The sequence below is a fragment of the Chitinophaga chungangae genome (assembly GCF_017742215.1).
Classification (GTDB): Bacteria; Bacteroidota; Bacteroidia; order Chitinophagales; family Chitinophagaceae; genus Chitinophaga; species Chitinophaga chungangae.
The window spans coordinates 530,737-761,422 of record NZ_JAGHKP010000002.1; the positions used below are offsets into that span (position 1 = coordinate 530,737).

At 52.9% G+C, this 230,686-nt stretch carries 192 protein-coding genes and 2 pseudogenes (1 of these 194 cut by a window edge); 90 read left to right on the forward strand and 104 right to left on the reverse strand.

From position 1 onward, the window contains the following. Positions 1-471 precede the first annotated feature (471 nt). Positions 472-1,050, reverse strand: a complete 579-nt coding sequence (locus J7I43_RS10255; protein ID WP_236023353.1) for a TraR/DksA family transcriptional regulator — start codon at positions 1,048-1,050, stop codon at positions 472-474. On the opposite strand from J7I43_RS10255, the gene J7I43_RS10260 reads away from it, so the two are divergent. Next, positions 1,016-1,564, forward strand: coding sequence for a hypothetical protein (locus J7I43_RS10260; RefSeq protein ID WP_209145580.1), 549 nt, complete (start codon positions 1,016-1,018; stop codon positions 1,562-1,564). The two genes, J7I43_RS10255 and J7I43_RS10260, sit on opposite strands and share 35 nt — an antisense overlap. Here J7I43_RS10260 and ileS read toward each other — a convergent pair. Continuing rightward, positions 1,544-4,870, reverse strand: a complete 3,327-nt coding sequence (ileS, locus tag J7I43_RS10265; protein WP_209145581.1) for an isoleucine--tRNA ligase — start codon at positions 4,868-4,870, stop codon at positions 1,544-1,546. The genes J7I43_RS10260 and ileS overlap by 21 nt on opposite strands. Before the next feature lie 228 nt (positions 4,871-5,098). Here ileS and J7I43_RS10270 point away from each other — a divergent pair, with 228 nt between their 5' ends. Then, positions 5,099-5,566 carry a PepSY-like domain-containing protein gene (locus J7I43_RS10270; RefSeq protein WP_209145582.1) on the forward strand — a complete coding sequence of 156 codons (468 nt, stop codon included), beginning with the start codon at positions 5,099-5,101 and terminating at the stop codon, positions 5,564-5,566. Between the two features lie 398 nt (positions 5,567-5,964). On the opposite strand, the gene J7I43_RS10275 is transcribed toward J7I43_RS10270, so the two are convergent. Further along, entirely contained in the window at positions 5,965-6,891 is a 927-nt protein-coding gene (locus J7I43_RS10275; protein WP_209145583.1) for a helix-turn-helix domain-containing protein, read from the reverse strand. Positions 6,892-7,013: 122 nt separating this feature from the next. Here J7I43_RS10275 and J7I43_RS10280 point away from each other — a divergent pair, with 122 nt between their 5' ends. From J7I43_RS10280 to J7I43_RS10290, 3 genes are all read left to right on the forward strand, one after another. Continuing rightward, complete coding sequence (locus J7I43_RS10280; RefSeq protein ID WP_209145584.1) at positions 7,014-8,684, forward strand: AsmA family protein; 1,671 nt, start codon at positions 7,014-7,016, stop codon at positions 8,682-8,684. Between the two features lie 199 nt (positions 8,685-8,883). Next, the gene (gene gyrB / locus J7I43_RS10285) at positions 8,884-10,863 is read left to right on the forward strand and encodes a DNA topoisomerase (ATP-hydrolyzing) subunit B (RefSeq protein ID WP_209145585.1); all 1,980 of its coding nucleotides are present in this window, start codon (positions 8,884-8,886) and stop codon (positions 10,861-10,863) included. A gap of 212 nt (positions 10,864-11,075) precedes the next feature. After that, positions 11,076-11,588: a hypothetical protein gene (locus J7I43_RS10290; RefSeq protein ID WP_209145586.1), complete on the forward strand. Its 513-nt coding sequence runs from the start codon at positions 11,076-11,078 to the stop codon at positions 11,586-11,588. A gap of 208 nt (positions 11,589-11,796) precedes the next feature. Here the strand turns inward: J7I43_RS10290 and J7I43_RS10295 are convergent, their stop codons facing one another. Both J7I43_RS10295 and mfd read right to left on the reverse strand, forming a co-directional pair. Continuing rightward, entirely contained in the window at positions 11,797-12,519 is a 723-nt protein-coding gene (locus J7I43_RS10295) for an SIMPL domain-containing protein (RefSeq protein WP_209145587.1), read from the reverse strand. Positions 12,520-12,663: 144 nt separating this feature from the next. Next, entirely contained in the window at positions 12,664-16,035 is a 3,372-nt protein-coding gene (gene mfd, locus J7I43_RS10300; protein WP_209145588.1) for a transcription-repair coupling factor, read from the reverse strand. Between the two features lie 135 nt (positions 16,036-16,170). On the opposite strand from mfd, the gene J7I43_RS10305 reads away from it, so the two are divergent. Next, entirely contained in the window at positions 16,171-16,896 is a 726-nt protein-coding gene (locus tag J7I43_RS10305; RefSeq protein ID WP_209145589.1) for a ferredoxin--NADP reductase, read from the forward strand. Between the two features lie 67 nt (positions 16,897-16,963). On the opposite strand, the gene J7I43_RS10310 is transcribed toward J7I43_RS10305, so the two are convergent. From J7I43_RS10310 to dtd, 3 genes are all read right to left on the reverse strand, one after another. Beyond that, entirely contained in the window at positions 16,964-18,394 is a 1,431-nt protein-coding gene (locus J7I43_RS10310; protein WP_209145590.1) for a glycine--tRNA ligase, read from the reverse strand. Positions 18,395-18,463: 69 nt separating this feature from the next. Beyond that, positions 18,464-18,790, reverse strand: coding sequence for a nucleotide pyrophosphohydrolase (locus tag J7I43_RS10315; protein WP_209145591.1), 327 nt, complete (start codon positions 18,788-18,790; stop codon positions 18,464-18,466). Between the two features lie 26 nt (positions 18,791-18,816). Continuing rightward, on the reverse strand, positions 18,817-19,269 hold the full coding sequence (gene dtd / locus J7I43_RS10320; RefSeq protein WP_209145592.1) for a D-aminoacyl-tRNA deacylase: 453 nt from the start codon (positions 19,267-19,269) through the stop codon (positions 18,817-18,819). A 58-nt stretch (positions 19,270-19,327) separates the two neighbouring features. Between dtd and arfB the strand changes: the two are divergent. After that, positions 19,328-19,714: pseudogene (arfB, locus tag J7I43_RS10325) on the forward strand (alternative ribosome rescue aminoacyl-tRNA hydrolase ArfB); the annotation flags it as partial. Positions 19,715-19,747: 33 nt separating this feature from the next. Then, complete coding sequence (locus J7I43_RS10330; protein WP_209145594.1) at positions 19,748-21,244, forward strand: lipopolysaccharide biosynthesis protein; 1,497 nt, start codon at positions 19,748-19,750, stop codon at positions 21,242-21,244. 30 nt (positions 21,245-21,274) lie between these two features. Here the strand turns inward: J7I43_RS10330 and J7I43_RS10335 are convergent, their stop codons facing one another. Next, positions 21,275-21,937 (reverse strand): MBL fold metallo-hydrolase, encoded by a 663-nt coding sequence (locus tag J7I43_RS10335; protein ID WP_209145595.1) that lies wholly within the window; start codon positions 21,935-21,937, stop codon positions 21,275-21,277. 57 nt (positions 21,938-21,994) lie between these two features. Between J7I43_RS10335 and J7I43_RS10340 the strand changes: the two genes are divergently transcribed. Together J7I43_RS10340 and J7I43_RS10345 are read left to right on the forward strand one after the other, a co-directional pair. Next, positions 21,995-25,369: a TolB-like translocation protein gene (locus tag J7I43_RS10340; RefSeq protein ID WP_209145596.1), complete on the forward strand. Its 3,375-nt coding sequence runs from the start codon at positions 21,995-21,997 to the stop codon at positions 25,367-25,369. Positions 25,370-25,530: 161 nt separating this feature from the next. Next, entirely contained in the window at positions 25,531-25,980 is a 450-nt protein-coding gene (locus J7I43_RS10345; protein ID WP_209145597.1) for a hypothetical protein, read from the forward strand. Here the strand turns inward: J7I43_RS10345 and J7I43_RS10350 are convergent, their stop codons facing one another. The 3 genes from J7I43_RS10350 to J7I43_RS10360 are packed head-to-tail and all read right to left on the reverse strand — an operon-like array spanning position 25,981 to position 27,340. Further along, entirely contained in the window at positions 25,981-26,340 is a 360-nt protein-coding gene (locus tag J7I43_RS10350; RefSeq protein WP_209145598.1) for a diacylglycerol kinase family protein, read from the reverse strand. It abuts the gene before it with no gap. A gap of 33 nt (positions 26,341-26,373) precedes the next feature. Continuing rightward, positions 26,374-26,676, reverse strand: coding sequence for a winged helix-turn-helix domain-containing protein (locus J7I43_RS10355; RefSeq protein ID WP_209145599.1), 303 nt, complete (start codon positions 26,674-26,676; stop codon positions 26,374-26,376). 10 nt (positions 26,677-26,686) lie between these two features. Beyond that, positions 26,687-27,340 carry a hypothetical protein gene (locus J7I43_RS10360; RefSeq protein ID WP_209145600.1) on the reverse strand — a complete coding sequence of 218 codons (654 nt, stop codon included), beginning with the start codon at positions 27,338-27,340 and terminating at the stop codon, positions 26,687-26,689. A gap of 300 nt (positions 27,341-27,640) precedes the next feature. Here J7I43_RS10360 and J7I43_RS10365 point away from each other — a divergent pair, with 300 nt between their 5' ends. Continuing rightward, positions 27,641-30,151, forward strand: coding sequence for a DUF5686 family protein (locus J7I43_RS10365; protein WP_209145601.1), 2,511 nt, complete (start codon positions 27,641-27,643; stop codon positions 30,149-30,151). Positions 30,152-30,171: 20 nt separating this feature from the next. Here the strand turns inward: J7I43_RS10365 and J7I43_RS10370 are convergent, their stop codons facing one another. From J7I43_RS10370 to J7I43_RS10390, 5 genes are all read right to left on the reverse strand, one after another. Then, positions 30,172-30,600, reverse strand: a complete 429-nt coding sequence (locus J7I43_RS10370) for a helix-turn-helix domain-containing protein (protein WP_209145602.1) — start codon at positions 30,598-30,600, stop codon at positions 30,172-30,174. A gap of 230 nt (positions 30,601-30,830) precedes the next feature. Continuing rightward, positions 30,831-31,181, reverse strand: a complete 351-nt coding sequence (locus tag J7I43_RS10375; RefSeq protein ID WP_209145603.1) for a VanZ family protein — start codon at positions 31,179-31,181, stop codon at positions 30,831-30,833. 66 nt (positions 31,182-31,247) lie between these two features. Beyond that, positions 31,248-31,628 (reverse strand): glycine cleavage system protein GcvH, encoded by a 381-nt coding sequence (gcvH, locus tag J7I43_RS10380; protein WP_209145604.1) that lies wholly within the window; start codon positions 31,626-31,628, stop codon positions 31,248-31,250. Positions 31,629-31,715: 87 nt separating this feature from the next. Further along, a complete protein-coding gene (locus J7I43_RS10385) occupies positions 31,716-32,378 on the reverse strand; it encodes a peptidylprolyl isomerase (protein WP_209145605.1) in 663 nt (220 codons plus the stop codon). 87 nt (positions 32,379-32,465) lie between these two features. Continuing rightward, the gene (locus J7I43_RS10390) at positions 32,466-32,798 is read right to left on the reverse strand and encodes a hypothetical protein (protein WP_209145606.1); all 333 of its coding nucleotides are present in this window, start codon (positions 32,796-32,798) and stop codon (positions 32,466-32,468) included. Between the two features lie 257 nt (positions 32,799-33,055). On the opposite strand from J7I43_RS10390, the gene J7I43_RS10395 reads away from it, so the two are divergent. Genes J7I43_RS10395 through rsgA form a run of 5 tightly spaced genes read left to right on the forward strand, consistent with a single transcriptional unit; the run spans position 33,056 to position 37,951 of the window. Beyond that, positions 33,056-34,057, forward strand: coding sequence for an AAA family ATPase (locus tag J7I43_RS10395; RefSeq protein WP_209145607.1), 1,002 nt, complete (start codon positions 33,056-33,058; stop codon positions 34,055-34,057). Between the two features lie 25 nt (positions 34,058-34,082). Further along, positions 34,083-34,949, forward strand: a complete 867-nt coding sequence (locus J7I43_RS10400; protein ID WP_209145608.1) for a DUF58 domain-containing protein — start codon at positions 34,083-34,085, stop codon at positions 34,947-34,949. Between the two features lie 6 nt (positions 34,950-34,955). Then, a complete protein-coding gene (locus J7I43_RS10405) occupies positions 34,956-35,966 on the forward strand; it encodes a hypothetical protein (protein ID WP_209145609.1) in 1,011 nt (336 codons plus the stop codon). A 7-nt stretch (positions 35,967-35,973) separates the two neighbouring features. Further along, positions 35,974-36,984, forward strand: coding sequence for a vWA domain-containing protein (locus J7I43_RS10410; RefSeq protein WP_209145610.1), 1,011 nt, complete (start codon positions 35,974-35,976; stop codon positions 36,982-36,984). Positions 36,985-37,015: 31 nt separating this feature from the next. Further along, positions 37,016-37,951: a ribosome small subunit-dependent GTPase A gene (gene rsgA, locus J7I43_RS10415; RefSeq protein WP_209145611.1), complete on the forward strand. Its 936-nt coding sequence runs from the start codon at positions 37,016-37,018 to the stop codon at positions 37,949-37,951. A 6-nt stretch (positions 37,952-37,957) separates the two neighbouring features. On the opposite strand, the gene J7I43_RS10420 is transcribed toward rsgA, so the two are convergent. The 3 genes from J7I43_RS10420 to J7I43_RS10430 are packed head-to-tail and all read right to left on the reverse strand — an operon-like array spanning position 37,958 to position 38,858. After that, complete coding sequence (locus J7I43_RS10420) at positions 37,958-38,125, reverse strand: hypothetical protein (RefSeq protein WP_209145612.1); 168 nt, start codon at positions 38,123-38,125, stop codon at positions 37,958-37,960. An 11-nt stretch (positions 38,126-38,136) separates the two neighbouring features. Then, positions 38,137-38,286, reverse strand: coding sequence for a hypothetical protein (locus tag J7I43_RS10425; protein WP_209145613.1), 150 nt, complete (start codon positions 38,284-38,286; stop codon positions 38,137-38,139). Between the two features lie 50 nt (positions 38,287-38,336). Beyond that, complete coding sequence (locus J7I43_RS10430; protein WP_209145614.1) at positions 38,337-38,858, reverse strand: gamma carbonic anhydrase family protein; 522 nt, start codon at positions 38,856-38,858, stop codon at positions 38,337-38,339. A gap of 34 nt (positions 38,859-38,892) precedes the next feature. Between J7I43_RS10430 and J7I43_RS10435 the strand changes: the two genes are divergently transcribed. Continuing rightward, positions 38,893-40,074 (forward strand): aspartate aminotransferase family protein, encoded by a 1,182-nt coding sequence (locus tag J7I43_RS10435; protein WP_209145615.1) that lies wholly within the window; start codon positions 38,893-38,895, stop codon positions 40,072-40,074. 87 nt (positions 40,075-40,161) lie between these two features. Here the strand turns inward: J7I43_RS10435 and J7I43_RS10440 are convergent, their stop codons facing one another. The 3 genes from J7I43_RS10440 to prfA all read right to left on the reverse strand — a co-directional run bounded on the left by J7I43_RS10440 (position 40,162) and on the right by prfA (position 42,798). Next, the gene (locus tag J7I43_RS10440) at positions 40,162-40,848 is read right to left on the reverse strand and encodes an OmpA family protein (RefSeq protein WP_209145616.1); all 687 of its coding nucleotides are present in this window, start codon (positions 40,846-40,848) and stop codon (positions 40,162-40,164) included. A gap of 145 nt (positions 40,849-40,993) precedes the next feature. Continuing rightward, on the reverse strand, positions 40,994-41,569 hold the full coding sequence (locus tag J7I43_RS10445; RefSeq protein WP_209145617.1) for a hypothetical protein: 576 nt from the start codon (positions 41,567-41,569) through the stop codon (positions 40,994-40,996). Between the two features lie 158 nt (positions 41,570-41,727). Beyond that, a complete protein-coding gene (gene prfA / locus J7I43_RS10450; RefSeq protein WP_209145618.1) occupies positions 41,728-42,798 on the reverse strand; it encodes a peptide chain release factor 1 in 1,071 nt (356 codons plus the stop codon). 165 nt (positions 42,799-42,963) lie between these two features. On the opposite strand from prfA, the gene J7I43_RS10455 reads away from it, so the two are divergent. Then, positions 42,964-44,109, forward strand: coding sequence for an amidohydrolase family protein (locus tag J7I43_RS10455; protein WP_209145619.1), 1,146 nt, complete (start codon positions 42,964-42,966; stop codon positions 44,107-44,109). Positions 44,110-44,127: 18 nt separating this feature from the next. Then, the gene (locus tag J7I43_RS10460) at positions 44,128-45,225 is read left to right on the forward strand and encodes a mechanosensitive ion channel family protein (protein WP_209145620.1); all 1,098 of its coding nucleotides are present in this window, start codon (positions 44,128-44,130) and stop codon (positions 45,223-45,225) included. 78 nt (positions 45,226-45,303) lie between these two features. Here the strand turns inward: J7I43_RS10460 and J7I43_RS10465 are convergent, their stop codons facing one another. The 3 genes from J7I43_RS10465 to J7I43_RS10475 all read right to left on the reverse strand — a co-directional run bounded on the left by J7I43_RS10465 (position 45,304) and on the right by J7I43_RS10475 (position 47,441). Beyond that, a complete protein-coding gene (locus tag J7I43_RS10465) occupies positions 45,304-45,819 on the reverse strand; it encodes a thioredoxin domain-containing protein (protein WP_209145621.1) in 516 nt (171 codons plus the stop codon). Between the two features lie 10 nt (positions 45,820-45,829). Continuing rightward, the gene (locus tag J7I43_RS10470; RefSeq protein WP_236023354.1) at positions 45,830-46,375 is read right to left on the reverse strand and encodes a MerR family transcriptional regulator; all 546 of its coding nucleotides are present in this window, start codon (positions 46,373-46,375) and stop codon (positions 45,830-45,832) included. Positions 46,376-46,469: 94 nt separating this feature from the next. Continuing rightward, positions 46,470-47,441, reverse strand: a complete 972-nt coding sequence (locus tag J7I43_RS10475; protein WP_209145622.1) for a M23 family metallopeptidase — start codon at positions 47,439-47,441, stop codon at positions 46,470-46,472. Positions 47,442-47,762: 321 nt separating this feature from the next. Here J7I43_RS10475 and alaS point away from each other — a divergent pair, with 321 nt between their 5' ends. Next, complete coding sequence (gene alaS / locus J7I43_RS10480) at positions 47,763-50,378, forward strand: alanine--tRNA ligase (RefSeq protein WP_209145623.1); 2,616 nt, start codon at positions 47,763-47,765, stop codon at positions 50,376-50,378. 164 nt (positions 50,379-50,542) lie between these two features. Then, entirely contained in the window at positions 50,543-51,529 is a 987-nt protein-coding gene (locus J7I43_RS10485; protein WP_209145624.1) for a PDZ domain-containing protein, read from the forward strand. Positions 51,530-51,595: 66 nt separating this feature from the next. Here the strand turns inward: J7I43_RS10485 and J7I43_RS10490 are convergent, their stop codons facing one another. Beyond that, complete coding sequence (locus J7I43_RS10490) at positions 51,596-52,966, reverse strand: aldehyde dehydrogenase (protein ID WP_209145625.1); 1,371 nt, start codon at positions 52,964-52,966, stop codon at positions 51,596-51,598. A 92-nt stretch (positions 52,967-53,058) separates the two neighbouring features. On the opposite strand from J7I43_RS10490, the gene gatB reads away from it, so the two are divergent. Continuing rightward, positions 53,059-54,516 carry an Asp-tRNA(Asn)/Glu-tRNA(Gln) amidotransferase subunit GatB gene (gatB, locus tag J7I43_RS10495; RefSeq protein ID WP_209145626.1) on the forward strand — a complete coding sequence of 486 codons (1,458 nt, stop codon included), beginning with the start codon at positions 53,059-53,061 and terminating at the stop codon, positions 54,514-54,516. Between the two features lie 201 nt (positions 54,517-54,717). Then, positions 54,718-55,863: a TlpA disulfide reductase family protein gene (locus J7I43_RS10500; protein WP_209145627.1), complete on the forward strand. Its 1,146-nt coding sequence runs from the start codon at positions 54,718-54,720 to the stop codon at positions 55,861-55,863. Between the two features lie 86 nt (positions 55,864-55,949). On the opposite strand, the gene J7I43_RS10505 is transcribed toward J7I43_RS10500, so the two are convergent. The 6 genes from J7I43_RS10505 to J7I43_RS10530 form a co-directional block, all read right to left on the reverse strand. Then, positions 55,950-57,341, reverse strand: coding sequence for a RagB/SusD family nutrient uptake outer membrane protein (locus tag J7I43_RS10505; RefSeq protein WP_209145628.1), 1,392 nt, complete (start codon positions 57,339-57,341; stop codon positions 55,950-55,952). Between the two features lie 3 nt (positions 57,342-57,344). After that, positions 57,345-60,191, reverse strand: coding sequence for a SusC/RagA family TonB-linked outer membrane protein (locus J7I43_RS10510; RefSeq protein ID WP_209145629.1), 2,847 nt, complete (start codon positions 60,189-60,191; stop codon positions 57,345-57,347). A gap of 283 nt (positions 60,192-60,474) precedes the next feature. After that, entirely contained in the window at positions 60,475-61,893 is a 1,419-nt protein-coding gene (locus J7I43_RS10515) for a SusD/RagB family nutrient-binding outer membrane lipoprotein (protein ID WP_209145630.1), read from the reverse strand. A 29-nt stretch (positions 61,894-61,922) separates the two neighbouring features. Then, complete coding sequence (locus J7I43_RS10520) at positions 61,923-65,129, reverse strand: SusC/RagA family TonB-linked outer membrane protein (RefSeq protein ID WP_209145631.1); 3,207 nt, start codon at positions 65,127-65,129, stop codon at positions 61,923-61,925. Between the two features lie 502 nt (positions 65,130-65,631). Then, positions 65,632-66,333, reverse strand: coding sequence for an IS1595 family transposase (locus J7I43_RS10525; protein WP_209145632.1), 702 nt, complete (start codon positions 66,331-66,333; stop codon positions 65,632-65,634). A gap of 243 nt (positions 66,334-66,576) precedes the next feature. Further along, entirely contained in the window at positions 66,577-68,982 is a 2,406-nt protein-coding gene (locus J7I43_RS10530; RefSeq protein ID WP_209145633.1) for an efflux RND transporter permease subunit, read from the reverse strand. Between the two features lie 95 nt (positions 68,983-69,077). Between J7I43_RS10530 and porZ the strand changes: the two genes are divergently transcribed. Together porZ and recO are read left to right on the forward strand one after the other, a co-directional pair. After that, positions 69,078-71,294: a type IX secretion system anionic LPS delivery protein PorZ gene (porZ, locus tag J7I43_RS10535; RefSeq protein WP_209145634.1), complete on the forward strand. Its 2,217-nt coding sequence runs from the start codon at positions 69,078-69,080 to the stop codon at positions 71,292-71,294. Between the two features lie 18 nt (positions 71,295-71,312). After that, positions 71,313-72,047 carry a DNA repair protein RecO gene (gene recO / locus J7I43_RS10540; protein ID WP_209145635.1) on the forward strand — a complete coding sequence of 245 codons (735 nt, stop codon included), beginning with the start codon at positions 71,313-71,315 and terminating at the stop codon, positions 72,045-72,047. Here the strand turns inward: recO and J7I43_RS10545 are convergent. The 4 genes from J7I43_RS10545 to rsfS all read right to left on the reverse strand — a co-directional run bounded on the left by J7I43_RS10545 (position 72,044) and on the right by rsfS (position 76,054). Beyond that, the gene (locus J7I43_RS10545; protein WP_209145636.1) at positions 72,044-72,811 is read right to left on the reverse strand and encodes a UDP-2,3-diacylglucosamine diphosphatase; all 768 of its coding nucleotides are present in this window, start codon (positions 72,809-72,811) and stop codon (positions 72,044-72,046) included. The genes recO and J7I43_RS10545 overlap by 4 nt on opposite strands. Positions 72,812-72,890: 79 nt before the next feature. Continuing rightward, entirely contained in the window at positions 72,891-73,526 is a 636-nt protein-coding gene (locus J7I43_RS10550) for a LutC/YkgG family protein (RefSeq protein ID WP_209145637.1), read from the reverse strand. A 9-nt stretch (positions 73,527-73,535) separates the two neighbouring features. Then, positions 73,536-75,578: an ATP-dependent zinc metalloprotease FtsH gene (gene ftsH, locus J7I43_RS10555; RefSeq protein ID WP_209145638.1), complete on the reverse strand. Its 2,043-nt coding sequence runs from the start codon at positions 75,576-75,578 to the stop codon at positions 73,536-73,538. A gap of 71 nt (positions 75,579-75,649) precedes the next feature. Next, positions 75,650-76,054 (reverse strand): ribosome silencing factor, encoded by a 405-nt coding sequence (gene rsfS / locus J7I43_RS10560; RefSeq protein ID WP_209145639.1) that lies wholly within the window; start codon positions 76,052-76,054, stop codon positions 75,650-75,652. Positions 76,055-76,206: 152 nt separating this feature from the next. On the opposite strand from rsfS, the gene J7I43_RS10565 reads away from it, so the two are divergent. Both J7I43_RS10565 and J7I43_RS10570 read left to right on the forward strand, forming a co-directional pair. After that, on the forward strand, positions 76,207-76,947 hold the full coding sequence (locus tag J7I43_RS10565) for a biotin--[acetyl-CoA-carboxylase] ligase (RefSeq protein WP_209145640.1): 741 nt from the start codon (positions 76,207-76,209) through the stop codon (positions 76,945-76,947). 343 nt (positions 76,948-77,290) lie between these two features. Continuing rightward, positions 77,291-78,274, forward strand: coding sequence for an aldo/keto reductase (locus J7I43_RS10570; RefSeq protein WP_209145641.1), 984 nt, complete (start codon positions 77,291-77,293; stop codon positions 78,272-78,274). Between the two features lie 64 nt (positions 78,275-78,338). Here J7I43_RS10570 and J7I43_RS10575 read toward each other — a convergent pair whose 3' ends face one another. The 4 genes from J7I43_RS10575 to J7I43_RS10590 all read right to left on the reverse strand — a co-directional run bounded on the left by J7I43_RS10575 (position 78,339) and on the right by J7I43_RS10590 (position 80,925). Next, positions 78,339-78,671: a translation initiation factor gene (locus J7I43_RS10575; RefSeq protein ID WP_209145642.1), complete on the reverse strand. Its 333-nt coding sequence runs from the start codon at positions 78,669-78,671 to the stop codon at positions 78,339-78,341. Positions 78,672-78,681: 10 nt separating this feature from the next. Then, positions 78,682-79,566: a diacylglycerol/lipid kinase family protein gene (locus J7I43_RS10580; RefSeq protein ID WP_209145643.1), complete on the reverse strand. Its 885-nt coding sequence runs from the start codon at positions 79,564-79,566 to the stop codon at positions 78,682-78,684. 7 nt (positions 79,567-79,573) lie between these two features. Continuing rightward, complete coding sequence (gene nadC / locus J7I43_RS10585) at positions 79,574-80,434, reverse strand: carboxylating nicotinate-nucleotide diphosphorylase (protein ID WP_209145644.1); 861 nt, start codon at positions 80,432-80,434, stop codon at positions 79,574-79,576. A gap of 95 nt (positions 80,435-80,529) precedes the next feature. Beyond that, positions 80,530-80,925, reverse strand: coding sequence for a DUF4783 domain-containing protein (locus tag J7I43_RS10590; RefSeq protein WP_209145645.1), 396 nt, complete (start codon positions 80,923-80,925; stop codon positions 80,530-80,532). Between the two features lie 238 nt (positions 80,926-81,163). Between J7I43_RS10590 and gpmI the strand changes: the two genes are divergently transcribed. The 4 genes from gpmI to uvrC all read left to right on the forward strand — a co-directional run bounded on the left by gpmI (position 81,164) and on the right by uvrC (position 86,608). Then, positions 81,164-82,687 (forward strand): 2,3-bisphosphoglycerate-independent phosphoglycerate mutase, encoded by a 1,524-nt coding sequence (gpmI, locus tag J7I43_RS10595; protein WP_209145646.1) that lies wholly within the window; start codon positions 81,164-81,166, stop codon positions 82,685-82,687. Between the two features lie 126 nt (positions 82,688-82,813). Further along, positions 82,814-84,100 (forward strand): LVIVD repeat-containing protein, encoded by a 1,287-nt coding sequence (locus J7I43_RS10600; RefSeq protein ID WP_209145647.1) that lies wholly within the window; start codon positions 82,814-82,816, stop codon positions 84,098-84,100. Positions 84,101-84,218: 118 nt separating this feature from the next. Beyond that, positions 84,219-84,800 (forward strand): hypothetical protein, encoded by a 582-nt coding sequence (locus tag J7I43_RS10605; RefSeq protein WP_209145648.1) that lies wholly within the window; start codon positions 84,219-84,221, stop codon positions 84,798-84,800. Continuing rightward, positions 84,797-86,608 (forward strand): excinuclease ABC subunit UvrC, encoded by a 1,812-nt coding sequence (gene uvrC, locus J7I43_RS10610; protein ID WP_209145649.1) that lies wholly within the window; start codon positions 84,797-84,799, stop codon positions 86,606-86,608. Before J7I43_RS10605 ends, uvrC begins: the two co-directional genes overlap by 4 nt. 250 nt (positions 86,609-86,858) lie before the next feature. Here the strand turns inward: uvrC and J7I43_RS10615 are convergent, their stop codons facing one another. The 9 genes from J7I43_RS10615 to J7I43_RS10655 all read right to left on the reverse strand — a co-directional run bounded on the left by J7I43_RS10615 (position 86,859) and on the right by J7I43_RS10655 (position 97,402). Next, entirely contained in the window at positions 86,859-87,485 is a 627-nt protein-coding gene (locus J7I43_RS10615; protein WP_209145650.1) for a DinB family protein, read from the reverse strand. Positions 87,486-87,588: 103 nt separating this feature from the next. Then, positions 87,589-88,212 (reverse strand): Crp/Fnr family transcriptional regulator, encoded by a 624-nt coding sequence (locus J7I43_RS10620; RefSeq protein ID WP_209145651.1) that lies wholly within the window; start codon positions 88,210-88,212, stop codon positions 87,589-87,591. A 26-nt stretch (positions 88,213-88,238) separates the two neighbouring features. After that, positions 88,239-89,300 (reverse strand): type IX secretion system ring subunit PorN/GldN, encoded by a 1,062-nt coding sequence (gene porN / locus J7I43_RS10625; RefSeq protein WP_209145652.1) that lies wholly within the window; start codon positions 89,298-89,300, stop codon positions 88,239-88,241. A gap of 24 nt (positions 89,301-89,324) precedes the next feature. Then, positions 89,325-90,866 carry a type IX secretion system motor protein PorM/GldM gene (gene porM, locus J7I43_RS10630; protein WP_209145653.1) on the reverse strand — a complete coding sequence of 514 codons (1,542 nt, stop codon included), beginning with the start codon at positions 90,864-90,866 and terminating at the stop codon, positions 89,325-89,327. A gap of 51 nt (positions 90,867-90,917) precedes the next feature. After that, a complete protein-coding gene (gene porL / locus J7I43_RS10635; RefSeq protein ID WP_209145654.1) occupies positions 90,918-91,652 on the reverse strand; it encodes a type IX secretion system motor protein PorL/GldL in 735 nt (244 codons plus the stop codon). A gap of 114 nt (positions 91,653-91,766) precedes the next feature. Beyond that, positions 91,767-93,062: a T9SS ring complex lipoprotein PorK/GldK gene (gene porK / locus J7I43_RS10640; protein ID WP_317197069.1), complete on the reverse strand. Its 1,296-nt coding sequence runs from the start codon at positions 93,060-93,062 to the stop codon at positions 91,767-91,769. 393 nt (positions 93,063-93,455) lie between these two features. Then, positions 93,456-95,501, reverse strand: coding sequence for a thioredoxin domain-containing protein (locus J7I43_RS10645; protein WP_209145656.1), 2,046 nt, complete (start codon positions 95,499-95,501; stop codon positions 93,456-93,458). A gap of 101 nt (positions 95,502-95,602) precedes the next feature. Next, positions 95,603-96,268 carry a uroporphyrinogen-III synthase gene (locus J7I43_RS10650; RefSeq protein ID WP_209145657.1) on the reverse strand — a complete coding sequence of 222 codons (666 nt, stop codon included), beginning with the start codon at positions 96,266-96,268 and terminating at the stop codon, positions 95,603-95,605. Positions 96,269-96,427: 159 nt separating this feature from the next. Then, positions 96,428-97,402 carry a DUF4271 domain-containing protein gene (locus J7I43_RS10655; protein WP_209145658.1) on the reverse strand — a complete coding sequence of 325 codons (975 nt, stop codon included), beginning with the start codon at positions 97,400-97,402 and terminating at the stop codon, positions 96,428-96,430. A 118-nt stretch (positions 97,403-97,520) separates the two neighbouring features. Between J7I43_RS10655 and hemW the strand changes: the two genes are divergently transcribed. Then, entirely contained in the window at positions 97,521-98,645 is a 1,125-nt protein-coding gene (hemW, locus tag J7I43_RS10660) for a radical SAM family heme chaperone HemW (RefSeq protein ID WP_209145659.1), read from the forward strand. 4 nt (positions 98,646-98,649) lie between these two features. On the opposite strand, the gene J7I43_RS10665 is transcribed toward hemW, so the two are convergent. From J7I43_RS10665 to J7I43_RS10725, 13 genes are all read right to left on the reverse strand, one after another. Continuing rightward, a complete protein-coding gene (locus J7I43_RS10665; RefSeq protein ID WP_209145660.1) occupies positions 98,650-99,669 on the reverse strand; it encodes an NAD(P)H-dependent glycerol-3-phosphate dehydrogenase in 1,020 nt (339 codons plus the stop codon). Positions 99,670-99,781: 112 nt separating this feature from the next. Beyond that, entirely contained in the window at positions 99,782-101,161 is a 1,380-nt protein-coding gene (locus J7I43_RS10670; protein WP_209145661.1) for an efflux RND transporter periplasmic adaptor subunit, read from the reverse strand. 30 nt (positions 101,162-101,191) lie between these two features. Continuing rightward, positions 101,192-102,631, reverse strand: a complete 1,440-nt coding sequence (locus tag J7I43_RS10675) for a TolC family protein (RefSeq protein WP_209145662.1) — start codon at positions 102,629-102,631, stop codon at positions 101,192-101,194. Between the two features lie 149 nt (positions 102,632-102,780). Then, positions 102,781-103,443: an ABC transporter ATP-binding protein gene (locus tag J7I43_RS10680; protein WP_209145663.1), complete on the reverse strand. Its 663-nt coding sequence runs from the start codon at positions 103,441-103,443 to the stop codon at positions 102,781-102,783. 26 nt (positions 103,444-103,469) lie between these two features. After that, positions 103,470-105,893 carry an ABC transporter permease gene (locus tag J7I43_RS10685; RefSeq protein WP_209145664.1) on the reverse strand — a complete coding sequence of 808 codons (2,424 nt, stop codon included), beginning with the start codon at positions 105,891-105,893 and terminating at the stop codon, positions 103,470-103,472. A 12-nt stretch (positions 105,894-105,905) separates the two neighbouring features. Beyond that, positions 105,906-108,296, reverse strand: coding sequence for an ABC transporter permease (locus J7I43_RS10690; RefSeq protein WP_209145665.1), 2,391 nt, complete (start codon positions 108,294-108,296; stop codon positions 105,906-105,908). Between the two features lies 1 nt (position 108,297). After that, complete coding sequence (locus J7I43_RS10695) at positions 108,298-110,658, reverse strand: ABC transporter permease (RefSeq protein WP_209145666.1); 2,361 nt, start codon at positions 110,656-110,658, stop codon at positions 108,298-108,300. 1 nt (position 110,659) lies between these two features. Further along, positions 110,660-113,083 carry an ABC transporter permease gene (locus J7I43_RS10700; RefSeq protein WP_209145667.1) on the reverse strand — a complete coding sequence of 808 codons (2,424 nt, stop codon included), beginning with the start codon at positions 113,081-113,083 and terminating at the stop codon, positions 110,660-110,662. A gap of 12 nt (positions 113,084-113,095) precedes the next feature. Continuing rightward, entirely contained in the window at positions 113,096-115,504 is a 2,409-nt protein-coding gene (locus J7I43_RS10705; protein WP_209145668.1) for an ABC transporter permease, read from the reverse strand. Positions 115,505-115,516: 12 nt separating this feature from the next. Continuing rightward, positions 115,517-115,717 (reverse strand): hypothetical protein, encoded by a 201-nt coding sequence (locus J7I43_RS10710; protein ID WP_209145669.1) that lies wholly within the window; start codon positions 115,715-115,717, stop codon positions 115,517-115,519. Between the two features lie 2 nt (positions 115,718-115,719). Continuing rightward, positions 115,720-118,077, reverse strand: coding sequence for an ABC transporter permease (locus tag J7I43_RS10715; protein WP_209145670.1), 2,358 nt, complete (start codon positions 118,075-118,077; stop codon positions 115,720-115,722). A gap of 11 nt (positions 118,078-118,088) precedes the next feature. Further along, entirely contained in the window at positions 118,089-118,778 is a 690-nt protein-coding gene (locus J7I43_RS10720) for an ABC transporter ATP-binding protein (RefSeq protein WP_120517577.1), read from the reverse strand. Positions 118,779-118,813: 35 nt separating this feature from the next. Further along, a complete protein-coding gene (locus tag J7I43_RS10725; RefSeq protein ID WP_209145671.1) occupies positions 118,814-120,061 on the reverse strand; it encodes an efflux RND transporter periplasmic adaptor subunit in 1,248 nt (415 codons plus the stop codon). A gap of 346 nt (positions 120,062-120,407) precedes the next feature. On the opposite strand from J7I43_RS10725, the gene J7I43_RS10730 reads away from it, so the two are divergent. From J7I43_RS10730 to J7I43_RS10750, 5 genes are read left to right on the forward strand one after another with little or no spacing between them, the layout of a single operon-like run. Then, a complete protein-coding gene (locus J7I43_RS10730; protein WP_209145672.1) occupies positions 120,408-121,754 on the forward strand; it encodes a sigma-54-dependent transcriptional regulator in 1,347 nt (448 codons plus the stop codon). Next, positions 121,754-123,088: a sensor histidine kinase gene (locus tag J7I43_RS10735; protein WP_209145673.1), complete on the forward strand. Its 1,335-nt coding sequence runs from the start codon at positions 121,754-121,756 to the stop codon at positions 123,086-123,088. Before J7I43_RS10730 ends, J7I43_RS10735 begins: the two co-directional genes overlap by 1 nt. A 36-nt stretch (positions 123,089-123,124) precedes the next feature. Beyond that, positions 123,125-123,808 (forward strand): lysoplasmalogenase, encoded by a 684-nt coding sequence (locus J7I43_RS10740; RefSeq protein WP_209145674.1) that lies wholly within the window; start codon positions 123,125-123,127, stop codon positions 123,806-123,808. A gap of 32 nt (positions 123,809-123,840) precedes the next feature. Next, positions 123,841-125,439, forward strand: a complete 1,599-nt coding sequence (gene nadB, locus J7I43_RS10745; protein WP_209145675.1) for an L-aspartate oxidase — start codon at positions 123,841-123,843, stop codon at positions 125,437-125,439. Positions 125,440-125,462: 23 nt separating this feature from the next. Continuing rightward, the gene (locus tag J7I43_RS10750) at positions 125,463-126,347 is read left to right on the forward strand and encodes a lysophospholipid acyltransferase family protein (protein WP_209145676.1); all 885 of its coding nucleotides are present in this window, start codon (positions 125,463-125,465) and stop codon (positions 126,345-126,347) included. A gap of 59 nt (positions 126,348-126,406) precedes the next feature. Here J7I43_RS10750 and J7I43_RS10755 read toward each other — a convergent pair whose 3' ends face one another. The 7 genes from J7I43_RS10755 to J7I43_RS10785 all read right to left on the reverse strand — a co-directional run bounded on the left by J7I43_RS10755 (position 126,407) and on the right by J7I43_RS10785 (position 131,646). Then, the gene (locus J7I43_RS10755) at positions 126,407-126,781 is read right to left on the reverse strand and encodes a LysM peptidoglycan-binding domain-containing protein (RefSeq protein ID WP_209145677.1); all 375 of its coding nucleotides are present in this window, start codon (positions 126,779-126,781) and stop codon (positions 126,407-126,409) included. A gap of 46 nt (positions 126,782-126,827) precedes the next feature. Beyond that, positions 126,828-127,322: a BON domain-containing protein gene (locus tag J7I43_RS10760; RefSeq protein WP_209145678.1), complete on the reverse strand. Its 495-nt coding sequence runs from the start codon at positions 127,320-127,322 to the stop codon at positions 126,828-126,830. 333 nt (positions 127,323-127,655) lie between these two features. After that, positions 127,656-129,056, reverse strand: coding sequence for an MBL fold metallo-hydrolase (locus J7I43_RS10765; protein WP_209145679.1), 1,401 nt, complete (start codon positions 129,054-129,056; stop codon positions 127,656-127,658). A 204-nt stretch (positions 129,057-129,260) separates the two neighbouring features. Further along, positions 129,261-129,542 (reverse strand): ArsR/SmtB family transcription factor, encoded by a 282-nt coding sequence (locus J7I43_RS10770; protein ID WP_209145680.1) that lies wholly within the window; start codon positions 129,540-129,542, stop codon positions 129,261-129,263. A 382-nt stretch (positions 129,543-129,924) separates the two neighbouring features. Next, positions 129,925-130,599 (reverse strand): tRNA (adenosine(37)-N6)-threonylcarbamoyltransferase complex dimerization subunit type 1 TsaB, encoded by a 675-nt coding sequence (tsaB, locus tag J7I43_RS10775; protein WP_209145681.1) that lies wholly within the window; start codon positions 130,597-130,599, stop codon positions 129,925-129,927. An 11-nt stretch (positions 130,600-130,610) separates the two neighbouring features. Continuing rightward, entirely contained in the window at positions 130,611-131,258 is a 648-nt protein-coding gene (locus J7I43_RS10780; protein WP_209145682.1) for a 3-hydroxyacyl-CoA dehydrogenase family protein, read from the reverse strand. A 7-nt stretch (positions 131,259-131,265) separates the two neighbouring features. After that, positions 131,266-131,646 (reverse strand): RidA family protein, encoded by a 381-nt coding sequence (locus J7I43_RS10785; RefSeq protein WP_209145683.1) that lies wholly within the window; start codon positions 131,644-131,646, stop codon positions 131,266-131,268. 102 nt (positions 131,647-131,748) lie between these two features. Between J7I43_RS10785 and J7I43_RS10790 the strand changes: the two genes are divergently transcribed. Next, positions 131,749-132,567, forward strand: a complete 819-nt coding sequence (locus J7I43_RS10790; RefSeq protein ID WP_209145684.1) for a CPBP family intramembrane glutamic endopeptidase — start codon at positions 131,749-131,751, stop codon at positions 132,565-132,567. Here J7I43_RS10790 and J7I43_RS10795 read toward each other — a convergent pair. From J7I43_RS10795 to J7I43_RS10810, 4 genes are all read right to left on the reverse strand, one after another. Then, complete coding sequence (locus J7I43_RS10795) at positions 132,553-134,175, reverse strand: L,D-transpeptidase family protein (protein ID WP_209145685.1); 1,623 nt, start codon at positions 134,173-134,175, stop codon at positions 132,553-132,555. The two genes, J7I43_RS10790 and J7I43_RS10795, sit on opposite strands and share 15 nt — an antisense overlap. Positions 134,176-134,290: 115 nt before the next feature. After that, complete coding sequence (locus J7I43_RS10800; RefSeq protein ID WP_209145686.1) at positions 134,291-135,841, reverse strand: Rne/Rng family ribonuclease; 1,551 nt, start codon at positions 135,839-135,841, stop codon at positions 134,291-134,293. A 445-nt stretch (positions 135,842-136,286) separates the two neighbouring features. Then, the gene (locus J7I43_RS24925) at positions 136,287-137,144 is read right to left on the reverse strand and encodes a tetratricopeptide repeat protein (RefSeq protein WP_209145687.1); all 858 of its coding nucleotides are present in this window, start codon (positions 137,142-137,144) and stop codon (positions 136,287-136,289) included. 23 nt (positions 137,145-137,167) lie between these two features. Continuing rightward, complete coding sequence (locus J7I43_RS10810) at positions 137,168-137,455, reverse strand: HU family DNA-binding protein (RefSeq protein WP_073084475.1); 288 nt, start codon at positions 137,453-137,455, stop codon at positions 137,168-137,170. A gap of 225 nt (positions 137,456-137,680) precedes the next feature. On the opposite strand from J7I43_RS10810, the gene mutY reads away from it, so the two are divergent. The 6 genes from mutY to J7I43_RS10840 all read left to right on the forward strand — a co-directional run bounded on the left by mutY (position 137,681) and on the right by J7I43_RS10840 (position 143,569). Then, positions 137,681-138,730, forward strand: coding sequence for an A/G-specific adenine glycosylase (mutY, locus tag J7I43_RS10815; RefSeq protein ID WP_209145688.1), 1,050 nt, complete (start codon positions 137,681-137,683; stop codon positions 138,728-138,730). 174 nt (positions 138,731-138,904) lie between these two features. Then, on the forward strand, positions 138,905-139,381 hold the full coding sequence (locus tag J7I43_RS10820; protein ID WP_209145689.1) for a single-stranded DNA-binding protein: 477 nt from the start codon (positions 138,905-138,907) through the stop codon (positions 139,379-139,381). A gap of 176 nt (positions 139,382-139,557) precedes the next feature. Beyond that, on the forward strand, positions 139,558-140,868 hold the full coding sequence (gene gldE, locus J7I43_RS10825) for a gliding motility-associated protein GldE (RefSeq protein WP_209145690.1): 1,311 nt from the start codon (positions 139,558-139,560) through the stop codon (positions 140,866-140,868). A gap of 7 nt (positions 140,869-140,875) precedes the next feature. Beyond that, the gene (gene gldD / locus J7I43_RS10830) at positions 140,876-141,478 is read left to right on the forward strand and encodes a gliding motility lipoprotein GldD (RefSeq protein ID WP_209145691.1); all 603 of its coding nucleotides are present in this window, start codon (positions 140,876-140,878) and stop codon (positions 141,476-141,478) included. 7 nt (positions 141,479-141,485) lie between these two features. Continuing rightward, complete coding sequence (locus J7I43_RS10835; protein ID WP_209145692.1) at positions 141,486-142,067, forward strand: DUF3109 family protein; 582 nt, start codon at positions 141,486-141,488, stop codon at positions 142,065-142,067. Positions 142,068-142,189: 122 nt separating this feature from the next. Next, a complete protein-coding gene (locus J7I43_RS10840) occupies positions 142,190-143,569 on the forward strand; it encodes a LutB/LldF family L-lactate oxidation iron-sulfur protein (RefSeq protein WP_209145693.1) in 1,380 nt (459 codons plus the stop codon). A gap of 46 nt (positions 143,570-143,615) precedes the next feature. On the opposite strand, the gene J7I43_RS10845 is transcribed toward J7I43_RS10840, so the two are convergent. The 7 genes from J7I43_RS10845 to J7I43_RS24930 all read right to left on the reverse strand — a co-directional run bounded on the left by J7I43_RS10845 (position 143,616) and on the right by J7I43_RS24930 (position 153,656). Continuing rightward, positions 143,616-145,097, reverse strand: a complete 1,482-nt coding sequence (locus J7I43_RS10845; protein ID WP_209145694.1) for a carboxypeptidase-like regulatory domain-containing protein — start codon at positions 145,095-145,097, stop codon at positions 143,616-143,618. Further along, complete coding sequence (locus J7I43_RS10850) at positions 145,097-145,639, reverse strand: RNA polymerase sigma factor (RefSeq protein ID WP_209145695.1); 543 nt, start codon at positions 145,637-145,639, stop codon at positions 145,097-145,099. The genes J7I43_RS10845 and J7I43_RS10850 overlap by 1 nt, the downstream gene beginning before the upstream one ends. Positions 145,640-145,739: 100 nt before the next feature. Continuing rightward, positions 145,740-147,257 carry a bifunctional phosphoribosylaminoimidazolecarboxamide formyltransferase/IMP cyclohydrolase gene (gene purH, locus J7I43_RS10855; RefSeq protein ID WP_209145696.1) on the reverse strand — a complete coding sequence of 506 codons (1,518 nt, stop codon included), beginning with the start codon at positions 147,255-147,257 and terminating at the stop codon, positions 145,740-145,742. A 12-nt stretch (positions 147,258-147,269) separates the two neighbouring features. Beyond that, positions 147,270-149,318: a ComEC/Rec2 family competence protein gene (locus J7I43_RS10860; protein ID WP_209145697.1), complete on the reverse strand. Its 2,049-nt coding sequence runs from the start codon at positions 149,316-149,318 to the stop codon at positions 147,270-147,272. A gap of 93 nt (positions 149,319-149,411) precedes the next feature. Beyond that, the gene (carB, locus tag J7I43_RS10865; RefSeq protein ID WP_209145698.1) at positions 149,412-152,228 is read right to left on the reverse strand and encodes a carbamoyl-phosphate synthase large subunit; all 2,817 of its coding nucleotides are present in this window, start codon (positions 152,226-152,228) and stop codon (positions 149,412-149,414) included. Between the two features lie 173 nt (positions 152,229-152,401). Next, complete coding sequence (locus J7I43_RS10870; RefSeq protein ID WP_209145699.1) at positions 152,402-152,833, reverse strand: hypothetical protein; 432 nt, start codon at positions 152,831-152,833, stop codon at positions 152,402-152,404. 253 nt (positions 152,834-153,086) lie between these two features. Beyond that, positions 153,087-153,656 (reverse strand): helix-turn-helix domain-containing protein, encoded by a 570-nt coding sequence (locus J7I43_RS24930; RefSeq protein WP_209145700.1) that lies wholly within the window; start codon positions 153,654-153,656, stop codon positions 153,087-153,089. A gap of 124 nt (positions 153,657-153,780) precedes the next feature. Between J7I43_RS24930 and J7I43_RS10880 the strand changes: the two genes are divergently transcribed. The 4 genes from J7I43_RS10880 (at position 153,781) to acs (ending at position 157,847) form a co-directional block, all read left to right on the forward strand. Continuing rightward, positions 153,781-154,023, forward strand: a complete 243-nt coding sequence (locus tag J7I43_RS10880; protein WP_209145701.1) for a hypothetical protein — start codon at positions 153,781-153,783, stop codon at positions 154,021-154,023. A gap of 84 nt (positions 154,024-154,107) precedes the next feature. After that, positions 154,108-154,383: a hypothetical protein gene (locus tag J7I43_RS10885; RefSeq protein ID WP_209145702.1), complete on the forward strand. Its 276-nt coding sequence runs from the start codon at positions 154,108-154,110 to the stop codon at positions 154,381-154,383. A gap of 234 nt (positions 154,384-154,617) precedes the next feature. Further along, positions 154,618-155,763 (forward strand): tetratricopeptide repeat protein, encoded by a 1,146-nt coding sequence (locus J7I43_RS10890; RefSeq protein ID WP_209145703.1) that lies wholly within the window; start codon positions 154,618-154,620, stop codon positions 155,761-155,763. Positions 155,764-155,933: 170 nt separating this feature from the next. Next, complete coding sequence (gene acs, locus J7I43_RS10895) at positions 155,934-157,847, forward strand: acetate--CoA ligase (RefSeq protein WP_209145704.1); 1,914 nt, start codon at positions 155,934-155,936, stop codon at positions 157,845-157,847. Between the two features lie 236 nt (positions 157,848-158,083). Here the strand turns inward: acs and J7I43_RS10900 are convergent, their stop codons facing one another. The 6 genes from J7I43_RS10900 to J7I43_RS10925 form a co-directional block, all read right to left on the reverse strand. After that, entirely contained in the window at positions 158,084-158,638 is a 555-nt protein-coding gene (locus tag J7I43_RS10900) for a L,D-transpeptidase family protein (RefSeq protein ID WP_209145705.1), read from the reverse strand. 115 nt (positions 158,639-158,753) lie between these two features. After that, positions 158,754-161,690 (reverse strand): M16 family metallopeptidase, encoded by a 2,937-nt coding sequence (locus J7I43_RS10905; protein ID WP_209145706.1) that lies wholly within the window; start codon positions 161,688-161,690, stop codon positions 158,754-158,756. Between the two features lie 120 nt (positions 161,691-161,810). Beyond that, positions 161,811-162,143 (reverse strand): hypothetical protein, encoded by a 333-nt coding sequence (locus J7I43_RS10910; protein WP_209145707.1) that lies wholly within the window; start codon positions 162,141-162,143, stop codon positions 161,811-161,813. Between the two features lie 131 nt (positions 162,144-162,274). Further along, positions 162,275-163,207: an outer membrane beta-barrel protein gene (locus J7I43_RS10915; RefSeq protein WP_209145708.1), complete on the reverse strand. Its 933-nt coding sequence runs from the start codon at positions 163,205-163,207 to the stop codon at positions 162,275-162,277. Between the two features lie 26 nt (positions 163,208-163,233). Continuing rightward, a complete protein-coding gene (locus tag J7I43_RS10920; protein WP_209145709.1) occupies positions 163,234-164,295 on the reverse strand; it encodes an anti-sigma factor family protein in 1,062 nt (353 codons plus the stop codon). 26 nt (positions 164,296-164,321) lie between these two features. Beyond that, positions 164,322-164,807 carry an RNA polymerase sigma factor gene (locus J7I43_RS10925; protein WP_209145710.1) on the reverse strand — a complete coding sequence of 162 codons (486 nt, stop codon included), beginning with the start codon at positions 164,805-164,807 and terminating at the stop codon, positions 164,322-164,324. Positions 164,808-165,255: 448 nt separating this feature from the next. Here J7I43_RS10925 and kbl point away from each other — a divergent pair, with 448 nt between their 5' ends. The 4 genes from kbl (at position 165,256) to J7I43_RS10945 (ending at position 169,412) form a co-directional block, all read left to right on the forward strand. Beyond that, a complete protein-coding gene (gene kbl / locus J7I43_RS10930) occupies positions 165,256-166,458 on the forward strand; it encodes a glycine C-acetyltransferase (protein ID WP_209145711.1) in 1,203 nt (400 codons plus the stop codon). A gap of 260 nt (positions 166,459-166,718) precedes the next feature. Further along, positions 166,719-167,525, forward strand: coding sequence for a class D beta-lactamase (gene blaOXA, locus J7I43_RS10935; protein ID WP_209145712.1), 807 nt, complete (start codon positions 166,719-166,721; stop codon positions 167,523-167,525). A 109-nt stretch (positions 167,526-167,634) separates the two neighbouring features. Then, complete coding sequence (locus J7I43_RS10940) at positions 167,635-168,672, forward strand: VWA domain-containing protein (RefSeq protein ID WP_209145713.1); 1,038 nt, start codon at positions 167,635-167,637, stop codon at positions 168,670-168,672. Beyond that, complete coding sequence (locus tag J7I43_RS10945) at positions 168,669-169,412, forward strand: tetratricopeptide repeat protein (RefSeq protein WP_209145714.1); 744 nt, start codon at positions 168,669-168,671, stop codon at positions 169,410-169,412. Before J7I43_RS10940 ends, J7I43_RS10945 begins: the two co-directional genes overlap by 4 nt. A 195-nt stretch (positions 169,413-169,607) precedes the next feature. Here J7I43_RS10945 and J7I43_RS24935 read toward each other — a convergent pair whose 3' ends face one another. Next, the gene (locus tag J7I43_RS24935; RefSeq protein WP_209145715.1) at positions 169,608-170,462 is read right to left on the reverse strand and encodes a helix-turn-helix domain-containing protein; all 855 of its coding nucleotides are present in this window, start codon (positions 170,460-170,462) and stop codon (positions 169,608-169,610) included. Between the two features lie 176 nt (positions 170,463-170,638). Between J7I43_RS24935 and ispG the strand changes: the two genes are divergently transcribed. Beyond that, positions 170,639-172,627, forward strand: a complete 1,989-nt coding sequence (ispG, locus tag J7I43_RS10955) for a (E)-4-hydroxy-3-methylbut-2-enyl-diphosphate synthase (RefSeq protein ID WP_209145716.1) — start codon at positions 170,639-170,641, stop codon at positions 172,625-172,627. Positions 172,628-172,908: 281 nt separating this feature from the next. Then, complete coding sequence (locus tag J7I43_RS10960) at positions 172,909-173,496, forward strand: hypothetical protein (RefSeq protein WP_209145717.1); 588 nt, start codon at positions 172,909-172,911, stop codon at positions 173,494-173,496. A gap of 51 nt (positions 173,497-173,547) precedes the next feature. Here J7I43_RS10960 and metH read toward each other — a convergent pair whose 3' ends face one another. Both metH and J7I43_RS10970 read right to left on the reverse strand, forming a co-directional pair. Continuing rightward, positions 173,548-176,256: a methionine synthase gene (gene metH, locus J7I43_RS10965; RefSeq protein WP_209145718.1), complete on the reverse strand. Its 2,709-nt coding sequence runs from the start codon at positions 176,254-176,256 to the stop codon at positions 173,548-173,550. 19 nt (positions 176,257-176,275) lie between these two features. Continuing rightward, a complete protein-coding gene (locus J7I43_RS10970; RefSeq protein WP_209145719.1) occupies positions 176,276-177,292 on the reverse strand; it encodes a homocysteine S-methyltransferase family protein in 1,017 nt (338 codons plus the stop codon). A gap of 413 nt (positions 177,293-177,705) precedes the next feature. On the opposite strand from J7I43_RS10970, the gene J7I43_RS10975 reads away from it, so the two are divergent. Then, positions 177,706-177,894 (forward strand): hypothetical protein, encoded by a 189-nt coding sequence (locus tag J7I43_RS10975; RefSeq protein WP_209145720.1) that lies wholly within the window; start codon positions 177,706-177,708, stop codon positions 177,892-177,894. 84 nt (positions 177,895-177,978) lie between these two features. Here the strand turns inward: J7I43_RS10975 and J7I43_RS10980 are convergent, their stop codons facing one another. Next, positions 177,979-178,665: a ComF family protein gene (locus J7I43_RS10980; protein ID WP_209145721.1), complete on the reverse strand. Its 687-nt coding sequence runs from the start codon at positions 178,663-178,665 to the stop codon at positions 177,979-177,981. A 34-nt stretch (positions 178,666-178,699) separates the two neighbouring features. Then, a complete protein-coding gene (radA, locus tag J7I43_RS10985; RefSeq protein ID WP_209145722.1) occupies positions 178,700-180,076 on the reverse strand; it encodes a DNA repair protein RadA in 1,377 nt (458 codons plus the stop codon). Positions 180,077-180,673: 597 nt separating this feature from the next. On the opposite strand from radA, the gene J7I43_RS10990 reads away from it, so the two are divergent. From J7I43_RS10990 to pyrH, 6 genes are all read left to right on the forward strand, one after another. Further along, positions 180,674-181,363 carry a zinc metallopeptidase gene (locus J7I43_RS10990; RefSeq protein WP_236023355.1) on the forward strand — a complete coding sequence of 230 codons (690 nt, stop codon included), beginning with the start codon at positions 180,674-180,676 and terminating at the stop codon, positions 181,361-181,363. A 243-nt stretch (positions 181,364-181,606) separates the two neighbouring features. Then, complete coding sequence (rplM, locus tag J7I43_RS10995) at positions 181,607-182,050, forward strand: 50S ribosomal protein L13 (RefSeq protein WP_209145723.1); 444 nt, start codon at positions 181,607-181,609, stop codon at positions 182,048-182,050. Positions 182,051-182,063: 13 nt separating this feature from the next. Continuing rightward, a complete protein-coding gene (gene rpsI, locus J7I43_RS11000) occupies positions 182,064-182,453 on the forward strand; it encodes a 30S ribosomal protein S9 (RefSeq protein ID WP_074241452.1) in 390 nt (129 codons plus the stop codon). 45 nt (positions 182,454-182,498) lie between these two features. Then, complete coding sequence (rpsB, locus tag J7I43_RS11005; protein ID WP_209145724.1) at positions 182,499-183,509, forward strand: 30S ribosomal protein S2; 1,011 nt, start codon at positions 182,499-182,501, stop codon at positions 183,507-183,509. Positions 183,510-183,626: 117 nt separating this feature from the next. After that, a complete protein-coding gene (gene tsf, locus J7I43_RS11010; RefSeq protein ID WP_209145725.1) occupies positions 183,627-184,451 on the forward strand; it encodes a translation elongation factor Ts in 825 nt (274 codons plus the stop codon). A gap of 171 nt (positions 184,452-184,622) precedes the next feature. Beyond that, positions 184,623-185,312: a UMP kinase gene (pyrH, locus tag J7I43_RS11015; RefSeq protein WP_449508511.1), complete on the forward strand. Its 690-nt coding sequence runs from the start codon at positions 184,623-184,625 to the stop codon at positions 185,310-185,312. A gap of 1,262 nt (positions 185,313-186,574) precedes the next feature. Here pyrH and J7I43_RS11020 read toward each other — a convergent pair. Then, the gene (locus J7I43_RS11020; protein ID WP_209145727.1) at positions 186,575-188,545 is read right to left on the reverse strand and encodes a sensor histidine kinase; all 1,971 of its coding nucleotides are present in this window, start codon (positions 188,543-188,545) and stop codon (positions 186,575-186,577) included. 434 nt (positions 188,546-188,979) lie between these two features. Between J7I43_RS11020 and J7I43_RS11025 the strand changes: the two genes are divergently transcribed. From J7I43_RS11025 to J7I43_RS11050, 6 genes are all read left to right on the forward strand, one after another. Then, positions 188,980-189,261 (forward strand): hypothetical protein, encoded by a 282-nt coding sequence (locus tag J7I43_RS11025; RefSeq protein WP_209145728.1) that lies wholly within the window; start codon positions 188,980-188,982, stop codon positions 189,259-189,261. Positions 189,262-189,358: 97 nt separating this feature from the next. Then, the gene (locus tag J7I43_RS11030; RefSeq protein WP_209145729.1) at positions 189,359-189,631 is read left to right on the forward strand and encodes a hypothetical protein; all 273 of its coding nucleotides are present in this window, start codon (positions 189,359-189,361) and stop codon (positions 189,629-189,631) included. Between the two features lie 173 nt (positions 189,632-189,804). Next, entirely contained in the window at positions 189,805-190,572 is a 768-nt protein-coding gene (locus J7I43_RS11035) for an exodeoxyribonuclease III (RefSeq protein WP_209145730.1), read from the forward strand. Then, complete coding sequence (locus J7I43_RS11040; RefSeq protein WP_209145731.1) at positions 190,569-190,871, forward strand: DUF4286 family protein; 303 nt, start codon at positions 190,569-190,571, stop codon at positions 190,869-190,871. The genes J7I43_RS11035 and J7I43_RS11040 overlap by 4 nt, the downstream gene beginning before the upstream one ends. A gap of 296 nt (positions 190,872-191,167) precedes the next feature. After that, positions 191,168-191,437, forward strand: coding sequence for an HU family DNA-binding protein (locus J7I43_RS11045; protein WP_074241463.1), 270 nt, complete (start codon positions 191,168-191,170; stop codon positions 191,435-191,437). Between the two features lie 97 nt (positions 191,438-191,534). Then, positions 191,535-191,651 carry a 30S ribosomal protein THX gene (locus tag J7I43_RS11050; RefSeq protein ID WP_120517705.1) on the forward strand — a complete coding sequence of 39 codons (117 nt, stop codon included), beginning with the start codon at positions 191,535-191,537 and terminating at the stop codon, positions 191,649-191,651. Positions 191,652-191,749: 98 nt separating this feature from the next. On the opposite strand, the gene pdxH is transcribed toward J7I43_RS11050, so the two are convergent. Continuing rightward, positions 191,750-192,388: a pyridoxamine 5'-phosphate oxidase gene (pdxH, locus tag J7I43_RS11055; protein ID WP_209145732.1), complete on the reverse strand. Its 639-nt coding sequence runs from the start codon at positions 192,386-192,388 to the stop codon at positions 191,750-191,752. Positions 192,389-192,472: 84 nt separating this feature from the next. Between pdxH and J7I43_RS11060 the strand changes: the two genes are divergently transcribed. The 10 genes and pseudogenes from J7I43_RS11060 (at position 192,473) to J7I43_RS11100 (ending at position 204,510) form a co-directional block, all read left to right on the forward strand. After that, complete coding sequence (locus tag J7I43_RS11060) at positions 192,473-193,612, forward strand: DUF3298 and DUF4163 domain-containing protein (protein WP_209145733.1); 1,140 nt, start codon at positions 192,473-192,475, stop codon at positions 193,610-193,612. Positions 193,613-193,615: 3 nt separating this feature from the next. Continuing rightward, a pseudogene (locus J7I43_RS25010) lies at positions 193,616-194,965 on the forward strand (ATP-dependent helicase); the annotation flags it as partial. A 108-nt stretch (positions 194,966-195,073) separates the two neighbouring features. Then, positions 195,074-196,774 (forward strand): PD-(D/E)XK nuclease family protein, encoded by a 1,701-nt coding sequence (locus J7I43_RS25015; RefSeq protein ID WP_378108747.1) that lies wholly within the window; start codon positions 195,074-195,076, stop codon positions 196,772-196,774. 53 nt (positions 196,775-196,827) lie between these two features. Further along, the gene (locus J7I43_RS11070) at positions 196,828-198,288 is read left to right on the forward strand and encodes an Ig-like domain-containing protein (RefSeq protein WP_209145735.1); all 1,461 of its coding nucleotides are present in this window, start codon (positions 196,828-196,830) and stop codon (positions 198,286-198,288) included. A gap of 22 nt (positions 198,289-198,310) precedes the next feature. Further along, positions 198,311-198,934, forward strand: a complete 624-nt coding sequence (gene recR / locus J7I43_RS11075) for a recombination mediator RecR (RefSeq protein ID WP_209145736.1) — start codon at positions 198,311-198,313, stop codon at positions 198,932-198,934. Between the two features lie 88 nt (positions 198,935-199,022). Beyond that, positions 199,023-199,544: a glutathione peroxidase gene (locus J7I43_RS11080; protein ID WP_209145737.1), complete on the forward strand. Its 522-nt coding sequence runs from the start codon at positions 199,023-199,025 to the stop codon at positions 199,542-199,544. An 8-nt stretch (positions 199,545-199,552) separates the two neighbouring features. Beyond that, positions 199,553-200,077, forward strand: a complete 525-nt coding sequence (locus J7I43_RS11085) for a hypothetical protein (RefSeq protein ID WP_209145738.1) — start codon at positions 199,553-199,555, stop codon at positions 200,075-200,077. A 20-nt stretch (positions 200,078-200,097) separates the two neighbouring features. Next, positions 200,098-201,234 carry a DNA polymerase III subunit gene (locus J7I43_RS11090; RefSeq protein WP_209145739.1) on the forward strand — a complete coding sequence of 379 codons (1,137 nt, stop codon included), beginning with the start codon at positions 200,098-200,100 and terminating at the stop codon, positions 201,232-201,234. 254 nt (positions 201,235-201,488) lie between these two features. Further along, a complete protein-coding gene (gene ricT, locus J7I43_RS11095) occupies positions 201,489-202,985 on the forward strand; it encodes a regulatory iron-sulfur-containing complex subunit RicT (RefSeq protein WP_209145740.1) in 1,497 nt (498 codons plus the stop codon). 64 nt (positions 202,986-203,049) lie between these two features. Continuing rightward, positions 203,050-204,510, forward strand: a complete 1,461-nt coding sequence (locus J7I43_RS11100; RefSeq protein ID WP_209145741.1) for a rhomboid family intramembrane serine protease — start codon at positions 203,050-203,052, stop codon at positions 204,508-204,510. Between the two features lie 3 nt (positions 204,511-204,513). On the opposite strand, the gene J7I43_RS11105 is transcribed toward J7I43_RS11100, so the two are convergent. After that, positions 204,514-205,563 carry a nucleoid-associated protein gene (locus J7I43_RS11105; protein WP_209145742.1) on the reverse strand — a complete coding sequence of 350 codons (1,050 nt, stop codon included), beginning with the start codon at positions 205,561-205,563 and terminating at the stop codon, positions 204,514-204,516. A gap of 57 nt (positions 205,564-205,620) precedes the next feature. Here J7I43_RS11105 and J7I43_RS11110 point away from each other — a divergent pair, with 57 nt between their 5' ends. Further along, positions 205,621-206,499 (forward strand): SMP-30/gluconolactonase/LRE family protein, encoded by an 879-nt coding sequence (locus J7I43_RS11110; protein WP_209145743.1) that lies wholly within the window; start codon positions 205,621-205,623, stop codon positions 206,497-206,499. A gap of 118 nt (positions 206,500-206,617) precedes the next feature. Here J7I43_RS11110 and fabG read toward each other — a convergent pair whose 3' ends face one another. From fabG to lptB, 3 genes are read right to left on the reverse strand one after another with little or no spacing between them, the layout of a single operon-like run. Beyond that, the gene (gene fabG / locus J7I43_RS11115) at positions 206,618-207,367 is read right to left on the reverse strand and encodes a 3-oxoacyl-[acyl-carrier-protein] reductase (protein WP_209145744.1); all 750 of its coding nucleotides are present in this window, start codon (positions 207,365-207,367) and stop codon (positions 206,618-206,620) included. A 51-nt stretch (positions 207,368-207,418) separates the two neighbouring features. Next, entirely contained in the window at positions 207,419-208,954 is a 1,536-nt protein-coding gene (locus J7I43_RS11120) for a GH3 auxin-responsive promoter family protein (protein ID WP_209145745.1), read from the reverse strand. Positions 208,955-208,983: 29 nt separating this feature from the next. Then, positions 208,984-209,745 carry an LPS export ABC transporter ATP-binding protein gene (gene lptB / locus J7I43_RS11125; RefSeq protein WP_209145746.1) on the reverse strand — a complete coding sequence of 254 codons (762 nt, stop codon included), beginning with the start codon at positions 209,743-209,745 and terminating at the stop codon, positions 208,984-208,986. A gap of 149 nt (positions 209,746-209,894) precedes the next feature. Here lptB and metF point away from each other — a divergent pair, with 149 nt between their 5' ends. Beyond that, positions 209,895-210,848 (forward strand): methylenetetrahydrofolate reductase [NAD(P)H], encoded by a 954-nt coding sequence (metF, locus tag J7I43_RS11130; protein WP_209145747.1) that lies wholly within the window; start codon positions 209,895-209,897, stop codon positions 210,846-210,848. A 203-nt stretch (positions 210,849-211,051) separates the two neighbouring features. On the opposite strand, the gene J7I43_RS11135 is transcribed toward metF, so the two are convergent. The 4 genes from J7I43_RS11135 to J7I43_RS11150 form a co-directional block, all read right to left on the reverse strand. Then, positions 211,052-211,762 carry an outer membrane beta-barrel protein gene (locus tag J7I43_RS11135; RefSeq protein WP_209145748.1) on the reverse strand — a complete coding sequence of 237 codons (711 nt, stop codon included), beginning with the start codon at positions 211,760-211,762 and terminating at the stop codon, positions 211,052-211,054. 340 nt (positions 211,763-212,102) lie between these two features. Further along, entirely contained in the window at positions 212,103-212,726 is a 624-nt protein-coding gene (locus tag J7I43_RS11140; protein WP_209145749.1) for a porin family protein, read from the reverse strand. Positions 212,727-212,809: 83 nt separating this feature from the next. After that, positions 212,810-213,508 carry a porin family protein gene (locus J7I43_RS11145; RefSeq protein WP_209145750.1) on the reverse strand — a complete coding sequence of 233 codons (699 nt, stop codon included), beginning with the start codon at positions 213,506-213,508 and terminating at the stop codon, positions 212,810-212,812. Positions 213,509-213,605: 97 nt separating this feature from the next. Then, positions 213,606-215,009 (reverse strand): TlpA disulfide reductase family protein, encoded by a 1,404-nt coding sequence (locus J7I43_RS11150; RefSeq protein ID WP_209145751.1) that lies wholly within the window; start codon positions 215,007-215,009, stop codon positions 213,606-213,608. A gap of 42 nt (positions 215,010-215,051) precedes the next feature. On the opposite strand from J7I43_RS11150, the gene rlmD reads away from it, so the two are divergent. The 8 genes from rlmD (at position 215,052) to J7I43_RS11190 (ending at position 223,915) form a co-directional block, all read left to right on the forward strand. Continuing rightward, entirely contained in the window at positions 215,052-216,461 is a 1,410-nt protein-coding gene (gene rlmD / locus J7I43_RS11155) for a 23S rRNA (uracil(1939)-C(5))-methyltransferase RlmD (RefSeq protein WP_209145752.1), read from the forward strand. A gap of 112 nt (positions 216,462-216,573) precedes the next feature. Then, positions 216,574-217,356 carry a rhomboid family intramembrane serine protease gene (locus J7I43_RS11160; protein ID WP_209145753.1) on the forward strand — a complete coding sequence of 261 codons (783 nt, stop codon included), beginning with the start codon at positions 216,574-216,576 and terminating at the stop codon, positions 217,354-217,356. 36 nt (positions 217,357-217,392) lie between these two features. Then, positions 217,393-218,349: a rhomboid family intramembrane serine protease gene (locus J7I43_RS11165; RefSeq protein ID WP_209145754.1), complete on the forward strand. Its 957-nt coding sequence runs from the start codon at positions 217,393-217,395 to the stop codon at positions 218,347-218,349. A 75-nt stretch (positions 218,350-218,424) separates the two neighbouring features. Next, complete coding sequence (locus J7I43_RS11170; protein WP_209145755.1) at positions 218,425-219,522, forward strand: endonuclease/exonuclease/phosphatase family protein; 1,098 nt, start codon at positions 218,425-218,427, stop codon at positions 219,520-219,522. 112 nt (positions 219,523-219,634) lie between these two features. Then, positions 219,635-220,753 (forward strand): endonuclease/exonuclease/phosphatase family protein, encoded by a 1,119-nt coding sequence (locus tag J7I43_RS11175; protein WP_209145756.1) that lies wholly within the window; start codon positions 219,635-219,637, stop codon positions 220,751-220,753. Positions 220,754-220,845: 92 nt separating this feature from the next. Continuing rightward, complete coding sequence (gene cysS, locus J7I43_RS11180) at positions 220,846-222,342, forward strand: cysteine--tRNA ligase (protein ID WP_209145757.1); 1,497 nt, start codon at positions 220,846-220,848, stop codon at positions 222,340-222,342. Beyond that, the gene (locus J7I43_RS11185) at positions 222,342-223,304 is read left to right on the forward strand and encodes a M28 family peptidase (RefSeq protein WP_209145758.1); all 963 of its coding nucleotides are present in this window, start codon (positions 222,342-222,344) and stop codon (positions 223,302-223,304) included. Before cysS ends, J7I43_RS11185 begins: the two co-directional genes overlap by 1 nt. A 2-nt stretch (positions 223,305-223,306) precedes the next feature. Then, positions 223,307-223,915: a DNA-3-methyladenine glycosylase family protein gene (locus J7I43_RS11190; protein ID WP_209145759.1), complete on the forward strand. Its 609-nt coding sequence runs from the start codon at positions 223,307-223,309 to the stop codon at positions 223,913-223,915. Between the two features lie 6 nt (positions 223,916-223,921). Here the strand turns inward: J7I43_RS11190 and J7I43_RS11195 are convergent, their stop codons facing one another. Further along, positions 223,922-224,566: a hypothetical protein gene (locus J7I43_RS11195; protein WP_209145760.1), complete on the reverse strand. Its 645-nt coding sequence runs from the start codon at positions 224,564-224,566 to the stop codon at positions 223,922-223,924. 164 nt (positions 224,567-224,730) lie between these two features. Between J7I43_RS11195 and J7I43_RS11200 the strand changes: the two genes are divergently transcribed. The 3 genes from J7I43_RS11200 to J7I43_RS11210 all read left to right on the forward strand — a co-directional run bounded on the left by J7I43_RS11200 (position 224,731) and on the right by J7I43_RS11210 (position 230,413). After that, positions 224,731-227,817 (forward strand): SusC/RagA family TonB-linked outer membrane protein, encoded by a 3,087-nt coding sequence (locus J7I43_RS11200; protein WP_209145761.1) that lies wholly within the window; start codon positions 224,731-224,733, stop codon positions 227,815-227,817. A gap of 10 nt (positions 227,818-227,827) precedes the next feature. Beyond that, positions 227,828-229,591 carry a RagB/SusD family nutrient uptake outer membrane protein gene (locus J7I43_RS11205; protein WP_209145762.1) on the forward strand — a complete coding sequence of 588 codons (1,764 nt, stop codon included), beginning with the start codon at positions 227,828-227,830 and terminating at the stop codon, positions 229,589-229,591. 354 nt (positions 229,592-229,945) lie between these two features. Beyond that, on the forward strand, positions 229,946-230,413 hold the full coding sequence (locus J7I43_RS11210; protein ID WP_209145763.1) for a hypothetical protein: 468 nt from the start codon (positions 229,946-229,948) through the stop codon (positions 230,411-230,413). 77 nt (positions 230,414-230,490) lie between these two features. Here J7I43_RS11210 and J7I43_RS11215 read toward each other — a convergent pair whose 3' ends face one another. Continuing rightward, on the reverse strand, positions 230,491-230,686 hold the 3' portion of the coding sequence (locus J7I43_RS11215; RefSeq protein WP_209145764.1) for a glycoside hydrolase family 3 N-terminal domain-containing protein. It continues 2,780 nt past the right edge of the window; 196 of the gene's 2,976 nt are visible here — the last part of the coding sequence; the start codon falls outside the window, past its right edge; it ends in the stop codon at positions 230,491-230,493.

Sequence of the window (230,686 nt, forward strand, 5' to 3'; positions counted from 1 at the left end):
GGATAGTTTCTCGTGTATTTCGAAGTGCGCCTGTGTTTCGGAGTATGCAGGGCCATTCCCGGATAGTTTTTCGTGTATCTCGAAATATGCCTGTGTTTCAGGTATGAAGGAAGGGCCGTTCCGGATAGTTTCTCGTGTATTTCGAAGTGCGCCTGTGTTTCGGAGTATGCAGGGCCATTCCCGGATAGTTTTTCGTGTATCTCGAAATATGCCTGTGTTTCAGGTATGAAGGAAGGGCCGTTCCGGATAGTCTCTCGTGTATTTCGAAGTGCGTCTGTGTTTCGGAGTATGCAGGGCCATTCCCGGATAGTTTTTCGTGTATCTCGAAATATGCCTGTGTTTCAGGTATGAAGGAAGCCGTTCCGGATGGTCTCTCGTGTATTTCGAAGTGCGCCTGTGTTTCGGGACATAAAAGAAGGGCCGCCCTTCGGACAGCCCTTCAATATATTGTGCGGCCGGTGGCCGGGTTCGTTATTTGCTTTTCGCAAGTTTTGCCTCGATGCTGAGGGTAGCATGGGGCACCGCTTTCAGGCGGGCTTTTTCGATCAGCTTGCCGGTTACGCGGCAGATACCGTATGTTTTGTTCTCGATGCGCACGAGGGCTTTTTCGAGGTGGTCGATGAACTGGATCTGGCGGCTTGCCATCTGGTTCAGCTGTTCACGTTCCTGTGAGCCGCTGCCGTCTTCCATGCTCATATATTTGTTTTCAGTATCGTCGGTGCCTGCTTCGTCCTTACGGGTGATGAGGCCCTGGAGGTATACCAGTTCTTTTTTGGCCGCTTCCAGTTTTTTCAGGATGATCTCCCGGAATTCCTGGAGCTCAGGGTCGCTATAACGATATATCGGGCCGGCAGGTGCTTCCGGCTGATCCAGTACTGATTTGGTGAATTCCGGAGAATAAGTCACGGTTTTCATTACCGGTCGGCTGCCGGCGGCCTTTGAAGGAGTTCTGGAAGACGGTTTCTCAGTAGTCCTCCTGGCAGGTTCTTCCACCCTGGTCTTTTTTACCGGTTCCTTGTCTGGTTTATCCTGTTTACTCTTTGATGCCATTATATCTACTTTTTCTACGGGTTTAGAAATAAACGGTTCGCGCGGTGATTGTTTTTCTGCCGGTTTGCTGGCCGTTACGGGAGCGGGCTTCGCCTTGGGCGCCGGAGCGGGCTTCTTAACAGGAGCCTTGGCAACAACGGCCGTTTTTTTAGCAGCGGGAGCTTTAGCTGCCGGTGCTTTTTTGGCCGGTGCGGATTTTACTGCTTTGACGGGCTTTTTGGCTACTTCCGCTTTCTTTTTGGCGGGAACTGCCTTCGAAGGGGCTGCTTTTGCCGCTACTTTTTTCACCGCTGCTTTTTTAGGAGCGGGCTTCGCTGCTTTAGGCGCCGCCTTTTTCGCAACAGCTTTCTTCGGCGAAGCCGCAGCCTTTTTGGCAGGCGCCGGTTTGGACGCAGCTTTCTTAGGCGCAGCAGCCTTTTTGGCTACAGCTTTCTTGGCAGGAACCGCCTTCTTGGTAGTTTTACTAGCAACCTTCTTCTTTGTTGCCATGGGATTAGCTTTTTTTGTTAACTAATACGTTGAATTTAAGATCGTTAACTTCTACTTCTATGCCCTCCAGTAATTGCGGCACTATCTCCAAACTATCTGCCAAAATTTCCGTGCAAATATAGTCATTAAAGTTAATTATCGCCGATTTCAGGGCCTCCACGTCAGCCACTTTAACAGCAATACGGTCAGTCAGTTCAAAATCACTGTCCTTCCGTATCTTCTGAATCCGGTTAACCAGCTCACGGGCATTGCCCTCATCCAATAAATCAGGGGTGATGGTAATATCAAGCGCCACGGTTAACGAGCCTTTATTCGCCACCGTCCATCCCGGAATGTCTTCCGAAATGATCTCAACATCGGTTAACTGGATCGGAACCTGCTCATTCTCAATTATTAAGCCAAAACTGCCGTTTTTCTCCAATTCGGCAATCTCATGCTGCGTAAACGCACCGATCGCAGCAGCCACCGATTTCATCTTCGCACCCATACGGCTGCCAAGCGTTTTGAAGTTGGGCTTAATCTTTTTCTTGATAAAACCTTCGGTTTCCGTAAGATAGTCAATACTTTTTACATTCACTTCGCTTTTTATCAAATGTTCCACCAAAACCAGCTGGTCTTTCATATGAGGGTCCAGCACCGGGATCAGTATCTTCTGCAACGGCTGCCTTACCTTGATATTCGTCTTTTTCCGCAGGCTCAGCACCAGCGACGACACATCCTGCGCCAGCTGCATCCTTTCCTCCAGGTCCGGGTCTATCGCCGCGGCATCCGCCACGGGGAAACGGGTGAGGTGAACGCTTTCTTCCTGCTGACGGTCGCTCACGCTGTTCAGGTTGCGGTACAGCCAGTCCGTAAAGAACGGGCTCACCGGCGCCATCAGCTGCGCGATCTTCTCCAGGCATTCGTACAGGGTCTGGTAAGCGCTGATCTTGTCATGCTCATACTCTCCTTTCCAGAACCGGCGGCGGCAAAGGCGCACGTACCAGTTGCTCAGGTGCTCGTCCACAAACTCCTGCACCGCGCGGCCCGCCTGTGTGGGCTCGTAATCTTCCATGCTGGCAGTTACCTGTTTTACCAGGCTGTTCAGCAGCGAAATGATCCAGCGGTCGATCTCCGGCCGTTGCTCCAGCGGGATGTAAGCTTCTTTGAACCCGAAATTGTCCAGGTTCGCGTACATCGCGAAGAAGTTGTAAGTATTATATAAGGTACCGAACAGTTTACGCTGCACTTCCCGGATGCCCTCCACGTCGAACTTCATATTGTCCCAGGGAGAAGCATTGGTGATCATGTACCAGCGGGTGGCGTCCGCGCCGAACTGCTGGATGGTGGTGAACGGGTCTACCACGTTCCCCACGCGTTTGCTCATTTTGTTGCCGTTTTTGTCCAGCACCAAACCGTTGGAAACAACCGTTTTATACGCCACGCTGTCGAAAAGCATCACGGCAAGGGCATGGAGTGTGTAAAACCATCCACGGGTCTGGTCTACGCCTTCGGCGATAAAGTCCGCCGGGAAAGCCTGGCCTTTTTCGAGCATTTCCCTGTTTTCGAAAGGATAATGCCATTGCGCAACCGGCATGGCGCCTGAATCGAACCAAACGTCGATCAGGTCCGGCTCGCGGCGCATGGGTTTGCCGGTGGAGCTTACGAGGATGATATCGTCTACATACGGTTTATGCAGGTCTAGGATGCCTTCGTGCAGGTAATGTTTGTTCACATCGCCGCCGAGCACTTCATTGGCCAGCCTGATACCCTCGTTCAGCTCGGCGATGCTGCCGATGCAGATCTCCTCGCTGCCGTCTTCCGTGCGCCAGATGGGCAGCGGGGTGCCCCAGTAACGGCTGCGGGAAAGGTTCCAGTCCACCATGTTCTCCAGCCACTGGCCGAAGCGGCCGCTGCCGGTGGAAGCGGGTTTCCAGTTGATGGTCTTGTTCAGCTCCACCATGCGGTCTTTCATGGCGGTGGTTTTGATGAACCATGCGTCCAGCGGGTAATACAGCACGGGTTTGTCCGTACGCCAGCAATGCGGGTAGGTGTGCTCGTACTTTTCCACTTTAAAGGCGCGGTTTTCCTTTTTTAGCTTTACGGCTATGTCTACGTCCACGTCCTTATAGTCCGGGTCGTTTTTATAATCTTTTACGTAACGGCCGGAAAACTCGCCGACATTATCGGTGAATTTCCCCTGGCGGTCTACCAGCGTAAGGATGCCGATACCGTATTTTTTCCCGACGCGGTTATCGTCCGCACCAAAAGCCGGCGCAGTATGCACGATGCCGGTACCGTCTTCGGTGGTCACGAAATCGCCGAGCAGCACGCGGAAGGGATCGCCTTCTTCGGGCTGTGCGAAAGGCAGCAGCTGTTCGTAACGGATGTTCTCCAGCTGGTTCCCTTTGAAACCGGCGATCACTTTCCAGGGCAGTATTTTCGTTTCGGCGGTATATCCTTCAAAATCACCGTTTTCGCCTTCCGGTTTGAAATATTTCCCGGCAAGGTCTTTCGCCAGCACTACATTGATCGGCAAATGAGTGTAGGGATTGAAGGTTTTCACCAGCACATAATCGATATTGCCGCCTACGGTAAGACCGAGGTTGCTGGGAAGCGTCCAGGGCGTGGTGGTCCAGGCGAGGAAAAACACCTGGTCTGAACCGGCGGCGTTGAACAGGAACTGCGATTTGTCTGACTGCAGCGCCCTGAACATGGCCACGATCGTGGTGTCTTTCACGTCTTTATAGGTACCGGGCTGGTTCAGCTCGTGCGAGCTGAGACCGGTGCCGGCCGCGGGCGAATACGGCTGGATGCTGACGCTTTTATATAAAAGTCCTTTTTTATACAGCTGTTGCAGGCACCACCACAGGCTTTCGATATAGGAATTGTCGAATGTGATGTAAGGGTGCTCGAGGTCTACCCAATAGCCCATTTTGCGGGTCAGGTCTTCCCAGCGGTCTTTATATTTTAATACTTCCTTGCGGCAGGTGTCATTGTATTCGGCGATGGAGATCTTTTTACCGATATCTTCCTTGGTGATGCCGAGCGCTTTTTCAACGCCGAGCTCTACGGGAAGGCCATGGGTATCCCAGCCGCTTTTGCGTTTTACCTGGAAACCCTGCATGGTTTTGTACCGGCATACGAGGTCTTTGAGGGCGCGGGATATCACGTGGTGAATGCCGGGCAGGCCGTTGGCGCTCGGGGGGCCTTCGTAGAACACGTAAGGGTCCGCGCCATCGCGGTTTGCGATGCTTTTCTCAAAAATCTGGTGCTTTTCCCACGCTTGCAGTATATCCTGTTCTATTTGCGGTAAATTCAGTTGATTGTATTCCTGGTATTTGCTGGACATAATCAATTTCCCACCCGGGTGCTTAAGTTTGGTATTTAAAATTCTGCGAAGTTACGAAAATACGTGCAGGTTTCAGAGTGCGGGTATACGGGAGAAAAAATAACAGATTTATGAAGAAAATGCCGGCAAAATTGAGTAATTTGCAATAAACTATGCTTGCTTTGCGTTTTTGGCATTGTTTTGGTTAGGATTCTGAAGAGTCTAACGCGATTATAAACCATATCTTTTATGAAAAAAGTAACGTTATTAATATGCGCTGCCATCTTCACATCCGGCATAGCGTTTTCACAGCAAAAGAAATCATCTAAAAAAGCCAAAACAGCCAAAAAAATAGAAGCGCCGGCGTCTGTCAAAGATGCATTTACACAAAATGCTGATTTTGCAGCAGCTACCGATGCGCAGTGGGCGAAAACCTCCGGCGGCAACTGGATCGCATCCTTCAACAGGGAAAATGTAAAAACCGCTGTTGAATACAACGCCGAAGGCACATGGGTGGCTACCCGCAGCACTTTCGAAACAGGTAACCTGCCTGAAACAGTTTTGGGAACATTGAAGAACAAATATCCCTCCGCTGTTGTTAAAGAAGGGTGGAAAATCGAAAGAGCGGACGTGGCGCCTTATTATAAAGTAAATATTGACGATAACGGGACTGCCAAAACCGTACTGCTGAACGATGCTGGCACCATTGTTGATTAAGAATATTTACCAACAAAGACATTCATTAAGTATTTCATAGGTATAGGGATAAATAGGACAGACCCTGCTCTTTTGGGCGGGGTTTTTCTTTTGCCGCAACTCCCGCCAAAATTCCGGGCACAAAAAAAAGCCGTCACAGAAAAGTAACGGCTTTATGCAAATTACGGTGGAAAAACTTACGGACTTGGCAGTGCAGATTAGGTCTTTGTGGTGTTTGATATGCACCGCCTTAATGGCTTTACTATCGCCAGCAAGCTTTTCCCTTAGGTCAAATCTGATAAGGAAGCTTATGAGGAACCCCGGATAGACATCCAAAGATCGTAACACAAAGAAAGTACAATCCTCGGTGTGCGCTTTATCGAATCGGGAAAAGTAATGATCGTAAAAGGAAAAACCGCCTAACGCAGCAGCAACTCACACGGTTTCAGGCCCGTATGTTTTTTAAACGCGGTGGAGAAATGGGAAATGCAGGAATATCCCATCATGATGGCTACTTCCGAAACGGACAAGCCTCTTTCGTATAACAGGCCCTTGGCCTTTTCCATCCTTTCTTTCTGGAAATAATCGTAGATGGTGGTGCCGTACACCGCTTTGAATCCTTTTTTGAGGTAACATTCGTTCATCGCCACCCTTCTCGCCAGGTCGCGGATGGTGATCGGCGCGTCCAGCTGCTCCAGCAAAATGTTGCGCGCTTTTTCGATCTTCTCGCGGTCTTCCAGGTGCGTCAGGAAACGGCAGCCATAACGCTCGTCCGTATCGTTCTGGATAAACTGGTCTGAACTGAACAGCAGAAGCTCCAAAGCTTTGCTTTGCAGGAAAATATTTTTCAGCACGCCTTCGTAATTGTGATGCACCATCTGCTCCAGGACCGATTTGCTTTTGGTGCAGGGCTGGATGGTTTTTACGAAAGGTTTTTTGGATTGAAGCTCGAAAAGGGAGAAAGATGTGTTCCCTTTTTGCAGGGACTGGATGAATGCAGGCTGGAAACGAACGGTGATCATGTCCACGGAAGGCAATTTGGTATTGCAGTCCTCGTGTTTGTGACCGTCTGCGCATACCTTGTCGGTACAATTGGGCTTCTGGCAATATTTGTTGCCTGCCACGCAATACCGCAGCTCGATAGCAGCGCTTTTTCCCCGTTTTGCGGGCTGGTATACCACCATCGCCACATCCTCCACCGGTAACGGGCGTTCGTAAACGAAGCGCTGGAGAGAATAATCAAGGCAGTCAGGAACCGATACATTATCGGCCTCGGCAAGCTGCAACTGGTCGCCCATGGCGGGTTGCGGGATAGCGAGCGTTAAAAGTTCCTGTACTTCCTTCATATATTTTCACCCATTGAGCCACAAAATTAACGAATCGTTGTTATAATTCTTACAGTTTGACACAGTCGTTACAAATCCGCCTATTTCCCTAATTGGTATAAATTTAGCAACAGTAAAGGCGCATGAAGAAGTTCTGGAAGATCATACTAACGGTGGCGGCTATTCTGGCCGCGATAGTGCTGGGAACGGCCTGGTACCTCAATAACCACTGGAAAGGCATCATGGACAAACAGCTCCGGCGTTACGTCAGCGAAGGGTCGGACAGCCTGTATACCCTCGCCTATGGCGACATCAGCCTCAACCTGCTTACCGGCAGCGTAAGCATCAAAAACGTGGCGCTGCTGCCGGACAGCGCCGTGTATAACCGGCTGGTGGCGGAAAGCCGGGCGCCGCAGATGATCTACAACGCCAAAATGAGCTATGTGCGGGTGTCAGGCCTTAAGATCTGGAAATATTTCATCGGTAAAGAAGTGGACGCTTCGGGATTCACCATGGAAGACCCCGAGATCACCGTCGTGCAAGACCTCCGCAGCCGCGACACCACGCCCCAGAAGAGCTTCTACGCCGCCATGAACCAGCTCATCCACAACTTCCGCATCGGGCGCATAGACCTCGCCAACACCCGCCTTTCTTACGTGCAGATCCGGGAAGACAGCAGCCGGAAGATCACCAAACTGGACAATCTCGACGTGCGGCTGCGCGACCTGCAGATCGATTCCATGACCGAAAAAGACCTTTCCCGCGTGCTCTACGCGCAGAATTTCGACGTATCGCTCGAAAAGTGGGACTACCGTACGCCGGACAGCCTGTATTGGCTGCACGTGAACAATATCAGTTACAATGCCATCGAAAAGGCGCTGAGCGTGGAAAACGTGCAGCTGGAGCCGCGGTATAAAAAAGCCGATTTCGATAAAAAGATCGTGACGCAGAACGACCGGTTCGAGCTCGCTTTCAATCATATCAAAGCGGAAGGCGTAACGCTGCAAAACCTGCTGCGGCAGACCATTTTCATCAGAACGGCCAGCATAGACGGCGGCGAGCTGCACGCTTACCGCAACCGCGCCCTGCCTTACCCGCCGGGCGACAAATACGGCGGTTTTCCGAACCAGCTGCTGGACAAACTCCAGCTGCCGCTCACCATCGACACGTTGAAGGCGCAGGGCGTTCATATTTCTTACACGGAGCTGCACCCGCAGACCGGGGAAGCGGGCAGGATCGAATTTCACCAGGCCGGCGGCACGTTCACCAACATCACCAACCAGGATTCACTGATAGAACGGAACCATCACTGTATTGCAGACCTGCACGCCGTGCTGATGCGCACCGGCAAGCTGAGGGCGCGTTTCGATTTCGAGCTGGGCAGCAAGACCGGCGTGTTCGGCGTATCCGGCCAGCTGAGGGGGATGGACGGGCGGGAAATGAACCCCGCTACGCGGCCGCTGGGCGAAGTGGCGATCCGCTCGGCCAACATCCGCGAGATGGATTTTAACCTGAAAGGCAACGAGAGAAGCTGCTCCGGCACGCTCAGGCTGCTGTACAGCGACCTCAAGATCGATTTCCTGAAAGACATGGAAAATGCGAAAGGGAAAAAACGGAAGAAAGGGCTGGTGAGCTTTATCGCCAACCTGATGGCGCTGCATAACGAAAACCCACCGCCGGACGGGCCGGTGCGTATCGCAAAACCGCGGTTCACGCGCGACCCGAAGAAGTCATTTTTTAACCTGGTATGGAAGACGATCTTTACCGGCATCAAAGAGACGGTGCTGACGGATGCGGCGGCGGGACTGATGTAAAAAAGGCCGTCCTTTTCGCGTTAAAGGGCGCGTTACAAAGTGTAATTATTCTCAATATATAACACTGCGGCATATCTGCAATTCACAAGCTGTCCACACCCCTTAAATAAGCCCTTTTTTTCATGGAAATTAGGCTGATTTTGCGTACATTTGCTGGATTGTCTACCATTTTGTTAAAAATAGATTTTCAGCTAAAAATATGAGTGAAGAACTAGTGCAAGCAACTACCCCCAACAACGGATATGATGCGGGTAGCATTCAGGTATTGGAAGGGTTGGAAGCGGTGCGTAAACGTCCTGCCATGTATATCGGCGACATCGGGGTGAAAGGTTTACATCATCTCGTATACGAAGTAGTCGACAACTCCATCGACGAAGCGCTAGCCGGGTATTGCAAAAACATCGAGGTAACGATCTGTGAAGACAATTCGATCCGCGTGAAGGACGACGGCCGCGGTATTCCCACCGGCATGCACCCCAAGGAAAAACGTTCCGCGCTGGAAGTGGTAATGACCGTACTGCACGCCGGCGGCAAGTTCGACAAGAACACCTACAAGGTATCCGGCGGTTTGCACGGTGTGGGCGTAAGTTGCGTGAACGCGCTCAGCGATCCCCTGCACGTGATCGTTCACCGCGACGGCAAGATCTTCGAGCAGGCGTACAAAATGGGCCACCCCCAGTATTCCGTGCGCGAGATCGGCGACAGCGACATAACCGGCACCATTACACATTTCAAGCCGGACACCACGATCTTCACCGAAACCACCTATAACCGCGAAACCCTTGCGGGCCGCCTGCGCGAGCTGGCGTTCCTGAACAGGAAGATCCGCATCACCCTCACCGACGAACGTGAAAAAGACGAGAACGGCAACGCTTTCAGCGAAGTGTTCTACAGCGAGGGCGGCATCATCGAATTCGTGGAACTGATGGACAAAAACGGCCGCCGCAACCCGCTGGTGCCGCAGCCTATCTACATCGAAGCGCACGACGCGGCATCTAACGTTGCCGTGGAAGTGGCTTTGCTGTACAACGATTCTTTCAACGAGCACATTTTTTCCTACGTAAATAATATCAACACCATCGAAGGCGGCACCCACGTGGCCGGCTTCCGCAGGGCCATCACCCGCGTGTTCAAAGCCTACGGCGATAAGAACAAGATGTTCGAGAAATCGAAAGTGGAGGTTACGGGAGACGACTTCCGTGAAGGCCTCAGCTGTATCGTGAGCGTAAAAGTTCCCGAACCGCAGTTTGAAGGGCAGACCAAAACCAAGCTCGGCAACTCAGACGTGATGGGCATTGTGGACAGCGCCGTAGCCAACGTGCTGAACGACTACCTCGAAGAAAATCCCCGTGAAGCCAAAACCATCATCAACAAGGTGGTGCTGGCCGCGCAGGCCCGAGAGGCAGCCCGCAAGGCGCGCCAGATGGTGCAGCGCAAAAGCGTGATGACCGGCAGCGGCCTTCCCGGCAAACTGGCGGACTGCTCAGACAATGATCCCACCAAATGCGAGCTTTACCTCGTCGAAGGTGATTCGGCGGGCGGTACCGCCAAACAGGGCCGCAACCGTAACTTCCAGGCCATCCTGCCGCTGCGCGGTAAGATCCTGAACGTGGAAAAGGCGCTGGAGCACAAGATCTACGAAAACGAAGAGATCAAAAACATTTTCACTGCCCTTGGCGTAACCATCGGCACACCGGATGATGAAAAAGCCCTGAACCTCAGCAAGCTGCGTTATCACAAACTCATCATCATGACGGATGCCGACGTGGACGGAAGCCACATCGCCACGCTCATTCTCACTTTCGTATTCCGTTACATGAAAGAAATGGTGGAACAGGGTTATGTGTACCTCGCACAACCGCCGCTGTACCAGGTGAAAAAAGGCAAAGACCACATTTACGCCTGGAACGACGAGCAGCGCAAGGCAGCCGTTTCCAAACTGGCCGGCGCCGGCAGGGAAGACAGCGTGACCATCCAGCGATACAAAGGTTTGGGTGAAATGAACGCCGAACAACTATGGGACACCACCATGAACCCCGACGCGCGCACGCTGAAACAAGTAACGATCGACAGCGCGTTCGAAGCCGACCGCATCTTTACCATGCTGATGGGCGATGAAGTTCCCCCGCGCAGGGAGTTCATCGAATCTCATGCGAAATATGCGAGAATCGACGCGTAATGCGTTTTAATAGATAATAAGAAAGCCGTCCCGGAGCAATTCCGGGACGGCTTTCTTGCTTCATAATCATTCTAAAACGCGTCTGTTTCAATCTTTTCTATCCCGCACTCCAACATTTTTTCAATATTAGTCACGAACTTTATTTATAAAATATTTTTATAATCTATAAAGATATTCTATATTGCACGAACATAACCTATACCGACGTACCTATGAAAACCAGATATTTTCTCCCGGCCATCGGCCTCATCGCCGCATTGTGCTTCACCGCCTGCGAAAAAAAAGATCCCTTCAAGGATAACAAAAGCGAAGGTTATCTTACCCTGAAGCTGGACGGGCAGGAACTCACGGTTACCAAACAACTTACCGGAAGCCTGCACGACACCGCGGCCAACGCCATGCTGGTAGTCAGCGGCATGACCAGCGACAATCAACTCGTTACCGTCAATATCCTGTTCCCGGACAAACAGCTGAAACCCGGCACCTACAACCTCGATCTGAACGGCTTCAACTCCCTCGGATGGATGAAAACGCTTGGCTCCAGCGAAAGTTATGCGGCAGACGATCTCACGATCGGCGCTTCTTCGTCCATCAAAATTGAATCGGTGAGCGAAACAGCCGCCAAAGGCACTTTTTCCGGCGTGCTTATTCACGATGTGGACGAGACTAAAAAGAAAACCATTACCGAAGGCAAATTCGATGTAACGGTGCTTAAAATGTACTAACCGATTTTATCATACCATGTCCTATTTATCCCAACTTACCTGATTTGATGCCGGCGGCATCAAGTAGCAAAATAGAAATGAAAACAGTTAAACGACAGTAGAACAAAGTCCATTCGTCTTCCGGCGCACGCGACTTATCAGACAGACAAAAAGGGCTACCAGTGACGACTGGAAGCCCTTTTCTCTTTTAGTTCAATTCAGTATACCCTTATTTGATCCCGAACACGGCCCTTACTTCGGCGCGTACTTTGATCGTTTTGAAATCGATATTGGAATCAGGAGCGCCGCCCATATCGGCTGCCGCGGCTTTGAACGTTCTCACGTTCGCCATTTCGGGGCGCACGTCGCTGTAATGATCGGTGTTGAATTCCTGTATCTCGATCACGCCGCCGATCTTTTCATCGATAGCGGCCAGCAGGTATTCGGCTTTGGCTTTCGCGGCTTTCAGCGCGTTCGTTTTTACCTGTTTGCGGTACTCTTCCATTTTGCTGCTGGAGAAGGAAGCGATGTTCACGCTTTCAATGCCTTCTTCGTCTACCGCCGCGAGAATGCCGTTGATCTTGTCGAGCCTGTTCAGCTTCAGACGGTATTGTTTACGCGCCATAAAATCTTCGGGCGTTTTTTTCTTTTTCCACCACTGGTCGTAGTTGTAACCGAACACATTTTCGATGGTGAAGTTTTCTTTGGCGATGCCGGCGGCTTCCACCGCTTTCTGCAGCTGCGATTCCAGCGTGGTGATGGCTACTTTCTGCGTTTTGTTCTTCATGTACTCACGCAGCGTGATATTCAGCCAGATCTCGTCCGGGGTGATCTCGAGCTCCGCGGAACCAGTTACTTCGATCTTCTTAACCGGGGGTTTGGTTTCAGTAGTCTGTGCAAAGGATGTAGCTGTCATAATGAGTGCCATTAATAATACGGTTAATCTTTTCATTGCTTTCAGTTTTAAATTCACAGTCAGGATGCAGGGGATTACCTGGTTTCCATATGCCCTTTTGGGCTTTAACTTTTTTTTGTGTTTTTGAGTCAGGTTAATAATGAGGGTGTAACGTTCGGGGCAAAGATATGTTACAATTGATTAACTGCGTGCGTCTGTCATTTTGCGGAGGAAGCCGTGGAGGTCGTTCATGTTTTTGATCCGGTCCACGATCAGCATGAAGTTTTTGCCGATCTGTTTGAGGCGCGCGTTGTTGGTGCGCGTTTGAATGTAATGCAGGATGTGCTGGAATGTGGGCGATTCGAAATACGGGCTGTCAGGATTATTGATAAAATAACAGCGCAGCGTTTCCTCTTTGAGGATCATTTTTTCGAAACCCAATTCTATCGCCATCCAGCGGCTGCGTATCATCGTGAACAGATCGGCCACCGGCCCGGGGATAGGCCCGAAGCGGTCTTCCATGCCTTTGATGAACTCCTCCAGCTTGTCTTCTTTGGTGATATTGTCCAGCTCCTGGTAAAGGTTCAGCCTTTCCTGGATGCTCTCCACGTACGAATCGGGGATAAGTATTTCCAGGTCGGTGTCTATCGTACAATCGTTGATAAAATCTTTCTTTTCTTCCAGCTGTTCTTTGAACAGGTCTTTGAAGTCGGTCTGTTTCAGTTCGCGGATGGCTTCGTCCAATATCTTTTGATACATATCGAAACCGATCTCCGCAATAAACCCGCTTTGTTCGCCGCCTAATAAATTTCCCGCGCCGCGGATATCGAGGTCGCGCATCGCGATCTGGAAACCGCTGCCCAGCTCACTGTGCTGTTCCAGGGTGGATAAACGTTTGCGGCTGTCTGCCGGAAGCGTGCTCATCGGCGGCGCCAGCAGGTAACAGAACGCTTTTTTATTGCTTCGCCCTACCCTTCCGCGCAGCTGGTGAAGGTCGCTGAGGCCGAAGTGATGCGCGTTGTTGATGATGATGGTGTTTGCATTGGAAATATCCACGCCGCTTTCGACGATATTGGTGCATACCAGCACGTCGTATTTACGGTCGATGAAGTCCAGGATCACTTCTTCCAGCTTATGCCCTTCCAGCTGGCCATGCGCGGTGGCGATGCTCAGGTCGGGGCACAGTTCCTGGATCAGGCCGGCCATTTCACGCAAACCGTTGATCCGGTTGTGAATAAAATACACCTGCCCGCCGCGTTCCGTTTCATAATAGATCGCATCGCGGATCTGCTCCTTGTCCCATACCGCCACTTCCGTTTCGATCGGCTGGCGGTTGGGGGGCGGCGTATTGATCACGGAAAGGTCGCGCGCGCCCATAAGGGAAAATTGCAGCGTTCTCGGGATAGGCGTTGCCGTTAGTGTGAGCGTGTCTACGTTCACCTTCATCGTTTTCAGCTTTTCCTTGGCGGTTACGCCGAATTTCTGTTCTTCGTCTATCACCATCACGCCGAGGTCTTTAAACTTCACTTCCTTTCCCAGCAAGGCATGCGTGCCAATGATGATATCTATTTTGCCTTCTTCGAGGCGTTTGAGCGTTTCTTTCTTTTCTTTCGCCGATTTGAAACGGTTGATGTAGTCCACCGTGCAGGGGAAATCTTTCAACCTGTCGGAGAATGTTTTGTAATGCTGAAAAGCGAGGATGGTGGTGGGAACCAGCACCGCGGCCTGTTTGCCGTCTACCACGGTTTTAAACGCGGCGCGCACGGCCACTTCTGTTTTACCAAAACCTACGTCGCCGCACACGAGCCTGTCCATCGGCGAAGCGGATTCCATATCGCGCTTTACATCGGCGGTGGCCTTGCTTTGGTCCGGCGTGTCTTCATAAATGAACGACGCTTCCAGCTCAGTTTGCAGGTAAGTATCGGGCGTATGCGCAAACCCTTGCTGGGCTTTACGCGCGGCGTAGAGTTTGATGAGGTCTTTGGCGATGTCCTTTACTTCGGTCTTCGCCTTCTCCTTCAGTTTTTCCCATGCGTCGCTGCCGAGTTTGTTCACTTTCGGCGCCACGCCTTCCTTGCCGGTGTATTTGCTGATCTTGTGCAGTGAGTTGATGTTCACGTACAGCAAGTCGTTGTTTTTGTAAATGATGCGGATGGCTTCCTGCATCTTGCCGCCGGATTCGATCTTCTGCAACCCGCTGTACACGCCCACGCCATGATCGATGTGGGTCACGTAATCGCCGGGCTGCAGCTCTTTCAGCGTTTTCAGGGTGATCGCCTTGTTTTTGTTGTAGGCTTGTTTCACCTTGTATTTATGATAACGCTGGAAGATCTGGTGGTCGGTATAACACACCACTTTCAGGTCGTTATCGATAAAACCCGTGCTGATGGCGACCGGTATCGGGTAAAAGGGAATGTCCGCCTTCAGGTCTTCGAAAATACTGCGCAAACGTTCCAGCTGGCGCGGATTTTCGGCGAAAATGAAGATGGAGGATTTATTGCTGTTGTGTTTACCGAGGTCTTTGATCAGCAGGTCGAACTGGCGGTTGAACACCGGCTGTTCCGCCGTTTGATAAACGATCTCCTGTACGCCCGCGGGCACATTGCTGAAATTAAAATGCGGGCCGAACACGACGCAGGCGCGTTTCAGCAATTGCTGCATCAGGTTTTCGGCGGTTTCGAAATCTTCGGCGCCCAGCAGCATTTCTTCATCGTCGCTTACCCGCACTTTGTTGCCGGTCTGCAGCCAGTCCGCCAGCTTTTCTTCCATCTGGCCGATCACGCCCTGTACGTAAGACGGGTCTTTGATCCACACAACGGTGTTCTCCGGGAGAAAGTCCGGCAGGCTCATTTTCTGGTGGGTAACGGCCCGCGTGTCCATATTGGCGATGAGCGTTACCTGCATGAGCTTGCGCTCGCTGAGCTGTGTTTCGGGATCGAACAGGCGGATGGAATCCACTTCGTCTCCGAACAGCTCCATGCGGTAGGGCTTTTCGTTGCCGAAAGAATAAATGTCGAGAATGCCGCCGCGCACTGCGTACTGGCCGGGGCCGTACACGAAGTCGGAATGTTCGAAGCCCCAGCTGACGAGCTTTTCCAGCAATGCGTCCACCTTCAGGGTTTCGCCGACCTTTACATGCACCATATTGGCATTGTAAGCGGTGTTGCCGGCTACTTTTTCGTACAGCGCCTCCGGGTAGGTGATCAGGACCTTTTTATGCGTATTCCCCCCGGTGAGCTTCATGAGCGCTTCGGTGCGCAGCATGCTATGACTGCTGTTATATTCCTGGAACTGGCCTGTTTTTTTAAAGGAATCCGGGAAATAAAAAATGTCCAGCGCCTGGGTCAGCTGTTCGATATCGTTGTGAAAGTAGGCGGCTTCCTCTTTGTCGTTGAGAATAAAGAGGTGGTTGCAATCCGTGGCATTCCAGGCGGCGGAGGCCACGAAAGGAGCCGCGCTGCCCGTAAGGCCGGTGAGGTGAAAATAGCGGGGTTCGGGCAATATGATCCCGTCCGCCAGTGATTTCAGGCGGGGGTCGCGCTCATATAACTGTAAAACACCCTGCAAATTCATGAAGATTGCAAAGATAAGGCATTTTGAACAGATGCGATTTAAGGCGGATTTCGGTTATTGTTAATTTTTTGCGTAATTTAATTGAGGTCAGCATCTGAGATAAAGCCCAATTCATTTTACGTAAATCCTTCATACATGTCCGAACAATGGTACACAGGCGTGGTGACGAAGATTGTGAATGAGACGCATAATACAAGGAGGTATTGGATCCGCGTTCCGGAAAAAGCCGCTTTTGAGTTCAAGCCGGGTCAGTTTGTTACCCTCGACCTCCCGATCCACGAAAAGAAAAACAAACGGTGGCGAAGTTATTCCATCGCGAGCCATCCCAACGGTTCGCCGGAGATAGAGCTGGTGATCGTGCTGCTGGAAGGCGGCGCGGGCACAACGTACCTTTTTAACGAAGTACGCGAGGGCAGCGAACTGCTGTTGCAGGGCCCTTTAGGCAAATTCACGCTTCCCGAGCCGATGGAAAAAGATCTTTTTCTTATCTGCACTGGTACGGGCATTGCGCCATTCCGCTCCATGGTGCATCATTTGCATCTTCACCAGCTGCCGCATCCCAACATCTACCTGATCTTCGGCGTGCGCTACGAAAAAGATATTTTATACAAGGAAGAAATGCGGCAACTGGAAGCCGAAATGCCGGGTTTTCACTACCTGCCCACGCTTTCCCGGGAAGACAGCGGGTTATGGACGGGCCGGAAAGGTTACGTGCATTCGGTGTACGAAGAACTGCTGGCGGACCGCAGGCCGGCGAATTTTTTCCTTTGCGGTTGGAAAGCCATGATAGACGAGGCTAAACAGAAGATCACGGCCATGGGGTACGACCGGCATGACATTCATTTGGAATTGTACGGATAAGATCATCAACCGGAAATAAAAAGGGCTGACCAATGGTCAGCCCTTTATTGTATTGGCTTTTGTCGCTTTAGTCCATCATCGATTTCATCACCATTTCCTTCACGCTTGCCAGCGGGATGCGCTCTTGCTCCATGCTGTCGCGGTGGCGCACGGTAACGGTGCCGTCTTCTTTCGTCTGGTGGTCGATGGTTACGCAGAACGGCGTACCGATCGCGTCCTGCCGGCGGTAACGTTTGCCGATACTGTCTTTTTCCTCGTAATAGCAGTAGAAGTTTTTCTTGCAATCGGCCATCAGTTCTTTCGCGATCTCAGGCAGGCCGTCTTTTTTCGTTAACGGAAGAATCGCCAGTTTGATCGGCGCCAGTTTCGGCGGGAACTTCAGTACCACGCGGCTGTCCTGCTTATCGCCCGTGCTCAGGTCCTGCTCTTCATATGCTTCGCTGAGCACCATCAGGCAGCAGCGGTCGAGACCGATAGAAGTTTCCACTACGTACGGGATGTAGTTCTGGTTGATCTCCGGGTCGAAGTACTGCATTTTTTTGCCGGAATATTGTTGATGCTGGCTCAGGTCGAAATCGGTGCGGGAGTGAATGCCTTCCACTTCTTTAAAGCCGATCGGGAAATTGTATTCGATATCCACGGCCGCGTCCGCGTAGTGCGCGAGTTTCGCGTGATCGTGGTATTGCAGGTGCTCGGGTTTCAGGCCGAGGCTTTTATGCCATTTCATCCGCTCTTCTTTCCAGTAAGCGTACCATTCCTGCTGCGTGCCGGGGCGAACGAAGAACTGCATCTCCATCTGTTCGAACTCGCGCATGCGGAATACGAACTGGCGTGCAACGATCTCGTTCCTGAAAGCTTTGCCCACCTGCGCAATGCCGAACGGGATCTTCATACGGCCGGTCTTCTGCACGTTCAGGAAGTTCACGAAAATACCCTGCGCGGTTTCGGGGCGGAGGTAAATTTCACTGGCTTCTTCGGCCACGCTTCCCAGCTGGGTGGAGAACATGAGGTTGAACTGCCTGATGTCCGTCCAGTTGCCGGTGCCGCTTACGCCGCAAACGATCTTTTTATCTTCGATGAACTTTTTCAGTCCCGCGTAATCATTTTCTTTCAGCAGTTCTTCCATATTGGCGATCACCGCGTCTTTCTCCGCGTCGGGCAGCGTGTCTGCATAAGCTTCGATCAGGTGGTCTACACGGTATCTTTTTTTGCTGTCTTTATTATCGATCATCGGGTCGCTGAAATTGTCCACATGGCCGGAAGCCTTCCAGATCGTGGGATGCATGAAGATCGCGGAATCGATGCCCACGATGTTTTCGTGCATCTGCGTCATGCTTTTCCACCAGTAATCGCGGATGTTCTTTTTCAGCTCGGCGCCATACTGACCGTAATCATATACCGCGCTCAACCCGTCGTAGATCTCGCTGGATTGAAAAATAAAACCGTATTCTTTACAGTGCGAAATGATCGCCTGGAACTTGTTCTGATCTGTTGCCATAGTCGCGCAAATATAAAATCGAAATTCGAAACAACGTATTACATTAAAAATACGTTTTTAATCAATTGGTTATCTTAATTTTTCATTATCCTTATGGCGGTTTGCGTCGCGGATGTTCTTTTTGTCGAAGTTCTTTTCCAGCGCCACGCCCAGGTCGATGCCGGTTTGATTGGCCAGGCAAAGCAGCACCCAGAGCACGTCCGCCAGTTCATCCGCCAGTTCTTTCTTTTTGTCTGATTCCTTGAACGACTGGTCGCCGTACCGGCGAGCCATGATCCTCGCCACTTCCCCCACTTCTTCGGTGAGGATGGCCATGTTGGTGAGCTCCGAAAAATACCGGACGCCGGTGGTATTGATCCATTGGTCTACCCGTTCCTGGGCTTCTTGGATGGTCATGTTCGTGATGTTTTTATAAAGGTAACTTACTCGCGGTTTTTTGAATCGATGAGGATGGTGACAGGCCCGTCGTTGATCAGCGCCACCTGCATGTCTGCCCCGAATTCGCCGCAGCCGGGCGTTTTGCCGAGGTCTTTTTCCAGCTGCGTTTTCATTTGTTCGTACAGCGGGATGGCGGTTTCGGGGCGGCTGGCGCGGAGATAGGAAGGGCGGTTGCCTTTTTTCGTAGAGGCGTGCAGGGTGAACTGGCTTACCAGCAGGATGTTCCCGCCGGTTTCGAGCACGCTTTTGTTCATCACGCCGGCTTCGTCGTTAAAAATGCGCAGGTTCACGATCTTGGCGCTGAGCCAGGCGATGTCTTCCGGGCCGTCTCCATCTTCGATGCCAAGCAGTACGAGCAGGCCGCTGTCTATGGCTGATCTCACGGAGCCGCCGATGGAAACGGAGGCCCGGGAAACGCGTTGTATCACTACCCTCATGATTATTCGTCTTACATTTGTGCTTAAAGATAAGCATAAGGTTATGCTGGACGTATCATCGGAAATAAAATTCAGGACCGCCCGCAGCGGCGGCAAAGGCGGGCAGAATGTAAACAAGGTGGAAACCATGGTGGAAGGGTATTTCGACATAGCGGCCTCCGTGCTGCTCGACGAAAGCCAGAAAACACGGCTGCTGGCCAAACTGGCAGACAAACTGAACGCCGAAGGGCTGCTGCAGGTGAAAAGCCAGACGGAGCGCAGCCAGCTGGGCAACAAAGGCGAAGTGATCCGCAAGATGAACGAATTGCTGACCAAAGCGCTCGTAGTGCCGAAAAAACGCATCAAGGTGAAACCCACCAAAGCCATGATCGAAAAACGCATCCAGTTCAAAAAACGCCTGAGCGAGAAAAAAAGCAACCGGCGGAATAACTTTGGAAACGACTAAACCAACCACTATTTTTGGATCAAATTCATCGCATTGGGAAATATCAAGAAACTGGCGGGGCAAACGATCTGGTACGGCGTACCCACTATTGTCCAGCGAATGCTGGGATTTATCCTCCAACTGTTCCTCACGAGCGTTTTTTATGCGGAAAATTTCGGCGTCATCACCCAGGTGTACGCTTTTATTCCTTTCATGAACATCATTTTTACGTACGGGATCGAGACCAGTTATTTCCGTTTTGCACAAAATACCGATAAAGAACAGCTTTATAATACCCTCAGCATTTCGCTAATCGCGTCCAGCACTGTTTTTACCGCGCTGCTGCTGTTGGCGGCGGGGCCTATGGCCGCCTTCCTGGACCTGCCGGGCCGCAGCGACCTCGTGATGCTGGCGGCGGGCATTCTTTTTTTCGATACGCTGGTGACCATGCCTTTTTCCAAACTGCGGCAGGAAGGACGGCCGCGGAAATACGCGCTGGTAAAGATATTGACCGTTACCACCCAGATCGCGCTCACCGTTTTTCTGCTTACGGTATGCCCGCGGCTGTATGCGAAAGGTTATAGCTGGATGGGCTGGTACAACCCGGAAGCCGGCGTGGAATATTACATGATCGCCAACCTCCTGGCCAGTTTCCTGGGACTGGTGTACATTTTCAGGGAGTTTTTCTCTTTCCGCTGGCTGTTCAACAAAGCCCTCTGGAACGAAGTGATCCGTTACAGCATGCCGCTGGTGGTGGTAGGGCTGGGCGGCATGGTAAACGAGATGCTCAGCCGGCTCGTGTTCACGAAAGTATCACCTTTCCCGCCCGAGGTCACCCAGGCCCAGCTTGGTATTTTCGGGGCGAACTACAAACTGGCGGTGCTGATCACGGTATGCATCCAGGCGTTCAGGATGGGGGCCGAGCCATTTTTCTTCAACCAGAGCCGCAGCGAAGACGCGCAGCATACCTACGCCCGGGTGATGAAATTTTTTGTAATGCTGTTGGGAGCGGTGTTCCTGGTAGTGGCGCTGTTCCTGGATTTCTGGGTATTGCTGATCACCCGCGGGCCGGACAAAAGTTACGCCCAGGGCATGCACATCGTGCCAATACTGGCCATGGCAACGGTTTTCCTCGGGATCTATTACAATCTTACCATCTGGTACAAACTGACCAACCGCAATATGATGGGCGCCTGGATCACGCTGAGCGGGGCGGTGATCACCGTTGTGCTGAACATCTGGTGGATCCCGCAGTTCAGCTACACGGGCTCCGCCTGGGCGACCTTTTGCGTTTATTCGTTTATGATGATCGTATCCTACGCCCTGGGCCAGAAATATTATCCCGTGCCGTACGACGTAAAACGCATCCTGTTTTACCTCGGGCTGGCCGCGCTGATTTACGCGGGCCACGCCTGGCTGCGCTCGATGCATCCCGGCTTCTGGACGATGCAGGTCACCGGGCTGCTGGGCATAGGTATATACATGGCCGTTATACTGTATATGGAACGCGTGGAAGTAGTCCGGCTACTGGGCCGCAGGGCGGCGGGCTGAGCAGGGAAACTACGAAAGCCGCCGTACGTGTCAGGCCATCCTGGAGGCCGGGTCTTCAGGAACGAAGGGATTGTGCTGTTTTTCGAAGCCGATGGTGGTGGAAGGGCCGTGGCCGGGGTAAACCACCGTATCGTCCGGCAGTTTGTACAGTTTCTGGCGGATGCTGGCCGCCAATGTTTCAAAATTACCCCCCGGGAAGTCTGACCGGCCAACACTCTGTTTAAAAAGCACATCTCCTGCGATCAGGAATTTCTGTTTGGTGCAATAAAACGAAATGCTGCCCGGGGAATGGCCCGGCGTGAGGATCACTTCCAGCTCATCTTCCCCCAGCGTCACTTTATCCCCCTCTTCCAGGTAACTTTTGGGCATCGGCGAAGGCTCCATGGGCAGGTTGTACATGGAGGCGCTTTGCGGCGAACGGTCCAGCACCACCTGGTCTTTCTGGTGCATTTCCAGCCCTACGCCGAACGTTTTCACGACCAGTGCGTTACTGAATATGTGGTCCAGGTGGCAATGGGTATTGAGCAGCCGGGCAACGGCGAGCCCGTTTTCCCGTATAAACTGAAGAAATTCCTCCCGTTCATTTTGATAATAAAAGCCCGGGTCTATAATGATACACTGCTTTTGTTCGTTAATAAGTACGTAAGTGTTTTCCTCGAAGGGATTCACCGTGAAATATCTGATTTCGAACATTGTTAGACCTTTTTTACTAATTTTAATTCGCAACACAATATTATCAATACTTTCCGTATGAACCGATTTATTACCAGGTCATTCTTGTTTTTCCTTTTCCTATCGATTGGTACGTTTCACGTTCAGGCACAGACGAATACAGTAGAGTTTGGCCAAAACCGGGTTCAGTTCAAAAATTTCAAATGGCGCTACTACACCACCCGCCACTTCAATACCTATTTCGCCCAAAGCGGCCTCGAGCTCGGAAAGTATGTGGCCCAGACGGCGGAAACGGAACTGCCCCAGCTGGAGGAATTCATGGAATACACCTTCCGGCAGAAAGTAAATATTGTGGTGTACAACAACTTCGGCGAATTTAAACAATCCAATATCGGCATCGGCATAGACTGGCAAAACACAGGCGGCGTTACCAAACTGGTAGGTAACAAACTGCTCGTGTATTTCGACGGCGACCATGCCAACCTGCGTCGCCAGATCCGCCAGGGCATCGCCCGCGTGATGCTGGAAACGCTCCTTTTCGGGGAAGACATCGGGGAATTTGCGGGCAACGCCGTGCTGATCGATTTCCCTAACTGGTTCACCGACGGCTTTATTTCCTACGCCGCCGAAAACTGGAGCGCCAAACTGGACGAAGAGCTCAAAGCCGTGATGGCTTCCGGGAAATACAACACCTTCAACCAGCTGTCTTTCGACAAACCGCTGCTGGCCGGTCAGGCGTTCTGGTATTACGTGGAAAGCAAATACGGGAAAGACGCCGTTCCCTACCTCATGTACATCACCCGCATCAACCGCGGCCTTAAAAAAGGCTTCGAACAGGTGCTGCACATGAAACCGAAAGACGCCATGAAGGATTTCATGATCTATACCAGGAAACGTTACCAGGAAGACAACCGCCGCCGCCGGCAGGTAACGCGCGGTACCGGCGTTATTTCCAACGAAGTGACCGAGAAAAAAGACTACTACCGCTACCAGGCCAATCCGAAAAACAGCATGTACGCCGTGGTGGAATATTCCAAAGGTCTTTACAAAGTAAAGATCAACCTCGGCTGGAGCACCACCAAAGTGCTGCTGAAAAGCGGCGTACGGCAGCTCACTTCCAAGCTGGACCCCAACTATCCACTGCTGGCCTGGAACCAGAAAGGCAACCGCCTGGCCATCGTGTACGAGCATGAAGGAAAAACCAGGCTGATGGTGTACGACCTGGTGACCAAGATCACCATCAAACAGGACCTTCCGCAGTTCGACCGCGTGATAGACATGAAGTATTTCTTCGAGTTCGACAACTCCCTGCTGCTGTCTGCCGTAAAAAACGGCCATACCGACATTTTCACGTACAGCATCAGCAACAGCAAAACCGAACAGATCACCAACGATGTGTTCGACGATCTCGATCCTTCGTTCGTGGCCTTCCCTGGCAAAAGCGGCATCATCTACTCGTCTAACCGCCCCGGCCCGAAAGCCCGCAGCGCAGACACCGTGCTGCCGCACGACAATTACAACATTTTCCTGATCGATAACTGGAACAAATCCTCCGAAAAACAGATCTCCCAGCTGACGGACCTGAAATACGGCAACGCCCGCCTGCCCGTTCAGTACAATACCACCCACTTCACTTTCGTGAGCGACGCCAACGGCATCAACAACCGTTACGCAGGTTTCTTCAAAAGTGAAAAGGCGGGTGTGGATTCCCTGTTTTTCGTAGGGGCCGAGATCCTGCATAACCCGGACAAGGAAGAACTGGATTCAGCCCTGGCGGAATACGGCTCCACCGCGCCCGATTCCGTGCAGGCCGTGGCTATCACCAACGATTCCACCTACGTGTTCCCGGTAACGAACTACCAATACGGCATCAAGGAATCCCGGATCGCGGGAGACCAGGGCATGGTATCGGAAGTAGTGCAGGTAGGCGATTACAAACGCCTGTACAAACTGAAGGTAGACACCAATACGCTGCGCCGGCGCAATGTGACGGCCCGCCCCACCCGCTACCGGCTCAACCAGATGAAGGAAGACAGCCTGAAGCTGGGCCTGCCGAGCGTATACCAGAAAGATACCGCTACCAAACAAAACAATTTCTTCCAGAACGAGTTCGGCAACGAGCCCGCGGATACCGCCCAACCACAGGAACTGATCGCCTCCGCGCCAAAAGAGCCGCCGGTGCTGAAGTCTGCCAGGCTGAGCAATTACAAGCTCAAATTCTCGTCTGACTACCTCGTGGCCCAGCTGGACAACTCCGTGCTGATGAACCGTTACCAGCCCTACATGGGCCCCCCCAGCTCGCCGATCCGCCTTACAGACCCGGTGAACGGCCTCGTGCGCATCGGCATCAGCGACCTGATGGAGGACTATAAATTCAGCGGCGCGTTCCGCATCCCGCTTGCGCTGGACGGAACCGAGTACCTGTTCTCGTTCGCGTACCTCAAAAAACGCTTCGATTACAAATTCAGCTACTACCGCAAGGTGGATAAAGGCGAAGTAGGTTACCGCGATACTTCCGGCGCGGAATACGTTTACCCGATCAAAAACAAAACGAACATCTACCAGCTGGAAGTACGTTATCCGCTCGACGTGGTGCGCAGCTTCCGCATTTTCGCCGGCCTGCGTACCGACGAAATGGTGGTGCTCGCCAACGATGAAATTTCGCTCAAGGAACAGAATTATAAAGAAACCAATGTGCTGGCAAGACTGGAATACGTGCACGACAACGTGCTGAACCCGGCGATCAATATTTATAAAGGCACACGGTACAAGATCTATGCAGACCTGATGTCGCAGATCAAAAGCAACCGCAATACGCTGTTCAACGAAGTAACGCCCAAAGGCAAGTTCACTTACAACATGGGCATCGATGCAAGGCATTACGTGGAGATACACCGTAATTTCGTTTGGGCCACCCGTTTTGCGGCAGACCTTTCCTGGGGCACCCGCAAGCTGATCTATTTCCTTGGCGGTGTAGACAACTGGCTGATCAAACCGGACATCTACCGCAACAATACGCCGAACCCGAACGAAAACTATGCATACCAAACCCTCGCGGTGAACATGCGCGGTTACAAACAAAACATCAAGAACGGTAACAATGTGATGCTGATGAACACGGAGCTTCGTTTGCCCGTGCTCACCACCTTCATCGACAAACCCATCAACTCCGCGTTCCTGCGCAACTTCCAGCTGATGGCCTTTATGGACATCGGTACCGCCTGGAACCAGAAACTGTCTTTTAAAGACGCGAACTACACCACTTACACCAATCCCGAAGGCATCGTGGTACGGATCAAGGAAGGTTTCCTCGGGCCGTTTGTGGGCGGTTATGGTTTTGGCGCCAGGACCACGCTGCTGGGCTATTTCGTAAGGCTCGACGCGGGCTGGCCAATGACGGGTTTCTTCAGGGGAAAACCGTTGCTGACCTTCGCGATGGGTGTTGATTTTTAATTTTGATAACGAAATGTATTGATAACGGAAGAGGTTGTTTCATAAGAAGCAGCCTCTTTTTTTTAAAAGCAACTTATGAAAGAATTTATCCCTAAAAACAAAGGTGACGACAAAGCCATTGAAATTAATCCCTCTATATTTTTGACTTCATTTTTAGCCCGATGAAATTATCCCGGAAAAAATACCTTGAACTGACCGGCTTTATCGTAGCCCTGCTCGTTTTTATTTGGGCCGGCGTAAGAGAATTTAATACGGAAACTGAAGTTTCGCGCCATGGCGTATATGTGATCGGCAAAGTGACGATGGCGGAAAGCGGGAAAGGCGGACGGAAGATCGAGGCATGGTACCGCTATAAGAAACGGCTGCATGTGCTCGGAAAAACGGAAAGATTCAACTTTTATGTAAGGCCCGGCACCCGGATCATTATTCAATTATTGCCGGACGACCCTGAAAAATTCGTTGTCGTTACCGCCATGGGCGTGCCGCATTGCCTGGATAACGATAAAAGCATGGATACGGTGTGGCAGGAATTTCCGGCTTGTTATGCGGCACCGCCGGAAGAGGCCCGCGACGGGTTGTTTTTCGACAGTTCGCTGATCAAAGCCCTGTGATCACAGCGCCATCAGTTTGGGCAACAACACGAGCGCGCCCGTGATAATTGCCGCGATAGCGGCTACCAGTACGGCTCCGGCAGATACGTCCTTGATCCATTTTACTTTGGGGTGAATGTCTGGCTGCACGTAGTCCATAATTTTTTCGATAGCGGTGTTGAGCATTTCGGTGATCCATACCATGGCGATCACGAGCGCGAGCATGGCCCATTCGATGGCTGAGCACCCGAGCCAGGCGGCGAGTGCGATCACGGCGAGCGTGGCGAGGGTATGGATGCGGCCGTTGGATTCGCTGCGCAGGAAAAGGCCGAGGCCGTTAAAAGCATGCCGGATGCCGAAGAAACGCTTTTGAACAGACATATGCCGGTTTTATATGAATGAAATGCGGGAGCGTTACTGGTTAAATTTGATCATGGCTTCCAGCGCGGCGAGGTGGCCTTTGAAGGCTTTTTCGCCGGCTTTGGTGATGGAGTATGTAGTGTTGGTTTTCCGCCCGATGAAACCTTTATGCACTTTGATATAGGCATTTTCTTCCAGGGTAGACAGATGGGAGGCGAGGTTGCCATCCGTTACCTCCAGCAGTTCCTTCAGGTCGTTGAAGCTCACTTCCTCGTTCACGTTCACCATAAGCACGCTCATCACACCCAGCCGGATGCGGCTTTCAAATATTTTATTCAGGTTACCGATCGGATTCATGCCATCAAATTTAAGCTGCGGGTTTTCTTTCGTACTTCCACCACATAAGGGCTCCGTAGAAAATATGCATCACCCCGAAGCCTAATGCCCAGAAGAACAGGCCGTTGTAGAGGTTAAACAATGCAATAACGCCGATCAGCACCTCAATATAACCAAGATACCGGATATCCGTCACGGTATATTTGCTGGCGTTCACCAGTCCGAGCCCGTAAAACACGAGACAGGCGGGCGCGGCGAGACCTGCATAGCCGTTGTATAACAAACCGAGTATAAAGAAGCCGCCTGCAAACAGCGGGATGGCGAGATTAAAGATCACTTTACGGGCGGATGCGTCCCATACGGAGAGGCCCTGTGCCTGGGCTTTACGCCAGGTGAAATAAAAACCGGTCCCTAAAGCGGCCACCAGCACGGCGAGCGCGATGAGCAGCAGCTGAAGGGTGAGCAGGCTGTCGTCTGGCGCGGGATCATACGGTGCGGAGCGGTCCCAGCGCATGGAATTGGCGAAGTTTTGCTGGAATATGAGCTTCCAGGCAAAAAACGCGCCTATCAGCGCGCTTACGCCCGCGCCAACGCCGCCGAGGCCGCTGAGGGACATAAACCGGGTGGAGCGCTCCATGATCCGTTTGATATCATGAAGGGAATCGAGGTGTTGTTGCTCGTTCATAAAAGCACTTTGTGCATCAAAGTTATATTTTTTGGCGGGAAACTGGCATGTTATTGTATATATAATGTTAGGCGAAAGCAATGTTGATATGAGAAAGGCTTGGTAACCTCCAGGTAACCTTTCGCCCGGCCGGCCGTTATAGGGGTACTGAAACCGGCGTACGTCTTACATTTGAACGATGCCAACATTTCCTTTACCCGGCCCAAAACACCGGGTAAACCGTAAAAATTTGTTATAAAACTGTCCCATTTAACCAGCGTTTCGCCTTATTAGGGCGAAAATCTCTAATTTGCTTCGTGTATGACCGGCCGGAAACGAACCATAGCTTTAATTTTTTGCATCATCAGCTTCTTACCTCTCAGTGCTCAGTATAAGATCAGCGGTAAAGTAAAAGACGCACATACCCAGGAACTGATCCCCTTTGCCACACTTCAGTTTGTAGGCACCAACACCGGTATGGTCACCGACGCCGAAGGCTCGTTTCTTTTCGAACTACCCGCCATCCCTTCTGATTCGCTGCTGGTAAGAGTGATGGGATACCAGCGCACCGTGCTGTTCGTAGACCGTAACGTAAAAGAACAAACCCTGAATTTCGAAATCTCCCGCGGCGACGTTTCCCTCAAACAATACGAAATAAAAGCCAACGTCAACTTCGCTCTCATCCTCCTGCGGCAGATCATCCGCCGCAAACCCGAAAATAACTACGACCGCCTCAGCAACTACCGCTACGAGATCTATAACAAACTCGAGCTTGACATCAAAAACCTCAATACCACCAAACTTTCCAGGAACCGCTTTACCAAACCTTTTTCGTTTATCCTCCAGAATATCGACAGCACCTCGGAAACCAAACCATTCCTCCCCGTGTTCCTGACGGAAAGCATTTCCGATTATTACTTCCAGCGCAGCCCGAAAAAGACCAAAGAGATCATCAAAGCATCCCGCACTTCCGGGCTGGACAACGAAAGCGTTTCCAGGTTCCTCGGCGGCATGTACCAGAACATCAACGTATACGACAACCACATCCCTGTATTCGACAAAAGCTTCGTAAGCCCCATCAGCAACAGCGGCGCATTGTATTACAACTACCAGATCACGGACACGCAATACATCAATACCCATCGCTTCATCAAAATGAACTTCCAGCCCCGCAGGAAAGGCGAAAACGCTTTCATCGGTGAAATGTGGGTGCAGGATTCCACCTACGCCATCCAGAAAATGAGCATGTCCGTACCGGGCGAAGCGAATATCAACTTCGTCCGCAAAATCAGCATGGTACAGGAATACAAGCCCTTTGCCGACAGCAGCGGGTGGTTCCTCGCGAAAGACAAGTTCATTGTCGATTTCTGGACGCCGGGCATCAAGCCCACCAAAAAGATGGACTTCATCGGCCGCAAAACTACCACTTACGAAAACGTAATGGTGAACGATACTTCCGTGACCAACCTTTTCGCGGAAAAACGATACCCCGAGAACATCGTGTTGACAGACAGCGCGCGCAGCCGCCCAGAATCGTTCTGGGAAAATAACCGCCACGAAAGCCTCAGCAAAAACGAGCAGTCTATCTACAGAATGGTAGACACCCTGCAGAAAATGCCGCTTTTCCAAAAGTACTCCAACACCATCCGCTTCCTCGCCACCGGGTACAAACCCTTCGGCCCGATCGAATGGGGGCCGTACTGGTACCTGTTTTCACAGAACCGCCTGGAAGGTTTCAGAACGCGTATCGACCTGGGCACTACGCCCAAATTCAATAAAGACCTTTACCTCAACGGTTACCTGGCATACGGTTTCAGCGATCAGCGTTTCAAAGGCAAGCTCTCCGCGCTCTGGCTGCTCAAACGGCATCCCCGCATGTACGTATACGGCTCCTTCGTGCGCGACCTCGACAACGGCGCCAATTATTACGACGAAGTGGGAACGGACAATATCTTTTCCCTCGCCATCCGCAAGCCGGGCATTCCGCAGAAGTTCATGCTGATCGACGAAAAACGCGCGGAGTTCTATAAGGAATATTTCTCCGGTTTTTCCCATCACCTGGCGGTAATACATAAACAGTTCCTCCCCTTCGCGCCGCTGCCCACCGGCACCTTCTTCCCCCACAACGGCAACGGGCTGGACCCGCTTACCAACACGGAAGTGGCCGTGAAACTGCGCTATGCCTTCCGCGAAGAATTCCTCGAAGGCAACTATTACCGCTTCAGCCTGGGCAGCAAATACCCTATCGTGGAAGTAAAGTATTCACTCGGGCTGAAAGGCCTGCTCAAAAGCAATTACAACTACCACAAAGCCGCGTTCACCGTATCTGATTACATTAAAACACCGCCGTTCGGGCAGATCTACTACAATTTCTTCGGCGGCAAAATATTCAGCAACGGCGCACTGCCTTACACCATGCTGGAAATCCACCCCGGCAACGAAATTTACTATTACAACAAATACGCCTTCAATATGATGAACCGCTACGAGTTCATCAGCGACCAATACGCCGGCTTCAACATCGAGCACACCATCGGCAGCGGCATCTTCAACTACATCCCCGGCGTCAGGAAGCTGAAATTCCGCCAGTTCTGGACCGCCAAAGGCGTGATCGGCAAACTCAGCGAGGCGAACAAAACCCTCAACCTCAACGCAGGGTATCCTTTCAAAACACTGGAAGGCAATCCCTACATCGAGATCGGTACCGGCGTGGAAAACATCCTCAAATTCCTCCGCGTGGATTTTGTGTGGAGGGTAGCGCCGAAACCCCTCCCCTTCGAACCATACGAAAAAAGGTTCGGGATCTTCGGCAGCTTCAGGTTACAATTCTAAACAATGGATAAAAGGCCTGCTCAACGGCGCAATTCAAGCAATTGCTGCTGAAAGTCCAGCTGCATCTGCATCATCTGCTGTATCGCTTTGTTGCTCGATTGCAACATCTCGTCCAGCTTCCAGAAGATCTCTTTGTAATTCTTTAGTATTTCGTACAATAACAGTTTGTCTTTCCTGAAATACTCCGCCAGCGCCGTCAGGTCCTGCAAGGGCGGCAGCTGCCCGCGCGAACCGGGTACGTCCCACTCGCCGAATATCTCCGAATAATGCACCCCCAGGATCTCCGCGATCTCCATCCAACGCGCCAGCGTGATCCGCTTTACATCCCCCCGCTCAATATTCCCGTACGCCGTCGCCCCGATGTTCAGCCGCTGCGCCACATACTCCTGTGTGTAATTCCTGGATTCCCTTAACCTGCGTATCCTGGGGCCAACATTCCGTTCCTTCATGAATTGTGGATGTGGCTAACAACCCTTCCATGAAAATAAAATTAGCAGATTGAGAAACTGCCTCCAAAAGTTTACGTCCCGTTCTAAGATATTCTCTATCAGCACTACAGGTAATCTCTGAAATCGTGAGGGACGAACACAAAAAATGCACTCATTACGAGTGCATCCGTTTCAAATTTGCAAAAAAAATGCGGCCATCAGCCGCGTCCATATCGTTTTACGAACAATCCCTATTTCAGGATACGCCGCCCTATCCACCAGTACACCAGCGCTCCCGACGCCGCACCCAAACTGTCCGCCAGAAAATCATACAGGTCAAAGCTCCGGTGTATCACCAGGTATTTCTGTATAAATTCTATCGCCAGCCCGTACAGCGACGCCGCCGCCACCATCCAGAACAGCGCCCATTTGCTCACGTTTCCTTTCTGCTTGTGAATGCCGTACGCCAGCAACAACACCGTGCCGCCAAACAACACGAAATGCACCACCTTGTCGATGTGCAGCATGTCGAAAGCAGACACCTGCGGGATCGCTTCGCCAGGAAGCGTGCATAAAAAAAGAATGAGAATGACCCATCCCATTGCTGGCAAATAATAACGGATCATCCTCATGCTTAACTTATCGTTCGTATTTAATTCATTCATCTTTTATTCTCCTACTAACGCCTTGTATGCGTCTGCGCTCAGCAGTCCGTCTACATCGGCGGGGTTTTTCACCTCGATCTTTACCATCCAGCCCGCGCCGTATGGATCGGTATTTACCAGCTCGGGGCTGCCTTCCAGTGCTGCGTTCACTTCCTTCACCGTAGCCGCAACCGGCAGAAACAGGTCAGACACGGTTTTTACCGCTTCCACCGTACCGAAGATCTCTTCGGCGTTCAGGGATTTGCCCACCGTGGTAATGTCCACAAACACAATGTCGCCCAGCTCGCGCTGCGCAAATTCAGTAATACCCACCGTTGCGGTGTTTCCTTCTAACAATACCCATTCGTGGTCTTTTGTGTAACGCAGTTGCGACGGAAAATTCATGTCAAGTTTGATTTTGAGCGGTAAAAATAAAGATTGCCCCCGGAATTATAAAAACTTCTTGGGCCTGAATATGTTAAAGTTCAATGACTAAAACAGCAGGAACTTCTTTTTCAGCCTGATTTTCATCCTCACATCCCGCACCGGGCGGTTATTCCTGTCGGTTTTTACGGCGGCGATGCTGTCTATCACGTTCAGCCCTTTCACCACTTCCCCGAATACCGTGTAATGCTGGTCCAGGTGGGGCGCCCCGCCGGTCGTTTTATATACTTCCCGCTGGTCTACCGGCAGTTTGCGCCCGCCCAGCCGGGTTTGTTCCAGCGTATCCAGCTGCCCCTCCGTGAACTTCTTCCCCTGCACGATGTAGAACTGGCAGCCGTCGCTGGCTTTGGCGGGATTATCATCTCTCGCGGCCGCCAACACCCCTTTTTTATGGTACAGATCCAGCCGGAACTCCGCCGGGATCGTATAGCCGGTACCGCCATTGCCCAGCTGGGCGCCGGCCGCGGCCCTTTTCGAGTCCGGGTCGCCGCCCTGGATCATAAAATGTTGTATCACCCGGTGAAAAAGCAGGCTGTCGTAAAAATGTTTTTTCACCAGTTTGATGAAATTGTCGCGGTGAAGCGGCGTTTGATCGTACAGTTTGATGGTCATGGTGCCGTATTCCGTGATCACCTTTACTTTGCGGTTGCGCTGCGCGCTGGCCGAAAGGCATGCGAAGGCAAGCAGTACCGCCAGGATCGTTTTTTGCATGTTGGTATTTGGGTTGGGTGTAGGCTTCGCGTCCGGCCCCGGGCTTGGGTTGCGTCGCACTCTTCAGCGGCGGGGGCGCTTTTCGGCTTATTCTTCAAAATAGGCGATCACATGTTCTTTCAGGAACCGCTCCTGTTCTTCCAGCCCCATTTTCGGCACGGGCTGCACTTCTTTGAAATGCGGCCATCCGTCCTTATCGCGGCCTTCCGGCTCAAAATAGCCGCTCTGGCTCAGCAGCGAGCATACCGCGATATGCATCAGGTCCTGTTTCTGTTCTTTCGTGAACTTCTTTTTAGGGCTGTTCAGCTCCTGTATGCCGATAAGCAGCAGCAATGCTTCCATATTCGGCGTTTTGCCGAAACGTTCGGTGAGCATGTCTTCCACTTTTTTCCATCTTTTATCGAAATCTTCGTTGTCCATCAGTCGGTTTTTATATTTTTCCCGTACATGGCATACCTCTTGCAGCCTCAAACGGACAACAAATGTACGGTTTACACAAAAAATTGATGTAAATATCAAACCGCTTTCTTAAATTGGAATTTTTTGTAAACCATATCTGCTTACCCGGGAAGCCGTTCAACTGCCTCTTTTAACAGCAATTTAACGGCGCAGGTTCCGCCATGGGAGTAGGTTTAAACGAGTAAAACGCTATTTTAGCAGCCTTGAAATGTAATTACATGGAAAATACATCGTACGACATTCGTCAACTCAACGACAAGATTCACCAGGCCAGCTCTTTTGTAGATCTCCTGAACATGGAGATCAATAAAGTGATCGTTGGCCAGAAGTACATGGTGGAGCGCCTGATGATCGGCCTGCTCGCCCAGGGCCACGTGCTGCTCGAAGGGGTGCCCGGTTTGGCTAAAACCCTGTCTATCAAATCACTGTCTTCCGCCATTAACGCGCGTTTTTCCCGTATCCAGTTCACGCCAGACCTGTTGCCGGCCGACGTTGTAGGTACCATGATCTACAACCAGCAACGCAACGAGTTCATGGTGCGCAAAGGCCCGATCTTCGCCAACTTTATTTTGGCGGACGAGATCAACCGCGCCCCCGCCAAAGTGCAGAGCGCCCTGCTGGAAGCCATGCAGGAAAAACAGGTCACCATCGGCGACACCACTTTTAAACTGGAAGAACCTTTCCTGGTGCTGGCCACCCAGAACCCGATCGAACAGGAAGGCACTTATACGCTGCCTGAAGCCCAGGTGGACCGTTTTATGCTGAAAGTCGTGATCGGTTACCCCACCAAGGAAGAAGAGCGCCACATCATCCGCCAGAACCTGCAGCCCGACGGGCAAACGAAGATCAATCCCGTGGTGAACCCGCAGGACATTCTCGACGCCCGCAAGCTCGTTCGCCAGGTGTACATGGACGAAAAGATCGAACAATACATCATCGACGTGGTGTTTGCCACCCGCAACCCCGAAGATTACAAGCTCGCCAAACTGAAGCCGCTCATCGCATACGGCGGTTCGCCCCGCGCTTCCATCAACCTCGCGCTTGCATCCAAAGCTTACGCTTTTATGAAACGCAGGGGTTATGTGATCCCGGAAGACGTGCGCAGCGTTTGTTTCGACGTGATGCGCCACCGCGTGGGCCTTACCTACGAAGCCGAAGCCGAGAACGTGACCAGCGAAAACATCCTGAGCGAGATACTGAACGCCGTGGAAGTGCCATGAGCCGTGAATTAAAACCTGCAACAACATGGAGACTTCAGAAATACTCAAGAAGGTCCGCCAGCTGGAAATAAAAACCAAAGGGCTTACCAATCACATCTTCGCAGGCGAATACCACAGCGCCTTCAAAGGCAGGGGCATGTCGTTCAGCGAAGTGCGCGATTACCACTTCGGAGACGACGTGCGGTCTATCGACTGGAACGTGACCGCGCGTTTTAATCACCCTTTCGTGAAAGTATTCGAAGAAGAACGTGAGCTGACCGTGATGCTGCTGGTAGACGTGAGCGAAAGCGAGACCTTCGGCACCGCCACCCATACCAAACGCAGCCTCGTTACCGAGCTCTGCGCCGTGCTGGCCTTCTCCGCCATCAAAAACAACGACAAGGTGGGCGTTATCTTTTTCAGCGACGGCATGGAAAAATACATCCCGCCGAAAAAAGGGAAATCGCACATCCTTTTTATCATACGCGAACTGCTTTCCTTTACGCCTAAACGTAAAGGAACCAATATTTCCGAAACGCTGCGCTTCTTCAACAATGCCGCGAAAAAACGCAGCATCGTGTTTATGCTCAGCGACTTTTTCTCCGGCAATTACCAGGATGCGCTCAACATCGCCGCTAAAAAACACGACGTGGTGGGCGTGCAGGTATACGACCCGCGCGACAAAGACCTGCCCGCGGTAGGCCTCATGCGCATGACGGACGGGGAAACCGGCGCATCGCAATGGGTAGATACCAGCGACAAAAAAGTACGACAATACTACGCCCAGCAGTTTCAGCAGCATGCGCAATATTGCAAAACGGCGTTCGTCAAAAGCGGGGCGGACCTCATCAGCATCAGAACAGACGAAGATTACGTGAAAGCATTGCAAACATTTTTCCTGAACAGGGTTTAAGACTACATGAAAGGAATCAGAAATATATTCGTTTATACCTTGCTGGCGGGCCTTTTCATAGCCGGCCGCGCGCAGGCGCAGGACCAGCAGGGAACTGAACAGTATAACGACTATTTTAAAGTGACGGCCCGGCCGGACACCACATCTATCCGCATCGGCGAGCCCGTGAAGATCAGCATCACCACAAGGGTCGTGATCCGTTCGCTGAAAGGCGCCAACATCAAAGTGGTGTTTCCCAATCTCCCGGATTCCATCAACCACATCGAAGTGGTGGAGCGCACGCCGCTGGACACCACCGGTTCCACCGAAGACGAAAAATACTGGAAGCAGGTGCTTACCGTTACCAGCTTCGATTCCGGCCGCTGGGAACTGCCGCCCATGAAGTTCGAGGTGTTCTCCGTGTCCGACGGGTCGTACGATTCGGTGTTCACCGACCCGATCTTCATTGATGTGAACACCGTGCCGGTAGATACCACCAAGGCTTTTAAGCCGATCAAGCCGTTGCGAACGGTGGCATGGAATATCCTCGATTACTGGCCTTACCTGCTCGCGCTGCTGCTGGTGATCACGGCGGTGACGTTGTATTTCGCTTACTGGCGCAAAAAACCGAAAGCGAAACCCGCGCCCCTCAAACCCCTGAAAACGCCGTTCGAAGTCGCCATGGAACAGCTGCATCAGCTGGAAAACGAAAAGCCATGGAACACGGACGTCAAATTATATTACACACAGCTCACCGACGTGCTGCGCCATTATTTCGAGCAGCAGTTCCACATCGCGGCGCTGGAGCAAACCACCGCCGAACTGTTGCAGAACATCAAACCCGTGACGGTGCTGAACCAGCAGCGGGAAAAGATCCAGCACATCCTCACGCTGGCGGACCTGGCCAAGTTCGCCAAACTGCAGCCCGCACCGCATGAGCATGAGGACTGCCTGCAAAAAGCCATTGCAGTGGTAGAATGGACGAAACGCGCCGTTACCGCTCAAACCGAACAACTGCCCGAGGGCACAAATCAGTAGATGAAGCATGAACGCTGAACTTTGGAAAGATATTCAATTCGCATACCCGGCCTTTTTCTGGCTGCTGCTGCTCATTCCCGTAATGATCTGGTGGTTTTTCAGCACCGGCCGCAAACTCCAGGGATCGGTACAGGTCAGTTCGCTGCAGGGGCTGAAAGGTTTGCCCGTGTCGTGGAAGATCCGTTTCAGGCCGCTGCTGCTGGTATTGCGCGTGATCGCGTTCGCCGCGCTGGTGATCGCTCTCGCCCGCCCGCAAACTTCCAACACCTCTGAAAATATCGACAGCGAAGGCATCGACATCGTGCTGAGCATCGACATTTCGGGCAGTATGCTCGCCGAAGACCTGCGGCCCAACCGCATGGAAGCCGCGAAAAAAACCGCGATGGATTTTGTGGACAGCCGCATCAGCGACCGCATCGGCCTCGTGATATTTTCCGGCGAGAGTTTTACGCAATGCCCCATCACCATGGACCATGGTGTGCTGAAACAACAGCTCATGCAGATCCGCAGCGGCATGCTGCAAGACGGTACCGCCATCGGCATGGGCCTCGCAACGGCCGTAGACCGCCTGCGCGCCAGCAAAGCGAAAAGCAAGGTGATCGTATTGCTGACGGACGGCGTGAACAACACCGGCCTGGTAGACCCGCTCACCGCGCTCGAAATAGCTAAAGCATACAAGGTAAAAGTATACACCGTGGGCGTGGGCACCATCGGCAAAGCCCCCTCTCCCGCCACCATGCCTGACGGCAGCATCCAGATGCAAATGGTGGACGTGCAGATCGACGAACCGCTGATGAAAAAGATCGCCACCGAAACCGGCGGGCGTTATTTCCGCGCAACAGACAACGCTTCCCTGCAAAACATCTACCACGAGATCGACAAGCTCGAGCGCACCAAAGTAGAGATCACCTCTTACAAACGTTACCAGGAGCACTTCTTCCCGCTGGCGATCATCGCGCTGGCCTGCATGCTGCTCGAAACCGTGCTGCGTTACACGCTCTTCAGGCGCCTGCCGTAGCCGCCTGCACGATTTCGCTTATATTTGCACCGTGCAAGCAACGATCTACAAATCCACCGGCAGCTGGTATTCCGCCAAAACTTCCGAAGGCGATTTTTTACAGGCCCGCATCAAAGGGCTGTTCAAAATCGATGAGGACATCACGTCCACCAATCCCATCGCGGTGGGAGACAAGGTGACCATCGCCCTCGAAGAAGGCGGGAACGGGCCTGCTATCATCACGGGCATCGGAAACCGCAGGAATTACATTGTGCGCAGCTCGCCGCAGGGAAAACACAAAAAACACATCGTTGCCTCCAACCTCGACCAGGCCATGCTGGTTTGCACCGTAAAAGAACCACGCACCTCGCAGGGCTTCATAGACCGGTTTCTCGTAACAGCCGCTGCGTACCACATTCCCGTCATCCTCGTTTTCAACAAAAAAGACGTGTACAAGGCCAAAGAGATGGAAAAGTTCGAGCATTGGAAGGCGGTGTATGAAGATATCGGTTATACCGTGCTGCTTACCGCCGCGGGCGCAGGAGAAGGGGAAGGCATCGGGGAGCTGAAAGATTTATTAAAAGATAAAACGACGCTGATCTCCGGGCATTCCGGCGTGGGGAAGTCCACCATCATCAACCGGCTGCTGCCGCATTTGCAACTGAAAACCAAGAACGTGAGCGGGTGGAGCGGCAAAGGCCTGCACACCACCACTTTCGCCGAAATGTTCGACCTGCCTGACGGCGGGCAGCTGATCGATACGCCCGGCGTGCGGGAATTCGGCATCGTGGATATCCCGAAAACGGAGCTTTCGCATTATTTCCTGGAAATGCAGCCTTATCTTCCCAATTGCCAGTTCAACAACTGCATCCATATGGATGAGCCGGGCTGTGCCGTAAAAGAAGCCGTGGAAGCGGGGGAAATAGACCTGGAGCGGTATGTGAGCTATGCGTCCATACTCGCCACGATCGAAGAAACGACTTATTAAATGCAATCAATGCCGGCGGCGGAACAACCCCTTCTTTTGGGGTTTGTTCATCTCATCCATCACCCTTTCGGCGCCAAGATTTTTTACCGGCGTTGGGCATCCGGTTTTCTGCGCGCGACAGCCGACGGCCGCCACCATCCCGCACAGCACCAGCAACAGGCATAACTTCCGCATAATCATTCCGTTTAGAAAAGTTTCATCTGTTTACCCGCCTTTGCGTTCTGCTTCTGGTTGCTGGAATTGTAATAGGTGCTGCCGGGGCAACCGTATTTCTGCGAGGCGCAGCCGGCCAGCAAAAAGGCCAGCCAGAGCCACAACATCCATTTTCTTTTCATAGGTCAGGGAATTATGATATGCAATATAACGTTTTTTCTTAACGTGTCTATTAAACCTGGTCGCGGAACCAGTCTGCATACATGATATAATTGTTGGCGATGCGGTCGATCTCCCCGTGGATCAGCTCCTGGCTGATGGTTTTCACCTTTTTGGCGGGCACGCCGGCGTAGATGCAGCCCGCTTCCACATGCGTGCCTTCGAGCACCACGGCGCCGGCGGCAATAATGGTATTGCTGCCGATATGGGCATTGTCCATCACGATGGCGCCCATGCCGATCAGCACATTGTCTTCCACCGTACAGCCGTGCACGATGGCGTTGTGCCCCACGGAAACGTTATTCCCGATCAGGGTTTTCGTTTTCTGGTACGTGGCGTGGATCACCGCCCCGTCCTGGATATTCACCTTATCGCCCATGCGGATGCTGTTCACATCGCCGCGCACGACGGCATTGAACCATACGCTGCAATCCTTTCCCATCACCACATCGCCAACGATCGTGGCGTTCGGCGCGATAAAACAATTCGGGCCCATTTCCGGGCTTACTCCTTTAACTGGTAATATTACTGGCATGATACAAATATAGAACTTCACTAACTTCGCCACAATGAATAACAGGCAGCTTTTTTTACAACACGTCGCGCAAACCTCCGATGCCCCCATGGCGCTGGAGATCGTGAAAGCGAAAGGCATGTATATGTGGGATGCGGACGGCAAACAATACCTCGACCTGATCGCCGGCATCAGCGTTTGCAATATCGGCCACTGCCACCCTGCCGTGATAAGCGCCATCCGCGAACAGTCGGAATCGTACATGCACCTGCTCGTATACGGCGAATTCGTGCAAAGCCCGCAGGTGGCGTACGCCAAATATCTAACCGATCATCTTCCCGCGTCGCTCAACAGCGTATATTTTACCAATTCGGGCAGCGAAGCCACGGAAGGCGCCATGAAACTGGCCAAACGCCATACCGGCCGCACGGAGGTCATCGCGTTCAAAAATAGCTACCATGGCTCAACACAGGGCTCGCTGAGCATCATCGGCGACGAATACTGGCGCAACGCTTACCGCCCGCTGCTGCCAGACGTGCAGCACCTGCAGCATAATTCAATGGACATGCTGGCGCAGATCACCCACCGCACCGCCTGCGTGATCGCGGAAACGATCCAGGCGGAAGCTGGCGTGCTGGCGCCTGAAAAGGCCTGGCTGCAGGCGCTCCGCAAACGCTGCACCGAAACGGGCACCCTGCTGGTGCTGGACGAGATCCAGTGCGGCCTGGGGCGCAACGGCACACTTTGGGCGTTTGAACAATACGACGTAGTTCCCGATATAGTACTGGCCGGCAAAGCGCTGGGCGGAGGCATGCCGCTGGGCGCCTTCATCGCCAGCCGCGACGTGATGTGGAGCCTTACGGACAAACCCGTGCTGGGGCACATCACCACTTTCGGCGGCCATCCCGTGGCCTGCGCGGCGGGGATGGCGGGCATGAAAGCCCTGATCGAAGAAAACATGATGGTTGGGATTCCTGACAAGGAGCGGCTGTTCCTCGAACTGCTCAAACATCCCAACATAAAAGCCGTGCGCTCGCGCGGGCTCATGCTGGCCGTGGAACTGGAAGATTTCCCCGCTGTAAAAAAAGTGATCGCGCATTGCATTGCCAACGGCGTGATCACCGACTGGTTCCTGTTTGCCGCCAACGCGATACGCATCGTGCCGCCGCTGATCATTACAGAAGATGAGATCCGGAAAGCATGCGCGGTAATACTCGCGGGACTGGATGCTTTGTAGTCGATCCTCACCTATAGAACAAAAAAATCCTCCCGGGAAACCGGGAGGATCGTTCAAACTGCTTATGAGAAAATTCAACTAAACAATTTATTGCTGGCCTGCTTCTTTCTTCGCTTCAGACTTCATTTTGTCGTTGGCGAAGATGGAAAATTCCACACGACGGTTCTGCGCGCGGTTGGCTTCGCTGTCGTTTGCAACTTTAGGCTGTGTTTCGCCGTACCAGAATGTTTGCACGCGGTTAGCGGCAACGCCCCGGCCGATAAGGTAATTGGCTACCGATTTGGCGCGGCGCTCTGAGAGGCTGTAGTTGTAAGAATCAGCGCCGGTATCGTCTGTATGGCCTTCCACGCGAACGTGCGTGTCCGGATACTTGTTCAATACCTGGGCGAGCTCCTGGATATTGCTTTGTGCGGTGGCGGTGAGGTCTGACTTATCGAAGCCGAACAGCACACCGGAATTGAACGTTACGTTGATGCCTTCGCCTACGCGCTCAACCGTGGCGTTGGGCACTTCATTCTTGATCTCTTCCGCCTGTTTGTCCATTTTTTTACCGATCAGGACACCGGCGGTACCGCCCACTGCCGCGCCGATGATGGCGCCAAGGGCCGTATTACCGGCTGCCTTTCCAATTACTGCGCCGGCCGCGGCCCCGCCGCCGGTACCGATCACCGCTCCTTTCTTCGTATTGTTCATTCCCTGCCAGGTGCTGCAGCTGCTAATTACAAGCACACCTGCTAAAGCCATCGCCACTAGTGCATTCATTCGTTTCATCATAGTAAGTTTTTATTTGAGTGTTAAAGCCTGAACAAATAGTTTGCCAAATCGGAACGCTGTTTTATAATTTACTGGGAACCATCCCCTTACAAACAAAATAAAACAGGCACACGGATGTTTGCGCCGCTGCCTGTCTGAGTGTTTTTTACTTGCCGAAAAGGCCGCCGAGAAGGCCGCCCAGTCCGCCGCTGCCTTGTTGTTGTTTGGCGCCGTTGCTGATCATGCCCACGAGGTCCTGCATGTCTACATCGCCGTCTCCGTCTTTGTCGAGCCCGCCGGCGAATTTGCCGAGCAGCCCGCCGAGGTCCATACCGTTGGTAGAGCCGCCGGTGAGGGAGCCGAAAATGCTGTCCAGCGAAAAACCGTTGTTAGACGGGTCGTTGGTTTTTTTCACCAGCGATCCGAGCACGGTGGGGATCAGCGATGCGGCAAGGGATGCGGCTGTGCCGCTGTTGAGGTTGAACTTCTGGGTGAGGCTGCTGATGAGGTTACCGGAAATGTTGTTCACCACGGGGTTCTGTGAATCGATCTGGCCGTTGCTGTTGAACAGGCCCATTACTTCTTTTACATTTCCATTGGCAAGGGCATCCTGCAAACCGGAAGCAATTGTGTGCGTGGCTTCACCTATCACGGCCTCGTTCTGCTCATTGGGAACGGCGGGATTGGCCACCACGGATTCCTGGGCGTTTTCGCGCACCAGCTGGATTAATTGATCAAGCATTTTGATATGGTTTAGGATGGAATAAAACTGAGGTCACCGATTATTATGTTATTATGCATACGTACGATCTGGTAAACGGTTCCGGGCATTTTACAGCATAATAACACATTCGCCGAACAAATTGTTGCGGAAGTTGTTTAAGCCTGGGTTAACATTTTCTACAACGTGTCTCCCGTCTTCATTTTTTCCGCGTTCTCCGCAAACTGGAGCGCCTGCACCATGTCTTCTATCTCCCCGTTCATAAATGCGTCCATATTGTACACCGTCATACCGATACGGTGATCGGTAACGCGGCCCTGCGGATAATTGTACGTGCGGATCTTCGCGGAGCGGTCGCCCGTGCTCACGAGGCTTTTCCTTTGCGAGGCGATCGCATCTTCGTGTTTGCGCACGGCGGCTTCGTATATACGGGTGCGTAACATACGCATGGCAATGTCCCTGTTCGAGTGCTGGCTGCGGCCTTCCTGGCATTCCACCACCACGCCGGTGGGAATGTGGGTGAGCCTTACGGCGGATTCGGTTTTGTTTACGTGCTGACCGCCCGCGCCGGACGAACGGAACGTATCCATTTTGATGTCCGCTTCGCGAACGTCCACATCCACGTCTTCCGCTTCAGGCAGCACCGCTACCGTGGCCGCGGAGGTATGCACCCTGCCGGATGCTTCGGTGGCCGGCACGCGCTGCACGCGGTGTACGCCGGATTCGAATTTGAGCGTGCCGTATACGTCGTCTCCCGTTACTTCCACCACTACTTCCTTGTAACCGCCTACCCCGCCGGCGTTTTCATTCATGATCGAGGTTTTCCAGCCTTTGTTCTCGCAATACCGCAGGTACATGCGCAGCAGGTCGCCGGCAAACAATGCCGCTTCGTCGCCCCCGGTGCCGCCCCTGATCTCGAGAATGGCATTTTTCTCGTCCTGCGGGTCTTTCGGGATCAGCAGGTTCCGGATGTCCGCCTCCATTTGCTCTTTCCGTTCCTGCAGGCTTTCCGTTTCCTCTTTCGCGAGCTCGCGCATTTCTTCGTCGCCGCTTTCCAGCACTTCTTTGTTGAAAGCAATGGTATCCAGCAGGTTGCGGTAAGCGTCGTAAGCTTTCACGATCCTTTCAAGCTGGCGGTATTCTTTGCTGAGCTTGCTGAACTGTTTATTGTCTTTTACCACTTCGGGGTTGGTAAGCGCCAGGGCTACCTGTTCGTACCGGCCTTTAATGGCATCCAATTTATCGATCATAATAAAATTTCTGTTTCTTGAAAGCGTTTACAGGCTGCGGCGGATTATTATCATTCGGATAAATTCCCGTATTTCGTAATCGCTTCGGGTTGCAAAATTACGTTTTTGCCCATTAATAAAAAGGGGGAAGCGGCCCGTTCATTTTTAAATGTTAATTCGGAAAGCATGATCAAGCTAACAGCAGGGGATATATTCGACGGGCAGAAGTTCCTGGGGGCAGACCGCTGCCTCATCCTGGACGAAACCGGCGCCGTGTCGGCCATTGTGCCGCGCAGCTGGGCAGGCGAAGGAATTATTGAAGTGGAAGGCTGGCTGTGCCCCGGTTTTGTGAATACGCATTGCCATCTCGAATTAAGTCATATGCAGGGCCTGATCCCAGAAGGCGCCGGCCTGCCGGCCTTCCTGCAATCGGTGATGGAGCAGCGCGAGCCGCCCGTGCCGGAAACCGTGCAGGAAGCCATAGAAAAGGCCGCCGCCGCCATGCAGGCGGAAGGCGTGGTAGCCGTGGGAGACATCTGCAACACCGCGGCCAGCCTGCCGCTCAAAACACGGCCTGGCATTTACTGGCACACTTTCGTGGAATGTATGGGATTTGTGGACGCCGCCGCGCCGCGCAGGCTGGAACATTCCCTCGCCGTGCTGGCCCGTTTCAGGGAAAACGGCCTGCCTTCCACCCTCGTTCCGCACGCGCCCTATTCCGTGTCCGCCACCCTGTTCAGGCTGATTGCCGCGCTGGAAAACAATTCCCCCCTTTCCATCCACAACCAGGAATCCGCTTCGGAAGATCTGCTATACCGCTCCAAAACCGGCGATTTCCTCGATTTCTACCGGCATTTCAACATCGATATTTCCGCTTTTGGCTTCACCGGCCAGTCCAGCCTGCGCAGCTGGCTGCCATATTTTCCCGCAACCCCGCGCCTGCTGCTGGTGCACAATACCTACACGCACGCGGAAGATGTCCGCTTCGCACTTTCCGGCCAGCAGGAAATTTCCTGGTGCCTTTGCCCGAACGCCAATCTTTACATCGAAAACCGCCTGCCCGATATTCCCGCTTTCATTAGCGAAGGCGCGCATATCACACTGGGTACAGACAGTCTCGCCTCTAACCGGCAGCTCTCAATGTGGGAAGAGATCGGCACCGTTCACCGTCATTTCCCGGACATTCCGATGGCCGCCATCCTGCAATGGGCCACGCTGAACGGCGCACAGGCGCTGGGTATCGACGGGCAGTACGGCAGCTTTGAGAAAGGGAAAAAACCCGGGCTGGTGCAAATTCACAATGGTAACGCAAACGCATACGCGGTTCAATAATTTATACCTTTGCACGCTATGAACGAATTTTTAAACCAGCAATTCCTGGATAATTCCGTGAGGAACTATTTGATAGTGGCGGGTATTATCCTTTTCGTGTACTTCATCCGCCGCTACCTTTCCAAAGGCCTGGCAGCGGGCATGTTTAAACTGATCAAACACTGGAGCCCCAGTATCGCGCAACAGGAATTTGTGCAGCTGCTGTTCAAGCCGCTGGAATATTTCCTGCTCATGACCGCCTTCATCATGGCGAGCAATCACCTCGTGTTCCCAGAAGACCTGAACATCATCGTATACAACCGCACCGGCAACCCCTACACCCTGCAAATGCTGCTTACCACGCTTCTCAAGATCGTGTTCAGCATGACCATCATCCTCATCCTCCTGCGGCTGATCGATTTCGTTGCGCTGATACTGGAGAAAAAAGCGGACCTCACGGAAGACAAAACAGACAACCAGTTCATCATATTTTTCCGTGATTTTTTCAAAGCCATCATGTTTATCATCGGCGCCATGATACTGATCAACATCCTGTTTGGGAAAGACGTGGTAGACAAGCTGGTGGCTGGTTTGGGCATAGGCGCGGCCGCGCTCGCCCTCGCCGCGAAAGAAAGCATCGAGAACCTGATCGGCTCGTTCATCATATTTTCGGATAAGCCTTTCCGCGTGGGGGATTTTGTGAAAGTGGATTCCTTCCAGGGAACGGTGGAGAAGATCGGTCTTCGCAGCACACGGCTGCGCACGCTGGAAAAAACTTTCGTGACGGTGCCGAATAAAAAGATGGTAGACAGCGTGCTGGACAACCTGTCTCTCCGCACGCAGCAACGCGTGGCGCTGAAACTGGAGCTGGCGGGCGATACGCCGTCCGCAAAAGTGTTCGCCGTGGTGAAAGAGCTGCAGGAGTACCTGGAAAAACATGCGGACGTGGAGCCGGGTTATGCCGTGAACCTGTTCGACTTCACCAAAGATTCCTTCACCATCCAGGTGATCTACATGACCAACATCCTGGAAGGCACGCCGTACCTGGCATTGCGCGAGAACGTGAACCTCGCGTCCATCGCCATCCTGGAAAAAAACGGCGTAAAAATGGCCATGCGGCCCGACCCCGTGGTGTAAACCATTCTCAACTTTTCCCGCAAATAAAAAGAGGCTGTACGAAACAAGCCTCTTTTATTTTTTATGACAAGTTAACTGCTATTCTTTTTTGTTCATCTTCATGATGATCTGCGCAAGGTCCTGCTCAACGGATTCTTTCGAATTGCCGGAGATGCGGCCTTCTTCTTTACCGTCGCGCATAACGAGGATAACGGGCAGGCGTTTCACTTTGTAACCGTCCGCCACGGTGTTGCCGGTGTTGCCGGAATTGTCCGCGCCGTACATGTGAATGCTTTCTTCGGGCACGCTGGCGAGGATCATCACTTTATAAAAGCGGCCGAGCAGGCTCTGGCTGGCTTCGTCGGTGGTGTTTACCAGCGCCACCAGCTGTATTTTGTCTTTATTGGATTTGATATAATTGACCATCGTCGCATTGGCGTCGTACCGGTTCACGCCGCTGTGGAACCACGCAAACGCGGAATCGGCCAGCAGCTCCTTCATTTTAAATTCTCCTTTCAGCTGTTTGCCCTGTGCCGCATGGCTGTGGCTGCTTTGTGCCATGGTCACCGAGCTGAGCAACAGTCCGCACCCCAATAATACTTTGTGTAATCGCATAGTTTGTGATTTATAATTGATCTTTTAACTCTGTCAGGAATTGCCGCACTTTTTGCAGGCTTTTGATCATTTCGAAGTTCCGGGAAGCGGACCGTTTGTCTTCCCGCAGCTTCTGTTTCGCCCCTTCTATCGTGTATTTCCGCTCGCGCAGGAGGTGATAGATGAGTTTCAGGTTGTGAATGTCTTCCTGCCGGAAAAGGCGGTCGCCCTTGCGGTTCTTTTTGGGTTGAAGAATATCGAATTCATTTTCCCAATAACGGATGAGAGACGTATTCACGCGGAACATGCCGGCTACTTCGCTGATGGAATAGTACTGCTTGTCGAGCGTGAGTTTTTCCAGCTCCTGGATCACATGCGGGTCGCCCGCCAGTTCTTTCAGACTTTTGCGGCCTCTTTTTTTGCCTTTCGGCGGAGTTCCGTCTGCTGGAAGGGCGGCTTCCGCACCGTCTGCCCCGGTTTCCCCGTTCTCACCCTCCTGGGTGTTGCGGGCCGGCGTTTTTGCTGGTGCGGGCTTTTGCGGCTCGGCGGCTCCGAATAGGTCCAGTTGCTGCATCATAACCGAAATGAATTGTATGGATAAAAAGAATACAGGTACAATATTACGGAATCCCTTTTATCACAACCCGCCTTTTCCTCCAATAATCATTCCATTAATCGAAAGACTGGTTGCCAGACCGTGCGATCTTCAGCATGCGGTCGAATTGTTCGGGCGTGAGATCGTTATAGAAGAAATAAACGGGATCTACTTTCGAGCCGTTTTTCATGACTTCGTAATGGCAATGCGGGCCGGTGGATTTGCCGGTGCTGCCTACCCAGCCGAGCACGTCGCCGCGTTTCACCTGCTGGCCGCGTTTTACTTTCATGCGCACCATGTGGCCATACAGGGATTTGTAGCCGTAGCCATGGTTCACCACCACATGGTTGCCGTACCCCACGTCGCTCAGGCTCGCTTCTTCGATGGTACCGTCTCCGGTGGCGTAAATGGGCGTGCCGGAAGGCGCGGTGAAATCGAGGCCGCTGTGGAATTTCATCGTTTTGTAAATGGGATCGATGCGGTAACCGAAGCCCGAGGCGATACGGTCGAGGTCTTTATTGGATACCGGCTGGATGGCGGGAATGGAAGCCAGCATTTTTTGTTTGTTCTTGATCAGGTCTTCGATCTGCAGGTAGGATTTCTGCTGCGCTTTCATGCGGTTGCCCAGTTCGGCCAGCATTTTGGACGAAGCGGCGATGATCTCGTTGTTGGGCTTGCCGGCCAGTTCGGTATTTTCTTCTTCTTTGGCGGATTTGCCCGCGCGCACGCTATCCGCTATGGGCGCGGCTTCGAAGATGACGCGGTAAATTTCGTTGTCGCGGTGCTGCAGCTCATCAAGCGAGGTCTTCATTTCGGCCATGCGGTTTTTCAGCCCGTCGTATTCCTCTTTCATACTCTCAATATCCTGCCGCAGGAACTTCTCCTTGGGCGATTCCAGGAAACGGTACGCCACGGACAGGAACAGGATGCCGGTAACGATGGCGGCGGACAGGAAGCCGAGTATACGGAGAATCTTCACCCGCACCGACACTACGAGCTTTTCGTATTTAAGCGTTTGAGTATTGTAGAAATATTTGACCTTCTTCATGAACCATAAGGGTTGATACGGTGCGCGAATGATAAGACGCGCTGCCTGATTTTATGTATTCAGTGCATTCCCCGGCTATTTTTCACAGGAAAACGGCGGTTATGCCTTGTTTTTGATTATTTCAATATTTTTGCACCGCATTCAACCTACGCTTAAAATTGTTACGGTTAAACCGGAAGTGCGCAAACCTAATGGAAATAGGTTAAAACATCAACCTTTTGAGTCTCAATTTCCCGGCGGGCCACTTTGCGATAACTACAAATTAAAGGGAAATTTGGGATGGATGCAATTAAATTAGATATTAATACTCAGTAATATTTTATGACCGCAGCCGAGATCAGACAACAATTCCTTGATTTTTTCGCTTCAAAAGGGCACCAGATAGTGCCCAGCGCGCCTATCGTGCTTAAAAACGACCCCACCCTCAAGTTTACCAACGCGGGGATGAACCAGTTCAAAGACATTTTTCTCGGCAACAAACCCGCTGTATATAAACGCGTGGCAGACACTCAAAAGTGCCTTCGCGTAAGCGGCAAACACAACGACCTGGAAGAAGTGGGCATAGACACCTATCACCATACCATGTTCGAAATGCTGGGCAATTGGAGCTTTGGGGACTATTTTAAAAAAGAGGCCATCCAATGGAGCTGGGAGCTGCTCACCGAAGTGTACAAACTGCCGAAAGACCGGTTGTATGTGACTGTGTTTGAAGGAGATAAGAACGAAGACCTGGAGCCCGACGCCGAGGCCCGCGATTACTGGAGACAGTACGTGGCCGAAGACCGCATCCTGCTGGGCAATAAAAAAGACAACTTCTGGGAAATGGGCGATACCGGCCCCTGCGGCCCCTGCACGGAGATCCATGTGGATTGCCGTACCGATGAGGAAAGGGCCAAAATTCCCGGCAAAGACCTGGTGAACAACGATCATCCCCAGGTTATCGAGATATGGAACAACGTGTTCATGCAGTTCAACCGCCTGAAAGATAAAAGCCTGGAGCCGCTGCCCGCCAAACATGTGGACACCGGCATGGGTTTCGAGCGCCTCGTGCGTGTGCTGCAGGGCAAACAGAGCAATTACGATACGGACGTGTTCATGCCGCTGATCGCCGCTACTGAAAAACTTTGCGGCAAACAATACGGGCAGTCCGAAAAAACGGACATCGCTTTCCGCGTGATCGCAGACCACATCAGGGCGATCTGTTTCGCGATCGCAGACGGGCAGCTGCCTTCTAACACCGAAGCCGGTTACGTGATCCGCCGCATTTTGCGCCGGGCCGTGCGTTATTATTTTTCTTTCCTCGACGTGAAAAAACCCTTGCTGCATGAGCTGGTGCCCGTGCTGGGCGCGCAGTTCGCCCATGTATTCCCCGAGCTGGCGCAGCAGGCCGATTTCGTGAAGAAGGTCGTATTTGAAGAAGAGAATAGTTTCCTCCGCACGCTGGACAGCGGCCTCGGCCGGCTGGACACTATATTCGCCGCTGCCGCCAACAAAAACATCGAAGGCCCTGTGGCCTTTGAATTGTACGATACATACGGTTTCCCGTTCGACCTCACCCAACTGATCGCTTCCGAAAAAGGCTACTCGGTAGACGAGCCCGGTTTTAAAGCGGAACTGGAAAAACAAAAAGCCCGCTCCCGCGCCGCCACCGAGCTGGACATGGGCGACTGGACGCTCCTGCAGGAACAGCCTTCCGGCGTTTTTATCGGCTACACGCAGTTGAGCGCGGAAGCGAAAGTGCTGAAATACCGCAAGATCAAATCCAAAGGAAAAGAACAGTATCAAATTGTGCTCGACCAGACGCCTTTCTACGCCGAAAGCGGCGGCCAGGTGGGCGATACCGGCGTATTGCGTTTCAACGGCGAAACCATTGCCGTAACCGATACCAAAAAAGAGAACGACCTGATCGTGCATTTCGTAGACAGCCTGCCTTCGAAGATCGAAGGCACGGTACTGGCCGAAGTGGACGCCCCCAAACGGCAGGACACTGCGCGCCATCACTCCGCCACGCACCTGCTGCACGCCGCACTGCGCCAGGTTTTAGGCACGCATGTGGCGCAGAAAGGCTCACTCGTGAATGCCGATTACCTGCGGTTCGACTTCAGTCATTTCGCCAAGGTAACCGACGAAGAACTGGCTGCCATTGAAACCGTCGTAAACCAAAAGATCCGGGAAAACATTCCCGTAGTGATAAAAGAACTGCCGCGCGAAGAAGCCCTGAAACTGGGCGCCATGGCCCTCTTCGGCGAGAAGTACGGAGAAACTGTGCGCGTGGTGACCATCGACCCGGCTTATTCCATTGAGCTGTGCGGCGGTACGCATGTGGGTGATACCGGTGAGCTGGGACTGTTCAAATTTACGGCTGAAAGCGCCGTAGCGGCGGGCGTTCGCAGGGTGGAAGCCCTCACCGGCGCCAAAGCGGAAACATATGTGAACGAACAGCTGGCGCAGCTGAAAGAGATCAAAGCGCTGATCAAAAACCCGAAAGAGCCCGCCAAAACAATAGAAACGCTGATCGCCGACAAAACGGCGCTGGAAAAACAAATGGCTTCGCTGGAACAGAAACAGGCGGCGCAGCTGGCGGCAACCTTGCCACAGCAGGCGGTGCAGGTAAACGGCGTGCATTTCCTCGGCGCAACGGTGGAAGCGGCCAGTGCAGACATGCTCCGCAATGTGGCGGCTTCGCTGAAAGACCTTTTGGCGGCGCCGTTCCTGGTAACGCTGGTGGCGAATGTCGGCGGCAAGGCGCAGGTTTCCATATTGCTGTCAGACGATCTCGTGAAATCCAAAGGCCTGAACGCGCAGAAGATCATCAAAGAGCACGTGGCTGGCCTGATCAAAGGCGGCGGCGGCGGTCAGCCCACGCAGGCGAATGCCGGCGGCCAGGACGTAAGCCAGCTCCAGCAGGTGATCGAGAAGGTGAAAGGGATTTTGTGAAAATTTTGATCGATATATTTGAACGGGCTTCCATTGGGAGCCCGTTTTTTATTTAATCCCCTGCAACGACTTCCCTTTTTAACAATCCCTTAAACCCATACGCCCGTTTTTAACATTTTTTTACCTCTATATCCTGCTAAATTTGCCCAAAAACAATTACTGCTATGCGCAAAATATTGTACGCTTTCAGCTTTGGCCTCATCGCCATCGCAACAACGGTTCTCCCGGCACAGGCCCAGGAAAAACGTTCCGGTAAACTGGGAGAGTATGATGAGATCGTCATCAAACGCAAAGGCGGCGCCAAAGACGCCAAGGTAACCGTGGAAATAAAAGACGGCGAAGTATTGATCGACGGTAAAAAAATGGACGAATACAAAAACGGCGACATCATCGTTCAACGCCGGAGGATCGTTCCGAGAAACGGCAATAACTTCGGCAACGGCGGCGTTCAGTTCTTCAACGATGACGAAGACAGCGACCTCCGCATCACACCCGGCTCCGCCGTGCTCGGTGTGATCACCGAAAAGAAAGAAGCGGCCGGCGCCACCGTGCAATCCGTGGCTGAAGGCAGCGCGGCAGACAAAGCCGGCCTTAAGGAAGGCGATGTGATCACCAAAGTGAACGATAAAAAAATATCCGAACCGCAGGACCTTTTTGAAACCATCGGCGCATTAAAGCCGGGCGACAAAATAACCGTTACTTACCTGCGCGATAAAAAAGAACAGAAAACAGACGCCACGCTGGGCAAACGGGCTTCCGTAACGCCGCGCAGCTTCGGCCTCAGCCCTGAAGGCGGCGATATGAGCCCTTTCCGTTTCCGGATGCCGCAGGCGCCCAACAACCGCCCCTTCGACCGTTATTTCCCTGAAAGGGCCCCGTCGCTGGGCCTTTCCGTTCAGGACACCGAAGAAGGCAACGGCGCAACCGTAACCGATGTGAAAGAAGGTTCGGCCGCCGAAAAAGCAGGTTTCAAAAAAGGCGACCTTATTACCGAACTGGCGGGCGAGCCCGTGAAAAACGCGCGTGATATGGCGGAAGCATACCGCGGCAACAACGGCAAAACCACCATCACCGCGAAAGGTTCCCGCAACGGCGCGGCGCAGAATTACACTATCAAGGTGCCAAAAAACCTGCACACGGAGAACTTATAAAAATTGTAAGGCAGATTATAGTTTAAGTGTAAGCAAAGAGAAGCGGCCCGGTTATCCGGGCCGTTTTTATTTCTGTATCATCTTCAGCAGTTTCAGTTTGTTGTTGAACGGCGGGTATTTCATCGGAACATCCAGCCAGGTGGCGGTTTTGAGCACGCCTTTTTCGTGGGTAAACTCGTTGAAGCTGTTACGGCCGTGGTAGCGGCCCATACCGCTGTAGCCGACGCCGCCGAAGGGCAGCTCTATGTTCGCAAAATGCACCAGTGTGTTGTTGATGCAGCCGCCGCCGAAAGCTACTTTTTCGATAAACGCCTGTTCGGTCCTTCTGCTGCTGGAAAACACATAAAGCGCCAACGGGTACGGGTTTTGGGCGATCATGCCGATCGCTTCGGCGGTAGTTTTATAAGGGATCACGGGTAACACCGGCCCGAAAATTTCTTCTTTCATCACCGGCGATTCAAAAGACACGTCCGTCAGGATCGTGGGAGCGATATATTTGTCGCTGCGCTCGGTTTGCCCGCCGGTGAACACTTTCCCCTGCTGCAGGTACGAGGCTACCTGGTCGAACCGTTTTTCGTTGATCATTCGAGGGTAGTCGGGACTGTTCGCGGGGTTTTCGCCAAAAAACTGATGAATGGCAGATTTCATGTGCTCCATCAACCGGTCCGCCACCTTTTCGTGCGCCAGCACATAATCCGGCGCGATGCAGGTTTGCCCGGCATTCCAGCATTTGCCCCAGATGATGCGTTTCGCGGCGGTTTTCAGATCGGCGCGCTCGTCTACGATGCAGGGGCTTTTGCCGCCCAGCTCCAGCGTTACGGGGCTGAGATGCGGCGCGGCCATTTCCAGTATCTTTTTGCCGACGGGAATGCTGCCGGTGAAAAAAATATGATCGAAGCGATGTTGCATCAGCCCGGGGATCACCACATGCCCTTCTCCCGTTACCACGGCCACCAGCTCCGGTTTAAACGCGTCGGCGATCACTTTGCGGATAACGGCTTCCGTGGCGGGCGCCAGTTCTGACGGTTTCAGGATAGCGCAGTTGCCCGCCGCGATGGCGCCTATCAAAGGGTTAATCAGCAATTGAAAAGGATAGTTCCAGGGGCCGATCAGCAGGGTAAGCCCTTTCGGTTCGCGGTAAATAACGCTGCCGGAAGGGTAATGCATCAGCGGGGAGCTCACCGGCACGGGTTTCATCCATTGGCGGAGATGGGCGAGGGTATGGTCGATTTCCTCGTATAACAGCCCGATTTCGCTGCCGTACGCTTCCACGGGCGCTTTCCTCATATCGGCGTGCAAAGCGGCCAATATCTCGTTCTCGTGCCGTTTAATGGCCTTTCTTAACTCTTTCAGCTGCGTTTTACGGAAGGATAGCGGCCGGGTGGCGCCCGAAGCGAAGTAGCTGCGCTGGGCCTGGTAAATGTCGTGGATCGTCATGCGGATATTGCTTACTTATACAATTTCGTGAAAATTCCCTGCTTTTTTGCAGTTTGAATATCTTTGTGCGAATCAGCAGGAAGAAAATCAATATGAGCGCGAGCATCGATTATAACAAGTATGAAGCGGTAATTGGCCTTGAAGTGCATGCCCAGCTGCAAACCGAAAGCAAGCTGTTCAGCAGCGACAGCGCGGCTTTTGGCGGTTTGCCCAACACCCATATCAGCCCGGTGACCCTGGGCCATCCCGGCACCCTGCCCTTTCTCAACGGAAAGGCCGTAGAGCTCGCCATCAGGCTGGGTTTCGCCTGCCATTGCGAGATCGAAAAAGAGAACTTTTTCGCCCGTAAGAACTACTTCTACCCCGATCTCCCGAAAGGGTACCAGATCAGCCAGCATACGGCGCCCATCTGCATTGGCGGATACGTGCCCATTTTTATCGACGGAAAGGCCCGCAACGTGCAGCTCAACCGCATCCACCTCGAAGAAGACGCCGGTAAAAGCATGCACGACCAGGACCCGGAAAACACCATGGTGGACTACAACCGCGCCGGCGTTCCCCTCGTGGAGATCGTTACAGAGCCGGATATCCATAATGCGGACGAAGCGTACGCCTATCTCACCGAGTTGCGCCGCCTCGTACGCTGGCTGGAAGTGTGCGACGGGAATATGGAAGAAGGCTCCATGCGCTGCGACGCCAACATTTCCATCCGCCCCAAAGGCGCTACCACATTGGGCACCAAGGTGGAAGTGAAAAACATGAACTCCATCCGCAACGTGAAACGCGCGATCGAGAACGAGATCAAACGCCAGGTAGAACTGACCGAACAGGGCGGGCACATCGTGCAGGAAACACGCAGCTTCGACGCGTCGAACGGCAGCTCTTTCCCGCTGCGGTCGAAGGAAGAAGCCAACGATTACCGTTATTTCCCCGAGCCGGACCTCGCGCCTTTCCATCTTACCGACGACTTTCTCGCGGGCATCAAAGCCGCGCTGCCGGAGCTTCCTGAAGAAAAAGTGACCCGTTATACCGGCCAGCTCGGCCTTCGTGAATACGACGCCCGCGTGATCGCCGACGATAAACCCACCGCCGAATATTTCGAAGCCCTTTCAGCCGCCACCCCGCACCTGCAGGCAGCCGCCAACTGGATGCTGGGCCCGGTAAAATCATGGCTGAATGAAAACGGCGCCGACATTTCCGCTTTCCCCGTAAAACCCGCTGCCCTGGCTGATCTGATCGCCATTATCGCAGACGGAAAAGTGAACTTCTCCATCGCTTCCAGCCGCATATTGCCCGCAATGATCGCGGAACCGGGCAAAACGCCGCTTGCCATCGCTACCGCGCTCAACCTGATACAGGACACGGACGAGGGCAGCATTCTGCCGGTGATCGACGAAGTGCTGGCAAAATACCCGGCGAAAGTGGCCGAGTTCAGGTCCGGCAAAAAAGGCCTGATCGGGCTGTTTGTGGGAGAAGTGATGAAACTCAGCGGCGGAAAGGCGGACCCGAAACTTACCAACGAATTGTTAATGAAGCGCTTAAACGCTTAACAAGCCGTTCATCCCAAATAACGTGAATCGCAACCCGCTACTGCCGGGCAGTTGCCGCGGCTTGTTATATGTTACATCCCGTTCCCGCGGAAATCAGCGCTAACATGCAGTTGCCGGCTACATAATTTTAACAAAACCGGAGCGTGCTTCCGGGTAATTAACCCTATTTTTGAAATGAATATCAGATTTAAAGAAAAGCCCATGAAAAAATTAGCCATCGGGTTGTCTGCAGCGGCCTTCCTGGCAGCGTGCAACACTCACCCGGAAAAAGGCGGATTCAAGATCGACCTGCAGTTGGCCAACGCTCCGCTCGAAAATGTGTATCTCGAAGAAATTGCAGGACAAACCACCAAAATAGTGGACACGGCCGCTGTGAAAGACGCTTCCGGCAAACTGGAGCTGGACGGCATGGTGACGGACCAGGGCCTCTACCGCATCCGGTTCGAAAACGGCAAATACATCCTGCTCGCCCTCGATGCGGGAGATATGAGCATCAAAGGCGACTACAACGAACTGGAAAAAATACAGGTAAAAGGCTCCGACGCTACCGAAGAAATTCAACAGCTGCTCAAATATTACAGCGACAAATCACAGGTGCTCAGCAAGGAAATGCAGGCGATGGACAGCCTTCGCATTGCCAAAACGCCAGACAGCCTGCTGGAAGCGCGCCGCCAGAGTTTCGAACGCGAAGCGGACAATTTCAAAAAACATTTCCTCGAAGCCTCGAAGCAAAGCAAACATCCAGTGCCCGCGGTATTTGCGCTGCAGCTGGTAGGATTTGAAGACGCGGAAGACCTGCTTTCCCACAAAAAGGATTTTGAAGCGCTCGCCAAAAAATTCCCGGAGAACGCGATGGTGAAAGACCTGCTCGCGAATGTGACCAACGTGGAAAAAGATGCTAAAACCGAAGCCAGCAGCGGCCCTTCAGCGATGATCGGCAAACAAGCGCCCGACTTCACGCTGCCCGACCCAAGCGGCAAACAGATCAGCCTCAGCTCTTTTAAAGGCAAATACGTGCTGGTGGATTTCTGGGCCAGCTGGTGCGGCCCCTGCCGCCAGGAAAACCCGAACGTGGTGCAGGCATATCTCAAATACAAAAACAAAAACTTCACCGTGCTCGGCGTATCGCTCGATAAAACAAAAGACGCATGGCTAAAAGCCATTGCAGACGACGGCCTCGCCTGGTCGCACGTAAGCGATCTCAAATTCTGGGATTCTTCCGTGGTGCCGCTGTACGGCATCACCGGCATCCCTACCAACATCCTGGTTGACCCCCAGGGCAAGATCGTAGCTGCCAATCTGCGCGGTGCCGGCCTGGAACAGAAGCTCAGCGAATTTTTACAATAACATCATTCCTTTCAATAAAAAATGCGCATCCGTTACGATGCGCATTTTTTTTGCCGTGTAGCTAACGTAAAAGAATACACGAAATATTATTCGTACTTCGGATGTTGTTTGATATTCTCATTCGCCTGTGTTTCTTTCAGCGGAATAGGCAGGTAATATGCCTGGTCGTCCGGCGTAAGTTTGGTGCGGGGATCGGTTACCTGCGCCACGTCTTCCGGCAGGCGCACGATATCCGCCTTACGCCGGCGCAGATCGTAATAACGGTGGCCTTCGAATGCCAGTTCCTTAAACCGTTCTTCCTGCACCGCGGCATTCAGCAGGTCTGTGTTCGCAAAGCTCACATCCGCGTAACCGGCGATGCGCATCGCGCGAAGATCGTTGAGATCGTCCGTCCCCTTGTCCAGCTCGCCTTTGAAAGCATACGCTTCCGCACGCACCAGGTACATTTCAGATGCTCTGAATAATTTGATGTCCGCAAGGTTTGCAAATGCAGGCTGGCCGCCTGTGTATTTTCCTACCGACCATCTGCGCGCCGGCGCGGCGGGCGCCAGGTCGCGTATGTAGGCGTTGAACCGTACGTCGTTGGCCGCGTCGAACGTTGCCAGCAGTTTGAAAGACGGCGCATAGGTGATCCTTCCCGCTCCGTCGCGGAAGAACTCGCCGAAACGCGCGTCTTGCGCTTCGCGTTTCAGTTTCCAGATCACTTCGGCGGTGCCTTTGTCTGTCCAGATATCGGGGAATTGCGCGGCGGTGGCCAGCGGCACGGCGTTGATCACATCGGTGGCGGCGGCAATGGCGGCGTCCCAGCTTTTTTGGTACAACGCAGCCCGCGCCTGCATGGCGATCACGGCTGTGCGCGTTACGCGGTCGAGGTCGTTGAAAGAGGCGGGGATCAGATTCCTGGCTTCCGCAAGATCTTCATTGATCTGCTGGTATACGCGCTGAACCGCGTCCCTGGCTGGCTTCCCGATGCTGGAAGAAGTCATCACCGGTATGCCCGGCGACGCCGGTTCATAATCTACCGCGTAATGCCGCAGCAATTCGAAATGACAGAACGCGCGCAATGCCAGCAATTCTCCTTTCAGCTGGCTGTGCCAGCCTGCGTCTGTCATGGTGTAGGGTACTTCGTCTATCACGTCGAGAATGCGGTTCGCCCTGTCCAGCACCTGATAAAAACTTTGCCAGGCAACGATCACATCAGGATTAACAGGGTCCTGCCGCCAGCTGAAAGCGAGTACGCCGCGGTTGCCGATGTTTTCGGCAGACAGCATATTTTCATCCGCCAGCAACGAGCTGATGCCGAGCGTGGAAGTGCCGAGCCCGGCGTAAACGCCCAGTACGCCTGTGTTTACGTCGGTCACCGTTTCAAAGGCCACGTCCTGGTCTTTGATGTCGGTAGGTTTGATGTCCAGCTCCCCGAGACAGGAAGCGGCGGTCATCCACCATGCGAGTATGCTTAATAAGAAGAAATTTTTCATGTCTTAAAATTGTATGCTTACGCCCGCGGTCATCGTGCGCGGCGAAGGGTATTCAAAAAAGGCATTGCCGTTATTGTCTTCAGGATCGAATCCGTCCCACTTCGTGAAGGTTAGCAGGTTCTGGCCTTGCAGGTACACGGTTGCGGCTTGCAGGAAGCGGGTGGACTGCAATATCCGCGAAGGAATGTTGTACGAGAGTTTCACATTGCGGAGCCTTACGTACGAAGCGTCCTGCAGATCGTGGGAAGTGTAGTTGCGTGTGTCGGAGAAACTGGGGATGTCGGTAACATCTCCCGGTTTGCGCCATCTGTTCAGCCATTTCCGGCTCTGGTTGCTCATGGCGAAGGAATTGTTGTTCAACGTATACACTTCGTTGGCATTGTAGCGGTAGAAGTCCTGCGCGTAAGTGAAAAACACGTCGGCCGCAAATCCTTTCCAGTTGAGGCGTGTATAGAACCCGCCATTGTAACGCGGCTCGGTGGAACCGAAATCCGCCACGCTCATGCCGGCTACGCTGTAGCTGGAAGTGGGCTTTCCTTCGCGGTCGTAATAGAATGTTTTACCGGTCTGGGGATCTACCCCGCCCCATTTCACGATGTAGTGGGAATTAACGGGAAGGCCTACACGAAGAATGAAAGCGCCCATCGTCAATTCGTTCGCGCCGCCAAGGTCCATCACGCGGTTGTTGTTGAACGCGATGTTAAACCCGGCCGTCCAGGTAAAGTCTTTCGTGCGGATGATGTCCCCGCTGAGGTCCGCTTCTACGCCGCGGTTGCGGATGGTGCCCGCGTTTACGGGGCGGGAAGAAAAGCCGCTGGTCTGTGAAAGTTGTTCTTCGAGGAAAAGCCCTTTGGTGCTGCGGTTGTACCAGTCCGCGATCAGCCTGATGCGGCGGTCGAGCAGTTCTATGTCGAGGCCCGCGTTAAAAGCGTTGGTGTATTCCCAGTTATATTCCATGTTGCCTACGGAAGTGGGAACGATGGCGGGCGAGCCGTCGTAGCGGCTGGCGCCGTAGCCCGCGGCGTACGCGAAATTCTGGGCGGACGGTGCGGCGGAAGTACCATAGCTGGAGCGTATGCGCAGCGTGTTGATCCAGCTGAGTTTTTGCATGAAGGATTCGCGCCCGAGGTCGTATCCCGCGCCCACGGAATAGAAGCCATGCCAGCGGTTTTTCTCCGGGAGGGTAGACGATCCGTCTCTCCGGTAGCTCAGGTTGAGGGAATATTTATCATTATACAGGTAACGCGCAAGACCTACCAGCGAGATCAGCGCGGAGCCCGTTTTGCGGCCGCCTACCTGCGGAATGAAGCCGTTCAGCGCCGAGCCCGGCGTGATGCCGGACAAAGTCCCGTCCAACCCGGGCGTAATGCCGTAACCCGTTACCGCCATGTTGGAATATTTGATGCGGTTAAATTCGTAGAAACCTGCCACGGTAAGGTGATGTTTTTCCCGCAGCGTTCTGTCGAAAGTGAGGCCGGTGGTGGCGGTGAACTGGTAATAACGGATCATTTCTTCGCGGTGCATGCCCTGTTTGCCGGGCACGGCATCCTGGCTGCCGCTGAAAGAGCCGGGTTTGATGGTGCGCGTTTCCACGTTTTCGCGGTAATCCATGCCCAGGTTCGAAGATGCATACAGCCAATCCGTGAAATAATATTTCAGATCGGTGTTGATCATCCCTTTCAGCTGGTTGATCTTATACGTAGTGCTCTCCATTCTTTCGATGGCGTTGGAGCCTTCGCGGGTGTCGAACGCGCCGCCGAGCTGGTTTTTATTGCCGCTGTGCATCAGCACGCCGTTCACATAAGGCGCTTCGTACGGCAGCGCATAATAAAGCGCGGCGATGGGATTGGCGCCGGAAGACGAGTTTTCGCTTTCGATCAGGTTGTTGTTGGTATAACCGACGGAAGTATTGATGGCCGCCGTGAATTTTTTCGTATGTACGTCCAGGTTAGTACGGAAGGAATACCTTTCGAGGCCGGAACGTTTCATAATGCCCTGCTGTTCCAGGTAGTTGGCGGAGGAATAAAAACGGATGGCTTCGGTGCCGCCGGAGGCGCTGAGCTCGTATTCATGGAAGGGCGCGGCGTTGCGGATGAACTGGTCTTCCCAGTTCGTGTTGATCCGCCCCATACTGTCCAGGATGGCGGCATAACGCGCTTTGGTAGCGGGGGGCAGGGAAGCATTGGCGGGATTCTTCGGGGAGAAGAGCCAGCCGGCGCCCAGTGTGCGGCCGGTTTCGAGGCCAATTTCTTCTTCGAACTGAAGGCGTTCCCGCGTGTTCATCATGTCGAAATGATCGCGCGCGACCCGGGAAATACCGTGCTGGGTGTTGAACCGCAGTTTTACGTCGCCGGCCTTCCCTCTTTTGGTATTGATCACGATCACGCCGTTGGCGCCGCGGGAGCCGTACAGCGCGGTGGCGTTCGCGTCTTTTAATACGATCACGGATTCGAAGTCCGACGGGTTCATCGACATAAACACGCCGCTTTCCACTGCAATGCCGTCTACGACATACAATGGCGAAACTGTTCCCCCGTTGGTAGCCTGCCCGCGGATGAGCACGCGCGCCGCGGCACCGGGCTGGCCCGTGCTGGAGGCAACATACAGTCCTGCCGCACGCCCCTGCAGCAATTGATCGAAAGACGCCATGGGCACATTATTGACCTGGCTTCCGGGAATAGTGGAAACGGCCCCGGTGTATTGCCGGCGCGTGGCGGTAGAGTAGCCGGTAATCGCCACTTCATCCAGCATTCTCGTGGTGCCGGTAGTGTCCGGCTTTCCGGTTGGTACTTGCGCAACGCCAGGAACGCTTACAGCAGCTAGCAGCCATAAGTACAGCGTTTGTTTCATAAGATTTTCATTTAGGCCTCGTGAACAGAAAAAGTCGTTAACGGTAACAGTTCGGGGCACAAAATACTGGTTTTCAACGGTTAAAGCTACTACACAAAGATGTTATAAAAATTCCTGATAAGAAAAGTGGATGGAGAAGACGAAGGCTGGGGCATGCCCGGGCAGCGGCGAAAGGGACGTTTGGCTTTGTTGTATGCGGGTTTGAAGGAAAAAGAAAGGCCGTCTTCCTGCAAAAGCGGGAGACGGCCTTCTCGTTAAGTTTCTATGAAAGTTTGCCGGGCGATTATTTTTTAGCCCACCAAACCGGTACGTCGATGTTCTGCAGACCGGGGAAGTTTGCGTTCCTGGTCAGCTCAGACTGCGGGTAAATAAAGCGCTGAGGCCTTGAGTTGGGACCGAGCACGGAAGCCTGAGAACGGATGAGGAACTCGGGGTAGTGCGTACGGCGCCATTCGGTCCATGCTTCGTAACCCTGGAGGTTTACCATTGAGAAATACTTCTGCGTGATGATGCGTTTCTGCAGGGTATCTACATTGGCGCTGTTCCAGGCCACTTGCTGATTGGTCATGTAAGTGGTGGCTTCGGCGTCTGAACGGCCGTTCGCTGCGAAGCTCGTGCGGATGCCCTGTTCGTAGAGCGCCTCGGCATCGCCGGTACCCCAGCCTTTCAATGCAGCTTCAGCCTGCAGGAAGTAGCTTTCGGCAGCGTTGATGAAAACGCCGGGCGTAGCGCCGCCAAACATGGCTGCTGTCGGGTTAGACATAGCCGTGGTGCTGGGCACATTGTCGAAACCGCCTTGCGGGATGGAACGGAACTGGCCGCCGGACAGTGCAAAAAAGCTGTTGATGCGGGGATCGTTCCATTCTTTCAACTTGTCCATAACGGTGCTGGAAGCGCCCTGGTTGCGGATCTGCAGTGCAACCACCTCAGCCCATGCGGGGTATTGGTTGCCGCCGACGTTTACATAGTTGAGTTGCCAGTTTTCGGTCAGGAATGTGGCGCCGCTCGCATACAAAGCCTGGATGCCGGCCGCCGCTTTGGGGGCATCTACGCCTGAAATGCGGAGATAAGCGCGCAGTTTCAGGGTTTTAGCGAATGCAGTCCAACCTTCTCCGTTGTCCAGGAGGTCTTCAGCGCCGGGCTGGTAAGCGTTAGCGGGATCGAGCAGGTCGATGCCTTTCTGGATCCAGAGGAAAATACTGTCGTATACCTGTGCCTGCGGATCGTAGTGCGGGCTGCGGTTGCCGCGGCCCTGCAGCGCTTCCGTCAGGGGAATGTCGCCAAAACCGTCTGTGAGCTGCATGAACGCATATGCGCGCAGGATGTAGGCCCGCGCAGACCACTGGCTGAATTTAGGCAGGTGCTGCAACGAGATCAGAGAATCCGTATCAGTCAGACCGTTTGCATACAGGATGCCCCAGGGGCGGTCGAAATCCGACGGGCCAGAGGAATATGCATCGATCGTACGGTACTGGCTGGCGTTAGGCCGCTGCGTCCAGTACTGGCTCCAGAAGTTGCCGTAAGTCTGGAAGTGGTTAAAAGTTACGTGCGCAACAGATGCCTCGATAGAAGGCAGGATCTGTTCCGGGTTAGCTTTGGTGGTAGAGTTCGGGCTTTCGTTGATGTCCAGGAATTTTTTACACCCCGGCAGAACGATGGCCGCTACAGCTAAAGCCGCTATGATGGATTTTGCTTTTGTCATTTTCATAATTTCTCTTTTTCAGCTAAAGGTTAGAAACTTACTTTCAGGTTCACACCGAAATTGCGCAGGGAAGGCTGGGCTGTAAAGTCAAAACCTTGTTCGTTACCCGCACCGCCGGAGTTAACTTCCGGATCAGCGAACATGTTCTCTTTCGGAGTGTGGATCCAAAGGTTGTTACCAAAGAGGCCGATAGAAGCATCGCCGAACGGAGTTCTGTTCAGGAAAGTTTTCGGCACCCTGTAAGACAGGCTCAGTTCTCTCAGTTTGATGTAAGAACCATCGATGATGTGCGCTGCGTCAGGTACGCTGGATTGGTTGGTCCAGAAGTCCATCCACTGTGTTTCCACGCTCGTGTTCGCGATGTATTTGCTCGGATCGTTAGGATCTCTAAGCACTGTGTTGGGAACCACATAAGGCTGACGGTCGTTCACCACGGTCCTCGGGGTAGTACCCACGAAGGTCATGATGTCGCTCGTCCTGGAATAGAAGTAACCGCCTTGTTTGGTATCGAACAGCGCGCTCAGGGTAAAACCTTTGTAGCTGAGGTTGGTGCCCCAGGAAGCCATCCAGTCAGGGTTGTAAGAACCGAAGTAACGTGCGTCGGTAGTCAGTTCAGGCAACCCGCTTTCTGCGTTGATCACCATTCTGCCCTGGTCGTCTTTGAGATAATCGCGTGCATAGAAGGTACCGTACGGACGGCCTACCGCTGCAACGATGCTCATGCCGGAAACACCGCCGATAATCACCTGGTCTACGCCCGGCAGCAGCGATACAACGGTATTTTTATTCTTGGTATACGTACCGAACAGTTCCCAGGTAAAGCCTGTGGAAGTTTTGATCGGTGTAACGCGCAGGCCGATTTCCACACCTTTGTTTTCCACTTCACCTGTATTCAGGATCTCGTTGGTAAAACCGGTGGAAGGCGCGATCGGCGCTGCCAGGATCTGGTCTTTAGACCTGTTCTGATAATAAGAGAAGTCTACAGACAGCCTGTTTTCCCACATGTTCAGTTCGGTACCTACTTCAAAAGCGTTGGTCCTTTCCGGTTTAAGGTCAGGATTGCCGATGGTGTTGCTCATGGTGAGGGCCGGGATACCGTCGAAGGGGAACAGGGTGTTGGCGAAACCGCCCAGGATCTGCGTTCTCACGTAGTAGTTGCGCAGCTGGTAGGGATCGGCATCGTTACCCACGGAAGCGTAGCTCGCGCGGATCTTACCATAGCTCAGGAAGTTGCTGATCTTGCTGTCTTTCAGCAGCTCGGTGAACACGAACGAACCGTTCACGCTGGGATAGAAGAAAGAGCGGTTGGCCGCGGGCAGCGTGGAAGACCAGTCGTTACGCGCGGTGGCGCCGATGAACAGCATGTTCTTATAGGCGAGGTCCAGCTGGGCGTAAAGGCCTACGAGGCGGCGCTGGCTGTAGAAGTTTTCTGCTACTACAGAACCATTACTGTTATCCAGGTTGTACCATCCGGGAATTACCAGGCCGGCAGAGTTGGTCTCGGCTTCCAGGGTGGTGAGGGTACGCTGGCGGATGTTGTTGCCGACCATGAGCGAAGCATTGAAGTCTTTGCTGAAATCATGTTTCGCGGTGATCATCAGGTCGTGAACGATATCGCTCAGGTTGATCTTGTTTTCCTCGTATGCGCCGGGCAGGTGTTTGTCTGTCCATCCCGGGTCGGCGGGCAGCAGGTCGGCTTTCGCCTGTTTGATGCGGCGGCGGTCGGTATAAACGTCCGCACCCAGCCTTTCGGTAACGTTCAGCCAGTCCAGCGGTTTGTAGGTTACGGTGAAGTTACCGGTCACGCGGTCTACGTCGTTCAGGTTTTTGAAATCCCTCAGTACCCAGTAGGGGCTGTTGGTGTAAGCGCCGTAGTAACCGTATTGGGGGTTACCGTCGGCATCCTGCAGCACGTCTCCATAGCTGTAGAAAGGATTTTTCAGATCGCCCATGTCCTGCAGGGGAATGTCGCGGGGGGTCTGCAGTACGTTGTCGTACACGGAACCGTCGCCCTGGCCGCCCTGGATCATGTTGCTGTTGATCTTGGTGTAGTTGATACCGATAGAGGTGGAGAACTTGTTGCTCAGCTCGGTGCTGCCGTTGAAACGCACGCCGTACTTGTTGTAACGGTCTGCGTTGGAAGGCATAACGCCATTGGAGTTGAGGGCATTCAGCGAGAGGTAGTAGGTGGATTTTTCGTTGCCGCCTGCGAGGGACACGTTATTGTTCCATGCTTTACCCATTTCGAAGAAGTCCTTTACGTTGTCCGGCTGGGCTGAATAAGGTTTGGAGAGGCGTTGGCCGTTGATCTCCTGGCCCCATTCGGTCATTGCGCCGTCGAATTTCGGGCCCCAGCTGAAGTTTTCCAGCGGATCGGGCTCGAAGCCGTAACCCTGGCCGAACTCGTTCTGGAGATCGGGGAGTTTCAGGATGTTGGAAAGGGTCAGCGCGGAGGTGTAAGTGATCTCCTGTTTTCTGTTCGCCCCTTTTTTCCCTGATTTCGTGGTGATGATCAACGCGCCGTTGGAAGCGCGTGAACCATAGAGTGCCGCGGCGGCAGGACCTTTCAGGATAGAGATATCTTCGATATCGTCCGGGTTGATGTCGTTACCACGGTTACCGAAGTCGATAGCGGAACGGCTGTCGCCGCCGCCAATGATGCTTTCGTTGTCGATGGGCACACCATCCACAACAAGCAATGCCTGGTTGTTACCAGTAATGGAAGAACCACCGCGGAGTACGATACGGGAAGAAGAACCGGGAGCGGATGCTGTGCTGGTGATGTTTACGCCTGCCACTTTACCGGTGAGCGCGTTCAGCGGGCTCACGCTCTGGCCCCTGGTGATCTCTTCGGCCTTTACAACGGGCGCGGAGTAACCCAGGGAACGTTTGTCGCGGCGGATCGCATTCGCCGTAACAACGGTTTCGGTAAGGGTCGTTACGTCGGTAGACAATACCACGTTCACAGTGGAGCCATTGATTTTGGCCTCGGTGTCTTTCATACCAATGAATTTGACAACGAGCTCGTTCACGCCATCGGGCACATTCAGGGTATAATCACCCTCGGCGTTCGTAACAGTCCCGACATTTGTTCCTTTTGCTAACACGGTAGCCCCGATGATGGGGGTGCCGTCTTCAGCGGCAGTAACCTTTCCTTTAATGGTTCGGCTCTGCGCTAATACCTGTCCTGAGAGGCATACCAGGAGCAGGAAAAGCACGGTTAGACCTTTCCTCATAAGCATAATTTAGTTGTTTAACGAAATTTTAACAGACAAATATAAATTACTTAACGGTTTCATAACGCAATTGGATTGTAATTTTTTTGGAGGCGACATAGATTTTTTTTTAAGTAATGAGTAATACTGGATAAGTTCAGTTCGTATGTAGAATGCCTGCTTTTCGCCACCAGCCTGGATTTGGGAGGGGTATAAAAAAGAAAAGCAGGCGACAAGATTATCACCCGCTTATCATCAACCAAAATCTAAATCGAGATCTTTAATGATTTCGTATGCACAGGGGTTGAGCCCGCGCACAATGTTTTTATTGGTTGAAATGCTTGCTAGTAAAGGATTAGATTGCTTACTGCGTGCCAGTTCAATGGTTTGATCGGATATAGAACTATTACTCCATATCAAACAGTTTGATAATGTCTTTTTCATAAGCGACAGATTCTGGTACTGTAAACATACCAAGCTCTTTGCAATTAGCAATCTGCCGCCAATCACCGGAAATGACCGGTCAAGACAAGTTTAACGGGAATGTTTTCAGGAGATTCAGCAATACTGCGTATAATTCCTCATGTCTGTAATTGTACCTGAACTCACATTCCTTGAGGTGCAGGTAAGCGGTATTCCGGTTCAGCCCCTTGAATTTCGCAAGGCGGTGCTTGGTAAGCCCCCAGAACCCGTCTACATCGTCTAATGTTGTTTTGCCGGCTTCCACCTCGTGGTGGTGGTTGCCCAAATGGTATAAGCGGTATTGCCCCAGGTCCACTACACCGCTGAAACGGCGGATACGCTCAGCGCTTCCGACGGTCTCCAGCACGGAACGGCCCCGGGCGATCGCCTGGATCATCGACCGGCTTACGTCCGGAAGGATCTCGGTGAACACCTTGTTGTCCTGCTTGAAGATTCCGAAAATTACCGGCTTGATAATACGCTCGACGTCCGTTTTCACGGCGACGGCCGTATCGTGGCCCTGGTGGTGGGAATTGGCCCTGTGCTGCCAGGAAGCGGCACCGGAGGCGGTTTCCGGTTGCAGCGATTCGCAATATTTCACGATCTGCAACCTTATCTTTTTCAGGTAACTGTTGATGGTTACCCGGCTGACGCCACTGATATTCGCTATCTGTGTGGCCGTCAGGTCTTCGGAGAATAGCTTAAGTATCTCCTTAAATTTACGCTCGGACAAATGAGCGCCCTTCAGGAACTTATTTTTCATGGACTAAGAGGTTAGAAATGGCATGTTAAACCTCTTACTTTTTCCGCGCTATATATAATGCTTTATTATAAGCGGCGATTTGTATGTGATGAACGCACCCTACTAGATTATTTGACCGTTGTGGCAAAAAAAATCCGTGGCATTGAGCCACGGACTATATTCCGGCAGGGAGCAAGCCCCAAATAGTTATCATGCCCCTGTAATATTAATTTGTTTGAACGGCTGTAATAAAGGATGAACGTATCAATCCTGCTGGTCTTCCAGCCCCAGCTCCTTCATTTCAAGGTCCTTTTCCTCGTCCAGTGCCTTCCACAATTCCTTCTTCTGCGCCTTTTTCTTCAACGCCTTTTCCATCCATAACAGCATCGCCGGCAATATCGTCAGGTTCGTCACCATCGCCATCACCAACGTTAAAGATGTCAGCCAGCCCAGCGCCTTCGTGCCCTGGAACTCGGAGAACGCAAAGATCATAAACCCGGCGAACAGGATCAGCGATGTGTAAATGATGCTCAAGCCCGTTTCGTTGATCGTTTGCCTAACGGTGGCGGATATATCATAATTATTGAGCGGCAGCTCCTGTTTAAAGTTCACCAGGAAACGGATCGTAACGTCAATGGCTATACCGAGCGCTATACTGAAAACCAATACCGTGGAGGGTTTGATCGCAATGTCCAGCCAGCCCATCACGCCGGCCGTTACCAGCAGCGGGATGATGTTGGGCACCAGCGAAATGATCAGCATCCGCCAGGAACGGAACAGGTACAGCATGCAGAACACGATCAGCACAAAAGCCAGCAGGATGCTTTCCAGCAGGCCGTTGATGATGAAGCGGCTGCCTTCCAGGAATATGATGCTCGTGCCCGTGAACGTCACTTTATAATGCGCCGTGTCGAACAGTTCGTTGACATGCGGCCGCAGCGAATCGATCAGCCTGGGCAGCGCCACAGACCCCACGTCGGCCATGTTCACGCTCATGCGCGCCACCTGGCGGGTGCTGTCCATAAAGGAAGACACGAGCTTGGTGAACATCGACGCACTGTCTGCCCCACCCCGCATACGCAGGTAAGGCGCAAGGAAGCCGATATCGAACTGGTTCGGAATGGCGTAGTTCAGGCTGTCTCCCGCGTAATACGCCTGTTTGGCGAACTTGATGCCTTCCGCGACGGACAATGGCCTCGCAAATTCCGGCTGCCGCGCGATAATCCCGCTCAGCGCATCCAGTTTGGTAAGCGTTTGCAGGTTCACCACCCCGTTCTTCCGCTTCGTATCGATCACGATCTCCAGGGGCATCACGCCTTCGAAGTTCTTTTCAAAGAATTTCAGGTCCGTATACAGCTTGTCTTTTTTCGGAATGTCGTCTACGATAAAACCAACCGGTCTCAGCCGCATCATGCCCAAAATCGCGGCCAGCACCATCAGGCCGGTGAACAGGTAGACCATGGGGCGGTATTTGAACACCAGCGTGTTGAGCAGGCTGAGCACAGCGCGGCACAGCTTGTTGTCCAGGTAGCTGGTATGTTTGGTTTTAGGCGGCGGCAGGTAACTGAGCACGGAAGGGAGGAAAACGAAAGAGATCGCGAACACCAGCATGATGTTGATCCCCGCCACTACGCCGAAATGTTTGAGCAGCTCGCTTCTCGTAAAATAAAACACGCCGAAGCCGATGGCCGCCGTAAGATTGGTGAACAGCGTCACGATGCCCATGCGCTGCACCATGCGCACCAGCGCGACGGTCTTGTCTTTATGAAGCGCGTATTCCGTATGGTATTTATTGAGGAAATACACACAGTTAGGAATCCCGATCACCACGATCAGCGGCGGAATGAGGCCGGTGAGCAGGGTAATCTTGTATCCGAAAAGCACGATGGTGCCCACGGACCATATCACCCCCATCGCCACCACGATCATGCTCATGAGCACGGCACTGAAGGAACGGAAAAATATAAGCAGGATGAACGCGGTGAGCACAAAGGAAATGACGAGGAACATCTTCAGCTCGTCCGCCACTTTGGTGGCCATGATGGTGCGGATCATGGGCAGGCCGCTGAGCTTCATGTCCAGGTTATGCCGTTTGCCGAAGGCCATGGCGGTTTCGGAAATGGCTTTCACTACCTTGATGCGACCCTTGGAGTTGAGCACGTCTTTGTTGATGTGCACGGCCAGCAGGTAAGTATTGCTGTGATCGCTGTATAAAAGTCCCCGGTAAAAGGGCAGGGAAAGAAAGATATTCTTCAGGCTGTCCAGCTCCGCCTGTGTTTGGGGTACGGGCTGGAAAAGGTTGACGGCTTTGAGTTTGCGGGTGCTGTCGTCTTTCACGAGGTTCACCGCCACCGGGATGCTGAGGGTATTTTCCACCGCGGGGATCTTCCGCAGCTCGTTGTTTAACTGTACATACGAAGAAAAGAAAGGCAGGCTGAAAAGGCTGTCTGTTTCGATGCCGATCACCATCATGTTCCCGTCTTCCCCGAATTGTTTTTTAAATGACTGGTATTCAAGCCATTTCGGATTATCCCTCGGGATAGCGCCCGTAAATTCATAGGACAATTCCACTTTGCTGGCGTAAAACGCCATGATGCCCGTGCCTATAAACAACAAAGCCAGAAGCCATAATCGGAATTTTAATACAAAACCTGCCAGGCGCTGCCACATAAGTTTTTCTTGGTTTGATTTGCTAAAGGCCATAAAGGTAACCATTCATTACGATTTATGCATAAGGGATAATTCGTAATTGTTATTTTTGGGGTATGCACCTCCGCCACCTGATCTGTTGTCTCTTTTTCATGATCCCCGGCACTTTCGCCCAGTTAACGCCCATCGGGCAATGGCGGGAGCATTTCCCCTGCCGGGAGGCCATTGCGGTGGCGGCGGGCAGCGAAGCGGTATTTTGCGCCACGCCTTACAGCCTGTTTTCAGTTTCGCGGGAAGGGCACGAATTTACCCGCTACAGCAAAGTGAACGGCCTGCACGACGCGGGCATCGCCGCGATCGGCTGGCACGAAACCGGCGCCGCGCTGGTGATCGCCTACCGCAACAGCAACCTGGACGTGCTGCATGGCGAAAACGTGGTGAACATTCCCGAGGTTATGCAACGGCAAACCTCCGGAGACAAACGTATCAGGCATATCGCCTTCAGCGGAGGGCGGGCTTTGCTCAGCACCGGCCTGGGCATTATCGTGCTGGACCTTGAGCGTAATGAAATAGAAGACACCTGGCTGCCGGTGCTCAACAGCACCGTGTTTTCCACCGCCACGGCCGGCAACACCTGCTATGCCGCTACTTCCACAGGCGTGAAAAGCGCCCCGCTGCAAGGCAGCAACCTCGCCGATCAGCGCAACTGGGCGGACGTTTCCGCCGGCCTTCCCTCCCAACCTATGACCGAGATCGGGGTATCGGGATCGTTGTTGCTCGGCCGGGTGAACGATACCGTGTTTTCACTGCAAGGCGGCGCCTGGCAAAAGTGGTACGTCTCTCCCGCGCCCATTCAAAGTCTTTCCCTTCAAACCGATGCCATTTTCGTACACCAGCCCGGCAAAACCCTGCGCCTTTCGCCGGAAGCCGCCGTGCTGGCGGAATACAGCCAACCCGGACTGATCGTTTCCCCCGCCGCCGCAGTGCTCACCGGCAACAGCGCCTGGATCGCGGACGGCCGAAACGGCCTCGTGCTGCACGAAAACGGCGTGTACGAATCCCTCGTTCCCAATTCCCCCGCGGGCATCGCCACCGGCGACCTTTTTATACATAACAACGCGCTGTGGGCCGCTTCCGGCGGGGTGAACGCCAGCTGGCAGCCGCTTGGCAACCAGCAGGGACTGTACCGTTTTGAACAGGAAGAATGGTTTAACTACGCGTTCCCGTTGCCTTATCACGACATCGTTTCTTTGTCTGCCTCCGGCAGCGACGTGTTTGCCGGTTCTTTCGGCGGCGGCCTGCTCACCCTGCCCGCAAGCGGCAATTACACGGGCACGAAACCCCTCGGCGATTCATTGATCAGCGGCATTGCGGCAGATGCGGAAGGTTATCTCTGGGCCAGTTCCTATGGCGCCAACGGCAACCTGCTCGTAAAGCGGCCGGACAATACCTGGCAGCGTTTCATCATTCCCATTTTTCACACCGCCAACGCGGTAAGCCAGATCCTGATCGACGACAGCAACCAGAAATGGATCGTGTCGCCCGGGGGCAGCGGGGTGCTGGTGCTGAACCACGGGGCGAACGTGGAGAATACGCAGGACGACCAGTGGAAGCTGTTCCAGCCCGGCGCGGGAAGAGGGAACCTTCCTTCGGGCGAAGTGTATTGCGCGGCGAAAGATAAGGACGGCTGGATATGGATCGGCACCGCGCGCGGCATCGGCGTGGTGCAATGCGCCGCCGAAACCTTCGCCACGGCGGGTTGCGACGCCATCTGGCCCGTCGTGCGCCAGGATAATTTTGCGGGTTATCTTTTCCAGAACGAAAAGGTGAACACCATCGCGACAGACGGCGCCAACCGCAAATGGGTGGGCACGCAAAACGGCGCATGGCTCATCAGTGCAGACGGTACCGGCATCATCCAACATTTCAACACGGCTAACAGCCCGTTGCCAGATAATGTCATTCACCGCATCGCCATACATCCCGAAACCGGGGAAGTGTTTTTCGCCACGGCAGCCGGGATCATTTCCTGGCGCGGCACCGCTACGGAAGGCACGCCGGAACAGGGCAGCAACGTAATGGCATTTCCCAACCCCGTGCCCCACGGCTACGAAGGCACGATCGCGATACGCGGGCTGGTGCGGAACGCCATCGTCAAGATCACCGATATTACAGGCAAACTCGTATACCAAACGCGCGCGCAGGGCGGGCAGGCCGTCTGGAACGGGAAAGATTACACGGGCTACCGCCCGCAGAGCGGCGTGTACCTTGTGCTGGCTTCAGACGATACGGGGAAAGAAAAGATCGTTACAAAGCTGGTATTTATCCGCTGATCACCGAATTTTGCCAACATGCTGCACAAAACTCCCGGTATTGTTTTAAGGACCATCAAATACGGTGACTCCAGCGTCATCCTGAGCATCTTCACCGAGCTGTTCGGCATACAGTCCTATATCGTGAACGGCGTGCGCTCGTCCAAACCGAAAGCCGCGAAAGGCAACATCCTGCAGCCGGGCAATATCCTCGACCTGGTGGTGTACCATCACGAACAAAAGAACCTGCAGCGCATTTCCGAGTTCAAGCTCGGTCATGTGTACACGTCCATGCATGTGAACATCGTAAAAAATACCGTCGCGCTGTACCTGATAGAGCTGTTGCAGAAAGTGATGAAACAACCGGAGCATACGCCAGAGCTGTACCATTTCGCGGAAAGCTCGTTCCGGGCGCTGGACACGGAATCCACCCCCGTGGCCGCCAACCTGCCGTTATTTTTTACCCTGAAACTGGCCGCGCACCTGGGTTTCCACTTCGGTGGCCATTATTCCGAATACACGCCGTACCTCGATCTGCAGGAAGGCGTTTTCACGGACCTTCCCCCGCATCACACCAATTACCTGGACGAAACGAGCAGCATGATCACGGACCGCCTGCAAGACATCCGCAATTTCGCCGATCTTGAAAAAATTGAATTGAACAAAGAGCGGAGAAGGAATATGCTCTATGCTTACCTGGAGTTCTACAAACTGCACCTGCCCGATTTCACCGAGCTGCAGTCCCCGCCTATCCTGCACGAAATATTGGGCTAGGGTTTCCCGTAATATTTCAGCTCCGTGGTATTACCGTCGAACACGGCGTAGGAATTGTAATTGAGCCAGTCGCCGAGATTGATGTAGCGGCTGTTGCCGCCCACTTTCAGGTCGAGCGGCAAATGTCGGTGACCGAAAATAAAATAATCGAAGTGTTCTTTTTGAAGGATCTCGCGGCTGTAGATCGCGAGCCATTCATTTTCGTCGCCTAAAAACTGTTCCAGCTGGGAACCGGTGGCAGCGCGGCTTTTGCGGCTCCAGTAGTTCGCCATCGAAATGCCCCAGTTCGGCGGGATGCACGAAAACAGGAAGCGGCAAACGGGGTTGCGGAATATTTTTTTCAGGAATTTATAACCGTGATCGCCGGGGCCGAGACCATCGCCATGACCGATGTAAAATCTTTTCGTACTGATGGTGTATTGCTGCGGCTCGAAGTACACGGGGATCTCCAGTTCTTCTTCAAAATAACCGTCCATCCACATATCGTGGTTGCCGATAAAAGCGGTAATGCCGATGCCTTTGTCGCGCAGTTCGGCGAGTTTGCCCAGCAGCCGCGTGTACCCTTTCGGGATCACGTGTTTGTATTCGAACCAGAAATCGAAAAGGTCGCCCACGAGAAAGATATGCGCGGCATCTTTCGCCGCTTCGTCCAGGAACTGAACGATAAGGCGTTCCCTGTCCCGGCTTTTCTCCATGTTCGGAGCGCCGAGGTGAAAGTCTGATGCAAAATAAACGCGCTTGCCCGGCGGCAGTAATATTTCCATGAGGGCTTTGTCTTAAATGTAAAATGCAAAAGTGATGATTTCCTTTTGCATTTTACAAGTTTGAAAGCAGATCACAATGTTATTCGTCCAGCAGGAAAACGTACACTTCTTTCGGCCCGTGAACGCCTACCACGAGTGTTTTCTCGATGTCTGCCGTGCGGCTGGGGCCGGTGGCGAACGAGATCATGGAGGGCAGCTGGCCGGGGTATTTTTCCTTCATTTTGCTGATGCCGTCTTTCAGGTCGAACACCAGCTGGTGCGAATAGGCCACCACGATATGAACTGGGGCGTACACCGGCAGGGCGCGGCCCGAAGGCTGCGCTGCGCTCATGATGATGGTGCCAGTGCGGGCGATGAGGTATTCGCAGTCCGTGATCGCGGCGTCGAGCGTATGCACGTCGCCCACGTTGAGGTATGCCGGGTTGTAAGGCCTGAGTACGGATTCGAGGGAAGGCGTTTTGCAATGCACGTGCGTCCATTCCTTGTTTTCCACGAGTGTTTGCAGGTTTTCGGCCAGCTCGTCGCGGGAAGAGCAGAAGATGAATTTGCCCTGGAGCTTGGAGAACTCTTCGGCGAATTTCAGCTCAAGGCCTTCGTGTTCGGTGTGATATACCGAGTTGTTGCCTTCCGCGTTGGGGAAAGGCAGCTGAACCGGCTGGCTGAGCGCATTCCGAACCCTTTTGAGTATGTTTTCTTTAGCTGGAGATACTTTCATCGTTCCTGACTATTCTGAAATGGCATTAGCGGGTGAAGGGTTGATGATGTCCGTAGGATGCACGCCATCGGTGGTCATGCCTTCTTTATTGGGCACCAGGTGTTCCCTGTGCGTTTCGTACGGGCGTTTGCCGATAAGGCGCTCCAGGTCGTCTTTATACAACACTTCTTTTTTCAGCAGCTCCTGCGCCAGCAGCTTCACATTGTCCAGCCTTTCCGAAAGCAGCGCCTTGGTGCGGGCGTAAGCTTTTTCGATCAGCAGCCTTACTTCCGTGTCGATCATTTTAGCGGTTTCTTCGGAATAAGGTTTGGTGAATGCCTGTTCGCTGTTGGGATCGTAGAAAGAAACGTTGCCCACTTTGTCGTTCATGCCGTACACGGTCACCATGGCGTAGGCCATTCGGGTGATCACCTGCAGGTCGTTCTGCGCGCCGGTGGAGATCTTTCCGAACACGAGGTCTTCTATCACACGGCCGCCGAGGGTCATGCAGATGTCGTCCATCAGCTGTTCGGTGTTGTACAGGTATTGTTCTTTCGGGAGATACTGCGCATAACCGAGCGCCGCAACGCCGCGGGGCACGATGGTCACTTTCACGAGCGGGTTCGCATGTTCGAGGTACCAGCCGCAGATGGCGTGGCCGGCTTCGTGGTATGCGATCACTTCTTTCTCTTCCGGTGAAATGATCTTGTTCTTTTTCTCCAGGCCGCCGATCACACGGTCGATCGCATCGTTAAAGTCTTCCATTTCCACTTCGGTTTTGCCTTTACGCGCCGCGATAAGGGCGGCTTCGTTACAAACGTTGGCAATGTCTGCGCCTGCAAAACCGGGGGTCATGGAGGCGAGTTTTTTGATATCGAGGTTGGGGGAAGTTTTGATCGGTTTGAGATGCACGTTGAAGATGTGCTCGCGGCCGTTCAGGTCCGGTTTGTCGATGGAGATCTGGCGGTCGAAACGGCCGGGGCGCAGCAGCGCGCTGTCCAGCACGTCTGGCCGGTTAGTGGCGGCGAGAATGATGATCCCGCTGTCTGTACCGAAACCGTCCATTTCCACGAGCAGCTGGTTGAGCGTGTTTTCGCGCTCGTCGTTGCTCATCATCACGTTTTTACCGCGTGCGCGGCCAATGGCGTCGATCTCGTCGATGAAGATGATACAGGGCGCTTTTTCGCGGGCCTGTTTGAACAGGTCGCGCACACGGCTGGCGCCCACGCCCACGAACAGTTCCACGAAATCGGAACCGGACATGGAGAAGAACGGTACCTGTGCTTCGCCGGCCATGGCTTTCGCCAGCAGCGTTTTACCGGTGCCCGGAGGGCCTACCAGCAATGCGCCTTTGGGTATTTTACCACCGAGGGCGGTGTATTTTTTCGGGTTTTTGAGGAAATCCACGATTTCCATCACTTCCACCTTTGCTTCGTCGAGACCGGCCACATCGTTGAAGGTGATGGTTACGCGGGTACCTTTATCGAAGAGGGTGGCTTTTGACTTGCCGATATTGAAGATGCCGCCGGGCCCGCCGCTTCCGCCGGAAGGGCCGCCCATTTTACGCATCAGCAATACCCACATGCCTATCAGCAGCAGGATGGGCAGTAATATCTGCATCAGCGGCTCGAACCAGTTCTGGCGGTCGGTGTACGACACGTTCATCTGGTCTGCCAGCGGCATGCCTTCCTGTGCCTTGTCCAGCTCTTTCTGGAAACTTTCCACGCTGCCAATGGTAAACTGGTAGTGCGGGCCGGGGTTATCGTTGCCGAGACGGTTCTTGGACACGGCTTCGTACCGGGGGTCCTTCAGCCTGTCTTTTTTAATAAAAACCTCCACCAGCCTTTTATTCACCACTACGAGCTTTTCCACGTCGCCCGTACGGAGATATTCCTGCTGGAACTCCTTAAAGCCGGTAAGCTCCTTGGGATGGCTGGAGAACGGCTCCACGAAGTTCATTGCCAGCAAGGCAATACCAATGAAGGCATACACCCAGTATATGTTGAACTTTGGCCCTTTCTTCGGCGATTTTTCTGACCCCTTGTTATTATAGTTGTTGCCTCCTTTTTCCATGATCGTTCGCTCCTTTACGAATGAGTGTTGTCTTTTTATACAAATAATTAATACAAAACCGGGGGTTTTGTTCAGTTTTCAAGATGTTCCATGCGTTCTGCATCGCTCCACATCTCTTCCAGATTGTAGAATTTGCGGGTTTCGGGTATAAAAATATGCACCACGATGTTCACATAGTCCACCAGAATCCACTGCTGGGCTGTGAAACCTTCGTGTTTGTACGGCATTTCATCCGTATTCTTCTTCACTTCCTCCTCCACAAAGTCCGCAATCGCCTTAACTTGGTTATTGGAATTGGCCTCACAAATGATAAAGAAGTCAGCTACCGCTTCAGGGATCTTGCGCAGATCAAGGGAAACGACATTCTCCCCTTTTTTCTCCTGTATGGCCTTTATGATAGTGGTAAATATCTTGCTGTTCCTGTTAATGCGTGTTACCGCCTTTTTCCTGCTATTCAGAATGGTTAAGGGTGCCAATAAATGCTGTTTTTGTTAAAAATAAACTTTAATCTCCAAAATTACTAAACCAGCGTCAAAATATAACACCAGCCGCGTACTTAGGTAGACGAATGGCACGGTAAAAAATTGTTAAAATGTTTTACTTTGCTTTTTACCGTAAAACAGGCTTTGTGATAGGAAACCCATTTCATGTGCTGGCCACCATAGACAGCACCAATAACTATGCCATGGGGCAGGTCAATGCCGGGCCAGTGGCAGACGGAAGCACCTGGTTCGCGCTAGAGCAAACCGCCGGAAAAGGGCAGCGCGGCAAACAGTGGCTGTCTGCCCCCGGGGAGAACATTATGCTCACCACCGTGCTGCAGCCCGCCCTCACATTGAATCAGCAGTTTATGCTCAGCGTAGCCATATCTCTCGGCGCTTTCGATTTCTTCAGCAAATACGCCGGGGAAGAAACCCGGATCAAGTGGAGCAACGACATCTACTGGCGTGACAGAAAGGCAGGCGGAATCCTGATAGAGAACGTTTTACGCGGAAATGTATGGCAATATGCCATCGCGGGAATGGGGATCAACATCAATACCCCGAAGTTCCCTGATCATCTTATCAACCCCGTATCACTGCGGCAGATCACCGGTAAAAGCTGGGACAGCCTTGAACTGGCGTACGACCTTTGCCGCTGCCTCGACGAACGTTACAGCCGTTTGCATCCCGCGATCTTCGATCAGCAGCTGGCCGAATACAAAACAAACCTTTACCGTCTTCACGAGCCCGCGCTGTACAAGATCCACGGCGACATCTTTCAGGGCGTTATCCACGACGTGCTGCCCGATGGCCGCCTTTGCCTCGAAAAAGGAAAAGAAATGCTGGAGCTTGGCTTCGGGGAAGTAGAATTCATTTTTGCAAATTAAGCTGGAAACCTTGCCGGTATTGGCCTTGAGGGAATAAAAAAAGCCAGTTTAACAACTGGCTTTTGGAGAAGTGGAATTTGTAAAGACAATATTCGATCGGCTTCTCCAAAAACGCCAGTCACGGGATGAACCCCTGATTTTGGTCAATAAATGGAGGTTTACAAGATGTAGATTCTTTTTTGTCCTGCCAAATATAAAACTGCAACAGTTGTTGCAAATCTTCGCAAAACTGCGCTGGCGCCGCATTCCAAAAATCCTCTGAATTTTGCAATTTCCCGTTTGAATCCTGCAATTGCCGTGAAAAAGGCCGTGCGTACATTTGTAACCATAAATCCTATTCACAATGCAATACAGAACTTTAGGCAAATCAGGGGAGAAAGTATCCGCCCTCGGATTGGGCTGCATGGGCATGGCCTTCGCATACGGGCAGCGGGACGACCAGGAATCGCAGGCAACGCTGGAACTGGCGCTGGAGCTGGGTATCAACTTCTGGGACACGGCGGATATGTACGGGCAGGGTTATAACGAAGAGCAGCTTTCCAAAGTGCTGGCCGCCCGCCGCAAAGACGTATTCCTCGCCACCAAATTCGGTTTCCGTTTCAGAGAAGACGGCTCCACCTATTTCGACGGCTCGCCCGAATATCTTAAAAAAGCCTGCGATGCAAGCCTGAAAAGGCTTGGCGTGGATGTGATCGATCTTTATTACGCGCACCGCGTAGACGATAAAGTGCCCATCGAAGAAACCGTCGGCGCTATGGCAGACCTCGTGAAAGCCGGCAAAGTGCGTTACCTCGGTCTTTCCGAAGCTTCCGCGGCATCGCTGCGCAAAGCCAGCGCCGTGCATCTTATTACGGCGCTGCAAAGCGAATATTCCCTCTTTGTGCGCGACATAGAAAAAGAAATCCTTCCCACCGCCCGCGAGCTTGGAATCGGCATCGTGCCTTACAGCCCGCTCGGCCGCGGCGCGCTTACCAATACGCTGAGAGACGTGAGCGATCTCGACCCGACGGATTTCCGCCGCAACCTCCCCAGGTTCCAGCAGGAAGCGTTTGAACAAAATCTCCGCATCGTAACCGCGCTGGAAACAACGGCTAACGGGAAAGGCTGCACGCTGCCGCAGCTCGCGCTGGCGTGGCTTCTCGCCCAGGGCGACGATATCGTTCCCATTCCCGGCACCAAACGCAGGAAATACCTGCGGGACAATGCGGGGGCGGTGGATGTAAAACTCAGCAAAGAAGAACTGCAGGCCATCGATTCACTGATGGCGGGTTACCAGATTAGTGGAGAAAGGTATAACGAAGGTTCGATGAAACTGGTGAACCGCTGATCGGTTCCGCATAAACAAAAAAGGAAGGCACTGCGCCTTCCTTTTTTTTATTCCTGTATGCATATCATGATGTTTTGTAACCCCAGTCCTGCAGCCACTTCAGCACTTTCTCCTTATAGTCTCCCTGTATCAGTATCTGCCCGTCCTTCACACTGCCGCCGGTACCGCATTTTGTTTTCAGGTCCTTCCCCAGTTTTTCAAGGTCTTCTTCTTTTCCCACAAAACCATCTACCACAGTTACGGTTTTACCGGCGCGCTGCTTGGTGTCCAGCTTCACTTTCAGGCGCTGCTGCGCGGGGGAAAGCGTGTCCTGTTCCGGCTGTTCTTCGTGCTGGTACTGGTACCCGGGATCGGTGGAGTAAACGATGCCGTTGGAAGAATTTCTTTTTTTGCTCATAAACCAAGTTTTAATTGTCCTGCGGAACGACGATCTGCAACGCCCCGGGAACGACACGAAAATACACCGTTTTGCCGTTCAGCGGCACGGCATCGCCGTCTACCTGCAAACAATTGAGGTCGGGGCTGCTTACGGTGATCTCTTTTCCTGTAAAATGTTTCATGAAACGGCTTTGGTGAATGGTGCCGCGCAGCGAATGCAGGCTCACCGGCAGCAGGTGCCAGAAACGCACCGGCGGCATCAGGCATACGTCCAGCAGGCCGTCGAACACGCTGGCCTGGGGCGCCAGTTTAAATTCGTAGCCGAACTGGTTGCCGTTGGCCACCGTCATCAGGAAAGCCTTTTCATGGGTTTCCTCGCCATCTGTATTGATCGAATAATGCGCGGGATCGTAGCCGGAAAAACCGCCGATCACCAGCCGCGCGTAATTGATCAGCCCCCTTTTTTTGGAATGCCTGAACCGGTCTGCGATCAGCGCGTCGAAACCTACGCCGGCGTTGCTGAGGAACAGGTGTTCGTTGGCAAAACCAGCGTCCATAGGCATTCTGCGGCCGGCCGCCACGATCTGCAAAGCTTTTGTTACGTCCAGCGGGATCTTGAGCGCGCGGGCCAGGCCATTGCCGCTGCCAAGCGGAACGATCGCCAGCGCGGTGCGGCTGCCCAGGAGGCCCTGCGCAATTTCGTTGATGGAACCATCGCCGCCAACGGCTACCACCGTGTCTACTCCGCGTTTCACCGCTTCACGCGCAAGGTCCGCGCCATGCCCGAGGTATTGCAGGTAGGTCACTTCCACGCTGAAGCCGTCTGCCGGCAACTGCTGCCGGATAGCCGCACCCATTTGTTTTTCGCGGTCTGTACCGGCTTTGCGGTTGATGATGATGAGTATCTTCCTCAAGGGATCGTTATTTGTCGGGGTGGATAACCGCTTTCAGGCTCAGGTCGAGGCTGACGGCGTGGTGAATGATGGCGCCGACGGACACAAAATCGACGCCTGTTTTGGCGTAGGCCTCCACGTTTTCCAGCGTGATGCCGCCGGAGGCTTCGGTTTCGTATTTGCCCTGTATCAGCTCCAGCGCCGGCGGGATCTGCTCCGGCGTAAAATTATCCAGCATGATGCGGTGCACCTGGCCAACGGACAGTATTTCCCGTACATCGGCGAGATTGCGGGCTTCCACTTCTATTTTCAGGTCAAGCCCGTTTTTCGCAAGGTAGGCCACCACGTTGTTCACCGCAGGCGTAATGCCGCCGCTGAAATCGATGTGATTGTCTTTGAGCATCACCATATCGTACAGCCCGATGCGGTGATTGACGCCGCCGCCGATCAGCACGGCTTCTTTTTCGAGCATGCGGAAATTAGGAGTGGTTTTGCGGGTATCCAGCACTTTGGTGTGATAACCTTTAAGTTTGTCCGTATACCGGCGGGTAAGCGTGGCGATGCCGCTCATGCGCTGCATGCAGTTGAGCACGAGCCGTTCGGCCATCAGCAGGGTGCGCACGGAGGCGTCCACTTCAAAGGCGAGCTCGCCGGCGGTCATGCTGTCGCCGTCTTTTTTGAGGGGCCTGAAGGTGGTTTGCGGGTCGAGGTGCTGAAAGATGGCCGCGGCCGCTTCCATGCCGGCGAGCACGCCGTTTTCCTTGATCTTCAGCTGTGCGGAGCCGCGCACGCCCGCAGGGATGGAGGCCAGGGTGGAATGGTCGCCGCTGCCGATGTCTTCAGCCAGCGCACTGCTGATAAATTGTTCCAATGCTTCTTTCTGTAACATAACCGGTCAAAAAATTGAAGGCAAGTTACAAACAAAAAGGCTGCCCCGCGAAAAACGGAGCAGCCTTCAATTCCTTTTCTTAAGCTATCGTTCCTTTATTTACTTTCAAATCTTATCTCGTTCAGTAACAACTCGTTGCCTTTTTTCTGAAGGAAAAACGACACCCTGTAATTGCCGCCCGAGGTAACGAGGTTGCCTATCCCGTACCTGGACCCGCCTCCGGCCTCGCCCTGGTGGATGAGCTCAAAGGATTTCACCTGGTTTTTGGCAAAAAAGTCTTTTAAAATGATCTCCGCCTGTGCTTTGCTATAGCTGCTGCTTTTGCCAGCGATGTTGATCTCGACCGTCTTATCCAGGGATTTACTCAAGCTGCTTACATCCCCTTTTTTGATGGCGGCGATCACATCTTCGAATGGACCGGCCATCGCAGTAAAGGCTGTAAACATACCAGCAGCGAACACTACTCCCAGCACAAAAATTAACTTTTTCATATCCGTTTTTTGATTCGATGTATACTTTTATCAACCATAGAGGGAACCAAAACTATGCCAAACTGTTGATGTTCAAGCAATATCCCATTATTGTGCTATGTAACGCGTTGTTCCGCATTATAAATGAATACTATATAAAATCGTACTCACATGTAAGCCGTTCCCAAAATTTTAAATGCGGAAAGGGATGTTATTATTAATTTCACGACCCGATTCATTCAACAACGGATTTTAATGTATGGAAACTAAAAGAGCGATCCTGGTCATCATGGATGGCTGGGGCGAGGGTAAAGTACCGGCCGCAGACGCCGTCCAGCACGCAAACACTCCTTTCGTAGACAGCTTATACGAGCAATATCCCCATAGTTCGCTCATTACCTGCGGCGAAGACGTGGGCCTGCCCGAAGGGCAGATGGGTAACTCCGAAGTGGGCCATCTCAATATCGGCGCGGGAAGGATCGTGTACCAGGAGCTCCAGCGCATCAATGTAGCCATACGCAGCGGGGAACTGGCGGCCAACGCCGTGCTGCAGTCTTCCATGGACTATGCCCTCAACAACGACAAAGCCCTTCATCTCATAGGCCTGGTGAGCGACGGCGGGGTGCACTCCCACATCAGTCACCTCAAAGCCCTTACCACCATCGCGCATGCGCGCGGGCTGAAAAAAGTGTTCATCCACGCCTTTACCGACGGGCGCGACACGGACCCGAAAAGTGGTCTCGGTTATCTCGAAGACCTGGAAGCGCACCTGGCGCAAACGACAGGCCGCATCGCTTCGGCTACGGGCCGTTATTACGCGATGGACAGGGATAAACGCTGGGAAAGGGTAAAACTCGCCTACGACGCGCTCGTGCTCGGGCAGGGCGCTCCCACCCGCGACCTGCTTACCGCCGTTAAAGCATCTTACGCGGAAGGCATTACCGATGAATTCATCAAACCGATCATCGTGACCGACGAAGCGCAACAGCCGATTGCCACTATCCGGGACGGCGACGCGGTGCTGTGTTTCAACTTCAGGACCGACCGTTGCCGCGAGATCACCGAAGTGCTCACGCAGGAAGCGTTCCCCGCTTTCGGCATGCAGCCGCTGGCGCTGAATTATACCACCATGACGGAATACGACAAATCGTTCCGCGGCGTGCACGTTATTTTCGACAACGACAACCTGGTGATGACGCTGGGCGAAGTGCTGGAAAAATATGGCAAAACGCAGATCCGTATTGCGGAAACCGAAAAATACCCGCACGTTTCGTTCTTTTTCTCCGGCGGCCGCGAAAACCCGTTCAACGGGGAAAGAAGGCTGCTGGCGCCTTCTCCCAAGGTGGCTACTTACGACCTGAAGCCCGAAATGAGCGCGCCCGAACTGGCCGACCTGATCGTGCCGGAACTGGAGCAGCGCACCGCCGATTTTATCGTGCTGAACTTTGCGAATGCAGACATGGTGGGGCATACCGGTGTTTGGCCCGCAGCCATCAAAGCCGTTGAGACGGTAGACGCCTGTGTGGCGAAAGTGGTGACCACCGCGCTGCTCAACGATTACGTGATCTTCCTCACGGCAGACCATGGCAACGCGGATTACATGATCAACGAGGACGGAACGCCCAACACCGCGCACACGCTCAATCCCGTGCCGTTCTTCATCATCAGCCACGATTTCAAGGGGCCGATCAAAAACGGCAAACTGGGCGATCTTGCACCGACCATCCTGCATTTTATGGGCCTGCCCATACCGCCGGAAATGACGGGCAACATTCTCGTGTAAACCTTTCACAGACAGTAAATTACCCCCATACAAGCCGGCGCTTTCCTGCGCCGGCTTCTTTATTTTTCTTCCCGTGTAACTTTTGGGTTTCCCCTCCCGTTCTATTATTTCAAATCCATGCTCCCTATGCGCCACTGTCTAATATCCATCCCCTTTGTTGCGGTGATGTTGCTGGCACTGAGCGGCTGTGTGAAAGAGAATTGCCAAAACACCGTTAAAACGAAAATTTTTATCCCTGTTTACAAGGGCCTGAGCGAAGTGAGAGCAGCCTCGGAGCTGACGCTTCCCGCCCGCGAAATGGAGGGTACCGGCAAAATTTACGTAAACGGAAAATACATCCTGGTGAACGAGCCGGCGAAAGGCATTCATGTGATCGACAACAGCGATCCAAGAGCGCCCCGCGCCGTCGCTTTCCTGAATGTGATGGGGAACATGGACATGGCCGTGCAGGATAACATCCTGTATGCCGACAATTTCCGCGACCTGGTGCTGTACGATATCAGCGATGTAAGCAATATCAGGTTCCTGAAGCGGTTCGAAAGCGTGATGGGTTATTCGGTAGACCATGCAGGGCGGTGGATGGGCGTGCCGAGCACCGGCGGCGATTCGCTGCTGGTGGGATATGAAGCGCGGGACACCAGTTATGTTTGTCCCTGTTCCAACCCGAAAGGCGAGGACTTTGTGGTGTTCGACAACCAGGTGCTCACCTTCAATTCCTCCAGCTTTAAGGCTTCGGCCAGCGGCGGTACCGGGAAAGGCGGTTCCATGGCGAGGTTCGCCATCGCTAAAAACAGGCTGTACACCGTCGACCTGTACGCTTTGACAAGTTTTAACATCGCCAATCCCGCCAACCCGGTAAAAGCGCCCGAACCTTTACATATCGGCAGTGGGATAGAGACGATCTTTCCTTACCAGGACTACCTGTACATCGGCAGTAATTCCGCCATGTACATTTACGACCTCGCGGACCCGGACAAGCCGGTACGCCGCTCCGCCGTATCGCATGTAAAAGCCTGCGACCCGGTGGTGGTGGAAGGAACCACCGCATACGTGACCGTGCGCACCGGCACTTTTTGCCAGGGTACCGTGAACGAACTGCAGGTGTACGACGTAAAAACCCCGGACCATCCCGTGATGCTCGCCTCCTACCAGATGAGCAACCCGCATGGCCTGGGGGTGGACAATGGCAGACTCTTCATCTGCGAAGGCGGTTTCGGCCTCCGTTTCCTGAACGCGCCGTCTGCCGCGGGCATCAAACAGGTCAGTCACCAAACCGGCTTCAACGCCTACGACGTGATCCCATTCCCGGGTGAGAACAGGCTGCTGGTGACGGCGGTGGAAGGGCTTTATCAATACGATTATTCATCCATGGCCAACCCGGTGCTGTTAAGCCGGATACCCGTAAAACATTAACCTGACTATATAACTTTTTAGTGCTCTCGACAGATTTGCTCATGCATCAGATGCGCCGTTTTCACGGCGCATTATTTTTTGCGCCCATTTTCCCCGCGATCCCTTTAAATTTGCCGGTATGAGACCTTTAGCCCGGAATTTCTTCCTTTGCGCATTGTTGCTCGCCGGTTGCGGCCTGCAGACCGACAAGCCGGCTCCCCTTCAGAAAGACATGAGTTACCGCGCCCTCGGCAATTATTGCTGGGAGGAGATCGCGCGGATGAAAGAACAGCGCATCGGCGTGACCAAAGTGGTGCGGGTGAACGGGCAGACCGATTCGCTGATGGTGAAAGACAGCGCGGGCCTGCAAGCCCTCTTTAAACCGCTGATGGACGCGGACGTGAGCAAACCTTCGCTGGCAGACGCTTACCAGGTGGACACCATTGCCGACCAGTTTCATAGAGACACTACTTTTATTTACCATACCAAGGGGAAACAAACCTGGCCTGCCCAGCTGATACTCGACGTAGACAGCGCGGGCCGCATCAAAACCGCGCAGGTATCGTCGTACACCAAAAACCTCGTGTATGAATACCGCCAGGAAGTGCTGTACGAGCGTAACAAACAGCTCCGGGTAAGCACCTTCCAGAAGATCATTTTCCTGAAGCCGGAAAGCCTCGAAGTGCTGGCCTGGTTTCACCCGACAACGAACAATTCATGACAGCCGCAGAATTTCAACAGATAGCCCACACATTGCCCGTACATGCCGGTATTTACAAATATTTCGGCACGGAGGGAGAGCTGCTTTACATCGGCAAGGCCAAAAGCCTACGCAAAAGGGTGAGCTCCTATTTCGTGAAGAACCATGACAATTACAAAACGCGCAAGCTGGTGGAATCCATCCACCACATCGAGTTCACCATCGTAGATTCGGAGCAGGACGCGTTTTTGCTGGAAAATTCCCTCATTAAACAATTCCAGCCGAAATTCAACATCAACCTTAAAGACGACAAAACATACCCGTTCATCATCATCAAACATGAACCGTTTTCCCGCGTGTTCCTCACCCGCCGCGTGATCAAAGACGGCAGCGAATATCTCGGCCCCTTCACTTCCGTGGGGCGCGTGCGCGAAGTGCTGGAGGTCATCCGCTACAACATCCCGCTGCGCACCTGTTCGCTGAACCTCACCGAACAGAACATCAAAAAAGGAAAGTTCAAGGTTTGCCTGGAATACCATCTCGGCAACTGCAAAGGACCCTGCGAAGGGCTGCAGACCGAAGAAGATTACCGCGAAGGGCTGCAGCAGGTGAAAGAGATCCTGCGCGGCAACCTTTCCCCCGTGCTCAATATTTTCAAATCGAAAATGCAGGAGCACGCGATGAACATGGAATTTGAAAAAGCCGAGATACAACGCAAAAAGATCGAAAGCCTGCAGGCGTACCAGAGCCGCTCCACCATTGTGGGCTCGAGGGTCGGGAATGTGGACGTGTTCACTATTCTTTCAGAAGGCAATTTTGCGTACGTGAATTACCTGCGCGTGCTGAACGGCACTATCGCGGATACCAAAACCGTCACGCTGGAAAAGAAACTCGAGGAAACGGACGAAGAAGTGATGAGCTACGCCGTTGCTTACCTGCGCGACGCGTTCCAGAGCATGGCGAAAGAGATCATCCTGCCTTTTGAAGTGGAATTCCCCGAAGAAGGCGTTACCCTTACGGTCCCGAAAGGCGGCGACAAAAAGAAACTGCTTGATCTTTCCGAAAAAAATGTGACGTATTTCCGCGAGGAGCTGAAGAAAAAGAAGATGCTGCACCTCGAAGGCAAAACGGACATGGAGAAGAAAAAAGTGCTGTACCAGTTGCAGGCCGATCTCGAACTGCAGGAACTGCCAGTGCACATTGAATGTTTCGATAACTCGAACTTCCAGGGCAGTTACCCGGTTTCCGCCTGCGTGGTATTTAAAGACGGGGTGGCGTCGAAAAAAGACTACCGGCATTTTAACATCAAAACGGTGGAAGGCATCAACGACTTCGCATCGATGACGGAAGTGGTTTTCCGCCGCTACAACCGCCTGCTGAACGAAGAACAGCCATTGCCTCAGCTGGTGATCATCGACGGCGGCAAAGGCCAGCTGGGCGCGGCGATGGAAAGCATCCGCAAGCTGGACCTGATCGGCAGCATGACGGTAGTTGGCCTTGCGAAAAACGAAGAAGAGATCTTTTTTCCCGGCGATAAAGAAAGCATCAAACTGCCGTACGACAGCGAAAGCCTGAAACTGATCCGCCGCATCCGCGACGAGGTGCATCGTTTCGGCATTACGTTCCACCGGCAGAAACGCAGCAAAGGCACTTTCAAAAACGAACTGGAAGACATCAAAGGGATCGGGAAAAATACGGCGACGCAATTGCTGCAGGTTTTTCGTTCGGTGAATAAAGTGAAACAGCTGTCGCTGGAGGAACTGGTGAAGGAGGTGGGTCAAAGTAAAGCCCGGCTTATATTCCAGCATTTCCACGGGGAACCGTCCTGACCTTATAAAATGACGAGAGCCCGGTTTGAGAACCAGGCTCTTTTCCCCAAGTTAACCATTAAAAGACACAGATTTATTTTTGCTACCCTGATGTTCAACAGGGTGAATCGTTCAGATTAATTTTCTTTTACTAAAGTAGTATGAACGACGTATAGCAGTTGTTAAGAATTTGTTATCACCACAAAAATACAAACATGTTGGAATGCCCAACAGGATTGACTTTCAAGCGATTTTCGGAACGGCTGTTTGATTAACGGACCTGCTCTTCGAGGTACTGCATTGTTACCGCAGTTTGGTTGCCGCCGCTGGCGGAATGAACGGCTCTGAGGGCCTGGAGCATGTGGCGTTGCTGGTGTGCGATGAGAAAGCGGAAAGTGTCTCCTGCATTGAGTTTCAGGAGGCTGGAGAGAGAAGTGGGCACGCGCATGCGGGTGATGTTTACTTTTTCCGCGCGTTGCAGAAGGGCGAGCATTTTTTCCTGCTGCGAAATGAATTCAGCGAGGATGGCCGGCGCGTCTAATTGCGGCGCGGGGCGATGGCCTTTCGGGGCATTCATTTTCGATTTCAAAGCCCCGTCTGGCTTGGGTTGCATAAGATTGGTGAAATAATTTCCGAGCCAGCCGCTGCGAAATTCGGGCGTTGCATTCCATTGATTGTGCACGGCTTTGTTAATAGCTTGTTCAAGAGCGGGGAGATAAAAATTGCCGTAACCGTTCAGATGGTCGAGGCATTGCGCGGCGCTCCAGCTGCCGGGAGCGGGCTGCTGCAGTAATACGGCGTTGGATTGGGTAACGATCTGTGTGTTGAAGGCGCTGAGCAGTCCTTTGACGTCGTTCCGGAGGTTTTGCAGCAGGGCTGCCGCTTGAAAAACAGGCATGATGTAATTTTTTAAGACAACACAAAGGTAAATCCGCCCGAAGGGCTAAATCTTTGCCTGCGCCAAGATTTTTGCGGCGCGCATGCACGATGTTTGCAACACCTCAGATCCTTGCGCTGCCGAGCAGTTTACTGAACGTAGCCGGGTCGATGCCGAGATAGGACGCGAGGTATTTGTGCGGGATCATCTGCAACACGTGCGGGCTGCGGGCCAGCAGGCGCCGGAATTTATGTTCCGCGCCCAGCGTCTGTATCTCGATCATCCTTTCCATTACGCCGGCCATGGCATGTACGGTGCCGAGATGCACCCAATGTGCGATCAGCGGGTATTCCTGCATCAGCCGGCTCACGTCCGCAAAAGAGATGCGCAGGAACGAGCTGTGGGTGAGCGTTTCGAGGTAATAGCGGCTGGGTTTCTGTAAAAAGAAGGAATCGATGATGCCGGAAAAGGAACCTTTGTAGGAAAACATGAGCGTGGCTTCCTTGTCGCCCTCCGCGAGGCTGAAAGCCCTTTGCAGGCCGTCGAGCACAAAATAGGTGTACCGTTCCGTGTCTCCCGCGGCGGTGATCACCGTTTTCCGTTTAAACTCCACGGGGTGCCAGCAGGCGGCCATCGCTTCCCAGGTATCGTCGGGGAGCGGCACGAGTGCGTGTATGGCCGAACGGAGCGCCTGCATGTGCGCAAGATATAAAAAAAACTGCCTCCCGGTCAGGAGGCAGCCTTTCATTATTGTATTGGATTTGTTCGTTACGCTTAGTATTCCCAGAGATCCTGTTCTTTATTAAAGATCTTGTCTTTAATGGCCTGGCCTTCGAGGAGGCGCATTACACCGTCTTTAATATAGCTGTTGATATCCCTGTTGAAGGCGTTCTTTTCTTTCACCACGAAGCTGGTAAAGAAGCGCATTTCGAAAAGATCTTCCCAGGTCATGGTAGATGCGTCGTTATTCTGGTTGTAAACGTCGTATTTGGCCAGTACGGGGCGAAGATCGGGGTAATACAGCCAGAAGAGGGGGATGGAGGCGCGAACGGACCCGTCGTCGTTAATACGGGATACCATCGGCGCGATGCCCAGGATGCGGACCTTCAGCGCGGAGGCTTCCTGGTCGAACACCCATACTTCCTTGATCTTGTATTGTTTGATGGTCTCGGGGTTGAATTCATCCCTGGTCTCCACCAGTTTTTCTTCGCCGGTAACGGGGTCTACGCTCCTTACAGACCTCACTTCGCCGGTCAGCTTCGCCATGATCTCATCATAACTCATGATGGTGCTGAAACGGTCGTCGATGGGGCTGAAGGCTTCTACTTCCTTCGTTCTGATCGCATTGAGCAGAATATTGATCAGCAGCTGGTTTACACCGCTCTCGTCTTCCACGTTGTATTGGAAGGGGAGGTTCATTTTCTCGCGCACGTCTATCACCTGCCATATCTGTTTTTCCCAGAATTTGTCGTCTTCGCGAATGTGGTCGTATGCGATGGGCACACGGTCGCGGATCGGGCTTTTCTCGGAAACGCCATCTATGCGGAGTGATTTACGCGGGGTATCCACGGGGGTACCAACGCCATCCTGCCGTAAAGACGGCGGGGGGGCCTGCTGCTGCATGGTAGCCGGGTCTGTTCCCGCGGGCGCCGGGGGAACGTTTACCGGCCGGCCGGTAGCGGGATTGGTAACCGGTTGCTGTTGAGGCTGCGCCGGTTGTTCCTGTGCCGGCTCCGCATTGCGGCGGCGGCGGCTCTGCGCGTCTGCCGTCGTAGACGCCAGCATGATCGCTAAAAATGCACCCCAGCTGATTTGTTTCAATATTACTGCTCGCATAGCCCAGTAATTAATTTAGTTATGTTAGTTAAGCTTGAAAGAGATGTTCTGCATGGAACGTACCTTGTTATCCGGGCCTTTTACCCTGATGTTCTCAAAATACACCAGGTCGCCGGCTTTTAACGTACGGATCGCGTTGGTGATCTCCGCGGATTTAGGCCAGTATTCAGAATTTGCTTCTCCTTCCACATATTCGCGGCCCCTTGAATCGATCGCCATGCGGTAGCTTACCACTGCGTAACGCACGCCGTCGAATACGAAATCTTCCAGGTCCGCACGAAGGCCCTGCTGCGCTTTAAACTCGGCAACCTTCATGGTGGGGCCTTTGCTCACGCCCACTTTCATGGTCGGGTCGGGCACCATTTTCACGCGGAATTCCTTGGAGTCAAGTTTTTTCATTTGCCCGTCGATCTCCGCGGATACGCTGATAATGGCCTTGGTGCCGGGTTGTGAAGCGGTTACGATAAATTCGCCGGGACCTCTTTTGGTGATCTGCGCGCCGCCGCCGCTAACGGATGCAATGATCTTTTCAGCAGGCACGCCGGCAGCCGAAATAGAGATCGGGTTCTGCAGCGCCGCGTAGATCACGTTCATTTTGTCGGCGGAGATGGAAGTGGCGGATGCGCCTACTTTATAGTTCTCGGTGAAATTCCTCGTTACTTTTTCGCCGTTCGGTTTGATCAACTCAACAGTACCGGAAATGGAGTGCTCGCCGATGGCGCCTACTGGCACCTTGTAAACGCCCATGCCGTTTTTCGCTTCAATGGGCTGGCCGTTGATCACGATGGTAGGATTTACGGTAGAGCTGTAAGCTCCCATTACGACTTTCGCTTCCAGTTCCTGGCCGGAGGTAAAGTTTTTAGAGTTGAGCGATACGAACGCTTCCAGCTGGTCGAATTTGAAGTCTTTTTCAGATACTTCAGACAGCAGCTTGTCGATGATCATCGCTTCTGAGTTCTTGATATCGTTCTGGAACTTGCTCAGCAAAGTAACGGCTGCGATCGACGGTACCATATTGAAGTGGTAGGTCGTCCAGTTTTTTTTCACGGGGCCTTTCTGATCAGGCTCGTCCACTTTCAGCGGAAGGTTCTGAGAAAAGGCTGCGCGGTCTTTTGCATCGATAAGCGCCAGCATCTGGTCCCTTACTTGTTGTAAACGTTTCTGCAGGGCGGGGCCGTTCTTCTGGTTTTCCATGATGCGCGTTGCGGCATCGAGGTTATCCTTTCCTTTGATCTCACCTTTTTCGTTGAGGCCATCGCTCGCGTTAATGATAGAATCTTTGAGTGCGTTAATATAGGTATAGGCGTCGGCAGAAAGTTTTCTAACCTGGTCTGCCTTTGCTTTATAGGGACCGACTTTCGCTGCATCGTTCTTCATCTGGTCTTCGAACATGCGGTAGGTTACCTTGTTCTTCGCGTCGATGGAAGTATTGGATGTAGTGATGGAATTATTTACGATATCAAATGCGTTCAAAATCTCGGCGGATACGTTCAAAGCCAGCATGGCTGTGAGCACCAGGTACATGAAGTTGATCATCTTCTGCCTGGGGTCTTTGGGTAATGCCATAGTTGATTACAAGTTTTAAATGAATGTATCTTGTTTACTATTGCGTTACCGTTATCTGCCTTGCATTGCCGTGAGCATGTTGCCGTAAACGGTGTTCAGGTTACCGAGGTTGCGCGCCAGCAGGGTGATCTGCTCTTGTGTTTTCTTGGCGTCGTCAACGGAACCGCTCATGGCCTGTGAAGCGCTCAGCAGGTTGCTGTAGAAGCTGTTCATGGCTTTGAGATGGTTGTTGGTATCCTGCAGTTCCAGTTCGTAGATGGCATTGAGTGAGGCCAGGTTTTTGGTCATGGACTGCACTTGCTCGTGGAAGTTGCGGGTAGATTCGGATGCGTTATTGAAAGTGGAAACGGCTGCCGCTGCGTTGGTGTAAGCTTGTGTTACGCTGCCGATAGCGGAGGCTGCTTCGCGTGTTTTCTGTGTGTAATCGCCGGTAGCAGCAACCACGTCGCTGATATCGCGCATTTTGTCTACGGTAGAGCCGAGCTTGCTGAAGTTTTCGCTCAGGCGGCTCAGGTTTGCGGGCGTAATGTCTGCTTCCTGGAGCATTTTGTCCATGCCGGCGAGTGCGGGGCTGCCTGCGGCTACCGCGGCTGCGGGTGCGGGAGCATGACTGGTGTCAGGCACAAAAGCGTACACGAAGAAGATAAGCGCCTCCACGCTCAGACCGAGGATCAGCGCTACGTCTGCGCCAGGCCAGTGCTGGAGTTTGAACAACGCGCCGATGATCACTACCGATGCACCAACGCATACAAAGAAGTTTAGCCATTTCGCTGTGTTAGGATTCATAGCCATAGGTTAAAATTGTTTATGGGTGATTAAAAGGAAAAAAGCTCGTTTCAGGTTTGTCATGTCTTTCGATTTTACGGTTTATCAAGGATGGATTCAGCTATTGATCCTGTTTTATTTACGGTTGAAATCGTTTTTAGACCTGCTCAGGAAAGCGATCGTACAGCGGAAGCCGATGTAAGATTTGGCGCTGTCCTGGTATTCGTAAGAACGTGTGCCATTCTGAAGGAAATGCCCGATATCTTTCCAGCTGCCGCCTCTTACGGTTTTACGTTTCATCTTCGGCGCCGCGTTATCCGGAACGTCCATTCTCAGATAAGGGTTCATGTCTGAAGTGAAAGAGTAGGCATTCTGATAAAAAATGTCCTGCGTCCATTCGGCCACGTTGCCCGCCATGTTGTACAGGCCGTAGTCGTTAGGCCAGTAAGCATCGGCGCGCACGGTGTAGAAACCGCCGTCTTCCGGGTAGTTGCCACGGCCGGGTTTGAAGTTCGCCAGCAGGCATCCTTTTTTGTTGCGGATATAATAACCGCCCCAGGGATAAGGCGCCTGTTCGCGGCCGCCGCGGGCTGCATATTCCCACTGCGCTTCCGAAGGGAGCTGGAATTTATCTTCCGTGAATTGTTTTTTGGAGGTACGGTAGTCTTCCCAGAACTTACTGCGCCATTCGCAGAAAGTACTGGCCTGGTGCCAGGTTACGCCCACCACCGGGTAGTTGTCGAAGGCGGGGTGCCAGAAGTACATACGCGTCATCGGCTCGTTGTAGGCGTAAGAGAAATCCCTGATCCAGCAAAGGGTATCGGGATAGATGGCAACGTCTTTTTTCTCGATGAAAGTATTACGCGGCTTGTCTTTGTTCTCACGCAGCTTCGCCTTTTCCCAGTTGAAAGTCTCCTGGTGATACAGCAGCTTGCGAACGTCGATGTCTTTGCGGCCATACAGGCGGTCGTCCGGCGCATAGATCATGGCATCGACCTTTTCGTAGGTCGATTTGTCTTTCCAGTTGATCTTCTGCTTCCAGTCCACATAGTCCTGGCCATTATCGTTCTTCACATGCCCGAGGAGGATGTGCGCAATGGAATCCGTCACCCAGTTTACGAACTGTCGGTATTCATTGTTGGTGATCTCCGTAGCGTCCATGTAAAACCCGGAAATGGAGATGGCTTTGTTCCTGGCCGTATAGGCATAGTTCACATCTTCATCGCTGGGGCCCATGTGAAAAGTTCCGGATGGCACGTATACCATTCCGTAAGGTACGGGGGGAGTGTACTTCGGCCGGGGACTTACACCTATCAGCTGACCTTGTGCGTTTTTGGGGGTTTTACCACCACCGCAGCTGGCCAGGAGAACCGGCAGCAGTATGACCAACAGCCCACTACAATAATTAAGCTTCATAAGGGTGACTTTCATTAGAATACGATGATTTTTCCTGAGCCGGCCAGATGTTTGAACACGATTTTCTCATTTTTTAAGTCCCTTTTTCACCTGGTTGTTTATCAGAAAGATAGCAAATGTAATAATTATTTTTAATCCGTAGTTAGTTTTCACCCAACTTTTTCAATTCCACAAATCAGGGCTACGTAACCTATTTAAACGTGCCTTTTAACATTTTATTATGTAACATGCCGTCTCTCACACAAATTCACCATGGCCTTTCCGCCCCTTTGGAGACCTTTGCAAACGCTTGCCAGTCAGGTTCATATACGCATCTAATATAAATATAATATTTATTTTGATATTATTGCGGTTATTTTTTGCCCGTAAGCGCTAATTTATCAAAGGGATTGCAAATTACAACAAATTTCATATTAAATTAGTTATTTCTGATATATATTCCACCGGTTTAACACATTGATAATCCCGGCAAAGGTATACCAGCGTTTTCCCTTCCTTCGCCCGCTGCTGCAGCAAAGGCATGTCCTTCTCGTCGGAACCCGCTCCCAGCAACACTTTATAAGGAACATACAACCCGTTCAGCTCCCGCATCCGCTCCAGGTAAGCCGGCCCGGCCACCGCCAGCTCCGGCGTGCCCTGCACCAGCCGCAGCACCATCGCCGCCCAAACGCCGAACGACGTAGGGTACCGTGTTACCGTCTGCACCAGCCCCGCCGTCATCGCCAGCGCCCTTTCCGCCCATTCGTTTTTGTCGAACACAATGGAAAGATGCCAGAGATTATGCGCCATCACCGCGTTGCCGCTCGGCACCGCGCCGTCGTAGATCTCTTTCTTACGTACGATCACATCGCCCTGCCCGGATGCGGTGTAATAAAAATAACGCAGGTTCTCGTCGCTGAATTGTTCTATCACAAAATCCGCTACTTCCGCCGCCATGCGCACCCGCTCCAGGTTTCCCGAAGTTTCCTGCAGCGCGATCAGCGCGTGCACCAGGTTGGCGTAATCGTCCAGGAACGCGGGATAACGCGCGCTGCCTTCTTTATACGTATGCCAGAACGCCGGGGCTGCCCCGGGCTTGCGCATATTTTTAAGGATGCAGTCCATCGCCGCTTCCGCCATTTCCAGGTAAACATTTTCGTTCAAAGCCGCGGCGGCCTTGCAGCAGGCGTGGATCATTAACGCATTCCAGCCCAGTAATATTTTATCGTCCAGCCCCGGGCGCACGCGTTTTTCCCGTGCCGCCATCAGTTTCGGCCGGCTTCTTTCCAGTAAGGCTTCCAGTTCGCCGGGCGCGATGCCCTGTTCTTTTGCAACCGCTTCCAGCGGCCGCGGCGCCCAGAGAATGTTCACGTCTTCCCAGTTGCCGTGCCGGCTGATATTGTAATACGCCTTGAACGCCGGCGAATCTTCGACCAGCAAACTGTCGATCTCTTCTTCTCCCCAAACGTAAAACTTCCCTTCCACTCCTTCGGAATCCGCGTCCAGCGCGGAATAGAAAGCGCCTTCGGGGGAAGTCAGCTCACGTTTCACAAATTCCAGCGTATGCCGCACCACTTTCGCATACCGTTCGTTGCCCGTGAGCTGGTACGCCTCGCAGAGCGTGTCTACCAGCAAAGCATTGTCGTACAGCATCTTTTCGAAATGCGGCGCCAGCCATTTTTCGTCGGTGGAATACCGCGCAAAACCGCCGCCCAGTTGGTCGTAAATGCCGCCGTCGATCATCTTACCGAGAGAAAGCAGGGCCTGTTGCAGCGCCGCTTCGTTTTTGCTGACGCGGTAATGCCGCAGCAGGTATTGGATGGAGAAACTTTGAGGGAACTTGGGCGCACGGCCGAAACCGCCCCATTCCTTGTCTGCCTGCCCTAACAGCGCCAGCACCATTGCGTCCGCCTGTTCCTGCGTAAAAAGTTGTTCGCGGCCCGGGCCAAGGTCTACCGCGTTCACGCCGAAAGCATTGCTCTGGTGGAGGTGCTGTGTAAGATTGGCGGCCTGTTCTTCCAGGTCTTTCCGTTTCGTTTTGAACGCGTCGCTCACGGCCAGCAGCACTTCCGTCCACGAAGGGCGGTTGTAGGCCTGTTTTGGCGGGAAATAGGTGCCGCCGTAAAAAGGCTGGCGGTCTGGCAGCAGGAACATGTTCAGCGGCCATCCGCCGTTACCGGCTATGGCCTGCAGCGCGTCCATGTAAATATGATCGATGTCCGGGCGTTCTTCCCGGTCTATCTTGATGTTCACGAAATGTTCGTTCATGATCGCCGCGGTGGCTTCGTTCTCGAAGCTTTCGCGTTCCATCACGTGGCACCAGTGGCAGGCGGCGTAGCCTATGCTCACCAGGATGGGCTTGTTTTCCGCTTCGGCCTTCCGGAAGGCTTCTTCGCCCCAGGGGTACCAGTCTACCGGGTTATGGGCGTGCTGAAGCAGGTACGGGCTGGTTTCCTTTGCAAGACGGTTTGCCATGAATATGATCGGTTAATGGTGTCTTAATCAATACGAAAGTAGTTTAAAACAAAAAAGGAACACCTTCCGATGTTCCTTTTTCTATAAAATTTTTGTTGCGATTATTTTTTGTTCAATCCCTGGAGGAATTGTTCAAGTGCGGCTACCATGGAAGGCGCCTGCGGGGCGGGCGCTTTTACGTCGAGGCGCAGGCCGGCTTCTTCCACTGCTGCGGAAGTGGTGGGGCCGAACGCACCGATGTGGGTGCCGTTCTGTTTGAATTTCGGCATGTTCTCGAACAGCGATTTTACGCCGGAAGGGCTGAAAAATACGATCATGTCGTACTCCTTGCCGGACAGCACGTCTTTTACGTCGTTCGAAACGGTCTTGTACAGCGAAGCCATGGCATATTCGCACTTGTTAGCTTTTAACCATTCTTCGATGTCTTTTTTCTGACTGTCTGAGCTGGGGAACAGGAACTTCTCGTTCTCCCTGTGTTTGTTCATCACTTCCAGCAGGCTTTTGGTAGAGCCGTCGGCTCCGTAAAACACCTTGCGTTTGCGGTAAAGGATGAACTTTTGCAGGTAAAGCGCAACGGCTTCTGTGATACAGAAGTACTTACAATCCTGGGAGACTTTTACTTTCAACTCTTCGCATACGCGGAAGAAGTGGTCTACCGAATTCCGACTGGTGAAAATAACCGCGGTGTAAGTGACAATATCCACTTTTTGTTTGCGGAAATCTTTACCCGGCACACCCTCCACGCGAATGAAAGGAAAAAAATCCAAGCGAACATTGAATTTCTTTGCTAAGTCGAAATAAGGTGATTTCTCTGTCTCTGGCTTAGGTTGGGAAATTAGGATCGTTAGTTGTTTTTCCTGCAAATCTTTTTTTGGCCCGCCTTTTATCATACGTAATTTGCTCTTGTTTTAACAATAGCAGTAATCTTACGGATTACCAGTTAACCAAAGTAAAAGTACCTTCGTAATTATTAAAACCGGCACTACTTCGAATGCGCAAAGGTAAAGAAAAAAATGCAATTTGCTGAAAGAGAGATATTGGCGGACCAGCGAATAGGACCTTACGTACCTGTACACAACTAGTAATACAATAAAAAATATTGAAATATACAGGCAGCTTTGCGCTATTTCAGGGCTGCAGAAAGCCAGTACCACCAGGAACGGCGCCAGCAGCACTCCCAGCACCTTATTGATCAGGTACAGGATAAAAACATACGCATCGATCAGCTCTTCGTTCCCGAAAAGCCAGCCGCAAAACCTCAGCACGGTATATTTTACGATGTAAATAATGCCGACCAGCAGCATCAGGCCGGGTATCAGCATCCAGGCGATGGCGCCCGTGGGGTAATCGAGCCGGTACATGAGCAGGTACAGGTACAGCCCCAGGCTGACCACAAAAAACGAGTTCAGTAAAAAGTTGGGGAACGGCGACTGTGAAAGCTGGTCTTTCAGCTGTCGTTGGCTCAGCGTGGGGTTGAAGAAAGCCCTGAAGAGGTCCGAAAAATATTTCAGGTACGCGCTCCGGATAATGCCCAACAACAGTATCACGCCCGCCACGAGGTATACCAACCAGTCCTGCGAAGGGTCTTTCCTTACGGGATTGATGTCGTACTGCACATATTTCCCTTCCCGGTTGAGGTACATATGTTTTTTCTCCAGCGCCTGCATGATGGTATCGTAAGCATGCACTTTGGGCGCAGCGGCGGCGGCCAGGGAATCGCGCAGCGCCACGGAATCCACGTGCTGCGCCTTCGGCGCGGTAACCGCGGAATCTGTCTTAACTTTGCGTACAGCCGCAGCAGCGGGTTTGGGAGCCGCCGTTTTTTTCGCCGCGCTATCCGACTGCGCCCGGAGGGACAGTGAAACGGTGGCCAGCAGCAAAAACAACATGCAGGTTCGCAACGGTCTGTAAAATTTATGATGATGCAATTAACTATTCTTGTTCCAAAAATATCAACAAAACTCACATGTATTTTCGAGGTTTGCAAATAATCCCGCTAATTCTTTCTTAAAACAGCTCATGGCCGGTATCTATATTCATATTCCTTTCTGCAAAAAGGCTTGTCATTACTGCAATTTTCATTTCTCCACCTCGCTTCAGTACCGGGACGAGATGATGGAATGCATTCATGCGGAAGCAAACCTCCAGCAGGCCTACCTCGCCGGCCAGGCCGTGCAGACCGTCTATTTCGGCGGCGGCACCCCCAGCCTGCTTTCCGGCGGGGCCATCCGGTCGCTGCTGGACACGCTCGGCAAACATTATACCATCGAGCCCGGCGCCGAGATCACCCTGGAAGCCAACCCCGACGATCTTTCCCCCGAAAACCTGCAGGCCCTCCGCGACGCGGGCGTTAACCGGCTGAGCATCGGCGTGCAGTCCTTTTTTGAAGAAGACCTGAAATGGATGAACCGCGCGCACAACGCCGCGCAATCCATACAATGCCTGGAAACAGCCATGGAAAAGGGTTTCGACAATATCAGCATCGACCTCATTTACGGCGGCCCTACCCTCACCGACGCACATTGGGAAGAAAACATCGCGCGGGCGGTCGGCCTCGGCATCCCGCATCTTTCCTGTTACGCGCTTACCGTGGAGCCGGGCACCGCGCTCGATCATTTTATCCAGCATCACAAGATCCCGCCCATCGATCCGGACCGTGCGGCGCATCATTTCGGGATGCTGATGCAGGCGCTGGAAAAAGCGGGGTACGAACATTACGAGATCTCCAATTTCGCGAAGCCAGGCATGTATTCACGGCACAACAGCAGTTACTGGCAAGGCAAACCGTACCTGGGCCTGGGGCCCAGCGCGCATTCGTTCAACGGGCAAAGCCGCCAGTGGAACGTGGCCAATAATTCGCTGTACATGCAAAGCATCCGCAAGGGCGCGGTGCCTTTCGAAAAGGAAGTGCTGAGCGCGCAGATGGCGCTGAACGAATATATCATGATCTCGCTGCGCACGCAGGCCGGTTGCGACCTGGACAGGGTGAGCGGTCAGTTCGGGGAAGACAAAAGCCTGCAGCTGCTTTCAGCCGGCGCCGAATTCATCGAAAAAGGCTGGATGTTGCGTGAAAATTCCTCGCTCAGGCTCACCCGCGAAGGCAAATTTTTCGCAGACGGCATCGCCGCGGCTATGTTTTTCTGATTTTTTATACGAGCCCCTTTTCCATTTCCAGGAACGCTTCTTCCGTATGCAGCTGTTCCCAGAGAATGCCGTACACCTTCTGCGCGATAGGCATGTAAGCGCCTATCTCCTGGTTGATCTCGAAAATGCAGCGGCTGGCGTAATATCCTTCCGCGATCATGTTCAACTCAAGCTGGGCGGCCTTTACGCTGTACCCTTTGCCGATCATGTTGCCGAAGGTGCGGTTGCGGCTGTGAAGCGAATAACAGGTCACCAGCAGGTCGCCGAGATAGGCGCTGGCGTTGTAATTATGCACCACGGCTTCTTTGCCGTGCCCTGCCTGGAACTGTTCGTATTTCTCCAGAAATTCCTGCATTTCGCGGAAGCAGTTGGTGATGAACACGCTGATGAAATTGTCGCCGTACTCGAGCCCGTGGGCGATGCCGGCACCCATGGCGTAGATGTTTTTCAGCACGGAGGCGAACTGTACGCCGTAGAGGTCTTTATTGACGATGGTTTGCAGGTAGGTATTGTTGAAACGCGCGGCCAGCTCTTCGGTGCTTTCCGCGTCGAGGCCGGAAAAGGTAAGATAGGAGAGCTTTTCGTTCGCTACTTCTTCCGCGTGGCAGGGGCCGGTAATGGTGAAATAATCTTCGACGGGCAGGCTGAACCGGTCTGCCAGGTATTCGTTGATCAGCTGGTTGGTGCCGGGCACCAGTCCTTTGATGGCGGAAACCACCTTTTTGCCACGGAATGCGTCTTCAGGGAGGGTTTCCAGCACCTGCCGCAAAAAGGCGGAAGGAACGGCCAGGATCAGCGTGTCGCTGGCTTTTACCACTTCTGCCAAATCGTTGTTCGCCTGGAGCAGCCTTGTGTCGAAATATACTGAAGCGAGGTAATGTTTGTTGTGGTGGCGCAGCTGCAGGTGGCGGATGGTTTCTTCACTGCGTATCCACCAATGAATGTTCTGGTTATTATCTGTCAGGATCTTGGCGATGGCCGTGGCCCAGCTGCCGCTCCCGATTATTCCTGTATGATGACCCATGCTCAACTTTTCGCTCTTTTTTTTTGCAATGTAAACAAAATCAAGGGGACATAAAAAAAGGGGCGCACATCCCGGTACGCCCCTCCTGGTATTTTTAAAGGCCGGTGGCCATTTATTTCGTTTCTTCGAATAGCTGGTTCTTCGGCACCACTTTTACTTTTTTACCATTCTCCAGCTGGCGTGAAACGGCGGTATAGGGGCCGCTGATCACTTCCTGGCCTTCTTTCAGGCCGGTGATGACCTGGATGTTGTTATCGTCCTGGATACCAACGGTTACTTCGGCCATTTTTACGGTATTGTCTTTCTGCAGCAGGAACACCACTTCCTTGAATTCACGTTTGCCTTCTTCGGCTACGGCGCCATTATCGGGCTGCGCGGGGCCTCCTTTTTTCGGCTGGTCTTTCTTCGCCGTATCCGCCGGGTTGCGGGTGGTTACGGCGTTGATGGGAATGGCCAGCACCTGTTTTTCGGTATGCGTCTGTATGTCTACGTTGGCGCTCATGCCCGGCCTGAAGGGAAACCTGCGCGGGAATTTCGGGTCGATGAGGTCTGCGTACGAGCTGGGTAAAATGCGGATATGCACCACGTAATTGGTCACCTGCTCTGCGGACGAAGTGGCCGCGGTGGCTGTGGCGGCGCCTTTGCTGGAGCTGGCGATCTGCGTTACCAGGCCTTTGAATTTGCGGTTGGTATACGCGTCTACCTCGATGAGGGCGGAATCGCCGAACTTCACTTTCGGGATGTCGTTCTCGCCTACGTCTACCTGTACTTCCATCGTAGCCATGTCTGCAATGCGGAGCATTTCCGTACCGGTCATCTGCGCGGTACCAACCACGCGTTCGCCTTTTTTGACGGACAGCAGGGAAACGGTGCCGCCCATGGGCGCGAGGATGGTGGTTCTTCCCAGGTTTTTATTGGCTTCGGTAAGATTGGCCTGCGCGCTGGAAACGGCGAATTTCGAGCTGTTGATGCGCTGAAGGGCCGCGTTGTAGTCGGATTGCGCGGCTTTATAGGTCGCTTCGGCGGTTTCGAACTCGGAGCGGGAGATCACTTTTTGTTTGAGCAACTCGGCATTCCGGTCAAACGCCGCTTTAGACTGATCGAGGCGGGCCTTGAACGCGCTGAGCGCCGCGTCGCTGTTGGCGAGCTCGGCCTGCGACTGACTAACGGCGGCGGCTGCACGGTCTCTCGCGGAGCCGTAAATATCGGCGTATATGCGGGCCAGCACCTGCCCTTTCACCACGGAATCGCCTTCTTCCACCATCAGGTCGGTAATTTCCCCGGAAATATCGGAGCTTACCTTCACTTCTATTTCGGGGAAGATCTTGCCGCTGGCAGAAACCACTTCTATAATGTCCTTTTTGGCAACTTTATCGATGGCCACTTTGATGCCCTCGTCCTTGCCGGAACCTTTTACAAGTGCGAAAAGGACTATCAGCACGATCAATCCGCCGATAGTCCAGAAAAGCAGTCTCTTTTTTTTCTTGGTCATATACGCTTTGTATTTCTGTGCCCCGGAATACTATAGCGATATTCGCTGGTCGCGGTAGAATTCCAGTAATTTGATTTTAAAAATATAATCATACAGCGCGGATACTCTGTCTATCTGCGCCCTGAAAAGGTTTGTCTGCGTTGTTACGTATTCCACGGTGTTCATCAGGCCTACGTTAAAACGTTTGGTAGCGAAATCGTATGCCTTCTGGGAAGCCCTTTCGGTAGTGAGGGCCGCCTGGTATTTCTGCAGGGCGCCCACCGCGTCGGCATGCGCGGTGTAAATGTCCTGGCGCAGCTTCTGGCGGTTGATGTCCAGCGTGAGCAGTTTGTCCTGCTGGTCGATCTTCGCTCTCTCCACGTTGCCGCGCAGCTGCCATGCGTTGAGGATGGGTATGCTGAGGGTGACGCCTACGTTCTGGCCGAAGTTGTTGCTGAACTGTTCGCCGAAGGGTGTCAGTTCGGTCATTCTGAAAGCGCCGGGCTTCACGGCCGGGTACATCGAGCCGTTCACGTTCACCACGCCCACGGTATCGATATAAGGAATGGGCGCGCCGTATTGCCGGTAGTTCGTATTCGCGTAGTTGGTGCCCGCGCCGCCGCCGATGCTGAGGCTGGGATACAGCGCCCCTCTTGCGGATGCGAGGTTGCGGTTGGCCGCTTTCACCATGGCTTCGTCTGCCTTGTAGCCGGGCTGGTTCGCCAGCGCCGCGCTGAACACCATTTCAGGGTCGGTTTCGGCCAGGTTCAGCAGGGAAACGGATTGAATATTTTCGGGTAGCTCCGTCTGAAATGGCACCGCAAAATCCAGGTTCAGCAAGGCTTTCATGGTCAATACCCGGATAATGGAGTTGTTCTGCGCGGTCACCAGTGCAGAGCTGTCTCTCGCCAGCTGCGCTTCCAGGTCGGCCTGGTTGCTTTCCGGAACGGAACCGGCGGCCACGAGTTTTTTGGTATTGTCCAGCTGGGCCATGCTCAGGTCTACCTGGGCTTTGCTGATCTTCACCTGTTCTTCGGCGAGCAATATCTGGAGGAATGCGTTGGCAACGTTCACGCCCATATCGTTCCGCGCTTTTTCAAGCTGGTAATTGGCCGCGTATACCTGGTATTTGGAAGCCGCGATGGCATTCTGTTTGGTGAACCAGCCGAACAGGTCGGCGTCGAAGTTCATATTCAGCCCCGCGTTGAAGAGGTTTTGCGAAACGAAGGTATTGGTGGTGGGGTCGATGGAGCGGCCGAAGCGGTAACCGGCGTTTGCGCCCGCGTTGATCGTAGGCAGCTGCGACAGGCGGTTCTGCTTCAGGGTCAGCTCCTGCAAACGTTTTTGCAATACGCTTTGCTGAAGGGTGAGATTATGGGAAAGCGCATAGTCCAGGCAACGCTGGTAACTCCAGTTGTCCTGGGCGGCTACCGGGTTGGCAAACAAAAGAAAAGCCAGTATCGATGCGATTGCAAGGGACTTCATTTTCATAGCCTGACAAAAATATATTAATTGAGTTGACACCTTTCGGCCGTACTTGATAGATGGCAAATTGCTGGTAGGTATGGCTCCGGGCCACACGAATTTAAGGTAAAACATCATATGATGAGTTTTTAGCTTCGGAAAAATGCTGAAGCGGTTTATTTTATCCTTCCGTCCATAATTTCAACCACCCGGTTGCCGTACCCGGCGTTGACGTCTGAATGGGTTACCTGGACGATCGTGATACCGTCCTTTTTATTCAGTTCGGCAAACAGCTCCATGATCGATTTAGCCTGGTCGGAATGCAGGTTCCCGGTGGGCTCGTCGGCGAAGATCACGGAAGGTTCCGCCACAATGGCCCGGGCAATGCCCACCAGCTGCTGCTGGCCGCCCGAAAGCTGGTTAGGGAACAAATCTTTTTTTGCCACCATGTTAAAACGGTCAAGGATATCCGCAACGCGGCTTTTGCGCTCGGAAGACGGCATATTTTTATACAGCAGCGGTGTTTCGATATTTTCATACACCGTCAGCTCATCTATCAGGTGATAGGCCTGGAACACGAAGCCGATGGCGCCACGGTGCAGCTGGGTGCGTTTTTTGTCGTTCATTTTGTGCACCAGCTCGCCCTGGAAAAGATATTCCCCTTCAGACGGCTCTTCCAGCAGCCCGAGAATGTGCAACAGGGTAGACTTCCCCGAACCGGACGGGCCCATGATCGACACAAACTCCCCTTCATGGATCACCATATCCACATTCTTTAAAATTTCATGTTTGCCAAACCCGACCGGGTAATGTTTGGAAATGTTGCGCAGTTGAATCATGATATTAATGTAAAATTTTTTGTTGATTATTCAGAACGAAGCGATTTCACCGGGTTCATCAGCGCCGCGCGTATGCTCTGGAAACTCACCGTGGCGGCGGCTATCAGCACCGCCAGCAACCCCGCCAGTGCAAATATCCACCAGCTGATGTCTATCCTGTAAGCATATCCTTTCAGCCATTCCGCCATCACGTACCAGGCCACCGGCGTAGCGATCAGGATCGCTATCAGCACCAGTTTCAGGAAATCCACGGCTATCAGCCCCGCAATACCGGCCGCGCTCGCACCCAGCACTTTCCTGATGCCGATCTCCTTCGTTCGCCGCCCGATCGCGAGCATTGCGATGGCGAAAAGGCCCATGCAGGAAATGATGATCGTGAGCACCGCGCCGCTGACGAAGATCTTCATCAGCGTTGCTTCGAATTTGTATTGTCTTTCCGTGTTCTCGTTTACGAAGGATGCCAGGAAAAGCTGTCCCGGCGAGACTTTTTTATAGGCCGCCTCTATCTTCTCCATGGAAGCGGGCAGGTTGCCGGGTTTTGTTTTCACGAAAATGTACGCGGGCAGGTCTTCCGGCCGGTTGAGGTACATGGTGAGCGGCGCTATTTCTTCGTGCAGGGATTTGAAATTGTAATCTTTCACGACCCCGTTGATATGATATTCCGGGCCTTCCCCATCCATCCTGAAACGGTAGCCCACAGGGTCTTTCACGCCCAGCGACGCGAGTTGCTTCGCCATCTTTTCGTTGATCACAAGGCCCAGCGAATCGAGCCCCATGGAACGGTCGAAGTCTTTACCGGCAACCAGTTGAAGGTCCATCGTTTTTACATAATCGAAGTCTACGGACTGCCAGTGGGAATTCACGTCTTTGTCGAACAGCTGGAAATTGATGATGGAGGTGGATTGCGCGCCGTCTTTGCCACGACCGAAATTATTGCCGGACGCGGTGACGGAAAGAATATCAGGTTGTCCGGCCAATTCAGTGCGGAGGCGTGCCAGCAGCTGGTGACCGTTCACATCCTTGCTTACGGGAATGCTCACCACTTCGTGCGTATTGAAGCCCAGCGGCCTGTTGTGCAGGTAGCTCATTTGCTGCCAGGCAACGATGGTGCCGCAGATCAGCAGGCAGGAAAAAACAAATTGGGTAACGATCAGCGAATTGCGGAAGTAGTTGGTCTTCCCCGCCGAAACCCTCCCTTTCAGTACCAGCAATATATGCGTGCGGGACAGCGCCCAGGCAGGATAGCCCCCCGCCAGCAGGCTGATCAGCAGCAGCGCGGCAAAAATCCCGGCCAGGAATTTCGGTTTGAGCAATATGCCGAAGGCATACTTTGCCTCGGAAAAGAACAACGCACTGTAATAGGGCAGCACAAAATAAGTAATGGCCAAACCCAACGCCAGCGAGATCAGGAACAACACGAGCGCTTCGCCGCAAAGCTGCAGCACCAACTGCCCGGTGGCCGCGCCCAGCGTTTTGCGCATGCCCACTTCTTTGGCGCGCGTGAAAGCGCGGGCCAGCGTAAGGTTCAGGAAGTTGATGCTGGCGATGAACAGCAGGAAACCCGCGATGAACAGCAACATGTACAGGATGGGCTTTTTGGCGTTCTGCAGGTTGCTGTGCTGGCTGAAATGTATTTCGCCGAGCGGGATGAGCCCGAGATGCAGCACGCCGCCGAATTTGTCTTTCCTTGCGCCGGCTACTTTCATCCGCTGAACGTCTTCTTCATAATGTTTTCCCATGAACGCCATGCCCCGCCTCTCAATGTCTTCGGGATGCACACCGGGATTGAGCTGCACGAATGTTTCCAGGCTGAAATTTCCCCATTCCTCACGGTCTGCCAGGTAACCGGGATGGGTTTCCAGCCGCACCAGCGCGTCGAACCGTATGCTGGAATTGTCCGGCGCATCTTTCATCACGCCGCCGACGATGTAACTTTTCCATTCGCTTCTCGACCTGAGCAGCACGGTTTTTCCTACCGGGTCCGCATCCTTGAAAAAGATGCCGGCCATTTTTTCGCTGATCAGCGCCGTATTCATGTTCAGCGTGCCGCTACCAGCGGCTACGGGAAAGGTAAAGAGGCTCAGAAAAGAGCTGTCCACATACCGTAACCCGATGCTTTGCGAGGTTTCCCCTACTTTCATGACGGCACTGCCGTTGGCCAGCCGCACCAGCTCTTTGATGCCCGGCAGTTCGGCCTTCATGGCGGGCCCCATCGGGTAGCTCATATTGGAATGCGACTCCGTCCTGTCCGCATGGAACTCTTCCCGGTAAACCTGGTAAAGGGCGTCTTTTTTCTCATGGAAATCGTTGAACGAAAATTCCCGGTACACCGTAATGCACAACAGCAAAGCGGCGGCAATTGCCACGGCCAGGCCGGCGATATTTACGGCAGACACCTGTTTTGCTTTCCAGATGTTTCTCCAAGCTATTTTTAAATAATTCCTGAACATACTGCAATGTTTTTATTCTGATTTCAGGGATTGAACAGGGTTCACCATGGCGGCTTTCAGCGCCTGCGCGGCCACTGTCGCCAATGCCAGCAGCAAAGCCGTTGCGGCGGCGGACGGAAATACCCACCACGGAATATGGATATGATAGGCAAAGCCCGTCAGCCATTTGTCCATCGCGTACCAGGCCACGCCGGAAGCGATGAAAGCCGCGATGCACACCAGTTTGGTCACGTCTTTGCTGAACAATACCACGATGCTGCCAACGCTTGCGCCCAGCACCTTGCGGATGCCGATCTCTTTGGTGCGCTGGCGGGTGGCGTAAATGGCGAGGCCGAGCAAACCGAGACAGCTGATGAAGATCGCGATACCGGTGGCCCAGCCCAGCAATTGCCTGAGTTTTACTTCCGAATCGTAAAAACGCGCCAACGCTTCGTCTACGAAGGTGGGCTTAAAGTCATCGTCGGGGAAAGATGCATCCCAGGCGGCTTTTATTTTGTCCAGGGCCCGCGGGACGTCCGCGTCTTTGCGCAGGGCCACGTGCAGCATGGTTTTCCGCAGCTCGTCCGTGCTGAGCGCCAGCGGCGGTATCCTCGACTGCATCCCTTTCGTGTGGAAATCGGCTACGACGCCCACTACCGGGTGTTTTTTGCCGTTGATGGCGATCAGCTGGCCTACCGCGTCTTCCGGCGTTTTGAAGCCGGCGGCTTTTGCAAAACTTTCGTTCACGAGCACTTCATGGATCGTGTCTGCCGGTAAAAGGTTACGGCCGGCCGCTATTTTGATCCCGTACAGCGGAACATATTTTTCATCGATGTATTTCATTTCCACCATCGCGTCCTTTATCTCGCCGTTGCTGCCGAAAGACATGGTGGTGGAACTGGTGCCCGAGAAAGAAGGAGGAGAATAAGCCTGGCTGATCATTTCTATTTCAGGAACCGCTTCCAGCTGATCTTTCATTTTGTCTGTCGTTGCCCTGAAACCGGGCGCCTTCACAAAAAGGCGCGCATCTTTCGCGAAGCCGAGATCTTTGCGGTTGACATATTTGGTTTGTTCGCTTACGATGATGGTGGCCATGATTAGCGCCAGCGCGATGCTGAACTGCGAAACCGTGAGCACCTGGCGCAAACGGGCCTTGCTGTTGATGCCGTACACCTGGTTCTTCAGCACTTTCACCGGCTGGAACCGCGCCAGCACAAACGCCGGGTAAATACCCGCCAGCAAACCCACCACCAGCACCAGCGCGGGAATGAACAGGAATACCTGCCATTCGGCGAACATGGCAATGGTAACGCCTTCCGGGATAAAATTGCGGAAGGCGGCCAGGATGGCCGGTACCAGCAATATGGACACGATGGCCGCAAAGGTGGCCATCACAAAACTTTCACCGAGAAACTGCGCTACCACGCTGCTTTTGGAACTGCCCAGTGATTTGCGTATGCCTATTTCTTTCGCTCTTTCACCGGCCTGCGCCGTTTGAAGGTTTACAAAATTGATACCGCCCAACAACAGGAGGAACACCACCAGCGCGCCGAGTTTGTACAACACGGGCAGATTCGCCTGGCGCTGCCCGAAAAAATCGATCCCCGGATCGAGATGTATTTCACGAAGCGGCTGCAGGGAATATTTGTTTTCGGAATCCTTGTCGGTATGGGGTTTTATCAGCGCCGCCAGCTCCGCATCGATCTTTTCCGGCGCTACACCGGGCCGCAGGCGCAGGATCACGTTGATGGAGGAATTAAAATTATTCCAGGAATCCCACCCGCGCATTCTTTGCATTCCCAGGTCCGACCGCACCGTTTGCATAGACACAAATTCCTGGAAGTCAAAATCCGTACGCCCCTTCAGCGATTGCACGATCCCAGCTACAGATACGCTTATCGAATCGTCGTATTTCACTTCCCGGCCGATCACCTCCGCCAGTGGCGTTCCCGGAAAATACTGTTCTGCCCTTTCCTCCGTAAGCACCGCCTGCAAAGGGTTTTTCAACACCACGGGCGAACCGTACAACCATTTGTATTCCACGACGTTAAAATATTCGGGCTCGGCGAACGTCGTTTTTTCCAACACGCCGAATTTTCTTTCCCCGATCTTTACGTTGGGTGAATATTGATACAGGAACGCCGTTTCCTCAATACCCGCAGACTGGCTGCGAAGCGCCTCTATCAAAGGAATGGGCACGCCAGAAGTATTGATGATCATCTGGTGAAAGTCCAGCCGCGACACGATGCGGTACATCCGGTCGCCGTTTTGGTGAAACCGGTCGAAGGAAAGATCGTAATGCACGATCATCCAGATCACCAGCGCGGCGCTGATGCCCACGCTGAGACCGAGGATGTTCACGAAAGACATGAACCTGTTTTTCCAGAGATTTCGCAGTGCGGTCCTGATGTAGTTCCTGATCATATTATTCAGTTCTTAGGGATTTTACAGGGTTCATCCGCGCGGTTTTCACGGACTGGTAACTTACCGTGAGCATCGCCAGCGTAACGGCCAGCAGCGCGGTCACGATAAACACCCACCAGGCAATCTCCACATGATATGCGAACCTGTTCAGCCAGTCGTGCATGAAATACGCCGCCAGCGGCATGGCGATGGCCACGGCGATCAGCACCAGCCGCAGGAATTCCTTGCTCAGCAATACCAGTATCTGCCCGATGGTGGCGCCCAGCACTTTGCGGATGCCGATCTCCTTGGTGCGCTGCTGCGCCGTGAAAGTGGCGAGACCAAACAACCCGAGACAGGCGATAAGAATGGCGAGCACGGTGAACCCGGCAGACAAACGGCCGATCACCTGTTCGCTGGCGTACATCTTTGCGAAATATTCGTCGAGGTATTTTATGTTGAAAGGATATTCGGGGTTGAATTTTTTATACACCGATTCGAGGCTGGCCAGCGCGGCGTCGAGATTGCCGGGCTGCACGCGCACCAGTACGTAGCGGTTGGTGCCGCTTGTGTACCGCATCAGCAGCGGCGCGATCTTTTTGGAAAGATGACTGGTGGAGAAATCCTTCACCACACCGATGATGGGCTTCTGCTGATCGTCTACGGTCAGCAGCTGGCCCACGTAAGGCTGTTTCAGCTTCATCAGTTTCGCCGCCGTTTCGTTGATCACCAGGCCCTGCTGATCGGTGGGGTAAGCGGGAGAAAACATCCTGCCCTCCACCATTTCGAGCTGCATCGTTTTATCGAAATCGAAACCGGTCCATAAATAATCGATCAGCACGGATTCGTTCGCGCCTTTACCCGGCCACGAAACGCCCTGGAAGTTGCTGCCCACGCGGATCGGCAGCTGGTCTGAAGTGGAAGACGCCACAATGCCCGGCATGCCTGCCAATGCGTTGCGGAACGCGTCTTCGTTTTGCAATATCTTGTCTTCGTTCAGCATGTACACCACCTGGTCTTTATTCAGGCCGAGGTTGCGGTTTTTGATGAACTGTATCTGCTGGTAGATCAGGAAAGCCGCCACGATCAACACAGTGGAGATCACGAACTGGAACACGACCAGCCCTTTCCTGAGCCAGATGGCGCTGGAGCGCAGCCGCAGCATGCCGCCTTTAAGCGTGGCCACGGGGTCGAGGGAAGAAAGGTAAAAGGCGGGGTAACTGCCGGCTACAAAACCCGTGAAAAGCGCGAGGAGGAAGAGCCCCAGCAGGTTGTACCAGGTGAAGATCTTTACCGTGAGCGTTACGTTCACCATCTTTTCAAAAGAAGGCAGCAGCACCCAAACCAGCAGCACCGCCAATGCCGAAGCGATGAACACCAGCGCGAAAGATTCCCCGAGGAACTGCGAAACCAATGTGGACCGGCCGGCGCCGATGCTTTTGCGCACACCCACTTCCTTGCTGCGCTGAATGCCCCGCGCGGTGGACAAATTCATAAAATTAATGCAGGCGATCAGCAGCACAAAAACCGCCACCACGATAAACAGCCGCACGTATTCGATGCGCCCGCCAGTTAGTTTTCCTTCGCTGAACTGGCCTTTGAGGTAGGTATCTTCGAAAGGATAAAGGAACACTTCCGTTTTAGAATCTTTGTGGTTCCGCTGGATGATGCCTTTCGCACGCGCATTCACTTTATTGAAATCCACTTTGGGATCGAGGCGTACGTAGGTGCGGGGCGCATTGCTGCCCCACTGTTTCAGCCATTCGTTTTCCTGTACCAGTCTTTCGAACGGCAGCAGCCAGTTGAATGTGAAGGACGAATTGGCGGGAAGGTCTTTGATCACCCCGCAAACCATGTAATCCTCCTTGTTGTCCACCCTCACGATCTGACCTATGGCTTTGGCGTCGCCGAAAAGACTGTGCGCCATTTTTTCGGTCAGCAAAATATCGTTGGGGCCTTTCAGCGCCGTGGCGGGATCGCCTTCGACGAAGGGCAGGGAAAAAACGGAAAGAATGTCGTTGTTGCCGTACTGTCCTTCGAATTTGAGATGTTTGTCGCCGACGGAAAAAAGTTTTTCATCGTTCCAGGAAAGATGGCCGGCTTTCAGGATGCCGGGCACTTCCGCCTTCAGCTGGTCCGCAATGGGGCCTGGCGTGGCGGTAACGGTAAGAATGTCGCCATGGGAATAATACTGGTGCTCGTACACCTGGTAGATGTCGCCGAGGTTTTTGTGATTGCGGTTAAAGTTCCATTCGTTCGCCACCCACAACAGGATGAACATACAGCACGTAAGCCCGATGGTAAGGCCGGTGATATTGATGATACCGAATACTTTGTTGTTCCAAAGATTTCTCCAGGCGATCTTGATGTAATTTCTCAGCATGTTATTCCGTTTTTAACGACTTTACCGGGTTGGCGAACGCCGCTTTGAGCGACTGGTAACCGATGGTGCACAGCGCCACCGCAAGCGCCATGAGGCCAGCGGCCAGCAGCCACCACCATTGTATGCGAACGCTGAAGGCAAAGTCTTTCAGCCAGATGCTCATGAAATACCAGGCCAGCGGCGTGGCGATGATCATAGCAACGACGATGAGTTTTACAAAATCTTTTGTGATAAGCTGCACGATGCTACCCGTGGAAGCGCCCAATGCCTTACGGATGCCGATCTCACGGGTGCGCTGCATAATGGCGAGCACGGCGAGCGCGAAGAGGCCGAGGCAGGAAAGCACGATGGCTACCACCGCCGCATATACGAAAATCTGTGTGAATTTTTCTTCGCGGTTATATTGACGGTCGATGTTTTCGTCGAGGAAACTGCCCCTGAACTCGGAGCGCGGTGCGATCTGCGCCCAGGTCGTTTTCAGTTTGTTCATTATCCCCGGCAGATTGTCCGGCCGCACTTTTACGAGCAGGTAATTAATGGGCATTTCCTTGTTCATCACAAGGCCCATCGGCTCTACCGGCCGGTGCAGGCTCTGGAAATTAAAGTCTTTCACCACACCGATCACCTTCAGCCCCAGACCCAGCTCTTCTACCTGGAATACTTCTCCCACGGCGTCTTTCACGCCCATCTTCCGCGCCATCTGCTCGTTGATCACAATGCCGGTGCTGTCTGTCGTGAAATTGCGGGAGAAGTCGCGGCCCGCAGCCATGGACAGTTCCATAGTTTTTGTGAAATCATATCCTACGTTCAGCCATTCCATGGTTACGGTGCGGTTTTTATAATCGAAGCCTACTGAATAGGTGTAGCTGCTGCCGTCGATGCCTACGCCCATGTTTTTGGAAAGACCGGAAACGCTGAGCACGGATGGTTCCGCGTTGAGTTTTTGCCGCAGCAGCTCGAGCGCTTCGCGGCCGTCTACCTCCTGCCCCACCGGGATGCTCACCACCTGCGAACTATTGTAGCCGAGCGGTCGCGCGCGCAGGAAATTCAATTGTTGCCAGGCTATCAGCGTGCAGCCGATCAGCAATATCGCGATGGAAAATTGCCCGATGATGAGGCCGTTGCGCAGGCCGCCGGAAGTTTTCAGCTTTAATTTGCCTTTGAGAATATGCACCGCGTTCATACGGATCATCACCAGCGCGGGATAACCGCCCGCCAGCACCGTCACCAGCAGGAAGGCGCCGATCACCGCGGCAATAATGCCGGGCTGCAGCAATACGCCGGTGTCCAGACTGCTGCCGAAGATCGCTTTGTAATGCGGCAGCAGGAAATAAAACAGCGGCACGCTGATGCAAAGCGCGAGCCCGCAGATGATGGCCGCTTCGCCCCAAAACTGCATGCCCACCTGCAGCGGCATGGCCCCGAGCGTTTTGCGCAGGCCCACTTCGCGCGAGCGGGTGAAGGAACGGCCTACCGAAAGGTTCACGAAGTTGATGCAGGCGATGAACATCACCAGTATCGCGACAGACAGCAGCATATACAGGTACGAGCGGCTAATGGTGTCGCCCACACCGCGCATGCTGGTATCGGTATGCATATCGAGATACGGTTGCATGAGCAGTTCCATGTATTGCCCGTTGGGCGCGGGGCGCGCGCCGTCGCGTTTCAGGTCGCTGATGTAATCTTTGTATTGAAGATTGATGAGGCCCTGCACCGCTTTTTCAAATGTTTTTACGTCCGCGCCTTCTTTGAGGCGGATGATCACGTCGTGATTGGTCGCGTCCCATTTCCCGATGGTGGGCGCATATGTAAAACCATGCTCGAAACGCGCCACCGCATCGAAATCGATGCTGGAAGTAGCCGGCACTTCGGCGGCCACGCCGCTTACGGTGAATACTTTCCACGGCCCGCCGGACTGCACGCGCAGCTGTTTGCCAACCGGGTCTTCGTTGCCGAAAATAGCGGCGGCCGTGGCGTGCGACAGCACGATATTGTCAAGACCGGCCAGCGCCTGTGAGGCATTTCCCTTTTCCAGCGGGAAGCTGAACATGGTGAAAAAATCCGGGTCTACGAAAGCGAACTGGTCGTTAAAAAAATGTTTGCCGTTATATTCGATCTCGCAGCCGTTGCGGTTGTAACGCGTACCGGCCTGCACGGCGGGGAACTGGCTTTTCAGCTCTTTCAGCAGCGGTTCCGGCATGGAAGGCTGCAGGGAGGGATTTTCCGGCAGCTGTACTTTAAAATAAGCCCTGTAAAGGTTATGCGGCTGGTAGTGGAATTTATTGAAAGAAAATTCAAAATACACGCTCAGCAACAACAACAGGCAAATGGTGAACGCCACCGTGAGCCCCAGCAGGTTGATGAAGGTATTCGTTTTGTGTTTCCACAAGTTACGCAGCGCTATTTTAAAGTAGTTGCGGATCATGACCTGCAGGTTTTATTCCGAGCGCAGCGAGCGCACGGGGTTGAGTAATGCAGCCTTTACAGACTGGAAACTGATGGTTAGGAAAGCCACGACCAGCGCCAACAAACCCGCCGCCACCATGGCCCACCAGGGGAACGGCGTACGGAAAGGAAATTCGGCGAGCCATTTGTTCATGCCGAACCAGGCCAGCGGCGCGGAAATCACGATGGCGATGGCCACCAGCTGCAAAAAGTCTTTAGACAGCAGCGCCGTGATGCTGCTTACCGAAGCGCCCAGCACTTTGCGTATCCCGATCTCTTTGGTGCGCTGCCTCGCCACCAGCATGGCCAGGCCGAAAAGGCCCAGGCAGGCGATGATCACGGCAAGACAGGCATATGCTCCAAACAGGCTGCCGGAGCGCTGTTCAACGAGATATTGATTACCCAGTTCATTTTCAACAAAACGATAATTAAATGGGAACGCAGGCATCAGCCTTTTCCACACGCTTTCTATCTGCGCCAGCTGCGCCTGCCTGTCGCCGTCTGCCAGGCGGATGGTAAGCATGCCGGCCCTGTTGTTACGGATCAGCGATACCATCGGCTCTATCGGCAAACGCAGGGTTTGCATATTAAAGTCCTGCACCACGCCAATCACTTTCCCCGGCCGCGGCACACTCGTTCCGCGCCATACGATCCTGCTGCCTATCACTGGGTCTTTCAGCCCCAGCTTCTTTACGGCGGCTTCGTTGATCACATAAGCGTCGAGGGAATCGGAAGGGAATTTTTCTGAAAAGTCCCTTCCCGCAACGAACCTCGCGCCGATGTTGGTGAAGTAGTTGAAATCCGCATGGATCACGATCGCCGAAATGCTCTCATCTTCACGCGCACCTTCCAGCCCCACGGGATTGTTGCTCGCGCTTTGCCCGCCCAGCGGCATATTGGTATAGGCGGCATGTTTTACGAAAGGAAGATTCGTCATTTCCGTTTTGAACGTATTTCTCAGCGGGGCCTGTTTGTTGTTGTTCAGATAGAAGGTCATCAACCCCTGTTTGTTGTATCCCAGGTCTTTTTCCCGCATGTAGCGCAGCTGCGTATACATCACCACCGTAGCGATGATGAGTACAAGGGCGATGGTGAACTGAGACACCACCAGCGTTTTGCGGAACAGCGAGCGGTGGCCGGATGTGGCGAGATCGCCTTTTAATATCCGCACCGGCACGAAGCCTGAAAGATATAATGCGGGATAACTTCCGGCCAGCAGGCCCACTGTGATGGCGATAAGCAGCAGCACGGCGAACATCATGATATTCGCGGCGCCGAAAAGCGCCATCGTTTTATCCGTCACGAAATTGAAGCCGGGCAATACGATGGCCGCCACCAGGACCGCAAACGCAAACGCCAGCAGGCTGATGATCACGGATTCAACGAGGAACTGCGAAATAAGCGTTTTACGCTCCGCGCCCATCACTTTTCTCAAACCCACTTCCACAGCGCGTTCGCTACCTCTTGCGGTAACGAGGTTCATGAAGTTGATACACGCGATCAGGATGATGAAAAAGCCGATCCAACCGTAAATGTACAGGCGGGAAACATAATTCGCTTTATCCGTATCGCCGTCAGGATACAGATGGATGTCCGTTAGCGGTTGAAGGCGGTAGTTGAATTCATTGCCCAACGTTTTGGCGGAAGGGCCAACATATTTATCCGCAAATTGTTTAAGTTCTCCGGCCAGCGCAGCTCCGGTAACTCCGTCAGGGAGCCGCACGAAGGTATAGTTAGAAGTAAAGCCAAACCAGTTTTCTTCCGGATTGAAGCCCGCTTTCGCTGCGTTCTGCATATAAGTGGAAAAGGACATCACCATTTCGAACTGAAGGTCACTGTTTGCCGGCGCGGCTTTCGCCACGCCTGTCACGTAACAATCGTAATCGTCCTGTATGCGGATCACTTTGCCGATGGGATTTTCATTCCCGAAAAATTTCTTCGCAGTGTTTTCAGTAAGTACAACGGTATAAGGATCTTTCAAGACAGTGGCGGGGTTGCCGCTCAGCAGGGGAAAACTGAACATGCTGAAAAAACCGGCGTCGGCAAATACGGTTTTTTCCTGGCGGTACTCTTCGTTTTTGGCGGACACGATCACTTCATGCACTTCGTAAAACCTCACGGTCTCTTTCACCCGGCTCAGCTCCTGCCTGAGATTGGGCGCCGCGCCGAACTGGGAAATGCCCATCTGTCCGGTCCAGTTCTTGTCTTTGATGAGGGAATTGAGGCGGTAGATGGAAGACGCATCCTTATGAAAACCGTTGTAGCTCAGTTCGTCTTTGATGAACAGCACGATCAGGATGCAGCAGGCCATGCCGATGGCAAGCCCGGCGATATTGATCACCGTGATCCCCTTGTTGCGCATAAGGTGGCGCATGGCCACTTTGATGTAATTCCTGATCATATGAAAAAACGGTTAAAGTGATGTTTTCCTGCGATACTGGTCTATCGCCAGGAGGCCGGCCATCAGCACCAGGAGAAAAGGGATCGTCATGTACGGCATCAGCACCATCAGGTCGAAACCGGTTGTGGACGATGCGTTCGCCTGACAGGAAACAGCGCCGGAGCCTAACTGGAAATCCAGCACTTTACTGATTGCACAATTGATCTTTTCCATGATTACTCAGTTTTGAGTGTTCGCACAGGGTTCATCAGCGCGGCTTTCACGGATTGCGTGCCGATGGTAAAAACGGCCACCAGTACGGCTACGCCGCCCGCCAGGAGAAAAACCCAGAATGGTATGATTGTACGGTATTCATATCCCTGCAGCCACTGTTCGGTGGCGTACCAGCTCAGCGGCGTGGCCAGCAGGATAGCTATGATTACGAGTTTCACAAAATCTTTGGTGATAAGCTGAACGATGCCGGTTACGGATGCGCCCAGCACTTTGCGGATGCCTATTTCTTTCGTCCGCTGGTGAATGGTGAAGGTGGCCAGGCCGAACAAGCCGAGGCAGGAAAGGAAGACCGCCACGCCGGCAAACCAGGTGAACAGTTTGCCGGTGCGGGTTTCCTCGCTATAGATCTTCGTAAAGGAATCCTGCATGAACGTATGTTCGAAGCGGTATTCCGGGTTGTATTCTTTCCATATCTTTTCAATGGCAGCGAGGGTGGCGGGCGTGTTTTCCCCCGAAGTTCTTACGTTCACCATCCATCCCCTGGGCCTGTAAGTCAGCACCACGGGCGGAATTTTATTGTGCATCGAACTGATGTGAAAATCTTTTACCACGCCGACGATAATGCCGTCTGTGTTTTTTAGCTTAAACCTTTTGCCGATGGGGTCTTTCATGCCGATCACCCGGATGGCTGCCTCGTTGAGGATGTAGCTGGCGGAATCGGCTTTGCCGGGGCGGAACATTCGCCCTTCTTTCATTTCCATTTGCATGGCAGGCATAAAGTCCGCGTCTACGCTCATGAATTTAATGTTGAGGCTCATGTTCTCCTCTCTCCCGTCCCAGTCCGTATCGCTGGTGCCGTTGTTCAACGTGGCGAGATCGGCGTTGCCGGAGAAAACCGCTTTCACGCCGGGAATATCGCCCAGCCTGTCTTTTGCGGCTTCGATGTGGTCGTACATATTGCGCGCTTCGAACAGGATCACATTGTCCCGGTTGAAACCGAGCGGTTTGTTGTTGATATATTTCAGCTGCATGCCTATCGCGATCGTACAACCGATGAGCACGATGGAAATAAAAAATTGCGTTACGACCAGCATTTTCCGGAACATGCCGCCGCTCATGGCGGTTCTTCCCTTCAGCGACTGGATAGGATTAAAACGCATGAGGCGCAAAGCCGGATAAACGGCCGCCATCAGCAACATGATCACGCTGCTGATCGCCAGCGTCAGCAATATCTGCCCGCTGATTTCCGCAAAACCGGTCGTTTTCTCAGTGAGATCGTTATAAAAAGGCAGTAATATCCACATTACAATAACAGACAAGATCGCAGCCAGCACGAACACGACGGCGGATTCGGTCATGAACTGGTGGAAAAGCTGCCAGCGGTTCGCCCCGATCAGCTTGCGCACGCTGATTTCCACGGCGCGCTGATGTGCGCGGGCAGTGGCGAGGTTCACATAATTGATCCCCGCGATGAGCAATATCACGATCGCTACGATAAAAAAGATGCGCACCACTTTCATCAGACCCTCCTCACCGGAGATCTCGTACAGGTGCGTGTCCGGCAGCGGCTGAACAGTGTAGCCCCTGTGGGGTATCGTTTCCTTCGTGCTGCCCTTGATCCATTGTTCGGAAAGCAGTTTGTTGGTTTTTGCGGTGTCTGTTCCGGGTTTCAGCTGCAGGTAAGTGACTACGTAAAAACTTCCCCAGTCCGCATCCATCGATTTCCAATCGCCTTTACCGCTGTACATCCCGTTCAGGCTCTTTATCGGGAAAAGCATGGAATATTGAATGGTGGAGGTACGCGGCATATCCGCGATGGTGCCGCATACGGTGTATTGTTTTTTATTGTCGACGGTGATCACCTTTCCCAGCGGGTCTTCTTTGCCAAAATATTTCCCGGCGTAAGATTCGGTAAGCACCACGGAATTAACGTCCGGGAAAACGCTTCCCTTCCGGATAGGAAAATCAAACATGGTAAAAAAAGAAGGGTCCACATAAGCAGCGGTTTCTTCTTTCTCATAAAAAGTATTCCCGTTGGCTTCGAATTTCTTCATGTCTCCCCATATGGCGGATACACGCACCGCGTCTATCACGCCGGGAACGGCATCTTTTGCATGAGGCGCCACCGCCGCCTGTGAGGAGGACCAGTTCTGGATTTTGGCGCCGCTCAGAAAATGACTGTTTACCCTGTAAATATCCTTCGCTTTGGCATGAAAGCTGTCGAAACTCCGCTCGTCCTGCACCCAGCTAAGCAGCAGCGTACTGATAGCCAGCCCGATGCCCAGCCCCACGATAATGATGAAGGCGTAGAGCTTTTGCGAAAAGAGCGTTCTGAATGCGACTTTGATATTACGGAGCATAATGGGAATGATTATACGTGAAATTGTTCCTTGATATTTTCCGTTACCACCTTACCGTCGAACAGGTTTACGATGCGATGCGCGAAACCGGCGTCGTAGGGCGAGTGCGTTACCATGATGAGCGTGGTGCCGGCGTCGTTAAGCTCCTGGAGCAGTTTCATCACTTCTTCGCCGTTGGTGGAATCGAGGTTACCGGTGGGTTCGTCCGCCAGTATCAGCTTGGGTTTGGCAACTACGGCACGGGCGATGGCCACGCGTTGTTGCTGGCCGCCGGAAAGCTGCTGCGGGAAGTGGTTGCGGCGGTGCATGATGTTCATGCGTTCCAGCACTTCTTCCACTCTTTTTTTGCGGTCTGCCGCGGGTACTTTGAGATACAGCAGGGGCAGCTCCACGTTTTCGAAAACCGTCAGCTCGTCGATGAGGTTAAAGCTCTGGAATACGAAGCCGATGGCGCCTTTGCGCAGCTGCGCGCGCTGGCGTTCGCTCATGCGGGCCACTTCCTTGTCCCAGAAATGATATTCGCCGTGCGAAGGATTGTCCAGCAGGCCGAGAATGTTCAGCAGCGTGGATTTCCCGCAGCCGGAAGGCCCCATGATGGCCACGAACTCACCATCCTGCACGTCCATATTGATGCCGTTGAGAGCGGTTGTTTCTACTTCTTCCGTAGTAAAGAGCTTTTGTAAATTGACTGTTCTGATCATGGTAATAATTTGTTTGTGATTGGATGGTGAGCGGGTTAAAATTCCAGTACTTCTTTTTCCCCGAAGTTCTCATAAGAGGAAGTAATTACCTGGTCGCCTTCGTTGAGGCCTTCCAGTACTTCAAAATATACAGGGTTTTTCCGGCCCAGGGATATTTTGCGTTTAATGGCGCGTTTGCCGCCTTTTTCAACAACATACACCCAGTTGCCGCCGGTATCCGAGAAGAACCCGCCTGCAGGCAAAAGTAAGGCTTCGGAAGATTTTCCAAGCTCAAGGCGGACAGGAGAGGATTGCCCGCGGCGGATGCCTTCGGGGGCGGCTTTTACAAAATTCATATCTACTTCGAAACGGCCGTTCTTTACCTCGGGATACACTTTCGTGATCTCCATTTCGTTGGCTTTGCCGTTGAATTCGAAGCTGGCTTTCAAACCGGCGAACACGCGGGAAATATAATGCTCGTCTACTTCGGCGCGCATCTTAAATCCGTCCAGGTCGTCGATCTGCCCGATGTTTTCACCGGCCTGTATGCTGGTGCCCACTTCCACGTTGATGGAAGAAAGCTGCCCGTCTACCGGCGCGCGCACCACCAGGTTGGCCAGGTTGTCTTTCATCAGCGAAAGATTACGCTGTGTGCGGGCGATGGTGCCTTCCAGTTGCACGATCTGCGTCTGCGCATTGTCCAGCTGGTATTCCTGGCTTTTTATTTCGATCTCTCGCTGGCGCGTGAGGCGTTCGTACTCGCGTTTGGTTTTGAGGTACTCCTGCTCGGCCACCACTTTGTCTTTCCAGAGTTTATTGTTCCTTTCGTAGAGGTCTTTGGCCTGGTCTACCTGGTAATCGAGGTCGCTGAGCGTTTTTTCCAGGGCGAAACGGTCCTGCTTCAGGCGCAGACGAGTATTCTGCAGTTCGTTGATGAGGCGGTACATTTCCGTTTCACGGTTCACGAAGTCCATCATCAGCCGCTGGTTTTCAAGCGCCAGGATGGAATCGCCCCTTTTTACCATGCTGCCGCCTTCCAGGAATTTACGGGCCACGTACCCGCCTTCAATGGCGTCGAGACGGATGGTTTTGAGGGGATGCACCACCGCGGTTACGGCGATATATTCGTCGAAAGAGCCTTTGGTAACGGGGGAAATCGTGATCTTGTCCTTTTCCACGTTCAGTTTGCTCCTTTTGTCAGCGAAAACAAAGCTCCACAGCACGAGCAGCACCAGGGCGCCGCCGCCTCCGAACAGGAATATCCTTTGTTTGTTCCAGAATTTCTTTTTGAGTTGTCTGTCCATGTTAGTAATTGCTGCCCCCCGTAAGTCAATCCATGTGCCAAGCCGTGCCAAATCGCGAAAAGCCCTACCATGGCGGATAAGAGCCTATGAGACCTGTCCGCCCCTGTTCCAAAGCGGACAGGCAGTGTCCGAATCCGGACATCCGGGCGCGGCGCGGGCTGCCCCGGAAAAATCCTTTACAGGCAATAAAATCTTTGTTTAATATTGTCCCCGGGCCGTTTAGGGAATTTTCCCCGCCCGTTTTAACCTGCTTCCGGCACCGGCCGGAATATGTTTTGCAGTGTGCCATTTGCAAAACATTGGATTTACAACAGTTTCGCTAACCAGGCATTAATTTTTTACTCATATGAGCACCCAGCAAGGAAAAATCCTGATCGTAGACGATGATGTAGATGTATTACGCGCGGCGCGGCTGCTGCTGAAGCGTCATTTCGCACAGGTGGACTTCGAAAAGAACCCGCAAAAGATCCCTTATCTCGTCAGCAATTTCGAATATGACGTGATCCTCCTGGATATGAACTTCACCCGCGACCTCAGCAGCGGAAAAGAAGGTTTCGAATGGCTGGACCGCATTCTCGATATCAATCCCAAAGCCACGGTGGTATTGTTTACCGCTTATGGCGACGTGGAAATGGCCGTTCGCGCCATCAAGGCCGGGGCGGTGGATTTTGTGCTGAAACCCTGGGAAAACGACAAACTGCTCGCCACCCTGCAAACCGCCGTGCAAACGCACCAGTCCAAACAGGAGAAAAAAGCGGGCGGCGCTACTTTGCATACAGACAATGTGCTCATCGGCGACAGCCCGGCCATGCAGGAAGTAATGGAAACCGTTTCGCGCGTGGCGGGAACGGACGCGAATATTCTCATACTCGGCGAAAACGGCACCGGCAAAGATCTGCTGGCCCGGCATATCCATTCTCTCAGCCTGCGCCGCGATAAATCTTTCGTGAGCGTAGACCTCGGCGCGCTCAGCGAAACCCTGTTCGAAAGCGAGCTGTTCGGTCACGTCAAAGGCGCCTTCACCGATGCGCGCGACGACCGCGCCGGCCGCTTCGAAGAAGCCAACGGCGGCTCCATTTTCCTGGACGAGATCGGCAACATCTCCATTCCTTTCCAGGCCAAACTGCTCACCGTGCTGCAAAACAGGGCCGTTACCCGCGTGGGCTCCAACAAAGCCCAGAATGTGGACGTACGGCTGATCTGCGCCACCAACCGCAACATCGGGCAAATGGCCGTGCAGCAGCTGTTCCGGCAAGACCTGCTGTACCGCGTGAACACCATCGAGATACACCTGCCCCCGCTGCGCGACCGGAGAGAAGATATCGTGCCGCTGGCCGAATATTTCCTCGGGCTGTACCGAAAAAAATACAACCGGCCCGTGGCGTTCCTGCATGAGACGCTGATCACCCAGCTGGAAAAGTACGACTGGCCGGGCAACATCCGCGAGCTGCAGCACGCGATCGAAAGAGCGGTGATACTTTGTCAGGGGAAAACGCTGATGCCCAAAGACGTATTTGTAAAAACGAACGCCGCCGCCGAATCGCTCGACACAGGGTTCAACCTCGAGGAAATGGAACGCAACATGATCAGCCAAGCTTTGAAAAAATGCAATGGCAATATCACAGACGCCGCCAAGGAACTGGGTTTGAGCCGTGCGGCCCTGTACAGGCGCATGGAAAAATATAATCTCTGATGAACCGGTTTAGCCTTAATATCCTCCTGCGTATCATCGTGCTGATCGTTACGATCATGACCGGCTGCTGGCTGTGGTGGAACGGTTACCCGCTGGTAGTGCTGCTGCTGGTGCCCTTGCTGGTCGCGGAGATCATGAACCTGTACCATTATCTCAACCGCGTGAACCGCAAGCTCACGCTGTTTCTCGAAGCGATCCGCTACGAGGACTTTTCCATCCGTTTCAGTGCGGATAACAAACTGGGAAAAAGTTTCAGCGCGCTCAACCACCAGTTCAACGAAGTGCTCGAAGCCTTCCGACAAACCCGCGCGGAAAGAGAAGCCAATCTCAAATACATCGACACCATCATCCAGCACATCAGCATCGGCGTGCTGTCTTTTGATTCGGACGGGAAGATCGAGCTGATCAATCCCGCGGCCTTCCGGCTCATGGGCATTTACCGTCTCCGGTATCTCGACGAGCTGAAGAACCCGCATCCCGACCTGGCGGAGCTGCTGCTGCAATTGCCCGCCGGGCATAAATCGCTGTACGCCACGCAAAACGGGCAGCAGCTGTCTATTCACGCCGCCACCGTACGTTTGCAGGGAAGGCTGGTGAAACTTATTTCGCTGCAGAACATTCATGCGGAGCTGCAGCAGAAAGAGCTGGAGGCCTGGCAGAACCTCACCAAGATATTGCGGCACGAGATCATGAACTCCGTAACGCCCATCGTAAGCCTCATCGGCACGATGCAGGAGATCGTGCAGCACGACATCCATCCCGTGGAAGGCCAGGTGGAAGCCGTGGAAGACCTGAAAGAAGCGCTGGAAACCATTGAAAGCCGGAGCAAAGGCATCATGAACTTCGTGAACGCCTACCGCGACTATACCACGCTGCCCAAGCCGCAGTTCACCACCATCAACCTCAAACAGCTCATCCAGTCCGTGAGCAGCCTGCTGCTCGCCGATATGAAAGCCGCCGGCATCACGTACCGGGCGCAGGTTTCGCCGGAAAACATCGAGATACACGCGGACGAAACGCAGCTGCAGATGGTGCTTATCAATCTCGTCAAAAACGCGATGGACGCGCTCGAACATACAGACAAACCCTTCATTCACGTAAAAGGCTCGCTGGGCAACGCCAACCAGATCGTTATCGAAATATCGGACAACGGGCCGGGCATCGAAACGGAAGCGATGGAGAAGATCTTCATTCCATTCTTCACCACGAAAAAGAAAGGCTCCGGCATCGGGCTGAGCCTTTCGCAGCAGATCATACAGTCGCATGGCGGCCAATTAAAAGTTGTGAGCCCACCCGAAAAGGGTACAACTTTTTATGTATTGCTCAACAATTAAAAACGGCGTAAGTTGGCTGCACAATTCCACAAGCGTATGCAACCAAAACACTGGGGAGGGCTATACCTTCTCATTCTGCTGGCTGATTTGTGTGTGATAGCGTTCGATATTCCCTATGCCCGGTTCGCCACGAAACCACTGATCATGATCCTGCTCGGCTTCTACGGATGGTCGCAGGCAGGCGGGCTGCCGCAGCGCAGCAAAAATTTCATTCTTTCCGCCATTATTTTTTCCTGGTCCGGCGACGTGTTCCTGCTTTTCCCGCAGTATTTTGTGGCGGGACTGATCAGTTTCCTGGCCGCGCACCTGCTGTACACCGGTTTTTTCCTTTCCGTGCGGCCCAAACCCCGGCCCGGTTGGAAAGAAGGCGTGGCGCTGGCGGCTATCGCCGTATATGCTACGAGGTTAGTACAGCTGCTTTCTCCCGGTCTCGGCGATCTGAAACCCGCCGTGATCGTGTATACGGCCGTGATATCGCTGATGTTTCTCAGCGCTGTGCGGGCATTCGGGCTTAACGCCGGCAAGGCGGGCAGGCTTTGCATCGGCGGGGCTTTGCTGTTCGTATTGTCCGATTCCATGCTGGCGGTGGAAAAATTCCTGGCGGCATTTCCCGGCGCCAGCCTGCTGGTGATGCTCACGTACGGGCTGGCCCAGTGGATGATCGTGGAAGGAAGCCTGCGGCACCTGAAATCCGCGGAACATCCCCCTCGCAAAGGTTAAATAACGGTATAATTGCCTAATTTTGATGTTCTATGCATCAAACAGATTTCCTGGTAGTAGGCTCAGGAATTGCAGGGCTCACGTATGCCCTGAAAGTGGCCGAGCAATGTCCGGATAAAAAGGTAACGATCCTTACCAAAACCCGGGAAGATGAAACCAATACGAAATATGCGCAGGGCGGCGTAGCCGTGGTGAACGACCTCGAGAACGACAGCTTTGAAAAGCATATCGAAGACACGCTGATCGCCGGCGACGGGCTTTGTAACGAGCAGGTGGTGGAGATCGTGGTGAAGGAAGGGCCGGACCGTGTAAACGAGCTCATTTCCTGGGGCGCACAGTTCGACAAATCGCCGGACGGCGATTACTCCCTCGGCAAAGAAGGCGGCCATTCCGAATTTCGCGTGATCCATCATAAGGACGTTACCGGCCGCGAGATAGAGCGCGCGCTGCTGGAAGCCATCCGCCGCAAAAAAAATATCGAGCTGATCACCCACTGCTTCGTGGTAGAGCTGATCACCCAGCATCATCTGGGTTTCCTCGTCACCAAATCCACGCAGGACATCGAGTGTTACGGCATCTACGTGCTGAACCTCAAAACCAACAAGATCGAAAAGATACTGTCGAAGCTCACGCTGCTGGCCACCGGCGGCAACGGCCAGGTATACCGCACCACCACCAACCCCGTGATCGCCACGGGCGACGGCGTGGCCATGGTATACCGCGCCAAAGGGAGGATCGAGAATATGGAGTTCATCCAGTTCCACCCCACCGCGCTGTACCAGCCCGGTGAAAACCCCTCCTTCCTGATCACCGAGGCCGTACGCGGCGACGGCGGCATTCTCCGCAACATCAACGGGGAAGACTTCATGCACAAATACGACGAGCGCCTCAGCCTCGCCCCGCGCGACATTGTGGCCCGCGCGATAGACAGTGAAATGAAGATCACCGGTACGGAGCATGTGTACCTCGATTGCCGGCATATGGACATGGAAAAGTTCGTGCACCATTTCCCGAACATTTACGAAAAATGCAAATCCATCGGTATCGACGTCAGCAAAGACATGATACCCGTGGCGCCGGCGGCGCATTACAGCTGCGGCGGCATCAAAACCGACGAGCAGGGCCGCACGTCCATCCGCAACCTGTACGCGGCCGGGGAATGCGCCAGCACAGGGCTTCACGGCGCAAACCGCCTGGCCTCCAACTCCCTGCTCGAAGCCATGGTATTCGCGCACCGCTGTTACCTCGACGCGGTGAAAACGATCGACAGCATCGGCCTGAAAGAAAACGTGCCGGACTGGAACACGCTGGGCACCAATGCGCCGCGCGAGATGATCCTGATCACGCAGAGCCTCAAGGAGCTGAAACAGATCATGAGCGACTACGTGGGCATCGTGCGCACGAACGTGCGCCTGGAGCGCGCCATGCGCCGGCTGGACATACTGCATCTTGAAACGGAAGCCTTGTATAAGGAAACCGCCGTTTCGCCGCAGCTTTGCGAATTACGCAACCTTATCACCGCGGGATATCTTATCGTGAAAGGCGCCACCTTCCGTAAAGAAAGCAGGGGCCTGCATTACAACACGGATTATCCATACAAGAGCGACCTGGTGCAGAACATTATCCTGTAAGACCGAAAAAGAGCGAAAGATCCATGTATTATATTTTACTGGCATTCTGTTACAGCATTTCCATTCTTCCCCTGTGGCTGCTTTACCGCATCAGCGACGGGCTTTACGTGCTTGTGTACCACCTGCTCGGGTACCGCCGGAAAGTAGTACTGGAAAACCTGCGCCAGGCGTTTCCGGATAAACCGGAAAACGAGATCAGGCTGATCGCCCGCAAATACTACCGCAACCTGACCGATATGGTGGTGGAAACGATCAAATTGCTTACCATGAGCAGCGCATCGCTGAGCAAACGTTTCGACTGCGACCTGTCCGTTTTTCATAAGTTATACGCCCAGGGCCGGAGCGTACAGCTGCACCTGGGCCATAATTTCAACTGGGAATGGGCAAACCTGTTCGCGAAAAACGGTGTGGACTATTCTTTCCTGGTAGTGTTCATGCCCATTAGCAATTCCGCGGTAAACCGCATGTTCAGGCATTTCCGGGAAAAATTCGGCACCGTGCTGATACCCGCCAACGACATGCGCAACGGCATGGCGCCCTGGATCGGGAAACAATACCTGCTGGGCCTGGTGGCAGACCAGAACCCCGGCAACCCGCGCCGCTGCTACTGGTTTCCTTTCCTGAACAAAATGACTGCGTTTTACAAAGGGCCGGAAATGAGCGCGCGCCGGTATAATATTCCCGTGGTGTTTGCAGACATCCGCAAGGTGAAAAGAGGGTATTACAAGGCAAAGCTGGAACTGGCCTTCGAAAACCCGATCAATGAGCCGGAAGGGCGGATCACGGAAGCGTTTGTGCAGTACCTCGAAAAAAACATCCGGGAGCAGCCCGAAGTGTGGGTATGGAGCCACCGGCGCTGGAAACACGAATACAAGCCCGAATATGATTTTGAAAATGCGGATGAATAGAAGACATTAAAAAACCCCGGCCATCGCGGCCGGGGTTTTGTTTTTATGATCTGACAAGGTTATGCCGAAGGTATTTTGAGTTTCCAGCCGGGCTGGATCATATCCGGGTCTTTGATCTTGTCTTTATTCGCTTCGAAAATCTTCTGCCAGGTGAGGCCGGGATATTTTTTTGCGATCTTGCTGAGGTTGTCGCCGGACTGTACTTCATATTCCTGCTCCGCGCCTTCGGCGAGGGAAATATTCAGCACGAGGTCTCCTGCGCGCATTTCGGGGTCCAGTTTTTCGTAGATGCCCCACAGCTGGTCCTTCACTGCGGAGGAAGGAGCCGTGCCGTTGACGTACAGCACGCCGTTCTGCTCGGCTACCTGCAAACCGGTAACCCCGCCGTTATTGGCTGCCTGAACGAGTTCTGCGTATTTGTCCTGTAATGCCATGATCGTACTTTTTTTAAGGTTAATGGTGGATTAAAAAATCCGCCGCTTATTGCAGCGTGAGTTTGTTGTTGACCTTTTTGGGCTTGGCTTCGTTGGCTGCCTGCATCACTTTGCGGAGGTCCGCTTTTTTGATGGTGCCGGTGAGGGTCACTTCGCCGTTGGCGATGGTGGCCGTTACGCCGGTAATGCCTGCCGCGCTGAGCGAGGAATCTACGCTGGTTTTGAGAATGTCGTCGGGATTAATGGCAACCGGCGCGGCGGGCGGCGGCGGTGGCGGCGTGAGCATAACGTTGTTCACAACGGATTTAACGCCTTTTACGCTTTTGGCGGCGTCTTCGGCGGTAGTTTTGGCTGCATCGTCCATCACTTCGCCACTAAGGGTGGCAACGCCTCCTTTCACTTCAGCGATCACGCCGGGAGCGGCGGTGGCCAGTTTGTCGTTCACTTCTTTCTGAAGTTTCGCGTCGCTCGGTTTACAAGCGTAAAGGAGCACGCCTATCCCAACCAGGAAGGCGAGCAAAATGGGTTTGCGTTGTTTCATATGATTAGAATTTTAAAGGAATTTAACCAATTCTCCCCTAAACGACAATTATTTCTGTGTTTAATTAATTGTTAAGCAATTATTTATGCAATAACAAAAAGAAAATGTAAGTGTATAAATTTATATGTGTTTTATCCGCAAACTATATGACAAAGGGAAACAGCGAATGCAAAGAGCTGCGGCCCGGGCGCAGCCGAATGGTTGACTGGAAGATTGCGTGAATAAGATAAATGGCTCCGTTGCGGCAGGGTTCACCGGGAAAGGCGTTTCGCCATTCCATAAAAACGCCGGGAAACCATGCTCCCGGCGTTTCAATATCTGTTACTGGTCACGTTAGTTCAGGATATTTTTTTCCTGCACCACGGTCAGCCCTTTCTGATCTTTCATTTTACCAAAACCGCCGTTGACGTTGCGGAGATTATGAATGCCTTCGCGTTTCATGATAGAACAGGCGATCACGCTGCGGTAGCCGCCCTGGCAATGCACGTACAGGTTCAGGTGGTCGTCCAGGTCGGCGAGCGCGCCGGGATCTGTCATTTCGCTGAGGGTGAGGTTCACCGCGTTTTTGATGTGCCCGTCCGCATATTCCGCGGGCTTCCGCACGTCTACCACCACCAGGTTTTCGTCGTGCGGGATGTCCATCGCCAGTTCGTCCGGGTCAACGGAAATGATCATGTCGATCTTCTCCCCTGCCGCTTTCCAGGCTTCGAAACCGCCTTCAAGATAACCCTGCACTTTGTCGAACCCGACGCGCGCGAGCCTTACGATCGTTTCTTCTTCCTGTCCCGCCGCGGTAACGAGCAGCATCGGCTGGCCGAACGGCAGCAGGCTTCCCGCCCATTCCGCGAAACGGCCTTCCAGGCCGATGCTGATGGAGCCGGGCACAAAACCTTCCGTGAATACGTTCGCATTGCGCGTATCGAGTATCACCGCACCGGCGGATCTTTCCTTGAACGCTTGTATAGACAATGGTTTGAGGCTTCTTTCCATCACCGTGTTCATCGTATCGTACCCTTCTTTGTTGATCTGCGCGTTGATGGGAAAATATTGCGGAGGCGTAGCCAGCCCCTCCGTCACCTGTTTGATGAAATCGGCTTTGTCTTCCGCCAGCAACGCATAATTGCTGCTTTTTTCGTCGCCGATGGTGCTGTAAGTGTTCGGGCCGAGATTTTTACCGCAGGCGGAGCCCGGGCCGTGCGCGGGATATACGATCACGTGATCGGGCAAAGTCTTGATCTTGTTTTTCAGCGATTCGAATAATAAACCCGCAAGCTCTTCCTTGCTGAGGTCCCCGCTGAACAGGTCCGGCCTGCCCACGTCGCCGACAAAAAGGGTATCGCCGGTGAAGACCGCATTGGGCTCGCCGTTTTCGTCGAGCAGCAGGTAGCAGGTAGATTCCATGGTGTGGCCCGGCGTATGCAGCGCCTTCACCGTCAGTTTCCCGATTTTGAAATCTTCGCCGTCTTTCGCGATATGCACGGGAAAACTGGTCACTGTTTCGGGGCCATATACGATGGGCGCTTTGGTGGCGGCCGCCAGGTCGAGGTGACCGGAAACGAAGTCTGCGTGAAAATGTGTTTCGAAAATATATTTGATGGAAGCGTTCCTTTCGTGCGCCAGTTCGAGGTAAGGCTCGATATCTCTGAGGGGGTCGATAATGGCGGCTTCTCCGTCGGATTCGATGTAATATGCTGCCTCTGATAAGCAACCTGTGTACAACTGCTTAATGAACATATGGTTTTTGATTTTTGCAAAAATACGAAGAAGTTGCGCAAACGCGGGTAGAGGGATGTCAGGGGCAGGTCAAACTGTTATCCGGTAGGGTAAGGGGATTAAAGAGGACAAAAAAACCGTCTTCCCCAAAGAGGAAGACGGCCGGTTCAGTATGGTGCAGGGCCGCTCTGTCGGCCGCTTTAAAAGATAAGATTGTAAGATGGATTAACCCACCAGCTCTTCGACAAACTTCGCTACTTCTGCAATACGTTGCTTGTTGATGGTATAGTGGATGAACTTACCGTCTCTTTCGGTGATCACGATGCCCGCGCGGCGCAGGATGGCAAGATGCTGGCTCGCTACAGACTGTTCCAAACGCAGTTTCACATAGATCTCCGTTACAGTCATGCGCTTATGGTCTTCCAGCAGCTTGATCATTTGCTGGCGCAGTTTGTGGTTGATCGCTCTCAACACCATCGCGGCCTTTTTAACGGCAATGTAATCCAATTTGATCTGATCTTTTTCATTGTTACCTCTAGAAATAATAAGAGTATTAGAAGAGGTAGTTAATAATTGTTTTTCCATCGCAAAATAGTTTTAAAAATAAATGAAATGACAGGGATCAACGGACAGTAAAACGCGACTATTAGACAACAATCACGGATATTGATTATACAAAATTATAATATCTGTCACAATAAAAAAAATTTCTATACCTTCTTTTCTAATATATAAACCGGAATATCCCGCCTTTTTCCACAATTTGACAGTCACATGACACTTCCGGGTGCGTTTTACCGTCCATTCGGCCGTCCTCAGATTATAACGCGTTTCAATGCGTAATATGATGCGGCGAAATGCTAAAAATCTGCTAAAAAATTGAAGGATGTCAGGGTTTTCCCGGGGTGAAGAAGGCTTTGAGGTAGTGGGGAGCGAAGTAGGCTACATCCTGGAAATCCTTGCTGGCAAAGGCTTTTTCAGCCAGCGGCACCATATGTGCGGCAGAGATCTGGTATGCGGGAAAAACAGCATTGGTAGGCGATCCTAACAAACTCCGCCATTTCGGGGCGCCGTCGCCGAAAAAATACGTGGTTTTCCCGTCCAAAAACGACGCGAAAGATTCCGGCGTCAATATCATCGACTGAGGGGGCATTTCCGCCTTTAAACCGGCATCGTACACCGCGGTGAACACTTCCATCCGCCGCGCGTCGATCATCGGCACATACCAGCCTTCTTCCCTTAATTCCGATTGCAGGCCGGAGGCCATCATCTGCAAAGTGGAAATGGCGATCAGCGGTTTTTTCCAGGCGTAACACAAACCTTTCGCCGTGGCGGCGCCTACACGTAAACCCGTATACGAACCGGGACCGGCACTCACGGCAATTGCACCCAGCTCTTCATGCCGCACGCCATGCCCTTCGAGCAAACGGCGGATGAACAGGCCAACGGTGGCCGCATGGTCTTTCTGGTCTGCGTTATGCAGCGTTTCCAGTTCTTTTCCGTCTTTCGACAAACAAACGGAACCAAACGAAGTAGCGGTGTCGATATGTAAGATGAGTGCCAATTGGAAATGTTTTATTGCGGCAGCGCTTCGTATTCCTCGCGCAACAATGGCGCGGGCCTGTAACGTTCATTGCCCGTTTCCTGGAAAACGGCCTGCAATACTTCGTATACGTTGCGGATGCCGATCTTTTTGCTCCATTCAAAAGGCCCGGAAGGATAATTGGTGCCCAGTTTCATGGAAATATCTATGTCTTCCCGCGAAGCGGCGCCTTCCGCCGCGGTAAAATACGCTTCGTTCACGATCATACAGATCACTCTCGGCGTTACCAGTCCTGTGGCTGCTTTCACGGTTTCGTAGCGCCAGTTCAGTTCCTTCATCAGCGCTTCCAGCTTCGATGCTTCGCCGGCGGCGGACAATGCCGTTTCCAGCGGACTCATGCCGATGAAGCCGGGCAGCCAGTTCACCGCGTAAATATGCGCGTACTGCTCCCATACCGATGGCGACGTTTTCACGAGGCAGCCAAGCACGGACACTTCCGGTTTCATGGCATACAACATGAGATTTTCGGGCCGCTCGTCGAGCGAGAGATCGACGATCACGTCTGCTTCGCCGCGGATCAATTGCAGCTCCGGCTCCCATGTCACGTTGTGGCCTTCGGTGTTCCTGTCTGCGCGGAATGCTTCCCAGCGCTGCGCGTCGCCGGTTACGAGAATGTCCATCCGGTGTTTATTTAACGGCGATCATTGAGATCTCCACATTCACGCCTTTCGGCAAAGCCGAAACCTGCACGGTTTCGCGGGCGGGGAAGTAACCGGAGAAATATTTGCCGTACACTTCGTTGATCTGCGAAAAGTCGTCCATGTTCATGATAAAAATGGTGCTTTTCACCACGTCTGAAAAATCCATACCGGCTTCGGCAAGCACATTCCGGAGGTTCTGCATCACGCGGTGCGTTTCGCTGATGATATCATCCTTTTCCAGCTGCCCGGTTTCAGGGTTCAACGCGATCTGCCCTGAAATAAAAAGCATGCTGCCGGCTTTGATGGCCTGGTTGTAAGGACCGATCGGCGCCGGGGCGTTGTTGGTGTTGATGACCTGTTTTTCCATATGCGGCAAAAATAAGATTTTAGATAACCAAATTGCTTATATTAGCATTATAGTGTCAACCAAAGAAATGCCATTTCCCGCATCAACATCATCTATCCGGTTATGTATGTCAAAACCCTGAATGGTCTTTCATTAAACGGCGCATGGAAAATGCAGATCAGCCTGTATGCGGGCTGGATCGGGGGCGCGGGCTTGCTGTACTGTTTTACCGGCAGCGATCTGCTGCTGTACGCCCCGCTCCTTGTTACGATCTACCTGCTCAGCGGCGTCAGCGTGATCCTTTGCACGCTCATCAATAAAAAAGATAATTTCCGGCTCATCCCCAAGATCAATATTTCAGTGGAAACCTTCCTGCTGGCTTTTTCCATGGCGCTTGCGCTGGTAATGGTGAAAGACGCATTGGGTTACCTGCTGCCCATCCCGCCCTGGCCCGAATTGTCTTTCACTTCCATTCATACCGGTTCGGGTTATATGATCGTCGTGTCCGTTATGCTGGCCGCTTTTATGGAAGAGCTCGTTTTCCGCGGCATTATGATGGAAGCGCTGATGAAACGTTATTCGGGCGGCGTGGCGCTGCTGCAAAGCTCGCTGCTGTTCATGCTCGCGCATCCCGATCCCGCGCAGATGCCCGGCGCTTTCCTGCTCGGGCTGCTCACCGGCCTGTTTTATCTTCGCCTCCGCGACCTTTGCGCCTGTTTCCTCATTCACCTCACCCACAACGTCGCCACGGCGCTGCTCGTGTCTGCAGGCACCTTCCAGTTCATGACCGCTTCCCCGGTGATGTATTCGATGATCATCGCGGGCTGTGTGACGGTGCTGTTCGCCGGTTACTTCATGATCCGGAAACTCGTGCCGGTTACGCCGGCGCTGCAGCAGGCGAAAAAAGCCGCGCACGGCAAACCGGTGTTACTTCCCAAATAACAGCTTCGCCAGTTTCGCATCGTGACCGTACACGTCGTCGCGGAAATTGAGGCGGCCCTGGCTGTCTACCCAGGCCGTGAAATACCCGATGTACACGGGCAGTTTGGTTTTCAGCGTCACATATTTTTCTTTTCCTGCGTTCATCGCGGCGTCTATTTTCTGTTCCGTCCAGCTGGAATCTTTGCGCAGCACCCATTGCGCCAGGCGTTTGGGCTCCGCTACGCGGATGCAGCCGTGGCTGAAAGAACGTTTGGTTTCGGAGAAGAGGTTTTTGGCCGGCGTGTCGTGCAGGTAGATGTTGTATTCGTTCGGGAACAGGAATTTCACTTTGCCGAGCGAATTGCTGGGCCCCGGTTTCTGCCTCACGGAAATATTGTTCCCGCTGCCGGTCATTTCCATGTTGTGCCGCTTCAGGTAAGCATTCCCGCTTTTGCGGATGCCGGGCAGCACTTCTTTTTTCAGGATGCCGGGCGGCACGTTCCAATACGGGCTGAATACGACGTATTGCATTTCCTTGCTGAAAATTACCGTGCTGGCGCCGGGCGTGCCCACCACCACGTTGCAGCTCCAGGCGAGTTTACCGTCTTCATACACATGCAGCCTGAACTCGGGGATGTTCACCAGGATATAGTCCGTTGTTACTTCCACGGGCACCCAGCGGAGGCGTTCCATGTTGAGCAGCAGCTGCTGCATGTAATGTTCCATCGGGCGGTTTAGTGCATCGATCGTTTGCTGGCGGATGATGCCGTCCGGCTTCTGCCCCATGCGGGTTTGATAATTGCGCAGGGCGGAATCGAGCAGGGGCGTGAATTGCGTCGTCGTATCCTTTTCCTTGAAATCGCCCCAGATAGCCAGGCGCGATTTCACGGCGGCGATCACCGCGGAGGAATCGCCGGATTTGTAGGTTTTCTTTTTATCGGCCAGTTTGATGGAATCGTGCTGCGGGTGTTTTTTCACGAGGTCGCCCACACGGGTCAGCTCGTCGCGCAGAAGCCTGTATTGCCTGTTCACCGGCTCGTCTGCCGCCAGCGCGCGTTTAGGATAACGGATAATGGAATCCAGCAGGCTTTCCACATTGATCTTTTTGCGGGGGATGAACCATTCGAGGTCTTTGGCATTGTCGCTGGTCATGCCGCCCCATACCTTGTTCGCATACACGAAAAACTGCCCGGTGAGGCTCAGCTCTGCGATGGAAATAAGTGTATCCTGCCGGTTGAGGCTGTCGCCCATCAGCGCGATGGAATCGTACAGCGCGCTTACGCGGCTTTTATCGAGGGTACTGTCTTTGATGCCGCTTTCTTCGTCCTGCCGCATCATGTTGAGCAGGCCGCCGGCCTGTTCGGTAATGCCTTCTTCGTTGATCCAGGCGTAGTGGAAATCGCGTTTGCGGTAAAACTCGCGGATCAAGTCGCTGTAGGGCGCAAATTCCGCATGCCGCGACAAAAATTCACCAACCTGGTTGCTGTCCAGCGCCTGGGCGATATATTCCTGTTTGGTGTAGTGAGTGGTATCGCGGTTGATGGCTTCGGACTGTTTTTTCACGCCCTGTTTACAGGCGGCGGCCAGGAGCATTGCGGCGAGCACGGGCAGCAGATAATTTTTCAGCATAGCATCGAACAGTTTACGAGGTATAACAAAAGAATACCGGGTATGTTGCAAAGTCAAGCAACAATCATGCAAAAGGGCCTACCGTTTTTGTGGTAAGCCCTTCGCAATATCTTTTTTATAATTTGATCTCTTCGTCGTTGGCATCAAAGAAGTGGTATTCCGTGAGGTGGTAATTGGAATCCGCCCGTAGTTTGATCCACTTTTTGTGGGCGAAGTACCATTTCCATTGCCGGCTTCGGAACGGCCATCCTTTGGTGAGGAATGCGTACAGGATGGGGTGTACGCGGATGGTGAGGCCCTGGTGCTGGTGATTGAGCAGGTACTGGAGATTTTTCTCGATGTCTTCCACGATGAGCATGGAAGCGCCGATCTTGCCGGTGCCTTTGCAGGCGGGGCAGTCTTCCGCGACGGAGATGGTGATCTCGGGTTTTACGCGCTGGCGGGTGATCTGCATCAGGCCGAACTTGGAGATGGGCAGAATGGTGTGTTTCGCCCTGTCGGGCGCCATGAATTTTTCCATGGCTTCGTACACCGTTTTTTTGTTCTCCGGCAGTTTCATATCGATGAAATCGATAATGATGATGCCCCCCAGGTCGCGCAGCCTGAGCTGGCGGGCGATTTCGGCGGCGGCTTCGAGATTGGAAGCGAGCGCGTTCTGTTCCTGGTTGTTGCTGGAGCTTTTGTAGCCGCTGTTCACGTCGATAACGTGCAGGGCTTCGGTGGCTTCGATGATGAGATAGACCCCGCTGTCGAGGTTGACGGTTTTGCCGAACGATGCCTTCACCTGGCGGGTAACGCCGAAGTGATCGAAGATGGGCGCGCCGTTGTGGTAATAGGTGACGATCTCCTGTTTTTCCGGCGCGATCTTCTGGATATACGTCTTGGTGTCCGTATAAATATTTTTATCGTTGATCACGATGCGGTTAAAACTTTCATTGAGCAGGTCGCGCAGGATGCTGGTGGTTTTCGTTTGTTCGCTCAGGATCTTTTGCGGCGCCTGGCCGTTGCGCAGGTTTTCCTGGATGGTTTTCCAGGTGCTCACGAGGGTGGTGAGGTCTTCGTGGAGCTCGGCGGTTTTTTTCCCTTCGGCGGCGGTTCGCACGATTACGCCGAAGTTGGGCGGTTTGATGGCTTCAACGATCTTCTGCAGGCGTTTTCGTTCTTCAGACGAGTGTATCTTTTTGGATACGGCTACGATATTGTTGAAGGGGGTGATAACGATGAAACGGCCCGGCAGCGAGATTTCGCAGCTGAGCCTGGGACCTTTGGAGGAAATGGGCTCTTTGAGGATCTGTACGAGAATGTTGGGCTTTCCGCCGAGCACTTCGGTGATCTTGCCTGTTTTAACGATCTCGGGCTCGTTTTTGAACTTGCCGAAGTCGAACGTTTCCGATTTATCGGTGATGGATTGCTGGGTGAACTTCAACAATGACCGGATGTAGGGGCTGAGATCGGTATAATGAAGGAACGCGTCCTTTTCGAAACCAACGTCTACAAAAGCGGCGTTAAGGCCGGGAATGAGTTTCTTTACTTTGCCCAAATAAAGGTCTCCCACTGCAAAATTAGGGTTGCCGCTTTCGTGGTGCAGCTCGACTAACTTCTTATCTTCCAGCAATGCAATTTCCACACCGGATGGTGCTGCATTTATAATCAATTCCTTATTCAAGCGTCAAAATTTTATCCATAAATACTTCACTTTAGTGTACCCGCTATCTAAACACGGGATACAACATGCCCAAATGAGAGGCCGGGTTCTGGGGCCGGCGATTCACTACGAGGAGAGGATTGTGCAAAGGGTTTTAGTGATATACAGGATAAGTTCCGGAATCTGTACAGGCCGGACTACGAAAACAACCTGCATGACTTTAGCAATTTAACAATTAAAGCTAAAATCATGCAGGATCGCTCAAAAAAATTTATCGTGTCGGGCCCTACCGTCTACTTATACCTGTCAGTATAAATGGCGGGGAAACAGGAGAATTTATTTCTTACCTTTTTTATGACGGTTTTTTCTCAACCTCTTTTTGCGTTTGTGGGTTGCGATTTTATGTCTTTTTCTTTTCTTTCCGCAGGGCATACCTTTTTACGTTTTTAATGATTTATAAATATTATTACTTAATGCTCTTTATATACTCGTCTATCTCAGCAGCCAGCGCCGGGTCTTTGATCAGTTTTCGGCATTGGCGGAGGAGGTCTATCGCTTTGTCGTTCTCTCCTTTGCTCTGATGCGCCACGGCCAGCAGGAACATGGCTTTCGGTTCGTCGGGCTGGCGTTCCAGCACTTTTTCCATACGTTCGATGGCTTTATCGAACTGGCCGGAGGTGATGGCGAAATTGGCCAGGGTAAGCTGAGCGTCCAGGAAATCGGGATTCCGTTCCGCAACTTCCCTCAGAATGCCGATGCCTTCCATAGGCGCCGTGCTATTGCTGATAACGAGCAGCGTACCTTTCTTTACTTTCAGCGTGTCATTGTCTGGTTCAAGCGCTATGGCCCTGTCAAGCAACTCTTTGGCCGTATTGGCCTCCCACTGTCTTACGCCCGCGTCTTGCGTGTGCGAGAGATGGTCTAAAAATAAATTGGCTGCAAAGGTGAGGCTTTTTCCCGAATTTTCCAACTTGGCGGCTTCGGCGGCATAATGTGCGGCAATGGGCAGCTCGTTGAGGCCGTCCCAGATCGTGTACAATTGCCGGTATGCGGCGATCTGCTGGGTCTGGACATCGCCGCGTACGACAGTATTTTCAAGCCCGGTGATCTCCACCAGCTTGTCTGCAGGAACTTTTTCCTTTGCTTTTTTGAGCAGATCGTTAAAGTCTGCGGCCCTGGTTTCTGCCATGGGAGCGCCTTCAGCGCCGTGGTCATGACCAGCGTGATCATGCCCCTGCACTTTGGGCGTTATACGGCCAAACGCAAACAGCGCCGTAACTACGGCAACAGCAAGGCCAAGAACGAGTAGTTGATTTCTTTGCACCTAAAAAATGTTAGGATGCAAATCTAAGAACTTTTGAGCTTTTTAACTTCTGCTACAAACTCTTTAGATGGCTTAAATGCTGGAATGAAGTGTTCCGGGATCTCCACGGCCACGTTCTTCTTGATGTTACGGCCAATCTTGGCAGCTCTTTTCTTCGTGATAAAGCTACCAAATCCGCGAATGTAGATATGCTCGCCATTTGCTAACGCCTCCTTAACTTCCTTGAACATGGCTTCGAGTGTTACTAACACATCTACTTTGGGGATGCCGGTTTTTTCAGCAATGTTGTTAATCAAATCAGCTTTTCTCATAATGAAGCGGAGGATTACTTGTTTTCCAAAGTTATTAAAAAAAATTTAATTGCTGAATTTTCAAGCAAATAAAATTTATCTTTTTTTGTTATAGATACTGCGTTCTAAAAATACGTTTATTTGTACTCCCGGTAATGCCTAAATCGCTGCAAGTCAGCACTAATAAAGGCTTTGGGAACACGAATATATAAAAAAACATCGACATATATAAATTATTTTGCGCAAATGACCGATACAAAAAGATTTTTTACTGACCGTATCCTGACCTGGAACCGCGCCCATAACGACCGGAACATGCCCTGGAAGAACGAAAAAAATCCCTATTTTATCTGGTTATCGGAGATCATCCTGCAACAAACACGGGTGGAACAGGGCCGCCCCTATTACGAACGTTTCATCAGCGCATACCCTACCGTAAACGATCTCGCCAAAGCCCCCGAAGAAGAGGTATTCCGCCTCTGGCAAGGCCTCGGATATTACGCCCGCTGCAAAAACATGCTCGCCGCCGCCCGCTCCATCAGCGCCGCCGGCAAATTCCCCGACACCTACGAAGGCATCGCCGCGCTGAAAGGCGTAGGCGCTTATACCGCGGCCGCCATCGCTTCTTTTGCCTATAATCTTCCCCACGCTGTGCTGGACGGAAATGTTTACCGCGTGCTCGCCCGCTATTTTGGCATAGATACGCCCACAGACACTACCGCGGGCAAAAAACTTTTCACCGCTCTGGCCAATGATGTGCTCCCCGAAAACCAGGCTGGCATTTATAATCAGGCGATTATGGATTTCGGGGCCGTAGTCTGCAAACCTCAGCAACCACTTTGCAAAACTTGTGCGCTTGCGCCTCATTGCGAAGCCTTTCAAAAAGGATTAACAGATCTTGTTCCTGTAAAATCCAAAAAATTAACCATAAAAAAAAGATATTTCCACTTTTTACTGCTCGAACAAAACGGGATGGTCTGGATCCGCAAACGCACCGCCAAAGACATCTGGCAGAACCTCCACGAATTCCCGCTCGTGGAAACCCCCGCCCCCGCCGATCTCGACGCCCTCCGCCAAACCGCTGGTTTTCAACAGCTCGTTCCGCCCAAAACCAAAGCCCTGGAGCCCGGCGTTCAACTCCGCCAGCAGCTCACCCATCAGACCATTCACGCCAGCTTCACCCGCTTCAGCCTTTCCCCCGATTTCAGCCTGCCCGCGGATTATATGCTCGTGCCCGCCGGGCAGCTCGAAAAATACGCCTTCCCCAAAATCATCACCGACTACCTTCAACGTTAGACGACGTGCCGGAACGGCTTTAGTACCATACAAATACGTTCCCTTCCCCGTAAGCCTTGCCCGTCAACGGAAAACGTAAAAATTCTATTCCTTGATTGGAAAAAAATATTAACTTTAGTAAGGTTGACCGTGAGATGAATAAATTATAATAGGACAGAATTAAAACCTACAATTATGAGAGGTGTTAATAAAGTAATCCTGATTGGCAATCTTGGCAGAGACCCCGATGTTCAATTCCTGGAAGGTAATATTGCAGTGGCTAAATTCTCCCTCGCCACCACCGAAACATTCAAAGACAGGGCCGGCAAACTGATCTCGCAAACCGAATGGCACACGGTTGTTCTCTGGAGAGGCCTTGCGGAGCTGGCGCAGAAATACCTCCATAAAGGCAGCCTGGTCTATATCGAAGGCCGCCTCCGCACCCGCAGCTGGGAAGATAAGGAAGGCAACAAAAAATTCGCCACGGAAGTGGTCGGCGATAACCTCGTAATGCTGGACAAAAGGATGGATGTCAACAACGGCGATCACCCCGTTCCCCATCACAGCACCGGCCAGTCGTCTTCCTCCTCCTCCGCGCCGCACCACGGGGAAGGTTACGCGGGGATGGACATACCGCCCATGAGCGAGCCCGCCGACGACCTGCCCTTTTAGCCAGGCGCGGCAGGTTAAATCTTTACGACTATCCGCCCGTAACGGTACATTCTTTATATTTGCATGCGGGAAAGCGATTCAATCATTACAGACCTGAATTACTTTCCCATTATTTTTGACCAATACAACTAACCTTGGCTTACCTACCGGCTAGCATTATTCCGTTCAAGAGTGTTTTGTTACAAGAGCTGGCGCCGAACGCCGCCAATCTCAATATCGTGGTGTTCCTGCTGGTGATTTTTATCCTGCTGCTGCTCACTTTCATCGTTTCCGGGGCGGAAGTGGCCTTTTTTTCCCTCAATTACAAAGACCTTAACGTGCTCAAAACCCGGCAAAGCAACGCCGGTAAAATGATCACGCGGCTGCTGGAAAAACCCAAGTCACTGCTCGCTTCCCTCCAGATCGCGAACATCCTGTTCAACATCTCCTTCATTTTTATTACCAATTACCTCATATACCAGGTGGAATCCCTGCAGGAACTGGCCGTTGTGTCGTTCGTGGTCAGGATCGCCATCATCACTTTCGTGCTGCTGTTTTTCGGCCAGATCCTCCCGCGCGTGTGGGCCACGCAGAACAACATGCGTTTCGCCACGTATTTCGCCTGGTTCGTGCATATCATCTACGCCACGCTGGAACCGGTGAGCGACTTTTTCGTGAACATGAGCGAAGGCATCGAGGCCCGCCTGTTCCACCGCAATACCCGCCCCATCAACTACCACGAGATCGACGAAGTGATCGAAATGAGCGTGGAGCCGGGCGCCTCGCAGGAAGAAAAGAACATCGTGCGCGGCATTCTCAAATTCGGCAACATCGCCGTAAAACAGATCATGCGCACCCGCCTCGACGTAAACGGCCTCGAATACGATATGGGCTTCAACGCCGTTGTAAAACAGGTGGCCGACCTTCATTATTCCCGCCTCCCCGTGTACAAGGTAAATCTTGACACGATCGTGGGCGTGGTGCATACCAAAGACCTGCTGCAGCACCTGGACAAAGGCGATAATTTCGACTGGCACGAAGTGCTGCGCCAGCCTTTTTTCGTGCACGAGCATAAACTCATAGAAGACCTCCTGAACGAGTTCCAGACCCGGCATATGCATTTCGCCGTAGTGGTAGACGAGTTCGGGGGCACCTCGGGCATCGTGACGCTGGAAGACATCATGGAAGAGGTGATCGGGGATATCAAGGACGAGTTTGATGAAGAAGAATTCAACTACAACAAGGTAAACGAACATACCTACGTATTCGAAGGCAAAACCATGCTCAACGACGTTTGCCGCATCCTCAACATCGCGCCGGACACCTTTGAGACCGTTAAAGGCGAAAGCGATTCCCTCGGCGGGCTCATCCTCGAGCTTTCGGGCAAATTCCCCGAAGAAAACAGCGTGATCAGTTACGGGAATTTCGATTTCACCGTGCTGGAAGTCACAAAAATGCGCATCCAGAAAGTACAGGTGAGCATCAAATCTGGTATTGAAACTGAATAATCCGGCCGTGAAAAATTTTTGCTACTTCCTGCTGGCAGCCGTTCTGCCCTTCCTCGCCGCTTCCTGCGGGCAAAAGGCCTATACGCCCAAGCCCCGCGGCTTTTTCCGCATAGACCTGCCGGAGAAAAAATACCGCCTGTTCAACGAGCCGGGCTACCCTTACACGTTCGAATACCCGGTGTACGCCAACATCGTGAAAGACACGCTCTTTTTCGACGAAAAGGCCGAAAACCCCTGGTGGATCAACGTAGACGTGCCGCAGCTGAACGGCAAGATCTACATGAGCTATAAACAGATCGGCGCAAAGAACAAACTGGACAAGCTGATCAACGACGCATTCAAACTGACATACAAACATACCTACAAGGCGGAATCCATCGACGAGGAAGAGATCCGCACGCCCAACAGGGTGTTCGGCCTGTTTTACGAAGTAGGCGGCAACGCGGCTTCCGCAAAGCAGTTTTACGTAACCGATTCCACCGCGCATTTTATGCGCGGAGCTTTGTATTTTTACGCACCGCCCAACGCGGATTCCCTGGCGCCCGTCAACAAATTCCTGGAGGAAGACATGCGGCACCTGGTACAAACGCTGAAATGGCGGGCAAACTGAGCGAACGATGATAGTGATAGACGACAAATACATCAGCGACGATGTAATTGAAAAGAACTTCGTATGCAACCTGAACGCATGCAAAGGGGCCTGCTGCGTAGCCGGCGACTGCGGCGCGCCGCTGGAAGAGGATGAACTGAAGATCCTGAAAAAGATCTACCCGAAAATAAAACCTTTCCTCCGCCCCGAAGGCGTCGAGGAAATAACGCGCACCGGCCTGCACACCTGGGACGACGAGCACGGCCACGTTACCCCCATCATCAACGGCGCCATCTGCGCCTACGCTACCATCGACGACAACGGCCACGTTGGCTGCGGCATCGAAAAGGCCTGGAAAGCCGGCGCGACAGATTACCGCAAGCCGATCTCCTGTCACCTCTACCCCATCCGCATCACCAAATACGAGAGCTTCGAAGCGGTGAACTACGACAAATGGAGCATCTGCAAACCCGCCTGCAAACTGGGCAACCAATTGCAGGTACCGGTGTACAAATTCCTGAAAGAAGCCATCACGCGCAAATACGGCGAAGAATTTTACGAAGTGCTGGACAAGATCGCCGGCAAACAATACGAAAACGAAGCGGAATAAACCGGTCCGGAGCAGGACGGTGCAGGATGACAATGATATAATTTTTCTGAATATTGATAGAATAGGCGCAATCTTTGCCCCGCAAAAACAACCGGACACTTTTTGACTATCTTTACAGGCATATGAACAAGACGGCAAGCACCTTTCTTTCAGAAAGCGAGATCAAGGCGGCTGATCTGGGTCACCGCAAAACGATCAACTTCAATATAGGCAAGTATAACGCCGCCGTGAAGAACGGCAAGCTGCAGTTCGCAGACCTACCCACGGCCCGCGAGCGCGCGAAAAACGTGAAGTGGAAAGCCATCGAGCACCTGGATAAACACCTCGAAGACTTCGAGATGAACTTCATCAAACGCGGCGGCAAAGTGATCTGGGCCGAAACCGCCGAACAGGCGCGTGAAGAGATCCTCGCCATCTGCAAGGCGAAAAACTGCAAGACCGTGGTGAAAAGCAAATCCATGGCCACGGAAGAGATCCACCTCAACGATTTCCTGCACGAACATAACATCGAAAGCGTCGAGACGGACCTCGGCGAATATATCCAGCAGCTGGACGACGAGCCGCCCTATCACATCGTGACGCCCGCCATGCACAAAAGCAAGGAAGAAGTGGCGCAGCTTTTCCACGAAAAACTCGGTTCTTCTCCCACGCTCACCCCTGAGGAACTTACGCTGGTGGCCCGCGACAAGCTCCGCCAGAAATACCTCGACGCGGAAGTAGGCATCACCGGCGCGAATTTCATTATCGCGGATATCGGCGGCATCGCCGTTACCGAAAACGAAGGCAACGCGCGCCTCAGTACTTCTTTTCCCAAAACGCACATCGCGCTGATCGGCATCGAAAAAGTGCTGCCGTCCATCAACGACCTTGCGCTGTTCTGGCCGCTGCTGGCCACCTACGGCACCGGGCAGCAGATCACTTCTTACAACACCATTCTCTCCGGCCCGCGCCAGGAAGGTGAAACGGACGGCCCCGAAGAAATGTACGTCATCTTCCTCGACAACGGCCGCACGAATATCCTGAAAGACGTTGAAGCCCGCGAAAGCCTTTACTGCATCCGCTGCGGCTCCTGTCTCAACGCCTGCCCCGTGTACAAAAACATCGGCGGCCACACTTACAAAACCACCTACAGCGGCCCCATCGGCGCGGTGATCACGCCGCACCTGCAGGGCATCGAAAAATACATGCACCTCAGTTTTGCGTCTTCGCTGTGCGGCAACTGCACGGAAGTATGCCCCGTGCGCATCAACCTGCACGAACTGCTGCTGCATAACCGTCATAAAGCCGTAGAAGAGCATCATACCACCGGCGCCGAAAAAATGGGCTGGTTCGGCTGGAAACAGGCCTGCCTCAGCCGCCGTATGATGAACCTCGTGGGCGGTAAAACCAAAAACCTGGTGATCGGCAAACTGTTCGGCAAAGCCTGGGGCGACGACGAAAGAGGGCTGCCCATTTTTGCGCCCAAGTCGTTTAACCAGCTGTGGAAAGAAAGGAAAAAATAAAACAAAAGGATCTTTTGATAGAGGGGCTGAGCGATCGGCCCCTTTTTTATTGGGCGGGAACCAGCTCTATCGGCACTTTCAGGCGTACCGTCGATTTTTTACCGTTGGAAGCGGGAAGCCATTCAGGGCCGTCTTCCACATTTTTGATGGCGGCTTTGCCGGCTTCTTGATGGAATGGATGATGCGCTTTGAAGTTTTTCAGCGAGCCGTTCGGCATCACGGTGAAAGATATTTCCACTTCCCCGGACTGTTTTTCTTTTAATCCTTTTACGGGAACGGTGCTGATGCCTTCGAGGTACCTGCGGTATGCGGTGTCGCCGTAATAAGGCATGGCGGCCGTCAGCACTTTTTTACGGACGTTGCCCTGGCGAACCACCACTACTTCGCTGAGCGCGCTATTTCTGCCGGCCAGCCGCACGTTTACGTTACTGTCGTTGCCCGCTACCACTACGTTGGCGGGCTCGTAGCCGATATGGGAGAAGTCGAGGTTGACCTTTCTATTCGGTTCTATGCCTACCGCAAAATATCCCGCGGTATCGGTTACGGCGGCCCGCCTGGAGCCTTGCACACGGATCTGCACGCCGGTAAGGCGTTCGCCGCTTTCGGCGTCTATCACACGGCCGCTCAGGATGCGGATGTCGTTCTCTTCGGAATAACGCGGGTATTTGGATTCCGCACCCGTTACAACGCCTTCTACCTTGTTGCCCTGCGCGAGGGCTTTACGCCGCGCGATATCGGCGTTGTAGGCCATAAAACTGGTGTCTGTGCGTTTCCTGCCGATCAGGATCGTATCGATGTCGCCGTTCAGCGGCGCCACCGTTTTGGCGCCGGGCGCATAACCGAAGGTTTCGGGCTTGCGGGCCGCGGCGAGCGGCGGAGGCGGCGGAGCCACAGCCGTTTTGGCTTTGAGCAGTTCGCGGCTGTAGGCAGCATTCACTTTTTCGCTGTGCTCCTTGTCCAGGCTGATCTTTTCACTTTCCGCAAGTTTTTTAGCAGCTTTTTCTTCGGCGGCAGGAGCGGCCTGCGGGGCGGCCAGGGCGGGGGCAACGGCGGAATCCTTTTTAAAAGAAAAATCGGTGTCCGTTGTTTCGGAATTATCGGGCAAACCTGGTTCCACGGATGCAGCCGTGTCTGTTGTTTTCGGCTGCAGTTCCTGCGCAACCTGCGGATTAGGTTCCCGGTTCAGCATTATCAGCCCGCCAACCGTTAAAATCACCAGCACAACGGCCGCTGCCGCCCAGCGGTAATCCAGGCGGCGAACCTTGCCCGTTTCCGGGGCGGCGGTGGGAACTGCCGTTACGGCTTTTTCGCCGCCCTGCAGCCTTTCTTCGAAACGGGAACGGAGATCCGCCACGGCGGCGGACTGGTCTGGCGGATGCATGGCATACCCTTCCAGCGCGTCCGCCAGCAACGGGTCGTCCAGCGCCTGTTTTTCAAGCGCGTGCATCGTCCGGTCGTCCAGCTCGCCGGCGAGATACCGGCGGATCAGGTCCGCAGTTGGTTTGATATGTTTCTGATTATCAGCCATTAATTTTTCTCCATACAAATTTTCAGGTTCCGCTTGCCGTTCTGTATATAACTTTTCACTTTCGTCATTTCATACCCCGTGATCTCAGACACCTCGCGGTAGCTTTTTTCCTGCAGGTAAAACAGGTTTACGCTGCGTTTCTGCTCTTCCGGCAAGGTTTCCAGGCACTTTTCCATGGCCTGGAGATTGGTTTCCAGGTTAAACCCGTTTTCAGGATGATTATTTTCCCCGGATTCCATAAATCCCTGGTCGTCTATCGAAACAATCCTGCCTTTCTGCGCCCGGATCTTCATCAGGCAATGATTTCGGCTCAGCACGTGCAGCCAGCCCCTGAAGTGCTGGATCTCGTGATTTTTCACTTTTTCCACCAGCTCCTCGAAGATCTGCATCACCGCGTCTTTGCTGCTTTCTTCGTCCAGGTATTTGAGGCACACGCCATACACGAGGTCCATATACCGCTCATACAACGCCGCCAGGTATTCCAGCCGGCCGGTTTGTTTGTATTCCCGGACAAGCGTGGCGTCATCGGCTTCCTTCATCATATGTTGCTGCAAAAAGGGCATGGTGCGTTGGCAATACTACAAAAAAAAGGCTGCATCCGTTCGGATGCAGCCTGAGAAGTTTGAAAGCAAATCACAGCGATCAGTGACGGAAGTGCCTCATGCCCGTGATCACCATCACCATGCCGTTTTCTTTGGCGAACGTGATGGAATCGTTGTCGCGGATGGAACCGCCGGGCTGGATCACGGCGTTGATGCCTTCGGCATGTGCGATGCGCACGCAATCGTCGAAGGGGAAAAACGCGTCGGAGGCCATTACGGCGCCTTTCAGCTCAAAGCTGAACTGTTTGGCCTTTTCGATGGCATGGCGCAGCGCGTCGATGCGGGAGGTCTGGCCGCAGCCTTTGCCTACGAGCTGGCGGTCTTTCACCAGCGCGATCGCATTGGACTTCAGGTGTTTGCACACGATGTTGGCGAACTCGAGGTCGGATTTCTGCGCGGCGGTGGCGGGCTGTGCGCCGGTGTCGTTCCAGGCGCTGTAGCTGCCTTCGTCGTTATCCTGGACCAGCACGCCGTTCAGCACGTTCTTGAACATTTTCTCCGTTTTCAGCGGCTGTTTCTGCAGCAGCAGGATGCGGTTCTTCTTGGCCTGGAGTATTTCGAGGGCCGCGGGCTCAAAGCCGGGCGCGATCAGTATTTCAAAGAAAATTTCGCTGATGGACTGTGCGGAAGCCGCGTCTACCGGCTTGTTGCATACCAGCACGCCGCCGAAAGCGCTTTCCTTATCGCCTGCCAGCGCGGCTTCCCAGGCTTCGGCCAGCGTGGGCCTGCTGGCGATGCCGCATACGTTGGTGTGTTTGATCACGGCAAAGGTCGTTTCCTGGAACTCGGCGATCAGCTGAACGGCCGCGTCTACGTCTACCAGGTTGTTGTAAGAAAGCTCCTTGCCATGCAGCTTGTCGAACAGGTCGTTCAGATTTCCGTAGAAAACGCCCTTCTGGTGCGGGTTTTCGCCGTAGCGGCAAACCTGGCCCTGGGGAACGGACAGCTGGAAATATTCTTTCTCTTCGTCGTTGCGCAGCCACCAGGAAGCGATGGCGGTGTCGTAATGCGCGCATACTTCGAAAGCTTTTGCCGCGAAGTGACGGCGCTGGTCCAGCGTAGTGGCGCCATTGCCTTCTTCCAGCGCTTTCTCGAGGTCCGCATACTGGTTTTTGGAAGCAACGATCACCACGTCTTTATAATTTTTACCGGCGGCACGGATGAGGGAAACGCCGCCGATGTCGATCTTTTCGATGATGGACTGCTCTTCGGTGGTGCTTTTAACCGTCTCTTCAAAAGGGTACAGGTCTACGATCACGAGGTCTATCTCGGGGATCTCGTACTGGGCGAGCTGCTCCAGGTCCTGCGGATTTTCCCTGCGGGCGAGGATACCGCCAAATACTTTGGGGTGGAGGGTTTTAACACGGCCGCCCAGGATGGAGGGATAAGCGGTGAGGTCTTCCACGGCCACGCATTTCACACCCTGCTCTTCGATGAACTTCTGCGTTCCGCCGGTAGAGTAGATGGTTACGCCTTGCCGGCCCAATGTTTTAACGATATTCTCCAGGTTGTCCTTATAAAACACGGAGATCAAAGCTGACTTGATTTGCTTTTGCATGCACAGTAATAATTAGAGATTTACAACGAAGGCTCCCTGCTCAGGAACCGAAAAGCAGCGCAAAGGTAGCTCGTTGCAGGCATTTTTCCATTTTCTGAGCTGGAAAGCTGAATTGGAAGCGTCAAAAATGAGCATGTCGTATATAAAAAATTCCTGCAAACGGCTGATATCGACCTTTGGATTATGTGATAACAATATATAATCTATTTTGATCTTTTTTGCCGGCGCGTTTGCGTAACGAAGGCCGCCGCTCAGCACCAGCAACCGTTTGCCGCCCGTGGCAACGATATAACCATTCCGTATATACGAATATTGCGAAACGCGGCGCACGCCCAGCTCCAGTTGCGCCGCCGCCAGCTGCGGGTGTTTCAGGCCCGCGCTGTCTCCCGCACGGCAACATTCCCTTCCTTCAATATACTCCACCACCGTGAGTTTCGGAAGATTGTACACCACCAGCATACGCTGCCGCTGCCAATATATCCGCTGCACCGCGCCATATAGCACGAATATGGCCATCAGGCCCGCAGCGCACCACAGCGCGGCTTTCCGCTTCAGCAGCCAGGCCGCGATAAGGGCGATGGTAAAAACATACAATAAAAACATTTGCGTCATGTTCATCGGTATGCCGCTCGCCACGGCTCCCGGTATGCGGTCTATCCATTGAATGACCGTGTTCATGGCCACGATCCCCCATTCGAGCGCCTTTCCCACAAAACCCGCCGCAGGCGGCCATTCCGCCAACATCATCAATACAATCTCGCCATACAACAGCAACGTGGAAAGCGGCACGGCCACGATGTTCGCCAGCAGGAAATAATTCGGGAACTGGTGGAAATAAAACAGGCATACGGGCCAGGTAAACGCCTGCGCGGCCAGCGATACGGCCACCATCTGCCAGAGTTTGTCCGGCCATTTGTAAGGGATCATCCACAGGTCATACAAGGGCTGGTAACACAACACGATGCCCGCCACGGCGAGGAACGACAGCTGGAAACCCGCATCCACCAGGAAAAAAGGATGGTAACACAACAACAGGAAAGCCGCCGCGGCCAGCGTGTTGAAAATATCGGAATGCCTTGCGATCACGAACTGCCCGATGGCGATAGTGGTAAACATAACGGCAGACCGAAGCACGGAGGCCGAAGCGCCCGTCAGTAAAGAAAATCCCCAGAGCACCGCGATCAGCAGCAACGCTTTTGCGATCTCCACCCATCGTTTGCGCGGCAGCCATTTCAGCAATTGCAGCAGGCTCACGTAGATCAGCCCCAGGTGCAACCCAGAAATGGCGATGATGTGCACCACGCCGGTGTTCGTATAAGCCTGCACCACATCGGGGTCCAGCTCGTCGCGGTAACCGACCAGGAGGGCCTGCGCCACGCCGTACGCCTCTTTCGATGGAAGATATTTCCGGAGCGCATCCAGCGCGTATTGCCGCGAAATGTTCAGCCAGCGGCCCAGCCGATGGCCGCCGTCGCCCGGGAGCTTTTGCCAGGATGCGGCGCCAAGGAAAACCTGGTGATAGATGTTCCTGTACGCGCAATACCGCGCATAATCGAAAGCGCCTGGATTGCCGGAGCTCGTGATGCGCTGCGGCGCGCCGGAGAACAGCAGCCTGCTGCCATAATCCAGCGCGGGTTTTTCGCGGAAATACACCAACAGTTTCCCTTTCACTTCTTTCCATTTTTCAGCCCGCACCATTACGACCTCGGCTTCCGCTTTCCACGACTGCCGTTTTTTCACCGGCGGCTCTTTCAAAACCGCGATGCAATACATGCTGTCTTTTAATGAATGCCCCAGCCAGCGTGTATCGCGCCGCGCGTCGGACAGGGTGGTGAGCGCCATGCCCATGCAGCCAACCAGCATCAGCAGCGCCGCACCGCGGATGTTACGCCACGCGAATCGTTGCGGCAGGTTAAAAAATGAAGGGAGCACTAAAAACAACATACAAACGGCCATACATGGCCAGGGAATGACCGGGAAAAACATCCCGGCGGTAACGCCCGCCACGAAAGGCAGCAGCAAACGCAGGAAGGGCGCGGAGCCCCAGCGGTTAACAAACATCGGTTACAAACAATGGTACTTCCCGAATGTAACAAAAAAACAGGCTGCCCCGCGAAAAGGAACAGCCTGTTTTCATATTTTTTTTGACCCGGCTTATTTGCTCAGGTGCATGCTTCTTTCTTTGTAAAGCGTGCGGAAGTAAGGGTCGCGGAGGTCTTTGATGAAGCGGATGGCTTCGCCGGTAGACTTCATTTCGGGGCCCAGTTCCTTATTTACGCCGGGGAATTTGTTGAAGGAGAACACGGGTTCCTTGATCGCAAAACCTTTCAGTTTTTTCTCGATCTTGAAATCGGTGAGTTTGTTCGCGCCGAGCATCACTTTGGTGGCGATGTTCAGGTAAGGCACCTGGTACGCTTTCGCGATGAAGGGCGTAGTGCGCGAAGCGCGCGGGTTTGCTTCGATCACGAACACCTGGCCGTCTTTGATGGCGAACTGGATGTTGATGAGGCCGCGGATGTCGAGCGCGCGGGCGATCTTCTCCGCATAATATTCCATCGTGGTCACGATCAGCTGGCTCAGGTTGAACGCAGGCAGCACGGCATTGCTGTCGCCGCTGTGGATGCCCGCCGGCTCGATATGCTCCATCACGCCCATCACGTGGAAGTTCTCGCCGTCGAAAATAGCGTCGATTTCGGCTTCCTGGCAACGGTCCAGGAAGTGGTCGATCAATATCTTGTTGCCGGGGAGATGTTTGAGCAGGCTCAGCACGGATGCTTCCAGCTCTTCCTCGTTGATCACGATACGCATGCGCTGGCCGCCCAGCACGTAGGAGGGGCGCACCAGTACGGGATAACCCACTTCTTTCGCCACTTCTATCGCATCGTCTGTATTAAAAGCGGTGCCGTATTTCGGGTAAGGAATGCCGAGCTCTTTCAGCAGGTCGGAGAAACGGCCGCGGTCTTCGGCGATGTCCATGTTATCGAAGGACGTGCCGATGATGCGGATGCCTTTTTCGGTGAGCCTTTTGGCGAGTTTCAGCGCGGTTTGCCCGCCCAGCTGCACGATCACGCCTTCCGGTTTTTCCAGCTCGATGATCTCCCAGAGATGCTCCCAGAACACGGGCTCGAAATAAAGTTTGTCCGCCATGTCGAAGTCTGTAGACACCGTTTCGGGGTTACAGTTCACCATGATGGCCTCGTAACCGCATTCCTGGATGGCCTGCAGGCCGTGGGTGCAGCAGTAGTCGAACTCGATGCCCTGGCCGATCCTGTTGGGGCCGGAACCGAGCACGATCACTTTCTTTTTATCGGAAGGGATGCTTTCGTTCTGTGTGTCGAACGCTGAATAGAAGTACGGCGTTTTGGCCTCGAACTCGGCGGAGCAGGTGTCTACCATTTTATAGGTACGGGTGATGCCGAGGGCTTTCCGTTTTTCGTATACTTCTTCTTCTTCGCAATTGGTAAAGATGAGGGCCAGCTGTTTGTCGGAGAAGCCCATTTCCTTGGCTTCCTTCAGCATGGCGGCGGGCACCGAATCGAGATCGTGCTCCATCAGCTGTTTTTCCAGCGTCACGATGTCGTTGATCTGGTGCAGGAACCAGCGGTCGATCTGTGTGGCCTGGTGGATGGATTTTACGGACATGCCTTCCATGAGCGCGTCTTTGATGCGGAAGATGCGGTCCCAGGTGGGACGTTTCAGCTTCTCGATCAATTGTTCGCTTTTCATGAGCGATTTGCCGTAATAACCGAGGCCCACGGCTTCGTTCTCGAGGCTCTGGCAGGCTTTCTGGATGGCTTCGGGGAAAGTGCGGCCGATGGCCATTACTTCGCCAACCGATTTCATCTGCAGGCCGAGGGTATCGTCTGCGCCTTTGAATTTATCGAAGTTCCAGCGCGGCATTTTTACGATCACGTAATCCAGCGCCGGCTCAAAGTATGCGGAAGTGGTGCGGGTGATCTGGTTTTCCAGCTCGTCGAGCGTATAGCCGATGGCGAGTTTGGAAGCGATCTTGGCGATGGGGTAACCGGTGGCTTTGGACGCGAGCGCGGAAGAGCGGCTTACGCGGGGGTTGATCTCGATGGCGATCAGCTCTTCGTTTTCCGGGTTCATGGCGAACTGTACGTTACAGCCGCCGGCGAAGTTGCCGAGCTGGCGCATCATCATGATGGCCTTGTTGCGCATGTCCTGGAACGCGGTGTCGCTGAGGGTCATGGCCGGCGCCACGGTGATGGAATCGCCGGTGTGGATGCCCATCGGGTCGAGGTTTTCCACGGTACAGATGATCACCACGTTATCGTTCATGTCGCGGAGCAGCTCCAGCTCGTATTCTTTCCAGCCGAGCACGGCCTTTTCCACGAGCACTTCGTGTACGGGAGAGGCTTTGAGGCCGCGGTCCAGCGCTTCGTCGAGATCGTCCTTGCCATGTACGAAACCGCCGCCGGTGCCGCCGAGAGTGAAGGAAGGGCGGATCACGAGGGGGAAACCGATCTCCTGGGCGAACTCCTTGCCTTCGAGCAGGGAATTGGCGGTGCGGGCGGGCGCCACGGGAATGCCGAGCTCGATCATCCACTGGCGGAACTGCTCGCGGTCTTCCGCTTTGTCGATCGCTTTGATATCTACCCCGATCAGCCTTACATTATTTTTTTCCCAGATGCCCAGCTCGTCTACCTCCTTGCAAAGGTTGAGGGCCGTCTGGCCGCCCATGGTGGGCAATACCGCATCGATCTGGTGCTCTTCCAGGATCTGCTCGATGCTTTCCACGGTGAGAGGCAACAGATATACCTTGTCAGCCATCATAGGGTCCGTCATGATCGTAGCGGGATTGCTGTTGATCAATATTACCTTGATCCCTTCTTCCCGGAGCGAACGCGCCGCCTGGGAGCCGGAATAGTCAAATTCACAAGCCTGACCGATAATAATGGGACCGGAACCGATAATGAGAACTGATTTGATAGATGTGTCTTTGGGCATCTTTTTTATTAGCTTTTTGATAATGAAAAACCATGCGATCTTTCAGCCCACATGCGAACTAAAAAATCGTGCAAAGCTACGGGAATAATTATTTATTCCCCGGAGAAATTTGGGGATGCCGGAAAGAAATTATCGGTGTGTGTTTATTTTATATTCAAATAATTGCAAATGCTTTATTCATTCGTCGTCGCATATACGTATACGAGCTTCCATTCGCCGTCCACTTTCTGGAATTCGAAGTCTTCGATGGTGGCGGAATCTTCGTCCACCATGGTCTTATCGTCTTCGCTGAGGGCCTTCCGGGCGCGGAGCAGGCCGTATTTGTTCACGAACTCGTCTTTGGCGGGCATATCGAGGTAACCGGAGAAAAAACGGGGAAATTCCTGGCGGCCGATGGTTTGCACGGTATTGTCCGCCAGGTTCTTTTTCACGACAAGCGGGAATTCGATGTATTGGGAAACGGCGTTGTAGTCTTTTTTAACGATGGCGGTGTAGAGTTTTTTCCAGAAGACCTCAAACTCTTTCACTTCGGGCGCGGAAGCGGGCTGGGCCTTTACGACCAGCAGGCACAGGCACATGGCCAGGGATAAAAGGGTGCTTTTCATAGTTCCAGGGATAGCTTGTTATAAATATAGAAATGCTAATATATGTAATTGTGAGGAAATAATGAAACGCCATGGCGGGGATTTTTCCGGGATATGCAAATTTTTTTCCCGAATCGCGCTGATTGTAAAGGAGAAGGCGGGTATTTTTGCGAACGTTCGTCCTGGTTTGTTAACATCAGAAAATCCTGACCTGTGAGACCCTTGGAAGATGCTGTTGCCCCCGGCGGCGGCATCTTTTTCTTTTGCGGGCTTGTTAGAGCGGCGGCTGGCCCCTCAGCCTGGAGATTTCCACCAGGGCTTTATTGTATTCTTCCAGCAGTTTGTAGTATTTGTCTTTCCAGCTTTCCACCTCCGGCTGTTCGGGATCATCCTCCACCTGGCTGCTGCCGAGAAATTCCTTAGCGCTGATCTCGAGCACATGGCATACTTTCTTTAATTGTTCCGGCGTAAAACGCGGTTTTTCGATGAGGTTGTACAACGCGCGGCGGCTAAGGCTCATGCGGCCGGCGAGGCGGGTCTTGTTGAGGCCTTTTTGCTGGATAAGCTCGTCGAGGCGATGGCCCTGGTGCAGGTCCGATGCGGGCTGGGCGGCGGTACGGCGGGGATGCGTCCATGCATAAAATTCATCGAGGCTGATGCCCAGCAGGGTGCAGAACTCAAGCAGGGTACCCCTTTTGATCGCTTCCTTGCGGAAATAATAATGGGCGATCTGGTTGGAGAAACCGGCCTGTTTTGCGAAATCAAGGATCTTGATATGTTTATCCCTCACGATCTGTTTGAGCCGCGCGCCTTCGTGAATAATATTTTTTGGAATTATCTCCACTGTAAATAAATTTTGTTATACTTGTAACAAGTGTCAATAAATAGTGTGACGCCCATAGTATCAATATAACATTTTTATTGACATTTTGAGAAAAACTGAATCAAAATGACAAATTTAACTGCTAATGGAAACTAACCAACTTTCATCCAACAACCTTTTACTGGACCTGCATGCTGAGATGATCCAACTGCCAAAATCCTTTCGTGACAGCGTTTGTAAGGAATGTGGCTGGAGCGAGGCCACATTTTACAGGAAAGCGAAGGGCACCTACCCTTTCAGCAATGCGGAAAGAGACAAGATCCTGGCCGTTGGGGACGGCCTGCTCAAACGTATCCGCGACCGGAGCAACAAATACCGCCCGAGATAGCTGCACAACAGCGTAAACATTTTCCCGCGGTATGAATGATTTTTTAATGACAAGCCCCATTTTTGACACCAAAACCAGCCACTTATGCAACAAACTGAAACCAACCTGCGCAGCCAGATCTATGGATTTCTGAGGCATGTGCACGCAGCAGCGGGCAATTCCATCCAACATGTATCGATCGTTGTGCATGGCCGGCACCTGGAAGACGATCTGTACACCGAGAACCTGGCCCTGAAAAAAGCCGAAGGCGCCAATTCCCTCTCGTACCAGCATTTCCGGCTCGATGCGCCGATCGACAACAATATCACGGTCGTTTCCATCGGCCGGGTAAAAACCCCGCCGCTCACCACCCGGCACTGATCGCGACTTTTAATTTTCCCGCGGCGCCACCCGAACCGCCCGCCATACCGGTTCAGCAGGTCAACGAACGCCGCGCGCACCATTCCATCGCAATGTTTATCCCTCTCCCCATTGTGAACATCCCGGGGCATCTCCGGTTTTCCATCCCGGCAGATGCCCCTCTTTTTAAAACTTATCAACTAAAACTTTCGTTAATAAAAACTAAATGCTTAGTTTTATGAAAACTGAAGCCATATGCTCCGCAGAATCTCCGTATTATGCCTGTTATTATACAGCGCTGCCATCGTCAAAGCGCAGGACCAGCTCGATAAAAGCCTGCTGATGGACTACCTCCAGGAACAGCAATACGATCTTGTGATCCGTTATATGGAAGAAACCGTGAAACCTTCCCACGTAAACGGCCTCGCCATTCTCGCCAACGCATATCTCCAGAACGGGCAAACCGCCGATGCGGAAAAAACCTACCAGCTCGTGCTCGAAAAAGATTCCAACCATATCGCCGCGCGCCAGCAGCTGGGCAACATCGCCCGGGCCAAACAACAATACACGCAGGCCGTGGTGCATTATTCCAAACTCGTGGAGCTGCGCCCGGATAAAGCCATCTATTACCGGCAACTCGCCAGCGCCGCCTTTAACATCACCGGTTTGCAGGACACTGCGTTCGCCCTCATGAAAACCTCCTACCGTCTCAACCAGAAAGATCCCGCCGTGGTGCTTTTCCTCGCGGAAGAATATATCGACCGCAAAGATTTCCCCAGTGCAGACACCGTGCTCAAACAATACCGTCTCTTCGATTCCACCAACACCCAAGTGATCGCCACGCTCGTTAAATCCTGCTATATCCAGAAAAAATTCCAGGACGCCGTTGCTTACGGCGAACCGCTGGTGACCGCAAATGCCGTACAACCGGTTGCATATCTCTATCTCGCCGTTTCACATTATTCGCTCAAACATTACGACAGCACCATCCGCGTGTACGATAAAATGATGGAACTGGTACAGGAAGCGCCGGAAACGCTGAAATATTACGCAGCACTGTCTTACGGCGAGCTGAAACAGTTCGAAAAAAGCAACGAGCTGCTCCAGGCCTGCATCGCTTCCGCCAAAAGCAAAGCGCTGGACGGCTATTACACCGCTCTCGCCAATAATTACGAACAGATGAAACAATACCGGCAGGCCATTGCGCACTACGACACGGCGTATTTCCTTTTCAAAGAGCCCATGCGCCAGTACGGCATCGCGCGCATCTACGACCAGTACGTGCAGGACCCGACGAGAGCAAAAAGATATTACCAGCTGTTCCTCAAAAATTCAAAACCCGAAACCAAAGACGAAAAAAATATAGCGGCGTATGCGAAGGAAAGAGTGAAGAGCCTTTAAACTTCGATACACTTATTCCCTTTCAAAACCCGGCTACTGCGGCCGGGTTTTATATTTCAATTTGAAGTAATTCAATGTTATTCCTACATTATTTGATATTGTTCAATCATAAATCATTAAATTTAAGCCCCGTTAAAAAAACCGATAACAAATAAATCTTTTTGGGAATCATGTCGTACCCATACCAACTCAAGAGCTTCGAAGATTACCAGCAGGCCTGGCAGCACAGCGTAACCGACCCGGAAGGATTCTGGGCCGATGTGGCCGATCACTTTTACTGGCGCCGCAAATGGGACAAAGTGCTGGAATGGGATTTTAAAAAACCGGACGTGAAATGGTTCTCCGGCGCAAGGCTCAACATTACCGAAAACTGCCTGGACAGGCACCTGGGCACGCTCGGCAACCAGCCGGCGATCATCTGGGAGCCGAACGATCCGGAAGAAAGGCACCGCATTCTTACTTACCGCGAACTATATAACAAGGTTTGCCAGTTCGCCAATGTGCTTAAAAACAACGGCGTTAAAAAAGGCGACAGGGTTTGCATTTACATGGGCATGATCCCCGAACTGGCAATTGCCGTGCTGGCCTGCGCCCGCATCGGCGCCATCCACTCCGTGGTGTTCGGCGGTTTCAGCGCGCAATCCATCGCAGACCGCATCCAGGACGCGCAGGCTTCACTCGTGATCACCTGCGACGGCGCTTTCCGCGGCGCGAAGGATATTCCCCTCAAATCCGTGATAGACGATGCTTTGATGGCCTGCCCTTCCGTGAAAAAAGTGATCGTGTGCACCCGCACCCGCACGCCCGTGAGCATGCTCAAAGGCCGCGACGTGTGGTGGGAAGACGAGATCAAAGCCGTGGAAACCATGGGCAACCCGCCCGTGCCCGCGGAAGAAATGGAAGCGGAAGACATGCTGTTCATCCTCTACACTTCCGGCTCCACCGGCAAACCCAAAGGCGTGGTGCATACCTGCGCGGGTTACATGGTGTACGCCAATTATACTTTCATCAATTCTTTCCAGTACAAACCCGGGCAGGTTTATTTCTGCACCGCGGATATCGGCTGGATCACCGGTCATAGTTACATCGTGTACGGCCCGCTGAGCGCGGGCGCCACCACGCTGATGTTCGAAGGCGTGCCCACTTATCCTGACGCGGGGCGTTTCTGGGATATCGTGGACAAATTCAGGGTGAATGTGCTCTACACCGCTCCCACGGCCATTCGCAGCCTCATGGGCTTCGGGCTCGGGCCGGTGAACCATAAAGATCTCAGCTCGCTCACCACGCTCGGCACCGTGGGCGAACCGATCAACGAAGAAGCATGGCATTGGTATAAAGACCAGATCGGCAAAGGCAAATGTCCCATTACCGACACCTGGTGGCAAACCGAAACAGGCGGCATCATGATCGCGCCCATCGCGGGCATTACGCCTGAAAAGCCCGGCTATGCCACATTGCCGCTGCCCGGCATACAGCCTATCCTCGTAGACGAAAACGGGAAAGAGATAGAAGGCAACGGCGTGAACGGCAACCTCTGCATCAAATTCCCCTGGCCCGGTATGATACGCACCACTTACGGCGATCATGAACGTTGCCGCACCACGTATTTCTCCACTTACGAAAATCTCTACTTCACGGGAGACGGCTGTCTCCGCGACGAAGACGGCTATTACCGCATTACCGGCCGTGTAGACGATGTGCTGAACGTGAGCGGCCACCGCATCGGCACCGCCGAAGTGGAAAACGCGATCAACATGCACGCCGGTGTGGTGGAAAGCGCCGTGGTGGGTTATCCGCACGAGATCAAAGGCCAGGGCATCTATGCGTTCGTGATCGCGGACAAACAGGTGAAAGACCCCGATCTGACGCGCAAAGACATTATGCAAACAGTGTCCCGCATCATCGGCCCCATCGCGAAACCGGACAAGATCCAGTTCGTGAGCGGTCTTCCTAAAACCCGTTCCGGCAAGATCATGCGCCGCATCCTGCGGAAGATCGCGGAAGGCGAACTGGACAATCTCGGCGATACCAGCACGCTGCTCGACCCCGCTGTGGTGGAAGAGATCAAGCAAGGCAAATTGTAAACATTCAAACATATTGCAAAGCGTTCCGGGGCCTGGTTCCGGAACGCTTTTTATTTTCATGCTCCCGGAAAAAACGAAAAAAATAACGGCCCTCCTGTTGGCAGAAGAGCCGTTTTCTTATTCGTCCATATCCGCGATGAAAATTATTTCTTTTGGGGGGTATTACCTGGTGAATGGTGGTTTAATAGTATTTACGAAAAAACGGGAACAACGGATCGTTGCACCCGGAAAGATATTCACGGCCGTATCACCACCGGCGTTCCTACTTTCACGACATCATAAATTTCATTGATGTCCCCGTTCTTCAGGCTTACGCATCCCAGCGTCCAGTTGATCCGCCGGTCGACGTAATAATCGCGGATGCCCGACGCATATTCCACGCCATGCAGGCCGATGCCGCCGCCAATGTCCGCCCCGCGCGAGATCTGCCCGTTCGCCTGGCGTTGCTGGAATTTCGAATACGATTCCGCGTTGGGATAATCCAGCAGCATGAACCGGCTCCACCGGTTGTCGTATCGTTTGGCGGAAATCCGGAAAGTGCCGTCCGGCGTGCGTTTGTCGCCCTGCACATATTTATCCGCGGTAGAGTTGCTGCCGAACACGACCTTGTAGATCTTGATCAGCGTTACGTCTTCATAAACGTACATCCGGTAATCGCTTTTATCGACGAGCAGGAAAACCTTATCCGCATCGATCCTCGACGGGTTGAGCCTAACGGAATACAGGTCTGAAATATTGTGCTCAAACGCAAAAAGCGGTAATACGACAATCATCAAGCAATAGCGCCACATGAGACATAGGTGGTTTATCGACTTCTAAACGGCGGTTGAGTTGTGAATATTGTGTTAAAAAAATGAGACGCGCCGGAAGCGCGTCTCATGGCTGTATTTTTTATGCCGGGAATTATTAATACCCGAACAATTCTTCAAGCGATACTTTCTGCACATCGCCGTATTTCTTCAGATCGTCGAGGCTGACTTTTTTCTCGGAAGCCAGGATGCAATAGGAATAAGGTTTTCCGGCGATATTCAGCTGATGTAGTTTTTTCACGTCGTCGAAGTTCAGCTTGTCTACCGATTCGTACACGCTTTTGCGGATGTCCATATCCAGCCCGAGTTTTTGCGCGTTGAGATAGCTGAACACGATCGCGTCCTGCGTGATCCTTTCGGTTTCGAGATTTTTCTTGAGGCTGCTGCGCGCGGTCTCGAGGTTCTTTTCAGATTCGGGGATCACCGTCAGCAATTCGTTCATGCCGGCGATCGCTTCGTTGATCTTATCTGCCTGGCTGCCCACGTAGGCGAGCATGGCGTAACGGTCTGTTTTTTTATTCGGCTCGGCGTACACCGCGTAAGTAGAATAGGCGAGCGCTTTGGATTCGCGGATGGTCTGGAATACGATGGAGCCCATGCCGCCGCCGAAATAGTTGTTGAAAAGGTCTACCACCGCGGTCTGGTGCGGATCGTACACTTCGCCGTTGCGCACCCAGTTCACTTCCGCCTGCACCATATCGTAATCGGCAAACAGCACTTTGTTGGACTGCATTACGGTTTTTTCGAAATGCTGCTTCGGCATGTCTTCTTTAAATGAAGCCGGCAGGCGGTGCAGCTTCGCGATCTTTTCAGAAGCCGCGCCCAGTTCGTCCGGGCCGTAATAGATCACGGTGTGGCGGTAAGCGGGCAGATCATGCAGAATGGCCACCAGTTCTTCCGCGGTGAGGCTGTTCAGCTCATCGTTGCTCAATTGGTTGTTGAACGGGTTTTTTGCGCCGTACGTGGCGTAGGAGCGCAGGCCGCTCATGATCTGCTGTTTGTTCAGCTTGCTGTCTGCACGGGCTTTCGCCAGCCTGTTTTTCATCCCGGCCAGCACCTGTTCGTCTGCCTTGCAGTTGTTCAGCAGGTGGTCGAACAGTTCAACGGCTTTGTCGAAATTCTCCTGCAGGCCGGTAATGGCGATGGTCGTTTCTTCGCTGCCAGGCTGCACGCTGAAGTTGCAGGCGATGTTATAGAATTGTTTGCTGATCTCTTCGGAAGAATATTTGTCCGTGCCGAGGTATTGCAGGTATTGCGCCGCGAGTGGCAGTTTTTTGTTGTTCCAGCTGCCCATGTTGAAACGGTAATACAGGCGGAAGAGGCCGTTGTCTTTATTCTGCACGTACAGCAGGTCTGCATTTCCCGCCTTGCCTTTCTGAATGTCTTTGGCATAATCCAGCCACTGCGGTTTCACGGCTGTTTCCGGCATTTCGGCCACTTTTTTCAGGAAGTCGGACTGTGCGTCGCGGTTCACTTCCACGGGCGTGATGGGCGGTTTTTCCACTTTCACGATGCTTTTGTCTTCGCCTTTGCGTTTGTAGAGCAGTACGTAATTGTTATTGAGATATTTGTTCGCGAAATCGACGATCTGTTTTTTCGTCACTTTGCCCATATCGTCGATGTAACGCACGTCGTACAGCCAGTTCTGGCCGCGGTGTTTGATGAAAGCGTCCATCAGGCTGTTGGCGCGGTTGCCGTTGTTTTCCAGGCCCTGGATCTCGTACAGTTTGAAGTTGTTGACGATGGCGGTGATGAGGTTTTCGTCGAAATCGCCTTTGCGGAGGATGTCTACCTGCGCGAGCAGCAGGTCTTTCACTTCGTCCAGCGACTGGCCCTGTTTGGCGCGGCCGCTCAGCGCGAACACGGTATAATCTTTCCAGGGCAGCGTGCTCACGTTTGCGCCCAGTACTTTTTGTTGTTTGTTAAGGTTGAGGTCCATCAGGCCGGCTTTGCCGTTGTGCAGGATCTGCGACAGCACGGTGAGCACCACCGCGTTTTTCGTGTCCAGGGCGCCGGGCATGCGGTAGGCCAGGTTCACGTTCTCCGCGTCGGGGCCGAACACTTCTTTCACGATGGGCGCGGTGATGGGTTTTTCCACCGGGGCTTTGTATTCGGGCACCGGTTTTTTCTGCATCCATGCAAACGATTCGTCGATGCGTTTGATCACATAATCCGGGTCGAAATCGCCGGCCATAACGATGGCCATGTTGTTGGGCGTATAATATTCGTTGTAAAACTTGCGGATGGCGATCAGCGAGGGGTTCTTCAGATGTTCCACAGTGCCGATGGTGGATTGCTGGCCGTAGTTGTGCGTGGGGAACAGCGTGGCGAGCATGGTTTCGTACATCTTGCGGCCATCGTTGTCCAGCCCGCGGTTCTTTTCTTCGTATACGGCTTCCAGCTCGGTATGGAAGATGCGGAACACGGGATCTTTGAAACGCTCGGACTGCACGGCCAGGAACTTGTCCACGGCCGTGGAGGGAATATCTTCTTCGTATACGGTTTCTTCCACCCAGGTATGCGCATTGGTGCCCTGGGCGCCCATGTTAGTCATCATTTTATCGTATTCGTTGGCGATGGCGTATTTCGCCGCGAGGCCGGACACGCTGTCTATCTGGCGGTATACGGCTTTGCGCGCGTCTGTACCGGTGGTGTGGTTGTATTTGTCGTACAGCGCGGTGATCTGGTCCAGGTAAGGTTTTTCTTTCGACCAGTCCAATGAGCCGAAATGCGTGGTGCCTTTGAAGAGCAGGTGCTCGAGGTAATGCGCGAGGCCGGTATGGTCTTTCGGATCGTTGTTGCTGCCGGCCCTTACGCCGATAAGAGTTTGGATGCGCGGGTCTTTTTTATTGACGCTGAGCATCACGGTAAGGCCGTTTTTAAGGGTATAGAAGCGCGCCTGCATGGGGTCGCCGGAGATGTAGCGGTAGGAATATCCCCCGGAGGAGGCTTCTTTCCATTCGTGTTTGCCCTGGGCCATGCCTTGCAGCGAAGCGGCCAGCAGGATAACGAGGAACAGCTGGATAGATCTCATAATAGTCGGTTTGAAGATTTTCAAACCAAATATAAAAATGCGCGGGCACATTCGGCGATGAAACCGTGAATTTGTTTGCGGGTATCGGGATGAGCGGTTAAAAAAGGCGCCTGCAACCGGTTACCGGTACATGAGGCTGGTAGCGAACACGCGATGGGGCACCAGGGGACGGAGATTTGCCTGCTGTACCGAATCCGTTTTGATGTACAGCACGTGATAATGATTGGTAACTAAAAAGTTATGATCGCCCTGGTAGGCCTGGAAAAGACTGTCTGGCATGTATACCAGCGATTCGGCGGCCCCGGGGACGGGCAACCTGGATGTACTTCCGGGGATATTCATTTCGGCGGCTGCCTCATTTCCGGCAACCTGACCTTCCGGCAGCTTTAATTTGCTTGCGTGCATAAACACAATACCACTCACCACAGCAACAAACGACAAGATGGATCGCATACTTCTCAAGTTTGGTTGTGTACAGTTTTAATAGGATAACTTAAACCATAGGATTGTTACCCAACCTATTCATATTCTTTTGTCCGGGTTTCCTTTACTTTTTGCTTTAATACGGACCGTAAAGGTAAGAATTAGAATCCGTTAAACCGAAAACCGACTGAAAAAGGGTATTGTTCCAGCCCGTAATCGTGTAACGGGGTCAATGCAAAATTGCTATAGAGCTTGATCGGCCCGTAAGCCACTTCGCCGGTAAGCCCGAACCGCCACTTGTTCAGGCTGAAATCGTCTGTCAGCCGCACTTTTCCTCTCTCTTCGCTCACCTGTTTAGTGCGGGATTTAAGCAGGTATCCACCCTGGACGCCTAAACTTACTTCAAAACTCCTGCCAGGCCTTGCGGGGTTGGAGTTGAAGTTCAGCATCAGCGGGATAGACACGTATTGCGCGTATAGTTTGTTCTTTGAAAAGTCCACCGAATCGCGGATCACCATGGTGGAATAACCGGGAACGTAGGTGATGTTGCGGGCGAAGCGGTAGTTGTTCATTTCCAGGCCGAGCGCGTAGATCAGGTTCAGCTTGTGTTTCACGATATTCAGCCGCTGCATGATGACCCATACGTTGAAGTTGATGGACTTGGCGGGGATCAGCTTGAATTCCGCGGGGGTCAGCGGTTCGCTGGCCATCCTGGGGGCGAACTGGTTGAGTGCGATACCGGAATAATCGAAATTTTTATTGGCGTAACCCTGGGGATAAGTTTGCCCGAGATAATACGCCGCGCCATTGCCGGGGTGCAGCGACATCACCATTGCGCCGGGGTAATCGCTCTTGTCGCGGTAATTGTTGAACCCGAGATCGAACACCAGCCATTTGGTATGGAGGTTCTTTTTCAGCTTCTGGCGGGCATAGCCGGTATCCTGGTAGGCTTTGAAAACACTCTTCCCCTCGGCCGTTTTCCCCTTGATGATGATCAATCCCTTGATCTGTATGGTATCTATGGCCGCCTGTTGGGCAAATGCACCCGCAGACAGGAAGATGGTAAGGAGGGTGAGTAAAATTCTATGCTTCATATTTCTTCTGCCGTTTAAACGGTCCGTTATTTATTATTATTCCGTTTCCTTGAAAACAGTTTCGCCACGTTGGTGACCTTATCCAATACTTTGCTTTCCAGCCCGTTGCCGGTCACCGACATGATCAGTTCCCCGGGCGGCGGGGGGGGCGGCGGGGTGGCGAGCGGGGCGGTTTGTATGTCGATGGACGGTTTGTTGTTCATGGCTACCAGCGTTCCGTTTTCCTTCACCGCCGGAATGTCGCCGGAAAGATCGGCGCTGACGGGCGGGCGGGCGGCTACTGCGGCGGTCCGGGTACGAAGGCTGGAAAGGTCTGCCTCAGCAATGGCCTGTTCCGGCTCGTTAACGGCGGTTTCGGCCTGGCTGGCGTTATTCTGCGTAGCCCGGGCCAGCGCGCGGGGCGCGGGAGACGGCGTTGCCTGCTCTTCCACGGCTGTGTTGCCTGTGTTGCTTTCCTGCGCGAGTACGGCCGCGTCGGGTTGCTGTAGGGCATCGGCTGCGGGAACCTGCTGCGGGGCGGGCGCCTGCTGCGCGGGACGGGCGGCGGGCTCGCTGGTGGCGGCTACCGTCGGGTTGGCGGTATCGTTCTGCGTAAAGGTGTTTCTCAGCAGGAATAAAGCGCCGGCCAGCATGGCGGCCGCGGCCCACCAGTAAGCGGGGCGCATGCGCACGGTGCGCGAAGTGTGGCGGTAAAGCGCCGGTTTGTTCTCGAATCGCACGGACAGATCGGGGACCAGTCGGGTCTTTTCCCAGATCTCCAGTTCCTGGCGGAGCGGCGGGTGCGCGTCCATAAAAAGTTCCAGTTCACGGGCGGCCTGCTGGTCCAGCTCGCCATCCATATAACTGAGCAGCTGTTCTTCGTAATTTTTTTCTTCCTGCCCGCTGCTTTTGTACAGGGCGGCTTTGGCGGAAAAAACGAACTCGTCCGGATGGAGGCGGGTGGCCATCAGCAGGTCCAGTTCGGTACGGAGGTTGGGGTGCTGGTCAAGGAAAAGCTCCAGCGCCATGATCTCATCAGGCGTAAGTTCCCCGTCTACATAGCTGTAGAGATATTCCTCGTAGTTTGATATGTGAATGTCAACTGACATAAAAGACTGATTTTGAATACCTTTTCTTAAATCACGTTTTCCATTTTCACCAGGTACTCCTTCAAATGAGCCCTTGCCCTGTGCAGGTAAACTTTCACCTGCGAGGGGTTAAGTTTCATGATTTCGCCGATCTCTTCATAGCTGTACCCTTCGTAATCTTTCAGCACGATGAGGGAGCGCTGCACGTCGCTGAGGCGGTTAAGCGCTTTTTCGATGATGGCCCGTGCATTATGTATCTTCTGTTCCGTTACCTTCGCCTCTTCCCTGAACTCCTCCACCAGCGACACTCTCTTTGTTTTCCGCACATGATCGATCATATTATGGTACGCTACGGTAAACAGGTAACTTTTGGCCTTTTCGAAAGGCACATCATTACAATGTTTCCATAATATTTCAAACGCATTCTGTACCACATCTCTCGCATCTTCCGCGTGTTCCAGGTTCTTGACTATGAAACGGAAGAGATTATCGCTATACAGATCCACGCATTTGTTGTACTCCTTTTCCGTCATCCGGCGATAGGTTCTTTAGAGTGCTAATTTCCGACAATTTGTTGAATAGCGGCCGTCTTTCCCTTCGGATAAGGACCGGACCGGCCTGTATATCACCAGTTTCATTGACAGAAATCGCACCATACGCCGCGCTAGAAAACGAAACCCCGCCCAGCAACAACCGGGGCCTCGGCGCAATCAGGCGGCCGCTGACGGCAATTCCGGCCCCAAAATGGCCCTTTTGGCCGGGAGCGGAAAGGCGGACAGAACAAACCACCGGATCATGGGGCGAACAGTACTTTCGTCATAATCTACCGTCTATGATAATTGTATGACGCAAACCGGCAAACAAATGTTACACCTCCGTCAAACTTTTTATCCTTCCCGTATTTACCCGCCGCACCCTGTCTAAAGCTTGATACATTTATTGCCCTAACTTTGTTAGTAACAGACCAAAACACTCAAGATCATGAACCAAAATTTCATCAAACGTCTGCAAACTGAGCTGGATGAAATCAATACTGCCGGGCTTTATAAGCGGGAACGGATCATTACCTCGGAGCAGGGAGCGGAAATTACCGTGAACGGCAAGACCGTGATCAACCTCTGCGCCAACAACTACCTGGGCCTTTCCTCCCACCCCAAAACGGTGGCGGCGGCCAAAGAAGCCATTGATACCCACGGCTATGGCATGAGCAGCGTACGTTTTATCTGCGGCACGCAAGACATTCATACCGAGCTGGAACAGAAAATATCGAAATTCCTCGGCACGGAAGACACCATTCTTTACGTGGCCGCTTTCGACGCCAACGGCGGCGTATTCGAGCCCCTGTTCTCCGAACAGGACGCCATCATTTCCGACGCCCTCAACCACGCCTCTATCATAGACGGGGTGCGCCTTTGCAAGGCCCAGCGCTTCCGCTACGAGCACAATAACATGGCCGATCTCGAAGCCAAACTCAAAGAAGCCGCCGGCGCCCGCAGCCGCATTATCGTAACAGACGGCTCTTTCAGCATGGACGGCACCATCGCCCAGCTGGACAAGATCTGCGACCTGGCCGATAAATACGATGCCATCGTGATGAGCGACGAAAGCCACAGCAGCGGCTTCCTTGGCAAAACCGGCCGCGGCACCCACGAATACCGCGGCGTGATGGGCCGGGTTGACATTATCACCGGCACCCTCGGGAAAGCCCTCGGCGGCGCTTCCGGCGGTTTCACCAGCGGTAAGAAGGAAGTGATAGAAATGCTCCGCCAGCGCAGCAGGCCCTATCTTTTCTCCAATTCCGTGGCTCCCAGCATCGTGGGCGCTTCCATCGCCGTGCTCGACATGCTTAGCGAAACCACCGAACTGCGCGATAAACTCGAGTTCAATACCCGCTATTTCCGCGAAAAAATGACCGCCGCGGGCTTCGACATCAAGCCCGGCGACCATCCCATCGTACCGGTAATGCTGTACGACGCGAAACTCAGCCAGCAATTCGCCGACAAACTGCTCGCCGAAGGCATTTACGTGATCGGGTTCTTCTACCCCGTGGTGCCCAAAGGCCAGGCCCGCATCCGCGTACAGCTGAGCGCGGCGCATTCGCAGGCCCACCTGGACAAGGCGATCGCCGCCTTTACCAAAGTAGGCAAGGAACTGGGCGTGCTGAAAGAAAAAGCCGCCGTGTAAATAGTACCCGCCGCCGTTTCGCAGACTGATACCCGATTAACGAAATTGGCCGGTCGAACGATAGATTTAGGATCGCCGAAGGAGAGCCGAAGGAGAGAAAACGCGCAAATACTATCAGACCGGGGAAGGGTTACACGGGCGTCTAACTTGCTGATGTTCAAAAAATACAAGATTATTACGGGGATGACGGGCAGAAACAAGCGCCCGTCATTCTTTTTTATGACCGCTTGCCGTACTTTTGCCCCGTTAACAAAATGAATATGATGAAATTGTCCGGCCTGCTGCTGCTGACCTTTGCCGTATTGTTCGGCGCCTGCACTCCCAATAACGTGAAAGACGCGAAAGAATGGGAGAAATACTTCGCCAAATACAAGGTGGAAGGCACTTTTATGATGTTCGACAATGGGCAGGGCTCCTTCAGGGTGTATAATATCGACCGGGCCAAACAACGTTTCACGCCCGCGTCCACTTTCAAAATATTCAATTCCCTCACCGCGCTGCACACCGGCGCCGCCAGCGATACCAATATGGTCATCAAATGGGACGGCGTGTACCGCCCGGACACCGTATGGAACCAGGACCTCACCATGGCGCAGGCTTTCCGTCTGTCTTCCGTGCCTTATTTCCAGGAGATCGCCCGCCGCATCGGGAAAGACACCATGCAGACCTGGCTCGATTCCGTGGGTTACGGCAACAAAAAGATCAGCAAAATAGACACCTTCTGGCTCGATAATTCCCTGCAGATCTCGCCGGACGAGCAGCTGGGCTTCGTCAAGCAGTTGTATTTCAACCAGCTGCCGTACCAGAAACGCGCGCAGCAGCTGGTGGCCGGCATGATGATACGGGAAAAGACAGACAAATATATCCTCGCCTACAAAGGCGGCTGGGGCGTCACCGGCCGGAAACACATCGGCTGGATGGTAGGCTGGATCGAGGAAAACCTGCATCCCACCTTCTTTGTGCTGAATTTCGAGACCGAAGACCCGAACCCGGACATCGAGGGGATGCGGATGGACATTACCCGCGGCATTCTCGCGGAGGAAGGGTTTTTTAAAGGGGAAAAATAGGCCCGCTGTTAAAAAACTCCTAAATCATTTCAAAACACTCTTGTAATACGTTATAAAAAAATTATTTTTGAACTGCTCCCCGGCCTGAGCCGGGGTTGCTTTTTTAACCATGTTACGATTTCAACATACTGAATACCTCTGGGCATTCGTGCTCCTGATCATACTCGCGCTCGCCTTCGCCTGGGTTACCTGGTGGAAACGCCGTTCCATCCGCCGCATGGGCGACCCCGCCATGGTGGAAAAACTCTTTTCCGGCTATTCCCGCCGGCTGTTCACTCTCAAGTTCCTGCTGCTTTTCATCGCCTTCTTTTTCGGCGTGATCGGCCTGGCCAACCTGCAGAAAGGCAGCCGTGTAGACAAGATCACCCGCAAGGGGGTAGACGTGATCATCGCGCTGGACGTAAGCAAAAGCATGCTCGCCACAGATACGAAGCCCGACCGGCTGACGCGCGCCAAACAGCTCGTAACCAAACTCATGGAAAAGCTGGACAACGACCGTGTGGGCCTCGTAGTGTTCGCCGGCAACGCTTACCTGCAAATGCCGCTTACCATCGACTATTCCGCCGCCAGGATGTACCTCGGCAGCATCACCCCCGACCTGATCCCGCGGCAGGGCACCGAGATCAACGAAGCCATCCGCGTGTCTGACGAGGCATTCAATAAAAAAGAACGCAAACACAAAGCACTGGTGATCATTTCAGACGGGGAAGACCATAACGAAGGCGCTATCAACGCCGCCAAAAAAGCGCTGGAAAACGGCGTAGTGATCAACACCGTCGGCATTGGCTCACCCACCGGTTCACCCCTTCCAGATCCTGAAACTGGCGGGCTGAAAAAAGACAACGAAGGCAATACTGTCGTATCCAAACTCAACGAAGATGCGCTCAAATCCCTCGCCTCCACCGGCAAAGGCATGTACCTGCACCTCATGAACAATACAGACGAGGTGGTAGACGCGCTGGCGGACAAGATCGACAAAATGGAACAGAAAGAGTTCGGCGAGAACGTGTTCACCGATTATAACAGTTATTTTCAATACTTCCTGGGCATCTGCCTGATACTCGTTCTGCTGGAATTTTTCGTGCCCGAAGGCAGGCGGAAAAAAGCGGATGAACTGCCGGGGCTTAAAACCGTGGAAGCGAAATGAGGAAATACATTTTTCATATAACCGTAGCCGTTATAGCGCTGATTATCGCGCAAACGCAGGCGCACGCGCAGGAAGGCACCAGCAAGCTGATACGCCGGGGCAACGCCCAGTATAAAAAGCAGCAGTACGCCGATGCCGAAGCCAGTTATAAAAAGGCGCTCGAGCGCAACAACAAATCCGTGGAAGGGAATTACAATCTCGGCAATTCCCTCTACGAACAAAAACGTTTCGACGCCGCGCGCCAGCAATACGCCAACACCATCAAATCCGCCACAGGCAAGGCGGTGAAGGCAGACGCGAATTACAACATCGGCAATACTTTCATGGAAGACAAAAAGTGGGAAGAAAGTATCAAAAGCTATAAAAACGCGCTCAAAGCCAACCCGGCAGACGAACAGGCGCGCTACAACCTCGCTTACGCGCAGGCCATGCTGAAAAAACAGAATCAGCAGGGCGGCGGCAAAGACGATAAAGAGAACAAAGACAAACAGAAGAACCAGAAAGATAAAAAGGACCAGGATAAAAAAGACCAGGACAAAAAAGATCAGCAACAAAACCAGGACGAGCAGAAAGACCAGGATAAAAAAGACCAGCAGCAACCGCAGCCCAAACCCAGCAAACTGACGCCTGAAGAAGCCAAACGTCTTCTCCAGAACCTGGCGCAGCAGGAAAAGAAACTGCAGGAAGACAAAATGAAAAAAGTGAAAGGCACGCCCGGGCAGGTGGAAAAAGACTGGTGACCCGACACGCGCATCATTTTCAAAAACATAAAAAAAACCGTCCCGGTGAACCAGGACGGTTTTTTATTTCTACTTTCCTTTCCAAATAAAAAACGCGTCTCTAAACGCGTCTAAAGCATGGGTTCCGTTAAAACGATATGTAAAATTACTCCGCATTTATCCTCCCGGTTTGGACAAACGGAAGATTCACTGGTATTATTTGAACATTGTTTCCCTGAATTCGTGTGGCGAAGTATGGGCGTGATTCCGGAAAAAACGGCTGAAATAAGCGGGGTCTTCGAAGCCCAGTTCGTAACAGATCTCCTTCACGCTGCGGTTGCTGAAAGCCAGCTGGCGCTTCGCTTCGAGGATCAGGCGGTCGTGTACCATATCCGTCACCGTTTTGTTGATCGCTTCCCGGGTGATCTCGTTTAACCGTTTGGGCGTCAGCGAGAAATGCTGCGCGTAAAAACCGGCCTGGTGTTCGGAGCGGAAATGTTTTTCCACCAGCCGCCGCAGCTGGATGATGCGGGCGTCGTGGTTCAGCAGGTCCGGCGAATTGGCGGCGTTATGTTTTTTCTCCCGCTCCGCCAGCAGCAAAAAGGCGTTCAGGTAATGTTTGATCACGCTGCTGCTGCTGCCTTCGAACTGGCTGGCCAGCTCCTGCCGCATCAGCGTGATGATCATGCCGAGATTGGCCGCAGCGGGCTTGCTGATATAGATCGGCGCATATTCCTGCGAATCGTCGAACAGGGTGGTGAAATCGTATAAGGTTTCGCGTTCGTGTTTATTGGAGAAATAAAAAGTTTCGGTGAAAGTGATGCTGAAACCGTAAAACCCCTTGGCGGGAAGCTGGTGCACCTGCCCCGGCCGCAGCAGGAACAGCATATTGTCCTTCATTTCGTAGGTCACGAAATCCACCACATGATCGCCGGCGGCCCTGGTGAACCAGAGGATCTGGAAGTCGTGGTGCCGGTGGGGAATGCCCGCCAGCTCCGTTTTGAAGGTTTCCAGCTCGAAAACGCTGAATTGACCGGTAAGTGGTAATTGTTGATAGGGTATCGAATTCACAGTATTGTTTTGCTGCATACAGGTTCGGTTAAATAGCTGGTTACAAACAAATTGACACGATAAAACTAGGAAAATTAAGACCGTGTGCGTTACCGCTCATATAAAATAACAAAATATGAGGCAGATGGATCGGGGAATATTTTGCTAATTTTGTTGAACAATTTAGATTCAATTTCATGCAATTATATAGCCCTTCGCTGACTAAATACGAGCGCCTGGCCACACTGGAAGTTAAAGTGGGGGACCTTACCATAGGGAATTTCAACCCAATCCGCATTCAGACGATGACGACCACCGACACCATGGACACCCTGGGCACCGTGGAGCAGTCCATCCGTTGCATCGAAGCGGGCGCCGAACTGGTGCGTATTACCGCGCCCAGCAAAAACGAGGCGGAAAACCTGCTCAACATCAAGAACGAACTGCGCAAAAGAGGCTATAACACCCCGCTGGTGGCCGATATCCACTTCACCCCCAATGCCGCGGAAGTGGCGGCCCGCATCGTGGAAAAAGTGCGCGTGAACCCGGGCAACTACGTAGACAAAAAGAAATTCGAACTGCTGGAATATACCGACGCCGAATACCAGGAAGAGATCGACCGCATCCGCGAGCGTTTTACCCCGCTGGTGAACATCTGCAAACAATACGGCACCGCGATGCGCATCGGCACCAACCACGGCTCCCTCAGCGACCGCATCATGAGCCGCTACGGCGATACGCCCATGGGCATGGTGGAAAGCGCCATGGAGTTCCTCCGCATCGCCGAAGACCTGCACTACCGCAACATCGTGCTGAGCATGAAAGCCAGCAACCCGCAGGTAATGGTGCAGGCTTACCGCCTGCTGGTGAGCACCATGCAGCAGGAGCTAGGCCACTGTTACCCGCTGCACCTCGGCGTAACCGAGGCCGGCGACGGGGAAGACGGCCGCATCAAATCCGCCGTGGGCATCGGCACGCTGCTGGAAGACGGTGTGGGAGATACCATCCGCGTATCGCTCACCGAAGACCCCGAATTTGAGCTGCCCGTTTGCCGCGACATCGTGAAACGTTACACCGGCCGCATTTCCCACGCGCCCATACAACCGCTCTCCCAGCCGGACAAACTGCCGTATTCGCCTTTCAACTTCGCCAAAAGGGAAAGCATCGCGGTGGATAACATCGGCGGGAAACAGGTGCCCGTTGTTGTGGCGGACCTCAGTCATCTCAAATCCATCACCCACCACGACCTGCGCGGCATCGGCTATTATTACGACGAAGCCACCGATAAATGGAACATCGGCGACGCGGCCGCGGATTATATTTTCACCGGTCATCACCTATTGCCGTTCGCTTTGCCCGGCACGCTGAAAGTGATCGTGCAGCATCCGGCATGGCTGCACGCGGAAGACAAGGAAAAATATTTCCCTTACCTGGACATTCACGGCTACATGGCCGCACGCAGCGCGGGCAATCTCTCGAAAATGAATTTCGTGGCCACGCATGCGGACGATTTCGGCACGCCTGAATTCAATGTTTTCCTCGAAACGCTCCGCACCGCTACAGACGTTGTGCCCGTGGTCTATTCCAATTCCGCGCACGCCATGGCGATGGTAAGGCGCACGCTGATCGCCATGATGGAACAGCAGATCGCCCAGCCGGTCGTGCTGATGTGCAACAGCGGTCATGATAATGCGGACGACGACCTTATTCATTACGCCACCGAAACCGGCGCACTGCTGCTGGACGGCTTTGGTGAAGGGCTCTGGCTCAAAGCCTTGCCTGATCAAAAGTTGAACCGCCAGCCCGGCGCCGTGAAGGAACCGCCGGAACTGATCAACAACATTGCTTTCGGCATCCTGCAGGCCACCCGCTCCAGGATCTCGAAAACGGAATACATCTCCTGCCCTTCCTGCGGCAGAACGCTTTTCGACCTGCAGGAAACCACGGCCCGCATCCGCGCGGTGACCAATCATCTCAAAGGCGTGAAGATCGCCATCATGGGCTGCATCGTGAACGGCCCAGGCGAAATGGCCGATGCGGACTTCGGTTACGTGGGCAGCGGCGTTGGAAAGATCACGCTGTACCGCGGGAAAGAAGTGGTGAAACGCGGCCTCAGCAGCGATGTGGCAGTAAGCGAACTGATCAACCTGATCAGGGATAACGGCATGTGGGTGGACGTAAATTAAAGCGGGCCGTCCTTTCAGACGGCCCTAAAACTGTAACTGGGGTTAACAGAACAGTGTGTACCTTAACTTTTCTTATTCTGAACTGCTTATTTGGGGTTATATGCACTTCTAAAGCATGTCACAAAACTACTACCCTCCAGAGGGTATATCAAGCGTAGTTTTACGCATTTTGCCGCGTAGTTTCCCTCCAAATCATGTTATTGCTGTAATACTATTCTCCCGACGGTTGAAACTTTGGTATTCGTATTGCGTTAATTTCTTTACAAACTAAATTGAATTGTATGAGAAATCTGCTTTATGCCGCGGGGCTGCTGGCATTGCTGGCAGCCGGTTGCGGGCCGAATACCTCGCAGTCTACCATTACCCAGGAAGAAAAACAGGCGCAGGGAGACACGATCAACGAGCTGGTGGCTTTTCAGAAAGACATCGTGATCAGGCCGCTGAGCGGTTATTTCGTGAAGAACACCATCAAGCAGAACGACAGTATCGTTTGCTGGGTGATCAACAATCCGAAGGAAATGCAGCAGGTGTTCGGTATGGCGAAAACGGTCAACAATGTGATCGATACCGTGGATTTCAACAGCCAGCTGCTTACCGCGCTCACATTGCGCATTAGCTCGCTCGTGCAAAAGATAGAGCTGATCAGCAGCAAACAGGAAGGCAGCACGGTGGAGCTTCATTTCAAAATTTACGACGAAGAACCGACCGTCAAATCTTTCAGCATGGCCGCGGCCTGGCTGGGCGCCATCCCGAAAACCCCGGAAGTGAAGACCGTGAAATTCTACAACGGGGATAAACTGATCCAAAGCGTGGACGTAGGGTTGCTGGAAGAAGTGATGAAAGAAGACAGCACGCTGAAAAAATACTGATGAAACGAAAAAGCCCCGGAAATACTCCGGGGCTTCTTTTATGCATTCGTTTTACATGTCGTATTCAAGGTTGGGGCGAAGCCATCTTTCGGCTTCTTCCAGCGGCCAGCCTTTTCGCGCGGCATAATCTTCCACCTGGTCTTTTTCGATCTTGCCCAAACCGAAATATCTCGATTGCGGGTTAGCGAAATACCAGCCGCTTACGCTCGCCGCGGGGTACATCGCCAGCGATTCCGTGAGCGTGATGCCGGTGGCTTCCGTAGCGTTCAGCAGGTCGAAAAGTTTGTACTTCTCGGTGTGCTCGGGGCAAGCCGGGTAACCGGGCGCGGGGCGGATGCCGAGATATTCCTCTTTGATCAGCTGGTCGTTGGTAAGGTGCTCGTCTGTAGCGTAAGCCCAGAACTCCTTGCGCACGCGCTCGTGCAGCAGTTCGGTGAAAGCCTCCGCCAGCCGGTCTGCCAGCGCCTTCAGCATGATGCTGCTATAATCGTCGTGTTCTTTTTTGAAATGTTCGAGCCATTTTTCGATGCCTTCGCCCGTCGTTACGGCAAAGCCGCCGATGTAATCCTGTTTGCCGGTAGCGGCCGGCGCGATATAATCCGCGAGGCTGACGTTCGGCTGGCCCGGCGCTTTTTTGATCTGCTGGCGCAGGAACTCGAGGGGCACTTCCGCGCCGTCTATCGCCGTTACGCTCACCGTATCGTCGGCAATGGCGTTGGCGGGGAACAGGCCGATCACGGCTCTCGCTCTCAGCCATTTTTCGCTGATGATGCGTTTGAGCATTTCCTGCGCTTCGTTGTAGAGGCGGGTGGCTTCTTTACCCACCACCTCGTCTTCCAATATCTGCGGGAATTTGCCGTGCAGTTCCCAGGCAATGAAGAAAGGCTGCCAGTCGATGTATTTGGCGATCTCGCCCAGGTCGTAGTTGTCGAACACCTGGGTGCCCAGCTGTGCGGGTTTTACAGGGTTGTACGCCGCCCAGTCGATGTCTACTTTCAGCTTGCGCGCTTCGGCGATGGGCAGGTATTGTTTGACGGGTTTTTTATTCCTGAACTGCTCGTTCAGTTTGGTGTATTCCGTTTTTACGTCCGAAAGGAAGTTTTTGCTGAGCGCTTTGTTCAGCAGGTTGCCCGTTACGGTCACGCTGCGGGAAGCGTCCAGCACGTGCACCACGCCGTTTTCGTATTCCGGCGCGATCTTCACGGCGGTGTGCGTGCGCGAAGTGGTGGCGCCGCCGATCAGCAGGGGAATATCGAACTGCTGGCGTTTCAGCTCCCGGGCGATGTGGACCATTTCGTCGAGGCTCGGGGTGATAAGCCCGCTGAGACCGATGATGTCCACTTTTTCTTCGCGCGCGGCCTGCAATATCTTTTCCGCGGGCACCATTACGCCGAGGTCCACGATTTCGTAGCCGTTACAGCCGAGCACCACGCCCACGATGTTTTTCCCGATGTCGTGCACGTCTCCTTTTACGGTGGCGAGCAATATTTTACCGGCGGATTTTATCTCGCCGCCGTTCTTCGCCTGCAGCTCCAGCTTTTCCGCTTCAATGTAAGGCGTAAGCACAGCCACGGATTTTTTCATCACGCGGGCGCTTTTCACGACCTGCGGAAGGAACATTTTACCGCTGCCGAAAAGGTCGCCCACGATGTTCATTCCATCCATCAGCGGGCCTTCGATCACTTCCAGCGGGCGGGGATATTTCTGGCGGGCCTCTTCGGTGTCCGCTTCGATGTAATCGGTAATACCGTTCACAAGGGCGTGGCTGAGCCTTTGCTCAACGGTGCCGGCGCGCCATGCTTCGTCTTTTTCGACGGTTTTGCCTTTGGCCTTTACGGTTTCGGCAAATGCGATAAGGCGCTCGGTAGCATCTTCGCGGCGGTTGAGGATCGCGTCTTCGCAAAGCTCGCGCAATTGCGGTTCGATCTCGTCGTAGATCTGGATCATGCCTGCGTTAACGATGCCCATGTCCAGCCCCGCTTTGATGGCGTGGAACAGGAACACGGCATGCATGGCTTCGCGCACGGCATCGTTGCCCCTGAAGGAGAACGATACGTTGCTCACGCCGCCGCTGATCTTGGCGAGCGGCATCAGCTGTTTGATCCGGCGGCAGGCTTCGATGAACTCTACCGCGTAGTTGTTATGTTCTTCAATGCCCGTGGCAATGGCGAAAATGTTCGGGTCGAAAATGATGTCCTGCGGATCGTAGCCCACTTTATCGACAAGGATCTTGTACGCGCGGTGGCAGAAGCTCACGCGTTTTTCGAGGGTATCCGCCTGGCCGTTTTCATCGAAGGCCATTACGACCACCGAAGCGCCGTAGCTCTGGCAGATAATGGCGTGCTCGATGAACTTTTCCTCTCCTTCCTTCAGGCTGATGGAGTTCACGATACATTTGCCCTGCAGGCATTTCAGGCCGGCTTCGATCACGCTGAACTTGCTGGAATCGATCATCACGGGGATGCGGGAAATGTCCGGCTCGGAAGCGAGCAGGTTCAGGAAAGTGGTCATGGCTTTTTCGCCGTCGAGCAGCGCGTCGTCCATGTTCACGTCCAGGATCTGGGCGCCGCTTTCCACCTGCTGGCGGGCTACTGAGAGCGCTTCTTCAAAATGTCCTTCACGGATGAGGCGGGCAAATTTTTTAGAGCCGGTAACGTTGGTCCTTTCGCCGACGTTGATGAAGTTGGTCTCGGGTCTTACAACCAGCGGCTCCAGGCCGCTCAGTCTCAGGTAAGGCTTGATCGTTTGCGTATTGTTCATGCTAATTTCCTCGTTCTTCTTATGCCAGCGTAGTTTCCACTACCGGCAAGGGGCGCGGGGTAATGGTCTTTACATTTTCAGCGATGTGACGAATGTGATCGGGCGTGGTGCCGCAGCAGCCGCCGACGATATTAACGAAACCCTCGCGGGCGAAATCTTCGATGATGTGGGCCGTTTCGTGCGGCTGCTCGTCGTACTCGCCGAAGGTGTTCGGCAGGCCGGCGTTGGGGTAGCAGCTAACGTAACAGCTGGCGATGTTGGCAAGCTCTTCCACGTAAGGCCTCATCTGTGCACCGCCCAACGCGCAGTTCAGGCCGATGGAGAAGGGTTTGGCGTGCATCACCGAAATATAGAACGCTTCCAGCGTTTGCCCGCTCAGCGTGCGGCCGGAGGCATCGGTAATAGTACCGGAGATCATGATGGGCAGTTCGGGCCTGCCGCTGTCCCGGAAATATTTTTTGATGGCGAAGATCGCGCCTTTGCAATTGAGCGTGTCGAAGATGGTTTCGATCAGCAGCAGGTCCGCGCCCGCTTCCGTCAGCGCTTTCACCTGTTCGTAATATGCGTTCACCACTTCGTCGAAAGTAACGGAGCGGAAACCGGGGTTGTTTACGTCGGGGGAAATGGAAAGCGTTTTGTTGAGCGGGCCGATGGCGCCTGCAACGAACCTCGGTTTGTCCGGGTTCCGGCGGGTATAATCGTCTGCCGCGCGCCTGGCTACCTGTACGGCGGCCACGTTCATTTCATAGGCGAGGCTTTGCATATCGTAGTCTGCCTGTGCAATCACGGTGCTGCTGAAGGTATTGGTCTCGATGATGTCTGCGCCGGCTTCGAGGTATTCGCGGTGAATGGCTTCAATAATGGCCGGCTGGGTGATCGAAAGCAGGTCGCTGTTGCCTTTCACGTCTGTGTGGTAGTTGGCGAATCGTTCCCCCCTGTAATCGGATTCCTGGAGTTTGTACCGCTGGATCATGGTGCCCATCGCACCGTCAATGATCAATATGCGCTCACGGGCGCATTCCTGTAATGATTTCATGGCAATAACGTTTATTAGTTACGGTTTACAATGAACCCGGGGGCCGAACAATAAACAAATCTACCCGCGGGCATTTGCAAAGATAGAAAAGTCCTCACTAATAACCTTGAAACCTTCTTCCCCCGAACGCTGCTTTGGGGCCATAAAAATTTTGATCTCACAATTACCTGTTTATCAATTCATTAGAAACCCCTTTATTTTCTATCATCAAAATATTTTTGGATAGTCCACAAATCCTATTACATTTGTAGGGTAATACAATGGAATCAAAAAAATACAGAAACCAACCGTTTAACTTATAACACTATGGCATTCTCCTACCATCACCGCGCCGCTGCCGGTTGTTGTTCAATGTGCCGCCGGTAATTCAATCCGGGCAGGGAACACATTACAATCACCGAAAATTTTTAGTCATGAACATTGAGGACGATTTAAGGCAATTAAGCCTCCGGCTGAAAAAGCTGGGACTGGAAGAGGTCGTTGCCGAAAGAAGCGCCCTGAGCGAGTCCTTCAGGGTCGTTTATGTGAACAAAAACGCTAAAGCCGCAGCGCAGGCGGGCCTCCCGAAAGGGAGCGATAACAAGACTTCCTCTAAGCTGTAGTTGACATAATGCAACAATTGCGTATTCATAACGTGGAATAGTTACCAGAGACAGGTGTTTTCGAACACCTGTATTTTTTTGCGCCTACCTCGCCGCGCAGGCCAGCGCACAGGCGCTTACCCGAACCGCTTCTCCCGCCTGCAAAACCGCGTGGGCGCAGGCTTCCAGCGTGGCGCCGGTGGTCATCACATCGTCTACCAGCAATATATGCGCGGGGCCTTCCAGGCGCCCGGTTTTCCATGCGAACATGTTCTCCACGTTGGCCCAGCGGTCTATCCTCGATTTGCGCGTTTGCGTTTCGGTGAATGCGTTGCGCACCAGCGCGTGCGGCCATACGCGGCAGCCCAGCACTTCCGCCATGCCTTCGGCGAGCAGCGCGGCCTGGTTGTAACCGCGGTGGCGTTGTTTCATGGCGTGCAAAGGCACGGGCGCCAGTGCGGTCACGTCTTTCGCCCAGCCGCTTTCCTTCAGCTGAAAACCCAGCCTCCGGCCGAGGAAGATCGCGATATCGCTGCGTTTTTTGTATTTGAAAGCATGCACCAGCTTTTGTAAAATTCCCTGGTGATAAAAGAAGTACCCGGCCGAAACGCGCTGCATCGGCACGCGGCCCCAAAACATTCGCTCGGCGGGATTTTCAGCGGTTTTATGAAAACCGGTGAGCGGCAATTGAAGGTCGCAGCGGATGCAGAGGATCTTTTCGGTACTGCTGAGCTCGCGCCCGCATCCTTCGCAGACGTGCGGGTAAAACAGTTGCAAGAGGGCCTGCAGCATAAAAAGAAGATTTCAGGTTAACAAACAGGTGCGGCTAGAAAAGCAGGCGGTACAATTCTTCCACCCTTCCCAGCGGCACCACTTCGATATTCAATTTAGTGAAATCAAGTCCTTTTTTGTGAAACTTGGAGATAAAAATCTTTTCAAAACCCAGCTTCTCCGCTTCGGCAATACGCTGTTCGATACGGTTCACCGCCCTGATCTCGCCGCTGAGGCCTACTTCGCCGGCAAAACAATTTTTGTGCGAAACGCCGATGTCTTCAAACGACGAAAGCAGCGCTACCAGCACCGCCAGGTCGATAGACGGATCTTCGATGCGCAGGCCGCCCGCGATGTTGAGGAACACGTCTTTCACACCGAAATGAAAACCGCCGCGTTTTTCGAGCACGGCCAGCAGCAGTTGCAACCTGCGCAGGTCGAAACCGGTGGCGGTACGCTGCGGCGTGCCGTATACGGATTGTGTAACCAGCGCCTGCACTTCCACGAGCATGGGCCGAAGGCCTTCGATGGTGGAAGCGATGGCTACGCCGCTGAGCATTTCGTCGCGCTGGGAGATCAGTATTTCGGAGGGATTGTTCACCTGCCGGAGGCCAACACCGGTCATTTCATAAATGCCCAGCTCGGCGGTTGAACCAAAGCGGTTCTTGATGGTGCGCAGGATGCGGTAGGCGTAATGCTGGTCGCCTTCGAACTGCAATACCGTATCGACCATATGTTCCAGCACTTTTGGACCGGCGATGGAGCCGTCTTTGGTAATGTGGCCGATCAGGAAAACGGGCGTGTTGGTCTCTTTGGCGAAACGTTGCATTTCGGCGGCTGTTTCGCGGATCTGCGACACGCTTCCGGGCGCGGATTCGATCAGCGGAGACTGCAGGGTTTGTATGGAATCGATGATCACCAGTTCGGGCTGCAGTTTTTTGATCTCCTGGAAGATCACCTGCGTGGAAGTTTCGGTAAGCAGGTAAAACTGATCGTTGCGTATCTTCAAACGGTCTGCCCGCATCTTGATCTGTTGTTCACTTTCTTCGCCGCTGATATACAGTGTTTTAATATCCTTCAGCAACAACGCGTTCTGCAGGAACAAAGTGGATTTGCCGATCCCCGGCTCACCGCCGACCAATACGAGCGAACCCGCCACTATGCCGCCTCCCAGCACCCTGTTGAGCTCTGTGTCCGGCGTAAGCCAGCGTTTCTCTTCGAGCCCTTCAACCGCATCGAGATGAACGGTTCTGGGCGTTTTATACGCGCTGGTTGTTTCCGCTCTCCAGTCTGCCTGGCGCAACGGAATATCTTTCTGCACTTTTTCTTCGACAAAAGTGTTCCATTGATTGCATGAAGGACATTTTCCCGTCCACTTCGCTGATTCATATCCGCAGTTCTGGCAAAAAAAAGCTGTTCTGATTTTACTCATGCAACAAAGTAAAATGAAAAAAAGGAGAAGAGAATATTTGTTGCTGATTGATGAAGAGAAGGATAAAAATCCGCGTTCCTTTTTGTTGAAAAAACGCTGAAAAGAGAAAAGAGCCAACGGAAGATTCCGCTGACTCTTTCTACTTACTAACCCATTAAATTCAGGACTAAATTACTAAATGGGTTCAGAATAAAAAAGTTTATTTAATGGATGTTAATAACTTTTAAAGTGTTAATTCTTTTGGCAGTCAGTCGGCTGTAAGCCTCTATTGTAGCCTGTTTCGCCTGTAAATAATTTTCTATAAACTTTCGTAAAATATTGATAGCGAGGGATGGTAATATGCGGTTTGATATATTAATTTTTGAATATATTATAAATAAAAATAACTATTAATATTGCATGGAAAATGGGGGTTGGAAGGGTTTGTTCCGGCCAAAGTGGCAGTGTTAATTTTTTGTGCTGACAAAGCCCATGCGTAACCGGCGGGTTACATGACAATTCTGACAATTTTACCAACTGGTAAGGGATTTGATGGGAAATAAGGGTTAATTTTATGGTAGTAACCAATTCGATCAGTAAACTAAACAACGATAGATAATGACACCTGGTGTAATGATCATTTCCCTGATTTTCGTGGGCATCAGTGCGCTTGTGAGCATGCGGCTGAGGAGCAAATTCAAGAAGTACAGCGAGATCCGGACCTCTTCCGGCCTTACGGGCGCGGAGGTGGCGGAGAAGATGCTGCACGACAACGGGATCTACGACGTAAAGGTGGTGCAGGGCCAGGGCTTCCTCAGCGACCACTATAATCCCGCTACCAAAACGGTGAACCTCAGTCCTGAAGTATATGGCACGCCCAGCGTGGCGGCCGCGGCGGTGGCCGCGCACGAGTGCGGGCACGCTGTACAGCACGCCACGGCTTATCCCTGGCTGACAATGCGCTCCAAAATGGTGCCTGCGGTGCAGGTCAGCTCCTATTTGGTTCAAATTGTCCTGTTCGCGGGCATTTTGATGGTCCAGGCTTTTCCGCAGCTGCTGCTGGGCGGTATTATCCTCTTCGGCGTAACCACGCTGTTTTCCATTATTACCCTGCCGGTGGAGTTCGACGCGTCTAACAGGGCCCTGAAGTGGCTGGACAGCGCAGGCATTACATACAAGCAGGAACATGATATGGCGAAAGACGCGTTGTGGTGGGCGGCTATGACCTACGTAGTGGCGGCGGTATCTTCCGTAGTGATTTTATTGCAATATTTATTAATATATCTGGGCGCCAGCAGGAGGGATTAATCCTGTTCCCGCGGAAAAAAATTGAGAAAGGACCGCAATTGCGGTCCTTTCTATTGCCGGAAGCCCTGTAAAACCGGGCTATGAATAAGGTGTTGATAATTGTTTGTCAAAATTTTTATTGAAAATCAACTCATTACAAGCACCCCTTCCAAAAAAGTCGTCCAAACTGATGGTTATATTCATTTAACCGCTTAGCTTTGCACTCCCAAACATGGGCGAGATTAAATTTTATTCTATTAAGCAATGAATACTTTAAGCTTCAAAACAAAGTCTGCTAACGACGCTTACGTAAAGCGTGACTGGTACATCGTGGACGGTACCAACCAAACTGTGGGCAGGATGAGCGCCAAGATCGCGGCTATTCTGAGAGGTAAGAACAAACCTTACTTCACCCCGCATACTGATTGTGGCGATTATATCATCGTGATCAACGCTGACAAAGTTGTTTTCACCGGCAACAAGCTCAACGACAAGACATACCTGACATATTCCGGTTACCCCGGTGGTCAGAAAGGCGAGGCTGCGAAGGACCTGCTGAAACGCCGTCCGGAAGTAGTGATCGAAAGAGCGGTGAAAGGCATGCTGCCGAAGAACCGTCTGGGCCGTGCGATGTATAAAAAACTCTTCGTTTATGCCGGTGCGGAACATCCGCATACTGCTCAGAAACCGCAGTCTTTAACTTTCTAATCACACCTGAATAATGGAAAAACAAAAAAATACTATCGGCCGTCGTAAGGAAGCAGTTGCCCGCGTATACGTGAGCAAAGGTACCGGCACCATTCTGGTGAACGACAAGGACTATAAAACATATTTCGCGCTGATTTACCTGCAGAACCAGGTTGAAGCGCCTTTCAAGACCATTGACGCGCTCGACAAATTCGATGTTAAAGTGAATGCACAGGGTGGTGGTATCAAAGGTCAGGCTGAAGCTGTAAAACTGGGTATCGCCCGCGCACTGTGCGAGATCAACCCCGAGTTTCGCCCTGCACTGAAAGCTGCCGGCCTGCTGAAACGTGATCCGAGATCAGTTGAACGTAAGAAACCCGGTAAAGCTAAAGCCCGCAGAAGCTTCCAGTTCTCTAAACGTTAATGATTGTATCATTCAATTTTTGAACATCAATTCGATTAAAACAACATGGAAAATAATACTTCATTACAGCAGCAGTTACTGGAAGCCGGTGTACACTTCGGTCACCTGAAGAAAAAATGGAACCCGAAGATGCTGCCTTATATTTTCGCTGAAAAGAAAGGTATTCACATCATTGACCTCAACAAAACCGTTGAAGGCCTGCAGGAAACAGCGGCTGCGCTGAAATCCATCGCAAAAAGCGGTAAAAAGATCATGTTCGTAGCTACCAAAAAGCAGGCGAAAGAGATCGTTGCAGAAGCTGCAAAACGCGTGAACATGCCTTATGTTACCGAAAGGTGGCTGGGCGGCATGCTGACCAACTTCGCAACCATCCGCAAGAGCGTTAAAAAGATGCAGAGCATCGAGAAAATGCTGGCAGACGGCACTTTCGACAACATCACTAAAAAAGAGCGCCTGACGCTCTCCCGCGATAAGGACAAAATGGAAAAAGTGCTGGGCGGTATCGCTCAACTGGCACGTGTTCCGGCTGCCCTGTTCATCGTAGACATCAGCCACGAGCACATCGCGCTGGCTGAAGCAAAACGTCTCGGTGTATCCACTTTCGGTATGGTAGATACCAACTCCGATCCTACCAGGGTAGACTTCGCAATTCCCGCGAACGACGACGCTACCAAATCCATCGCTATTATCGTTAGCTACATCGCTGCAGCTATCGCTGAAGGCCTGGCCGAAAGAGCCGTTGAAAAAACCGACGAAGTAGAGGAAGAAGAAGCAGACAACAAACTGCGCAAGTTTGAGCTGGAAGGCGGCGACGAGCGCGGTGAGCGTGGACGCAGGCCTGGCGGCCCCGGTGGCAGAACTGGTGGTCCGGGCGGTCAGCGCGGTCCCGGCGGCCCCGGTGGTAACCGTGGCGGCGGCAACCGTCCTGGTGGCGGCGGCAGAAGCGGTGGCGGCAATCGTCCCGGCGGCGGTGGTAACCGTCCTGGTGGCAACCGCCCCGGCGGTGGCGGTGGATTCCGTCCCTCCGGCGCAGGCAAACCCGGCCCTGCCAGATAATTGATCAACATCAATATCAATAGTGAATCGTGAATGATACCAGTCGTTCACGATTCACATTATACCCCCCCGGTAAAAATTTTCATAAAACAATAACATATAAACTGATTATATACGATGGCAACAATTACAGCAGCTGATGTAAACAAACTGCGTCAGCAAACAGGAGCCGGAATGATGGACTGCAGGAAAGCGCTGGTTGAAACAGACGGCGATTTCGAGAAAGCAGTGGATTACCTGCGTAAGAAAGGTCAGAAAGTAGCCGCGCTGCGTTCAGACCGCGAAACCAAAGAAGGCGTTGTGATCGCAAAAACCACTGCGGACGGCAAAGCCGGCGTGGTGCTGCTGCTGAGCTGCGAAACCGACTTTGTGGCCAAAAACCAGGATTTCGTAGCCTTCGCCCAGTCTATCGCAGACCTGGCGCTGGCTAACAATGTTCAGACCGTTGAGGAACTGAACGCCGCAGCCCTGGACGGTGCTACCGTTGCCGACAAAGTGAACGACCAGGTGGCCAAGATCGGTGAAAAAATCACCCTGAGCCGCTTTGAAAGGGTTGAAGCCGCTACCGTAGTGGCTTACATCCACGGTAACTATCGCATGGGCGTACTGGTAGGCTTCAGCAAACCCGTTTCTGAAGAGACCGGTAAAGACGTCGCCATGCAGATCGCGGCCATGAACCCGCTGGCTGTAAGCGCGGAAGGCATCCCGGCCGAACTGGTTGCCCGTGAGAAAGAGATCGCGATCGAGCAGATCAAAGCTGAAGGCAAACCGGCTGAAATGGCTGAGAAGATCGCTGCCGGCAAGATCCAGAAGTTCTACAAAGAAAGCACCCTGCTGCAGCAGGCTTTCGTAAAAGACGGCAACAAATCCGTGGCCGACCACCTGAAAAGCGTGGACGGCGAGCTGAAAGTGACCACTTTCAAGCGCGTAGCTTTAGGATAATCGCTTTAAACGATACAAAAGGAGAGATGAAAAATTCTCTCCTTTTTTTTGCATATACGTATTCAGGGGATATTTTTGAGTTCGGAATTGTATATTAGCACTATTCGAGAATAAGGAGAATCAGATCTTACAATAATCATAGCTGACATGTTGCCAAAGTACAAACGAATTTTGCTCAAGTTGAGTGGCGAATCCCTGATGGGAGACAGTAATTATGGAATTGATCCGAAAGTGATATCCCAGTATGCACAGGATATCAAGGCGGTAACGGACCTTGGGGTACAGGTAGCCATTGTTATTGGCGGCGGGAACATTTACCGCGGGATGAATGAAGCGGAAACCGGTATCGAGCGGGCCCAGGGCGATTATATGGGGATGCTGGCCACCGTGATCAACGGGATGGCGATGCAGAGCGGTCTTGAACGCGCCGGTATGTATACCAGGCTGCAATCGGCCATTAAAATGGAGCAGATCGCCGAGCCGTATATCCGGCGCCGGGCCATCAGGCACCTTGAAAAAGGCCGTGTAGTGATTTTCGGAGCGGGTACGGGCAACCCGTATTTTACGACGGATACCGCGGCTTCCCTGCGCGCGATCGAGATACAGGCAGACGTGATCCTGAAAGGCACGCGGGTGGATGGCATTTACACCGCCGACCCCGAGAAAAACCCGACGGCCACCAAGTTTGAGACGATCACTTTCACGGAAGTATACCAGAAATCGCTCAATGTGATGGACATGACGGCTTTTACGTTATGCCAGGAAAACAACCTGCCGATCATCGTATTTGATATGAACAAGATAGGCAACCTGTTGCATGTGATCATGGGCAGGAATGTGGGAACGCTTGTAAAGGGGTAATTTCCTTAAAAGATATATGGAAAAGCCGGGTTGCCCCGGCTTTTTTGTTTGGTGAAGTGTTGGCCTTTCCCATCGGAATGAACATATGAATTATCACTTTGAATATTGACAACACCTCATCTCCCTTGATCACGCTCTCTTTGATGTTCTCACCGTATCCCGGGATGAATAAACAAACGCAAATGCATACACGCAGTCGCGGTTAGTTCATCAAAAAATGAACAGCGTGAACAGCCTTTTTATTGATTTTGATTCCTAAATTACATGCATCGTTAACCTGCATTCTTCATTTGCGATTCACATTACCCGGGTTGAATCTGCATCCGGGAAGGAAGTCAAAAAATATTTGTTAACCCGTTGTGACCGGAAAAAAGACGTTCACAACATATCAAGTATGTTCATGAAAAAATATCATGCAGCAAAGAAAAAACCACGGCGATACGGCAGCCCGTGACATGGACGGGAGTGTTATACCCAGCCATGACAAAGCGTTTCAGTTATTCGGCATTTGCACAAAAAGACCGGGTTCCGGCAATAAATAATTATTTGTTCATAGTTCAGCCTGGAGAATCCAAGGGGGATTTGTAATTGCGCCGGATAGCGCGCTCCGGGTGGATGGCCGGCAGGGTGATCGGTGCGGCTTACGTTCAGCATACACCAGGGCTAGTGTGTATCCGGGAATTTATGCAGCTGCTTCTTCAGTTGCAGTTCCTGAATGAACAGGTTAGGCAACGCAACGGAGCATCCCAGTACAACAACAATTATCTGCGCCGGCTATCCGCCAGGGGCCGCTATCCCGGCCAAATCCCTGGCAGCCCATGAAAAAATTCAGTCAATATCACTAATCGGCTTAAGTCATTAACAACCGGAAGAAAAGCGGGGGCTGGGTAAACGTGCGATCAAGGGATCGTCGCACCGCTACACACGGCCGGAGGGAAAAGAGAGGTCGTTATGGATTTCCAGCGGGCCGCAGGCCCCTGGGCGCCTCGAAATTCAGCCCGAAGGAGATATGATACAATGGACTGCAACCCGCGCTTCCGGTTGTTTAACACCTTGCTCAACCATGTCGGTGATTCGTTCGTACAACAGCGAACTTAGAATGAGTGAAATGCTCCGGGGGATTCTTCCCCTGGAAAATTTTCTCATGAAATGATTAGAACGAGGAAAGAGAAAAGTGAGCATGCTATTCGTGTGCTTCTTTCTCCTCACAGAAAGACAACACAATTAAATCGATGAAACAGAAAGGGTGAACGAAAAAGCGGTCACGCCATTTCGTCTTCCTCAAAAGCCGGCAAGGTATATTCAAACGTGGTATACGTTTCGCCGTCGCTGGATACGGTGATCGTGCCGTTCATCTTTTCAATAAAATCCTTGCAGATGATCAGGGCCAAACCCGCTCCCCTGCCGGTTTCCCTCGTAATGGCGCCGGGCACGCGGTGCGTGAAAATATATGGCATGTCCATTTCGGTGATGCCGCTGCCGCCGTTGGTCACGGTTACGATGATCCGGTCGCTTTTACGCCGCGCTTCGATCGTTACCGGGCTGCCCCTGCGCGAATATTTCACGGCGTTGTGCAGCAGGTTCCGGTTCACGAACTGCAGCATTTCACGGTCTACGCGAACGGTGAGGCCATAGGGAATCTTTATGTCGAGCAGCAAGGCTTTGTCTATGATGTCCGCCATCAACGGGTCTTTCGCATCGTTCCACAATTCCTGCAGCAGGTAGGGATGCGCTTTGTACTCAAACCCGGCCAGCTGCGTTTTTATCCAGCTCAATACGGTTTCGAACAGCTGGAGCGTTTCCGATGCCATAGACGAAATACTGTTGGCGATCTCCTGGAACTGCTCGGGCTTGATGTCTTTCTGCTGGAAAAGATTGGTCACGCTGATGATATGCGCAAGCGGCAACCGGAAGTCGTGCGCGAGGATCGACAACAGTTTGTTCTTGAAATCGTCGTGCCGCTGCAACTGTTTGTTTTTGTCCATCATCATGCGGTTGATCTCTTTCATCCGTTTGGCGGCCATGTGCGATTCGCGTGTGGAGCGGGAATAGACGTACACCAGTCCCACGGCCAGCAGCGTGCAGATCACGGCGAATACGATCAGCATCATGCGGTGACGGCCTTTCAGTTTATCGGAAACAAGCGTTTGCTCCTGCAATTCTTTATTCAGCCGCAAAGCACGCACTTCCTGTTCCTGGAGGAAAGATTCCATATAATCCTGCTCGCCTTGCGTGCGGAGGCCTTCCTGGTGGAGGGCTATCTCGCGGAGTACGTCGGCGTAGGGGATCGCTTCGGCGGGGCCGATGGCTTTATAATATTGGTACAGCGAAGTAACGGGCCGTACCATCAGTTTTTTGTACCCGCCGAGGATGGCCGCGTCCAGCATTTGTTTGCGGTAAATGATAGAATCCGGGGTCTGGGCGTAAGTGGCGTAAATATCCATCTGCGCGTTGGCGTAGAGGGCGAGGTAATTGTATCCTTCTTTGAGGGAATGTGCCGCGAGCCGGCGGAGATTTTCCATGGCTTTTTCCAGCCGGCCGGCCTTTACTTCTTCATGCGCGAGGAACAATCCGGTGTAGGTTATGATGCGGTCGTCGTGATACCGGGTAGCGATGTCGCGCGCTTTACCGAGCGCCCAGCGGGCGGAATCCTGGCGGAGGCTGTCTTCAGCGAATACGAGGTAATAATTGGCGAGCATGCTGGCCCATACGGAATCTTTCAGCAACCGGCCGCCTACGCCCATGGATTCTTCCATATAAGGGATGGCGAGCTCGTCTTTACCTTCATAATGATAATAGCTGCCGATGCAATACAGAGCCTGGCAGATGCCTGCCGAATCGCCAAGGTTGCGGTAACGGTGAAGCCCTTCGAGATAAAAGCGGTGGGCGAGCTTGCTGTTATTCTGAAAAGAGAAACTGGCGGCGAGGTTCATATAGGCGTCGGCGAGACCTTTATGATAATGTATGCGGGCGGCGAGGGCTTTGGCCTCGGCGGCATATACATAAGTGGTGTCCAGCTGCTGCACGAGCGAAAGGGCGCTGATGCGGTTGAGCAGGTCGGTATATTGCGCACTGTCTGTCACTTTTCCGCTATACAGGGTGTTTTTGAGAGAGCGGACGAGTTGTTGCTGGCCATGGGCCGTTGAAAAAAGGGCGATAGAAGTAAAAAGCAGCAGGATCGGCCGGAGGGTGCTCCCGTTCATGAATTTGCGGGACAGGGAGATTTTTGTCATGGTCTACATTGTGTATCCGGGGCGCACCCGGTGATAATACTAAGCGGCATCGTTTCGGAATCCATTACGGCAGCGGCTGCCTGGCGGCCGTTTCACAGCATAATTTACATAAAACGGTTGGAATTATTGGTTTCCAATATGGAGGGTTTTCTCCATATAAAATGTTAAGCAATTGCTAACACAAGCTTGTTCATAAAATGAATAAAACATCCGGCTAACTCTCTGAAAATGAACAAACTGAACAGCGAAAGATTAATGAGGGCGTAGTAATTTACAGCCTGTCATAAAATATATCGCGGTTGTTCCCCGACAGAGCATTAACACAGACCCTGACCATGAACACGCCAAAGCCCCCGGGATTCATCACCGATACGCTCCTGCACCCCAGGAGATGACAGCCAACAAAACCGTTTTCTAACCAAACCTCCTATCATATGGAAAACTTGCAAGTACACAACTATGGTTGCCAGGAACTGGATGCAACCACGACCCAGGATGTTAACGGCGGATTCCTTTCACTCGGTATCACCAACGTTAACGGCAAAATCACTATCGGCGGTCAACTCGACACCAATGCCCTGCTGTCTGGCCTTCCCGGCCTGCCTGGCACCGGCGGCGGAATTCCCGGCGTTGGCGGCCTCGGCAACCTGCTTGCCCCCGTTACCAACCTGCTGAACAGCCTCCTCGGCGGTCTCGGCGGTGGATTACTGGGCTAAGATTCCCGTAAAATCGGTTTAAAACATGGTGGCGCCGCGGTACAGGGCGCCACCTTTTTCTCTCACAATTTCTCTTCACCATTAAAACCCATTTCTTATGCAAAACCTCCAATCACAATTTTTCGGATGCGAAGAAATCTCCGCTACCAACGCCTCTAACATCAACGGAGGCCTCGACCTCGGCGGCATCGGCGGTCTCGACGGCATCCTCGGCACCGTTACCAATCTCGTTAACGGACTGCTCGGCGGGATCGGCGGCGGCGACGTTCCCGGCACCGGCGGCCTCGGCAACGTTCTCGGCACTGTTAACAACCTGCTGAACAGCGTCCTCGGCGGCCTCGGCCTCGGCGATATCGTTAGCCCCTTGTAAACAGCCCCCCCTCACTTTGTGTTACCAAAATAAATCAACGGACAACGGTAACTAAAAACGGAACGGTTTGTACAGGCAGACAGGGCCTATACACACCATCTTAAAAGACTGGCGTGCGATAATACGTCAGTCTTTTTTATGTGAATCCTTACTTTTGTTGAAATTATTTCATCATGAGGATCGTCACCTACAATGTCAACGGCCTGCGCTCTGCCATGACAAAAGGATTCACCGAATGGCTCAAAACCGATCCCGCAGACGTTATCTGCCTGCAGGAAGTAAAAGCCCATCGCGACAACGTGGATTTCCAGCAATTCGAACAGATCGGGTACACCGATTACTGGTACCCCGCCCAGAAAAAAGGCTACAGCGGCGTCGCCATCCTGACCAAAATAAAACCCGACAACGTTCAATACGGTAACGGATATATGCAAAGCGATGCCGAAGGAAGGGTCATAAGAGCCGATTTCGGCGACGTAACGCTCATCAACGCGTATTTCCCGTCCGGCACTACGGGAGACGAAAGACAGACCTATAAATACCAATGGCTCGACGAGTTCTTCGGGTATCTCCAGCAGCTCCGCCAGCAAAGGCCCAACCTCGTAGTCGTAGGCGATTACAATATCGCGCACAAACCCATCGATATCCACAACCCCGTCAGCAACAAAGATTCCTCCGGTTTCCTTCCCGAAGAAAGGGCCTGGCTGACCAAATTGTTTGACAGCGGCTTCGTCGATACCTTCCGCCATTTCCACCCCGAGCCCGATCAATACAGCTGGTGGAGCTTCCGCGCAAACGCCCGCGGCAATAACAAAGGATGGCGCATCGATTATATCAACGTAACGGAACCGCTCCGCGGAAGACTGCAGGACGCCGCCATCTGGCAGCAGGTAAAACATTCGGACCATTGCCCCGTTTACCTCCAACTCAATAATGCATGATCATATATAATGTCACCACAAAGGTTTCCACGCTGATCAAAGACAGGTGGGTGGAATGGATGAAACAGGAGCACATCCCGGAGATCATCGCCACCGGCCTGTTTCACGATTACCGTATGTGCCGCCTGCTGGAGCAGGACGATTCAGACGGGCCGACCTTCACCGTGCAATACTTTACCGACACCCTCGAAAACTATTATACCTACTTGCAGGAGTACGCGCCGGCCCTCCGGCAGCAGGCTTTCGATACTTTCGGAGACCAGTTTGTAGCCTTCAGAACGGTGATGCAGGTTGTATAACGCATCAAACTTATCCACAGGAAATTCACTATTTTCAAGGCATCCGCGCTTTGGTACAATACTTGGTACAAAAGCGCGTTTAATGATCAAGTGCATTAAAACTCAATGCAGTAGCGCGTTTCATCAGAAACACCCGATCAAATAAACTGAACCGGAAAAAAGCCCGATCAGCTGTAAACGTTACCTGTAGGGTTTTTCAGCCTCCAAAAAAAAGTTTTAAAAATTTGGTAATCTTATAAAACGCGCTATATTTGCTCACATCAAACATTTTCTCACTAGTTAAATCTTAACTAACTATGAACAAAGCCGAATTGATCGACAAACTCGCCAAAGACGCTGGCGTTACCAAAACCCAAGCTAACGATGCTCTGGATTCTTTCACCAAAGCTGTTGCCGACACCCTGAAAAAAGGCGGTAAAGTAACTCTGGTTGGTTTCGGTACTTTCTCCGTTTCCAAACGTGCAGCCCGTAACGGCCGCAACCCCCAGACTGGCCAGATCATCAAGATCAAAGCTAAAAAAGTAGCCAAGTTCAAAGCTGGTAAAGCACTGTCTGACAAACTCTAAGAGTTGGCGACCCAACTTATTTAAGCAAGGAACATTATTTGTTTCTTGCTTTTTTTATTTTTGCAGTACATTTCATTACTAATAAAACAATAAAAAAATGGGTAGAGGTGATATCAAAACCAAGAAAGGAAAGATCTCTAACGGTTCTTTCGGCAAAAGCCGTCCGGCTAAAACCAAAAAAACGGCTGCTCCCAAGGCAGAAAAAAAGGCTTAACCCCGTTAAGCCAGATATAGGGGATTCCGGTCATCTGCCTCCGCAAACGCCCGGAATCCCTTTATTTATGCCCGTTAACGGGCAACATCATCACATCGTCAGGGCGCCAGCCGCTCGATCTTCCAGCTGCTCCCGCCCGCGGGCGTATACCGCAGCCTGTCGTGCAAACGACTGCTCCGCCCCTGCCAGAACTCCACCAGCAAAGGTTTCACGATATAACCGCCCCAGTGCTCCGGCCGTTCGGGCTCACCCGCCGCTTCCAGCCTTTTCACCCGCTCTTCCAGGAAATGCCTGTCCGGTATCACTTCGCTCTGCGGAGACGCCGCCGCCCCTATCCTGCTGCCCACCGGCCGCGAATGGAAATATTCGTCGCTTACGCCGGCCGGCGCCTTGCTCACCGTGCCTTCTATCCGCACCTGCCGCTCCAGCTCTTTCCAGAAAAACAGCAAAGTGGCAAACGGGTTCTGCTCCAGCTCACGCCCCTTGCGGCTTTCATAATTCGTGAAAAAAAGGAAGCCGTTCCCGTCGAAACTTTTCAATAATACGATCCTCGCCGACGGACGGCCGTCTGCCGTGCTCGTGGCCAACGTCATCGCATTCGGCTCTTCCAGCTCGCTTTGTACCGCCTCCTGCCACCACTGCCCGAACTGGGTCAGCGGGTCGGCCGCCGCCTCGCTTTCATTCAGCGTTGCGCGGCGGTAATCCTGCCGCAGGTCTGCTATCTTCTGATTGATCATCGTTTCCTTTTTTACAAAATTACGCGATATCGCGATGGTATCTCTATAAGTGGTAATTTACACCTGTTTTTAAAACCGGAAAGCATGAGAATCCTGACTTGCCTGATCACAGCGCTGGTATGCCTCAACGCCTGCCAGCAGAAAAACACCGGCTCGGGAGCCGACAGCACCGCCACCGGCGCGAAAGATACCACCATCGCCATTATCCCGGCGGGCGGCGGCGTTTTTTATAAACACCTGAAAGGCACGCTGGCAGGGCAACCCGTAACGATGGAGCTCATCAACCATGGAAAAGGCCGCTATTCCGCCTGGTATTATTACGACAAAGTTGGCGACCCGATCGCGCTGCTTACCAGCGATATGACGGCAGACAGCCTGAACTTCACCGAATACGGCGTTAGCGAAGAGCCCAACAATCTCCGCGGCAAATTATCTCCCGATGGCCGCTACACCGGCGAATGGAGCGGCGGCGGAAAAAATTATTCCTTCGACCTGCACGAAGCGGCGGATTCTTCCATCCGTTTCATGGTTGCATCGTACAACGATTCCGCGATATTGATCCCCGGCCGTCACGATTCGCCCGTGGCCACCGCCAGCAGCTCCGCCGTTTGGCCCACCGGCGGCGCGGATGAAGCCGTGCTGGCGTTTATCCGCAACGCCATCGCGCCGAAATTGGGCAACGACAGCCCGAAAGTATTTCTCAAACAGGATGTGGACGACTTTCTCAACGAATACCGCGGCGAAAATAAAAACGTGGATACCGCGGAGTTGCGGGAGCACGGTTTCAGCTGGAACTGGGACGCTTCCACCTCCGTCACCGTCGTGTACAACAAGTGGCCGCTACTGGCGCTGGAGCATTTCACTTCCGCCTTCACCGGCGGCGCGCATGGCAATTACGGCTCGAATTTCATCGCGCTGGACCTCGCCGCCAAAAAAGCGCTCAAACCCGCGGACGTGTTTAAACCGGGTTATAAAAAAACGCTCTCCGCCGCGCTGGACAAATCTTTCCGCAAAAAATACAACATCCCCGCGGGCGAACCGCTGGATAAACAATACCTTTTTAAAAGCGCCATCGAGCCGAACGATAATTTTTTCATCGCCGGCAAAGGCGTCGTATTCAGTTACACGCCGTATGAGATCGGTCCCTATGCCATCGGGCAGATCACTTTATTCGTACCTTTTGCAGACATCAATGGCATCGTAAAGGAGACGTACCTTCAATAATCTATGAACAACAAAGAGAGCCAGCAATATAACCAGCGATTCCAGGAAGTGTACCAGCGCCTCAACGAGCGCCAGCGCGAAGCCGTGGACAATACCGAAGGCCCCGTGATGGTGATCGCCGGGCCGGGCACCGGCAAAACGCAGATACTCGCCTCGCGCATCGGCAAGATCCTCCAGGAAACGGATTTCCTGCCGCACAACATTCTTTGCCTCACGTATACCGACGCCGGTACTGTGGCCATGCGCAAGCGCCTTACGGACTTCATCGGGCCGGACGCCTACCGCGTGAACATCCACACCTTCCACTCTTTTTGCAACGAGGTGATCCAGGACAACCTGTCCCTCTTCGAAAAAAACACCCTCGATCCCATTTCCGACCTCGAGAAAATACAGCTGCTGAAAACGCTCATCGACGGTTTTTCCAAAGACAACCCGCTCAAACGTTACCGCGGCGACGTGTATTTCGATATGCGCAACCTCGCACACCTGTTCTCCACCATGAAACGCGAAGGCTGGACGGTGCCTTTCATCCGCGAAAACGTGGAAAAGTACGTGGAATCGCTGCCCGGACGGGAGGAATATATTTATAAAAAAGCCAGCGGCCGCTTCAAAAAAGGCGACCTGAAAGAAGAAAAACTCGCCGCCGAAAGGGAAAAAATGGCCCGCCTGCTGGCCGCTACGGAACAGTTCGACGTGTTCCAGCAGCTGATGCACAAAGCCAACCGCTACGATTTCGACGATATGATCAATTGGGTGATCCGCGCGTTCGAACAAAACCCGAACCTGCTGCTGGATTACAAGGAACGGTTCCAATACATCCTGGTAGACGAATACCAGGATACCAGCGGTACGCAAAACCGACTCATCCAGCTGCTGACCGGCGGCGAAGAAAAACCCAACGTGTTCGTAGTGGGAGACGACGATCAGTCCATTTACCGCTTCCAGGGCGCCAACATCGAGAACATGGAACAGTTCGCCGGCGAACATTACGCGCAGGACCTGCGCACCATCGTGCTCACACAGAATTACCGTTCCGTACAGAACATTCTCGATGTAAGCATGTCTGTGATCGGCTACAACAAAGGCTCGCGGCTGGTAGACAAGCTGGACGGGCTCAGCAAGCAGCTCTCGGCTTCCAATGCAAAACTCACCCCGTTGGACATCCCGCCCGTGATCCGCCGTTACAACACGCCCCGCGACGAAATGGCCGGCATCACCACCGAAGTGGAGCAGATCCTTGCACAGGGCGTTTTACCCGGCAAGATCGCCATCATTTATAAAGAAAATAAGTACGGGGAAGAACTGGCGCAGTATTTCCGCCTCAAAAAACTTCCTTTCTATTCCAAACGGAACAGCAACCTGTTCGAGCTGCCCTTTGCGAAAAAGATCATCCACATCCTGCGGTATATCGCCTGCGAACTGGAAACGCCCTACAGCGGCGACGATCTGTTGTTCGAGATCATGCATTACGACTTCTACAAAATACCGCCCATAGAAGCCGCCCGCATCAGCATCGAAGTGGCCGAAAAAGGGTACAACGAAAAATCTTCCATCCGCAAGTACCTCCAGGACTGGAACAAAACCCGCAACCCGACGCTGTTTTCGCTGGCCCCGCACGACGAGGCCATGCGCCTGGGCAACCTGCTCGAAAAGTGGATCGCGGATGCGCATAACGTAACGCTCCAGCAGCTGTTCTCCAACATCGTCAGCGAAGGCGGCATCCTGGCATATATCATGGCTTCGCCGGAAAAGATCTGGCTCATGAAAATACTCCAGGCCCTGTTCGATTTCATTAAAGACGAAACACACCGTCACCCTGAAATGAACATCGTATCCATCATGGAAACGGTGGACCTCATGGAAAGCAACGCCCTGGCCATCCCGCTGGTGCAGGTTTCCGGCAACGAAAAAGGCGTGAACCTGCTTACCGCCCATGGCGCGAAAGGCCTGGAATTCGAATACGTGTTCCTCGCGGGCGTCAATTCCCATCTCTGGGAAAAAAAGAAAAAAAGCGCATCGGGCTTTTCGTTCCCGGACACGGTGTTCGCCACCGAAGCCACGTCCACCGACGAACAGGAGCTGCGCCGCCTTTTTTACGTAGCCATCACGCGGGCGGAAAAACACCTGTACATCAGTTATCCGGAGTTCCGGCAAGACGGCAAACCGCTGGAGCCCAGCATGTTCATCAGCGAAATCCTGCAGAACCACATCCTGCCGCAACATAAAATAGAAGTGCCGGACGAGACCCTGTTCGAGTTCGAGGCGCTGCAATACGGCAAGGAGCTGGCGCCGGAGATCGAAAAGGTGGACCAGCTGTTTATCGACACGCTGCTGAACGGTTTTACCATGAACGTGACGGCGCTCAACAATTACCTGCGCTGCCCGCTGGCGTTTTATTACCAGAACCTCGTGCGCGTGCCGACCGGTCGTTCCGAAAACACGGAATTCGGCTCCGCGGTGCACTTTGCGCTGGAAAAGCTGTTCCAGAAAATGCAGGAAAATGGCGCATTCCCGCCGAGGGAAGAGTTTATCAAAGACTTCAAATACAGCATGCTGCGCAACCGGGAATGTTTTACCAAAGAAGCCTTTAAAAGAAGGATGGAATACGGGGAAGACATTCTGACCGCGTACTACGACAAATATCTCCACACCTGGAACACCGTGGTGAGCATCGAACGGAACGTGCGGAACGTGGTGGTGAACGGCGTACCGCTCAAAGGCAAGATCGACAAGCTGGAATTCAACGGCAATGAAATAAACGTGGTGGATTATAAAACCGGCGATTACGAAAAAACGAAGAAAGACTACCGCAAATTCGACCGGCCGAACCAGCGCGACCCCAATGGCGGGGATTACTGGCGGCAGGCCGTATTCTATAAAATTTTGTTAGATAATTACAAACAGAAGAACTGGCAGGTAGTTAGCACGGAATTTGATTTCATAGAGCCCAACAAACAAAAGGAGTATTTCAAAGAAAAAATTGATATTCTCCCGGAAGACATCACCACCGTGACCCAGCAGATCAAAGACAGCTGGATCAGGATACAGAACAAGGAATTTTATACCGGCTGCGGCAAGGAAGATTGCAAATGGTGCGGGTTTGTGAAAGACAACAAGCTGGAAATCGCCCTGCATTCCCTCGTGGAAGAGGAGGATGAATAAAATCGACAACAAACAGTAAGTTTGCAAATAATTTAATTCTCAGGTCAGGAATCATGAATCAGAATTTGCGGGGCTGGACAGTCTCATTACTCGTTTTGGCTTTGTGCAGCTTTTTCACCCAGTGCGCGAACATCGTGCCTCCCGGGGGCGGCCCCCGCGATACCCTGCCGCCACGGCTCGTACACGTTGCCCCGCTGGATTCCACCCTCAATTTTAATTCCAGCAGGGTCGTTTTCCAGTTCAACGAATTCGTGGAACTGGACAATGTGATCGAAAAGCTGATCGTATCGCCCACCATGAAACGCACCCCGGTGATCACCGCCAAGCTGCGCGTAGTGACCCTCGAGATCAAAGATTCCCTTCAGCCCAATACCACTTACACTTTCAATTTCGGCGACGCCGTGAAAGACGTGAACGAACGCAATCCCATCGAGGATTTCCAGTACGTGGTGTCTACCGGCGACTATATGGATTCCCTTCAGCTCACCGGCAAAGTGCTGGTGGCCGAAACCGGCAAGCCGGACAGCAATATCGCGGTAATGCTGTACAGCAACCTGGAAGATTCCGTCGTATCGAAAGAAAAACCGCTTTACCTCTCCAAAACGAAGGGTGACGGCAGTTACCGCTTCCGCAACCTGAAACCCGGCACTTACCGGCTTTTTGCGCTGAAAGAAGAAGACCGCGACTACCAGTACACGCAGCCCGATGAGCTCATCGCGTTTTCGGACAGCCTGGTGCATCTCAGCGAAAACCTGTATGACATGAACCTGGCGCTGTTCAACGAAGTGGACACCATCAGGCTGGAAGACGAGCCCGAAGTAACGCAGCCCGAGCCGGAGAAGGACAAAGACAAGGAAAAGAAACGCAAACCACGCCTGCAGGTGGGTTTCGACCTCAACGGCGGGCAGCAGGAGCTGGGCGATTCGCTCACCATGACCTTCAACTTCCCCATCCGCAGCCTCGATACGGCGCAGATCGGGCTGTACGAAGACACCACCCGCAAAAAAGTACCCTTCAGCCTTCACCCCGCCGACACCACGGCCAAAGCTTTCAAGATCGCCTATAACTGGAAACCCGGCAAACCTTACGAGATCATTCTGCCCGCGGGCTTCGCCACGGACACTTCCGGGCTGCAGACCGCCAAGGCAGACACCGTGAATTTCGAAGCCAAAGACCTCGACGACTACGGCACTGTTAAAGTAGCGCTCACCATCAGCGACAGCGCCCGCCGCGTGCTGCCCGCAAACGACACCAGCTACCAGTTCGTGATACAGCTCGTTTCCGGCACCGAACTGAAATACACCGGCGTGATCACCGACGGCAAATGGGAACGGGGGCTGGTACAACCCGGCGAATACACCATCAGGGTGGTGATAGACCGCGACAAAAATGGCAAATGGGACACCGGCTCTTATTACGGTGTGCCCAAAAAGCAGCCCGAAACCGTATTTTCGTTCAAAGAGCCCATCAACATCAAAAAGAACTGGACGGTAAGCCCGGCGGTCAAACTATAGCCTTTATCCGTAATTTTGCAAAATGATCTTCTCTTCCGCATTGATCGAAAATGCCGTAAATGAATTTGCGAGGCTCCCCGGCGTTGGTAAAAAGACCGCTCTGCGGCTGGTGCTGCACCTGCTCAAGCAGGACACGGCGCAGGTAGAGCTGTTTTCCGAAACCATCGCACGGATGCGGCGCCAGATCAAATTCTGCCAGCATTGCCATAATGTGTCCGACGAAGATACCTGCAGCATCTGCGCCAACCATTCCCGCGACGGGCGGGTGGTGTGCGTGGTGGAAAGCATCCGCGACGTGATCGCCATCGAGAACACACAACAGTTCAACGGCGTCTACCACGTGCTGGGCGGCATCATCTCCCCTATCGACGGCATCGGGCCGGACCAGCTGCAGATCCATTCCCTCGTGGAAAGGGTACAGCAGCAGGGCATCGAAGAGGTGATCATGGCGCTGAGCCCTACCATCGAAGGAGACACCACCATTTATTATCTTTCCAAAAAGCTGAAGGATTACCCCGTGAAGATCACCACCATCGCGAGGGGCATCGCCTTTGGCGGCGAGCTGGAATATGCGGACGAGATGACGCTGGCACGCTCCCTCACCAACCGTCTGCCGCTGGAAAACTACCTCCAGCAGGGGAAATAATTACTTCATTTTCTAATTCACGCAGTTTGCCTATCTTTATATCCGGTAACTATTATTCAAACTGCTTACACTCCAAATAAAAAGGGTCATGTTTAAATTAGCAATCCTCTCCGTTCTTTTCTCCTTTTTTGGCAATGTATACGACTTTAAGGTAGATGCGCTGGAAGGCGGGAAGATCGATTTTTCCAAATACAAAGGGAAAAAGATCCTTATCGTGAACACCGCGTCGATGTGCGGCAATACGCCGCAGTACGCCGCACTGGAAAAACTGTATAAAAAATACAAGGGCAAGCTGGTGATCGTGGGTTTCCCCGCCAACAACTTCGGCGGGCAGGAACCGGGCTCCAACGCGGAGATCAAGGAATTCTGCACCAAGGAATACGCCGTAACGTTCCCGATGGCGGCAAAAATTTCCGTGAAAGGCGCGGACATTCACCCCTTGTATCAGTGGCTGATAGCCGAAAGCAAGGCAAAACAACTGTCTCCCGAAGAAGTGACCTGGAACTTCCAGAAGTACCTTCTGAACGAGAAAGGCGAGCTGGTGGCCGTTTTCAAGCCCCGCACGCAGCCTGATTCGCCGGAAGTGACCGAGGCGATAGAAAAACACTAACCGAATATATGCCAAGAGATCTACTGAAATTTTTTACAGCCATTGGTTGTACCGGGTTATTGCTGTCCGGATGCTCCGATTATAACCCCAACGCCGTGCTGAATTGCGAACAAGCGGCATTTAACCTGGCGAACAACGGCACATTCAACTCACTTAAACTACTCAGCGCCAACATGCTGCGCAACGAAAACGTGAAACTGCTGAGCGTGGAAGCATACCAGGACAGCATACGCGTGATCCTCAACCTCTCCGATACCCGGTATTCCGGCAACACCCTGCGAAACGACAGTCTCCACACCGGCGATTATATCTTTTCCCTCCGCAACCAGTATCCCGATGCGGGGAAAGTAGTGATCGGCGTGAAAAACGGGAAAGATTACACGTTCCTCAGCACTGATACTTCTTCCATCACTATCCGGGAAATGGATGTGGCCAACCGCAACCTCTCGGGCTCCTATTACGTAGAGACCGTGAACCCCGTCATGAAACTAAGCGGAGTTTTCAGCAAGGTGTGTTTTCAATCCATCCAATAATATGCTGTATTTTTACGGCTATGTTTTTCTCTGATATCATAGGGCAGGAAGCGGCGCGCGACCAGTTGCTGCAGGCCGTGGAGCGCAACCGCCTCAGTCACGCCATGATCATGCTGGCCCCCGAAGGCGCGGGCGGGCTTCCGGTAGGCCTGGCCTTCGCGCAATACCTGGTTTGCGAGAACCGCCAGCCAAACGATTCCTGCGGGCAATGCGCCGCCTGTAAAAAAGCCGCGCAATTTATTCACCCGGATATTCATTTTTCCTACCCCGTTATTCCCCGCAAACCGGGCGACAAGCCCGTAAGCACCGATTACATCGCCGAATGGCGGGAATATATCGTGCAACAGCCGTACGGCAACGCGTACGACTGGCTGCAGTTTATCGGCGCGGAAAACAAACAGGGGAATATCACCGCGCATGAATGTTCGGACATCATCCGCAAGCTGAACCTGAAAAGTTTCGAAAGCGAGTACAAGATACTGCTGATGTGGATGCCGGAATACCTCGGCAACGAAGGCAACCGCCTGCTGAAGCTCATCGAGGAGCCGCCGCCCAATACCGTTTTTATCCTCGTGGCGGAGAACCAGGAGCAGATCCTGGCCACAATCCTTTCCCGCACGCAGCTGGTGAAGATCAACCCGCTCACCAAACAGGAAGTGGTGACCGCCCTGGTGCAGCGCAACCAGGTGGCCGAGCAGCGGGCGCGGCAGATCGCCACCATTGCGTCCGGCAATTACCGGGAGGCTTTGCAACTGCTGCAACACGCAGAGAACGATTACCATGAATTATTGCGCACCTGGCTCAATTGCATTTTCATGCAAAACCGGCAGGGTTTGCAGGACTGGGTGGAGCATATGGCCAGCGCGAAAATGGGCCGGGAGAACCAGAAACAGTTCCTCCGGTATTTCATCAACGTGCTGGAGCACAGCCTGCGCGTGCAGTACATGGACCGCAGCCAGCTGGCGTTTTCGGACGAAGAGGTGGATTTCGCGGAAAAACTGAAAAAACTGGCCAACCTGGGGCAGATGGGCGAGATCACGGAGGAGCTGGACAATGCGTATTACCATATCGAACGGAACGCGAACGGCAAAATCCTCTTCCATGCGCTGTCTATCCGCCTTCAGTACATTTTCAAAGGCCGGCAGCTGCCGGTATAGCTGTCAACTATTTAGCGTACCTTTGGCCCTTATTTCCCTGTACGTCTTTGTGAATCTGGAAGTAAATATGTACTTTTAGTGACCTGGCATTGCAGGAATAACTATTTTTTAAAATAATAAACCAAAATAATATGGCTTGTGCCGGATGTGGTACGGGTGCGGATGGGAAGCCGGCGGGATGCAAGAGTAATGGAGGTTGCAGCAGCGGAGGATGTAACAGGCTGAATGTTTTCGACTGGCTGTCCAATATTCCCTTGACCGATAGTTTAGCACCATTTGACATCATAGAAGTAAGTTTTAATAACGGCAGTCGCAAAGACTTCTTCAGGAATTCCACCAAACAGCTCTTCGAAAAGGGGGAAATGGTGGCTGTGGAAGGAATCAGCGGTTTTGACGTAGGCATGGTGAACCTTACGGGGGAACTGGTAAAACTGCAGATGAAAAAACGCCGGGTGGAAGATACGCCCGAAGTGAAAAAACTGTTGCGCCGCGCGTCTGCCGAGGACATGAACCGCATGTCCGAGAACAAAAAACGCGAAACCGAAGCCCTTATAAAAGCGCGGGCCATCGCCCGCAGCATTGGCCTGGAAATGAAGCTCGCAGAAGTGGAGATCCAGGCAGACGGCCGGAAAGCTACTTTCTTTTACACGGCAGACGACCGTGTGGATTTCCGTGAGCTGATCAAGATCTACGCCTCCGAATTCCGGGTGAAGGTGGAAATGCGCCAGATCGGCGCCCGCCAGGAAGCCGGGAAAGTAGGCGGGATCGGCAGCTGCGGCCGCGAGCTTTGCTGTTCCACCTGGCTTACCGATTTTAAATCCGTGAACACTACCGCCGCCAGGTACCAGAACCTCTCCATCAACCAGGCAAAACTGTCCGGCCAGTGCGGCCGCCTCAAATGCTGCCTGAACTACGAGCTGGACACGTACCTCGATGCGCTGAAAGATTTCCCGGACGACTGCGATACTATTGAAACCGCCAGCGGCAATGCAACCCTGCAAAAACGCGACATTTTCAAAAACCTGATGTGGTATTCCTACGACAACAGCAATAAACAGTACCCGCTTACCATTACCCGCGTAAAGGAAATACGCCAGCTGAACAGGCAGGGTATTAAGCCGGAAGAACTTAAAGCCGTTGAAGTGGTCACTTCCAAAACCGCCGCCAAAGACGTAGACCTCGGCTTTGCGGACGTTGTGGGCCAGATCAGCCTCCGTTCACTGGAAAAAGCTTCCCAGAAACGTAAACAGAAATCGAAAGAAAAACATAAAGAGCACCACCAGAAAGACAAGCCGAAAGGCGGCGGCACCCAGCAGCCTTCGCAGTCCGGCGGTGGCCAGCAACAGGCCCGCGGCCCGAAAGAACAGCGCCCGCAAGGCGGCGGCAGGCAGGATCAAAAACCGCGTGAACAACGTGGCGGCGATCAGAAACCCCGTGAAGCACGCGAGCAAAAACCGCGCGAACAACGCGGCGGAGAACAGCGCAATGAGCCCCGCGAAGCACGCGGCGACCAGAAGCCCAGGGAACAACGCCCGCCCCGCAACGAAAATCGTGGCGAGCAGAAACCCCGCGAGCCCCGCGAAAGCGGACAGGGCGGCCCGAAACAGCAGGGCGGCGATCAAAAACCCCGCGAAGGCGGGCCCAAACCGCAGCAAGGCGGCGACCAGAAACCCCGTGAAGGCGGCGGAGGCCGCAACCGGAACCGCCCCCCGCGGAAACCGGACAACAAACAACCGGATAACAAACAATAAAACAGTTATTGTACCGTATATAGTAGAGGCGCTCTTGTAGCGTCTCTACGTTTATTGTCCCATCATGATCGGATTTCCTCCCCGATACGGCGCCACCTGGTCCTTTGAAAACCGCAGTCCAGCGGAACAGCTCATTATTTTCTGGCTGGCAGTCGAAAAGATGGGCTGGCAGGTAAGCGAAGTAACGCCCGGCAGCATCACCGCATTCACCAATTTCAGCCTCCGGTCCTGGAACGAGCAGGTAAGCATCCGGTTTATGCCGGAAGAGGTAAGCCTGTTCAGCGTTTCCACCGGCGTGCAGATATTCGATCTTGGCAGGAACCGGCAGAATGTTAAACGGTTGCTGAAAACGGTTGCTGCAATTGCAGCGGAAACTTCCCCGGAAACTTTACATGCAGCTTATGAAGAACGGCGGCAACGCATCCGCCCGGAAGGCGAAGCCATTCACCTCACGCGCAGCAGGCGGGTGGTAGCGGGTTTTATGCAGGTGTTCATGCCGGTGAAGGGATATTTCATCACCCCGGTCCTTATTGTGCTGAACGTTTTTATTTTCCTGCTGCTTACCAACAAATGGCTGTTCCCGGAAAGCAGCGGCTGGGCGCCAGCGCAGCAGGTGCTGGAACGGTTCGGCGCCAGCTTTAAACCGCTCACGCTTTTCGGCGAGCCCTGGCGGCTGGTTACAGCGGCTTTTTTACATGCAGACGGACTGCATCTCTTTTTTAACATGTACGCCATCATGGTATGCGGCATTTACCTCGAGCCGTTGCTCGGCCGCTGGCGTTTTTTGCTCGTATACCTGCTTTGCGCCGTCATGGCCAGTCTTACCAGCCTCTGGTGGTACGACATCACGCCGTCGCTCGGCGCTTCCGGCGCGGTGTTCGGACTTTTCGGCTTCATCCTCACCCTTTCCCTTCACCATTTTCTTGAACCGGGCGAAAGAAAAGCGCTGCTCACCAGCATCGGGCTGTACATCCTGTTAAGCCTTTCCACCATTTTCCTTTCCACCAACTTCGACCATGCCTCGCATATCGGCGGACTGGTAGCGGGCATGCTGCTGGCCCAGCTGCTGTACGCCGGCCTGCAGAAAAACGCATCGCGCGGCGTGATGGTGCGCAGTACCGCGCTGGCAACAGGTTTGATGCTGATCATTATTTCCGCCGTGTACTGGCTGCTGCCCCGGGATGTGAACGATTATATGGCAAAAAGGGCGCGGCTGGATGAAAATTATATCCTGGCCTCGGGTGTTTACCGCACGCAGAGCGATGAGGAAAGAATGAAGTGGCTGAAGAATTATGCCATTTATTACATGGACGAAAACCTGCGCATCATGGACGAGATCGACCGGCTTTCGCTAGGCTACGATTCGCGGCAGCAGAACAAATTGCTGCGCAAACTGTACAGTACCCGCAAAAAAATATTCACCTTGAACTATCAAACCCTGCGCGAAGGCCGCAACCGGTACGACCGGCAGATCATCGAGGCGGTGCATGAACTGGAACAAATGCACCGGGAGCTGAATTACTAAGCCTTACTTTTCGTCCTGGAAAAAAAGTTTGTAATAATTCATGTTCCGCTCTTCGTCGTAACCCCGCTCGATCATTTCGCGGTTGCCGTGGATGTATACGTGGAAGTTTTTGTCCAGCTTGAGAATGCTTTTGAAGAACTTCTGCTGTTTTTTTACGGCCGGATTGGAGATGTCGAATTCGTCCGGCACGTCCAGCCGGTATTCGTCGCGGAAATGCTCGCGGTAATTGCGGAAAGCGTCTACGGCATCCGGGTGGCCCAGCACTTCTTCCGCAAATTCGTCTACCTGGAACTGTTCCTTTTCCTTAAAATAAGTGGCTGATTTTTTCAGCAGGTCGATCTGGTCCACGCGGTTCATTTCGAACTCCTCCGGCAGCTTGTTCTGGATGAACTGCTGGCACAGCGTAACCATGGTTTCGGTCTGGTGATAACTGTCCGCCTTTCTTTCCACCTGCAGGAACGCGTCTTTCCAGTACACCGCTTCGTTTTTGCTGTTGCTGTCTACGATGCTCACCTTGTACCCTTCTTCCTGCCCGATGTTGAACACGAGGCAGCCTTTGTCCAGCTTGTTGATATTGATCCCGTCGTCGTAATTCAGCTCGTAATTTTCGTCGTGCAGGTACACTTTCAGGTAGGTATCGCGGTTTTCGGACTTAAAAATGCCGATGGCTTCCACTTCTTCGCCGTCTACCTGGCATTTTGAAAAATGAACGATGTACAGTTCGCCCCCTTTGATCTTGGGGTGGGTGGAAACTTTATAAAGATGTTTGGCGATGTTGACGGATTGTTCCTGGAAACTTTCGTGGTCTTCGAAAATGAGGCTGCAATATTTGAACACTTCGTTCAGCTGCAGGTCGGCATCGTGGGTGAAGCGGAAATACTCGGCGTTGTTGGTGAAGGGCTGGATGAAATAACTGAGCAGCAGGTTGCCGATGGTTTCGTCCTTCAGTTCCAGCGGTTGCTGCGAAAGCACCAGCGGGTCTTCGTTAGAAGCGTTCCCCACTTTATGGATCGTGAGCCTTTCCAGGTCTTTGATATCAGATACGTGAATCATACGGGCTGCAAATTAGCGGCATTTAACTTTTTCCGCGAAAAAAATTAATTTCCCGTCATGAAACATCTCCCCGCCGCCCTGCTGCTCCTGGCTTCCGCCGCTACTTTCGCCCAGGAACCGCTTTACACCGCCAAAGACCTCACAAAGGAAAACATGTTCTCCTCCAATATCGAAGGCCCGAACTTCGACAAGGCGGGCAACCTGTACGTGGTGAATTTCATCAAAGACGGCACCATCGGGAACATCAGCACAAAAAACGGCAGCGGCGAAGTGTTCGTTACCCTCCCGGAAGGCAGCATTGCCAACAGCATCCAGTTCACTTCCGGGGGAAACATGCTGCTGGCGGATTTCAAAGGGCATAACGTGCTGAAGGTGGACATGAAAACCCGCCAGGTGTCTGTATTTGCGCATTCCGGCCGGTTTAACCAGCCGAATGATCTTTGCATAAACCGTAAAGACCAGGTATTTGCTTCCGACCCCGACTGGAAAAACAGCACGGGGCAGCTCTGGCGCATCGATAAAGACGGGAAAACCACGCTGCTGGCGGAAAACATGGGCACCACCAACGGCATTGAGCTGAGCCCGGACGAAAAAACGCTGTACGTGAACGAAAGCGTGCAGCGCAAGGTCTGGAAGTTTGATGTGGACGCACGGGGCAATATTTCCAACAAAAGGCTCTTCGCCGAATTCCCGGACCATGGTTTCGACGGCATGAAATGCGACAAGGCCGGCAACCTTTACCTGACGCGTTACGGCAAAGGCACCATCGTAGTACTGTCTCCGGAAGGCAAACAGCTGCGGGAAATAGCGCTGAAGGGGAAATCGTGCAGCAACCTGGTGTTTGGCGGGAAAGACGGGAAAACGGTCTTCGTGACCCTGCAAGACAGGAAATGTATGGAAACGTTCCGGGTGGAGATCGCGGGGAAAAATTTTTAGGAAGGTTATTCCGAAGATATTGAAGAAGGCGGCCGCTGGGCGGCCTTTTTTGTTGTTGTGCTTCGCAAAAAAAAGCCGCCCTTTGCAGGACGGCTTCTATTGATCAGGATCTTATAAATCAGGTATTCAAACCGCCGCAAACGCTCAGCACCTGGCCGGTTACGTAGGCAGACATTTCGGATGCCAGGAAGAGGCATACATTGGCAATGTCTTCCGGGGAGCCGAACTTGCCCAGGGGGATCTGGTCCAGGTAATTTTTAGCGCCTTCGCCGTCTTTCAGGTAATGCGTCATGTCCGTTTCCACGAAGCCCGGCGCTACGGCGTTCACACGGATGTTGCGGCTGCCGATCTCCTGTGCGATGGATTTCGAAAAACCGATGATGCCCGCTTTGGAAGCGGCGTAGCTGCTTTGGCCCGCGTTGCCTTTGATACCGATGATGGAGCTCATGTTGACGATGCTGCCTTTTTTGGCTTTCATCATCGGGCGCATCACCAGTTTGGTCATATTAAAAACGCTTTTCAGGTTCACGTCCATCACTTCGTCCCACTGTTCGGGGCTCATGCGGAGCAATAAGTTATCTTTCGAAATGCCTGCATTGTTCACGCAAATATCTACTGTGCCAAACTCTTTCACCACGTCGTTCACCAGCGCTTCGCAATCTTCCCATACACCGGCATTGCTTTTATACGCCTTCGCCTTCACGCCTTTTTCGGCGAGCCTGGCTTCCAGGGCTTTCGCTTTTTCGTCTGAGCTCACATATGTAAACGCGATATTGGCGCCTTCTTCAGCGAATTTCAGTGCAATAGCCTCACCGATCCCGCGGCTGGCTCCCGTAACGATGGCTACTTTGTTCTCAAGTAATTTCATTGTTGTCTGATAGGTTTTAGCTTTAGTATGATTGGGCGAAGGTAATCGAAATTATCCCTCCGCCTGGTGTTTTCCGGCGAAACGGAGGATCTCCTCCAGTACGTTCCTTTCGTTGTTGAGGCGCGGCACTTTGTGCTGGCCGCCCAGTTTGCCTTTGCTTTTCAGCCATTCGGTGAAGGTGCCCGGCGCCATCAAATGCACGCTGGGGCGGCGAAGGGCCATATCTTTATGCCGTTTGGCCTCGTAATCGGAATTGATGGTCTTCAGCGTTTCGTCGAGCACGGTGATGAACCGTTCCAGGTCCGCCGGCAGCTGCTCGAACTCGATCAGCCATTCGTGGCCGCCGTTGCCGGTTTCGCTGAAATAGATCGGCGCGGCAGTGTAATCGTTCACTATTGCTCCCGTTATTTCGCAGGCCGTCGCGATGGCATTGTCTGTATTATCCACGATCAGCTCTTCGCCGAAAGCGTTGATGAAAGATTTAGTGCGGCCGCTCACGCGGATGCGGTAAGGCGCCATGGACACGAACTGAATGGTGTCTCCCACCAGGTAACGCCACAGCCCGCCGTTGGTGCTGATAATGAGCGCGTAGTTTTTGCCCGTTTCCACTTCGTGCAACTGCAGCGTGCGCGGAAATTCCTTGCCGTATTCTTCCATCGGCATAAACTCGTAGAAGATGCCGTGGTTAAGGAAAAGCAGCAGGCCTTCTTCGCCGATCACGTCCTGCGCGGCGAAAAAACCTTCGGATGCGTTGTAAGATTCGAGGTAATTCATGCCGGGCTTGCGGATCAGCCGTTTGAACTGTTCGCGGTAAGGCGTAAAGCTCACGCCGCCGTGCATGTACACTTCGAGGTTGGGCCATACGTCGGCCAGGTTGTCTGTTCCGGTAAGCTCGAATATTCTTTTGATCAGCACGATGGTCCAGGTGGGAACGCCGGCGATGGAAGTCACGTTTTCGTGGATCACGGCCTGCGCCATTCGTTCGATCTTTTCTTCCCATTCGTCCATCAGCGCGATGGACAGGTCGGGCGTACGGACGAGGTTGCCGTAAAAGGGCATGTTTTGCAGCATCACGGCGCTGAGATCGCCGAAATAGCTGTCGCTGTCTGCAGACAGTTTATTGACCTGGTGGCTCCCGCCGATCACGAGCGATTTGCCGGTGAGCACGTCTGAATCGGGGAAGTTGTTGTAATAAAGCGAAAAAACGTCGCGGCCTGCGCGGTAGTGGCATTCGTCGAGGCTTTCGACGGACACGGGGATGAATTTGCTTTTATCGGCGGTGGTGCCGCTGCTTTTGGCGAACCATTTGATGGGCGTGTTCCAGAGCACGTTCTGCTCGCCTTCCATCACACGATGGATATAAGGTTTGATGGATTCGTAGTTATGTACCGGTACCCTTTGTTTAAACTCGTCTATTTTAAAAATATTGGAAAAGCCGTACTGTTTGCCAAATTCGGTATACTGGGCCGCGCTGAGCAGGTTTTGGAACACCTGCTGCTGAACCTGCAGCGGGTATTGCATAAAATGCTCGATGCGCCCCATCCGTAATCTGGCGAGTTGTGACAGCGCTGGACTTAAAATCTTCATACCAGGTTTAAGTAGGGTTTAAATAGTGATTATTGTTTAGCTGCTTCGTCCAGGTAATCCTTCCTGCGAAGAACGAAATTCTGCCCAAGATACACTTTTCTTACCTGTTCGTCTTCCGCCAGTTCTTCTGCGGTACCGGCCTTGAGAATTTTGCCTTCAAACAATAAATAGGCCCTGTCTGTGATGGACAGGGTTTCCTGCACGTTGTGGTCGGTGATGAGGATGCCGATGTTGCGGTATTTGAGTTTGGCTACGATCCCCTGGATATCTTCCACCGCGATGGGGTCGATACCGGCGAAGGGCTCGTCGAGCAGGATGAATTTGGGATCAACTGCCAGGGCGCGGGCGATCTCGGTTCTTCGGCGTTCGCCGCCGCTGAGCACATCGCCGGGGCTTTTGCGCACGTGCTGCAGGCGGAATTCGGAGAGCAGCGTTTCCAGCTTCTCCTTTTGTTCAGCCTTTTTCAGCTTCGTCATTTCCAGCACGGCGGCGATATTGTCTTCCACGCTCAGTTTCCTGAACACGCTCGCCTCCTGCGGCAGATAGCCGATGCCCATCTGCGCACGTTTGTACATGGGCAGCTTGGTAATGTTCAGGTCGTTGAGGAACACCTCTCCTTCATCGGGCTTGATAAGGCCCACCACCATATAAAACGTGGTGGTTTTGCCCGCCCCGTTCGGCCCCAGAAGGCCCACGATCTCCCCTTGCGTAACCTCTACGGACACGTGGTTTACCACGGTCCTGGCCCGGTAACGCTTAACCAGTTGCTGCGTATGTATTCTTAATTCCATAGATTGAATCTCAGCAAAAATAATAAAATCGGCGAATGGACAAGGTTTTCACCTGCCCCGCCCGACTATTTTAACCATTTATTTGCTATTAGTTAAATAGTAAGGGATATGTTATTTTTGCGAGGTTTTTTTAAAGATATCTCCTTTATATGAAAGTTACGGATCATATTTCCCAGGCCAAAGGCACCCTTATTTCCTTTGAGATCCTGCCGCCCCTGAAAGGTAAAAGCATCGAATCTATCTACGACCACCTTGACCCGCTCATGGAGTTCAAGCCTTCGTATATCAATGTTACCTATCACCGTAGCGAACATATGTTCAAAAAACGGGCAGACGGTTCTTTCGATAAAGTCGAGATCCGCAAGCGCCCCGGTACCGTTGGCATCTGCGCCGCCATCATGAACCATTACAAGATCGACGCAGTACCGCACCTCATCTGCGGCGGTTTCAGCAAGGAAGAGACCGAAAACGCCCTCATCGACCTTAATTTCCTGGGTATAGACAATGTGCTCGTGCTCCGCGGAGACGCGCCCAAAAACGAGACCTTCTTCGAAGCCCATCCCAACGGCCACCGCTACGCGCTCGAGCTGCTCCAGCAGGTGACCGCCATGAATAACGGCATCTATCTCGAAGACGATCTCATGGGCGGCATCAAAACCAAATTCTGCATCGGCGTGGCCGGCTACCCCGAAAAACACTTCGAAGCGCCCAACCTGCAAACGGATATGGCGTACCTGAAAAGAAAAGTGGAAGGCGGCGCAGACTACATCGTCACCCAAATGTTCTTCGACAACAAAAAATTCTTCGATTTCGTGGCAAAATGCCGCGAGAACGGCATTACCGTTCCCATTATCCCAGGCCTGAAACCGCTTACCACGCGTAAGCAGCTTACCGTGCTGCCCCGCACTTTCCATGTAGACATGCCGGAAGAACTGGCCAGCGAAGTAACGAAATGCAAAACGGACAAAGATGTGGAAGTAGTCGGCACCGAATGGCTCATACAGCAGTCCAAAGAACTGAAAGCCGGCGGTTCCCCCGTACTGCACTATTACACGCTGGGCAAGCCCCACGTGATCCAGCAGGTGGTGTCCGCCGTGATCTAAACTTTCCCGGCAACACATAAAAAAACCATTGCGTTGACACGCAATGGTATAATTTCCCTATAACTGTCACACCTTTTGTTTAGAACTTATTGGTGATGTATTGCTATAGTATGACGCGGGTAAATTCACTTACCCCTATCGGCAAACAAAAAAAGCGGGACCGTTCAGCACGGTCCCGCTTTTTTATCTTATAAGATGACGGGTTAATAATCTTCGCGGTTGAAAAGCACGCCCACGCTGATGCCAACATACCTGTTCCTGCTTTCGGTAAACCCGCTGCGGTCATTATCTGTAAGCCCCAGGCTGTAATTGGCGCCCAGCATGAGATAGTTGTCGAATTCATAACCGATGGCGAAGTTGGCCCCCGCATCCCAGGGATACATGCGCAGTACGGCGAGATTGTCGTTGTGCCTGCGGGAAAACTGTACGTCTTTGATATGTTTTGTAACGGTATTCCCGTTCTGCACGATGTTGTAGCTATACCGCCCGTTAAGCCCGCGCGCCAGGTAAGGGCCCACGCCCAACGTCGCCCTTCCTTTCCATAACGGGCGTTTATACACGATATTCAGGGGCATTTCAAAATAATTCAGCCGCAGCGCGCTTCCCCGGGGAATGTACACGCCGGAAAGCTCGGTCTTGATATCAAACGTTTCGTCCAGCGCAGCTCCTTTCGTTACGTACCGGAAGCCGGGCTGCAAATAGAACCCCGCAACCACGGGAACGTTCAGCAGCAGCTCCAGATGCCAGCCATGCAACGTTTCGCTGCCCCCCGTGCTGCCGAAACCGCCGGGCGCCTCGCCGGAAATATGCATGTTGGATGCGGTGTACCCGCTGCGGATGCCAAGACTAACCTGTGAAAATGCAGGAACAATAACGCAGAGAAGCATTACGAAGAGTAATGTAGAAATCTTCATAAAGTTGTTTTTTTAATAGGGGTATCACCTTTGAGCTATAGGAGAAAGTAACGGGGTATATATACGCTCGAACACAGGTCTGGTCTCTCAAAGTCTATATATGCGGCGCAAACATAACACAAAACTTTCTCAAATTCACAACTTGCTGGAAATGAAATGGCAGGAATCATCGGAAATTAACATTGCGCTTTGGATGTCAGGATTATGGTTCAAAAAATAAACATTCCTCCGGGCCGTATTGTTCGGCCCGGGCATATAAAAAACCGGCAGGAAATGCATACTGGTAAACCATTATGCATAACCCACCGGTCTATCGGATAGTTGCGATGAAAACCCGGCTTTATTGTGCGCCGAACTTATAACCTACGGTCACGCCAAAAGCGGTATTCCTGAAAGAATTGTCGCTGTCGCCATTACCGCGGAGATTGATCAGGCCGAGGTCTGTAAACAGGCCGAAATTGAGGCCCATCGGCAGTTCGTAACCTACCTGGAAGTTAGCGCCGGCGTCGAAACGTTTCATTTCGCCGTTTTCGTCGCCGAACTCGATGTCGTTTTTCACTACCGAGTTACCTACCACGGTTTCGCTGTTGCCGCCCAAACCTACTGCAAAGTAGGGACCGAGGCCAATGAAAAGGTTGCCGTTGCCGACTTCGGGTTTGTACATGAAGTTGATCGGCAGCTCAAGATAGCTAATGTTCGTTTTGGTGTCGAAACCGAGTACTTCTTCCTTACCGCCTTTGCCGGTGTATAACAGGCTTGGCTGAATGTAAAACTCGTCCGCCAGTTGAAGATCTGCCGTAAGGCCAGCCCTGAAATTCGTCAGCAGGCTGCTCGTCTCCTTGTCTCCGCTTATCTTGTAGGTGTAGCTGGAAAAGCTGGGGCCCGCCACGATCCCGAATTTGGTCTGCGCAAAGGTGGCGCCGGCAATCAGCAGGGCCGCAACGGATAAGAGTGCTTTTTTCATGTGTTGTTTTGTTTTAAAAAGATATATGTGTTAGGATGAAATGGTGTTTCCGCTATTATAAAACTCGTTCAGGGCGAAATTGTTTATTTCGTGCCGCCAAAAAGATAACCGATGGAGAAACTCCATACCCGGTTTTTACTCTTGTCGGAACGGCTGTCGTCTGACCCGGAATATAACTTACCAAAGCCCATGCCGTATTGCGCGGATACCAGGAAATTGTTGAATTCCACTCCTGCCAGTATGTTACCGCCATAGTCGAAACGTTTGTATTTGTCGTAGCCCTGGTTGGGGTCGCCGGAATTGAGCGGGGTATCATCGTCCCACTTGATGCTTTCCTCGCCGGAAGTGTTCACGCCCGCAATGGTGGATTCGTATTTGTTTTTACCACCCACGCCAAAGGCCGCATATGGACCGACGCCCAGGAACAACCGGGTGTCTTGCCCTACGGGGATCTTACCTACAAAGTTTACGGGGATTTCGATGTACTGGGGATTGGTGGTGGTTTTGAAGTAAGCAGCACTGCCTTCTTCACCGGATTCGACTTTCGTGCCCTTGCCGGTGTACAGAACACCCGGCTGCAGGGAAATTATTTCAGAGAGCGGAAAGTCCGCGATAGCGCCTACATGGAAAGAATTCAAGGAACGGCTGTCGTCCGTACCGCCGCTATTGGTGTTGGTAACATTCGCGATGTTCCAGCCACCTTTCACACCTACTCTAACCTGCGCCATTGCAGCTACCGATAAGCCGATAGCCATACATGAGAGAACAATCTTTTTCGTCATAACCTAAGGTTTTGGTGATGACATAAAGAATCCAAAGAACGTGCCAAAGGACAAATTGTTATTTTTATCCTGTTGTAAATGAACATATTGCAAAGGGCTATTGTTGCGGCTTCCCGTTTAATTCGCGTTGCAGAAACTCGTCTAATTGGGTTACGCCCAGCCGTTTGGCGAGGATCTTTTTATGTTCGTCGAGCAGGTACACTACCGGGGTTGCATACACATCGTAAAACTTGCGGTAGTTACTTTTGTATTCCGGGTCCCAGGCGTGTATCCAGCCGCTGAGGTGTTTGTCGCGGATGAATTTCGTCCATTCGTCTTTGGTGCCGTCCGTTCTCACGCCGTACATCGTAACGCCTTTTTTCTTCCAGCTGGCGTTGAACGCGGAATCCAGTTTAGGCACTTCCGTGATACAATGCCCGCAGGTGGGGTCCCAAAATACTACCACCGTGTATTTGGACTTAATGTCGTACAGGGATGCCCGTTTGGCGGCCGTATCCTGCAGCACCAGCGGTGCGGCCTGCTGCCCGATCAGGTTCGGCGCGATAGTGACCGCCCTTTCTACGATCTTGTTTTTCTGTTCTTCGGTGAGCCAGTAGGCATCGCCTTTCATGTAATATTTCTCCACCAGGTGCACGAACACGGCGTCCATACCCATGATCTGCGAGTTTTCATAATGCCGCGTGATCCACCACAGCACGAATTTGAAGCTCTCTTTATCTTTTTTTGTTTTGGCGATCAGCGCGTCCGCCTCCACGATGGCGGAATCGGGCAAAGGCGCCACGAGCTGGCTGAAATAACGGTCCAGCTTGGTTTCCAGCACGGGCGTGCGCACCAGCCTGCCGTCTGCCAGGTTCACGTCTTTCCAGTAATTGTTTTTATATACGAAATAAGGATAGGTGGAATCGAGGGAACCGTCTGCCTTTTTCGGCATGGGCGGTATCGCCGGTTCGCGCATGGCTTTGAAAATGCTGGCCAGCAGCGACTGCGGATGTTCCGAGATCACTTTGCCGCGGTATTCCTGTAATTGTTTGTTGAACGCGTCCATGAGCGGGCGTACTTTGGCGGAATCTTCCGCGTTGCGCGCCGCGCCCAGTTGTTTTTGTATCTCCGCCGAATTTTGCGCGATGAATTTGTTGTAGGCGCTGAACATGGTGTTGTCCGGCGAATTGCGGTACTCCGTGCCGGTGATCAGGTTGGCCGTGTCCGCAACAATGGAAAAGGTCTGTGTTTTATCAAGAAGGATCTCGAAATACCGTTGTTTGCCGGGCAATACGATAAGATAAATGCCCCCGGGCTGGGTTTCCGCGCCTTTGAGCACGGCGGTTCCGGCCGGGCTGATCTGCGCGGAATCCATCACATACGTGGTTTTCCCCATATAATGACCGAGATAAAGCGTACCATGCGTGTAGCCTTTCAGCTGTACGGAAATGTTGTAACCCTGGCCATACAGGGAGGAAGCGCCACCAAGGCAGCAAAGCAGGAGATATAGCAGTTTTTGCATAGGTGCAATAAAAGTAACTAAAACCGTCCTACCTTTGCACCCGTGAGGAAAAAAAATGTTGTTCTCGAAAACGTGCCCGTAACCGCTTATGCCGCCGAAGGCAAGGCATTGGCGCGGGTAGACGGTAAAGTAATATTTATTGAAGGCGGCGTGGTGCCCGGCGATGTGGTGGACGTGAAACTCGGCAAAAACAAAAAAGACTGGGCTGAAGGAAAGGCCATCCGCATCCACAGCCTGTCTCCCGACCGCACGGAGCCTTTCTGCCAGCATTTCGGGCTGTGCGGGGGCTGTAAATGGCAGATGCTGCCGTATGAAAAACAACTGGCCTACAAACAGCAGCAGGTGGAAGACCACCTGCGCCGCATCGGCCATCTCGAACTTCCATCCATGCCGCCCATCCTGGGCGCGAAGGAAACGAGGCGTTACCGCAACAAACTCGAATTCACCTTTTCCAATAAAGCTTACCTGACAGACGAAGAGATCCGCGCAGCCGGGGAAGAATGGCCCCGCCGCAACGCGCTCGGGTTCCACATCCCCAAGCTGTTCGACAAGGTGCTCGACATCCAGACCTGCCATTTGCAGGAAGAGCCGGCCAACCTGATCAAAAATACGGTGCGTGCCTGGGCGGAAGAGCGGGGACTGTCTTTTTACGACATCCGCCAGCAGGAGGGCTGGCTGCGCAACCTCGTGCTGCGCATCTGTACTACCGGCGAGGTAATGGCGAACCTGGTGATCCATCATGAGGACAAAGCCGAGCGCGAAGCCCTGCTGGACCACCTGCTGGAAAAGGTACCGGCCATCACCACGCTGCTGTACACGATCAACCCGAAGAAAAACGACAGCATTTTCGACCTGGAGCCGCGCGTGTATTACGGGAAAGGCTATGTGGAAGAAAAGCTGGAGGATTTCACCTTCAAGATCGGCCCGAAATCTTTTTTCCAGACCAATACTTACCAGGGTGAAGCCCTCTACCGCATCACCCGCGAGTTTGCGGGGCTAACCGGCACGGAAACCGTATACGACCTGTATTGCGGAACCGGCAGCATCGGTATCTTTGTGAGCCGGCAGGCGGGAAAAGTGGTGGGCATCGAATTGATCAGCGAAGCGATAGACGATGCGCGGGAAAACGCGGAAGCCAACGGCGTAAAAAACGCCACGTTTTTTGCAGGGGATGTGATCGATATTTGCGACGACGCGTTTTTTGCCGCCCATGGCGCGCCGGATGTGATCATAACCGATCCGCCGAGGGCGGGCATGCACGAGAAACTTACGGCAAAACTGCTGGAAGTGGCGGCTCCCCGGATCGTATACGTATCGTGTAACCCGGCTACGCAAGCGAGAGACCTCGCTTTGCTGAGCGAAAAATACAGTGTGGAGAAAGTGCAGGCGGTAGACATGTTCCCGCACACCCATCATATTGAAAACGTGGCGCTGCTGAAGCGCAGGTATTAAACAGTGAAACAGTAACCAGAAACGATTAAGCGTAAATGCAATGAGTGAATTCAGGCCCGGGAGATTCCAACTGTTGCCCTTGGTAATCAAAAATCTCCTTATTATAAACGGATTGGTTTATCTCGCACAGATCACCCTCCAATCCAGCAATCTTGAGGCGATGTTCGGGCTCCACTACTGGGGTTCCGAGCTTTTCCGTCCGCATCAGATCATCACTCACCTGTTTATGCACGGAAGTTTTGCGCATCTTTTTTCCAACATGTTCGCATTGTGGATGTTCGGCAGCGCGCTCGAAAACCGCTGGGGGCCTAAACGTTTCCTGATATTTTATATGATCTGCGGCATTGGCGCCGCTTTATGTCATATGGGGGTATTGACATATGACAATATGAAACTTGCAGCGGATATTAATAATTTTAATGTTTCCCCGTCATTCAGCAGCTACCTGAAGATCTACGATAAATACGGGATGCAGTTTTTTGAGCCGACCAGGTTGCCGGTCAATATACCGGGGTTCACGATGCAAAGCTTTACGGACGCCTGGGCCACATTACCCCCCGAATCCCGGGAAATGATTACATATGCACGGTTCCTTCTGTCCGATTTCAGGGAAGCTTACGCTAACGTGCCTACAGTAGGCGCTTCTGGCGCGGTATTCGGGGTGCTCTTTGCGTTCGGGTATCTTTTTCCCAACAGCTACCTTTTTATTTTACCCATTCCATTTCCCATCAAAGCAAAATATTTTATCGGCGGGTACATCCTGCTGGAGCTGTTCCTGGGGTTCAACAACTCCGGCGGCGACAACGTGGCGCACTTTGCGCACCTGGGTGGCGTGTTATTTGCTTATATCCTCCTGAAAGTATGGGCCAAACGCAACCGGCGCGACTTTTATTGAGCGTAAAATCTTAAATTTGTAACAAACACCAGAACCATGGAAGTAGCCGAAAAAGAACGGATGCCGCGGTTGTCTTTAGGGGAAGAAAGGAATATGGTTACCCAGCTACTGCTTCTGAACGTTACCGTATACATCCTCCTGTATTTTATCAAGATCATTTACCAGCTGGAAAATTTTTCCGTCGCGGATTTTGATAACGACATTCTCCGGAACACAGTCGTGTCTGCACAACCCATGACACTGCTCACCAAGCCCTGGACCTTGCTCACGGCCATGTTCACCCATACCGGGTTTTGGGACATCTTTTCCAACATGGTATGGCTGTTCTGCTTCGGCACACTGCTGCAGCAGGCTTCCGGTTTCCGCGTGATCGTTCCCCTGTATGTTTTCGGCAGCCTTTGCGGCTACACCTTTTATATCGCCGGCATGCAGTTCGTTCCTTCCCTGCAACCGCTCGCGGCAGCAGGCGCAGGCGTAATGGGCGCAGGCGCGGGCGTAACGGCCCTCGCTATCGGCGTTACCACACTGGCTCCCGGCAACCGCGTATTCCCGTTGCTGCTGAGAGGCGGCATCCCCGTCTGGATCATCACCCTCATTTATATCGCCCTTTATCTTACCTCCGTTTTCACCGGCAATGGCAGCGGCGCCACCCTGCTGTATCTCGCGGGCGGCGCTTTTATGGGCTTCCTGTTTATGAACCGGTACAAAAAAGGCCATAACTGGTCTGCCCGCTTCAACGCGGTTTTCTTCAACGTTTCGCATGTGTTCCATTCCAAAAAAGACAAAGATGCGCTGCGCGAAGAATTGATGGAGGCGGACAAACCTTCCCGCAAAACCGCCAATCCCGCGCCATTCGTGAAAGTGGGCCACATTCCAGAGCACAAGATCAACGAACTGCTGGACAAGATCAGCGAACAGGGCATGCAAAGCCTCAGCCCGGAAGAAAAAGAAACGCTGTTGCGCGCCAGCAGGGAACAGGAGCCGGGGAATTAACTTTCATTTTACTGCGAAAAATCACGCGGACGGAGTATATTAGCGTAATTTTCAACGCACAATAACCCCCCAACAGTGAAACCTGTACCTGCTATTCTCCGCCGGACCTTCTTATATGGAAATATATTATGCGCCGCCGGCCTGATCTGTTCCGCTTTACTGCCCATGGTGAGCCCCGCATCGTTTTGGCCCGCCGGATTCGCCGGGTTCGCATTCCCGCTGCTGTGGCTGATCTGCCTGCTTTTTATCCCGGGCTGGCTGTTTGCCCGCAAAAAATACTGGCTGATATCGCTGCTGGCGCTGATCGTTTCGGTGCGCGGGCTTTCGGTATCCTGGGGCTTTAACCTTTTCGGTTCCGGCAAAACCGCCACGAAACAATCTTTCACCGTAATGAGCTTTAACTCCAGCTCCATGGGGCTGACGAAGTATAAAGAAAATCCGCCCATCCGCGAAAACATCTACCGCATCCTGCAAACGGCCCGGCCCGATGTGCTGTGCGTGCAGGAATTTTATACCAACGAGCATCCGGACCAGCAGCCGCATCTCGAAAACATCCAGCGCAGCTGCAGCTATCCTTATCATTATTTCGTGAAACATTACACCAACTGGAAAACCTGGCATTACGGCACCGTCGTTTTTTCGCGTTTCCCGATCGTGGATACGGCGCGCATTGCGTTCAGGGGCGGTTATAAAAACAACGAAGACCTGGTGAGCGTGAAACTGCTGGTGCATGGCGATACGGTGCAGCTGCTTACCGGCCATCTTTCCTCCTACAGGCTGAACACCGGCGATTACGACGCGGTGGGCAGTACGGACGGGGGGAAGATCAAATCCGTGATGGGCAAGATGCGCCGCAGCTTCGCCAACCGCGTGCGCCAGGCGGAGATCATGGCGGGGGAGGTCGCTAAAAGCAAATACCCGGTGATCGTGACCGGCGATTTTAACGCCATCCCGCTTTCCTATACCTACAAAACGATCCGCGGCGGCAAACTGCAGGACGCTTTCCTGGAGAAAGGCTCCGGCTTCGGCAGAACGTACGCCGCCCTCTCGCCTACCCTCCGCATCGACTACGTACTGGCCGGGAAAGAATTTACGGTGGAAGATTTTTCCATCCACCGCGAAAAAGGGCTGCAACATTTCCCCGTTATGGCGCGCCTTTCACTGAAACATTGATCACACTATACAACGATTTCAAATACAAAAGCGCCTGTTCCACAACAATGGCTTAAATTTATTAACACGTTGTTTTTTAATACGTTAAATTTATAGCGGCCAAATACCTAGCTTGTTGAAATTTTTACGACTATTTACAAAAGGGTTCTTCCTGACCGTGAACATCGTGGTTGTTCTGTTTTTCCTCCTTGCTTGCCTGGTGCCCTTCATTTCGCCGGTGAGGTTCTGGCCGATCAGTTTCATCACCCTCGGTTTTCCTTTCCTGCTCGGCGCATTGCTGCTGTTCATGGTCTTCTGGCTCATCTTCCACCCCAAATACGCGCTGATCCCTATTATCGCGCTGCTGGTCGGCTGGAAGTCCGTTTCCGCTTTTATTTCCCTGCGCTGGCCTTCCGATTGGGAAAGCACCCGCAAGCCCGAAGGCACTTTTAATGTGATGAGCTACAACGTGGCGCTGTTTGGCCTGTACGCGAAAAAAGACAGCAAACCCGTGCGGGAAGGCATTTTTAAGCTGATCAAACAACATCAGCCGGACGTGCTTTGCCTGCAGGATTTTTATACTTCCGAAAAAAGCGGGGATTTTAATAACCGCGAAGACATCAGCAGCCTGCTGGACATGCCGCACCGCTTTTTTTCCAGCGACTTCAACCGCGGCGGCAGCCAGCACTGGGGCACGATTATTTTTTCCCGGTACCGCATTCTGAAGGCGGACAAAGTGAAATTGTCTCCCGGCCCGCTGGGCGAAAGCCTCATTTTTGCGGACGTATTGAAAGAAAAAGACACGCTTCGCATCGTGAACATGCACCTGGAATCGTACCGTTTCAACGCGCAGGATTATCAAAGCATCGAAAAGGTGCGGAAACGGGAAGATACCGGGCTGGTGGCCGCCAAAGGCATCATCTACAAAATGCGCGACGCGTACATCCGCCGCAGCCGCCAGGCCAATATCGTAGCGGATTTCATCAAAACCAGCCCGCACCCGGTGATCGTTTGCGGCGACTTTAACGATACGCCCGCTTCTTACACTTATTTTACCGTAAAAGGAAACCTGCAGGACGCGTTCCTCAAAAAAGGCAGCGGCATCGGGCGCACTTTTTCCGGTATTTCGCCCACACTGCGGATAGATTACATTTTTGCAGACAAAGCCTTTACGGTAAACGGTTTCAACACCATCCACTCCCGCCTCAGCGACCACTACCCCGTGATCGCAAACCTGCAGCTGAAGCGCTGACGAGCGCCATTCGTAATTTGTGGGCTCCTTTTGGCTAAAAAATTCGAAATTAGGGTGATAAAATCCGAAATTCGCCGATCGAATCAATTGATATGTCAGAACAACTAAAACTACACAATACCCTAAGCCGACAAAAAGAAGTTTTCACTCCGTTATATCCCGGTCATGTGGGCATGTACGTATGCGGCCCCACCGTGTCCGGCGAATCGCACCTGGGCCATGCACGGCCGTTCATCACGTTCGACGTGCTGTTCCGCTACCTGCTGCATCTCGGTTATAAAGTGCGTTATGTGCGCAACATTACCGATGCGGGGCATTTCGAGGAAGAAGGCCGCGCGGCGGAAGACAAGATCGCCAAAGGCGCGCTGCTCGAAAAACTGGAACCGATGGAACTGGTGCAGAAATACACCAATCTTTACCATTGGGCCATGGAACAGTTCAACACGCTCAAGCCCAGCATCGAGCCTACGGCTACCGGCCACATCGTGGAGCAGATCGAAATGATCAAAAAGATCATGGCAGACGGTTATGCTTACGAAGCCAACGGTTCCGTGTATTTCGACGTGAAAAAATATTCGGAGAACCATCACTACGGCATCCTCAGCGGCCGCGTGATAGAAGACCAGCTGGAAACCACGCGCGAGCTGGACAACCAGGACGAAAAGAAAAACAAGGTCGATTTTGCGCTGTGGAAAAAAGCGCCCGCCGAACATCTCATGCGCTGGCCCAGCCCATGGGGCGAAGGTTTCCCGGGATGGCACATCGAGTGCTCCGCCATGAGCAGCAAATATCTCGGCAAACAGTTCGACATTCACGGCGGCGGCATGGACCTCCAGTTCCCCCACCACGAATGCGAGATCGCGCAGAGCGAAGTAGCGCACGGTGAATTGATGGCCCGTTACTGGGTGCATAACAACATGATCACCATCAACGGGAAAAAAATGGGCAAAAGCTATGGCAACGTGATCCGCCTGACGGAACTGTTCGCCGGCACGCATCCCTTGCTGGAAAGGGGTTACAGCCCCATGACCATCCGTTTCTTCATTCTCCAGACCCATTACCGCAGCACGCTCGACTTCTCCAACGAAGCCCTGCAGGCCGCGGAAAAAGGTCTTGCCCGCCTCTGGTACGCCTACGAAGTGCTGCAAAAGCTCAGCTATGTGAGCAACGGCGCCGCCGTTAACGAAGAGCTGGACAAACAGGTGCAGGAATGGTGCCGCGATTGCGCCGTTGCCATGAACGACGACCTCAGCACCGCCAAAGTGCTGGCCAATCTCTTTGAACTGTCTCCTGTGATCAACTCCCTTCGCGGCGGCCAGATCAAAATGCACGAGATCAGCCAGAATACATTCGACCTGCTAAAGATCACCTGGCAAACCTACATGATCGACATCCTGGGCCTGCAGCCAGAAAAACCCGAAGACAGCAACAAGCTGGACGGCGTGCTGCAGCTGCTGATCGAGATCCGCAAGGAAGCCAAAGGCAAAAAAGATTACGCCACTTCAGATAAAATACGGAACCAGCTGCTGTCTATCGGTATCCAGCTGAAAGACGAAAAAGACGGGACCGTTACATACGCCATCGAATAATGCGGAAATACCTTCTTTGGGCAGCCGTTGCGCTTGCAGCCTGCAACAGCGGAAGCAAACAGCCAACGGCGGCCGATTCTGCCGATATTAAAAAACCGTTCGCCGCCGTACCCGTGTTTTCGGCGGACAGCGCCTATGCGTCCATCGAAAAACAGGTAAGCTTCGGGCCGCGTATTCCCGGCGCCAAAGCGCAGCAGGCCTGTGCGGAATGGCTTATCGCCCGCCTGCGCACGTTGGCGGATACGGTGTACGTGCAGCGCGTGAACGTTAATTCCGAAGGAAAAAATCTTCCCTGCATCAATATCATCGCCGCCTTCAACCCTTCTGTGAAAAGGCGCGTGCTGCTGCTGACCCATTGGGACACGCGGCCCGTTGCCGATAAAGACGCCGCCAATGCGAAACAATCCTTCGACGGGGCAGACGATGGCGGCAGCGGCACCGCCGTGCTGCTGGAAGTGGCGCGTCATCTCAAAACCCAAAAACCCGGCTACGGCATCGACCTGCTTTTTACCGACGCGGAAGATTATGGAAACGATTATTGCCTTGGCACCCAATACTGGGCCCGCACGCCGCATGTGCCGGGCTACACGGCCGCTTATGGCATTTTGCTCGACATGGTCGGCGCGCGTAACGCGCGTTTTTATATGGAAGGCACTTCGCAGCAGTTCGCCGGCGCACAGATGAAAATGTTCTGGGACGTGGCGCACAAAACCGGCTCGTCTGAATATTTCCGCTACGAAACGCCTTCCAACGGGCCGTTTTTTATCGAAGACGATCATACTTATGTGAACGATCTGCTGAAAATACCTACGTTCGACATCATCGCCACGCGCCCCACCGGCGAATTGATGGCGCATCATCATACCACCGCCGACAACATTTCAGTAATAGACCGGCAAACGCTTGCCGCCGTGGGCCAGCCCCTGCTTGCGCTCTTGTACGGAGAACCTTTTAAATACTGATTATGACGCATCATGATGTTTATATCGCCCATCTCAGTAAAGACAAAAAACTCAGGAACATCATCGCTTCGCCGCTGAGCGAGCTGCCCGTCAAAAAAAACATCGCGCTAAAGCTGATCGGTTCCATCATGAGCCAGCAGCTGTCTGTAAAAGTGGCGGAAGTGATCTACAAACGTTTTCTCCAGCTGTATGGCGGCAAAGAGCCGGGCGCGCAGCAGATCCTGGACACGCCGCCCGAAACCCTGCGCGCCATTGGTCTTTCCAATGCGAAAGTGAGTTATGTGCACAATGTTGCGCGGTTCGTAGTGGAAGAAAAACTGACCGATGCGAAACTCCGCAAAATGGAAGACGCGGACATACTGGCTTATCTCACGCAGATCAAAGGCGTGGGCCGCTGGACGGTGGAAATGCTGCTGATGTTTTATCTCGGCCGGGAAGACGTGTTCGCCATGGACGATCTCGGGCTGCAGCAGGCCATGAATAAACTTTACAAACTCGACCCCAGCGATAAAAAAGCTTACCGCGAAAAGCTGCAAACTCTCTCCGGGCGCTGGGCGCCTTACCGAACGCACGCCTGCCGTTACCTCTGGATGTGGAAAGACACAAAATAACCGGAGTTACTCGATGGTGTAGCTTTTCAGGCGTGTCGTATCCTCGAACCGGTCTACCTGGATAAGCCCCACTCCTTTTGCATAATAATTGACCATTAAAGTTTCCGGCGGCAACACCGGTGGAACGGACACTTCCATGCGCACGCCGATCACGTCGCTGAAAGTCTCTGCGAGCACGGTTTTGCTGGTTCCCTTCTGGATGATGGTGTAAGTGATGGTGATATTCACGTCACCGATAACGGGCAATGAAACGGGGATCAGTTCTTCCCAATGTTCGCCCAGGCGGAGATCGTCTTTCAGGTAAACCGTTTTGATAGGATCTGGTGGGGCGTCGGGGATGGCGGAAACGTCCAGCAGCTGTTCGTAATTGCCGCCACCGCAGCGGAACAGCGAATATTCGCCGGTGAAATCGTCTGTCAGTTTCCGGAACGGCTCGTTATTGTACGTCGTATCTCCTTCCACGCGCAGCGTGTATGCCAGCGTGTCGCCCGTAAGCACGTCCGCCATTTCGTAACTGAAAACCGAGCCTGTGCTGTAAGGGGCATAATCGCAGTAATTGGGCTTAAAAGGCTCTTCAAGGCTCGATTCCTTTTTGCAGGCGGCCAGCAGCAGTATCGTAATGAACAGGGCAGCGAGGGGTCTCCTTTTCATAACCGGCGGATTCTGTATCCTAAGTTACCGGTTATTTTTTTAAAGAAAGGGGTACTTTATACGCTTTATTTAGAAAATATTTAAGCGTAAACTAGATAACTTGAGCGGGTCAATCTAAATCGAACGAAAAACCATTTCTTAACCCAACACACACGCTCACAGTTATGAAACCCATTCCACGTTTCAGCGCGGCCATAGTTATGGCCACGATCACCTGTTTTGCCGGAGGCATGCCCGCCTCAAAGGCACAAAACGTTACCCAGCAATCATCCGGAAAAAACATCACTGTAAAAGGCAGAGTAAGGGACGGTAAAAACGTTTCCCTTCCCGGCGTTACGGTAGTGGTGAAAGGCAATACCTCCAAAGGTGTGGCTACGGATGAAAAGGGAACGTTCACACTCTCCGACGTTGATCCGCAGGCCGTTCTGGTGCTGCAATTTATCGGGTACGAAACCCAGGAGTTCCCGCTGAACGGGCTTACAGCAGTGAACATCCTTTTGAAAGAGACAGAAAAACAGTTGGACGAGTACGTGGTGACCGGTTATGGCACCACGAAAAAAGTAACGAAAACCGGGTCCGTCAGCACGGTAAAAGGCTCCGAGATCAAACAGGCGCCTACCGTGAACGTATCCAACGCCCTCGTAGGGCGCGTTTCCGGCCTCATGGCCATCAACAGCAGCGGCGAGCCGGGCTACGACGGCTCCCGCATCCTCATCCGCGGGCGAAGCACGTACGGCAATTCGGACCCGCTGGTGGTGATAGACGGTATCCCGAGAGACGGCTACCAGCGCCTGAACCCGAACGATATCGAAAACATTTCCGTACTGAAAGACGCGTCAGCCGCCATTTTCGGCTCCCGCGCGGCCAACGGCGTTATTCTCATTACCACCAAACGCGGGAAAACCGGCAAACCTTTGCTGAGCTACAGCTTCAACCAGGGTTTCACCCAACCTACCCGCATGCCCAAAATGGCCGATGCGCCCACTTACGCGCGCATCGTGAACGAGATCAACGTGGCCGCGGGCGACCAGCCGAGCTTCACGGAAGAAAAGATCCAGAAGTTCGCGGACGGTTCCGACCCCTGGCAATACCCGAACACCGATTGGGTAGACGAGGTGGTGAAACCGCTCAGCAGCCAGAACCGCCACGATCTCAGCCTGCGCGGCGGCTCAGACAAGTTCGTCTACTACGTGTCTCTCGGCACCCTGTTCCAGGACGGTATTTTCAAGAACAGCGCCACCAAGTACCGCCAGCACAACGCCCGCGTGAACCTGGACGCTAACGTGAACAAATACCTCACCATCAAACTCGACCTCGCCGGAAGGCTGGAAGACCGTAACTTCCCGCCCCGCAGCGCCGGTTCCATTTTCCGCGCACTGCTCCGCGGAAGGCCCACCGAAGCCGCCCGCTGGCCCAACGGGCTGCCCGGGCCGGACATTGAATATGGCGACAACCCCGTAGTGACGAGCACCAACGAGATCGGCTACCAGCGCGACCGCCTGTACGCCCTCAACAGCAATCTCGGCGTGGTGCTGTATATCCCGAAAGTGGAAGGGCTGTTCGTAGACGCGAACTTCGCGGTAGACCAGAGCTTCAATTTCAACAAACGGTTCATCAAACCCTGGACGCTGTACACTTTCCAGGGCTACGGCGCCGACGGCCAGCCGCAACTGGAATCGAGCCAGCGTGGCGTAAGCGCGCCGGAACTGGAAGAAAATTATGCGCAAACCGGCAGCATCACGATCAACGGAAAGATCAACTACATCAAAAGTTTCGGCAAACACAACACCTCCGCCATCTTCGCGATAGAGCGGAACCAGATGAAAAACGACAATTTCTGGGCACGCCGCCGTTATTACATTTCCAGCGCGGTAGACCAGCTGTTTGCCGGCGCGAATGAAGAAAAAGACAATACCGGCCGCGGGTTCGATTACGCGCGCCTCAATTATTTCGGCCGCTTGTCTTACAACTACGACGAAAAATACCTCTTCGATTTTAACTGGCGGTACGACGGCTCGCAGAATTTTCCACGCGACAAACGTTTCGGTTTTTTCCCCGGTGTGTCTGCAGGATGGGTGCTTTCCCGCGAGAACTTCTGGAAATCGGCCATCGGCAGCACGGTGGATTATTTCAAGATCCGCGGTTCGTGGGGGCAGATGGGCAACGACCAGATCAATCCTTTCCAGTACATGAACACCTACGGCATTTCGGACGGCGGCGTGGTGTTCGGTGAAAAGCTCAACACCGGCATCAACTCGCTGCGCATCCCGAACCCGAACATCACCTGGGAAGTGTCTAACAACATGGACCTCGCCATCGAAGCTAAATTGTTCAACGGCCTGATCGGCATCGAAGCGGAATATTTTTTCACCCGCCGTCACAGCATTCTTTCCCAGCGTTCCGCTTCCATTCCCATCTACACCGGTCTTACCCTTCCGGATGAGAACATCGGGAAAGTGCAGAACCAGGGCATCGACCTGCACCTGACGCACAAACGCACCGTACGCAAGTTTACTTACGAAGTAGTGGCGAACATTTCCACCGCCCGCAACAAGATCCTGTTCTGGGACGAAGTGCCCAACCAGCCGGAATGGCAGCAGTCCACCGGCCGGCAGATCGGCGCCAACCTGTATTACGAGGCCATCGGCATTTTCCGCGACCAGCGCGCGGTAGACGATTACCCGCACATCGGCGGCGCCATTCCCGGCGACGTTATTTTCAAAGACGTGAACGGAGACGGCAAGATCGACGACCTCGACCGCGTGCGCGTGAACCGTTCGGAATACCCGATATGGAATTACGGTCTTACCCTCGGCGCAGACTACGCCAACTTCGATCTTACCATGCTGTGGCAGGGCGCAACCGGTGCAAGCCAGTACATCCGCACGGAATCCGGCCTGATCGGCAACTTCCCGATGAAGATCGCAGAAGACCGCTGGACGCCCTCCAACCCGGACGCTTCCATGCCACGGCCCTACGACCGCGACAAGGAATATTGGGTAAGCCGCCAGAATACTTTCTGGCTGTGGAATACAGACTACCTGCGCCTCAAAACCGTGGAGCTGGGCTACACCCTCCCCGAAACCCTGCAAAAACGCATCGGGCTCGACGATCTCCGGTTGTACGTAAGCGGCCAGAACCTTATCACCTTCGATAAGGTGAAAATTTTCGACCCTGAATCGCCCACCGGCAGCGGACAATTTTACCCGCAAACAAGGATTTTTAATGTCGGCCTGAATGTCACCTTCTAAAACATGCGTTATGAAAAGAACCCTCACACTCCTCAGTTATAGCATTTTCACCTTCGCCCTGTTGCTTACAACGGCCTGCAATAAAGACTTCCTGGAGAAGCGGCCGTTGAACGAATACATGGAAGACGATGTGTGGAAAGACCCGAACATGATACAGGCGTATATCAACGACCTGTACCCGAAAATGCGGCATGGCTTTAATGAAGTTATGCTCAGCTCGATGACGGACGAAAGCCGTTTTATTCACAACTACGGCACCACTACGTCCGTAACGGAAGCCATGAGCCCTGAAGACCTTGGCGCATTGAACCTTTTCGGGGAATGGGAAAAACATTACCGGGCCATCCGCAACTGCAACATCTTTTTCGCGCAGGTAGACGATGCGCCTTTTAAAGACGAAACGTTGCGCACGCGTTTGAAAGGCGAAGCGCATTTCCTGCGCGCGTACTTTTTTCACATGCTCGTAAAATACTGGGGCGGCGTGCCGCTGATCACGCAGATCTTCCAGCTTACGGACGGCGAAGCGATGCTGGTGCCGCGCAACAGTTTTGAAGAATGCGTAAGCTTCATTGTTTCCGAATGCGACAAAGCTGCGGAACTGCTGCCTGAAGAGCACGACCGGGACAGCCAGGGGCGCGCCACGAAGTTCGCCGCCATGGCATTGAAATCGCGCATCCTGCTGTATGCCGCCAGCGATCTTTTTAACCGGCCCGGCAATACGCGCCCCGAACTGGGTTATGTGGGCGGCGACCGGCAGGCACGCTGGAAAGCCGCACAGGACGCGGCGCTCGCGCTGATCCAGACGAACCGTTTTTCCATCTACGCGCCCACTTCTTCCGGCACGGACAACTACTCCCGCGTGTTCCTGGACAAAGACAACCCGGAGATCATTTACTGCAAATATTTCAACAAGCAGCTGTTGGGCACTTCGCACGACCTGTACAACGGCCCGAACGGTTACCACAACTGGGGCGGCAATGTGCCGCTGGAAAATTTCGTGGAAGGTTATCAAATGAAAGACGGCACGCCGTTTAACTGGAACAACCCTTCCATGGCCGCAAAGCCCTACGACAACCGTGATCCGCGTTTCTACGCCACCATTCTTTACAACGGCGTAAAGTGGAAAGAACGCCCGAGCGACGCTATCGGCCTCGACCCTGTGGGCGTGATACAAACCGGCAAATATGAAAAACGGAACGCTTCCGGCGGCGTGGACGTGATCAACGGCCTGGATTCGCGCAGCGGCCCGATCGAGAACTGGAACGGTTCCTACACCGGGTATTATCTCCGCAAGTTCATGGACATCAATCTCGACGCGCAGTTTTTCCGCGGCGATCAAACCTGGCCGTGGTTCCGTTATGCGGAGATCAAACTGAACTATGCGGAAGCCTCTATGGCATTGGGTCAGGACGGGCCCGCGCGCGACGCGATCAACGAAGTGCGCACGCGCTCAGGCATGCCCGCCATCGCCCCCACCGTTACCGGTGCGGCTTTGATGGAACAATACCGTTACGAGCGCAGGTACGAGCTGGCGTTTGAAGAACACCGTTATTTCGATGCACGCCGCTGGCTGATCGCCGAAACCGTATTCAGCGGGCCCGCCAAAGCGATCGAAATTTACGGCAAGCTGAACCCCGACACGCTGCTGTATACTTACAAAGTATTAACAAGCGGCGTGCAGGACCGGAAATTCACCAACAAACACTACCTGCTCCCGATCATGGCGACGGAAATACGCAGGAACAGCAAGATGACGCAAAACCCCAACTACTAAAACCCTCTCCAACGCTGCCTGTCCGCACCCCGGACGGGCAGCGTTATTGTACTTCCTACACAATCTCATTAACAAAAAAATACTGTCATTTTGCGTTTCGTATTCTCATTAATTGTACATTCGCATTCCCGATTAACAACTGATTAACACCAAAACGACGGACAGCTTAGAGACAACTTTACCACAAACAGCCTGGAATATCCCGTAACATTAAGGCAATGATCTGCTCATATTTAGTTAATACGCCCTTAATGTTAGCTTAATGACACGGTCAGAACTTTGCGTCGACAAAACGGAACAATCACTTACTGACTGACCCAAACACAGCGTTAACTATTAAAACATTTGACTAACATGAAACACGGCATTGTGAACACACCCAAAACAGTACTTACGGCACTGGCACTTGTGCTTGGCATTAGCTTACAGGCAACCGCACAGAGCGACGCACTTGCTTATGTTAACACCCGCGAAGAAAAGGCCTCCCGTACCGCATCTACCGCACCTGAAGAAGCCAACTTTATGGCGCAGAGAGGTTGTAAACTGGAAGTAACGCAGGAAGGGACCGAAGATCTGCGTTTCCTTGTACAGATCGTAAATCCTCACCAGGACAAACTGGTGCTGCTCATTAAAGACGCCAACAACAACACCCTGCACAAAGAAGTGCTCGACGGCAGGGCAAGGTTCCTGGGACGTTTTAACATGGACAGGCTGGAAGACGGCGCATACACTTTCGAGATCCGCAATGGAAGGAATAAACTGGAAAGGTCCGTTGACATCAAAACGCAACTCCAGGTAAACCGCGTGGTGTCTGTTGAATAAACAGGAACATCCATTCAGACCATAAAAAAGAGGGTGCGTCTTCATCGGCGCACCCTCTTCTGTTTTGCATCAATAACTTATTGCATCGCGTCGTACAATGTTTCCATGATGTTCGAACGAACGTTGAGGGAATACAGCTTGGTATTGGCGCCGCCGTTCGGGCAAACGCGGTTGCTCAGGAAAATGAACGCCAGTTTGTACTGCGGGTCTATCCACACGCAGGTGCCTGTAAACCCGGTATGGCCGTAGGTTAGCGGCGATGCGCTTTTGCAG

What these genes read in the sequence shown, in the direction of transcription:
- J7I43_RS10990 (WP_236023355.1), top strand. Translation starts at nt 180,674, where the DNA reads ATGACACCTGGTGTAATGATCATTTCCCTGATTTTCGTGGGCATCAGT.
- J7I43_RS10350 (WP_209145598.1), bottom strand. Translation starts at nt 26,340, where the DNA reads ATGTCTGTTCAAAAGCGTTTCTTCGGCATCCGGCATGCTTTTAACGGC.
- J7I43_RS10880 (WP_209145701.1), top strand. Translation starts at nt 153,781, where the DNA reads ATGGAAACTAACCAACTTTCATCCAACAACCTTTTACTGGACCTGCAT.
- J7I43_RS10850 (WP_209145695.1), bottom strand. Translation starts at nt 145,639, where the DNA reads ATGATGAAGGAAGCCGATGACGCCACGCTTGTCCGGGAATACAAACAA.
- fabG (WP_209145744.1), bottom strand. Translation starts at nt 207,367, where the DNA reads ATGAAATTACTTGAGAACAAAGTAGCCATCGTTACGGGAGCCAGCCGC.
- J7I43_RS10620 (WP_209145651.1), bottom strand. Translation starts at nt 88,212, where the DNA reads ATGAAAGGCTGCCTCCTGACCGGGAGGCAGTTTTTTTTATATCTTGCG.
- J7I43_RS11025 (WP_209145728.1), top strand. Translation starts at nt 188,980, where the DNA reads ATGGAAAACTTGCAAGTACACAACTATGGTTGCCAGGAACTGGATGCA.
- J7I43_RS10980 (WP_209145721.1), bottom strand. Translation starts at nt 178,665, where the DNA reads ATGCTGCAGGCCCTCTTGCAACTGTTTTACCCGCACGTCTGCGAAGGA.
- J7I43_RS10945 (WP_209145714.1), top strand. Translation starts at nt 168,669, where the DNA reads ATGAGGAAATACATTTTTCATATAACCGTAGCCGTTATAGCGCTGATT.
- J7I43_RS10695 (WP_209145666.1), bottom strand. Translation starts at nt 110,658, where the DNA reads ATGCTGAGAAATTACATCAAGATCGCCTGGAGAAATCTTTGGAACAAC.
- J7I43_RS10430 (WP_209145614.1), bottom strand. Translation starts at nt 38,858, where the DNA reads ATGCCAGTAATATTACCAGTTAAAGGAGTAAGCCCGGAAATGGGCCCG.
- gcvH (WP_209145604.1), bottom strand. Translation starts at nt 31,628, where the DNA reads ATGAATTTTCCGTCGCAACTGCGTTACACAAAAGACCACGAATGGGTA.
- J7I43_RS11145 (WP_209145750.1), bottom strand. Translation starts at nt 213,508, where the DNA reads ATGACGAAAAAGATTGTTCTCTCATGTATGGCTATCGGCTTATCGGTA.
- J7I43_RS10900 (WP_209145705.1), bottom strand. Translation starts at nt 158,638, where the DNA reads ATGTGGCGCTATTGCTTGATGATTGTCGTATTACCGCTTTTTGCGTTT.
- J7I43_RS11195 (WP_209145760.1), bottom strand. Translation starts at nt 224,566, where the DNA reads ATGAAAAGGAGACCCCTCGCTGCCCTGTTCATTACGATACTGCTGCTG.
- J7I43_RS10490 (WP_209145625.1), bottom strand. Translation starts at nt 52,966, where the DNA reads ATGACGATCCACGACATTTACCAGGCCCAGCGCAGCTACTTCGCTTCG.
- prfA (WP_209145618.1), bottom strand. Translation starts at nt 42,798, where the DNA reads ATGATCGATAAATTGGATGCCATTAAAGGCCGGTACGAACAGGTAGCC.
- J7I43_RS10795 (WP_209145685.1), bottom strand. Translation starts at nt 134,175, where the DNA reads ATGCTGAAAAATTATCTGCTGCCCGTGCTCGCCGCAATGCTCCTGGCC.
- J7I43_RS10390 (WP_209145606.1), bottom strand. Translation starts at nt 32,798, where the DNA reads ATGGACAACGAAGATTTCGATAAAAGATGGAAAAAAGTGGAAGACATG.
- J7I43_RS10970 (WP_209145719.1), bottom strand. Translation starts at nt 177,292, where the DNA reads ATGAAATCATTACAGGAATGCGCCCGTGAGCGCATATTGATCATTGAC.
- J7I43_RS10975 (WP_209145720.1), top strand. Translation starts at nt 177,706, where the DNA reads ATGAACATTGAGGACGATTTAAGGCAATTAAGCCTCCGGCTGAAAAAG.
- J7I43_RS10885 (WP_209145702.1), top strand. Translation starts at nt 154,108, where the DNA reads ATGCAACAAACTGAAACCAACCTGCGCAGCCAGATCTATGGATTTCTG.
- J7I43_RS10780 (WP_209145682.1), bottom strand. Translation starts at nt 131,258, where the DNA reads ATGGACATTCTCGTAACCGGCGACGCGCAGCGCTGGGAAGCATTCCGC.
- ftsH (WP_209145638.1), bottom strand. Translation starts at nt 75,578, where the DNA reads ATGGAAAAAGGAGGCAACAACTATAATAACAAGGGGTCAGAAAAATCG.
- J7I43_RS10645 (WP_209145656.1), bottom strand. Translation starts at nt 95,501, where the DNA reads ATGGCAAACCGTCTTGCAAAGGAAACCAGCCCGTACCTGCTTCAGCAC.
- J7I43_RS11030 (WP_209145729.1), top strand. Translation starts at nt 189,359, where the DNA reads ATGCAAAACCTCCAATCACAATTTTTCGGATGCGAAGAAATCTCCGCT.
- ispG (WP_209145716.1), top strand. Translation starts at nt 170,639, where the DNA reads ATGCAATTATATAGCCCTTCGCTGACTAAATACGAGCGCCTGGCCACA.
- J7I43_RS10310 (WP_209145590.1), bottom strand. Translation starts at nt 18,394, where the DNA reads ATGGCAACAGATCAGAACAAGTTCCAGGCGATCATTTCGCACTGTAAA.
- rpsB (WP_209145724.1), top strand. Translation starts at nt 182,499, where the DNA reads ATGGAAAATAATACTTCATTACAGCAGCAGTTACTGGAAGCCGGTGTA.
- J7I43_RS11135 (WP_209145748.1), bottom strand. Translation starts at nt 211,762, where the DNA reads ATGAAGATTTCTACATTACTCTTCGTAATGCTTCTCTGCGTTATTGTT.
- J7I43_RS10940 (WP_209145713.1), top strand. Translation starts at nt 167,635, where the DNA reads ATGTTACGATTTCAACATACTGAATACCTCTGGGCATTCGTGCTCCTG.
- J7I43_RS10530 (WP_209145633.1), bottom strand. Translation starts at nt 68,982, where the DNA reads ATGTGGCAGCGCCTGGCAGGTTTTGTATTAAAATTCCGATTATGGCTT.
- J7I43_RS10510 (WP_209145629.1), bottom strand. Translation starts at nt 60,191, where the DNA reads ATGAAACAAACGCTGTACTTATGGCTGCTAGCTGCTGTAAGCGTTCCT.
- J7I43_RS10725 (WP_209145671.1), bottom strand. Translation starts at nt 120,061, where the DNA reads ATGGACAGACAACTCAAAAAGAAATTCTGGAACAAACAAAGGATATTC.
- J7I43_RS10735 (WP_209145673.1), top strand. Translation starts at nt 121,754, where the DNA reads ATGAACCGGTTTAGCCTTAATATCCTCCTGCGTATCATCGTGCTGATC.
- J7I43_RS10670 (WP_209145661.1), bottom strand. Translation starts at nt 101,161, where the DNA reads ATGACCAAGAAAAAAAAGAGACTGCTTTTCTGGACTATCGGCGGATTG.
- J7I43_RS10365 (WP_209145601.1), top strand. Translation starts at nt 27,641, where the DNA reads ATGACCGGCCGGAAACGAACCATAGCTTTAATTTTTTGCATCATCAGC.
- hemW (WP_209145659.1), top strand. Translation starts at nt 97,521, where the DNA reads ATGGCCGGTATCTATATTCATATTCCTTTCTGCAAAAAGGCTTGTCAT.
- J7I43_RS25015 (WP_378108747.1), top strand. Translation starts at nt 195,074, where the DNA reads ATGCATTACGACTTCTACAAAATACCGCCCATAGAAGCCGCCCGCATC.
- porZ (WP_209145634.1), top strand. Translation starts at nt 69,078, where the DNA reads ATGCACCTCCGCCACCTGATCTGTTGTCTCTTTTTCATGATCCCCGGC.
- J7I43_RS10400 (WP_209145608.1), top strand. Translation starts at nt 34,083, where the DNA reads ATGGAGACTTCAGAAATACTCAAGAAGGTCCGCCAGCTGGAAATAAAA.
- gatB (WP_209145626.1), top strand. Translation starts at nt 53,059, where the DNA reads ATGAGCGCGAGCATCGATTATAACAAGTATGAAGCGGTAATTGGCCTT.
- J7I43_RS10470 (WP_236023354.1), bottom strand. Translation starts at nt 46,375, where the DNA reads ATGATGCAGCAACTGGACCTATTCGGAGCCGCCGAGCCGCAAAAGCCC.
- recR (WP_209145736.1), top strand. Translation starts at nt 198,311, where the DNA reads ATGATCTTCTCTTCCGCATTGATCGAAAATGCCGTAAATGAATTTGCG.
- cysS (WP_209145757.1), top strand. Translation starts at nt 220,846, where the DNA reads ATGTCAGAACAACTAAAACTACACAATACCCTAAGCCGACAAAAAGAA.
- J7I43_RS10835 (WP_209145692.1), top strand. Translation starts at nt 141,486, where the DNA reads ATGATAGTGATAGACGACAAATACATCAGCGACGATGTAATTGAAAAG.
- porM (WP_209145653.1), bottom strand. Translation starts at nt 90,866, where the DNA reads ATGGCATTACCCAAAGACCCCAGGCAGAAGATGATCAACTTCATGTAC.
- J7I43_RS10715 (WP_209145670.1), bottom strand. Translation starts at nt 118,077, where the DNA reads ATGCTCCGTAATATCAAAGTCGCATTCAGAACGCTCTTTTCGCAAAAG.
- J7I43_RS10605 (WP_209145648.1), top strand. Translation starts at nt 84,219, where the DNA reads ATGAGACCTTTAGCCCGGAATTTCTTCCTTTGCGCATTGTTGCTCGCC.
- J7I43_RS10750 (WP_209145676.1), top strand. Translation starts at nt 125,463, where the DNA reads ATGTATTATATTTTACTGGCATTCTGTTACAGCATTTCCATTCTTCCC.
- J7I43_RS10425 (WP_209145613.1), bottom strand. Translation starts at nt 38,286, where the DNA reads ATGAAAAGAAAATGGATGTTGTGGCTCTGGCTGGCCTTTTTGCTGGCC.
- nadB (WP_209145675.1), top strand. Translation starts at nt 123,841, where the DNA reads ATGCATCAAACAGATTTCCTGGTAGTAGGCTCAGGAATTGCAGGGCTC.
- purH (WP_209145696.1), bottom strand. Translation starts at nt 147,257, where the DNA reads ATGCAAAAGCAAATCAAGTCAGCTTTGATCTCCGTGTTTTATAAGGAC.
- J7I43_RS10740 (WP_209145674.1), top strand. Translation starts at nt 123,125, where the DNA reads ATGCAACCAAAACACTGGGGAGGGCTATACCTTCTCATTCTGCTGGCT.
- J7I43_RS10315 (WP_209145591.1), bottom strand. Translation starts at nt 18,790, where the DNA reads ATGACCATCCAAGAAGCCCAGGAACGGGTAGACCAATGGATCAATACC.
- J7I43_RS11080 (WP_209145737.1), top strand. Translation starts at nt 199,023, where the DNA reads ATGTTTAAATTAGCAATCCTCTCCGTTCTTTTCTCCTTTTTTGGCAAT.
- rplM (WP_209145723.1), top strand. Translation starts at nt 181,607, where the DNA reads ATGAATACTTTAAGCTTCAAAACAAAGTCTGCTAACGACGCTTACGTA.
- J7I43_RS10615 (WP_209145650.1), bottom strand. Translation starts at nt 87,485, where the DNA reads ATGCCTGTTTTTCAAGCGGCAGCCCTGCTGCAAAACCTCCGGAACGAC.
- J7I43_RS10345 (WP_209145597.1), top strand. Translation starts at nt 25,531, where the DNA reads ATGAAATTATCCCGGAAAAAATACCTTGAACTGACCGGCTTTATCGTA.
- J7I43_RS10515 (WP_209145630.1), bottom strand. Translation starts at nt 61,893, where the DNA reads ATGACAAAAGCAAAATCCATCATAGCGGCTTTAGCTGTAGCGGCCATC.
- J7I43_RS10730 (WP_209145672.1), top strand. Translation starts at nt 120,408, where the DNA reads ATGAGCACCCAGCAAGGAAAAATCCTGATCGTAGACGATGATGTAGAT.
- J7I43_RS10960 (WP_209145717.1), top strand. Translation starts at nt 172,909, where the DNA reads ATGAGAAATCTGCTTTATGCCGCGGGGCTGCTGGCATTGCTGGCAGCC.
- J7I43_RS11020 (WP_209145727.1), bottom strand. Translation starts at nt 188,545, where the DNA reads ATGACAAAAATCTCCCTGTCCCGCAAATTCATGAACGGGAGCACCCTC.
- J7I43_RS11190 (WP_209145759.1), top strand. Translation starts at nt 223,307, where the DNA reads ATGACGCATCATGATGTTTATATCGCCCATCTCAGTAAAGACAAAAAA.
- J7I43_RS11045 (WP_074241463.1), top strand. Translation starts at nt 191,168, where the DNA reads ATGAACAAAGCCGAATTGATCGACAAACTCGCCAAAGACGCTGGCGTT.
- J7I43_RS10705 (WP_209145668.1), bottom strand. Translation starts at nt 115,504, where the DNA reads ATGATCAGGAATTACATCAAAGTGGCCATGCGCCACCTTATGCGCAAC.
- J7I43_RS10575 (WP_209145642.1), bottom strand. Translation starts at nt 78,671, where the DNA reads ATGAGCAAAAAAAGAAATTCTTCCAACGGCATCGTTTACTCCACCGAT.
- J7I43_RS10600 (WP_209145647.1), top strand. Translation starts at nt 82,814, where the DNA reads ATGCGCCACTGTCTAATATCCATCCCCTTTGTTGCGGTGATGTTGCTG.
- gpmI (WP_209145646.1), top strand. Translation starts at nt 81,164, where the DNA reads ATGGAAACTAAAAGAGCGATCCTGGTCATCATGGATGGCTGGGGCGAG.
- J7I43_RS10765 (WP_209145679.1), bottom strand. Translation starts at nt 129,056, where the DNA reads ATGTTCATTAAGCAGTTGTACACAGGTTGCTTATCAGAGGCAGCATAT.
- mutY (WP_209145688.1), top strand. Translation starts at nt 137,681, where the DNA reads ATGACCGATACAAAAAGATTTTTTACTGACCGTATCCTGACCTGGAAC.
- J7I43_RS10465 (WP_209145621.1), bottom strand. Translation starts at nt 45,819, where the DNA reads ATGCGATTACACAAAGTATTATTGGGGTGCGGACTGTTGCTCAGCTCG.
- J7I43_RS11205 (WP_209145762.1), top strand. Translation starts at nt 227,828, where the DNA reads ATGAAAAGAACCCTCACACTCCTCAGTTATAGCATTTTCACCTTCGCC.
- J7I43_RS10485 (WP_209145624.1), top strand. Translation starts at nt 50,543, where the DNA reads ATGCGCAAAATATTGTACGCTTTCAGCTTTGGCCTCATCGCCATCGCA.
- J7I43_RS10505 (WP_209145628.1), bottom strand. Translation starts at nt 57,341, where the DNA reads ATGAAAAATTTCTTCTTATTAAGCATACTCGCATGGTGGATGACCGCC.
- J7I43_RS10440 (WP_209145616.1), bottom strand. Translation starts at nt 40,848, where the DNA reads ATGATGAAACGAATGAATGCACTAGTGGCGATGGCTTTAGCAGGTGTG.
- J7I43_RS11060 (WP_209145733.1), top strand. Translation starts at nt 192,473, where the DNA reads ATGAGAATCCTGACTTGCCTGATCACAGCGCTGGTATGCCTCAACGCC.
- J7I43_RS10675 (WP_209145662.1), bottom strand. Translation starts at nt 102,631, where the DNA reads ATGAAAATGAAGTCCCTTGCAATCGCATCGATACTGGCTTTTCTTTTG.
- J7I43_RS11100 (WP_209145741.1), top strand. Translation starts at nt 203,050, where the DNA reads ATGATCGGATTTCCTCCCCGATACGGCGCCACCTGGTCCTTTGAAAAC.
- J7I43_RS10280 (WP_209145584.1), top strand. Translation starts at nt 7,014, where the DNA reads ATGAAGAAGTTCTGGAAGATCATACTAACGGTGGCGGCTATTCTGGCC.
- J7I43_RS11185 (WP_209145758.1), top strand. Translation starts at nt 222,342, where the DNA reads ATGCGGAAATACCTTCTTTGGGCAGCCGTTGCGCTTGCAGCCTGCAAC.
- J7I43_RS10710 (WP_209145669.1), bottom strand. Translation starts at nt 115,717, where the DNA reads ATGGAAAAGATCAATTGTGCAATCAGTAAAGTGCTGGATTTCCAGTTA.
- mfd (WP_209145588.1), bottom strand. Translation starts at nt 16,035, where the DNA reads ATGAATTTGCAGGGTGTTTTACAGTTATATGAGCGCGACCCCCGCCTG.
- J7I43_RS11120 (WP_209145745.1), bottom strand. Translation starts at nt 208,954, where the DNA reads ATGAAGATTTTAAGTCCAGCGCTGTCACAACTCGCCAGATTACGGATG.
- J7I43_RS10570 (WP_209145641.1), top strand. Translation starts at nt 77,291, where the DNA reads ATGCAATACAGAACTTTAGGCAAATCAGGGGAGAAAGTATCCGCCCTC.
- J7I43_RS10680 (WP_209145663.1), bottom strand. Translation starts at nt 103,443, where the DNA reads ATGATTCAACTGCGCAACATTTCCAAACATTACCCGGTCGGGTTTGGC.
- porN (WP_209145652.1), bottom strand. Translation starts at nt 89,300, where the DNA reads ATGCGAGCAGTAATATTGAAACAAATCAGCTGGGGTGCATTTTTAGCG.
- J7I43_RS10410 (WP_209145610.1), top strand. Translation starts at nt 35,974, where the DNA reads ATGAACGCTGAACTTTGGAAAGATATTCAATTCGCATACCCGGCCTTT.
- J7I43_RS10375 (WP_209145603.1), bottom strand. Translation starts at nt 31,181, where the DNA reads ATGGGATGGGTCATTCTCATTCTTTTTTTATGCACGCTTCCTGGCGAA.
- gyrB (WP_209145585.1), top strand. Translation starts at nt 8,884, where the DNA reads ATGAGTGAAGAACTAGTGCAAGCAACTACCCCCAACAACGGATATGAT.
- J7I43_RS10275 (WP_209145583.1), bottom strand. Translation starts at nt 6,891, where the DNA reads ATGAAGGAAGTACAGGAACTTTTAACGCTCGCTATCCCGCAACCCGCC.
- J7I43_RS10395 (WP_209145607.1), top strand. Translation starts at nt 33,056, where the DNA reads ATGGAAAATACATCGTACGACATTCGTCAACTCAACGACAAGATTCAC.
- ileS (WP_209145581.1), bottom strand. Translation starts at nt 4,870, where the DNA reads ATGTCCAGCAAATACCAGGAATACAATCAACTGAATTTACCGCAAATA.
- J7I43_RS10685 (WP_209145664.1), bottom strand. Translation starts at nt 105,893, where the DNA reads ATGTTCAGGAATTATTTAAAAATAGCTTGGAGAAACATCTGGAAAGCA.
- J7I43_RS10590 (WP_209145645.1), bottom strand. Translation starts at nt 80,925, where the DNA reads ATGAAAAAGTTAATTTTTGTGCTGGGAGTAGTGTTCGCTGCTGGTATG.
- J7I43_RS10920 (WP_209145709.1), bottom strand. Translation starts at nt 164,295, where the DNA reads ATGTCAGTTGACATTCACATATCAAACTACGAGGAATATCTCTACAGC.
- J7I43_RS10475 (WP_209145622.1), bottom strand. Translation starts at nt 47,441, where the DNA reads ATGAAGAAGGTCAAATATTTCTACAATACTCAAACGCTTAAATACGAA.
- J7I43_RS11035 (WP_209145730.1), top strand. Translation starts at nt 189,805, where the DNA reads ATGAGGATCGTCACCTACAATGTCAACGGCCTGCGCTCTGCCATGACA.
- radA (WP_209145722.1), bottom strand. Translation starts at nt 180,076, where the DNA reads ATGAGTAAAATCAGAACAGCTTTTTTTTGCCAGAACTGCGGATATGAA.
- J7I43_RS10890 (WP_209145703.1), top strand. Translation starts at nt 154,618, where the DNA reads ATGCTCCGCAGAATCTCCGTATTATGCCTGTTATTATACAGCGCTGCC.
- J7I43_RS10905 (WP_209145706.1), bottom strand. Translation starts at nt 161,690, where the DNA reads ATGAGATCTATCCAGCTGTTCCTCGTTATCCTGCTGGCCGCTTCGCTG.
- blaOXA (WP_209145712.1), top strand. Translation starts at nt 166,719, where the DNA reads ATGATGAAATTGTCCGGCCTGCTGCTGCTGACCTTTGCCGTATTGTTC.
- J7I43_RS10545 (WP_209145636.1), bottom strand. Translation starts at nt 72,811, where the DNA reads ATGGAAATATTACTGCCGCCGGGCAAGCGCGTTTATTTTGCATCAGAC.
- rpsI (WP_074241452.1), top strand. Translation starts at nt 182,064, where the DNA reads ATGGAAAAACAAAAAAATACTATCGGCCGTCGTAAGGAAGCAGTTGCC.
- uvrC (WP_209145649.1), top strand. Translation starts at nt 84,797, where the DNA reads ATGACAGCCGCAGAATTTCAACAGATAGCCCACACATTGCCCGTACAT.
- pdxH (WP_209145732.1), bottom strand. Translation starts at nt 192,388, where the DNA reads ATGATCAATCAGAAGATAGCAGACCTGCGGCAGGATTACCGCCGCGCA.
- porL (WP_209145654.1), bottom strand. Translation starts at nt 91,652, where the DNA reads ATGAATCCTAACACAGCGAAATGGCTAAACTTCTTTGTATGCGTTGGT.
- J7I43_RS10785 (WP_209145683.1), bottom strand. Translation starts at nt 131,646, where the DNA reads ATGGAAAAACAGGTCATCAACACCAACAACGCCCCGGCGCCGATCGGT.
- J7I43_RS11200 (WP_209145761.1), top strand. Translation starts at nt 224,731, where the DNA reads ATGAAACCCATTCCACGTTTCAGCGCGGCCATAGTTATGGCCACGATC.
- J7I43_RS10305 (WP_209145589.1), top strand. Translation starts at nt 16,171, where the DNA reads ATGTCCGAACAATGGTACACAGGCGTGGTGACGAAGATTGTGAATGAG.
- J7I43_RS10755 (WP_209145677.1), bottom strand. Translation starts at nt 126,781, where the DNA reads ATGGCATTACAGGACAAATACGCAGAACTCGTTCAGGCAGCCAATAAC.
- J7I43_RS10690 (WP_209145665.1), bottom strand. Translation starts at nt 108,296, where the DNA reads ATGATCAGGAACTACATCAGGACCGCACTGCGAAATCTCTGGAAAAAC.
- J7I43_RS11070 (WP_209145735.1), top strand. Translation starts at nt 196,828, where the DNA reads ATGAATCAGAATTTGCGGGGCTGGACAGTCTCATTACTCGTTTTGGCT.
- J7I43_RS11040 (WP_209145731.1), top strand. Translation starts at nt 190,569, where the DNA reads ATGATCATATATAATGTCACCACAAAGGTTTCCACGCTGATCAAAGAC.
- J7I43_RS10270 (WP_209145582.1), top strand. Translation starts at nt 5,099, where the DNA reads ATGAAAAAAGTAACGTTATTAATATGCGCTGCCATCTTCACATCCGGC.
- J7I43_RS11105 (WP_209145742.1), bottom strand. Translation starts at nt 205,563, where the DNA reads ATGATTCACGTATCTGATATCAAAGACCTGGAAAGGCTCACGATCCAT.
- J7I43_RS10550 (WP_209145637.1), bottom strand. Translation starts at nt 73,526, where the DNA reads ATGAAAGTATCTCCAGCTAAAGAAAACATACTCAAAAGGGTTCGGAAT.
- J7I43_RS10290 (WP_209145586.1), top strand. Translation starts at nt 11,076, where the DNA reads ATGAAAACCAGATATTTTCTCCCGGCCATCGGCCTCATCGCCGCATTG.
- J7I43_RS10455 (WP_209145619.1), top strand. Translation starts at nt 42,964, where the DNA reads ATGATCAAGCTAACAGCAGGGGATATATTCGACGGGCAGAAGTTCCTG.
- J7I43_RS10370 (WP_209145602.1), bottom strand. Translation starts at nt 30,600, where the DNA reads ATGAAGGAACGGAATGTTGGCCCCAGGATACGCAGGTTAAGGGAATCC.
- tsf (WP_209145725.1), top strand. Translation starts at nt 183,627, where the DNA reads ATGGCAACAATTACAGCAGCTGATGTAAACAAACTGCGTCAGCAAACA.
- J7I43_RS10385 (WP_209145605.1), bottom strand. Translation starts at nt 32,378, where the DNA reads ATGCAAAAAACGATCCTGGCGGTACTGCTTGCCTTCGCATGCCTTTCG.
- J7I43_RS10295 (WP_209145587.1), bottom strand. Translation starts at nt 12,519, where the DNA reads ATGAAAAGATTAACCGTATTATTAATGGCACTCATTATGACAGCTACA.
- kbl (WP_209145711.1), top strand. Translation starts at nt 165,256, where the DNA reads ATGAACCAAAATTTCATCAAACGTCTGCAAACTGAGCTGGATGAAATC.
- acs (WP_209145704.1), top strand. Translation starts at nt 155,934, where the DNA reads ATGTCGTACCCATACCAACTCAAGAGCTTCGAAGATTACCAGCAGGCC.
- carB (WP_209145698.1), bottom strand. Translation starts at nt 152,228, where the DNA reads ATGCCCAAAGACACATCTATCAAATCAGTTCTCATTATCGGTTCCGGT.
- J7I43_RS10445 (WP_209145617.1), bottom strand. Translation starts at nt 41,569, where the DNA reads ATGCTTGATCAATTAATCCAGCTGGTGCGCGAAAACGCCCAGGAATCC.
- J7I43_RS10810 (WP_073084475.1), bottom strand. Translation starts at nt 137,455, where the DNA reads ATGAGAAAAGCTGATTTGATTAACAACATTGCTGAAAAAACCGGCATC.
- porK (WP_317197069.1), bottom strand. Translation starts at nt 93,062, where the DNA reads ATGAAAGTCACCCTTATGAAGCTTAATTATTGTAGTGGGCTGTTGGTC.
- J7I43_RS11050 (WP_120517705.1), top strand. Translation starts at nt 191,535, where the DNA reads ATGGGTAGAGGTGATATCAAAACCAAGAAAGGAAAGATCTCTAACGGT.
- J7I43_RS11150 (WP_209145751.1), bottom strand. Translation starts at nt 215,009, where the DNA reads ATGCAAAAACTGCTATATCTCCTGCTTTGCTGCCTTGGTGGCGCTTCC.
- metF (WP_209145747.1), top strand. Translation starts at nt 209,895, where the DNA reads ATGAAAGTTACGGATCATATTTCCCAGGCCAAAGGCACCCTTATTTCC.
- J7I43_RS10760 (WP_209145678.1), bottom strand. Translation starts at nt 127,322, where the DNA reads ATGAAACAACGCAAACCCATTTTGCTCGCCTTCCTGGTTGGGATAGGC.
- J7I43_RS11110 (WP_209145743.1), top strand. Translation starts at nt 205,621, where the DNA reads ATGAAACATCTCCCCGCCGCCCTGCTGCTCCTGGCTTCCGCCGCTACT.
- J7I43_RS11140 (WP_209145749.1), bottom strand. Translation starts at nt 212,726, where the DNA reads ATGAAAAAAGCACTCTTATCCGTTGCGGCCCTGCTGATTGCCGGCGCC.
- J7I43_RS10915 (WP_209145708.1), bottom strand. Translation starts at nt 163,207, where the DNA reads ATGAAGCATAGAATTTTACTCACCCTCCTTACCATCTTCCTGTCTGCG.
- J7I43_RS10820 (WP_209145689.1), top strand. Translation starts at nt 138,905, where the DNA reads ATGAGAGGTGTTAATAAAGTAATCCTGATTGGCAATCTTGGCAGAGAC.
- J7I43_RS10665 (WP_209145660.1), bottom strand. Translation starts at nt 99,669, where the DNA reads ATGGGTCATCATACAGGAATAATCGGGAGCGGCAGCTGGGCCACGGCC.
- J7I43_RS10435 (WP_209145615.1), top strand. Translation starts at nt 38,893, where the DNA reads ATGAATAACAGGCAGCTTTTTTTACAACACGTCGCGCAAACCTCCGAT.
- J7I43_RS10355 (WP_209145599.1), bottom strand. Translation starts at nt 26,676, where the DNA reads ATGAATCCGATCGGTAACCTGAATAAAATATTTGAAAGCCGCATCCGG.
- nadC (WP_209145644.1), bottom strand. Translation starts at nt 80,434, where the DNA reads ATGTTACAGAAAGAAGCATTGGAACAATTTATCAGCAGTGCGCTGGCT.
- J7I43_RS10845 (WP_209145694.1), bottom strand. Translation starts at nt 145,097, where the DNA reads ATGGCTGATAATCAGAAACATATCAAACCAACTGCGGACCTGATCCGC.
- lptB (WP_209145746.1), bottom strand. Translation starts at nt 209,745, where the DNA reads ATGGAATTAAGAATACATACGCAGCAACTGGTTAAGCGTTACCGGGCC.
- J7I43_RS10500 (WP_209145627.1), top strand. Translation starts at nt 54,718, where the DNA reads ATGAAAAAATTAGCCATCGGGTTGTCTGCAGCGGCCTTCCTGGCAGCG.
- J7I43_RS11085 (WP_209145738.1), top strand. Translation starts at nt 199,553, where the DNA reads ATGCCAAGAGATCTACTGAAATTTTTTACAGCCATTGGTTGTACCGGG.
- J7I43_RS10360 (WP_209145600.1), bottom strand. Translation starts at nt 27,340, where the DNA reads ATGAACGAGCAACAACACCTCGATTCCCTTCATGATATCAAACGGATC.
- J7I43_RS10700 (WP_209145667.1), bottom strand. Translation starts at nt 113,083, where the DNA reads ATGATCCGCAACTACTTTAAAATAGCGCTGCGTAACTTGTGGAAACAC.
- J7I43_RS10335 (WP_209145595.1), bottom strand. Translation starts at nt 21,937, where the DNA reads ATGTTCGAAATCAGATATTTCACGGTGAATCCCTTCGAGGAAAACACT.
- J7I43_RS10460 (WP_209145620.1), top strand. Translation starts at nt 44,128, where the DNA reads ATGAACGAATTTTTAAACCAGCAATTCCTGGATAATTCCGTGAGGAAC.
- J7I43_RS11165 (WP_209145754.1), top strand. Translation starts at nt 217,393, where the DNA reads ATGGAAGTAGCCGAAAAAGAACGGATGCCGCGGTTGTCTTTAGGGGAA.
- J7I43_RS10790 (WP_209145684.1), top strand. Translation starts at nt 131,749, where the DNA reads ATGTATGTCAAAACCCTGAATGGTCTTTCATTAAACGGCGCATGGAAA.
- J7I43_RS10840 (WP_209145693.1), top strand. Translation starts at nt 142,190, where the DNA reads ATGAACAAGACGGCAAGCACCTTTCTTTCAGAAAGCGAGATCAAGGCG.
- J7I43_RS10860 (WP_209145697.1), bottom strand. Translation starts at nt 149,318, where the DNA reads ATGTTTGTTAACCGCTGGGGCTCCGCGCCCTTCCTGCGTTTGCTGCTG.
- J7I43_RS10870 (WP_209145699.1), bottom strand. Translation starts at nt 152,833, where the DNA reads ATGAAAAGCACCCTTTTATCCCTGGCCATGTGCCTGTGCCTGCTGGTC.
- J7I43_RS10720 (WP_120517577.1), bottom strand. Translation starts at nt 118,778, where the DNA reads ATGATCAGAACAGTCAATTTACAAAAGCTCTTTACTACGGAAGAAGTA.
- alaS (WP_209145623.1), top strand. Translation starts at nt 47,763, where the DNA reads ATGACCGCAGCCGAGATCAGACAACAATTCCTTGATTTTTTCGCTTCA.
- J7I43_RS10255 (WP_236023353.1), bottom strand. Translation starts at nt 1,050, where the DNA reads ATGGCATCAAAGAGTAAACAGGATAAACCAGACAAGGAACCGGTAAAA.
- J7I43_RS10910 (WP_209145707.1), bottom strand. Translation starts at nt 162,143, where the DNA reads ATGCGATCCATCTTGTCGTTTGTTGCTGTGGTGAGTGGTATTGTGTTT.
- J7I43_RS10405 (WP_209145609.1), top strand. Translation starts at nt 34,956, where the DNA reads ATGAAAGGAATCAGAAATATATTCGTTTATACCTTGCTGGCGGGCCTT.
- J7I43_RS10525 (WP_209145632.1), bottom strand. Translation starts at nt 66,333, where the DNA reads ATGAAAAATAAGTTCCTGAAGGGCGCTCATTTGTCCGAGCGTAAATTT.
- J7I43_RS10925 (WP_209145710.1), bottom strand. Translation starts at nt 164,807, where the DNA reads ATGACGGAAAAGGAGTACAACAAATGCGTGGATCTGTATAGCGATAAT.
- J7I43_RS10340 (WP_209145596.1), top strand. Translation starts at nt 21,995, where the DNA reads ATGAACCGATTTATTACCAGGTCATTCTTGTTTTTCCTTTTCCTATCG.
- recO (WP_209145635.1), top strand. Translation starts at nt 71,313, where the DNA reads ATGCTGCACAAAACTCCCGGTATTGTTTTAAGGACCATCAAATACGGT.
- J7I43_RS10420 (WP_209145612.1), bottom strand. Translation starts at nt 38,125, where the DNA reads ATGCGGAAGTTATGCCTGTTGCTGGTGCTGTGCGGGATGGTGGCGGCC.
- J7I43_RS11090 (WP_209145739.1), top strand. Translation starts at nt 200,098, where the DNA reads ATGTTTTTCTCTGATATCATAGGGCAGGAAGCGGCGCGCGACCAGTTG.
- J7I43_RS10520 (WP_209145631.1), bottom strand. Translation starts at nt 65,129, where the DNA reads ATGAGGAAAGGTCTAACCGTGCTTTTCCTGCTCCTGGTATGCCTCTCA.
- dtd (WP_209145592.1), bottom strand. Translation starts at nt 19,269, where the DNA reads ATGAGGGTAGTGATACAACGCGTTTCCCGGGCCTCCGTTTCCATCGGC.
- J7I43_RS11210 (WP_209145763.1), top strand. Translation starts at nt 229,946, where the DNA reads ATGAAACACGGCATTGTGAACACACCCAAAACAGTACTTACGGCACTG.
- metH (WP_209145718.1), bottom strand. Translation starts at nt 176,256, where the DNA reads ATGAACAATACGCAAACGATCAAGCCTTACCTGAGACTGAGCGGCCTG.